Here is a 226,108-nt window from a genome sequence, read left to right as displayed (position 1 = left end):
CATCGCGAGGGCGGCGACCCAGAACACCCAGCGGTGTTGCGGTGTACGAAGGTAGGAGTACTTCTCCTCATCGTCGGGCGGCATCAGCCACCCGAAGGTTGTCGGGCTCGGGAAGGTGGTGGTGCCGGGCATTTTCATGTGCGGTCTCCTGCACCGCACGCGATGCGGTCCTTGTTGGTGTCCAGGTTGAGGGGGTCGGCTTCCCCGAGCGCCAGGCCATCGGGAAAGAGTGTGCGCACTTCGGTGCAGGTCCAAAGACGTGTCAGCTTTTGCGGGGCAACGTGACCGGCGTGTGCGGTCTGCGAGGGTGGGACCAGCGGCAGGCACTGGCCCTCCTTGCCGTATTGGGGGACACAACCCTTATTGCCGACGGCAGGCTTATCCCGGGTAGCCTCAACGGCTTCACGGGGTATGCCGTCGCCCAGGACAATGTCCTTGGCGACGGGTCGATTTTCGCGGGAGGCGGCCTCCAAGAGACTGGTCTGTCGCTGGCTGGCCGGGTCGAGTTCGGGCGCGGCGGGGGCGCCGGCCGTCCTAACTGACTCATTGACCGGCGTCATCACCTGAGCGGAAGCCGCCACGCCCCCGATGCCGAGCACGAGGACTACCCCGAGCAGCAGGGTCACGGGTTTCTTGTTCACTTGATCATCACCCACTTGGCAATTGACGGGACGTCGTTGGAATCCGTCACGAAGAGCATGTACGGACCCGGGGGAAGGATGTTTCTTGCGTCGGGAATGGCGAGATTGAGATTCCCGCCGCTTACGGTGAAGGGCACGTCGACCAGCCGGGCGTTGGGGTCGCTTTGGTGGGTCACTGACATGGGGGCGATGAGGCTGACCTTCTTGGCGGCGGCCCCGGCGGCGAACGTGGCCGGGACGCTGACCGTGCTGCCGTAGGCCATGTCGGCGGGTGCGGCACCCACTGTGGGCCGGGCGCCTTTGAAGAAGTACCCGGGCTCGTAGATCGAGATCCTCAGCTCGAAGGAGTTGTCGGCCGGGTTGCCGCCCAGCGCCACCACCCGCCCGTCCGGCAGGAGCACGGCGCTGGAGTGGTAGCCGCGGCCGATCGGGTCAGCTGCGACGGGGACCCATTTTTGTGTCGCCGGGTCGAAGATCTCCGAGCCGATGACGTCCTGGGTGCGCACCCCTGCGCCGCCTCCGGTACTGAGCACCGTGCGATCGGGCAGGATCACGGAGTTGACATACATCTTGGCCGTGGGCAGGTCGCCCGCCGGCCGGTAGCCAGGGCTAAGCTCCTTGAGGTCGATGACGTCGGTGAGCTTACTGGGGGCCGCGTTGAACTCCGTGTACCCGCCCCCGGTCACCATCACGCGCTGGTCCTGGGCAGGGGGCAGGAGCACGGATGCTCCCTGGTCGCGCAGGTCCTTGTCGCGAAGGCCGGGCACGTCCTGGATCATGCCGGAGACGATGTCGTAGAAGCTCGCCCCCGACCCCGTCAGGCCGGCATTGAAGGTGTGGACACCGGAGTAGAACAGGCGTCCGTCGGCAAGGAGGTGCATGCCGGGGTAGGTGCCCCAGCATTGCCCCGCCTGCTTGACCTCGGTCGGGGCCAGCCAGCGGTTCTCGGCTGCGCGGAACAGCTCAGTGGCATCCGACCCGGTCCCGTCCGTGTCGTACCCGCCCGTGGCGTAGACGTCGCCGCTTCCCAGCTTCGTCAGCGTTGGGTACCAGTGGCCGTCGCTGCTGTCGTTGACACGGGTGAACGCTTCGGTGGCGGGGTCGAAGATGAAGCTGTCCTTCAGCCCGGTGAAGGCCTGGGTCTCGGTTGCGAAGTCCTTTGTCCCGCCCATGATCAGCACCCTGCCGTCCGCCAGCGTGACATGTCCCGCGCAGAAGAAGTCAGCGGGCACCGGAAGGGTCTTGAAGGTGCGGGTGTTGGGGTCCCAGAGGTCGGCGGTGAACCGCTTGGTCGAGTACAGGAAGCCGTTGTTGCCGTCGCCCGCAATCATCAGGACTTTGCCGTTGTGTAGCAGGGTCGAGTGCAGGTTCCGGTTGGGCATCTCGTAGTTCTGGACCGTCCAGCGGCCCTCGGTGATGTTGACCGGATCGTTATCGGGCCGTGGCTGCGGGGCGGCCACCTTGGCGATGGCGTAGTTGTCCGTGAGCAGGGTGCCGTTGGTGCTGATGGTGAGGCCGAAGCTGAGGCGTGCGGTGCCCTCAGGGATGAGCGGAGTGCGTGCGATCGCCTTGCCCCACGTCTCCCGGGCCGCAACGAACACCAACTCGCGCCAGTACTCCCAGCCGGACGCCGTTTGACGGTACACGCTCATGCTGACCGGGGTGGTCGACTTATAGTCGATCGACAGGTCGTACGCCTCGCCCACTGCCACGTCCGGCGCGCACCCTGCGCGCTCGGCCGAGACCAGTTTGCGGTCGCCGCTGACCCGGTTGGAGATGGTGATGCTCCAGGACCGGCCCGAACCCGATGGGGTGTCGGTGGAGAAGCCTTGGGCCAGTGTGTGGTCGCCCCAGCCTGCGGGCGAAAAGCAGTCCGGCGTATCCAAGCCCGCCTCCAGGGTGCCGTTGGCCACTCCGGCGGTGCTTGCGGGGGGCGGCGGGGGCTCGATGGGTGGCGGCGTAGAGTTCGCCGGAGCGTACGCAAACTTGGCGACCGCGCCCCCTCCGGCCTCGAAGAACTCCACCACGATGTCGTGCGCGCCTGCGGTCAGCGTGCGCGTGACGGTGTAGGCGGTCGGGCTCTGGTCCTTCCAGCCGTCGATGACGACCTGGCCGTCGACCTTCAACCGCACCCCGTCGTCGCCGATCAGGTCGAACTTGTACGAGCCGGCAGTTAGGGTCGGCTTTGCCGACCAGCGCGCTGAGAAGTTGTCCGCGTTGACGCCGGGAGCCGGCGCCCCATAGGTGTCCAGCTGTACGGACGTCTCGGTCCGGGTGAGCACTGGGGTGCCCATGAGCTTCTTGTTGTTCCAGTATTGCGCCGTGTATCCCCCTGTGGGAGCTGGGGGCTCGGTGGGCGGGGGCGTCGGCGTGGTGCCGGTCTGCGTCGCGGCGAAGTCATCCATCACCACCGTGCCGTTGCCGGGCAGGGTGACGCCCCAGGCGATGGCATCGGTGCCCGCAGGCACCATCGGGGTACGGGCTGAGGCCACGGTGTAGGCCGCTGCGGCGGGCAGGAACGCCGCCTCGGTCCAGTAGGTCCAGCCGGCCGAAGTTCGGCGCATCACCGACAGGTTGACCCCGCGCGTTGCGGTGTACCAGACGGAGAGATCGTAGGTTTGGCCAGCGGTCACTGCCTGCGCACAGGCCTCGTTCTCCTCGGTCATGAACTTGCGGTCACCAGAAACGTGGTTGGCGATGGACAGCTGTGCGGCCCGACCGGTGCCGTCCCGCCCGGGGACAGGGGCCAGGGAAACCGTGTTGTCACCCCAGCCACCGACCTTGAAGCAGTCGAAGTCATTGCCTGTCCCGGCGGACAGGCTGCCGTTCTTGACGCCCGGAGTTACGGCCTGCGCGGCGTCAGGAGGGACCGCGGATACCAGGCCCGCGCAGAGGGCCATGGACAACACGGCTACAACCCATCGAGGCCATCTGGTCATGCTGGTTCCAGTTCTGTAGGGACCAGCACGGGATCGCTGGCCGAGGGGCGGAGCTGGTAGACCACGCGTGAGGTAAAGGCGAAGCGCACAAGAAACGCGACGGCGAGGGCTAATGCCTGGGCGGCCACGCTGGGTACAAGGACAAGCTCCACCAGCAGGGCCACTAGCGGCATACGCACGAGGGTTTCAATGTTGTTGAAGCCGAAGCTGGCCGCGAAACGCTGCCACAACGGCCGGCCCTGCCGCATGTCGCGGAATACCAGCCGCTCCTGCAGGAGGAAGTTGCTCAGAATGGTTAGCTCCGTGGCCACCACTGCCGCCACGAGGTAGTGCATACCAGTGCCGAGCATGACGGACATGATCCCGAGGTTGAGCACGGTGCCAAATGCCCCCACGGCCGCGAACTTGGACATGCGGCCGAACCGCGAGCCGATGCGTCGACGGAAGGTGGCGGCGCTTTCGGCTAGTACTCCTGCCGGGACATCCGCCGTGTCCGTTCCGGCATTGTTGCGTGGCCTAAGGGCGGCCATATGCTTCTACCGGTGGCAGCAGCCAGGACATTATGGAGTCAACGGGGGATGATTGGACCTCGGGCCTGCGACACATGCTGAGTACTGTACGGACGGCCTTACGGCCGAAACCCGAGTAAGCGTTACCCGGATTTTCTGCCTGAAACGGCCGAAGACTACTTGTTTGGTCAACTCTTTACTCACGGTAGGTGAGCAGGTAAGCGGGGAAGTCTTATGGCCCCGCAGCCGAGAAGCCAGTGATCTAGGCCTTGTTGCTGTCTCCTAGGTGGTGCCCTCCCGGAAGGAAGCGATCATCGCCTCAATCTTCTTGTGCTCGTCGGACGCCGAGTAGGCCTGCGCTTCGGCAAGTGTGCTGAAGTCGCTGCTGGCGATGAAGAGAACGGTGCGGTAAGTGACGCCGTTCGTGGCCATCACACCCGTTTCCACCAGGCCCAGCCCGTACATCAGCCGCGGCACCATGGCAGCAGGCGGCGGCCCGGAGCTCATGCTGAGGGACGTGACCACCTGGACGTTGTCCGCCCACTGGTTCTCCACGCGGTCCTCCGGGAACTCCGTCAGGTCCAGCGCCATGGAACGCACCACAAACGCGCCTGATTTCGACAGCGTCACCACCCCCGGCACATCGCCCAGATGAACGGCGGGACGTTCCACGCACGGGCACTCCGCACCCCACGCCACCAGGATGGTCAGGGACGCCATAACCGTTCCGTCGGGGTCCACCACCGACACCGCCCCGGAACCTGGCGGGCCTCCCATGGCGGAGTCCTGCACCGTCCAGTCGGACGGGTGGTCAAAGGTGTACTTCACGTCTTCCGAAGTCCCCGAAAAGCTGGAAAGCGCGACGGCGGTGCTGCCGCCGTCGGGCGTTGAACCGGGAGTTGGGCCGGGAGTCGGGTTTGGGGCCGGCTCCGGGGCCGGAACGGCCGTTGGGTCGGGCATGGACGTTGAACCGGCCGAGGACGGGGTGGGATCGGAAGGGTTCGCCGGCGCCGGAGTTGGCGGCGGTGCGGAAGCCTGGCTGGTGTCCTGCGTCCCCGCCGTGGGCGCAGGCGCGGGAAGCCCGCCGCACGAGGTGAGGGCCAAGACCACGGACAGTGAGGCGGGGAGGAGCAGCAAACGCGACGGATGGTGCCTGTTCAAGCGGACCTCCTCGGATCGCACAAAGCGCTTTCCCTGATAGTACGGGCGCCGGCCTGTTCCGGGAGGAGGGAAAAGGTTGCAATTGCGGGAAGTTTTGGCTCCGGCAAGGTATCCACCGTGCATTCACGGGCTGCAAGGGCGCTTCCGCCGGCGTGGGCCCTTCGGCTCTGTTGGCCCGCAGGCAGCCTGGCAACACTTGGGGCATGGGCACTGTGCATAAGCTCCAACCCAGCCGGTAGGCACCCAGCCATGGACCTTCGGTTGATTGCACGGGTGCTGTACCTGCGATCTGCGTGGCGAAGGCGGGACCAGTGGGATGCGGCACGGATAGCGAAACATCAGGAACGCGCCCTGCAGGAGCTGCGTAGCGCCGCCTATGCAGGCTCGGAGTTTTACCGGCGCCATCACGCGGGTCTGCATGATGCTCCCTTAAGCCGGCTGCCGTCCGTGACGAAGGCGGACCTGATGGAGCACTTCGACGAGGCAGTTACTACTCCGGACCTGAAGCTGGCGGACCTGGAGAACCACCTCCGAACCCTGACCGAGACCGATGGGGATCCGGGTCTGCCGTGGCAGGGCCGGTGGTGGACGGCGGCGACGTCCGGGACCACGGGCCGCCTCGGAACCTTCGCGTGGAACCGCACGGAGTGGGCCATGGTGCTGGCCTCGTATGCCCGTGCGAACGACTGGGCCGGGATCTCCGCCGGGCTGACACGGCCGCTGAAAGTGGCGCTGGTCAGCTCCCGTGTCCCCACGCACCAGTCCGCCGTGGTTGGAGCCTCATTGCGCTCCGGACTCGTTCCCGCCCTCCGGCTCGACGTCACAGCGCCCATGCACCAGACGGTCGACGCGCTGAACTCCTTCCAGCCCAGGGTCCTGGTTGGCTACGCCTCAGCTCTCAAAGCACTCGCCGCCGAGCAGCGCGCCGGGCGGCTGCGCATCTTCCCGCAGGGCGTGATGTCCGCCTCCGAAGTGCTTAGCCCGCACACCGCGTCAGAACTGGCTTCGGCCTGGGACAGCGAGCCCGTCGACGTCTACGCCGCGACGGAAACGGCCGGAATCGCCTCGCCCTGTATTTACCGGAACCGCCACGTTTACGAAGACCTGCTGATCATCGAACCGGTAGACCAGGACGGCAACCCCCTCCGGCCCGGAACAACCGGGGACAAACTCCTGGTCACCGTCCTGTTTTCCAGGACCCTCCCGCTGATCCGCTACGAAATGTCCGACACCGTGCGGCTGGGCGGACGGGGCTGCCCCTGCGGACGCTCCTTCACTGTCATGGAGGACATTGAAGGCAGGATCGAAGATGTCCTCCACCTGCCCGGCAGCGCTGGCAGCGTGAATGTCCACCCGATGGTGTTCCACGAAGTCCTCGATCAGGCCGCCCTCGCAGGATGGCAAGTTGTGCAGGAACCCTCGGGACTGCGGGTGCTTCTTGTGGGCCTGGCACCGGGAAACTCGCTGGACGGAGTCAGCGCCGCCGTGGCCGGCGCCCTCGCGAAGGCAGGCGTTGTGCGGACCGGCGTGGACGTGCAGCTGGCGGACCAGCTGGAACGTACACCTTTGGGCAAAGCCCCGTTGGTGCGCCGTTTGAAGAGTTAACTGCGACAGCCGTCAGCCGCTAAACGGGCGGCGTCCCGAGGGATGGTCATGGGAGCCGAGGCAGCCTCCGAAGCTCAGTAACCTTTGTATGACTTGTCAACAGCTGTGACTTACGGCTAGCGTGACCGGTGATCGCATGGGGGATCACTGCTAACCGACGGAGGCCGCATTGGCTCTGATTGACTATGCCTTGGCGCTCTGCGCGCTTTTGGCCACACTGCTGATTCCTTTTTGTGCGATGTACCAGGTGCTCCGCCTCAAGCGGCGCGCCATACGGGTAACCGCCACGAGGAGTGACCGAAGCTAGCCATGCCCTATGTTGATATCAACCCGCACAAGGGCCGCCCGAAATGGCAGGCCTACGCGGTCCTGACCGTCCTATTGGTGCTCACCGCCTGTGTTGTGGTGGCCGCCCTGACCCGCCACTGACCTCGTCTTCTGCCTCAGCGCCTAGACTGGTTGACTGAACAGTCCGTATAGTGCCGCAGAACCTTGAGCCGAAGTCCTGGGGGACAGACATGCCCGATCCGGCGGATCACAACGCACGTGCCATTGCAGAGGATGCAGGGCAGTCGCAACCGCCCCGACGACGCCGCGACCTCCGCCGCGCCGACGGAGCGCTTTCGGATGCCCAGACAGGAACCATGCCAGCAGTAACTCCCGAGCCTTCCACCACGCCCGACGGCGGCACCCCGGTACCGCGCCGCAGCTCTTGGGCGGAGGCCGCGGCAGCCGCCGACCAGGCCAAACCTGCGGCACACGTACCGGCACCAACCCGCCGGCCGGCCAAGCCGCCGGTCACCGCGCAGCCGCAGGCTCCGCAGCAGCCGGTACAAGAACCGCAGCCCGCGCAGCGCGCCGCGCCGGACTACGTCACCACCGCGGTGGCGGACGACGGCGACACTGCCGCGCCGCCGTCGTCGTACGTTTCTGAGGAAGCACCGGTGGAAACGCCCGCGTTCCGGCGCGTCCGGCCCACCGCCGCGGACGTGATTGCCGAGAGCCCCATGCCTGACTTCATCAGCTCCCCGGGCCTGTTCGTGAAAGAGCAGAAGCCCCGGCCCGTGGGCGGCCTCCGCGGCGCCATCTACGCAATGACCGGCGGGGCCTGGAACTTGGGGCCCAGCGCCAAGCAGCGCGACGAGGACGAACTGGGCCGCCGGATCGCCCGCCAGTTGCAGGGCAGCTACAACACGGCGGTGCTGAGCCTCAAGGGCGGCATCGGCAAGACCTCCACCACGGTGGGTGTGGGCCTGACCCTGGCCGAATTCCGCGGCGACGCGCCCTGCGCCATCGACGCCAACCCGGACTCCGGCGACCTCGTGGAGCGTGCCCTGGGCGAGGGGATCTACCAGCAGGCCAGCCCGCGCACCATCACGGACCTGCTCGCGAACATCGAGTCCGTGGACTCCCTCACCGCCCTGGCCCGGTACATGCACCACGCCGGCCGCCTGCACCTGATTGCGGGGGAGCAGGACCCGGAGGTCTCCGATTCGCTGACGGCCGCCGAGTACCTGCGGATCCGCAAGCTGATCTCCAACTACTACTCCGTGGCTCTGACCGACTGCGGCACCGGCGTGACCCACAACGCGATGAGCGGGATCCTGCAGTCGGCGGACAACCTGGTGATCGCCGCCGGGTACGCCGTTTCTGGCGCGAAACGCGCCCGCAGCACCCTGCACTGGCTGGCCAGCCACGGCTACGAGGACCTGGCCCGGAACGCGATTGTGGTCATCACGGACAAGGACGAGGTCTCCTCCCGCGTGGACAAGGACGCCATCGAGGAACACCTCGCCGGGATCTGCCGCCAGCTCATCGCGGTCCCGCACGACCGCGGCGTGGCCGACGGCGACCTGGTCACCCTGGACGTGCTGAAGCCGGAGACCCGGCGGGCGTACAAGGAGATCGCCGCGGCCATCGTGGACGGGTACCGGTAGGCCCCGTTCCTTCCCCAACTAAGTAGCACTAAGTGTCGTTTTGAGGGCTCAAAACGACACTTAGCGCTACCTACATTTGGGGGGTGAGAGGGCAGCTACCCGTCTATTCGGATACAGCTGCACGCTCAGTTCATGGAAATCAGAAAGTGGAAAGTTTGCGGCTGGCACTCTGGCCCGATTGATGGGCGCTGCGGATGCCTTGCCTGTGATGCCCTTAGGCGGCGATCAGGTCGCGCCCTGCGGGGGCATTCTCACGGCGCGGCGCCAGCACGCTGATGGTGCAAGGCGCCTGCTGCGGATCGATCCGGGCTGGCAGGTGATGGGTGTCGGAAGCGGCATGGAGCATGTCCAGTGCTTCGTCATCCACCCACGCATGACTGATGTCCAGCTTCAGGTCCAGGCCTTCCCTCAAGGAATTGGCCCGCTTAACTACTACGTACAGTGCGTTCACGCTGTGGACGGTGATATGCCCCTTTGCAATCACCAGAGCCTGGGCGTGATCCAGATCTACACGGACAACGATGTTGAGCTTGGAGTTCAAGTTGTAAAGCCTTCCCCGGCAGTGGCTGCGACGCTGCAGCCTCTTGCTATTTCTTGCTATGGCCCGCTTCTTAAGCCTTACTCAGAGTAGGGAGTAAATGTGACCCACGCAACATTGACATATTTGTGACGCTGAATCGTGACCCGACACACGGGCCTAGTTGCGCTGATCCTGAGCTTTCGCCGTTAGCGTCAGCGGACCAGCCAGATGAAAGGTGCGTCAACGATGACCATTCTTGAATACGTGTCAGGTCTCAGCATTATCCTCGGATCCTTGGTGGGCGCCATGGGTCTCGTGGCAGGGGTTATGCACTTCAGGCGGAGCCACTAGGAGCGCCGCGGAACCTAGGTTCCCTGCGTCCCGGACTCCAGCCAGTCATCAAACTTTTGGCGTCCGACGGCGGCGCCCGCCTCCGGGAGGAGGTCCCCGTTCCGCATCGCGCGCCACAGCGGCCCCGGCGCGGTGAGCTCAAGGACGCGTTTCTTTTGGCCCTGCTTTCGGGCATAGGCCCGGACGAGGTCCGCCATCTGTTTGCGTTCAGGGCCGCCAAGGTCAGCAACCCGTCCCCGCGGTCCCGCCTCTGCGGCGTCCACTAAGGCTTCTGCCACTTCGCGCGCGGCCACGGGTTGGGTGGCCATCCGGGGGACCAGCACCAGCGGGCCCAGGGAGCTGCGCTGGAGCATCTGCTCCGCGAACTCATGAAACTGGGTGGCGCGCAGGATGGTCCACGGCACCTCGGCGTTGCGGACCAGATTCTCCTGGGCCAGCTTCCCGGCGTAATAGCCTGCGGCCGCCTTGTCCGTTCCCACGATGGAGAGTGCCACGTGGTGCCGAACCCCGGCCGCCTTCTCGGCCCGCAGAAGGTTGCCGGTAACGGCCGTGAAGAAGTCCACGGACTTCTTTCCGTTCAGCGTCTGAATGTTGGCCACATCGATCACCGCGTCCACGCCTGTGAGTGCTTCGGCCAGGCCTTCGCCGCTCACCAGATCCACGCCGTCGGCCCGGGAGAGGCTGACTGCGCTGTGGCCACGGGCCCGGGCGATGCTGACCACAAGGCGTCCAACTGTTCCAGTTCCGCCTGCAACTGCAATGTTCATGCTCCGAATCCTAGGGCACCGGCATTCCAGGCCACGGGCACTCCAACGCGCAGGCACTCCAAAGCGCGCGCATGCCAGGGCGCCGCGCAAGGACGTGTCCGACACAATCCGTATACATATTGCGCAGATCACACGGAGCTGCCTAATACTGAATGTGGCTGCTGAAGCGCGGCCACTGGCCGCAGCGTCGCGGCCTCCCCGGCTGCAGCGTCGCAGCCACGCAAGGAAGGCACTTGACCGTGACCGATAAGCTCAGCATTCTCGTCCGCGTAGATCTCGACCACGCGAGGGCCCAGGTTCTCGCCAAGGGCCACGTCACCATTCACAGCATCCAGGCCATTTATGTTGTGGTGAAGCGAGCCAACGCCCTAAGGCATAATCTTGTCCTCGAATTGGACATGCGACATGCCCGGGTCGACCCAGAGGCGCTACGCCTGCTTGAGGACTGCTCCGAAGCGCATCATCTCCCGATCAGGTTCGACCCGCAGCAGACCCCGTGCACCTTGAGCATCCTCGCCCGGCGGCATGCGGTGCACACAGCGAACAACACGCCCAGCGTGGCTGCCTGAACCAGTGCGCTCTGAACTCATGTGCCGAGCGGAAGTCCCCGCCGTCGGACGTTACCTGACCGGACGTTAACCGGCGGCGGGAATCCTGCCGGCCAGCTCCGCGACCGGGGCGAACGCCCAGCGCTCTGTTTCCGGCTCGAAGCTGACCACCACGGAGGCCTCAAACCCTCGTGCCTCATCGAGGGCGAACAGCAGAGCGTCTTCGAGGTGCCCTGCATACTCCTGCCGCTCGGTGGACGAGCCGGGCAGCCCGCCGTCGTCAATAATCACGTGGGCCTTACCGTCCACGATGACTTTCAGCGCGTAACCCTGGTCGTCGTGGAGAGACCCCCGGGTGGACGCGATTTCCGTGACCTTGTCGGCCCGGACCAGGCTGTTGCTGATGGTGCGGATCCACACCTCACCCATGAGACCTCCTCGGCTGCGAGGGGCACGCGGAAACGGCCCCACAAGGCAAACGTTAGTCCTTGCGGGGCCGCTTGTGACCCCTGAACACTGGGGAATTTCCCCCGGCATAAGATAAATCTGATGACTTCGCCAGGAACCCCGCCCCCGTTCAACTTCCGAAGCATCGCCATACCAGCGTTTGGGCCCGCACTGTTGTTCTGCATCGGCGAGGGCGCAGTGCTTCCCGTGGTGGTCCTCTCCGCGCGCGACCTGGGTGCATCCGTGGCTGTTTCGGCGCTGATCGTCACGCTCATCGGGCTCGGTTCGTGGTTCTTCAACCTGCCCGCCTCCCTTATTACGCTCAAGTTCGGCGAACGCTGGTCAATCGTCGGCGCCGCCGCGGTGGGTGCCCTCGCGCTCGCAGCGGCGGCCATGTCTTCCCTGATCCCCAACGGCCTCTTGCTGCTCGCGGTGGCGATGATCGTCGTCGGGATGGCAGCCAGTGTCTTCAGCCTGGCGCGGCAAAAGTACCTCACCGAGGCCGTGCCCCTTCAGTTCCGCGCGCGGGCTCTGTCAACGCTGGGCGGGGTCAGCCGGATCGGCGTCTTCGTGGGGCCGTTCATCGGCGCCGGCGTGATGCAGTTCGCGGGGATCGCCGGGGCCTACTGGGTGGGGGTGGTGGGGATGGCAGCGGCCGCTGTTCTGGCCGTCACCATCCCGGATTTGGTGGTCCCGCCAGCGCCCGACGGCGGCCACAAGACTCCGGAGCCGACGCTGCGGAACGTGGCGGTCGCGCATGCCGGGGTGTTCCTGACGCTGGGTGCGGGCATCCTGCTGCTCAGCGCGCTGCGCGCTTCCCGTCAGGTGGTGATCCCGCTGTGGGCAGACCATCTGGGGATGGATCCGGCCCAGGCGTCGGTGATCTACGGGCTGTCCGGGGCGATCGACATGCTGGTGTTCTACCCCGCCGGCAAGGTGATGGACCGGCGCGGCAGGCTGTTTGTGGCCGTCCCCTCCACCATCATCATGGGCATCGCGATGCTGCTGATTCCCCTGACCGGTTCCTTTGTTGGTCTGCTGTTGGCGTCGCTGCTGATCGGGTTCGGCAACGGCATCAGTTCCGGGCTCATCATGACGCTCGGCGCCGACTTCTCGCCCGACCGCGGCCGTGGCCAGTTCCTGGGCCTGTGGCGGTTCATTGCCGACGCCGGATCAACCGGCGGGCCCGTATTGCTGTCCGGGGTGACTGCTTTGGCGACGCTGGGGGCCGGTGTTTCGGCCACCGGGCTGCTGGGTTTTGCCGCGGCCGGCGTGTTTGCTGTGGTGCTGCCGCGGCTCAAGCACCGGCGGAACTACTAGGGCCGGTTTTTGTCACTTCGATGGATTAGCTACTCACGGGTAGAAATCCATCGATTGGAGAGAATCCGCAGGTCAGTGCCCCTTTTGTTGGTCATCATTTTCTTGCGGAAACCTTGACATTTTCGGCCCCAACCTTGACGAAATCCGTCGCTAAATCCTGATTTTGACGGTGCATTGTTGTTTTCAGCAAGACAACCAAGCACGCAAAGTCTGAGGGGACACATCATGAAGAACAGCACACTCATCAAGGGATCCGCAGCCATCGCCCTGGGCGCAGCACTGTTGCTGGGCGGCGGCGGAACACTCGCCAACTGGAACGCTGAAGCCAGCACCACGCCGGGCACCATCGTTGCCGGCGACCTGAACATCCAGACCGCTGCCGGAACCTGGACGGACCGGGCGGGCACTGTCATCCCGGACATCGCTACCTACAAGGTGGTCCCGGGTGACAAGCTCACCTTCAAGCAGGACCTGACCGTCACGCTCCACGGAAACAAGATGGCCGCCACCGTCGCCACCACCGGCGTCACCCCGACCAACGGCTTCACCGCCGCCAACGTGACAGTTTCCCCGGTGGCTCTGTCCGTCGGAACGGCCCCGCTCGCTAACCCGCTGGTGGCCTCGGCCGGCACCCAGACGGTTACCGCGACGGTCTCCTTCGAGTTCCTGTCCGCCACCGCCGGCCGTGACGATGTGAACAAGTCCTACGCCTTCAACACCGTAGCGTTCCAGCTGACCCAGTCCGGCCTGTCGTCCTAGTCTGAAGAGGGCGGCCGGCTGACGGGCCGCTCTCACAGGACAGAATCGGACACGGACCAGGAGGAACGATGCGGATCCCGCGGACGCTGCGAGCAGGTTTGCTCATCACAGCGGCTGTGGTCCTTGGGCTGCTGACAGTCCAGGGCACCTATGCCCTGTGGAAGGCCGGCACAACGGCCGCACCTGGCACCGTTTCCTCGGCATCCTTCGACGTCAGCCTCAAAGACAGCCCATCAGGGACTCCCGTCAACATGACCCTTCCCAGTGGGGGTCAGGCCACCATCGGCCTGACCCCAGCCGGGACGCTTTCGCCGGGTAGTCCGGTATTTGCAGGCATTGTGGCCGCCAACAACAGCAACGCCGGCGGCACCTTCAGCACCCACCTCACAGCTGGACCGCCCACCGTATCCAATGTGGGGACGGGCACCCTGGCGCAGTACGTGATCGTCAGTGCGGTGTTCGCCCCGATAGGAACTTCCTGCAGCGCGGCAACGGCATACGCGTCACTGATGACCGCTGGACTCACCACGGCCACGGCGGTACCCAAGGCCGCTTCCACGCTTCTTTGCTTCCAAGTCAGCCTCCAATCCAATGCACCAGCCTCCGTGAAAGGCCAAGCCGTGAACATCGCTCTCCCCATCACCGCTCGCCAGCTCTGCGGGGTGCCCAGTGGCTGCTGATCTTTCCTTCGTAAGCCACGGAGGCTCGGGCCGTCGTCGCAACGGTTCGGTGGTTGCCTCAAATGCTGCCGTAAAGCCAGCCCAAAGCAGCGTCTGGGCCGGAATCGGGCGAATCCTGAACATGGTTGTGCTCATGACCGCCGTCCTCGCCGCGATCGTGTTGATCGGGGTTCCCCATGCCACGGGCTCCGGCTCCTATACGGTTCTCACCAACTCCATGGCGCCAAAATTCCCGCCCGGAACCTTCATGGTGATGAAGCCCGCCGCGTTCGACGATCTCAAGTACGGCGACGTGGTCACCTTCCAGCTGCACTCCAGCCGGCCCGAGGTGGAGACGCACCGGATCGTGGGCTTCAGCGCAACCCAGGCCGGGGAGAAGACCCTCGTGACCAGGGGCGACAACAACGGCACCAACGACGCTGAGTCGGTCCGCGAGATACAAGTCAAGGGCAAGTTGTTCTACGCCGTCCCGTACGTCGGTTATGCAGCCAACGCCTTGGGCAACGCCGACCGCAACATGTGGGTGACTCTCGCCGCGGCCAGCCTGATCGGGTATGGCGGGCTTCTGATGATCAAAGGTGTCCGTGGCCGCGGGCGCTCGTCGAAGGCTTCTGAAGAAGCAGCCGCGTGAAGAAGTTCGTGCAGCTGCCAGGAGCTGCGCTGGCAGTCGGAGCCTTTGTGCTGTCGGTCCTCCTGGGCGTCGGCGGGGCTTCGGCCTCGGCGCTGTGGCAACAGTCGGCCACGGCGACGATGAGCGTGACGGCAAACGGCACCTGGCCCGGACAACTGATCTGCTCGTTCGCTGATAACGCTGACAAGTACGTCAGCCTCGCCTACTCCTTATCCGGAACGCCTACTGCCTTGACGCTGTCGGCAAAGAAGGCGGATGGCACCTACGGCCCGGCGTCCAGCGTCACCCCGGTTAACGCGTCTGGAACCATCCAGCTCAGGGGCGATTCAACCGTACTCGCCCAGAGCAACGGCATGAGCGTTGTGAGCGTGCGGCTGACAGCAACATTTGCAAACCAGCCCCAGGTGATCGCCGAGACCACCGTGCGGTTGGACACCGGAACCAGCAGCGGCAAGATCTACTGCTCCTGAGCCCAACTCAACGCCCGCTGGTGAACTTTGAGATGCTCCACCACGTACTCCGCGTCCCGGCCCACGCCACCCACCAGCCCGGACGTCAGCGCGTACTGGAACGGCATGCCCACGAAGTACAGGCCCGGCAGCTCCGGCACAACGCCGCGGCTCGTGGCAGGCCAGCCGTCTACGTCCAGCGGAAGTCCCTCGATCCAGCCGAACGCCGGACGGTAGCCCGTCGCCCAGATGATGGTGCGGACGCCGGCGGGCACGTCCCCGGCGGCAGCGATCCGGGGGAGCCGCACAACCCCGGCCCGCTCCACGTCCTCCACCGATACCCGGATGAGCGGCGAGCCCTGACGGTGGAACCCGGCCGCGACCTTCCGCCCTGGCTTGGTGTCCAGCGTGAGCAGCGAGTTCACCAGGCGCCAGTACAGCGGGCCGGCGAAACGGAACACCGCGTCCGGGATGTGCTTGGTAGGCCGGCCCGCGAGGTAGACGGTTCCCGCCGGCCTGTCCTGCGCCAACTCCAGGGAGATTTCCATCCCGGAGGTCCCCGCGCCGGCCACCACAACGGCACCCTCCGGGAGTCCCGACGGGCCACGGTATTCGCTGCTGTGCAGCTGAAGAATCGAAGCATCCAGTGATTGCCCGGCTTCGGGGACAAAGGGAGTGGAGTTTGCGCCCGGCGTGGCAATGACGTTCCGTGCCCGCAGCTCCCCGGCGCTGGTCTGCAGTTCAAAGAGACCGTCCGCACGGCGGACTGAATGGACCCGGACTCCTGTACGGACAGGCAGCTGGAAGCGGGCCGCGTACCCCTCCAGATAGTCCGCAAAACCCTCCTTGCCCGGGAAACTCCCGCCGGCCGCCGGGAACTTCAGGCCGGGCAGGGCGCTGTACCGGGCCGGCGTGAAGAGCCGCAGCGAATCCCACCGCTGCCGCCAGGAATCACCCACCCGGTCCGCCCCGTCGAGGATGGTGAAATCGAGCCCCGCCTGTTTCAGGTAGTACCCGGCAGCCAGGCCCGACTGCCCCGCACCGATCACCAGAACGTCCATAATGTGCGAATCCATCGCCGGCTCCTTCGCCCGATCCGGGGCACGGCTTCTGCGACTGCCCTGCGGATTTCATTAGAATAGCATTCCAGTGAGTGTAGGGATAGTCTATGTTTTATGACTGCTTCAGCCCCCGCTTCCCGAGCCCCGAAGGCCAGTCGCCGGGCCGTCCAGGCTGCAGAAACCCGCGCACTGATCGTGTCCGGGGCCGCACGGCTGTTCGCCGAACAGGGGTACGTGCCCACCACCGTCGAGGCCATCGCGTCGGAGAGCGGCGTTGCCCTGCAGACTGTCTACAACTCCGTGGGGAACAAGGCGGCGCTGCTGTCCGCGGTGCTGGACGCCGCGGCGTCGGGCCCCCACTCGCCGTCGAACGTTCTGGAACTGATGCGGAAGCGGACCGCGGAAGCGGCCGACTTCGACGCCCTCATCGCGGCCATGGCTGACTGGTTTGTCGAGGTCCACCGGCGCACCGGACCGGTGGTCGGGGTCATCGCCCAGGCCGCCGCCGTCGACCCCGCCGTGGAGAAGTTGCAGTCCGCACGCGCGCTGCAGCGGCTGGAGCGGTACGGAGAGGCCGCCGCCGCGGTCCGGGCCCGCGGCGGGTTGCAGTCGGGAATGTCCGACGCCGATGCTGCCGCCGCCATTTGGTCGCTGGGACACCACCAGACCTATCGCGCACTCGTGGGGGATGCGGGCTGGTCAGTGAAGGCCTACCGGGACTGGCTTCAGCGCTCGCTGAGTGCGGCACTGACGTAACCGCAGCGGAGGTGCGGTCAGCGCCTTGGTGCGTCCCGCCGTCGTGCGGCGTACGCGAACAGCGAGGTGGTGGCCACCGTGGCAAGGTACCCGGCAATGACAATGAGCGCGATCCCGGCCCAGAAGTAGTTGGTGGTGCTGCCCTCCTGCAGCGGGCCCGGCGCGATCTTGGCGAGCGAATACACTGCCACAGCGGCCGACGCCAGCCCGATCGCCACCGGCAGCTTGAGCCAGATCCGCGCCGAACCGAGATGCCTGTCGAAGCCGTCCCACACGTTCCAGGTACCGCCAAGCCTGAGGATCAGCCAGCCGGCGGGAATCATGAACGCGCCCACCAGAAGGAAAGCTGCCACGACGTCGGCCGGGCGGTGCCACTGGTTGATCAGTGTGGACACCCCGGAGGCGATCGCGAACGTGCCGCCCACAAAGCCGGCCAGCGGACGCCACCTCGGCGAGGACATCAGGAACACCGCCGCCGCAGCGGACGCCGCCAGGGTGGTGTGCCCGGACGGCAGGGAATTCAGTTCCAGCGTCACCACGCCCTTGTCCGGGCGTGCCGGCAGCACGTCTTTAAGGACCTGGGTGGCAATGTTGGCGCCGATGCACGCGGTGAGGGCGATCCCGGCCGCCGACCACCGCCGCCGGATCACCGTGACAAACAGAATGACGACGGCGGCCATCACCAGGGAGATGGTGGGCAGCCAGTCCAGGAACTCGGTGGCTGCCTTGCCCGCCGGGCCGTGGATGTCCACGGCCTCAACCAGGGCGGACTCGTCGATGAACTGGCCCGTAGTGGTCTGGACAAAGTAGTAGTACGTGGCCATCAGACCCACAACGCAGGCAAGCGTGGCCAAGAAGAACATAAAGCCGGAGCCGGGGGCAGGGCGTGCGGGAGTGCTGATGCGCGCGGGCTTCGACAAGGTCATCAGTTAAGGGTGTCACAGAATTCTGTGAGGACCTCTCACCCGGGTAGCTCTCACCCAACTAGGTAGCAGTAGATGTCGTTATGGAGCCTCAGAACGACATCTGCTGCTACCTAGTTGGGCGGAGTGGGGAAGCGCAATGTGACACTTGACACGTGTTAGGCGCGTCCTCTAAGCTTCCTAACACGTGTTAGGAAGGAAATTGACATGACCGGTGCCACAACTGGCCGCCTGCGTGAAATCTCTCGCCGGACCGCCCTGGGTGCCTTGGGAGCAGGAATTTTGGGAGCAACCGTGGCGTCGTGGCCCCGGCTCTCCGGATCCGATATTCCCGGGCGGGGCGACAACAGCCTCAGCATTGCCATCATGGGTACAGCCGCCGATGCCGCTGCCCGCCAGCGCGCCATCGACGCGTTCACCCGACTTCACCCGGACATCCGGGTCAAGGTCCAGGCCATCCAGGCCGTGGACTGGAAAGACTTCTTCACCAAAATCCTCACCATGGTTGCCGCCGGCACCCCGCCGGACGTGGTCTACGTTGCCACCGAAGGCGCGCAGCTCTTCGCGGACAAACTGGCCCATCCGCTGGACGAGTACCTGCGCCGCGACGCCGCGGACATGGCCGAGTTCTTCGACGACGTCCACCCCAGCCTGGTGGAAGCGTTTATGTACAAGGGCAGCCTGTTCCAGCTCCCCATGGACTGGAACGCCGCCAACATGTACTACAACACCACCGCCTTCCAGCAGGCCGGGCTGGAGCGCCCCGCGGACGACTGGACCAACGTGGACTTCCGCAACAATCTCGCCGCGATGCGCAAGGCCCGGCCCACCGACTTCACCCCGTACTACTGGACCAACCGGCTGTTCGGCGGCGTGGTGCCCTGGCTCTACGCCAACGACACCAGCTTCCTGAAAGAGACCCGGTCCACCGGCGGCGACTGGCTCTGGGACTCCTTCTACGCCAAGGATCCCTCCCGCGGGCTGCGCTCCGGCGGCTACCAGTGGCTGGAACCCAACGCCGACGACCCGCGTGTATTCGAGACCTTCGACTACCTCCGCGGCCTGGTCAAGGACGGCCTCGGCGTCCGGCCCGAGGAAGGCGGCGGCAGTTCCCTGGTGGGACTCTTCGCCTCTAACCGGATCGGCACCACGCCGGCCGGCGGCTACTGGGTACAGGGCCTGCACGAGGCCGGCATGAAGGAGAACGACTACGACGTGGCGTTCTTCCCCAAGTGGCGGACCCAGCGGCACCAGTTCGGCACGGCCGGCTACGCCATCATGAAAACCGCCAAGGACAAGGACGCCGCCTGGGAATGGATCAAGTTCAGTGCCAGCCGCGAGGCCATGGAACTGATCTTCCCCAACCCGATCACCACCCCGGCCCGCCGGTCCATGGTCAACGAAGCCCTGTACGCCGGCAAGGGCCCGGCCCACTGGAAGGTCTTCTACGACACCCTGGACAAGTACCCCACCACCGGCCCCATCCCGGCGCCGCCCCAGCAGGCCGCCGTCGAAACGGCCCTGATGAAAAACGTCTCGCTGGCCGTCAGCGGCGATGAGCGCCAGCTCAAGCAGGCCCTCGAATCCATGCAGCGCGATCTTGAACTCGCCCTGAGGAGGCAGTCATGAGCACCACCACCCCTCGCCGGGAGCGGGCGAACCAGCGGGCCAAGCAGGCCGCGAAACCGGCAACACCCGGAACGCAAACCGGACAGACTGCGTCCGGCCGGCACAGCCAGCGCTGGCTTGCCTGGATCTTCCTGGCCCCCACCATCCTGGGCATGGGCCTGTTCACCCTGGTGCCCATCGTGGCGTCGGTGGTCCTGGCGTTCTTCCGCTGGGACATCATCTCGGCCCCCACGTTTGTGGGCTTCGACAACTTCGCCGAAGTGGTCCAGGACCCCACGGTCCGGGTGTCCTTCCTGAACACCATCGTGTTTGTGATCGTGGCGGTGGCCCTCCAGCTCGGCCTGGCCCTGGCGCTCGCCGTGATGGTGCAGGAGAAGATGCCCGCCTGGCTGCGGACCGTTTTCCGCTCGGCTTTTTTCTTCCCGCTGATCCTCTCCGCCGCCTCGGTCTCCATCTTTATGCGGTACCTCTTCAACGAGCAGTTCGGCGTGGTCAACTGGTTCCTTTCCCTTGCCGGCATCCCTGCGGTGCCGTGGCTGACCACCCCCGGCGGGTCCGCCGCCGTCGTGATCCTGGTTTACGTGTGGCAGAACTTCGGATTCTCGTTCCTACTGTTCATCGGCGGACTCGCGTCAATTCCGATGGAAACCTATGAGGCCGCCTCCCTGGACGGCGCCACCGGCTGGCGCAAGCACGCCTACGTCACCCTGCCGCTGCTCAGCCCCACCACCCTGCTGGCATCCGTGATGGCCATCATCAGCGCGCTGCAGGTGTTCGACCAGCCGTACGTCCTAACCCGCGGCGGGCCCGGGGACTCCACCCGGACCGCTGTGATGGTGATCTTCGAATCAGCCTTCCAGCGGCTGGAGTTCGGCCAGGCCTCGGCTATCGGCGTAATCCTCACCCTCATCATCATGGCCATCACGGCCGCGCAGTTCCGGCTCAGCAAACGATTCGTCTTCTACCAGTAAGGCCAGCCATGACTACCACTACAGAGCGTGTCTCCACCCGCACTCCCGCGGTGCCTGGCCGCCAACGGCGGAAGCCGAACTGGAACCTGGTCCTCCGCGTTCTCCTGCTGACCATCGCGGCCGTCCTGACCCTGGGACCGGTGATGTGGACGCTGTCCACCTCGCTGCGGTCGCCGTCGGAATCGTTCAAGCTGCCGCCGTCGTTCTTCCCTTGGAATCCTGACTTCACCTCTTACAGCCAGGTCTTCAAGCAGCTGGATATTGTCCTCCTGGTGCTGAACAGTGCCCTGGTCACCGGGCTCATCGCAGTGGGCCAGATGGTCACCGCGGCGATGGCCGGGTACGCCTTCGCCAACCTGAAGTTCCGTGGCCGCGGCGCCCTGTTCTCGATCGTGCTGGCCACCATGATGGTGCCCGTCCAGGTGACCATCGTGCCCGTGTTTATGCTGATCCGCGGCATGGGCCTTTCGGACACCCTGTTGGCACTGATCCTGCCGGCCATCCCGACGGCGTTCGGGACCTTCCTGATGCGGCAGTATTTCCTGGGTCTGCCCGCCGACCTCGCGGAGGCGGCATCGATCGACGGCGCCTCGCCCTGGCGGACCTTCCGCTCGGTCTACGCTCCGCTGGCCGTTCCGGGCATGGCGATTGTGGGTATCCTCGCCTTCAACTTCCACTGGAATGAATTCTTCCGTCCGCTCATCATGACCATCTCGGAACGGAACTTCACTTTGCCGCTGGGCTTGGTCTCCCTCCAGGGCAACCTCGGCACAGGCAGCATCTCCGTGGTGCTGGCCGGCGTGGTCCTGTCCATGATTCCCGCCCTGGTGGTCTTCATCTTCGGCCAGCGTGCGCTGCAGGACGGCCTCACCGCCGGCAGCGGCAAATAACCTCAAAACTTTCTGAAAGGCTTCCCTCCATGTCATCCCCGGACCTTGCCGCCGACCTTGCTGTCACGGACTTCGCCCGCCTGGCCGCGGCCCACCCGGACCCGGCGTTCCCGCAGTTCCACCCCCGCCCCGCCCAAGGCTGGATCAACGACCCCAACGGCATCAGCCACCTCAACGGCCGGTACCACGTCTTCTTCCAGTACAACCCCGAGTCCGCCCGCCACCACAAGATCGCGTGGGGCCACGTCAGCTCCGCCGACCTGGTGCGCTGGGAGGAACACCCGGTGGCCTTGCGGCCGCAGGACGGCGGGCCGGATGAGTACGGCTGCTGGACCGGTGTGGTGACGGACGACGGCGGTGTCCCCACCGCCGCGTACTCTGGCGTCCGCGGCGATGGCGGCCACTCCCAGGTGGTCATCTCCCGCGGTTCCGTTGACCTTGTCTCGTGGAACCAGGACGGCCACGTCGCCGCCTCCATGCCGTCCGATCCCCAGGTGACGGCGGTCCGTGATCCGTTCATTTTCCGGTTCAACGGCAAGCGCTACGCCATGCAGGGCGCCGGCCTTGCCTCCGGGCACGCAGCCCTGCTGCTGTACACGGTTGAGGACCTCACCGACTGGAAGTACCAGGGCATCTGGCTCACGTCGGAGAACCCCGTGGCTTCCGCCCACACGCCGGCCGAGATCTGGGAGTGCCCGCAGCTGGTGCGCGTGCCGGCCTCCTCCGCTTCCACTTCCGGTGCGGACGCTGCCGCCCAAGACGCGTTTTCCGAGGACGCGTGGGTGATGATGTTTTCGCTCTGGCTGTCCGGCGACCACCACGAGCACGCCAACGGCGTGGGCCACCTGATCGGCACCCTGACCGAGGATCCCACCACCGGCCTGCCCGTCTTCTCCCCGGAGACCGGTGGACAATCGGACCTGGGCCGGGACTTCTATGCGCCGCAGATCGTCCAGCTGCAGGACGGCTCCGCTGCTGCGGGCGCCGCTGATGCTGCCGGCGTCGCTGCGGGTGAACCGAAGGCGCTGCTGTGGGGCTGGGCCAACGAAGGGCCCGGCCGCGACGGCCGCCGCGGCCGCAACCAGGACGAAATCGACGCCGCTGGCTGGGCCGGCGTACTCACCCATCCGCGCCTGCTGTCCGTCGTGGATGGGTCCTTGGCCGTGGCACCCGCGCCGGAAGTCGATGCCTACCGCGGCACGCAACTGGCTTCACAGGCTGCCGGGAGCGTTGAGCTGCCGCCGTATGCCGAAGCTGTGGTGAGCGCCCGGGGCGGCGAGCCGACGGCGCTCGCCGCGGACGCTGTCGTCGAACTTTTGCTGGTGGCGGACGGTTCAGGGGAGGCCGACGGCGGTTCCGCACCCCAAGTGGTGTTCAGCGGAACGCTGGCGGCGGGGGAGGAGCTGCGGGTATTTGTGGACGCGTCGCTCGTGGAGGTGTACCGGAGCGGTTCGGTGGCCACCACGCTGCGGGCCTACCCGGCACCCGGCGAACGGTGGGTGTTACGGCTTCCCGAAGGTTCGGCCGCGGACGTGTGGCAGCTGGAGCAGCCCGCATAACTGACAACGCGGGGTCACATAATGCCCGATTAAAAGCCTCGGAGGGGCATTACGTGACCCCGCGTTGTCCTTGCTGGCAAGGGGCCGGATCAGTTTTGGCCGGCGGGGACTGGACCCGTTGACTCGCGCACTACCAGCCGGCACGGGACGAGCGTCTGGGCGGGCCGTCTGAGCTCAGCGGAGGCGCCGCCGTCGTCGTTCTCCTCGCTCCCGGGTTCCTCGGACAGCTCGGCGAGGAGCCCGGCCATGGCGGCGGCCCCCATTTCCCGCAGCGGGAGGGCCATGGTGGTGAGTGCAGGGACCATGGTGGAGGCGATGCGGAATTCGTCGTCGTAGCCCATGACCGAGACGTCCTGAGGCACTGTCAGGCCCAGCCGGTTCGCCGCGAGCACCACGCCGATGGCCAGGCGGTCGTTCGCGCAGACGATCGCCGTGGGCCTCTCCGGCGCAGCCACGCCTTCCAAAAGCTTCATGGCGCCGTGGAATCCGGTATCGATGTCCCAGCCCACCTGGAGGATCCGGTCCGGGCGCACGGCCACCCCGGCTGCCTCGAGGGCGTCCCGGTGGCCCTGGATCCGGCGCGGCGCTGCGGGGGTGAGGCTGTCGCCGGCGAGGAACGCGATGTCGCGGTGGCCAAGCTCCAGCAGGTGTGTGGCCGCCTCCCGGCCGCCACGGACCTCATCCGGAATTACGGCGGGAACACCGGCCTCGGGCCGGTCATCGAAACAGTTGGCCAGCACCGACGGCACGCGCAGCATGTTGACCGGGACGTGCAGGGGGCGCAGGCCCACGGTGACGTACATCAGCCCGTCCACCTGGCGGTCCAGCAGCGTGGCCACGGCACTTTCGTCCCGCGCCTCGTCCGATTCCGTATCCATCACCACGGTGACAAAGCCCTGGGACCTGGCCACGGCGTCCGCACCGGCGATGATGTTGCCGTCGAACGGGCTGGTGACCACCTGGTCCGAGACGATTCCGATGATCCTCGACCGGCGGTTCCGCAGGCTGACGGCGATGGCATTGGGCGTGTAGTTCAGCGTGGCCGCCGCCTCACGGATCCGGACCTGGCTCTCTTTGGCCACATTCCCGTCGCCGCGGCCGTTCAGGACCAGCGACACCGCACTGCGGGACACCCCGGCGAGTTTGGCGACGTCCAGTGCTGTGGCTTTGCGGTTCATACTGTGCTTCCTCCGGCGTGCGGTATTTCCTGCAGTCTACCTAACGCGTGTGAGGTGCGCGTCCCGGTCGGGCGGGTGCGCCTTCCCCCCAAGTAGGTAGCGCTATCTGTCGCTATGGAGGCTCAAAACGACGGATAGCGCTACTTACTTGGGCCGGGCGGGTGGGTCAGGCGAGCGACGCAGCCAGTTCCTCGATGATCTCGAACTGCTCGCGCACGCCGGCTTCCATGCCGGACCGGGCAATCATGTCCCGGACTTCCCTGGTGCCCGCATCGGTGCGGATCCGCACGATGGTGGCGCCGCCGTCGTCGGAGGGCTCGAAGGTGACGGTGTTGAGCACAGCGCCCTCCGCGCTGTCCGGCGCGGTGCCCGGCAGCTCCATGACTTCCGTGTGGACGATCCGCTCGTTGGGCACTATCTCGCGGTAGATGCCGTGGAAAGCCACCTCGAATTCGCCGTTCGACACCATGACATACCGCCACGCGCCGCCCACCCGGAAGTCCATGTCCGCCACCGTCATCTGGCCGCGCCGGCCGGGCCACCACCTCCTGATGAGCTCCGGCGTGGTCCAGGCCCGGTACACAAGGTGCGGGGGCGCGTTGACGGTGCGGGCGATGAGGATTTCGGTGTCGCTGGGGAACGTGACATCCATGGTGCCGCTGCCTGCCTGTGCCATTGCCGTGCTCCTTCTCAGTGCTCTTCCTGCTTGAGGTCTTCCAGCACGTCATCGAGGAGGTCGAAGCGCTCCTCCCAGAGGTGCCGGTAGCTGGCAACCCAGTCGTGGATGGGTTTGAGTGCCTGCGGATTCAGCCGGTAGACGCGCTGCCGGCCCTCATCACGCACGACGACGGCACCCACCTCGCGCAGCACCCGCAAGTGCCGTGATACGTGCGGCTGCGCCAGGCCCAGGAGGTCAACGAGCTCGCCGACCGGGCGCTCACCGTGGGCGAGGGCGTCCAGGATTTCCCGACGGCGGGGCTCAGCCACCGCGTTGAACGCGTCCGCCGTTGTTGCTGCCCGTGCCATGCCGTCATTGTATATCCATGTGTATATATGTTGAAAGTCCTGACGGGGTTTTGAGTATTCACAAAATTGTGAAACTGAGTAGTGTTCGGACTATGGATACCATCATCCAGACAGTTGACCTGCACAAACACTTCGGCAGCGTCCGGGCCCTCGACGGGCTCACCCTTGAAGTCCACCGCGGCGAGATCCACGGATTCCTCGGTCCCAACGGCGCCGGGAAGTCCACCACCCTTCGCGTCCTGCTGGGACTGGCCAAGGCAACATCCGGGACTGCTACCGTCCTGGGGCTCGACCCCTGGAAACAGGCCGTTCCCCTGCACCGGCGCCTGGCCTACGTCCCCGGCGACGTCCGGCTCTGGCCCAACCTCTCCGGCGGCGAGACCATCGACCTGCTCTCGCGCCTGCGCGCCACCGGGAGGGGCAGCTCAGGGAGCGCAGGGGCGCGCGACGACGCGGCGTACCGGCAGCGCAAGGCGGAGCTCTGCGAGGCTTTCGACTTCGACCCCACGAAGAAAGGCCGCGCCTACTCCAAGGGCAACCGCCAGAAGGTGGCCCTGATCGCCGCCCTGGCCACCGACGCCGAGCTCTACCTCTTCGACGAACCCACCAGCGGGCTGGACCCGCTCATGGAGGCGGTCTTCCGCCGGGAGACGCTCGCCGCCGTCGAACGCGGTGCCACAGTCCTGCTCTCCAGCCACATCCTCTCCGAGGTGGAGGTGCTCTGCCACCGCGTGAGCATCATCCGCGCCGGCAGGATCGTGGACGGCGGCACGCTGGACTCCCTGCGCCACCTGACGCGCACGGAGGTCTCCTTCGCCGCGGACGGACTGGACACGCGGGCCCTGGCGCATCTGGCCGCTGTCCATGACCTGGCCGTCGACGGCGGCAGGGTCAAGTTCGGTACTGATTCGGACCGGATCGCGGAGGTGCTTCCGCTGCTCGGAACCCTTGGCGTGCAGGGCCTGACCATCAAACCGCCGTCGCTTGAGGAGCTGTTCCTGCGGCACTACGGCGACACCACGGTTTCCCCGGGCGGGCAGCCCGCCGAAACGGCGGGCCACCGGCGCCATTTGCTCGGCGCGAGGGGCCGTGGCTGAGGTGGGGGCACTCTGGATCCTGTGGGGCGAACGCCTGCGGCGCGACCGCTGGCAACTGGCCATCTGGGTGCTCGGCATCGGCTCGATGGCGCTGTTCGCGGCCACCGCCATCCTGCAGACCTACGGGGAACAGTCCAGCCGTGCGGAGATCCTCCAGGTGGCCATCGTCACCCCTGCCATTCTGATGCTCCGCGGCCTGCCCCGCGGCGCCGAACAGGGCGCCTTCACGTTCTTCCTGATCTACGCCTTCCTCGCCCTGCTGGCAGGGCTGATGAGCACCTTCCTGGCCGTGCGCCATTCCCGGGCTGAGGAGGAGAGCGGCAGCGCGGAGCTGGTGGCCGCCACCCCGGCCGGCCGGCTGACCCCGGCGGTGGCAACGTTCCTGCACGGCTGTGCCGCAAACGTCCTCGTGGCGCTCGCCGTGTTCGCAGGGTTTGCCGCCAAAGGCCTGGACCCCGCTGGCTCGCTGCTCGCGGGGGCCGCAACGGGCGCCGTCGGCATCGCGTTTGTGGGCGTGGGCCTGCTCCTCGCCCAGCTGATGGGAACCTCCCGCGGGGCCAACGGCTTCTCGTCGGCACTGGTGGTGGGGGCGTATATCGTGCGCGGCATCGGGGACGCCACTGGCACACCGAGTGCCGACGGGACCGTGATGACGGTGGGGCCAGCCAGCTGGTTCTCACCCATCGGCTGGGGCCAGCAGAGCTTCGCCTACACGGGCGACAGATGGTGGCCCCTGCTCCTGCCCCTGGGACTCGCCGTCGTAAGCCTCGGAGCGGCGTGGCTCATCCTGGAGCGGCGGGACAGCGGCGCCAGCGTCTGGGGAGCGTTTCCCGGCCGGGCAGCGGCCCGCCGCGGGCTCAACAGCTCCGGCGCCCTGGCCCTGCGGCTCCAAACCGGTTCCATCATCGGCTGGGGCCTCGGTGGCCTGGCGATCGGACTCCTGGCCGGCTCGCTCGGCAGCGCCATCGCCGCCGCGGACATCGCGGACAGCAACGTCACCGCGGCACTTCGCGCGATGCTCCAGGCCCAGGGCCCGTCCCTGGCCCAGCTCCTGGTCTCTGCCATGTTCTCGATCGCCGGCGTGCTGGCCGCCGCCTGCGGACTGCAGGCTGTCCTCCGGCTGCGCCAGGAGGAGGCGGCAGGCACCGCAGAGCTCCTGCTCGCCGCCCCGGTGGGCCGGATCCGCTGGCTCGCCGGCTACCTGGCGCTGGGCACGGCGTCGGTGGTGCTGGTCATGTTCCTTACGGGGCTGGGCGCCTGGGTGTCCCTCACCGCCGTGCGGGATTCGTCCGTGGCCGCGTCCGATGTCTGGCAGACCGCCGCGGCACAGCTGCCGGCCGCACTGATCTACCTGGCCGTCCCCGCGCTGGTGTTCACTGTGTGGCCGCGCGGCACCATCGGGCTGGGTTGGGCGCTGCTGGCCGCCGGTGTGATCGTGGGCATCTTCGGCGGCATGGTGGGCCTGAACCAGGACGTCCGCAACCTGTCGCCGTTCACCCACACCCCCGTGCCCACCGGTACGACGACGGACTGGAGCGGCGCGTGGGGGATGCTGGCCATCTCTGTGGCCGTCGGCGCTGTGGCCGTGGTTGTGATGCGTCGGCGGGAATCGGGGACGGCATGAGGATGGTGGCCGCGGCGGCTGCGGCGGCCGGCGGGGTTTCAGCCGCCAGGGCGGCCGAGAAGGCGGCCGCAGGGTTCACCGCGGCCGGGTTCCCCAAGATGCCCGCCCGCGCACTGATGGCCCTGGCCTCGTCCGAGGAAGGGCGGCTGACCGCGGCCGAGCTCTCGGAACGGCTCGGCGTGAGCGCAGCCGCCGTATCCGGCGCTGTCCGGTATCTGCAGACCGTCGGCTACGTCCAGCGGGTTTCCAAGCCCGGGAGCCGCCGCAACCTCTACGCGCTGAATGACGACGAGTGGTACATCGCGTCCATTCGGCGAAGCCCGACCTACCAAAGCCTGGCTGTCCTGACGGATGCCACGGCGGAGGCATTGCCGGAAGGATCGGCTGCTCGCTCACGGGTGACCGAAATGGGCCGTTTCTACCGGTTCCTCGCCGAACGGATGCCGGCCATCCTGGACGACTGGGAGCTGGTCCGCGACGGCGGGCACGGCCATGGTGAGTCCGACGTTAAGGCGGATTCAGGCAGCGTCGCTGGCCCCGGCGTCGTCGGCGAAGAAGTTCAGAAGGCGCGGCCGTGACCATCATCGACAACGCGGTGTACGTGAACGGCGTGCGCACCGCGGACCCCGAAGACCTGGACGAGACGTATTTCCTGCTCAGACAGCGCGAGGGAATGGCATGGATCGGGCTCTACCGGCCCGACGCCGATGAACTCCGCTCTGTGGCGGAGGAGTTCGACCTCAGCCATCTGGCCGTTGAAGACGCGCTCGCCGGACACCAGCGCGCCAAACTGGAGCACTACGGCGAAGACCTCTTCCTGGTGCTCCGGCCCGCACGCTATCTGGACGACGTCGAAAAGGTGGACTTCGGCGAAATCCATGTTTTCGTCGGGGCAGACTACGTGGTCACCGTCCGCCACGCGGAGTCCCCGGACCTGGCCAGGGTCCGGCGCCGGATGGAAGGCATGCCCGAATTCCTCGCCCTCGGCCCGGACGCCGTTCTGTACGGCATCCTGGACCAGGTGGTGGACGAATACGAACCGGTCGCGGCCGGGCTGGAGAACGACATCGACGAGATCGAGGATGACCTTTTCGGCGCCGACCCTGACGTCTCACGCCGGATCTACGAACTCTCCCGGCAAGTCATCACGTTCCAGCGTGCCACCAGCCCGCTCGCGGGAATCCTGCAGGCCCTCATGGCGGGCACGCCGGGCCGGGACAAAGAGCCTGAACTTCAGGACCACTACCGGGACGTGCTGGACCACATCATCCGGCTCAACGAACGCGTGGCCGCCTTCCGCGCCCTGCTGCAGAATGCGCTCGCCGTGAACGCCGCCCTCGTGGCCCAGCGGCAGAACGACGAGATGAAGAACCTCACCGAATCCAGCTACCGGCAGAATGAGGAGGTCAAGCGCATTTCCTCGTGGGCGGCCATCCTGTTCGCGCCCACACTGGTGGCTTCGATTTACGGCATGAACTTCCAGGACATGCCCGAGCTTAGCTGGCTGTTCGGCTACCCCTTCGCGCTGGGCCTGATGGTTGTTATGGGCCTGGCACTCTACCTGACCTTTAAACACAACAAGTGGATCTAGCGGGGTGGCCGGTCCGTACCTAGTGTTGCCCCATCGAAAAGTAGAGTACTCACTACTCGTGTGTCATTCCGCCCTGCCGCCTAGCGTTTATTGAGGGTCCTCCGGGACCTTAAGGCTGAGCGGCTATGGGGGTCACGTCATGAGTTTCGAGCTACGCGTCCGCCGTCCGCGGAACCAGGCGGGGGCCGGCGACGGAGCCAGCGGCACAGCGCCGTACCGCGGAAAGTCATCGGCCCCGCGTACCGCAAATTCGCACCCTTCTGCTACGCCGCACGGGGCGAATGCGCGCGGGGCAGACTGGCACGGCGGGCCCGGAAACTCATCACTTTCGGGGCCCGGCGCGGCGAGCGACGGCTGGACGGTGGAGTCAGAAGGGGTCTTACTGGACTTTCGTGCCGGCACTGAAAAGGACTCCCTCGGCCTACTCGCCCGGGCTGCCGCTGCTGCCCTCTCGGAACGGGCCGGAAGTTCGCTGGACTGCGCAATTTCCGTGGTTCGTCCGGGCCAGACGCCCCTGACGGCGGGTACCAGCGAGCCGGCGGCCACTCTTGCTCGGTGGGACCTTGGCAACGGTGACGGACCGGTCTCGCAGGCAACTGGCGGGCGGTTGGCGGTGATCCTCAACGACTTTTCCAGGGATCAGCGGTGGCCCGCGTACTGGGGGCCCCTTCGGGACGCAGGTTACCGGTCGGTGGTGTCAGCGCCGCTTCAGCTCGAATCGGGATGCAAGGCAGCTCTAACCCTCATCACGGACAAAACCGGTGTTTTCGCGCCCGCTGTACTGGCCGACGTCGTGATGTTCAGCAAGCTTGCGGCACGGAGTTATGTCATGGCCTCCGCTGTCCGGGCGGCGGAGGCGGCGGCTACACATTTGCGGACCGCCATGGAGGCCCGGACGTCCATTGATGTCGCGTGCGGGGTGATCATGGGCCAGAACCGCTGCTCGTACGAGGAAGCCTTCGGGATCATCGCCAAGGCCTCCAGCAACCGGAACGTTAAGGTCCGCGCGCTCGCGGAATCCCTCCTTGAGGATCTGCCAGGCGGAGCGCCGTCCACCCACTTCAAGACATGACTCAGGACGACGTCAACGCCCTGCCCCTGTTGGATCCGGCCGCGTTGGACAGGCTGCGCGACGAACTTGATGACGACGAAGGAGTGTGGGGGGTCTTCGTTCGGAATTTCATCGCACAACTGCCGCAGCGCACCGAAAAACTGCGCCTGGCCCTGACCACCGGAGACTTGGCCGGCAGCCTGGACGCGGTCCTCAGCCTGAAAACCTCAAGCCAGATGGTGGGAGCCGAACGCCTCGCGGAACTCGCCATGGGGCTGGAGCGGTCGGTCCGAACCGAGGCCCGGGAAGCGGCACCGGACAACGTGCTGCCCCGGCTGGCAGTGGCCCACCTCAAAACGATTATGAAGTGCGGCCGGCAGACGTCGGACCTTCTGCAGAGGTACCTTGATGCCGCGCCGGGCAGGAAATAGCCGCTCCTGACCTGCGGTTTTCCTCCATCTTAGGGTTTCCGGAACGAACGATGTCGGAGGGCGCTTGTACAGTGAACGCATGCCTTCCTCGGTCCCGTCCACGCTGCCGCCCCTCGAAAAACTGCTGGCTTCCGCTCATGTGGTGAGCCTGCCGATGCGGGTCAAGTTCCGCGGCATCATGGAACGCGAAACCCTCCTGCTGCGGGGCCCCGTTGGCTGGGCGGAGTTCTGCCCGTTCCCCGAGTATGAGGACGCCGAGGCCTCCCGCTGGCTGGCTGCCGCCATCGAAGCCGGTTGGCAGGGTTTCCCCGCGCCGGTCCGGTCGGTCATTCCCGTTAACGCCACCGTCCCTGCTGTCCCCGCGGAGCAGGTGCCCGAGGTCTTGGCCCGCTTTGGCCGGGTAGATGCCGTCAAGATCAAGGTGGCGGAACGCGGGCAGACGCTCGACGACGACGCCGCCCGGGTTGGCGCCGTGCGTACTTTACTGCCGGAAGCAGCCATCCGCGTCGACGCCAACGGCGGCTGGGACGTGCCCGCCGCGGTCGAGGCACTGACCCGGCTCGCCGCCGTCGAACTTGAATACGCGGAGCAGCCGGTGCCCTCCATTGAGGGACTGGCGGAGGTGCGGCGCCGGTTGCGGGACGCCGGAACGCCCGTGCTGATCGCCGCCGACGAAAGCGTACGCAAGGAATCCGACCCGCTGCGCGTGGCGCGGGCCGGCGCTGCCGATCTGCTGGTTGTTAAGGTCGCACCCCTTGGGGGAGTGCGGCGCGCCTTGGACATTGTGGCCCAGGCCGGGCTGCCCGCCGTCGTGAGTTCCGCCCTGGACACGTCCGTGGGAATTCGCGCCGGGCTGGCGTTGGCGGCTTCTTTGCCGGAGTTGCCCTATGCATGCGGGCTGGGGACAGTGTCGCTGTTCGCCTCCGACGTCACCCTGGACCCGCTGGTAGCCGACGACGGCGCCATCCGCCTCCGCGACGTCGCCGCCGACGCCGGGCTGCTGGAGCAGTTTGCCGCGTCCGCGGAACGCAGGGACTGGTGGCTGGACCGCTTGCGCCGAGTCCACGCCACCCTCGCGGCCGCCTCCTGACCCCCCGCCGCCTAGCAACGCTCTCTCACTTAACGCAGATTTTGCAGCAACGCTCTATCACTTAATGTGGGTTCTTTCGGGACGCTCTCGCAGTTTCTGCAGGTCACCGGGGGTTAACCGGAACTTCATCCGGCTGACGACTCCGGGTCGGAACCGGCTGACAGGGTGGGCGGGACCCGATCGTCTTATTGGAGGCAAACCTTGTCTGAAACGACAAACCGCAAGTTCAACCTGCTGCCCATGCTGGGCCACACGAAGGGGAAGCGCAGTGCCGTCACCTGCGCCCTGAAGTGCGACAACGCCTGCGCCGGCGATGTCTGCAACACCAGCTCCAACAGCTACTTCCGCGACATTGCGTCCGCCACCATGTCCCGCCGCGCCGCCCTGGGCTTCGGCGCCGCCGGTGCGCTCGCCGTCGTACTTGGCAGTGCCGTTGCCTCAGCGGAACCGGCAGTTGCCGGGGGTCCCGGGCTGGCACCCGCCGCAAAGGAAGGCTTCAGCAAGTCGAAGCTGAAGTTCACGCCGATTGCATCCGTTGATGCCGCCGTTGACGCCGTCACCGTCCCCGAAGGATTCACCTGGCAGCCCGTGATCCGCTGGGGCGACCCCATCTTCCACGACGCGCCGGACTTTGACCTCAACAACCAGACTGCCAAAGCGCAGGAGAAGCAGTTCGGCTACAACAACGACTACACCGACATCGTGGAGATCCCGGGCACCAAGGGCCGCCGCGCGGTGCTGTTCGCGAACCACGAATACACCAACGAGAGCATCATGTTCCCGGCCACGATGCCCGCCGCCGACGTCCGCGCGGTCGGCCAGGCCGCCCACGGCCTCAGCGTGGTCGAGCTGGAGCGCAAGAACACCACCAAGCCGTGGAGCTACGTCAAGGGCGCGCCCCTGAACCGCCGCTACCTGAACAACACCGTCTACGAACTGACCGGGCCGGTTGCCGGCTCCGCACTGGTTCAGACCAAGGACGACACGAAGGGCCGCTTCATCAAGGGCACCCTCGGCAACTGCTCCGGCGGCACCACTCCCTGGGGCACCATCCTCTCGGGCGAGGAAAACTTCAACGGCTACTTCGTCTCCCCGGGCGTTTCCCCCGAGGACAAGCGCTACGGACTGAGCTCCAAGGCCACAGCCCGTCAGTGGGAAATCGACGAAGACCGCTTTGACACGCGCAAGCCGGGCTACGAGAACGAGGCCAACCGCTTCGGCTACATCGTGGAAATTGACCCGTTCGATCCCACCTCCACACCCAAGAAGCACTCCGCACTGGGCCGCTTCAAGCACGAAGGCGCCAACGTCATCATCGCCGACTCCGGCCATGTTGTTGCCTACTCCGGCGACGACGAGCGCTTCGATTACCTCTACAAGTTCGTCTCCAAGGCCAAGTACCGCGAAGGCGACCGCAAGCACAACATGACGCTGCTCTCCGAGGGCAACCTCTATGTGGCCAAGTTCACCGGCAGCGCCGCGGCCGCTGAGATTGACGGCAAGGGAACAGTTCCTGCCGACGGCGGGTTCGACGGCACGGGCCAGTGGCTGCCGCTGGTGGAAAACGGCCAGTCCTGCGTGCGCGATATGTCCGTGGAGCAGGTTCTGGTCTACACCCGCCTCGCCGCAGACAAGGTGGGCCCCACCAAGATGGACCGCTGCGAGGATGTGGAGCCGAGCCTCCTCACGGGCAAGGTCTACGTGGCCTGCACCAACAACTCCGACCGCGGCAAGGCGGGCAAGGAAGGCGCCACCGAGGTCAACCCGCGCAACGAGAACCGCGACGGCCACATCGTGGAAATCACCGAAACCGGGGACCAGACCTCCACCACCTTTACGTGGAACCTGCTCATGGTCTGTGGCGACCCGGCCCAGGGCGACGTCACCTACTTCTCCGGCTTCCCGGTGGATCAGGTCTCGCCCATCTCCTGCCCGGACAACCTCGCGTTCGACTCCGTGGGCAACCTCTGGATCTCCACCGACGGCGCCCCCTCCGGCATCGGCAAGGCCGACGGCCTCTTCAAGGTCACCCTCGAAGGCGCCGAGCGCGGCAAGGTGGAACAGTTCCTGGCGGTTCCCCGGGACGGCGAAACCTGCGGCCCGATCATTCACGACGAGGAGCGCACCGTGTTCGTCTCCGTGCAGCACCCGGGTGAGGACGGCTCCTTCGATAAGCAGCTCTCCTTCTTCCCGGACTACGTTACTGAAGGTGCGACGCCGGCACGCGGCCAGGTGCGCGCGCCCCGTCCGTCAGTGATCCAGGTGTTCGCCGGCTAGTCTGCGGCCTCCCGCCACGACGCTCTCTCACTTAATGTGGGTTTTTGGCCAACGCTCTATCACCTCCTGTCGCCCCGGCGCCGGGGAGTGATAGAGCGTTCGGCTTTTAAGCGCATTAAGTGAGAGAGCGTCCGGGGGTGGCAGACTGGTTCGGTGACTTCGCTGAATGACCCGGACCCCGCCACCTCTTCGCCGGACGCTGCCGGCTCTTCGCCGGACCAGGCCGCGGAGGCCCCGGCCGGGCCTTCCCTGACGTCGCTCGAGGCGGCGCGGATCGCCGTCGGCGCCCTGCTCGATGGCGGTGTGGAGTATGTGGTGGTCTCGCCGGGATCGCGCTCGGCTCCGATGGCGTATGCGCTGGCTGAGGCTTCCGCGGCGGGCCGGGTGGAGCTGCTGGTCCGGATCGACGAGCGGTCCGCCGGCTTCACGGCATTGGGCCTCGCCCTGTCCACCGGCTCTCCGGCGGCCGTCCTCACCACGTCCGGCACCGCCGTCGGGAATCTCATGCCAGCCGTCATGGAGGCCAACCACGCGGCGGTCCCGTTGGTGGTGCTGTCCGCGGATCGGCCCGAGGAGCTGCTGGGCACGGGCGCCAACCAGACCACGTTCCAGCTGGACCTGTTCGGCGAGCACGTCCGGTTCGCGGCCGATGTTCCCGCCGGCAGCAGCCCGCTCCGCGCGGTGGAAACGGCGCTCGCCGCAGCCACCGGCGCCTTCTCCGAGCTCGCCCCCGGTCCCGTCCAACTGAACCTGGCCTTCCGGGACCCGCTGGTGCCTGAGCCGGGGGAGCAGCTTCCGACGGCCGCTGGCCGGCAGAAATTCCGCATCGCCACCCAGCCGCTCACCATGAACCTGCCGCCGGCCGCTTCTTCGCTCAGCGAACGCCGCACCGTGGTGCTGGCAGGGCACGACGCCGGGCCTGTCGCCGAAGCGTTCGCCCGCGCCCACGGCCTGCCGCTGCTGGCCGAACCGTCCTCCAACGCCCGTTTCGGGCCGAACGCCGTGGGCCCGTACCGGCTGCTGCTATCGCACTTCGGACCGGACGCGGCGCAGCCCATCGAGCGCGTGGTGCTCTTCGGCCGGCCCACGCTCTCCCGGCCGGTTTCGGCCCTTCTTGCCCGGGCTGACGTCCCTTCCGCCCTTTACCAGCCGGTGCCGGTGGCCTGGTACGAGCCCGGCCGGCGTACCGAACTGAAGCTGGAAAGCCTGGCCGACCTTGCAGAGTTCGCGGGCCGCGGCCCGTCCGACTGGCTTGATACCTGGCTGCTCGCCGGGTCCGCCGCGCAGCACGCCCTCGACGGGGTTCTGACTTCAGAACACGCCGCCTTGGGCCCGGCCGTCGGCGCTTTGGTGTGGAGCAATGCCCGCGGCCAGCTGATGCTGGGTTCCTCGAACGGCATCCGCGACGTGGATCTCGCAGGCCTGCCCGCCGCCGAGCCAGCCGCCACCGTCTACGCGAACCGTGGCCTGGCCGGGATCGACGGCACCATCTCCAGCGCCACCGGAATCGCGCTCGGCGGCCGGCAGGAAACCACGCTGCTGCTGGGCGACGTCACGTTCCTGCACGACGCCGGCGGCCTGCTCCTCGGGCCGGGCGAAGCTGTTCCGGACCTGCGGATTGTGGTGCTGAACGACGCCGGCGGCGCTATTTTCGACCTGCTCGAGCACGGCGCGGTGCGCGACGCGGGAGGCTACACGGACGCCGTGGAACGCCTATTCAGCACCCCCCACACGGTGGACTTTGCGGCACTCGCCGCAGCGTACGGCGTCGGGCATTGCGCGGTAACGACGACGGCGGGCCTCGCCGAAGCGCTTGCCGCGCCTATCCAAGGGCGCAGCATCGTGGAGGTCCGAACGGACCGGATTGGCCTGCGGGAACTGCACGCCCGCATTAGGGCCGCCGTTTCCGCCGCGGTGGCCGGCGTCCTCGGCCGCTAGCTGGCGACCAGGCCCTTCGTTTTCGATGCGGATCTTCCCTCGCGCGGGCCATATAACGGGCGCGCCAGGGGACCCGTACTTCGAAATCGAACATGCGCGTCGCCATCAGCTTCTCCACATAGCGGAACCCGAACCTGCCGGTGAGGGCGAGCAGCTGGCATGTTCGGTGTATGACAGACGTTCCGCCGTTGCTCTTGTCCCGCGACCGCATTCAGCACGGCCTCACACCGAATGAACTGGCCAAACGTGTAAAAGCCGGTGCCCTTGTCCGGGTCCGGCAAGGCGTTTACACCGACGGGGCAGCCTGGAAGGGGCTTAAGCCTTGGGAGCAGTACCGGCTGCGCGTCCAGGCAGCAGCGGAAACGTTCGAGAATCCCATCGTGTTTGCCCGTCACTCTGCGGCCAGCGTGTGGGGAATTCCCACCCTTGGCGTGCACCACCAGGTCCAGGCCCTGACAATGAAGAACGACGGCGGCCGGTCGCGTTGCGGAGTTCGCCGCCACTTTGCTGATCCGGCGGGTTTGACTGTCGTGCGGCGGGAGGGCCTGCTCGTCACGGGCCGCACCCGCACCGTCCTGGACTTGGCCGCGTTCACGCCGTTCGCGGAGGCGGCTGCGCCCGTGGACCATGTGCTGAGGCCGGATCGGGCCCGTCAACTGCCTGCTCTTACCAAAGACCAACTGGAGGCAGGCATCGGGTCGAACTATTCGGCCGCGGCGGGGCGCCGGATACGGGCTGCAATCGCCTTCGCGGACCCACTGTCCGGTTCGGCGGGGGAGTCCTACAGTCGTTCGAGGATGCGCGTGGCTGGTTTTGAGGCTCCGGTCCTCCAGCACGCCATTTACGACGCGGAGGGGCTCGTGGGCTACACAGATTTCTACTGGAAGCAGGCCAAAGTGGTTGGCGAATTCGATGGCGTGGAGAAGTACGTCAAGGCCGAGTTCCTTAACGGGCGGACGCCGTCGCAGGCCGTGGTGGAGGAGAAGAAACGCGAGAACCGGATCCGTGCCACCGGGATGAACGTAGTGAGGTGGGACTGGGCCGACCTCATGGAACCCGGCAAGCTGGAACGCATGCTGTCAGCGGCGGGTGTGCCCCGCCGTCGTACGCGTTCCGCGGATTTCGACGCGCAAAATCGTCCGTGACGCACGAATTCCCTGGCGCGGCCGGTATTTCGGTCGCGCCAGGGAATTTGCGCGTCGACACGGAACATGCGCGTCGAGGGCGGCGAAACCCGGCCTACTCCTCGATCTCGATGTGGGTCGGATCAAGGACGCGGCGCAGGAATTCCTTGGTGCGGGCCTGGGTGGGTGCGGAAATGACCTGCTCGGCCACGCCTTCCTCAACCACCACTCCGCCGTCCATGAACACCACACGGTCGGCCACCTCGCGGGCGAAGCCCATCTCGTGCGTGACCACCAGCATGGTCATGCCTTCCTTGGCCAGGTTCCGCATGACCGAAAGGACATCGCCTACGGTCTCGGGGTCCAGCGCGGAGGTTGGCTCGTCGAAGAGCATCAGCTCGGGGCTCATGCTCAGCGCGCGGGCAATCGCCACGCGTTGCTGCTGGCCGCCGGACAGCTGGTCCGGGAAACGGTCGGCCAGGTGTCCCAGGCCCACACGGTCCAGGTTGTGCCGGGCCACCTTGTCGGCCTCTTCCTGGGAGCGCCTCAGGACCTTGGTCTGGGCGATGGTGCAGTTCGCCGTGGCGTTCAGGTGCGGGAACAGGTTGAACTGCTGGAACACCATGCCCACCTTGCGGCGCATCTTGTCGATGTCCACGTCGGGGTCGGTAGCTTCGAAGCCGCCCACATGAATGGCGCCTTCGTTGGGCTGCTCCAGGAGGTTCACGCAGCGCAGCAAGGTGGACTTGCCGGAGCCGGAGGGCCCGATCAGGCACACCACCTCACCCGGTGCCACGTCCAGGCTGATGCCCTTGAGGACTTCGTTGGACCCGTAGGATTTGCGCAGGTCCTTGATGGAAACACCGGCTGCGTGGATGGTGCTGGTGCTGCCGGAGGAGGAATTTACGACGTCGTTCATGGCTTCCCTGCCTATCGCTTGGTCCGCGCGGAGCGGCTTTCGAACTTCCGGGCCAGGAGGCTCAGCGGGATGGTGATGACCAGGTAGAAGGCACCCGCCACGAGGAGCGGCGTGAGGCCGGCCCCCAGGCTGGAGATGCCGTCGCGGCCGAACTTCGTGAGCTCGTACTGTGACGCGGTCAGGCCCAGGACGTAGATCAGCGAGGAGTCCTTGGTCAGCAGGATGACCTCGTTGGTCAGCGGCGGGAGCACAATCTTGAACGCCTGCGGAATCACGATGGAAACCATGGCCCGCCACTGCGGCATGCCGAGCGACCGCGCGGCTTCCAGCTGACCCTTGGGCACAGCCTGCAGGCCGGCGCGGAGGGTCTCAGCGATATATGCCGAAGCCACCATACCCAGCGAGATCATGACGATCAGGGTCACGTTCCACTGAACGCCAAACGCGAGCGGAACACCGTAGCCGAAGGCGATGAACACCAGCAGGGCCGGGACGCCGCGGAAGAACTCGATGTAGCCGGTGGCCAGCCAGCGGTACAGCGGGAAGGTGGAGAGCTTCATCAAGGCCAGCAGGAGGCCGCCGGAAAGGCCCACCACGAAGCCGAGGAACGTGTAGATGAGGGTGTTCTTGAGGCCCACCAGGAAGATGTCCGGGAACATCGGGCCGATCTTGGCGAAGTTGAAGACGCTGTTGCCGACGGTCTTCCAGTCGATGGCCAGGACCAGCGCGGCCACGGCCACTACGAAGATGCCGATCTGGATATACAGGCTTACTCTGGCCCGTTGACGTGCGGTCATTGCCATAGGGTGCTCACATTCATTTGCGTGGCTGAGGCCCCGGACGTACTGCAGTGCAGTTCATCAGGGGCCCCAGCGGCGTCGTTCTCAGGGCTGTGTAAGTCTCAGTCCGAAAGAGTCTTACTTGGCGGCCTCGCCGAACCAGGTGGTTTCGAACTTCTTCAGGCTGCCGTCGTCGGTGATGCGCTTCAGGGTTGCGTTGACCTTCTCGGCCATGGCGGTGTTGCCCTTCTTGATGGAGACGCCCAGCTTTTCGCCGGACGTGTAGTCCTCCACGCGCTTGAACTTGGGGTCATCCTTGATGGCGTAGGCCAGGATGGACTGGTTGCCCAGGGCGGCGTCGATGGTGCCGGCCTGGATGGCCTGGACCAGGAGGCCGCTGTCCTCGAACTGCTGTGCGTCGATGCCTTTATCCGCTGCGTACTTGGCGCCGGTGGTGGCCTGCTGGACGCCGACCTTCTTGCCCTTGGCGCTGTTGATGTCCGTGATACCGGATGCCGTGGTGGCTACCAACGTGAGGTCATCGTCCATGTACGGGTTGGAGAAGTCCATCACCGACTTGCGGACGTCAGTGATGGACACCGAGGAGATGGAGAGGTCGCACCCGGTGAGGGCGGTTCCGGTCTCGATGGCTTCGAACGAGCTGTCAACCACGCTGAGTTCGGCTTTGAGGTCCTTGGCAATCTCGTTGGCGATGTCCATGTCGAAGCCAACGATCTTGCCGTCTTTCTGGAATTCGAACGGCTCGTAGGGGACGTCCGAGCAGACGGTGAGCTTGCCTGCATTGATGAGCTGGACGCCGCCTTCTGAAGCTGCCGGCGTGGAGCTGCCGCCGCAGGCAGTGAGGGTCAGGGCGCCGGCGGCGAGGATTGCTGCTGCCTTGGCGGCGATTTTGGCCTGGGCCAGGGACTTGAGCTGCATGTTTATTTACCTTTTGTTGCAGGAGTATGCGGTACTAAATCGGTTCATAGTGTATCGCCGAATGAGAGATGTGCATCACACGAAACTTAGTTTCACTATTGGATAACTAATGCCGAGCCATATGCAAGAGTCTGAGGCGCGCCTGTGTCTGGAATTCCGGACGCGCGCCCAACTGGGTAGCAGTAGATGTCGTTTTGAGGGTCCAAACCGACATGTGCTGCTACCTAGTTGCTGATCCCCAGCGACTCCAGCATTGGCCGGAACTTCGCCCACGTCTCGGCCAGCTCGGCCTCGGGCTGGGAGCCATCAACGATTCCACAACCGGCATATAGCCGCACGGTATGCGGATCCTCGATGACCGCCCCGCGCAGTGCGATGCCCCATTCGCCGTTGCCGGCCGCGTCCAGCCAGCCCACCGGTCCGGCGTACGGCCCGCGGTCCAAGTGTTCGAGCTTGCGGATGAGGGCCCCGGCCACCTGGGTGGGGGTGCCGCAGACGGCCGCCGTCGGGTGCAGGGCGTTGATCAGCGCAAGGCAGGTGGGCACGTGGCCCTCCACCTCGGTGAGCTCGGCCTTCACGTCCGATGCCAGGTGCCACACGTTGGGCAGTTCCAAGATAAAGGGCTCGTCGTGGGCGTTCATGGCCTCGGAAAACGGCGCCAGCTGCGAGGTCAGTGACTGGATCGCGATCTCGTGCTCGTGCCGTTGCTTCTCCGACCCCGCAAGCACACGCTCGGCGTAGTCCATGGGGATGCCGTCCTCGCCGTGAGCGTCGCGGCGGTCCAGGGTGCCGGCCAAAACGCGCGCCTGGGCGGTGCGGCCCTCCACCTGGATCAGCATCTCGGGCGTCGCGCCCACCAGCCCGTCAACCCCGTACGTCCAGCATTCGCGGTATCGGACGGCCAGTTCGCGCAGCACCTTCGCGGCGTTCACGCCGGACGGCATCGTGGCCACGATGTCCCGCGCCAGCACCAGCTTCTCCAGCGCCCCGGTCCGGATCTCCTCCACACCGGCAGTCACCGCGGCCATCCAGTCTTCCTCGCTCAGCGACCCCGTGTGCAGGGTCGCCCGAGCGGCCAACGGCAAAGGACGTACGACGGCGTCACCCGCCCCGGCGGGGACCTCGCCCGGGGTGCCGTCCCCGGTGCTGCCGCCGCTCAGCCAGCGGTCCAGGGCGCCGAGGGCGCCCTCTGTGGTGAGTTCGCCGTCGTCGAACGTTAACTGGGTGAGCCAATACTGGCCGTCACGGACGCCCACCACGATCTCCGGCACGATCAGGCGCGATTCGTGGGCGGACTTCTTCGAGAAGGCGAAGGAGCCGAAGGCCACTGGTCCCGTGCCGGGCAGGACCACCGAGTCGGTGATGTCAGCTTCGAGGACGAGGTGGCGCCACCAGATGTCGGCCTCGAGGAAACGTTCCGGCCCGGTCGCGGTAAAACGCGTGATCTCACCAAAGCCCACCAGGCCGGCTTCGCGGCGGGTCCAGCAAAGGACGTCGTCCCGGACCAGGAACTGCGGAAGTCCGCCGGCGGACGCGTTGCCATCCAGGGGGACCGTGAGGGTGCGGAACGTGCTCGTCATGATGAGACAACAGTACTCTGCACGCTACTCGGCGGTACTTTCAGCCCACAGCCCAAGATTTGCCTGCGGTTAGGGGGCCTGCAGAACATTTGAGACAATGACGGAGTGAACCGAGCATCCTTGGATAAGCGTCCGGACGAAGTAGCCACGATGTTTGACGACGTCGCACCAAAATACGACGTCGTCAACGATGTTCTGTCGATGGGACAGACGCGCCGCTGGCGCAAGATTGTGGTGGATGCCGTGGACGTGCGTCCCGGCCAGCGGGTGCTCGACCTCGCCGCCGGAACCGGGACGTCCAGCGAGCCATATGCCGATGCAGGCATAGACATCGTAGCGTGCGATTTCTCCCTCGGCATGCTCAAGGTTGGCAAGCGCCGCCGCCCGGACATCAACTTTGTTGCCGGTGACGCCACCAACCTGCCCTTCGCGGACAACAGCTTCGACGCCAGCACCATCTCCTTTGGCCTGCGTAACGTCAACGAGCCCAAGAAGGCGCTGGCCGAGATGCTCCGCGTCACCAAGCCCGGCGGCAGGCTGGTCATCGCCGAGTTTTCCGCGCCCGTGGTGCCGCTCTGGCGCACGATGTATACCGAATACCTCATGCGTGCCCTGCCCGCCATCGCCGTCAAGGTTGCCTCAAACCCGGATGCGTATGTTTACCTGGCAGAATCCATCCGCGCCTGGCCGGACCAGGACCACCTGGCCGCCTGGCTGCAGGAATCGGGCTGGGAAAAGGTCACCTACCGCAACCTGACCGGCGGAATCGTGGCCGTCCACCGGGCCACCAAGCCGCTCGAATCAACTCCTGACGGCAGCGCTGCCGCGATTGCCGCGCACAAGGGCCCCGTGGCCAAGCTTCGCCGCAACATCACCCGCTGATACCTGTGAAAGTACTTATTGTCGGCGCCGGGCCGGCCGGATCCACCGCTGCCTACTACCTTGCCAAGGCGGGCATCAGTGTGACCGTCCTGGAAAAGACCAGCTTCCCCCGCGAGAAGGTCTGCGGGGACGGACTCACCCCGCGCGCAGTCCGCGAAATCCAGAAGCTCGGCCTGCCACATCCTGAAACTGATGGCTGGCGCCGCAACAAGGGACTGCGGCTCATTGCCGGCGGGCGGACCATCGAGCTGCCCTGGCCCGAGGTGTCCGATTTCCCGCAGTACGGCCTGATCCGCACCCGCCTGGGCTTCGACGAGGAATTGGCCAGGCACGCGCAGGCCGCCGGCGCCGAAATCCTCGAACGGCACAGCGTCACCGAAGCCCTTCGGGCTGAAGACGACCGCGTGACCGGTGTCCGCGCAGCGCTCCTGGATGAGTCCGGACGCAAGACGGGGGAGACGCGCGACTTCAGCGCCGACGTCGTACTCGCCGCGGACGGAAACTCCACCCGAACCGCCGTGTCGCTGGGCATCCAGAAGCGCGACGACCGCCCCCTCGGCGTGGCCGTGCGCACCTACTTCACCTCGCCGCGGCACGATGACGACTGGATGGAAGGCTGGCTGGAGCTCCCCGGCCGCGACGGAAAGTTGCTCCCCGGCTACGGCTGGGTGTTCGGCGTCGGAGACGGCACGTCCAACGTGGGCCTCGGCATCCTGAACTCGTCCAAGGAATTCGGCAAGCTCGATTACAAGCAGGTCCTGCGCGAATGGACCGCCGCCATGCCCGCCGAGTGGGGCTTCACCCCGGAGAACCAGGTGGGTGAGATCCGCGGTGCCGCGCTGCCCATGGGCTTCAACCGCACGCCGCACTATTCTCCAGGCCTCCTGCTCCTGGGCGACGCCGGCGGCATGGTGTCACCGTTCAACGGCGAAGGCATCTCCTATGCGATGGAGTCTGCTCGGTTTGCGGCGGAATTCATCGTTGACGCTTCTGCACGCTCTGTTTCCGCGGGGCCAACGTACGACGCCGACGCGCACCTCGCCGGGTACGCGGACTATGTGCGCGGGCAGTGGGGATCGCACTTCACGCTGGGCCGCGCGTTTGCCGCGCTGATCGGAAAGCCCTCCGTGATGAAGCTCGCGCTGCGGACGGGGATGCCGATTCCCGTGCTGATGCGCTTTGTGGTCCGGCTGCTCGCCAACCTGACTGATCCGGCGGCGAAGGGTTTTGAGGACAGGGTAATCCGTGTCCTGGAATCGCTGGTTCCGGCCACGTCCAACACCCCTTCGGCTACGAACCAGCGGTATCCGCAACAAAAAGTTAGGGTTAACCAGTGACCAACTCTGCAGACCACAGCTGGACGCATGCCGGGCACGGCCTGCATGGCTCCGAACCCAGCCTCAATACCACCGCCATCGCCACCGCACTTCAGCTGCCGGCCGGCTTCGCGGCGATCGCGGAGGATGCCGAGCTGGGCCCCGCCATCACCACCAACCTGGCCCGGGTGGAGAAGAAGCTGCGCGAAGCCATAGCCAACTCCGATCCGCTGGCTGACGCAACGTCGCGCCACCTCGTCGAGGCCGGCGGCAAGCGTGTCCGCCCGCTGCTGACCCTGCTGTGCGCCCACCTCGGCGACGCTTCACTGCCCGCCGTGGTGCAGGCGGCCGTGGTGGTGGAACTGACCCATCTGGCCACGCTGTACCACGACGACGTCATGGACTCGGCCCCGTTCCGCCGCGGCGCACCCACAGCCCACGAAGTCTGGGGCAACTCAGTGGCCGTCCTTACGGGCGACCTCATCTTCGCCCGCGCCTCCATCCTGGTGTCCGAGCTCGGCTCCCGTGCGCTGGGCATCCAGGCCCGTACCTTCGAACGCCTGTGCCTCGGCCAGTTGCACGAAACTGTAGGCCCGCGCCCCGACGAGGACCCGGTGGAGCACTACCTCTCCGTCATCGCGGACAAGACCGGCTCCCTGGTGGCGGCGTCCGGCCAGCTCGGTGCCATCTTCGCCGGTGCCGATGAGGCCTACGAAGACTTGCTGGTGGAATACGGCGAGAAGGTGGGCGTGGCCTTTCAGCTCGCCGACGACGTCATCGATGTCACCGGCGTCAAGGTAAAGTCCGGCAAGTCCCCGGGCACCGACCTCCGCGAAGGCGTCCCGACACTCCCGGTCCTGTTCCTGCGCCGCGATGCCGCCGCCGGTGACCAGTCCGCCGTCGAGCTCCTGAAGCTGATTGACGGCGACCTGACCTCCGATGATGCGCTGGCTGCTGCAGTGGCCGGGCTGCGCGAGCACCCCGTCACGGCCGAATCCTGGGTGGTTGCGCGCCGCTGGGCCGATGAAGCCATTGCCGCGCTGGCGCCGTTGCCGGAGGGCGTTGTGAAGGCCTCGCTCTCCAACTTTGCGCTGGCCGTGGTGGACCGCGCCAGCTGATTCTGTTTTTCTTTGAGCGGGGCTCTGCCGGGTTCGACTTGGCGGGGCTCCGCTTTTGTTTGGGTGGATTGGCAGCGGGCCACGGGCTTAAGTGCAATAGCCCCGGTTCTCAGCAACGTTACGAGTCACACGCTGCGTCGAACCGGGGCTATATCTCCGTTCGCATCAGACCCGCCGGAGGCGTTTAGCGGATCCGTGAACAGTCTATGACAGGTTTGTCACATAACGCAAGCCTGGTGTTAGGTGCGTGTCACAGGTTGTTGGGGCTCTCGCGGGGCACGTTGCGGCGCGAGATGCGCCGTCCGGTCCTGGAGGCCGGCGCGTCCGTGCCAAAGTGCCCCGGGATGGCCGAGTTGTCCACATGGCTCAGCATGGACCTGCCGTTCGCTGAAGTCCGCTGGCACGGTCGAACCATGACAATTGAGAAATTCCTTGGCATGCGGGCCGGCGTGGCCCGGACTTCGACGCTCCGCGGGGCGGGATTCTCGCGAAACTCGCTCAACAAAGCCGTGGCTGCCGGGCGGATTGTGCGGATTCGGCGAGGCGTCTACGGCCTGCCCAGAGAGGCCGGCGCCTTGGGCCTGGCACTGCAGTACAACGCTCTGCTCACCTGCCTGTCGGCCGCCCCTACGTACAGGCTCTGGACGCTGAACGACTCAACTTCTGTGCACCTGAGTCCGGGGCATAAGAGGGCGCCGGCCGGGACATTGGCCCATGGACGATGCCCCCACCCGCGCCACCCATGGCTGCCGGTGGCGGGCCTGGCTGATGTCCTGATTCATGCAATGCGCTGCTTGCCTGAAGTTGAGTCGCTGGTGATGCTTCAGTCCGCAACCCAGCGGGGAGACGTGACGGTGAACTTCCTGCGGCGTAAGCTCCCCGGAAACCGCAATGCCCGCGCCAGGGACGTCCTCGACAACGTGGTCCCGAGGGCGGACTCCCTGCTTGAGGTGCTGGCCAACTACCACTTTCGGCGGGCGGGGCTACATGTGCGCAGGCATGTGGAGCTTCCGGGGGTGGGCGAGGTGGATTTCGTGATTGAGGAGTGCCTCGTGGTGGAAACCGACGGCGGCACGCATCTGGAGCCCCGGCAAGTGAAGAAGGATCGAAAGCGCAACAATGCCACCATCATTGGTGGCCGGCTTGGCCTGAGATTTGGCTATGACGACGTCGTCCATCACCCTGAGCGGATGATGGCAGAGGTGTTGGCGGTGCTGGAGCTGTGCCGGCGGGGAGCTTTTGGCAACAGGTGAGTGCCGCCGTCGTGCTTTTCACCGCCGTCGCGGGGCACTATGGACGAACTAGGTGTATTGACCTGAGAGGTTGGTGACGCGGCTGGCTGGTGGCTGACCTTTGAGTGAAGTGTGGCCTCGGTGGTGATTGTAGTGATGGAGCCAATCGGTGAAAGCGGCAACACGCTCTGATTCTGATGTGTAGGGTTTGGCGTACGCCCACTCGTCCAGCATGGTGCGGTTGTAGCGCTCGACTTTGCCGTTGGTCTGAGGACGGTAGGGGCGGGTCCGTTTGTGTTTGATGTCCGGGCCCAAGGCGTCCTTGAACGCGTAGGAGCGGTAGCAGGAGCCGTTGTCCGTCAACACCCGTTTGACAGTGACGCCGCAGGACTGGAAGTAGGCGTTGGCGCGTTCCCAGAATCCGGCCGCGGTTTCCTTCTTTTCATCGGCCAGGATCTCGGTATAAGCGAGCCGGGAGTGGTCATCGACGGCGTTGTGCAGGAAAGCGTAGCCGGGTCTGCGGTTCGCCGCCGTGCCGGTCTTGTTCCGCCTGCCAGCGGCCCTGCCCAGGCTCCGGTGACCGCCTCCGTCCGGGATCCGCCCGAGCTTCTTGATGTCCACGTGGACCATGTCCCCGGGGCCCTCGTGCTCGTAGCGGCGGATCACCCGGCCTGTGGCACGGTCCAGCCAGGACAGCCTGGCCAGCCCGTACCGGGACAGGACCCGGTGCACCGTGGACGGGTGGATCCCCAGCAGGTAACCGATCCGCGCCGGGCCCCACCGGCGGTTGACTCTGATCGCGATGATCCGCCGTTCCCGCCGTGGGCAGGTCTTCCGCGGCGAGGTTCGGGGCCGGCTCGAGGCATCCTGCATGCCGGCCTCACCATGGTCGCGGTAGCGGCTGGTCCACCGCGACGCGGTCGTGACCGAGACCTGGAACCGTTCAGCTGCCCGGCGCAGCGGCCATCCGTCATCAACGATGCATCTGGCCAGCCGGAGCCTGCCCTTGGGCGTGAGGATCGCGTTAGCATGGGACATTGAAGACCTCCTTGTGAACTGGACTCTCGACAAGCCCAACTCCACTCGGAGGTCTTCTTTTTGTCACCTAACCACGCCGGTGTTCCTAACGTCCGTGGTCAATACAACTAGGCCGCAGAACAGGGATAGTGCACGGCGTGTGCGTGTCGAAGTGCCCCGTTTAGGCCGCGGCGGCCCAACGAATCAGTCCTCTTCGTCGTTGAAAGCCCACTCGAACATGTCGAAGACGAACTCGGAGAAGGTGCCTTCCTCGCTCTTCCACTGGGCGCGGGCGTTGTTCCGGCGGTACACGATGGGGTCCGGGACGCTGAGATCGCCCACGCGGAAGCCCCAGGTGAATTGTTCCTCTTCGTCTTCGAGGAACATCAGGAAGCCTTCGTCATCAACTTCCAGCTCTTCGGGGTCCCAGAAGTAGTGGTAGGCCTCCATGAGGTCCTCGCAGCCGCCAACGGCCTGGTAGAACTCGCGAAGGACCAGCGGAACCTGGAACTGGTGTTCGGCGAGGGCGGCGTCCAGTTCGTCCCCGGACAGGCCGTCCTCTTCCTGCCATTCGTCCTCGAGATACTTCGGAACAAGCGCACGGAACTTCTCGAGGAACATGTCAGTCATGGTCCCAATCCTAGCTAATCGCGGGGGCCCTTATTGCCGCCGCCACCAGCCCCGGAACCGTCCCCGCCACCAGCCCCGGAACCGTCCCCGGAACCAGCCCCGCCTTCCTCACGCCGGTGCCAGCCGTGAACCGCCAGCGGGGCCTGCCAGGAACGCCGCCACGCCAGGACCCGGAACGTGAACACCACGGCGGCAATGGCCGCAGCAGTGAGGACGTTAAAGGCGCCGGCAACCCACAGCGCGGCAGTCAGCCCCGCCCCCAGAAACGCCGGCAAGGCGTAGATGTCCTTGGGGTTGAAGAGCTCGGGAACTTCGTTGGCCGTGACATCGCGCAACAGGCCGCCGCCCACCGCGGTCATCACACCCAGCAGCGCCGCAGCCACCGGATTCATGCCGGCATCGAGGGCCTTGACAGTGCCGGTCATGCAGAACAGGGCCAGACCGCCGGCGTCGAACAGGGTCAGCAGGGACGTGAAACGCTCCACGCTCGTGTAAAGGGAGTACACCAGAATGGTGGCCAGCACCGGCGGAAACAAGTATGCCGGGTTGCTGAATGCCGCGGGCGGACCGGCGTCGAGGATGAGGTCGCGGATGATTCCGCCGCCCAGGCCCACCAGCGAAGCCAGGAGCAGTGACCCCACGATGTCGATGTTCTTCCGCGCCGCCAGGAGCGAGCCGGACACTGCGAAGAAGAACACGCCCACAAGGTCCAGCCACACGGGAGCGGTGTCAAAGGCGAATGTCATGGGCGTCCCGGCTGATTCAAAATGGGCGGACAGTGCGGCTCCAACGTTACGCTAGCGGCTATGAACAAACCCATCATGGTCGCCTGTGCCCACGGGACGTCGAGCCCGCAAGGAGCCGCGGAGGTCAACGCCCTGCGCGCCGCAATCGCTGCCCTGCGACCGGGCATGGACGTGCGGGAAGCCTACGTGGACGTCCAGCAGCCGGACCTCGTGGACGTAGTGGCCGGCCTGCCCGAAGACGCCGGGGCCGTCGTGGTCCCCTTGCTGCTGAGTGTGGGCTACCACGTCAAGGTGGATATCGCGCGGGCGGTGAAGAGCCGGCCGGGGACTGTTGCCGCGGCGCCGCTGGGCCCCGATCCGAGGCTCGCCGCCCTGCTGGACCAGCGCCTCCGCGAGGCCGGCGTCACGGACCGCGACTCAATTGTCCTCGCCGCCGCAGGGTCCTCGAACCCCAACGCCGCGGTCAGCGTGGAAGAGCTCGCGGACCAGCTCCGGGAGCTGCGGCGGAACCGGATTGAGCCCGCCTACGGTGCCTCAGCCAAGCCGTCAGTGCCCGACGCCGTCGCCATGCTTCGCGAGGAAGCAGCAGGGGGTGCCGGGGCGGGGGAGTCTGCGGGAGCCGTTGACCTCCGCGGCCGCGTGGTGATTGCCTCCTACCTCCTCGCGCCGGGCTTCTTCCACGACCAGCTGGCCAAGGCGGGCGCCGACCTCGTGACGGAACCACTGTTGCCCTCCGCCGTGCTCGCCGAGATTGCCCTCGACCGGTTCGACGCCGCCGTCGCACGCGGTCAGTAGGCGCCCGGAATCCCCGACAAAAAGGCGCTCGGTGAATCACAGGAGGCCTGCTTCTTCAAGGCCCTACGGCGATTCGTGACGAAATGTTTCCCTAGGTGACTCAGGGTTTCCCGACCCTTTGTGACGCAATTGTGAGCAACCTACAGTCGATGCATGACTGATACAGCTCTAGCCGGAGCGTCCGCGGACCCCGCAGCCGCCAAGCGCCCCGCACGCACCAACCGCCCCGCCGCAAAGCCGCACGGGCAGTGGAAAGTGGACGGCAAAACCCCGCTGAACGCCAACGAAACCTGGAAACAGGAAGACGACGGCCTCAACGTCCGCGAGCGTATCGAAACCATCTACTCCAAGGACGGCTTCGATGCCATCCCCAGCCAGGACCTGCACGGCCGGTTCCGTTGGTGGGGCCTGTACACGCAGCGCAAGCCCGGGATCGACGGCGGCAAGACCGCAACACTTGAGCCGCACGAGCTCGAAGACAAGTACTTCATGCTGCGCGTCAGGATCGACGGCGGCGCACTCACCACCGAGCAGCTGCGCGTCATCGGCCAGATTTCCGTGGACTTCGCGCGGGATTCCGCCGACCTCACCGACCGCCAGAACATCCAGCTGCACTGGATCCGGGTAGAGGACATCCCCGAGATCTGGAACCGCCTCGAAGGGGTTGGCCTGTCCACCACCGAGGCGTGCGGCGACGTGCCCCGCGTCATCCTGGGCTCGCCGGTGGCCGGTATCGCCAAGGACGAGATCATCGACCCCACACCGCTCATCGCCGAGCTGGGGGAGCGGTTCATCGGCAACCCGCTGCTGTCCAACCTGCCGCGCAAATACAAGACCGCCATCACCGGCCACCCCAGCCAGGACGTGGTGCACGAGATCAACGACTTCGGCCTGGTGGGCATGGTCCACCCCGAGCTGGGCGTCGGCTATGACCTCTGGGTGGGCGGTGCGCTCTCGACCAACCCGATGCTGGCCAAGCGCCTCGGCGCCTTCGTCCGGCCGGAGGAAGCAGCCGACGTGTGGCTCGGCGTCACCAGCATCTTCCGCGACTACGGTTACCGCCGCATGCGCACCAAGGCCCGCCTGAAGTTCCTGCTGGCCGACTGGGGCCCGGCGAAGTTCCGCCAGATCCTCGAGGACGAGTATCTCGGCTACAAGCTGGCCGACGGACCGGCCGCGCCCAAGCCCACCACTCCGGGCGACCACATCGGCGTGCACGAGCAGAAGGACGGCAAGTTCTTCATCGGCGCCACCCCGCTGGCCGGTCGGCTCTCCGGCGCCCAGCTGGTCAAGCTGGCGGACACCCTCGAGGCCGCGGGTTCCTACCGCCTGCGCACCACCCCGCACCAGAAGCTCGTGGTCCTGGACGTCGCCAAGGACCAGGTTGAACCGCTGGTGTCCGAGCTGGACGCCCTGGGCCTCTCCGCCCGCCCGTCCGTGTTCCGCCGCGGCACCATCGCCTGCACCGGCATCGAATACTGCAAGCTGGCCATCGTGGAAACGAAGGTCACCGCCGCCACCGCCGTCGCCGACCTGGAACGCCGCCTGGCAGACCTCGCCACTTCCGGCGAACTGCCGCATGCACTGTCCCTCCACATCAACGGCTGCCCCAACTCCTGCGCCCGCATCCAGACCGCGGACATCGGCCTGAAGGGCATGATGCTGCCAACGCCCGACGGCGATCCCTCCCCGGGATTCCAGGTCCACCTGGGCGGCGGGCTGGCTTCCTCCGACCGCGAGGAAGCAGGGCTGGGACGCACCGTCCGCGGCCTCAAGGTGTACGTCGAGGACCTGCCGGACTACGTGGAGCGCGTGGTGCGCACCTTCGTGGCCCAGCGCGCCGAAGGCCAGACCTTCGCCGAATGGGCCCACGCAGCAGACGAGGGGGCACTCCAGTGAGTAAGCACGCACTCGAGGTAGACCCAGTGGCAGGCGATGCCGCCCAGGGAGTGGGAAGTCCGGTCACGCTGTCGGAGCCGCGCGCTGAGCTGATCGAAGATCAGCCGCGCGGCGAAGGGGCGGGGACGGCATCGCCTGCCAAACACGCCGCGCCTGTTCCTGCACTCCGCTCGCACGATGAACTCAAGGCCCTCGCCGAAGCCGGTGCCGCCGAGCTCGGCTGGGACGCCCCGGCCCGTGACGTGATCGCCTGGGTGGAGCGCAACTTCGACCTGCCCGCGGTCGCCGTCGCGTGCTCCATGGCCGACGCAGTCCTCCCGGCACTGGTCGCAGACCAGATGCCCGGCGTCGACGTCCTGTTCCTGGAAACCGGCTACCACTTCGCGGAAACGTACGCCACGCGGGATGAGGTGGCCGCGAACCTGCGCGTCAACGTGGTGGACGTGCTGCCGGAGAACACCGTGGAACAGCAGGACCGGCTCCTGGGCAAGGACCTGTTTGCCCGCGACGCCGCCCAGTGCTGCGCCCTCCGCAAAGTGGCCCCGCTGCGCCGCACCCTGGCCGGCTACGAACTCTGGTTCACCGGCGTCCGCCGCGACGAAGCTCCCACCCGCACCAACACCCCGCTGGTGACCTGGGACGAGGCCAACGGCCTGGTCAAGGTCAACCCCGTCGCTGCCTGGACGTTCGACCAGCTGGTGCAGTACTCCGACGACAACCTCCTGCCCGTCAACCCGCTGCTTTCCCAGGGGTATCCCTCCATTGGCTGCCAGCCCTGCACCCGCAAGGTGGCGCCCGGCGATGACCCCCGCGCCGGCCGCTGGGCAGGTTCCGACAAGACAGAATGCGGGCTACACGTATGAGCACTTTCCTAACTGAGGAGACCACCCAGGTGACTGAAGCTGCCGTCTCCACGCGCCTCTCCAGCTTGGACGCTCTTGAGTCCGAAGCGATCCACATCATCCGCGAAGTGGTGGCCGAGTTCGAAAAGCCCGCGCTGCTGTTCTCCGGCGGCAAAGACTCCGTGGTGATGCTGCACCTGGCCACCAAGGCGTTCTGGCCGGGCAAGGTTCCGTTCCCCGTCCTGCACGTGGACACCGGGCACAACTTCCCCGAGGTCATCGACTTCCGAGACCGGACAGTGGAGCGGCTGGGACTGAAGCTCGTCGTCGGAAGCGTCCAGGAATTCATTGACCGCGGCGAACTGGCCGAGCGTGCCGACGGCACCCGCAACCCGCTGCAGACCGTTCCGCTGCTGGACGCCATCCAGCAGAACAAGTTCGACGCCGTCTTCGGCGGCGGCCGCCGTGACGAGGACAAGGCGCGCGCCAAGGAGCGCATCCTGAGCCTCCGCGACGAGTTCGGCCAGTGGGACCCGCGCAACCAGCGCCCCGAACTGTGGAACCTCTACAACGGCCGCCACACCGTGGGCCAGCACGTCCGCGCGTTCCCCATCAGCAACTGGACCGAGCTGGACATTTGGCGCTACATCGAACGCGAAAACATCGAACTGCCCGGCCTGTACTACGCCCACGACCGCGAGGTGTTTGCCCGCGACGGCATGTGGCGGGCAGTCGGCGAGGTCTCGCAGCCGCTGCCGCACGAGGAAGTCATCATCAAGACGGTCCGCTACCGCACTGTGGGGGACATGTCCTGCACCGGCGCCGTTGAATCGGACGCAGCCACCGTGAGCGACGTTGTGATCGAAGTTGCCGCCTCCACCATCACCGAACGTGGCGCCACCCGTGCAGATGACCGCATCTCCGAGGCAGCCATGGAAGACCGCAAGAAGGATGGGTACTTCTAATGAGCACCGAAACTTTGCCCCTGGCCGAGCTGGAAACAGCCCTGCCCACCACTCTCTTCCGCTTCGCCACCGCCGGATCGGTCGACGACGGGAAGTCCACCTTGGTGGGCCGCCTCTTGCACGATTCCAAGGCGATTCTTGCTGACACGCTCGACGCCGTTGCCCGTACCTCCTCCGACCGCGGCTTTGGCGGTGAGAAGGGCGGCATTGACCTCGCCCTCCTGACCGACGGCCTGCGCGCCGAGCGCGAGCAGGGCATCACCATCGACGTGGCCTACCGGTACTTCGCCACAGACCAGCGCAGCTTCATCCTTGCCGACTGCCCCGGGCACGTTCAGTACACCAAGAACACGGTGACCGGCGCGTCCACTGCGGATGCCGTCGTCGTACTCATTGACGCCCGCAAGGGTGTCCTTGAGCAGACCCGCCGGCACCTTTCCGTGCTGCAGCTACTGCGTGTGGCGCACGTAATTGTGGCCGTGAACAAGATCGACCTGGTGGACTTCAGCGAGGCCGTTTTCCGCGAGATCCAGGCGGACGTGCAGAAGGTTGCGCGGGAACTGGGCATCGGCTCCGCCGAGCTGGGCACCGCTGACCACATCGATGACCTGCTGGTGATTCCGGTGTCCGCCCTCGACGGCGACAACGTGGTGGACAGGTCCGAGCGCACCCCCTGGTACGACGGCCCGGCCCTGCTGGAGGTCCTCGAGACCCTGCCGGCCGCCGATGAGATCGACACCCAGCTGGAGAGCTTCCGCTTCCCGGTGCAGCTGGTCATCCGGCCGCAGGGCGCGCTGGCTCCCGACGCCGTGGCCGCCGGCCTGGACGTCGAGGCGTTCCGTGACTACCGCGCGTATGCCGGCCAGATCACCGAGGGTTCCGTGAAGGTGGGGGACAAGGTTTCCGTGCTGACTCCCGGCCAGGATCCGCGCACGACGACGGTGGTTGGCATCGATTTCGCCGGGGAGTCCCTGCAGGAAGCCTTCGCCCCGCAGTCCGTGGCAATCCGGCTGGCGGACGAGTTCGACGTAGCCCGTGGTGACACCATCGCCGCGGCCGGCACTGTCCGCGAATCCTCCGCCGACCTGTACGCAGCACTCTGCTGGCTCTCGCCGAAGCCGCTCCGGGAGGGTGCCAAGGTGCTGGTCAAGCACGGCACCCGCACCGTCCAGGCGTTGGTCCGCAGTGTCAGCGGCAAACTCGACCTCGCCACCTTCAAGCTCGAAGGCGCATCCAGCCTGGATCTCAACGACATCGGCCACGCACAGCTCCGGCTGGCCGCGCCACTGCCGCTCGAGAACTACCTGCACCACCGCCGCACCGGCGCGTTCCTGGTGATCGACCCGCAGGACGGCAACACGCTGGCCGCGGGCCTGGTCAAGGACCACCCGGGCGACCACGAGGACGAGCGCTACTCCATCTGAGTCTCTGCTTGAGCTGAGCTTGGCTTGAGCTGCCCTGCCCCGCATGACCGTTGCTGCCCCGCACCGGTTATGCGGGGCAGAGCCGTCTGTGGGCTTCGCCGGGCCCCCTTGCCTCCCGCCTGCCCTCCCACCATCATCAAGGTGGGAGGGCAGACCCGTGGAAACCATCAACAGCAAGCTCATCAACTGGGCCTCGATCCTGGATGAGAAGACCCGCGCGCAGGCCATCGCCACATCCACGCTGCCGTTCATCTACCCGCACCTTGCCCTGATGCCGGACGCGCATCTGGGCAAGGGCGCCACCGTGGGCTCGGTCATTCCCACCCTGCACGCCATCATTCCGGCAGCGGTGGGCGTGGACATCGGCTGCGGCATGATCGCGGTCCGGACCCAGTACTCGGTGCAGGACCTTCCCGCGGACCGGAAACGGCTGCGCGAGGACATCGAACGGGCCATCCCGCTGTCCGCCGGCCACAACAACCGGACGGTCAAGGCCACCGCCGAACCTCGCCTTGCCGAGCTCAGGAAGCTCGCGGCCAAAGCCGGCTTCAACCCTGCGCAGTACGTCGAAAAGTGGGAGCTGCAGCTGGGCTCCTTGGGATCCGGGAACCACTTCATTGAGGTCTCCGCCGACGAATCCGAGGCCGTCTGGCTATTCCTGCACTCCGGTTCCCGCGGCGTCGGCAACAAGATCGCACAGCATCACATCGGCGTCGCACAGCAGGTAAACCGGAAGCGTGCCACCCGGCTGCCGGACCCGGACCTCGCGCACTTGGAGGAAGGCACGTCGGAGTTTGACCGGTACATCAAGGAGTTGCGGTGGGCCCAGCGTTTCGCGTTGCTGAACCGCGAGGAAATGATGGACCGCGTCATCACGCAGTTCAGCCACTGGGTGGGCGGCCCCGTCACGGAGCGTGAACGGATCAACTGCCACCACAACTTCACCCGGCAGGAGACCCACTACGGGAAATCGGTGTGGGTCTCGCGCAAGGGAGCCATCAAAGCCGAGCACGGCGATCCCGGACTGATTCCCGGATCCATGGGGACGGCGTCGTACGTTGTGGAAGGCCTGGGCAACCCGGTGGCACTCAATTCCTCCCCGCACGGCGCTGGCCGTGAATACTCCAGGACGGCCGCGCGCAAGATGTTCACGCTCGCTGAGCTGAAGACGGCCATGCAGGGGATCGAATTCCGGACCACCGAGGCGTTCATCGACGAGATTCCGGCGGCCTACAAACCGATCGACCAGGTAATGCACGATGCTGCGGACCTGGTCAGGGTGCGTCACAAACTGCGGCAGCTCATCAACGTCAAGGGCGATTGACCTAGCGCCAGGACAGTGGCCGAATCCTGCTGCCTTGGATACTCTGCAGGGTACAGGCTGCGCGGGAATCCGAGGGGGATCGGTTGGAAGATCATGAGTCACTCGTAGCCAATTCCCTGGCGCAATACGAGGCACTGCTGCCGCGCCTTAACGAGGCCTCGGATGCGATCGGGAACGCCATCCGGTCCAGGCTCCGGGACGATGGCCTGAACCATCACACCGTGCAGGCGCGAGTGAAGGACCCCGCCTCGGTCAAGGGAAAGCTGGACCGGCAGACGGCGGACGGGCGATTCAAGTATGAACGCGGCCTCGAACAGCTCGACGACCTCATCGGAGTCCGGGTCATCATGTTCCTCGAGCCGGACATCGCGGACGTTGCCACAGCACTGAAGGGTCAGTTCAATTGCCGCGAGGACGATGACAAGACCAGCTCCCAGCGGCGGAACGGACACATCGGCTACGCCGGCAGGCACCTCACCCTCGAAGTCCCGGCAGAAAACACACCGGTGGGCTGCCAGGCTTTTGTCGGTCAGCGTTTCGAAGTGCAGATCAGGACCGTGCTGCAGCATGCCTGGGCCGCCTTCGAGCATGACATCCGCTACAAGGGCCTCGCCGAGGCCAACGCTGAGGTGGACCGCGCCTTCACCATGGCGTCAACCCTGATCGAACTTGCGGACGCCCAGTTCTCGGCTATCAACGACATCGTCAAGCGCCGCCAGGCCGAAAGCACTGCCGAGTTTGCCGCGAACCCCGCCGCCACGGAACTCACCGGGGACATCCTCCAGGACATGCTCGCGCGGCTGCTGCCCGAACATCCCAGGAGCCAGGCCCGCCTGTACGACTGGCTGGGGGACCTGCTGGCCGCCAACGGCGTGCGCACAGTGGCCGACGCGGAGTCGCTCTTCGGCGCAGCCGATTGGTCCGGCGTGGCCAAGCGGATGGACTATAAATTCCCCGCTGGCCACGTCAGGATTGCCGACGACTTCCTGCTGAAGACCTGGGGCGTGGACTACATTGCGCGCACCAAGTCCCTGGGCGATGACCCCAAACGTGAAGCGAAGCTGACGTACCGGCTGGAGCGCATGCAGGACTGAGCCCGGCCGCGTCTAGGTGCCATGACTGCGCCGCCCCGTCTTTCGCGAATGTGACGCTGCGTGAACCCCCGTGACCCCCCGTTTCTGCTTCATTGAATGGGTTTATGTCACTCCCTATGGTGAAACAATGACAAGTTCCAAGCCCGGGATGACCCGCATCGTGGCAGGCGAAAGTGCTGTACCCCAGCGCAAGCGTGCCATCGAAGCTGCCCTGGCCATCGGGCTCGTTTTGCTGATCGCGTTGGGTGCCGTGGTGGCGTCCAACATCTCCCGGGACGCGTCCGCAGAGGCCGCGACGCCGGCGCCCACACCGGCTGAAGAGCTGAAGCTGGGCTACTTCGGAAACCTGACCCACGCTCCCGCGCTGGTTGGTGTGAAGAAGGGGATCCTTGCCCGGAACCTGGGCAGCACCAAGCTCAGCACCGAAACGTTCAACGCCGGGCCTGCCGCGATCGAGGCCCTGAACGCCGGGGCCATTGACGCCGCCTACATCGGGCCGAACCCGGCCATCAACTCGTTCGTCAAGAGCCGCGGGGAGTCCGTCAGCGTCATCGCCGGCGCCGCAGCAGGTGGCGCGCAGTTGGTGGTCAAACCGGAAATTACCTCTGCCGCGGACCTCCGCGGAAAGACCCTGGCCTCGCCCCAGCTGGGCGGCACGCAGGACGTGGCGCTGCGCGCGTGGCTGTCTTCGCAGGGTTACAAAACCAATGTTGACGGCAGTGGCGACGTCGCCATCAACCCCACGGACAATGCGCAGACCCTGAAGCTGTTCCAGGATGGAAAGATCGACGGCGCGTGGTTGCCTGAGCCGTGGACCTCGCGTTTGGTGCTTCAAGCCGGAGCGAAGGTCCTGGTAGACGAAAAAGAGCTGTGGGACGGTTCGCTCTCCGGCAAGGCCGGGGAATTCCCCACCACCATCCTGATCGTGAACAAAAAGTTCGCCGCCGAACACCCGGACACGGTCAAGGCGTTGCTGCGCGGACACGCCGAATCCGTGGCCTGGCTGAACAACGCACCCGCCGCTGAGAAAGCGGATGTCATCAACTCCGCACTGCAGGAATCGGCCGGGGCGGCGCTGCCTGCCGACGTCCTGGAACGTTCCCTGCAAAACGTCATTTTCACAGTGGACCCGCTCGCCGCAACCTACCCCAAGCTGCTCAAGGACGGGGCGGACGCAGGCACCACCAAGCAGGCCGACATTACCGGCCTGTTCGACCTCCGCGCCCTGAACGAAGTTACCGGCACTGCCGGCCAGCGGATCTCCGCCGCTGGCCTCGGCCAGGACTGACCTCTTTCGGCCACCGCACCACCACCAAACGAAGGACGGGACCATGCCAGTCGTACTGGAACAGTTGGGCAAGCGCTTCGGCGACGGCGCCCCGGTGCTGGAGGATGTCAACGCCACCATCGGATCGGGTGAGTTCGTCGCCCTCCTCGGTGCGTCCGGCTGCGGCAAATCCACCCTCCTGAACATCATGGCGGGACTGGAGGCCCCGACGTCGGGCGCCTTGGAAGTACCCAGCGACGGCGCTGCCTTTATGTTCCAGGATGCAGCCCTCTTCCCGTGGCTGACGGCGCGGGAAAACATCGAACTTGCCCTCAAACTGCGCGGTGTGGGGAAAGCCGAACGCCGCGTCAAGGCCGATGAACTCCTCGAACTGGTGCACCTCGGCGAGGCCGGGGACAAGCGCCCGCACGAACTCTCCGGCGGCATGCGCCAGCGTGTGGCACTGGCCCGCGCGCTGTCGCAGGACCGGCAACTCCTGCTGATGGACGAACCGTTCGCCGCCCTCGACGCCATCACCCGCGACCTCCTCCACGACGAGCTGGAACGCATCTGGAAGGAAACCGGGCGCACCATCGTTTTTGTCACGCACAACGTCCGCGAGGCCGTACGGCTGGGCCAGCGCGTGCTGCTGCTCTCGTCGCGCCCCGGCCGGGTGGTCCAGGAATGGGCCGTCACCGAGGAACACCGAACCGACGCCGGCCTCGCCGGACAGCTGACCGGGGTCATCACCGCCCGGCTCCGTGAGGAGATCCGCCGCCATGCCAAGTAAGTCCACCCGCCTCGCCGAGACCCCGCTTTCCGCAAGCTCGATCACCGAACCCGAAACCCACAAGGTGCACGCCGCCCTCACCCGAACCTCCACCGGGCACGAGGATCTGCGCGAGCTCGAAGCCGGGCTGGACTCCCTCCAGTCCGACTCCCTGCGTAAACACCGGATCGACTGGAGCCGGGTGCTCCTGCCCGTCGCCGCCCTGGTTGTCCTGGTCCTGGCCTGGCAGTTCTATGTATCGCTCGGCTTCAAACGCCGCGACCTGGTGCCCGGACCGCTTGACGTGCTGGGTCAGATTGGCGTCCTCTGGGGCGAGGCCAAGCTGCAGGAAGCGGTATGGACGTCGTTGCAGCGCGGAATTGTCGGCTTCCTGATTTCGGTGGCGATTGCTACTCCGGTAGGGCTGCTGCTGGCACAGGTCGCCCCGCTGCGCCGTGCCTTCGGACCCCTGATTTCAGGGCTGCAGGTGCTGCCGTCCGTCGCCTGGGTTCCCGCCGCCATCATCTGGTTTGGCCTCACGGACGCCACCGTCTACTTTGTGGTGTTCATGGGCGCCATCCCGTCCATCATCAACGGGCTCATCTCCGGCGTGGACCAGATCCCGCCGCAGTACCGCCGCGTGGGAACGGTCCTGGGCGCGAACCGGCTCCAGATGGCCATCCAGATCATCCTGCCCGCGGCACTTCCGGGGTACCTCAGCGGCCTGAAGCAGGGCTGGGCGTTCTCGTGGCGCTCCCTCATGGCCGCGGAAATCATTGCGGTGGGCGGCACCATCGGCTTCGGCCTGGGCTCGCTGCTGGACCAGGGCCGGGACCTGTCCGACATGGCCATCGTGATGGCAGCCATCCTGCTCATACTGGCCGTCGGCATCCTGATCGAACTGCTGGTGTTCGGGCCGATTGAGAAGCGCCTTCTCCGCAGCCGCGGCCTCCTCGCCGGCAGTACCCGCTAAGCTGCCCCGGCTCCCAACGAAACCTTCAGAGCCCGACGGCGAGTGGCGCCGTCGGGCTTTGCTGCACCTGCGCCAGCGGCCAAACCGGGGCACTTCGACACGGACACGCCGCTGATTCGGCCGTTTTGGGGCTCGAGCCCCGTCAATGTGCCCCACGACGGCGGCGAGTGCGGCACGGAGTCTGGCAGACTTGCGCCATGACCGTCAGCTTCGTGTGCCGCACCGCGTCCGAGCTTCCGAGGGAGCGACTGTTCGATCTCGCCCGCAGCGTGGATGCACACACTGAGTCCCAAAGCGGCGCCAGCGAGCGTGCCGTTGGCGGGGTTACGTCTGGCCTGATTGGTGAAGGCGAGGAGGTGACCTGGCGGGCCCGGCACTTCGGTGTCCCGCTGAAGATGACCAGCCGCATCACGGAACTGGACTTCCCGCACACCTTCCGGGACGAGCAGGTCAAAGGCCCGTTCAAGTCGTTCCGCCACGTCCACGAATTCGAAGCCACGGAGACAGGCAGCATCATGACGGACCGCGTGGAGTTCACCGCGCCGTTCGGTCCTGTGGGCCGCCTCGTCGAAAAGCTGGTCCTGCACAGGTACCTGGAGCGGCTCATCCTGGACCGCGGCAAGTTCCTGGCGGTCCCTCAGCCTTAGTCTTCCGGGAACGGCGGGCCAATGATCTCAATGCCGCCGTTCAGACGGCCCGATTCTCTAATCCTGCCGAAGTCCACCTGCCGGCTGCCCCCGATGTCAAGACCGTCAGGGGCAGCGTCGAGCGGCTCGCTCGCGCCATCGTAGAAAGCCTGGGCTACTCCGGGCGTCTGCAGGCACAAGATTCGGGTTCCCTCCTGCAGGACTTTGAAGGCGTGCGGGACGCCGCGTGGGGCCACGGCTACTCCGCCTGCGGCGAGGCGATGCTCGGTCCCGTCCATGTTGAACAGGATCTCCCCGGTCAGGACGTACAACGTTTCCTCGGACTCCGGATGAGTGTGCAGGGGAGTGACTTTGTTGAGGGACATCTCGTCTTCGAAGAGAAGAAAGGCGCCGCCGGTTTCCTGCTCTGTGGCCTTCCAGGTGTGCACCCCGCCGCCGAAAAACCAGCGCCTGGCTCCTTCGCCTGGCTGGCGCACTAATGCTGATGCTGAGTTTCTGGTTTCCATTTTGTTTGCCTCAGTGCTCGCTGGGTGACTTATGGGACTGATGTCCCATAGCAAGACTCGGGTACCATAAGAGCCATGTCAAGACCCTATGTGGATGTCGGAAGAACAGGGCAGAAGCGGCGCACGCTGGAAGCGCTGGTAGCGGCAGCGCGGGACATCGTGGCCGCAGGTGCCACGCCCACGGTTGACGACGCCGCCCTCGCGGCGGGAGTAGCCAGGAGCACGGCCTACCGGTACTTTCCGGGCCAAAGAGAATTGCTCGCGGCCGCCCACCCTGAGACCGCACGGACGTCCATGTTGCCGGATAATCCGCCGGAAGATGTGGCTGAGCGGTTGGATGCCGTGGTGGTTGAGTTCACCAGCATGATCATCGCAACCGAGGCGCAGCAGCGGACCATGTTGCGGCTTTCCCTGGAACCGGCCGAGGGGCAGAATCTGCCGCTGCGTCAGGGCCGGGCTATTGGCTGGATCACGGAGGCGCTTGCCCCTCTTCAGGAGAGGCTCACCGAGCAGGAGGTCCATCAGCTCGTTCTCGCGATCCGCAGCACCATAGGCATCGAGTCGCTGGTGTGGCTGACGGACATCGGGGGCCTGAGCAGGGACGCCGCCGTCGCGTCGATGCGGTGGTCGGCCAACGCGCTGCTTAACCAGGCACTTTCGCAGGGGCCACCAGGGGCCACCCGCTAGCTGTTTGCCGGTTGGTTCAATGTGACGCGGCGTTACCTTAAGTGAACGGGTGTTTCCGAGCCGTTGTTGGGCAGTGTGACGCGGCCCTACCGTAGATTCATGGCAATTCAGGATATTTACCCCACCGCGCTGCGGCTGCTCGGCCGCCCGGTGTTGGTGGTGGGCGGCGGCCCGGTGGCTGCCCGCCGCGCCAAGGGATTGCTCGACGCCGGTGCTCAGGTTACCGTCGTGGCTCCCGTTGTCTCCGCCGCGCTCCAGGAAATGGCCGACGCCGGCATCCTCACCTGGGAGCCGCGCCCTTACCGCTCTGAAGACGTCGACGGCGTCTGGTTCGTTCAGACGGCAACCGGCGATTCCGCTGTGGACACCCAGGTGTCGGCCGACGCCGAGGCGCAGCGCATCTGGTGCGTCAACGCCTCAGACCATGAAGCCTCAGCCGCCTGGACTCCCGCCGTCGCCATCGTTGATGACGTACAGATCGCCGTGAACGCCGGGGGAGACCCGCGCCGCGCCATGGCCTTGCGCGACGCCGTCGCCACCGCGTTGGAGACCGGCGACCTCCCGCTGCGCCGCCAGCGGTCCCATCGCGGCTCCGTGGCGCTGGTGGGCGGCGGGCCCGGCGACACCGGCCTCATCACCGTCCGTGGCCGGCGGCTCCTGGGCCAGGCCGACGTCGTGGTTGCCGACCGCCTCGGCCCGCGCGAGCTGCTCAATGAACTGGCCCCGGACGTCCGCGTCATCGAGGTCGGCAAGACCCCCGGCCATCACCCCGTGCCGCAGGCCGAGATCAACCGCATCCTCGTGTCCGAGGCTCAGCAGGGCCACCGCGTGGTCAGGCTCAAAGGCGGCGACCCGTACGTCCTGGGCCGCGGCGGCGAGGAAGCCGAGTACTGCCGGCAGCACGGCGTCGAGGTTGAAGTGGTCTCCGGCGTCACCTCCGCAATCTCCGTTCCCGCCGCCGCCGGCATCCCGGTCACCCACCGCGGCCTGGCAAAGGGCTTCAGCGTTGTCACCGGCCACGAGGAGCTCTCCGAGGTTCCTGCCCGCCCGGACCACACTGTGGTGTTGCTCATGGGAGTGGGCCAACTGCGCGAATCGGCGTCCGCTCTGGGCAAAGCCGGCCTGCCTTTGGACACGCCAGTAGGTATTGTGGAAAACGGCTATTTGCCGAGTCAGCGCGTGACCATCGGCACGCTCGGTTCCATCGCCGACCAGGCAGAAGCCACCGGCGTCGCCAATCCTGCCGTGATTGTGATCGGCGACGTTGTCCGCGTCAGCCCGTTCGCGCCGTCGCACTTTAAGACAGCGGACTACAGCACCACCACCCCGAACCAGCCCCGCACCAAAGCAAGCACCACCCGCGTCCTCACCCCCTAGCCACCCCGGAACGAACAAAAGGAACACAGCCGTGTCATCAAGCACCTCCGTAGGATCTGCCGAGCGTCCGCTGCGCGTTGCCGTCGTGGGCTCCGGCCCGGCCGGCGTCTATGCCGCAGACATTCTCACCAAGAGCGAAGCCGTCAAGAGCGGCGAACTGACCGTGAGCATCGACCTCTTTGACCGCTACCCGGCACCCTACGGCCTGATCCGCTACGGTGTGGCCCCGGACCACCCCCGCATCAAGGGCATCGTCAACGCCCTCCACAAGGTGCTGGACCGCGGCGACATCCGCTTCTTTGGCAACGTGGACTACGGCACGGACATCACCATTGAGGACCTGCGCACCCACTATGACGCCGTCGTCTTCGCCACCGGCGCCATCAAGGACGCGGACCTGAACATCCCCGGCATCGAGCTGGACGGCTCCTACGGCGGCGCGGACTTCGTCTCCTGGTACGACGGCCACCCGGACGTTTCCCGCGACTGGCCGCTGGACGCCACGGAAATCGCCGTGATCGGCAACGGCAACGTGGCCCTGGACGTTGCCCGTGTCCTGTCCAAGCACGCCGACGACCTGCTGGTCTCCGAAATCCCGGACAACGTTTATGCGGGCCTGAAGAATTCGCCCGTCACGGACGTGCACGTCTTTGGCCGCCGCGGCCCCGCCCAGGTGAAGTTCACTCCGCTGGAGCTGCGCGAGCTGTCCCACTCCAAGGACGTGGACATCATCCTGTACGCCGAGGACTTCGAATTCGACGAAGAGTCGGACCGCCAGATCCAGAGCAACAACCAGACCAAGACCATGGTGGGCACCCTCACCAACTGGATCGCCGAGCAGCCCGAGGACCTCTCCGAGCTCAAGGCCTCCCGCCGCCTTCACCTGCACTTCCTGCACAGCCCCGTGGAGATTTACGACGACGCCGAGACGCCCGGCAAGGTTGCCGGCATGAAGTTCGAGCGCACCGAACTGGACGGCACCGGCAACGCCCGCGGCACCGGCGAGTTCGTTGACTACCCGGTCCAGGCCGTCTACCGCGCCATCGGCTACTTCGGTTCGGCGCTGCCGGAGATCGAGTTCGACCACAAGAAGGGCGTTGTCCCGAACGACGGCGGACGCGTCCTGGATGCCTCCGGAACCCCTGTGCCGGGCATCTACGCCACCGGCTGGATCAAGCGCGGACCGGTCGGCCTGATCGGCCACACGAAGGGCGATGCCCTCGAAACCGTGACGTACCTGCTGGAAGACCGCGAGAACCTGCCCGTAGCGCAGACGCCCGAGGCGGGCGCCGTCGTCGAACTCCTCGACTCCCGCGGGGTGAAGTTCACCAGCTGGGAAGGCTGGCTGGCGCTGGACGCCCACGAGCTCGCCCTGGGCGCGGCGGCCACTGAGGCCGGCGGATCCCACGGGGTTGAGGTCAAGCGCGAGCGCATCAAGGTGGTGCCGCGTGAGGACATGGTCAACATTTCCCGTGACGGCGTAACCGCCACGGTCTAAACTCACCCACCAACTGCAGCAGCGCGGGGCCATCCGGCGGTCCCGCGCTGCTGCTTTAAGTCAGATCCGGCTTAACCGGATGCGGCCGCTTCCTACCGGCTGAGGTTCCGCGTTGCGGTGAGGTCGATGTGCCGGTGGTAAATGCGGCCCTTTTTGGCTTTTCCTGCCGTCCCGCTTCCGCCGGAGGCGACGATGCCGAAGATCCAAATGACGATCAGCACGTACTGCTGCAAGCACACCCAGGCCATGCGGAACGGACCTGGCCAGCCGCCGTCGGAATTCCGCACAAATGCGCTTCCCGCGGCAAGGCACCCCAGCGTGCGGCCGCTGAAGCACACCATCCCGTAAACCAGCGAACCGCCGATCCACCCGCCGATGGCAGCGAGCAGGGGCGCCAAGTCGCTGAACGAGTTCCGGGCGGTGAAGAAATATGCGGCCGAGGCCACCGCTGCCAGCGTCAGGATGTCAACGGCGAAGGCCCCCAGGACCTTGCCCGGTCCTGCCAGCTGAACCGGCGCGCCGTTCTCCAGACGGACCGTGTACTTGTCTGTATCCGTTGCGGCCATGCCTCAGGCACCGGTCCCGGACACGACGGCGGATACCTTGGCCAGAGCTGTGGCCTTGCTGGCCCTGGCAACCCGCAGCCGGGCCTCGCCATCTTCCTCGGAGGCCTCCATGCCATACAAGGCGTCGCTGGACGTGTAGAGCGTGTACAGATCGGCCACTTCCTGCTCACTGCTGATGGCGGTGACAGTAGTGACGCCCCGGACGTCCGCGAACTCCCGGGCCGCCTTGGCCTCGAACTGGGCGCTCGTGAGGGTTTCGGCAGGACCGTCGGGGGTGTCGACGCCGGCCGCGTTGGCCAGGTCCATGATGGTCCCGGCGGCGTCCACCGTGCGGCAGATGCTGAACGCATGGATGCCTGAGCTGTCCACCAGTTCCTGGAGCGCGGTTTCGTCGTGGATGTAGGTGTACAACCAGACCTTTTCGTTTTCGGCCTTGGTGAGCTCGGCGATAATCACGCGCTGGCTGAGACGTCGCAGGGCCATGACCCCCGTGATCGGTTCGACGGCGCCCAGCCGGCTCGGCACGGTTTCGTCGTTGATGGACACAGGGAAGACCAGGCCCTTGCTGAGCAGGGTCCGCAAGGCGACGTTGCAGGCCAGCTCCAGCTGGTCCCGGTGTGTGTCCAGCCACGGCAGAGCCACTGCCTGCTTGTGGTTGATGCCGTCGAGGGCAACAATTTCCTCGTCGGTGAGGGTGGGCAGGGCATAACCCGGATCGTTGACCGAGGCGAGCACGGCCAGTGCGGCGTCGCCGTCCTGCCGGGTGAACGTAATCTCCGGTGTGGGTGTATTGGCTTCCGCGCTCATCCGAACAGTCCTCCGAGGCTTGATACAGGGTTGGAAAAGAATTTCTTGGCGCCCTCGACGGTGTCGCCAACAGCGTTCTTGGTGTCGTCCCAAGCGTTGCTGGCAACATCCTTCGCGCCGTTCCAGGCGGCATTGGCGGTGTTGCTGATGGCGCGGCCGGCCGCCTGGCCCCACTCGGTGTCAGCGATCATGTTGCCCAAAGCCCAGCCGCCGGCAATGATTCCGGCCCCCACCACAATACCGATACCCACCGGGGTCACGACCAGGCCGGCGGCCATGGCAAGGGTCCCGATGCCGCTCACCACACCCATTGCGCCGGCGAAACGGTCACCCGCGCCGCGCAGGCCGTCGTGTTCCGGGTTGACCATGTCTCGAATCCCACCGTAGATGGACAGCGGTGCCAGCGCGGGTCCGGCGAAGCGGCCCCACTTCCCGACCAAGTCACCCGCAACGCCCAATTTGGACATGGCACCTTCGGCCTTGAAGTTCAGGAAGTCGTCTGCCCAGCTGAAAGCCTTGAGGTTCTTGAGGTCAGAGGCATAGTCGAGGATCTTCTTCTTGGACAGGTAGTGTTCCCAGTCGGTGAGGACGTCAATGCCGTCCTTGATCTTCAGCCCCACCCCCAGCACGTTTTTGCCCCAGTCCAGTAGGGAACTGCCGGGCGTGGGACTGCCCGTGCCATTGCCGACGCCGCCGCCCGCCTGGGCGGTGCCGCCGCTCCCTCCGCCACTGGCTTCTTCCTGCTGGTCGGCGTTGGCGCGCAGCTGCAGGGACCCCTGTTCGAGAAGGCGGGCAGTGGCCATCAGCGACTGACGGTGGGAGCCGTTCCAGTTTTGACGGAAATGCTGCGCGTCCTGCCCGCTCCACGCGGTGGCGCCATTGATGAGGTTTGTGAGGTTCTGCCCCGAGGACTGCAGAGTCTGCGAGGCCCGCTGGAAATCCTTGGCCAGAGATCGCAGCTGAACAATGTCGGCGCCGTAGATTCCGGCCAATTTTCCCCCAGTTTGTGTGATGTCAGAAGCTCCAACAGGCACACTACTTTAATTCCGGCCCCGGCAGCGATGGGGACCTCTGCCCTCCGTGGCCAGCCTACTTCTATGGGCGTCCCTAATTCCCCGCCCCGCCTGCGGCCATCAGCTCGAGCCGCTTGAGCGTCTCGGTGTTGCGCGCACCGATGAGCACATCGCGCACCGCCCTGGGTATCAGTTTGCCGGGTCCACGGATGGCGTCCTCGGCGATGGTGACCCGGCTTTGAGTGCCCAGGTCTTCCACCGTGATCAGCACTTTTGCTTCGCCGATCGGCCACCCCCGTGCCACCAGCTCCAGCGAGCGGCCGGGTTCGACGGCGGTCACCCGGCTGCTGTCGTCAATCACCAGCGGCCAGGCACCGACGGAGTGGTGCAGCCTGGCGCCGGCTTCGGGCCAGTGGGCGTCAACGGCCCGGATCCTTGAGGCGCCCACTACCCAGCCGGAGTACAGCCACCCGTCGGCGATCACCCTCCAGACGTCCTCGGCCGGGGAGCTAAACATGCGGGAAATGGTTGACATGGCTTTCCTTCCTTTCGGTGGTGCGAAAAGGTGTTACATCCGGCCGAACCGGGCGCGGACCAGGGCAAATACGCCGTAGCAGATGAAACCGACCCCGATTGCGACGAGCAGGCACGGGCCAAACGGGTGGTCCCGGAGCGCCTTCAGGCTTCCGTCCAGCCCGGTGGATTCCTGGGGGCTGTGTTTCGCAGCCGCGATGACGAAGAGCAGCCCGGCGAGGTTCAAGGCGATGCCCTTGGCCACGTGTCCGGTGATACCCAGGGAGTCGATGAGCCGGCCGCGGCGGGTCCCGTCAAAGTGAAAGAGCTCCTCCTTGAACCCGCGACGCAGTCCCTTGGCCACGAAGTAGGCACCCACCCCCATGATGGTCAGGCCGAGTGCCACCAGCACCGGCAACCCGAACGGCGTGTTCAGGAGGGCGGTGCTGAAATCGCGTGTGGTGTCGCCGGAATCTCCGCGCAAGCCGACGGCGAACCCGGCAAAAGTGAGCCCCACACTTCCGTAGGCAACGGCCAGGAAGCCGGACGAGACGAGCTTTCCGAGCCGCTCCTTGCGGGGCAGGTGCCGCGCGCGGACCGTGGCTTCACTCAACTGCCATAGCCCCAGGCCGGTGCAGGCAACCACGCAGGCCCACAGAATGGCGGGTCCCCAGGGGTTGGCGGCCAACTGCTCGATGGCACCGGTGGCTTCCGCCTCGCCAGGCTGCCCGAAGGCCAGCGCGATGGCGATGGCACCAACAATGATGTGGAGCAGGGCCATCACGGCAAACCCGGAGCGCGCCACAACGTCGAGCGCCTTCGTGTCGGACGCTTCCTCGACGGCGTCTGCCGCCTCGCTGATGCTGCTGGAATCACCGTTTGCCATGGCTTAGCCGTTCATGGGCCCCTCTGCGTGCAGTTTGCCGGCACCCGGGCCCTCCACATGTATGGTGCACCGGACCACCAGCTTGCCCGGAGCGTGATCAAGTTCCACCAGGCTGTCACGGGCACTCAACGAGGTGAAGACCTCTGACCCGGCCACCACGGTGACGCCTCTGGCTTCTGCCGTTTCTGTTGCGTTTTTCCGGGCTTCCTCTTCCAGACCGGTCATGTAGGCGCCGTCATTTTCCCGGGCGGGATCTCCGAATGCCCAGCCGAACAAAGTTCCTGTTTCCATGGCCACGATATTACGCGTAGCCGCTGTTGAAGACGGGGTTCCGTAACATTACTAAGTGTGCTTACCATAGCGTGAGCCTGACCTTCCGGGGATCAGCAAAAGACCGCACCAGCGGCATATCAGAACCAGTCCAAACGTGAGGAAGACACATCATGGCAGGAAATCTTGTTGCCCGCTCCATCCACGACCTGACAGCCGCGGCATGGTTCGGCGGCTCACTCATGGGTGCAGTCGGGTTGAACGGGGCCGCTGCGGAAGCCAAGGACCCGTCCGAACGTACCCGGCTCTCCAGTGCGGGCTGGATGAAGTGGGCACCCCTCCAGACGGCGGCGTTCGCCTCGCACCTGCTGGCCGACCTCGCCATCGCCTGGGAGAACAAGGGGCGCATCGCCAAGCAGGACGGCGTTGCACGGGACACGGTGGTCAAGACCGCCGTGACGGTGGCCGGTGCTGCGGTGACCCTGTACGCAGGCGTCCTCGGCAAGAAGGTGGACCAGCTCGCGGACCAGGGCAGCGAGGGCGCCACCGAGCCCAGCCCGCAAGCGTCCGATGAGCTGAAGTCGGCGCAGCAGCAGCTTAAGGCGCTGCAGTGGGCCATTCCCGCGTTCGCCGCCGCGGTGATCATCCTGGGTGCCAAGCACGGTGAAATGCAGCGGCCCAAGAACGTCTTCGCCGGCCTTCGCTCCTAGCGCCGCGACGGCAAAAGCGCGGCATAAGCAGGGAACGCGCGACGGCGGTCCGGCACTTGGGTGCCGGACCGCCGTCGTGCGTTACGCCCGCAGCCACTCCGCGCACGAGTTAAGGTTCTGGCTGACACTGGCCACTGCAGCCGCAGCATCTTGGGCCTCGATCGCATCAACGAGCCCGCCGTGCCCCTCATCGGTGAGGCCGTCAAGGCGGCCCTTGCGCTGCTGCTTGAGCAGGTCCTGGTGGAAGACGTCACCGAAGCTGACATAGAGCTCGTGCAGCAGCGGGTTGCCGGAGGCCTGGGCCACGCGCGCATGGAATTCCCAGTCCGCACGGGCCCACCCCTCGAAGTCAGCGGCATGCCAGGCGACCTCCCGGGTGGCGAGCACCGCGCGCAGGGCGGCGACGTCGTCGGCCGTTGCATTTTTCGCGGCGAGGCTGGCGGCCTGGGTGTCCAGGCCAAGCCTGACTTCGAGGATGTGTTCCTCCGTGTGGTCCTGGTACATCCGCCGGGCGGCGCCGGAGATCTCGCTGATGGCACGGACGTAGGTGCCGTCGCCGCGGCGGACCTCCAACATCCCGCTGTGCGCCAGTGCCTTGATGGCCTCACGGAGCGTGCCGCGGGACACTCCCAGCCCGGCCATCAGTTCGGTCTCGGACGGGATGCGCTGCTGCAGTTGCCATTCGCCGGAATGGATCATCTTGCGGAGCTTGGCCGTGACTTCATCGGCGAGCGGCTGGCGGTGCGACGTGCTGAGGGTCATGGTGTCCTACCTTTTCCGGGCGGCGATGGGGGTGCGCGAGATCAGGTGGACCACCACAACCTGGACCACCGCGAGGCTCAGCAGCAGTGCCACGGGCAGGGTCCAGCTGCCGGTCACGCCGTACAGCAGGCCGGTGCCGAATGGGCCTGCGGTGGCCAGCAGATACCCGGTGGACTGCGCCAGGGTGGACAGTGCCGTGGTCTCGGCGGTGCTTGTCCCGCTCCGGCTGATCATTACCATCACCAGCGGGAAAATGCCCAGGCCGAACCCGAGCAGGACAGCGGAAATGACGGCCAGGCTGACGGGCAGGAACAGCAGCGACGCCAGCCCGGCTACCATGATGATGCTGACCAGATACAACGCCGGCCGGAGCATGCGGGGCCGCGAGCCGATGGCGATGATCACCATGCCGGCCGGCACGGAGACCAGCTGCAGTAGCCCGTACAGCAGGCCGCTGTCCGCCGCGTTCACGCCCATGGTGATGAGCATTGAGGGGAACCAGCTGATGAGTGAATAGGCCAGGAGCGCCTGCAGGGTGAAGATGGCGGTGAGCAGTTGGCCCTTCCGGGTGCGCAGCAGGGGCCACGGCGAAATGTGCGCGGTTGCGGCCCGGACGCTGTGCCGGTGCGCGTGCAGCACCACGGGGAGGAAGCCCAGGAACGCGGCCACCGCCAGGAACCCGATGGCGCCCACCGCGGCGGACGGCGAGCCCAGGGCGATCGCCATCGGGATGACAGCTACTGCCGTGACAGTGGCGCCGGTGGTCATGGTCACGGTGTAAAGCATGGTCATCATTGACGTGCGGTGGGCGAAGTGCTCACGAATGAACGACGGCATGGCCACGTTGCAGACCGCCAGGCCGGACATCCCGATTACCGTGCCCGCCAGCAGCATGCCGGTTGCCGGGATCCCGCGCAGCAGCAGCCCGCCGGCGAGGAATGCCAGCGACAGCAGGATGGCCTTCTCCACGCCCAGCCGGCCGGTCAGCCATGAGGTTGCCGCCCCGGCCAACGCAAAGCAGAGGGTGGGGATGGAGGGGATGACGGCGGCCAGTAGCGGCCCGTAGCCCAGGACCTGCTGAAGCTCGTGCAGCAGTGCCGATGCGCCGGAGATCCCTGCCCGCAGGTTGAGCCCGATGAGCACCAGCGCCACTACACCGAACACGACGGCGGAGCGTGGCTTGGGCGGGGCGGCGGACAATGCAGGCGGAGCGGGCGGGGCAGTCATGCACTTTAGGTTAGACGTTAGACGTTTGATGTCTAGGCTTCTGTGCTGAATGTCTCCGAGTGTTAACGTCCCGGGCATAGACTCGGGCCAACCAGGTCAAATGTGGCCCCGGCGAAAGCGGAAGGACGGCTGGTCATGGCTTCCCAGGAAGTTGAGGTCGAAAAGAAGTACGACGTCGGCACTGAAGCCGAGGTGCCCGACCTCAGGGAGGTCCCCGGGGTTGCCCGGGTAGGGGAGCCACGCGTGGACCATCTCGAAGCGGTGTACTTCGACACCGAAGACTCGGCGCTCGCCGCGCGGGGAATCACCCTCCGCCGGCGCACCGGCGGCAGCGACGCCGGGTGGCATGCGAAGCTTCCCCCGCGAGATGGTGCCGGTTCCCCGAGTTCCGGGTCGGGCTCTTCTTCAGAACCCCAGTGGCGCCGCGAGCTTCGGGCGCCGCTGGGCCAGCCCGGCGTCGTTCCCGGAACCCTGTTGGCGCACCTGCTGGTGTATCTGCGCGGCGACGATCCGCTGCCTGTCGTCCGGCTGGAGACACAGCGCACCACCTATCCGCTGTACGGGGACGACGGGGTCCACCTCGCAGACCTGGCGGATGACCGGGTCAGCGCACAAATCCTCAAGAGCAGGGCGCAGGACGAGGACGCCGGTACACAGCAGTGGCGGGAATGGGAACTCGAACTGGTGCACGGAAGCCCGGACCTGTTCCCTGCCGCCGAGGACTTCCTTACGGCTGCCGGGGCGAGACCTGCACGGCACGGGTCCAAGCTGGCAAAAGCACTGCGTGGACCTGATGGCGCCGGGACCCCGGAAGGCGGTGCGGCTACGGCGCCAACATCCAAGGCGCCACGCAAAAAGGGCCCGGCCTCGGAGCTTCTGGCCGCTTACCTGGACGCGCAGATCGGCGAAATCCTGGCCCACGATCCCGACGTTCGGCTGGAGCAGCCCGAAGCGGTGCACGACCTTCGCTCCGCCACCCGCAGGGCCCGTTCCGCGCTTGCCGCTTACCGGCGGCTCTACAGCGCGGTGGCCGTGCGCCGCCTCCGGGACGAGCTGAAGTGGCTCGGCAGTGTGCTGGGAGCGCCACGGGACGCCGACGTGATGCTGGACCGGCTGCGCGGGCACGCTGCCGAACTGCCGGCGGGTGAGGCAACGGCGGCGGTGAAGAGCCGGCTGGAAGAGGAACTGGGCAACCGCCTGGACACGTCCTACCGGAAACTCCAGAAAGCTCTGCTGTCCGAGCGGTACTTCCGGCTCCTTGACGACCTCGAGGCATTCAGTGCCAAAGCGCCGGTCCGGCCGGCGGCTGCCGCCCCGGCCCGCAAGACCGGCGGCAAAGTGGTGGGCAAAGCGGCCAAGCGGCTGCGGCGCGCAGCCAATGCGGCCAAGCGGTCCCGCCGGGGAGCGCAGCACGAGACTGCCCTGCACGACGTCCGCAAGGATGCCAAGCGGCTGCGTCATGTGGCGGAGTCCGTGGGGCCGGTTTACGGCAAACGCGCTGCGAAAATTGTCAAGGCCGCACACCGGCAGCAGTCGATCCTCGGTGACTTCCACGACAGCGTTGTGGCCAGGGATGTGCTGGCCACGCTGGCTGCGGCACCGGACCTGCCCGAGGCGGTGGCGTCGGCCTTCCTCACGCTCCACACCCGGCAGGTCCAGCTCGCAGCCGAAGCCGAGGCCAAGTACTGGAAAGCGCGCAAGAAGTCCCGCAGGCTGCTGAAACGCGGGGTCAGATAACGGCCTTCCGGGGCGGTTTACCGGGCGTTAGTGACCCCGCGTTGCCACTAGTCAGGTGGCCTGCCGCGCGCCCAGCCGGGCCACCGCCAGCGCGAGCCAGAGCTGCACCCTGTCCGCGGTGAGCGAAGGATCGTAGCCGGTCAGTTCCGTGATCTGCGCCAGCCGGTAGCGCACGGTGTTCCGGTGCAGGGTCAGGGCCTCGGCGACGGCGGCCACCGAACCATTGTGGTTCAGGTAGGTTTCCAGCGTGGTCATCAGCTCCGAGCCGTGGGCTGCGTCGAACGTGCGCAGCGGGCTGAGGGATTCGTTGGCCATGTCCGCCAGGGGAACGTCCTCGCTGGCCAGCAGCAGGGACGTCAGGCTCAGACGCTCGGGCTCGTTGACCGGCAGGCCGTGGCTGGCCGCGTCCCGGGCCTCGAAGTAGCTCCAGCGCAGTCCGTTCGGTTTCGTGTATGCGCCCCCGATCCCGATCGTCGCGTGGATCCCCGCCTCAGCGAGATGGGAGCTGAGCTGGCGCGCCAGCGCAGGTGCCGCACCGCCGTCGTCGTGCACCACCACTACCAGGTCCTGCCCGACGACGGCGGCCACCGCGTTCTCGAGGGCGTGCGGCACCGAGGTGCTCACCAGTGCCTTGTGATGGGCGGCGGACACGGCCAACAACACCACGTTCCGGCGCGTGCTGTTCACGCCAACACCGGCCAACCGGCGCTGGGCCTCGCTCGTCTCGAGGGCGCCGTGGATGACGTCTTCCAAAACCTGGCCGCACAAGGCACGCTGGGCCTGGCGCTGCTTGACCATGTTGTTCAGCTCCACACTGATCAGGTTCTGGGCGTAGCCAATGATGCCTGAATCGTCGACGGGCAGGCGGACCCACAAAGTGCAGGCATCGCGGCGTCCGGTGGGAATCGGATAGGACGCCCACGTGCGCGCGGAGGGAAGTTCGGAGGTGCTGTTGTACAGGAGGGCCGTGAACTGAGTGAGGGCGATGTCCGTGCGGAGCATGCCACCGAGGTGCTTCAGGAGCTGGGTCAGCCCGCCGCCGGTAAGGAGTGCCCGCGCCAGGATCTGGTGGCCGGCGATCAGGCGCTCCAGCTTGGAGACGTGATCCGCGGACTGTGCATCCGCCACCAGTTTTCCGATGGCGATGAAGGGCGTTTCGTACGGGACCCGGACCACAGGAAGTCCCCAGCGGTTGGCTTCGGCAATGAGCGCCGGCGGAACATCGTCGTGCGTCAGCCCGGTGCCGAATCCGATTCCCACAGCACCCGCGCGCTGGACCTGGCGGACGAACCGGCGCTGTTCCGGCGCGGAGCGCAGGCGCATCCCGGTGGTCAGCACCAGCTCCCCGCCGTTGAGGAAGCGCTGCGGGTCCTCCAGTTCCGTGACGGCCACCCAGTTGATGTCGTCGTGCGATGTGGTCTCCGCCAGCCCCGCCTTGGACAGGTGCAGGGACTGCACGCCGAGTAGCATCGCGAGGGAAATAGCCATGCCTCAAGGATAGCCACGGGCTGGGCGGACGCACTAAATATGGCGCTCAACGGTGTGCAGGTGGCTATTCCCGTCCTCCGGGCGGGGGCATAGGCTCAGAGCAGTCGCAACACCGCACTGGTGTTCCCCCTGAAAGAGGTTGTACATCGTGGTTCAGACCTTGCAGAACTTCATCAACGGTGAGTTCGTTACCCCGGCGGGCACGAGCCTGCTGGACATCGTCAACCCCACCAACGGCGAGGTGGTGGCGAAGGCGCCGGTCTCAGTGCAGGCGGACGTTGACGCCGCCATGACCGCCGCGAAAGATGCCTTCCCGAGCTGGAAGCACGCCACTCCCGGCCAGCGCCAGCTGATGCTCCTCAAGCTCGCTGACGCCATTGAAGCCAACAGCGACGAACTGGTGGAGGCCCAGCACCGCAACACGGGCCAGGTGCGCTCGCTGATCGCGTCCGAGGAAGTGGCGGCCGGGGCTGACCAGCTGCGTTTCTTTGCCGGTGCCGCCCGCATCCTGGAAGGCAAGTCCGCCGGTGAATACTTTGAGGGCCACACCTCCTACGTCCGCCGCGAACCCATCGGTGTGGTGGCGCAGGTGGCGCCGTGGAACTACCCCTTCCTGATGGCCATCTGGAAGATCGGCCCGGCCCTCGCGGCCGGCAACACGGTGGTCCTCAAGCCCTCCGACACCACCCCGGAATCCACCCTGGTGCTGGCCCGTCTGGCAGGCGACATCTTCCCGGCCGGCGTCCTCAACGTAGTTCTGGGCACCGGCGAAACCGGCGCCATGATGGTGGAACACCGGGTCCCCGGCCTGGTGTCCATCACGGGTTCCGTCCGGGCCGGCATCGCCGTCGCCTCCGGCGCTGCACGCGGACTGAAGCGCGCCCACCTGGAACTTGGCGGCAAGGCCCCGGCCATCGTCTTCAAGGACGCAGACATCAAAAAGAGCGCCGCCGCCATCGCCGAGTTCGCCTTCTTCAATGCCGGCCAGGACTGCACCGCCATCACGCGCGTGCTGGTGGAGGATTCCGTGCACGACGACGTCGTGGCCGCCATGGTGGAGCACACCAAGACCCTGCACACCGGCTCGCAGAACGATGAAGACAACTACTTCGGCCCGCTGAACAACGTGAACCACTTCAACGCCGTCACCTCCGTGGTGGAGCACCTCCCGGAGAACTGCCGGATTGTCACCGGCGGCCACCGGGCGGGGGAGAAGGGCTTCTTCTTCGAACCGACCATCGTCACCGGGGCAAAGCAGACCGACGACATCGTGCAGAAGGAAACCTTCGGCCCGGTCATCACCGTGCAGAAATTCACCACGGAGGCTGAGGCACTCGAGCTCGCCAACGACGTCGACTATGCCCTTGCCTCAAGCGTCTGGACCACAGACCACGGCACCGCCATGCGGATGAGCCGCGACCTGGACTTCGGCGCCGTCTGGATCAACACCCACATCCTCCTCACCGCCGAAATGCCCCACGGCGGCTTCAAACAGTCCGGCTACGGCAAGGACCTCTCCATGTACGGCGTCGAGGACTACACACGCATCAAGCACGTCATGTCCGCCCTCGACTCATAAGAAAGAACCCCATGACCACCACCGCAAATGACATCGTCTTCCGCCTGGAACAGAAGCGCCGCGTCCAGGCCGACTTCCCAGGCCCCAAGTCCATCGCCCTGACCGAACGCCGCCGGGCCGTGGTTGCCGCGGGCGTTGCCTCCAGCGTCCCCGTCTACGTGGCCGATGCCGACGGCGGCATCATCCACGACGTGGACGGCAACTCCTTCATCGACCTCGGCTCCGGCATCGCCGTGACCAGCGTCGGCGCGTCCGATCCCGCCGTCGTCGGGGCCGTGAAGGAGGCCGTGGAACACTTCACCCACACCTGCTTCATGGTCACCCCGTACGAAAGCTATGTGGCTCTCGCCGAGCAGCTCAACCGGCTGACCCCCGGCGACCACGAGAAGCGCACCGTGCTCTTCAACTCCGGCGCGGAGGCAGTGGAAAATGCGGTCAAGGTGGCCCGCCTCGCCACGGGACGTGACGCCGTCGTCGCCTTTGACCACGCCTACCACGGGCGCACCAACCTGACCATGGCGCTGACCGCCAAGGCCATGCCGTACAAGTCAGGCCCGGCCGGGAGCTTCGGCCCGTTCGCGCCCGAGGTCTACCGCCTGCCGATGAGCTACCCGTACCGCGAGGAAAATCCGGACCTCACCGGTGCCCAGGCCGCACAGCGCGCCATCACCATGATCGAAAAGCAGATCGGTGCGGACCTCGTGGCCGCGATCATCATCGAACCCATCCAGGGCGAGGGCGGCTTCATCGTCCCGGCCGAGGGCTTCCTGCCGGCCCTGGCTGACTGGGCCAAGGACAAGGGCATCGTCTTCATCGCCGACGAAGTCCAGTCCGGGTTCTGCCGCACCGGCGAATGGTTTGCGGTCAACCACGAAGGCGTGGTGCCGGACATCATCACCATGGCCAAGGGCATCGCCGGCGGCATGCCGCTCTCCGCCATCACCGGCCGCGCCGACCTGCTCGACGCCGTCCACGCGGGCGGATTAGGAGGCACCTACGGCGGAAACCCGGTCGCCTGCGCCGCGGCACTTGCTGCCATCGGCTCCATGGAGGAGTACGGCCTGGCCGGGCGGGCCCGCCACATCGAGGAGTTGGCCACGGGCCGGCTGCGCACTCTTCAGGAAGAACTGGCGGGCGTCGGGAAGTCCGTCATCGGCGACGTCCGGGGCCGCGGTGCGATGCTGGCCATTGAACTGGTCCAGGCCGGTTCGAAGGATCCCAACCCCGAGCTGACCAAAACCGTCGCTGCCGCCTGCCTCAAGGAGGGGGTCATCATCCTCACCTGCGGCACATACGGCAACGTCATCCGCCTGCTGCCCCCGCTGGTGATTACCGATGCCCTGCTGCACGACGGCCTCGATGTCCTGGCCGCCGCCATCAAAGCCAACTCCTAGCGGCTACTCCAGGAAGGCATCGCTGAACAGCAGCTGGAGCCCCTCGGCCATGGTGGGGTGGGTGATCACGGCATCGCGCACGTTCTGGTAGCGCAGGCCGCCCAGCATCGCCATCTGCACCACAGCGGTGACCTCGCTGGCCTCGGCGCTGAGCAGCGCGGCGCCCAGGATCAGATCGGTGTCACGGTCGACGACGGCCTTCCAGACGCCGTCGAGCTCGCCCATGGTGCGGGCCCGCGGAATGGCGGAAACGGGCATCCGGGCAATCCGCACGTTGTAACCGGCCGCCCGTGCTTCAGACTCGGTCAGGCCGACGCGGCCCAGCTCGGGCGTGATGAACACGGCGTACGGAATTAGCCGGTCCGTGGTGCTGAGGTCGCCGCCGGCCAGGTTGGCTATGAGGATGCGGTAGTCGTTCCAGGACGCGTGGGTGAACTGCGGGGAGCCGGCTACATCCCCGGCTGCCCACACACCGTCGGCAGTTGTGCGGAGGTGCTGGTCCACTGCCACGAACCCGCCGGGCGCCAGGTCGACGCCGGTCTTCTCCAGTCCCAGCCTTGCCGTGACAGGAGCGCGCCCCAGCGCCACCAGAATGTCCTTCGCGGTGACGGTGGCGCCGTCGGACAGGACCACCGTGACCGTGCCGTCGGCCGCGCGGGTGACTTTCGTGGCCTCAACGCCGAGACGCATCTCGATGCCATCGCGCCGGAAGACCTCCCCGACAGCTCCGCCCACGTCGGCGTCCTCACGGCCCAACAGGTGCGCCCCGCGGTGAACGACGGTGACACGGACGCCCATGAGATGCAGCATCGACGCATATTCCGCGCCGACGTAGCCGCCCCCGAGGACCACCATGCTGCGCGGCAGTTCCTCGAGCCGAAGGATGCTCTCGCTGGTCAGGACGCCGGCACCCGCAAGACCGCTAATGGGTGGCAAAGCAGGAACCATGCCGGTGTTGATGACTACGTTGGTTCCGCTGATGGTGCGGGTGCCCCCGCCGTCGAGGGCCACTTCCACGGTGCGTTCTGCCACGAACCTGGCCTCGCCGATCACCAGGTCCATTCCGGAGCCGAGGAACGCCTGACGCTGCCCGGCCACCATGGTGCCCACCACGTCATCCTTACGGTGGCGCAGCCGGGTGACGTCAACGGCGGGGGACTCGGCGCCGGTGATGCCGAATTCGGCGGCTCGGCGCATGGTTTTCAGGAGCCGGGCGCTGTGGACCAGGGTTTTGGTGGGGATGCAGGCCACGTTGATGCACGTGCCGCCGATCATGCCGCGTTCCACCATGGCGACGCTCTGGCCGGCCGCGGCCAGGTCCATGGCCAGGGACTTTCCTGCCTTGCCGCCGCCGACAACGAGCAGGTCCACGTTATGGGGCTTCATTGAGCTTGGCCCTCTTCCTTGCCGAAGAATTTTTGCCTGCCACCGTCAGCGTACCCGCGTGTGAGAGAGAGAAAAAAGGCACCCCCGACGCCGGCGTGGAGCTGTTTTTCCGGTGTCCTGATGGCACGCCAAGGGGGAGCTACCTAACGCCCGCAAGGGGCAAGTACCTAATACCCCCACCCTGGTCACGGGCAATTACCTAACTCCCGGCCTCTGCGAGGCGCTTTCCGTAAGTACCCCCAAGAATCTTTTAGAGTACCGGCTACTCGTGTTTGGCGTCTGGAACGGTACGTAACTTGGACTTACCAACGGGCCGGGTATGCAGCTCCTGGAAGGCCCAACTCTGAGGAGACTCGGCATGAAACCCCTCCATACTATCGAAGCCCTGGAGACGAGATTGGGGATCGCCGACGCCACCGCCTGCCTGATCCGTCGCCTCCCGGCCTCGCAAAGTGGAGCTCCGTTCCCACTCTTTCCGTGTCAACTACCGGCCACAGACGCTGCCGTCCGAAGCCGCCTGATGACAGGGACTTCCACCGACACAGGGTACTTCGACGCCGGCCTGGCTACGCTCCCGGCGCAGAACCGACGCCCCAACGCTAGTGACAACATCTTGCTCGAGACAGGGGAAATGCAATGACTCAGCTTTCAACGGGAAATGAGAGCGTCACCCTGATCGCACAGGCTACCTTCGGCCGGGATAGCGCCATGTTCGAGGGCCTGCTCGGATTCGTGGCACAGCTGAGCGTGGTGCTGTGGGCCCTGGTGTTCCTGACCGTGGTGGTGCGCTTCGTCGGCGTCGGGATGTACCGGCGCGGGGCCCGCCGTCGCGCCGCCCGCGCGACTCTGGCCGAGGCCCTGGGCACGGGCGCAGCCGTTCCGGCCGCAGCCGTGCCGGCGATCACGGCTGTTGTGGACCTGGTCCAGCCGGCCGCCGTCCAGCTGAGCGACGCCGTCGCGAATACTTTCGGCGAGGTCCTGCAGCCGGCCGAGGCGCCTGCCGCAGTCGCCGGGTCCGTGAATGTGCAGGGCCGCGGGCACCGCAACTGGCGCTCCGAGACCCATACCACCGCGCACCTGCCCGCACTCGCCTCCAACTCCCCTGAGGCGTGAGCATGGACATAGCGCTCGTGATCTTCTGGCTGTTCGCCGGTGTCAGCATCCTCTACGTCGTGCACTTCGGCCTGTATCTGGTGGGTGCCAACTTCTACGACATCTGGCAGCAGCGGCGGAAGGGGAGGGACGTCCGGCACTCCGTCGGGTACGAGGCAGAATGTGCCGCGACGGCCACCTGGACGCGCCGGGCCCTCGCTGAGGTGCCCGGGCTGGTCTCCGTCGTCGTCGCCGCCCATAACGAGGAGTCGGTGATTGTCCGGACGCTCGACTCCATCCGGCGCAGCACCTACCGCTCCTTCGAGGTCATCGTCGCGGACGACGCGTCCACGGACCTCACCGGTCGGCTGGCCCGCGACTACCAGGTGCGTCACCCCGAGATGGACCTGCGCATCGTGCGGATGCGCAAGAACGTCGGCAAGGGCGCGGCGCTCAACGCGGCGCTTCGCCGGCACGCGCGCGGCCAGTTCGTGATGACGCTCGACGCCGACTCGATCATCGGGCGGGACGCCATCACGAACGCGCTGTCCTACTTCGAAGACCCGTACGTGGCCGGTGTCGCCGCCAATGTACAGATCCTGGATGAGACGACGGTGCTCGGGATCCTGCAGCGCTTCGAGCACATGATCGGCTACCGCTCGAAGAAGCTCTACTCGCTGCTGACTTGTGAGTTCGTGGTGGGTGGAGTGGCCTCCACCTATCGGATGCGGGTGCTGCGCAAGGTCGGCTTCTACGACACGGACACCGTGACCGAGGACATCGGCCTGAGCGCGAAGATCACTAACCTGGGCAACCGGCGCTTCCGCGTGGTCTATGGGGCTGACGTGGTGGCGAAGACCGAGGGCGTGCTCACGCTCCGTGCCTTGGCGAAGCAGCGCTACCGCTGGAAGTACGGCAGCCTCCAGAACCTCATCAAGTACCACGGCATGATTCTCAACCCGAGTCGCCGGTACACCGGCACGTTGACTTACTACCGGATGCCGATGGCCGTGCTCAGCGAGTTCACGCTGCTCGTCTCGCCCCTGGCCTGGACATACGCGGTCTACTGGTCGCTGGTCACGCAGACGCCCGCCCTGATACTTGGTGCCTACGCGACCATCACCGCGTACACACTGCTGACCGTGTGGATGGATGAGAACCTGACCGCACGTGAACGTGTTCGGCTGTCCATTTACGCGCCGACGGCGTACTTCCTGTTCTACATCATGGACCTGGTGCAACTGACGGCGGCAGTTCGCTGCATCGCGCGCTCACGCGGCCTGTTCCGGCGTCCCAAGATCAACACCTGGAAGTCGCCGCAGCGAGCCGGCAGCAGCGTGCTGGTGGCAGCTCGTGCGTAAACGCCGGTGGATTCTCCGTGTGCTGCTGAATCCACTCGTGGTCATCACTGTGGTGGTCGCCCTGATCACCGGCGGGTGGCTGCTGTACACCGGCGGGAAGAACAGCATCGCGCAGGCGCGGCCCGGCGCGAACCTTCTCCCCACGCTCGTTGCGACGACGGCAGGTGCGGCGGCGGCGTCCGTCCCTTCGGCCCCCGCCGCCCCCCTGGGTGGTTGGACCGTCCGCCACAGCGGGGACGCCCTGACCTCGATGGAGCTGGTCAACGGGCAGGTGAGCGGCCAGGCGCTGGAGCTCGACATCAGCCAATACGCCACGGGCGATGTCACCCTGACGAGCCCCCGGGTCAATGTCGAGCCGGGCAAGACCTACCTGTTCAAGGCGTTCACCAGCAGCGACGCCGACTTCACGCTGCTGGCCCGCAAGTACCATGCGGACGGCAGCGCAACTTTGGAGCAACTGCGGAACCCCCTCGAGCGGCCGGGCAATACCCCGTTCACCGTGAGCGACGCGTTCGATAGCGGAACCACGACGACGGCGGTGGAGTATCTCTTCCGGCTTTCATCGAAGGCCACCGTCCGGGTCGAGGGCGCCTACCTCGAGGCGGCGGACGACGTCCGGCTGCCGCCCGCACCGACGGCAGGCCCGAACGTCATCCCCAACCCAGGACTCGCCGGTCCCCAGCCGAGCGCACCGGACCTCTGGTCCCCGTACTCCTCCGGGGCGTCCACCGTGGAATCCGGGCGCGGCAAGGACGACGGCGGGGGCTACCTCTGGACCCGCATCTCGAACTACCAGAACGGCGAGGCGAAGTGGCAGTACCAGCCGATCCCGGTGACCACCGACCGGTACTTCGAGTTCGCCGCGACCTACCAGTCCGAGCGCGAGGTGGACGTTGTGGCTGAGTTCGAGCTCTCGGCCGGTGGGCGCGCGTTCCGCAACCTGGAGACGGTGCCCCCGGCGGGAGAGTGGACAACCATCAGGGAGGCGTTCCAGGTTCCCGACGGGGCGAAGACGGCGATGGTCACCCTGGTGTCTCACCGTGATGGCACCACACGCGTCCGGGGCTACTCCCTGACCGACGTCACCAAGCCGGGCCCCCTCCGCTGGGACAAGCCCATGGTCTCGATTTCGTTCGACGACGGCTGGCAGTCTGTGTACGACCGTGCCCTGCCCCTGCTGAACAAGCACGGCTTCCGGTCCACCCAGTACGTCAACGCCAGCGCCATCGAGACGCCGAACTTCATGACGGCCGCCGAGGTGCAGCAGATGCACGACGCCGGACATGAGTTCGCCGCACACAGCTACGAACACGTCGATCTCACCTCGATCGGCACCGACAGGCTGGACGAGGAGCTGCGGAAGAGTGAGGAAGCGCTGGCGGCGGCCGGCCTCAGCACGGACAACCTGGCACCTCCGTACGGACGGTCCGACTCCCAGGTCGACTGGTACGCGAGCAAGTACTTCGACATCGTGCGCGGGACCGACGATGGCCTCAACACCCGGCAGAACCTCGACCCGCACGATCTGAAGGTCTTCTACGTCACCGACGAGACCACCCCGGACAAGCTGGCAGAAGCGCTCGCCGAGACGTCCCGGGTGAACGGCTGGCTCATCCTCGTCTACCACCAGATCTCGACCCCCCAGTCCACCGGCACCCAGGAGACCGGCACCATCGCGGCGGACCGGAGCACCATCACCAGCGACGTCCTTGACGCCCAGCTGCAACTCGTCGACCAAAGCGGCATCCAAGTCCTGCCTGTCGCGCAGGCGTTCAAGCAGTTGCAGGGCCCGTAATCACCATTCGGCTGTGTCACCCGGCGCTGTCGGCCACCCGAAGAACGGAGAATCTCATGACCAGAATCAGATCCAGCTTGGCGCGGGGGCGCGCCAGGCTCGTGGCCCTCGGAGCGGTGGCGGCCATGGCCACCGCACTGCTGTCCCCAACGGCCGCGTTCGCCGCCGTGGACAACCCGGCCCCGACTCCGCTGGTGTCCTTCACCTTCGACGATGGCCAGGCCAGCGCGCTCACGCAGGCGGCGCCCACACTGCAGAAATACGGACTGACCGGCACCAACTACGTGATCACGAACTGCGTCGGCATGACAACCGTGCCAAACACGTGCCGGGCCAACACTGATGTGCCGTATATGACGTGGGCCCAGATCACGCAGCTGCAGAACACCTACGGCTGGGAGATCGGGTCCCATACGGTGGATCATCAGTGCCTCGTGAGCGTCGGCAACGACTGCCAGGCCACCAAGCTGACAGCCGCCCAGCTGACCGCCGAGCTGGCCAACAGCAAGGCCGCGCTGGTAGCCAACGGCTTCAACCCGACCGCGTTCGCACCGCCGTACGGCGACTACGACATGTCCGCGGTCGCCCAGGTGGCCAAGTACTACAGCTCCATGCGCGGCTTCGCCGACACTGGCAACAACCCGTGGCCGCTCGGTGACTACCTGCTCCGCGACGTCCCGGTCCAGGAGGTCACCACCCCGGTGGCCAACCTGAAGGCCCAAGTGGACGCGGCAATCGCGAACAAACAATGGGTCATCTTTACCTTCCACGACATCAGGCCGAACCCGAGCCAGGTCCCGGACGACTACGAGTACGGCACTGCCGAACTTGACCAGCTGGCAGCCTACGTCAAGACCAAGGTCACGGCCGGGCAGATCAAGAACGTCAACGTCAGCAAGGGCCTCGTGAACGGCACCCCCAACAAGATGCCGAACCCCACGTTCAACAACGGCCTGGGTGACGGCTGGCGGACCGACGCCCCGGCGACCATCACGGCGGACGCGGCGAACAACGGCAGCTACCCCGACTCCGCCAAGGCGGTGAAGCTGGTCTCGGGGGCCGCGACGGGTCATCTGTTCTCCCCGACCGTCCCGGTGACGCCGACCACCAATTACATGTTCAAGGCCTTCCTCAACGTGGCTGCGATTACCACCGGGGAGGTGGGGTTCTACGTCGACGAGTACAACGCCGCCGGACAGTGGATCTCCGGGCAGTTCCGCAAGCGGGAGAACTCGCGGTGGGTGGAGTCGATGAACTTCACCTACACGCCGAGCTCCACCAATGTGGCCTCGGCGAGCCTGCAGGTCTGGGTGACCGGAACCGGCATCACGGCCTATGTGGACAACGTGCAGATGCTGGCGCTCGGCGCGGAGGCCACTCCGCCGCCGGCGTCCAACCTCGTCGCCAACGGCACCTTCGACGCCGGCATCAGCTCGGGCTGGACAACCGATTCGGCCACCACCATCTTGGCGGACGCCGCCAATCACGGTAGCCCGGCCAACCCGGTCAACTCGGTGAAGGCGACGGCCACCACGGCGAACAAGCACCTGTTCTCCCCGCAGGTCGCGGTGACAGCCGGTACCTACAAGATCGCCAGCTACCTCAACGTCGCGGCGCGAACCAGCGGTGAGGTGGGCTTCTACATCGACGAGTACAACGCCGCAGGTCAGTGGATCTCCGGGCAGTATAAGCTCGGCGTAACGGCCGCCGGCGTGACCAACGTTGACCTGACGTACTCGCCCAGCACCACTTCGGTTGCCAAGGCGAGCCTGCAGGTTATCGTCCAAGGCAACTCGGGACTGCAGGCGTACTTCGACGACGTCCGCTGGACCAAGCCCTAACGACCAGGAAGAGGAGACAGGATGGCCGGGCGCACGCACTCACGAATGGTGGTACTGGCGTCCGGCCTTCTTGTTGTCCTCGGCGGCTGCTCCTCACCCGAACCAACACCGAAGCCAGATGTGAATGTCGACCTGTTACACGAGAACTGGCAGGACACCCCGGGCGTGACGGCGGGCAGCAACGGCCTGCAGGTTACCGCCACCGCCAGGCGCATCGTCGAGCAGAACGGCGGGGGAGGCCAGCCGAACCCGCCGCTCAACCTGGCCGGCACACACCTGGTAGTCAACGGGGATTTCACCCTCAGCGCGACGTTCGCCGACGTGACCGCGGACGCGTCATGGGCGCTGTACGACCGGCCCCCGGTGATCGCGGACGAGTTCCGCGTCGAGCCGGCGGGCCTGCGGCTCACCCTCCAGGGCGCTGACCTGGAGATCGCCGTCTTTGACGGCACCCAGAAGAAAGACATGACGCAGCCTGTCCCCGTGCACGACGAGCACGTGACGGTGAGCGACCCGAAAGCGCCGCTCTCGGTGCACCGGTCCGGGGACACGCTGACGGTTGCCAGCGGCGGGCACACCCTCGCCTCGCTGCCCCTCGGAAAGGTGTTCTCCTCCGGGAAGCTGTGGCTCGGATTATCGAGCGATTCCGGGGCCTTCGACGTCACCTCCCTCACGGCGGCTGCACCGGAGAGCGCCGGCCTGCGAACGTCGGGGGTCGCGGTCTCCGACGGCCAGTCGTCGGCCGACGGCCTGCAGGCGCTGGCCGCCAGAACCCGTCCGGACTTCAAGATCGGTGCGGCCGTGGCGCTCGGTCCGCTCGCCTCGGACGCGGACTACGCGCGGGAGCTCGTGGGCAACTTCGGCTCAGTCACGCCGGAGAACGCCATGAAGCCGCAGTTCCTCTCTCCGCAGCAGGGTGTCTACACCTTTGAGGAGGCCGACGCGATCCTGGCGATCGCCGAAAGTAAGGGCATGACTGTGCACGGCCACACCATCGCCTTCACCGAGGCCATGCCGCGCTGGATGCAGGAGCTGCCCAGCGGCACGGATGCGGAGCGCAAGTCCAGCGCCACCGCGCTGCTGGACTACGTCAACACCGTGGTGACGCACTTCAAGGGGCGGCTCGCCTCGCTGGACGTCGTCAACGAGCCCTTCGACGTCGATCAGGGCACCAGCCTCCAGCAGAACACCTGGTACCGCGTCTTCGGGCCCGGCTACCCGGCGGTGGTCTCCAATGCGGTCTACGACGCCGATCCGGACGTCAAGCAGTTCATCAACGAGAACGGGGCCGATGTGCCGGGCCGCCGCCAGGACGCCCTGCTCAAGCTGGCGCTCGACACCAACACCCAGGGCGGCCACATCTACGGCGTCGGCCTCCAGGCACACATCTATGACCTCAACACCGACGCCATTCCGCCTGCACAGCTTTCCAAGACGCTCGCCACCTTCGACGCGGCCGGTCTCCGTGTGCGTATCTCGGAGAACGATGTCACGGACGACCATGGCAAGGACGCCCAGGCAGAGCAGTACGCCTCGGTGCTGGCCACCTGCCTGAGCTCGCGTGCCTGCGTCTCCTACACGACGTGGGGCGTCGACAACCGCTACAACTGGGCCATCGACGACGCCGGCAGCCTGCAGCAGGGCCACGACTTCCTGTTCGACGACGGGAAGCCAAGGCCCGCGTACGACGCCATGCGGCGTGCGCTGGGTGGCTGACCGCCGGGTCGCCGGGTCGCCACCCGAGCAGGGCCCTCCTACTGCCGGGCGAGCCGTTTAGCGGCCGAGTTCTTCCCGGCCGTCCGCAGCATGTCCACCGTCAGGACCAGCAGGGCCAGCCACACCACCCCAAAACCGATCCAGCGGTCCGGCGTCATGGCCTCCTTGAAGACCAGCAGCGCCACGACAAACTGCAGCATGGGCGCCACGTACTGAAGCAGCCCGATGGTGGTCAACGGAAGCCTGCGGGCCGAAGCGCCGAAGAACAACAGCGGCACTGCCGTGAGCACGCCTGAAGCCGCGAGGAGCCAAAAATGACCCGGGCCCTGGGTGGCGAGGGTGGCCGAGCCACTCAGGCCGAGGAACACCATGGTGGCCCCGGCCAGGGGAGCCAGCACCATGGTCTCGACGCTGAGGCTTGTCACCGCATCCACTTTGCGGCCAACGCGGTTCTTCACGAACCCGTACAGGCCGAAACTGAAGGCCAGAATCAGGGCGATCCACGGAAGTTTGCCGTAGCTCACCGTGAGCACAGCCACGGCAACAAAGCCGATTCCGACGGCGGCCCACTGCAGGGTGCGCAGCTTTTCCTTGAGGAAAATCACGCCGAGGAGGACGGAGACAAGGGGGTTGATGAAGTATCCGAGGGAGGCTTCGACAGCCTGGCCGGTGGTCACGCCGTACGTGTACGTGAGCCAGTTGACGGCGATGAGGGCACTGGCGATGGCCAGTGCGCCGAAGACGGAACGGTCGCGGAAGGCATTGCCCAGGGCGCGCCAGGACCGCGTGACCGTGATCAGTGCTACGCAGAAAAGCAGCGACCACACCACACGGTTGGCCACGATCTCCACCGCCCCGGCCGGCAGCAGCGCAAAGAAGTACAACGGGAGCAGCCCCCACAGCCCGTAGGCGCCGAAGCCGAACAGGATTCCCGCCGTCGTTTCCTTGTCCACGGACTTCGGCCCTGGGGCATTCGGACCGGGCGCTGCCGACCCGCCCGCAGGCTTTCCCGCAGCCCTGAGGTTGGTGGCTTTGGTGGCGGGGGTGGGACCGTGGGGAGTAGGCACGTCTCCCATAACATCATGCTCCGGGCGGGTATTCCGCCAAATCATCAGTAGGCTTGCCTTTATGGAATGGACGAACCGGCAGGATGCCACGCCATGAGGCTTCGGCGCAGTAACGCCAACGGTCGCGGCTACCGGCGCGTGGCCGCGGGGACGGGCTTCAGCTACCGCGACCTGGACGGCTCCACCTTGCCGCCCGGGCCCATCCGGGACCGGCTCGAAAGCATCGGGATCCCGCCGGCCTGGAAGGATGTTTGGATCGCACCGTTCGAGAACGGGCACATCCAGGCAACGGGCGAGGATGCCGTGGGGCGGCGGCAGTACATCTATCATCCGGTGTGGCGTGAGCGGAAAGACCGGGTGAAGTTCGATCGTGCCCTGCAGCTGGCGGAGTCCTTGCCCGCCGCCCGCCGGCTGGTCACCCTTGACCTGCGCAGCGACGGCGTTGGCCGGGAGCGCGTCCTCGCGGCGGCGTTCCGGATGCTGGACAGCGGTTCCCTTCGGGTGGGCTCGGAGCGGTACACCAACGAGAACGGCAGCCGCGGCCTGGCCACCCTGCTGTGCGCGCACGTCCACGTCCGCAAGGAATCCCTGGAGCTGAGATTCCCGGCCAAGAGCGGCAAGGACTGGGAATCCGTAATCCATGACGCCGACCTTGCCGCCCTGGTGCGGACGCTCAAGCGCCGCGGTGGTAACGCCCGCCTGCTGGCCTACAAGAACGGGCGCAGCTGGCATCCGGTGACCAGTGCCGAGATCAACGGCTACGTCAAGGAGCGCACGGGCTTGGACTTCACGGCCAAGGACTTCAGGACTCTGCGCGGGACCGTAGCGGCTGCCGTCAGCCTGGCGCGCAGCGGGCCACAGGAAAAGGTGGCGGCGCGGAAGCGCGCCATCAGCATGGCCATGGAGGAGGCGGCATCGGTGCTGGGGAACACGCCGTCGATCGCCCGCAAAAGCTACGTTGACCCCCGGCTGCTGGACCACTTTGCCGCGGGGGAGACCATCGATCCCCACCGGGTACAGTCAGCCGAGTCCGAGCTCCGCGCGCTGCTTTACCGGGAGGGTGACGTGGTGCCGCTGCAAAAGAGCGGTTAGGCAGGTCCCCGGGAGCGGCGGTCCGCCTTGCGCAACCCGCCTGACACGATCCGCGCCCGGGCACATTTAGAATAGGGGCACTGTGTGCAACCCGCACTGTGCACATTCTGCATTGTGCGCTTCGGCGCAATCTCCTCGTTCCAGAAGGGCTCCCGGTGTCCAACCCAGGCGAAACCACCTCCAAGCGTCCACTCCGTGTCGCCATCGTCGGCGCCGGACCGGCCGGGGTGTATGCGGCGGACATCCTGACCAAGTCCAACGGCGTCAAGGACGGCGATTTCGAGGTCAGCATCGACCTGTTCGAGGCATACCCGGCGCCTTACGGCCTGATCCGCTACGGGGTGGCCCCTGACCATCCGCGCATCAAGGGCATCGTGAACGCCCTGCACAAGGTCCTGGACCGCGGCGACATCCGGTTCCTCGGCAACGTCACCTACGGCCGCGACCTCACCCTGCATGACTTCCGCGCCTTCTACGACGCCGTGATCTTCTCCACCGGCGCCATCAAGGACGCGGACTTGCCCATCCCCGGCATCGACCTGGCCAGTTCTTTCGGCGGGGCGGACTTTGTGTCCTGGTACGACGGCCACCCCGATGTGCCTCGCGAGTGGCCGCTGGACGCCAAGGAGATCGCCGTGATCGGCAACGGTAACGTAGCCCTGGATGTCGCCCGGATGCTGGTTAAGCACGCCGATGAACTGCTCACCACGGAGATCCCGGACAACGTCTACGCTGGCCTGAAGAATTCGCCCGTCACGGACGTCCACGTCTTCGGCCGCCGCGGCCCCGCCCAGGTGAAGTTCACCCCGCTGGAGCTGCGCGAACTGAGCCACATGAAGGACGTGGACATTGTGCTGTACCCGGAGGACTTCGAGTTCGACGAAGCCTCCGATGACGCCATCCGCAGCAACAACCAGATCAAAACCATGGTGAACACCCTCACCAACTGGCTGGTGGAAGAGCATGCGGAGGCGGAGGAACCATCCTCCCGCCGCCTGCACCTGCATTTCCTGCACAGCCCGGTCGAAATATCCGGGAGCGAGGGCACCGACGGCGGGTCCGGCCGCGTGGCCGGCATCAAGTTCGAGCGGATGGAGCTCGACGGAACCGGCAACGTCAAGGGAACCGGGGAGTTTGTGGACTACCCGGTCCAGGCCGTGTACCGGGCCATCGGCTACCACGGCTCGCCGCTGGACGAACTGGAATACGACGCCAAACGCGGCGTGATCCCCAACGAGGGCGGCCGGGTCCTGGATTCCGCGGGCAACCCCGTGCCGGGGATCTACGCCACCGGCTGGATCAAACGCGGGCCGGTAGGCCTGATCGGCCATACCAAGGGTGACGCCCTGGAGACCATCGGTTTCCTGCTGGAGGACCGGCTCACGCTGCCCCCCGCCCAGAACCCGGACCCCCAAGCCATCATCGACCTCCTGGAATCACGCGGCATCGAGTACACAACGTGGGAGGGCTGGATCAAGCTGGACGCGCACGAAGCGGCCCTCGGTGCCGAGTGGTCGGAAGGCGGATCCGGCACCGAGGGGACTGCCGCCGTCGTGCGTGAACGCATCAAGGTCGTCCCGCGCGAGGAAATGATCAACATTTCCCGCGCCTGAGACTCCACGGTCTTTGAAGACACACCGCGGCCCCACGTCTACGAGCGCTATGCCGAACTCCGCGACCGGACAGAAAGCTGGGCAAGCCACTAGACTGTGCAGCACCGAGGGGAGTTCGATGAGGAACCTTATCCAGCCACCGGCAGCTGGCAGTGAACTGCTAGCGGTGGCCCAGCGGCATGCCCTGGCCGCCCACGAGCAGCTGGACGCACGCGCTTTTCCGCTGGCGCCGGAACTCCCCGGCCTGCGCGAGCTCATCCGGGAATCCTGGCAGCGATCGGCACGGTTGAAGGCCAACCCTGACAACCCCGAAGCCCCTCTTGCCCTGGACACCGACGAGCTCGAGGAATACCGGCGGCAGCACCCCCTGGCCAGCATCATGCCCGTGATCCACAAGCTCCTGGTCCAGCCCAGCCACGACAGCGGCCTGCTCGTTGCCGTCGGCGATGAGGTTGGCCGGCTGCTCTGGGTGGAAGGCGATCCGGCCCTGCAGCGCCGCGCCGAAGGCATGATGTTCGTCCCGGGAGCCGACTGGTCCGAGGCCACTGTGGGGACCAGCGCCCCCGGAACTGCCCTGGCGCTGGGCCGTGGGATCCAGATTTCCGGGGCGGAGCACTACCAGCGGTCCGTGCACGCCTGGAGCTGCACCGCCGTCCCGTTCCACGATCCGGATTCCGGCGCGCTGCTGGGCGTTGTGGACATCACGGGCAAAGCCACTGCCGTGGCGCCCCACACGCTGTCGCTCGTTGAAGCCACCGTCGCTGCCGCGCAGGCGCAGCTCCGTGTTGAGCGGCTGCAGCTGGCGGCGACCCTTGCCAGCCGGCCGGCCCGACGGCGGAACGCCGGCACCGCGTCAGGGTCACGGTCGGCCGTGCCGGGTTCGGCGCGGGCCGGGGGAGCGGGCACCGGTGGTGTGAAGGAAGGCAGCCTCTACCGCAACAGCCTGCAGCTCCTGGGCCGCGACCAGGCGTTGCTCAGCATCGAAGGAAAAACGGTGGCGCTGTCCGCCCGGCACAGTGAAATCCTCGCCCTCCTCAGCACGCACCCGGGCGGCCTGAGCGCCGACGAACTCTCTGTGCTGCTCTACCCGGGAGACGGGTCCACCATGACCCTCCGCGCCGAAATGGTCCGGCTGCGCAAGATCCTGCATCAGCTCAACCCGGCCGCCGTCCCCGAATCCCGGCCCTACAAACTCAGCATGGACCTGGTCCCGGACAGCGGCCAGGTGCTCAGCTGCCTCCAGCGCGGGGCTCACCGGATCGCCCTGGAAATCTACCGCGGCGCCCTGCTGCCGCGATCCGAGGCGCCGGGCATCATTGACCTGCGCGACAGGGTCTCCTCGCTCATGCGCGAAGCGGTGCTGACTGACGGCAGTGCCGAGACGCTGCTCAAGTACGCTGCCCTCCCGGAGGCAAGGGACGACGTCGACGTCCGGACTGCCGCCCTGAAACTGCTGCCGCCGCGCTCGCCTAAGCGGGCCGCCGTCGTCGCCGATCTTGAGCGGCTGGAAGCCGAACTGAGCGCCTAAACGGCGCGCCGCCGTCGCACTCCACTCCCGACGTGAGCTGGATCACTTAGTTGCAACCTGCCTGCAACCTTCTCTCTCCTACGCTGAATCCAACGGCGGCCCCAGTATCAAGGCCACCTCATGCACAGCAAAGGAGCTAGCAATGACTGTTTACGCACAGCCCGGTACCGAGGGTTCGAAGGTCACGCTCAAGGACCGCTACGAGAACTGGATCGGCGGCGAGTGGGTAGCCCCCGTCAAGGGCCAGTACTTCGAGAACATCACCCCCGTCACCGGCAAGGTCTTCTGCGAGGTCGCCCGCGGAACCGCCGAGGACATCGAACTGGCGCTGGACGCGGCGCACAAGGTTGCGCCGTCGTGGGGCAAGACCTCCGTTGCCGAGCGTGCAGCCATCCTGAACAAGATCGCAGACCGGATCGATGAAAACCTGGAGATGCTTGCGGTCGCCGAATCGTGGGACAACGGCAAGCCCATCCGTGAAACCCTCAACGCGGACATGCCGCTGGCCGCGGACCACTTCCGCTACTTCGCCTCCGCCGTCCGTGCCCAGGAAGGCCGGCTGTCGCAGCTCGACGACGACACCACCGCCTACCACTACCACGAGCCCCTCGGCGTCGTCGGCCAGATCATCCCGTGGAACTTCCCCATCCTGATGGCGGTCTGGAAGCTGGCCCCTGCGCTGGCAGCCGGCAACGCCGTGGTCCTCAAGCCGGCCGAGCAGACGCCGTCGTCCATCCTCGTCCTGATGGAACTCATCGGTGACCTCCTTCCCGCCGGTGTGCTGAACGTGGTGAACGGCTTCGGCGTCGAAGCAGGCAAGCCGCTGGCCTCCAGCCCCCGCATCCGTAAGATCGCCTTCACGGGTGAAACCACCACCGGCCGGCTCATCAGCCAGTACGCCAGCCAGAACCTCATCCCGGTCACCCTGGAACTCGGCGGCAAGAGCCCGAACATCTTCTTCAACGATGTTGCCGCCGATACCAGCGACGCCTTCTACGACAAGGCGCAGGAGGGCTTCGCGCTCTTCGCCTTCAACCAGGGCGAAGTCTGCACCTGCCCGTCCCGCGCCCTGGTCCAGGAGGACATCTACGACTCCTTTATGGCCGATGCCATCGCCCGGGTGGGGAAGATGATCCAGGGCAACCCGCTCGACACCGAAACACAGGTGGGCGCGCAGGCCTCCAACGACCAGCTCGAAAAGATCCTCTCCTACATCGACATCGGCAAGCAGGAGGGCGCCAAGGTGCTCATCGGCGGCGGCCGCGCGGAGCTTCCCGGCGACCTGGCCGGCGGCTACTACGTCCAGCCCACCGTCTTCGAGGGCCACAACAAGATGCGGATCTTCCAGGAAGAGATCTTCGGCCCGGTGGTTTCGGTGACAAAGTTCAGCGACTACAACGACGCCATGGGCATCGCCAACGACACCCTCTACGGCCTCGGCGCCGGCGTCTGGTCCCGCAACGGCAACGTTGCGTACCGGGCAGGCCGCGAAATCCAGGCAGGCCGTGTCTGGGTCAACAACTACCACGCCTACCCGGCAGGTGCCGCGTTCGGCGGCTACAAGTCCTCAGGCATCGGGCGTGAAAACCACTCCATGATGCTGGACCACTACCAGCAGACCAAGAACCTCCTGGTCAGCTACAACGAGAACAAGCTCGGCTTCTTCTAAGCCCGGCCCGGGGCGGGCGGCCTCAGGGCCGCCCGCAACCCACTATCACCGCTACAACGACGCAAGGATTTCGCCAATGACGACGACAATGCAAGCTGCAGTAGTAACCGAATTCGGCAAGGACCTCCAAATCAAGGACGTCACCCTTCCCTCGCCAGGTCCGGGGGAAGCCCTCGTCAAGGTGCTCACCACCGGGGTCTGCCATACGGACCTTCACGCGGCGGAAGGCGACTGGCCGGTCAAGCCGACGCCGCCGTTCATTCCCGGCCATGAGGGCGTGGGTGAAGTCGTGGCCCTGGGTGATGGCGTCACCGACCTCGCTGTTGGCGACCTGGTCGGCAACGCCTGGCTCTGGTCCGCCTGCGGCGACTGCCAGTACTGCCGCACCGGCTGGGAAACCCTTTGTGAGGAGCAGAAGAACGCCGGCTACAGCGTGGACGGCTCGTTCGGCGAGTACATGCTGGTGGATTCGCGCTTCGCGGCGCGCATCCCTGCCGGCTCGGACCCCGTGGAGGTGGCGCCGGTTCTTTGCGCTGGCGTCACGGTCTACAAGGGCCTGAAAATGACCGAGGCCAGACCTGGCCAGTGGGTCACCATCTCCGGCATTGGCGGCCTGGGGCACATCGCCGTCCAGTACGCGGTTGCCATGGGACTGCGGGTTGCTGCCGTGGACATAGCGGACGACAAGCTCGCCCTGGCCAAATCCCACGGCGCCGAACTGACGGTCAACGCCCTGCACGAAGATCCTGTTGAAGTCATCCAGCGTGAAACCGGAGGTTGCCATGGAGTCCTTGTCACCGCAGTGCACCCGTCCGCTTTCGGACAGGCGATCGGCATGGCACGCAGGGGCGGGACGATTGTGTTCAACGGCCTGCCGCCGGGCGACTTCCCGGCGCCGATCTTCGAGATTGTGCTCAAGGGCCTGACCGTCCGTGGTTCGATCGTCGGTACCAGGCAGGACCTGGAGGAAGCGCTGGATTTCTACGCACAGGGCAAGATCCATCCCACTGTTTCGGTACGGGAGCTCGGTGAAATCAACGCAGTCCTTGACGAAATGAAGCATGCGAAGATCGACGGCCGCGTGGTGCTGAGGTTCTGATGCCCAACAATCGGCTCGACGCCGCAGTGACGCTGCCCGGGGAGGATTTCTCCCGGGTGGCACTCACCGCGGAGTCCGTGGAACTCCTGCGAGCGCTTTGGCTGAAGCACGGGCCGCTGATGTTCCACCAGTCCGGTGGCTGCTGCGACGGCTCCTCACCCATGTGCTACCCCGCCGGCGAGTTCATCACCGGTGATTCTGACGTGCTGCTGGGGCTCTTCGATATCTCGGACGGGCTCAAGCCGGAGCCGCTGGAGTTCTGGATGTCCCGGGAGCAGTTCGAGTATTGGAGCCACACGCACCTGACAATCGACGTTGTGCCAGGCAGGGGGAGCGGCTTTTCGGTGGAAGCGCCCGAAGGCAAACGCTTCCTGATCCGGTCCACCCTGATGGACTGGCCCGTCTGAACTGCGCCCTTAAGGCCCGGCCTGATCTTCAGGCCGGGCCTTCCGTTTGTCACCGGCGTCTCAGTATTTGGTACAACTATGACCGTCCAGTGGGCGGACACTACCATTGATAAGTCCCTTTCCGCCACAAGCCAGGATTCACTACTTATGAACCTTCTCCGGACCAAATCCATCGAGCAGTCCATCGCCGACGCCGATGAACCCGGACGCAAGCTCAAGCGGTCACTCAGCACCTGGGACCTGATGATCATGGGTGTCGCGGTGGCAGTCGGTGCCGGCATCTTCTCGGTGGGCGCCAAGGCCGCGGCCAACTTCGCCGGGCCGGCCGTGACGGTCTCATTCGCCATTGCCGCCGTAACGTGCGCCCTGGCCATCATGTGCTATGCCGAGTTCGCCACCGCCATTCCCGTCGCCGGGTCAGCGTACGTTTTTACCTACGCCACCATGGGCGAGCTGCTCGCGTGGATCATCGGCTGGAACCTCATCCTGGAACTGTTCACCGCAGCGGCAGTTATTGCCAAGTACTGGGGCATCTACCTCAGCAAGGTCTTCGCGCTGATGGGAGCCGACGTGCCGCCGGCCCTCTCGATCGGCGGTGTGGACCTCTACTGGGGCGCTTTCCTGATTGTTGCCATCTTCACCGTCCTCCTGGTGCTGGGCACCAAGCTCTCGGCCCGCGTGGGGAACGTCTTCACGCTGATCAAGATCGCCGTGGTGCTGTTTGTGATCGTGGTGGGCTTCAGCTACGTGAAATTCGAGAACTACAGCCCGTTCGTCCCGGCTGCGGAGCCCACTGGCGGCGGCGCCGCTGACGTTCTCAAGCAGTCCTTCTTCGGATTCCTCACCGGCGCTGCGCCGGCCCAGTACGGCACGCTTGGTGTCTTCGCCGGTGCGGCCCTGGTGTTCTTCGCCTTCATTGGCTTCGACGTGGTGGCAACCTCCGCCGAGGAAGTGAAGAACCCGCAGAAGACCCTGCCGCGCGGAATCTTCGGCGGCCTCGCCGTGGTGACCCTGCTCTACATCCTGGTGTCCCTTGCCCTGACCGGCATGGTTTCCTACACCGACCTCGCGGCGGCGGAGAACCCCACTCTCACCACCGCGTTCGAAGCCGTCGGCAACACCACCGCTGCCAAGGTCATTGCGTTCGGCTCCCTGATCGGCCTCACCACCGTCATCATGGTGCTGCTGATGGGACTGTCCCGTGTGGTGCTGGCGATGAGCCGCGACGGACTGCTGCCGCGGTCCCTCTCCAAGACCAGTGATAAGCGTTCGACGCCGGTCCGCCTCCAGATCATCTGCGGCGCTGCCGTGGCACTCGTGGCCGGCCTGACCAACGTGGACCTGCTCGAAGAGATGATCAACATCGGCACCCTGTCCGCGTTTGTGATGGTCAGCCTGGGCATCCTGGTGCTGCGCAAGAAGCGTCCCGATCTCAAGCCGTCCTTCCGGGTGCCGTTCGGAAAGGTCCTGCCGGTGGTTTCCGCCGTGCTGTGCCTGTATCTGATGACAAACCTGGCGGTGGAAACCTGGATGTTCTTCGCCGGCTGGCTGGTCATTGGCATCATCATCTACTTCGCTTACGGCCAGAGGCACTCCCGCCTGAACGAAAAGTTCGCTGCGGCCAAGTCTGCGGTGGACGGCGGGAAATCCAGCGCCCAAGTCGCAACGGCGGATGAGACGCACGCGCGCCGCTAAGCCGGACGGCCGCAAGGCAAAGACGGTGACCGCGGCCTGCCGGACGCCATGGAACCGGCAGCGCGGTGACCAGCCTGTGGCGCGCGGGCCCCGCTGTCACGGGGCGGCGTGCCGCCCCACCCAGTCGACAAGGGGCCGCAACTGTTCCCACAACGTGGCGATCTCCTGTACGGCAGCCGGTGACGAGATCCACTCCGGCTGGCCCAGGTTGGTGCCGGCGGAGAGCGATTTGTGCTTGAGCAGTTCCGCCCGGGGATGCGCCCGGTCGTAACCGCGCGGCACGGTCTTTAGTTTCTCGCCCTCCACCGAAAAGCCTGCGGCAGCTATGCCGTCCACGATGTGCCGCAGTGATTCACCGGTGCCCGATGCGTCCACCGAATTCCGGAACCTCGCCAGCTGCGCCGGGGTATGGGAATGGTAGCCGCCGCCCACGAGCAGTCCGTCCGCGCTCACCTGGAGGTAGAAACCCACGCCTTCCTGGGCCGACGCGAAGGCGCCTTGGGCGGTTTTGTACGGTGACTTGTCCTGGGAGAACCTGACGTCCCGGTTGGGCCGGAAAATCTTCGCGGGACCGAACCGTGGTTCCAGTTCGGCCAGGAGGGCGATGAGCGGATCCCGGACCAGGGTGGTGTAGCTGTCCTTGTGCTCCTGCCACCACTGCCGGTTGTTGTTGTCCTCAAGCTCGGCGTAGAACGCGAATGCCCCTGCGGGGATGCCCTGAAATGTACTCATGCAGTGATCCTAGGCAGGGTACCGGGCTCCAGCCAGAGCCAGCCGCTTCTATGTGGAAAGCGTCACTTGCAGCCACAAACTTGCGGAAAAACGGGCCCCTGTCCACCATGCGGTTGCTTACGTATCATGAGGATAACAATGGGCCGATCTGGTTGACCCTTCAACGTCTGGTGGCGGAGACTGTCTTTGAACGTCTGTTCGGACTGCGAACAGGGTTGGCTTGGGGGCGTCTCACTCCCATGCAGAATCACAAAGGAGTGAACATGAATCGTCGTAGTGTCATCGCCGTGCTTGCCGCAGCATCCGTCCTGGGCCTCTCTGCCTGCGGGTCCGGTTCGCCGAGCTCCACCGGCGGTGGAACTTCCACGGCAGGTTCGACCGGAAGCACGGAACTGACAAAAGTCAGTGTCGGGGTCATTCCCATCGTCGACTGCGCACCGATCTTCCTGGGCGACAAGCAGGGGTTCTTCAAGGACGAGGGCCTGCAGCTGGACATCCAGACGGCCACCGGCGGCGCAGCAATCGTCCCCGGCGTGGTCAGCGGCAGCTTTGACTTCGCGTTCTCCAACCTCATCTCGGTCATGGTGGCCAAGGACAAAGGCCTCGACCTGAAGTTCGTCGCCAACGGCGCATCCACCACCGGTGAAAAGGGCAAGGACATCGGCGGCGTTGTGGTCCCGGCCGGTTCGAGTGTCCAGTCCGCGAAGGACCTCGCCGGCAAGACTGTCTCGGTGAACAACCTCTCCAACATCGGCGACACCACCATCAAGTCCATCATCGAAAAGGACGGCGGCGATCCCGGCAGCGTGAAGTTTGTTGAGGTGGCCTTCCCGGACGCCCCGGCTGCCCTGGCTAACAAGCAGGTGGACGCAGCGTGGATCCTGGAGCCCTTCCTTTCCAAGGCCGTGTCCGAAGGGGGCAAGATCGTCTCCTCGAACTTCGTTGAGATGAGCCCGGAACTGGACATTGCCGGGTACTTCACGAAGACCGACACCGTCAAGGGCAAGGCCGAGCTGACGGCGAAGTTCACCCGTGCCATGAACAAGTCCCTCGAGTACGCCCAGGCGCACCCGCAGGATGTCCGGGACATCGTGGGGACCTACACCAAGATCGATGAAGCCACCCGCGCCAAGATGATCCTGCCGCGCTACCGCGTGGAATTCAACAAGGATGCGTTCAAGACCCTCGGCGACGCCGCCGCCAAGTACGGCACGCTGACCAAGGCTCCGAACGCAGGCGACCTCCTCCCGTGAGTGCAGACGCTCCAACCTCCGGCGGTCCCGTCTCCGGTGCGGGACGGGACCGCCGGCAGGTCCGCAAGTTGCCGGTAAAGCAGCTGCTTGGCCTGGCAGGGATCCTGGGATTCCTGGGCACGTGGGAGCTCATTCCGCGGCTGGGCATCATCAATGAACGGTTTCTCCCGCCGGCCAGCGAGGTTATTGTCGCGCTGGTGCGGGACTTCGGCCTGACAGCCTTCTGGATCTCAGTCGTTGAAACCATGACGGCCTGGTTCCTGGGCCTGGTGATCGCAGTGGCCCTGGCCGTGCTGCTGGGCTTTGTCATCGGCTCCAGCGACTTCCTGCGCAAGGCCACGAACTCCACAGTGGAATTCCTGCGCCCCATCCCTTCCGTGGCGCTCATTCCGCTGGCGGTGCTGCTCTTCGGTGTGAAGATCGAATCGTCGCTCATGCTGATTACCTATGCCGCCTTCTGGCAGGTCCTGATCCAGGTCCTCTACGGGGTGGCCGACATCGACATGGTGGCCAACAACACCGCCAAGACCTACGGACTGGGCCGGATGGCGCGGATCCGGTACGTCGTTTTCCCTACGGCCCTGCCCTACCTGATGACAGGCGTCCGCCTCGCCGCCACAGTGGCACTGGTCCTGGCCATCACGGCCGAACTGGTGATCGGTTCTCCGGGCCTCGGCCGTGAAATTGCGCTCGCCCAGTCCGGCGGCGCCATCTCGGGCATGTATGCCCTGGTGCTTGCCACCGGCCTGATTGGAGTGCTGATCAACGCGGTGATGCGGTTCATCGAGAAGAAGACCCTGTCCTGGCACTCCTCCGTCCGTTCCGAGGTGATCGTATGAAACCACTGAAGACCCTCGGCTACGTTCTGGCGCTGCCGGTCCTGCTGGTCCTGCTCTGGTGGGCCTCAACCCTCGGCGCAGTGAACTTCTTCGTCCCCACCCCCGCAACGCTGGTCGCCAAGTTCGGCGAGGTCTGGTTCGGCCCACGCTTCTTCAGCGACGTGCTGCCCAGCCTTGGACGGCTCCTGGTAGGCGTGGTCGCGGCAATCATCATCGGCGTCGTCGGCGGCGTCCTGATCGGCTCGGTCAAATGGCTCCGGGCGCTGTTGGAGCCCACACTGGAATTCTTCCGTGCCATCCCGCCGCCTGTCCTGGTCCCGGTTCTGATCCTGCTGATGGGCATTACGGATTCCATGAAGGTGGCGGTGATCATTTCGGGCTGTGTCTGGCCGGTCCTGCTGAACACCATCGAAGGCGTCCGTGCCGTGGACGGGGTCCTCTCAGATTCGGCACACACCTACGGCATCGACGGCTGGGCCCGCGTCCGATACCTGGTGCTGCCCTCGGCCAGCCCGCAGATCATGGCCGGCGTGCGCCAGTCACTGTCCCTGGGGCTGATCCTGATGGTGATCTCCGAAATGTTCGCCTCGTCCTCGGGGCTTGGCTTTACCATCGTCCAGTTCCAGCGGTCTTTCGCCATCCCGGAAATGTGGTCCGGCATTGTGGTGCTCGGCCTGCTGGGGGTGGCCATGTCGTTCATCTTCCAGTGGGCCGAGCGGAACATCCTGCGCTGGTACCACGGCCAGAAAGAGGTAGAAAATGCAGCCTGACGCAACCCCGGCGCCAGCCGGGAAGACCCTGCCGTCCGGGAAGACCCTGCCGGAGGCGATGCTTTCGGTCCGCGGGCTGAAGAAGGTGTACCAGACCGACGGCGGTGACATCGAGGCGGTGCGCAACCTGACCTTCGACCTGCGCGCCGGCGAACTGGCCTGCCTCGTGGGTCCCTCCGGCTCCGGCAAGACGACGCTCCTGAAGTGCATCTCCGGGCTGATGGCCCCCACCGAGGGCGAGGTGCTCCTGGACGGCAAACGCGTCTCTGGCCCGCCGAAGAAGATGGCCGTGGTCTTCCAGGAATACGGCCGGTCCCTGTTCCCTTGGATGCGCGTCCGGGAAAATGTGGAGCTGCCGCTGAAGAACCAGGGGGTGGCCAAGGCCGAACGCGACCGGCTCGTGGACGAGGCACTCGAGGCCGTGGGCCTGGCCCACGTCCCGCGCTCCTACCCGTGGCAGCTGTCCGGCGGCATGCAGCAGCGCGTGGCAATTGCCCGGGCCATCGCCTACCAGCCCGAGGTGCTGCTGATGGACGAGCCGTTTGCCGCTGTGGACGCGCAGACCCGTGCGGATCTGGAGGACCTGATCCGCACGATCTGGAAGAAGTTCGGGGTGACAGTGCTCTTCGTGACCCACGACATCGACGAATCCGTCTACCTCGGCGAACGCGTCATTATCCTGTCTTCCTCGCCCACCGTGGTTCAGGAGGACATCGTGATCGATCTCCCGGTGGACCGCGATCAGTTGGAGACCCGGTCGTTGCCCCGTTTCACCGAGCTTCGCCACCACGTCTACGAACAGATCCAGCTCGCGAAGAAGGGCCACCGCCCCGCCGCGGCAGGCACAAACTAAGCAAAACACCCCGCCACGGACAATCCGTGGCGGGGTGTTCAGGTTCTCCGGAAGACCGAATCAGCCGATCTTGTTGGCAGCCTCAGCGTCGGAGTCAACGGCGCCGGCGCCCAGGTTGGCGCGCAGCTTGGCGCCCAGTTCGGCGTCAACGTTGGTCCAATACTGGATGGCGCGTTCCTTGATCTCAGGGGTCTTCACACCGCCCACGGCACCGGTGATGGTCTCGAGCAGGCGGGCCTTGGCGCCGTCGTCGAAGACCTCGCGGTACAGGGTGCCGGCCTGGCCGAAGTCGCCGTCCTCGGAACGGAGGGAGTGCGCGGAAAGTGTCAACTCGCCGTCGTTCTCCCAGCCGCCGGCGGGGGAGGCCGGCTCAACAGCGGCGGGGCCGCCCACGGAGTTCGGTGCGTACACCGGAACGGAGGGAGCGTTGAAGTGGAAACGCCCGGCGCCGTCCTGGCTGTAGTTGTTGACCTGGCTCTTGGGCTGGTTCACCGGGATCTGCGCGTGGTTGGTGCCCACGCGGTAACGGTGTGCGTCGGCGTAGGAGAAGATGCGGGCCTGCAGCATCTTGTCCGGCGAAGCAGCGATGCCCGGCACGAAGTTCGACGGCGCGAACGTGGCCTGCTCGATCTGCGAGAAGTAGTTCTCCGGGTTCTTGTTCAGCTCCATGGTGCCCACGTGGATCAGCGGGTAGTCAGCGTGCGGCCACACCTTGGTGAGGTCGAACGGGTTGAAGCGGTACGTCTTGGCGTCCTCGTACGGCATGACCTGGACGTGCAGTTCCCAGGACGGGAAGTTGCCCTCGGCGATGTTTTCCTGCAGGTCGCGGATGTAGAAGTCCGCGTCCGAGCCGGCCAGTTCCTCGGCCTGATCCCCGGTCATGGCCTTGACGCCCTGGTTGGACTTGAAGTGGTACTTGACCCAGAAGCGCTGGCCCTCGGCGTTGATCCACTGGTAGGTGTGCGAGCCGTAGCCCTGCATTTCACGCCAGGAGGCCGGCAGGCCGCGGTCGCCCATGAGCCAGGTGACCTGGTGTGCGGACTCGGGGGACAGGGTCCAGAAGTCCCACTGCATGTCGGCGTCGCGCAGGTGGGTGCCCGGGAGGCGCTTCTGGGAGTGGATGAAGTCCGGGAACTTGATGCCGTCGCGGATGAAGAAGACGGGGGTGTTGTTGCCCACGAGGTCGTAGTTGCCCTCGGTGGTGTAGAACTTGACGGCGAAGCCGCGGGGATCGCGCCAAGTGTCAGGGGAGCCGCTTTCGCCGGCAACGGAGGAGAAGCGGATCAGCATGTCCGTCTCGGTGCCCGGCTGCAGGAACGCTGCCTTGGTGTACTTGGAGACGTCCGAGGTGGTCTTGAACGTACCGAAAGCGCCGCCGCCCTTGGCGTGCACTACACGCTCCGGCACACGCTCGCGGTTGAACTGTGCAAGCTTTTCGATCAGGTAGTGGTCAGTCAGGATGATGGCACCGTCGGCACCAACTGACTGGGAGTGCGCGTCGGACGTGACGGGGGCACCTGACTGGGTGGTTGAAATGGCAGTCATTGTTCTCCTATTTCTCTATTACTTGTGACGTTTGAGGGGAAAGTTTTTGGGACTGCTGGCAGTCCTGGCAGATGCCTTGGTACATCACATCTGCGATCTGGATGGTCATGGGCTTGGTGTTCTCATCCCAGTGCGGGGTGAGGCAGGGGGCATGCCCGACGGCGCATTCGACGTCCTCCACGCGGCCGCAGCTGATGCAGATGGCGTGGTGGTGGTTGTCGCCTACGCGGGTCTCGTACAGCGCGGGGGAGTGCGGCGGCTCGAAACGGCGCAGCATATGCAGGTCGGTGAGGTCGCCCAGGACAACGTAGACCGACTGTGCGGTGAGCTCAGGAAGCTCAGCCCGCGCTGCAGCAAGGATGCTCTCCGCCGGTGAATGCGGGTGGTGTTCGACGGCGGCAAGCACGGCAAGCCGCTGCTTGGTCACGCGGCGGCCGTGGGACCGCAGGGCAGCAGCCCATGCATCATGGCCGCCAAGGAGTTCCGTCATGGCTCCATTATTGCACTTATTATGAGCTCGTCATAATAAGGCCCGGTTAACACTTGGCAACGAAAGGAATTCCTGGAGGGGGTTGACCGACTCGCCCGCCGAGCGGCCCAAGGCGTGGACTTTGAGCGGTCCGGCACCCGGATCCGGCACCACGCAGCTCAGTCCCGTGACCCCGGGGCGATCGGTCAGTTCCTGCACGGCGGCCGCCAAAGCCAGCAGGTGCCCGGGCGTCAGTGCATGATCCGACGCCGGAGACAGCGACGCCGGGGAAAGAACAGTATGGTGCCGCCCTGCTTTCGCTGGGGGCGGGGTCGCCGAAATCCCGGGCAGCGGGCGGTCCGCCAGCGGGACGGACTCCGGGGCCGGCCCGTCGAGAGTGCACTTCGCGGCAGTATCGTCGGTCAGCACTGCCGCGAACTGCTCTCTCGCGCGTGCCGTGCGCTCATCCTCCGTGCGCTCCACAGCCGAGCGGCGCAGGGCGGAGCGCAGGCCGTCGTCGAACTTTGCGAGCTCCTCCGGTGCCACGGGCACGCGGCGCTGGGTGGGAAGCAGCAGCTGTTCGCCCGGGGTGACCGTCTCGCCGTCCCAGCGCCCGAACAAGTGGAACGTGGGCGTGGAGGACTCCACCTCCGGCTCGCCGATGGCCGCACCAATGGGGTGCCACTGGTGCGCAAACAACACAGTGCAGCGGGTTGCACCGAGAACGTCCGCAAGTGCCTGGCGGGCGGCGTTATGGCACAGGAGCCAGTCGGCTGCGGAGCGGAGGTCGAAGGCAACGGCGGGGTTGGTCAGCCGGATGAGTACGTGCCCTGCGGTCAGCGCGGTGCGGGGCCGGGCCACCTCCCAGACCTCCGATGCGTAAAGAAGCCGCCTGGACAGATTCATTGGCCAACTCCTTTCCCCGCCTGAGGATACCAAGCGCGCGGGACATCCGGACCCGTAAGCCACCATTAGGGTTGCTGGGTGGGGAAATTACTGGCAGATATCACACCGCTGCGGGAGAGCCCGGCTTTCCGCCGCCTCTGGCTCGGCTCTGCGGTGGCCGCTGTGGGAAGTCAGCTCACCCTGGTGGCCGTCAGCCTTGAGGTCTACCGGCTCACCCATGACAGCTTCTATGTGGGGCTGCTCAGCGTCTTCGCGCTGGTGCCGCTGGTGGTCGGTGGGCTGCTGGGCGGCTCCATCGCCGATTCCCACAACCGCCGTACGGTAGTGCTGCTGGCCAGCTCAGTCCTGTGGCTGACCACCGGACTGATTGCCCTCCAGTCCTGGCTGCAGCTTGGAAACGTCTGGATTCTCTACCTCCTGGTGGCGCTCCAGAGCGGCGCCCAGGCCATCAACCAGCCGGCGCGCAGTGCCATCATCCCCACGCTCATCCGCAAGGAACTGCTTCCCGCAGCCAACGCACTCAACATGATCACGTTCGGGCTGGCCATGACCATAGGGCCGCTCCTGGCCGGTGTCCTGGTGGCGTGGGTGGGCTTCGGCTGGACGTACACCATCGACTTCATGTGCTTTGTGTTTGTCCTGTGGGCGGTGTTCCGGCTGCCGTCGATTCCACCCTCGGGGAACGCAGGCCGGGCCGGGGTCCGGTCCGTTGTCGAAGGTTTCCGCTTCCTGGGCACGCGGCCAAACCTGCGGATGACGTTCATCATCGACCTCGTGGCCATGATCCTGGCCCAGCCGCGGGCGCTGATGCCGGCCATCGGTGCGCTGATGATCGGCGGCGGCGAATCGACGGTGGGTATCCTTCTGGCCTCCAGTGCAGTGGGCGCCTTCCTGGCCGGGCTTTTCTCCGGGCCCCTGGGCCGGGTCCGGTGGCAGGGGAGCGCGGTGGTGTGGTCCGTCATGGGCTGGGGCGCCTCCATTGCCGGCTTCGGGGTGGTGGTGCTCCTGGCGGGCCGGACGGACGACGGCGGCGCCACCCTTTGGCTGTTGCCTGCGGCCGTGTGCTGTGCCCTGGCCGGGATCGCTGACTCCATCAGTGCTGTCTTCCGCAACACCATCCTGCAGGCAGCCGCGCCGGACCACCTGCGGGGACGGCTCCAGGGGGTCTTCATCGTGGTGGTGGCCGGCGGCCCCCGCGTAGGAGACCTGCTGGCGGGCGGCGGGACTAAGATTTTAAGTGAGGGCTGGGTCCTGCTTTTGGGTGGGGCGTTGTGCGTGCTGGTGGCCTGGCTGGTCTCTCAGCTGCAGCCGGGTTTTCGGAAGTACGATGCTCATGACCCGGTGCCCTAAACCCTGCTTTGTTGGGGTGAATGGAGGAGTGGACGTGCACAAGCATTACAACGGACTGAAGACTGCAGCGCTCTTCGGGGTGCTCTGGGCCGTGCTTCTGGGGCTGGGCGGCCTGATTGGGCTCAGCGCCCGCAGCGCGGCGCCCATCTGGATCATGGCCCTGGTGGGTGTGGCCACCACTGCCTACGGTTACTGGAACAGCGACAAGATCGCCATCCGCTCGATGGCGGCCTACCCCGTCACGGAGGCCCAGGCGCCGCGGCTGTACCAGATCGTCCGGGAACTCTCCGTCCGGGCGAACCAGCCGATGCCGCGCATATACCTCTCGCCCACGATGAACCCCAATGCCTTCGCGACGGGCCGGAATCCCAAGAACGCCGCCGTCTGCTGCACCGAAGGGATCCTGCAGCTGCTCGATGCCCGGGAACTTCGCGGGGTCCTGGGGCACGAGCTGATGCACGTGTACAACCGGGACATCCTCACGTCCTCGGTAGCTGCGGCGGTGGCCGGTGTCATCACCTCGGTGGGCCAGATGCTGCTCTTCTTCGGCGGCGACCGGCGCAACTCCAACCCGCTGGCCATGCTGGCCATGGCGCTGCTGGCGCCCTTTGCGGCCTCCCTGATCCAGCTGGCCATCTCCCGGACCAGGGAGTACGACGCCGACGAGGACGGTTCGCAGCTCACCGGCGATCCGCTGGCGCTCGCCTCAGCCCTGCGCAAGATCGAGCAGGGTGTCCGGATTGCGCCGCTGCCCCAGGACCAGAAGCTGGTGAACACATCTCACCTGATGATCGCCAACCCGTTCCGCGGCGGCGCCATGACCAAGCTGTTCGCCACGCATCCGCCCATGGGGGAGCGCATCACCCGGCTGGAACGGGTGGCGGGACGGCCGCTCAACTGACGCTTACCGGTTAAGCCAGGCGCCGCCGTCGTCCGCTAGCTGCGGAAGTTCACGAACTGCAGGTCTGCCTCGTCAAAGTCCTTCAGCAGCGCCATGACGGACTGCAGGTCGTCACGGGACTTGGACGAGACACGGAGCTCATCGCCCTGGATCTGGGACTTTACGCCCTTGGGCCCCTCATCGCGGATCAGCTTGTTGATCTTCTTGGCCAGGTCCTGCTCGATGCCTTCCTTGATGGTGGCCTCCAGCCGGAACTCCTTGCCCGAAGCGAACGGCTCGCCGGTGTCGAGAGACTTCAGCGAGATGCCGCGGCGGATCAGCTTCGACTGGAGGACATCCAGGACGGCCAGGACGCGCTCCTCCGAGTTGGCCTTCATCAGGATCTTCTCACCGCTGAAATCGACTTCGGCGCCCACACCCTTGAAGTCGTAGCGCTGAACCAGTTCCTTCTGTGCTTGGTTCAGCGCGTTGGCCACTTCCTGCTTGTCCACTTTGCTTACGACGTCGAACGTTGACTCGCCTGCCATGACTCTCCTTGTGCCGGTGGGTGCCCTCGCATTGGCTCTGGAGGGCATGGATCTCTGCATTCCAGCCTAATACGGATGGGCTCAGACGCTAATGCGAAACTGGCACGGATCGATTCACAGTTCCCTCATAGCGGACGCCCGGCGGGAACGAAGCCGGGCAGGGGAGAGTTGAAGGAGTTGGAAGAAGCACGAAAGGGAAGCAATGCAAAACAACGCCGTCCGTTACGTCACCCGATCAACCGCCGCTGCCGCCGGGGCAGTTGCCACCGCAGCCACCTCCGTTGCGGCAGCCGCCCTGGCAGGTTCCATCATTTTCAGCCCCGTCCCGGATGCCTCTGCCCGCATGGATGGCGTTAGCGAGGATCTCCGGCGGGCAGTCCAGCTGAACCAAATCACCGAGGAACAGGCACTGAAGTTCGAGGCAAAGTTGGCTGGGCGCATTCTCGGCGAGGTCTGATTTCCCGGTTTTCCCACGGAACCGCGCGGTTTTTAGGGTCAGTTTCGATGGTGAAGCGGCTCGATTCGATTCTTCGGCAGAAGTTCTGTAAAGTTGTCTTGCCCGCGGTTACTGGAAGCGGAACGGCCCGGAAACGGACGTTCTGCAGACTGCAGCCGGGGGTGATCTTCTTTTGAAGTTCGGCAGATTACCCGAGCGGCCAAAGGGGGCTGACTGTAAATCAGCTGGCAACGCCTACGGGGGTTCGAATCCCTCATCTGCCACCCAAGGAAAAGCCTCCGGAACCACCAGGTTCCGGAGGCTTTTTTGTGCCCTGAATCAGGGGAGAATGCGCCGTCGACAGGTGCTCCGGGCCGGGCGTAGTCTGGCAACATCGGCGCATGTGCCCCGATGCCCTGCGTCGATAGTCAATCGATGAAGGAGGACCAATGAGTGTTGTACGCGAATTCATGACGACGGACGCCCGGTGTATCAAGGAAGACCAGACGCTCGAAGATGCCGCGCGGATGATGTTGGACCTGGATTGCGGATCATTGCCGATCTGTGGCGATGACGGCAAATTGAAGGGCATGATCACCGACCGCGACATTGTGCTCAAGTGCGTCGCTGCCGGCCGCAGCCCGCGCGAAATGATGGCCCGTGAGCTCGGCTCGGGCAAGCCGCACTGGGTTGACGCGGACGCAAGTGTTGATGAAGCCATCGAAGTGATGGAACGGCACCAGGTCCGGCGGCTCCCGGTCATCGCCGACCACAAACTGGTTGGCATCATCAGCCAGGGCGACATTGCGCGCAACTACACCGAGGATCGCGTGGGCGCGTTGGTAGAGCACATTTCCGAACGCCACCATATGTCGGCTTAGCAAACGCCTCGCCACCGAATTCCAACACAGCCTTGTTCGCGGCTCCTTACCTTGAAGGTTCGGAACCGCGAACAAGCTTAAGAACTCAGTTCAGGGCGATCAGGAGCATCTGGTTGGTGCCGGGGATGCACGTCTGCAGGATGGCCCGGGGGAATCCGCCGAATACCCGGATGACGTCGTTCGTGGTGCCCGGATTGGGTACCTGGCCCCGCGCCGTCGCCGTGAACGTGCCGTAACCGGGAATGCTGATGGTTTCACCCACTCCGATGCCGGAGAAGCGCGCCCAGCCGCCACAGAAGTCGTGCTCCGTGATGAAGAGCGAATAACCGTCATTTGGCGTGTAATGGATCGGCCCGATGCAGGCGTCAACCATGGACTGTCCACCGGCGCCCGCCACATAGATGGTCCGGACAGCCGGGGCCGCCGGTGCTACGGGAGCCGGGGCAGGAGCCGCAGCCGGTGCGGGCGCCGCGGCAGCCTGAACCGGGGCGGCGGCCGGTGCAGGTGCCGGAGCCGAAACCGCGACGGCGGGACCGGTCAGCTTCAGCGTCTGGCCGGGAACGATGACGCTGTAAGCACCCAGTCCGTTGGCGGCCAGCATGGCGTTCATGTCCACGCCATGCTGGGCCGCGATCCCACCTACGGTGTCGCCGGGGACCACCGTGTACAGGTTCGTGTCTGTTGCCGGCGGAGGTTCAGGGGCCGGTGGGGCTGGTGTCTCGGCCGGGGCGGCAGCTGCCACTGGAACCGAAGCGGGGTCAACGGCAGCCGGTTCAGCCGCCGCGGGGGAGGGCTCGTCCAGGGGTGCGGAGACAGGCGGTTCGGCGGCTTGTTCAACCGGTGCGTCCGCCGTCGTAATGGCTCCCGCCGCGGAAGGTGCCCCAGGCGTGGTTGCGGCAGGTGCTGTCAACGCGGCAACACTGACTGAGGCGACGATCACGGCGCTCGCCATGCCCAACCACAGCTTGGTGTTCACCGGCTTGCGGCCTGCTATGAGGTCGACCCGGGGGGCGTCTGTTTCGAAGTTTCGGCGTGGAGTTTCGGAGGTGTTTACGGTCGACTGGTTCATAGGTGGCCCATCGAGGGTCGGCCCGCCAACTGGTTTTGTGGCTATGCCATCAACCGGATGCAGGACGGAGCAACGTGTGATGCGCTTCGCGGTCCCGGCCTGTGGCCGGAACCCCTCAGCGCACGATGGGAGGCGCCCGCATACGAAAAATACGGTGCTCCGCAATGAAGCGGCATCACCCACCCCAGCATTGGAGGATGGCGCCGGCAACTTTGTTCGGCCCTAGGAACTCCGAGTCTAGGAAGGCCGTGCCGGCGGGGCACGAGTAGGGGCTACCCTATTATTTCCGCGGCCTACTTGGCCCGGCCTGAGTTTCCTACTCAACGCCCTTCTGGGTGGTACTCGCACCCGGAGCGCGCTGCAGCTCGTCACGGGAGCCGCGGCAACCACCCGGGAACGCCGAATTTGCCAGCATGTTACCCATGGGTAACATTGGGGCATGCACCTGCTTCTGCGCACCCTCCTGATGCTGTTCACATCCACCCGCCGCCCGGCGCTGACCATCTGGGGCACGTCGTCCCTGCCGCTGCGCGTCCTGCCCACCGACATCGACATCGCCATGCACGTCAACAACGGCATGTACTTTTCCCTCATGGACCTGGGTCGGTTCGACCTCATGGTCCGCAGCGGAGTGTGGAAGAGGATGCGCCAGCGCCGCTGGAGCCCGGTGGCGGCGGGGGAGACCATCGCGTTCCGGAAGTCGCTGCAACTGTGGCAGCAGTACACCATTGAGACGAAGATCATCGGACTGGATGCCAAAGCCATCTATTTCGAGCAGCGCATGGTGGCCGACGGCGAGATTTACGCGCGTGCCTACATCGCCACCCGCCTGGTCAGCAAAGGCAAACCTGTCAGCCAGGAGGAGATACTGCGCGAGTTCGGCCACCCGCCGGCTGACCTGGTGCTGCCGGACTGGATCCACGAATGGCGTGAGACCAATGCGCTGCCTGGCACCCGTACGCCGGCCCCGCACCTGTGGGACGCCACGGTCTGACTGCCCCGGCCGCGGGCGGGGCGGCAAGCGCAACCTAAGTGCCGACGTCACGCCTGCTGACAGCGAAGGCGGCCACGGCCACCAGCGCCGCCGAGATGCCCCACAGCATTCCGGCCGCAGCCCAGTCGGCTCCGTTGGCCACGGGCGCGTTCCCGTAGGCCCAGTGATAGGGGCTCAAACGGAGCAGCCAGTCAAGGTCCGGGCTCTGCCTTCCGACGGCATTGAAGACGTATCCCAAAACGCCGACGGCGGACCCCGCGGCCAGCCCGTAGGTGCGCCTGCCGGACACGGCGCCGGCGCACAGGGCAGCGGTTCCGGTCAGCAGCGCCAGCCCGGCAAACAGTACGGCCGCACCAAAAAGATTCTCCGGGCGGATATCCAGCCGGGCAGACTCGTTGAGCAACCGGACCATCACAAGAATCAGCGCCGCTAGAAGCAGGACCCGGACCAGCAGGGCCAAGGCGCGTTCCAGCACAACCTGGACCCTCGTCACCCCGTGGGCGAGGGTCAGTTCCAGCTGGCCCGATTCCTCGTCGCCGCCCACCGCGGCGGCGCCCCACCCCACCGAGGCGATGGTCATCAGCAGGAAGCCGATCAGTCCGAAGAGGGTTGCCTGGGTGTAGCCGGGGCCGGTGTCACTTGGCCGCCTCCCCGTGGGTTGCATCCCCGGGACTCGAATACATCTGCAGCACCGATTCCTCCAGGTCAGGCTCCTCCAGGACCAGGTCCCTCAACTGCAAGGTGCCCAAGGCCTTGACGAGGGGCTGGATGGCTCCCTCCAAGGTGGCGGACAGGGTGACGGTACCGTTGGACTCCAGTACCTCCACATGTCCGACGCCGGGCACCGCCCCCAGCAGCGCACCGGCGTCGTGCGCTGTTATCCCGTTTGCAGAGAACCGAAGGTGCCGGACGGCACCTTCCCGCAACCCGCTGACTGATTCGACGGCGATGATCCGGCCGTCCCGCAGGATGGCGACGGTGTCGGCGGTCTGCTGGACCTCGCTGAGCACGTGGGAACTGAGGAAGATGGTCTGCCCCTGCTGCCGGGCTTCGCGGACCATGGCGTGAAACTCCTGCTGCACCAGGGGATCGAGCCCGCTGGTGGGTTCATCCAGGACCAAGAGTTCGGGATCGTGCATAAATGCCTGGACCAGGCCGAGTTTCTGCTTGTTGCCCTTTGACAGCTTGCGGGTGTGCCGGTCGAGGTCCAGCCCCAGCCGTTCCGCCAACGCGTCGATCCTGCCGGGCGCCACCGGGCCGCTGATGGCCTCGTAGTGGGCCAGGAGTGTCCGGCCGGTTACGCGGCCCTCGAGGAACAGTTCGCCCGGCAGGTAGCCGATCCTGCGCCTGAGCTCCGGACCACCCAGCCGGGGATCCTTGCCCAGGACCCGGACTTCCCCGGAAGTGGGGCGGATGATGTCCAGCAGGCATCGCATGGTGGTGGTTTTGCCGGCGCCGTTCGGGCCGATCACCCCGAACACGGAGCCCGTCTCCACGCTGAAATCCACTCCGTGCAGCACTTCGCGGCGGCCGAATTTCTTGGTGAGGGACCGGGTGGAGATAGCGTGGGCCATGATCCCTCCTGTGTGCGGCTGTCAGCGGCTGATGCCCTTACGTTAGGCCCCGCAGTGTCCGGTGTACACGGCAATGCCGCGGATATTCCCGATGACGCGGGCAGCGAACAGGGCGCCTCCCGCTGGGACATCCGCCCGCGGCTCGCGTACCGTTGGAACCATGGCTACCTTAGACATCACAGGTGAACAGTTCGCATCGACCATCGAAGGCAACGACATTGTCCTGGTGGATTTCTGGGCCGAATGGTGCGGTCCGTGCAAGCAGTTCGGGCCCACGTACAGCGCCGTGTCGGAGAAGCACTCCGATGTCCTGTTCACCAAGGTGGACACCGAGGCCGAGCAGCAGCTCGCCGCGGAGGCCGGAATCACGTCCATCCCCACGCTGATGGCCTTCCGCGAAAAGGTCCTGGTCTTCTCCCAGCCCGGTGCGTTGAACGCCCAGCAACTGGAACAGGTTGTTGACGCCGTCAAGGCCCTGGACATGGACGAGGTTCACGCCCACGTGGCGCGCTCGCAGGCGGAAGCCGCGGCGGCCGCAGGCAGCAACCCGGGCGCCACGAAGAGTGCCGGCCCGCAGGACGGCACGCAGGACGGCACGCAGATCCCTGAGGCCTAACGGCTTAAAAAGCATCGATTGCTCCGTAAGTGCCTTTTAGAACGTTCAAAACGGCAGTTACGGAGCAATCGATGGTTAGGCGGAAGCGGAGTTAGGGCCGTTCGATCTTCACGGGCTCGGCGAGCAGTGCGCTCAGCGATTCGTTGAGGTCCTGCACGGCGATGCCTTTGGAATGCCTCTCCAGGTCTTCCTCGGACGCCCACTGTTCCGTCAGGACCAGCTTCTCCTCGGTGGCCTCGGTCAGCTCGTACTGGATGCAGCCGGGCTCGTTCACCACCTCGTCGATGGCGATTTCCAGTGCGAGCTTCACACGGAAGAACTCGCCGTCGTTGGGGATGAACGTTGCCTGCAGGTCGATGGGTGCACTCATGGATTTCACAATACCGGCCCCCGGGCGGCGTGCCGGCCGGTTGACGCGCGGACACCCTCCTGTTGCGCTCCCTTACGCTTTCATTGCCCGGGGTCAGTTGGTAGCGTGCCACCATGCGCGCTTACACAGCCGGGGACACTGACGTTCCGCTCCTTGAGGAAACCATCGGACAGAACTTCGAGCGGGCGGTGGCCCGGTTTCCCTTTCACGACGCGCTGATCGAAGCCGCGGCTGTTCCCGGCGGGGACGCCCGCCGCTGGAGCTACACGAAAATGAACGACGACGTCGATCGCCTGGCGCGTGCGCTTCTCGCCTCGGGCCTCGCGAAGGGTGACCGGGTGGGTATCTGGAGCCCGAACTGCGCCGAGTGGACGCTCCTGCAATACGCCTCCGCCAAGGCCGGTGCCATCCTGGTAAATGTGAACCCGGCCTACCGCAGCCACGAACTCGAGTTTGTGGTGAAGCAAAACGGCATGCGGATGCTGGTCACGGCACCGTCGGACCGGACCAGCGACTATGTGGGCATGGCCCGCCAGGCCCTGGCCGCCTGCCCGGACCTGCAAGAACTCGTGTTCCTGCCAGCCCCCGAAGCCGCCGGGCTCGGCGCCGGCGACCCCCAAAGTGAGGCGGAGCTGACGTATGCCGAGCTGCTCAAGCGGGCTGACGCCGTCGGACATTCCGGGCTGAAGGAACGGATGGCGGAACTGGGCCCGCACGATCCCATCAACCTGCAGTACACCTCGGGGACCACAGGCTTCCCCAAGGGTGCCACGCTGACGCACCACAACATCCTGAACAACGGCTTCTCGATCGGCGAGCTGCTGGGCTACACGGAGCATGACCGCGTGGTGATTCCGGTGCCTTTCTACCACTGCTTCGGGATGGTGATCGGGAACCTTGCCGCCCTCAGCCACGGCGCCGCCACCATCATTCCGGGACGCGGCTTCACCCCGGCCGCCGCGCTGGAGGCGGTGCAGGACTTCGGCGGGACGTCCCTCTATGGCGTGCCCACCATGTTCATCGCCGAGCTGGCCCTTCCGGATTTCACCTCGTACGATCTCTCCACGCTGAGGACAGGGGTGATGGCAGGGTCGCTGTGCCCCATCGAGGTGATGAACCGGGTCATTTCCGAGATGCACATGGTGGACGTGGCCATTTGCTACGGCATGACCGAGACCTCGCCGGTTTCCACCATGACCCGTGACGGGGACACCATGCAGCAGCGGACGGAAACCGTGGGCCGCACCATGCCCCTGCTCGAAAGCCAGATCATCGATCCTGGCACCGGGGAGGTCCTGGAGCGCGGGCAGATCGGCGAGCTGTGCACCCGCGGGTACGCCGTGATGCAGGGCTACTGGGACCAGCCGGACAAAACCGCCGAAGCCATCGACGCCGACGGCTGGATGCACACCGGGGACCTCGCCCGGATGGATGACGACGGCTACGTGGTGATCGAGGGCCGGATCAAGGACATGGTGATCCGCGGCGGTGAAAACGTCTACCCGCGGGAGATCGAGGAGTTCCTGTACACCCACCCCGCCATCCAGGACGTGCAGGTGATCGGCGTCCCGGATGCCAGGTACGGCGAGGAACTGATGGCGTGCATCATTCTGAAACCGGGGGCGGAACGGCTGGACGAGGCCGCCGTCGCGGAATTCTGCCGCGGCAAGCTGGCGCACTTCAAAATCCCGCGCTACGTGGATGTCCGCGAAAGCTTTCCGATGACTGTTTCCGGGAAGATCCGCAAAGTGGAGATGCGCGAGGAAGCCGTGGCCCGCCTCGGCCTTTAGTCCCGGCTCCTCCTGCAACCACGTTGCTGTAAGGAGGGTTAGTGCCGGCGGTGGTCCTGGATGGTCATCCGCGGGCCAAACGTGGGCTTGCGGAAGCCGCTGAGCCCGATCATCCGCACCACGCGCTGCCGGTGCCCTTTCCACGGCTCCAGCAGGGCCAGCATCCCGGCATCATCGGTCCGCCGGCCGGTCAGCGCGGCGCCCACATAGGCGGCAAGGTGGTAGTCGCCCACGGCGATGGAGTCCGGGCAGCCGTGGGTCCGCTGCACCACCTCGGCCGCGGTCCAAATCCCGATGCCGGGAATGACCTGCAACTTTGCTGCTGCCTCCAGGGCGGGGAGGGCAGCCAGCCGTTCAAGCGCGACGGCGGAGCGCAGCGCCCGCATGACCGTTGCGGACCGTTGGGGGCCCACTCCGGCCTGGTGCCACTCCCAGGAGGGGATGCGCAGCCACTGCTCCGGGGTGGGCTGGACGCGGAGCCCCTCGGGTGCGGCCGTTCCCGCGGCGGGTGCCGGCGATCCGAAACGGTACATCAGGTAACGGTAGCCGCGCCGGGCCTCGATGACGGTGACCTTCTGCTCCAGGACGGTGGGCACGAGGCAGTCAACCACGCGACCGGTGGATGGCAGGCGCACAGCCAGGTTCCGGCGTCGGGCATCCCGGACCATCCGGGGGAGGGTTGCGTGAAACGCAGGCTCGTCAAACGCAGACCAGTCGTCCCCTGCACCCAGGAGGCGGGGCACGCCGGCGAGTCCGGCAGCGGATCCGGGACCCCACGCCTGGGCATCAACGGCGCCACCCGCCGCAGCGGTGAGGCGCAGCGTGACCGGACCGTCCGGCGTCGTAAAGGCAGTCCACAGCCCGTCCGGGCGGAGCGAAAACGAGGGATCCCCGGTACCGCGCAGGAGTGTGCCCAGGGTCTGCTGCAGGCTGTAAGGGCCGTCCGGATGCCACCGGAGCGACGCATCCGCGGCGGCGGCCAGCCGGGCGGGAGCGTCAGCAATGGTCATGTCTTCATCGTCCCACGGCGGGCTGACAACGCGCGGTTCGGAGCCCCCTTACGGACCACGGATGCCAAGACTAGACTCCAACTGTGGCGCGGGGCGTCCGCGCCTTCCCCCGCATTCAAAGGAGCATGCAGTGGCTGGAGTTGTGCATTTCGAGATCCCCACCGGTGACAAGGAACGGGCCAACACCTTCTACCAGAGCGCGTTCGGCTGGACCCTGACCCCCATGCAGGGGATGGATTACACCAGCGCCATCACCACTCCATCGGACGAACAGACGGGCATGCCGAGCGCGCCGGGCGCCATCAACGGTGCCCTGTTCCCGCGCACGGACAGCCTCAAAACCCCCATCATCACCATCGATGTTGATGACGTTGACGCCGCCCTGGCGCAGGTCGAATCCGCCGGCGGGTCAGTGGCGCAGGCCAAGGACGCCGTTCCCGGCATGGGCTGGTACGCCTATTTCAAGGACACCGAGGGCAACATCATGGGCCTCTGGCAGACGGATTCCTCTGCGGGCAGTTGACCCCTGCCATCTGACCCCCGGAATAGGCAGGCCGCAGCAGGCGGTAACTTTGTACCTATGAAGTACGCGCAGTCCGTCCTGGACCTCATCGGAAACACGCCGCTTATCAAGCTCAACCACGTGACGGAAGGCATCAAAGCCACTGTCCTGGTCAAGCTGGAATACATCAATCCCGGCGGCTCCATCAAGGACCGCATCGCGGTGAAAATGATCGAAGAGGCCGAACGGACCGGCAAGCTCCTGCCCGGCGGCACCATCGTCGAGCCGACGTCGGGCAACACCGGCGTCGGGCTGGCACTCGTGGCCCAGCAAAAAGGCTACAAGTGCATCTTTGTGGTGCCGGACAAGGTGGGTGAGGACAAGCGCGCCGTGCTTCAGGCCTACGGTGCGGAGGTTGTTGTCACGCCCACCTCCGTGGCCCCGGACAGCCCGCAGAGCTACTACAGCGTCTCGGACCGGCTCGTCACCGAAATCCCCGGCGCTTACAAGCCGGACCAGTTCTCCAACCCGGCCGCCCCGGGCAGCCACTATGAGACCACCGGGCCGGAAATCTGGCGGGACACGGACGGCAGGGTCACGCACTGCGTGATCGGCGCCGGCACCGGCGGCACCATCACCGGCACCGGCCGGTATCTCAAGGAGGTCTCCGGAGACCGTTCCGAGGCCGACGGCGGCCGGGTCAAGGTCATCGGTGCGGACCCCGAGGGTTCGGTGTACTCGGGCGGCACCGGGCGCCCGTACTTCGTCGAAGGCGTGGGCGAAGACATGTGGCCGGACAACTACGACAAGTCCGTGCCGGATGACGTCATTGCCGTCACCGACGCCGACTCGTTCGAGATGACCCGCAGGCTGGCCCGCGAGGAGGGCCTGTTGGTGGGCGGCTCCTCCGGCATGGCCGTGGTGGCAGCACTTAAGGCGGCCCGCGACCTCCCCGAAAGCGCCGTGGTGGTGGTCATCCTCCCCGACTCCGGCCGAGGCTACCTGGCCAAGATCTTCAACGACCAGTGGATGCGCTCCTACGGCTTCCTCTCCGGCGGCGAAGAAGCGTCGGTGGGCGAGGTCATTAAGACCAAGAACGGTGAACTGCCGGACCTCGTGCACATCCATCCGAACGAGACCGTCCGCGATGTCATCAACATCATGAACGAGTTCGGCGTCAGCCATATCCCCGTCCTCTCGCAGGAACCGCCCGTGGTGATGGGCGAGGTCCTCGGCGCGGTGGACGAGCGCACCCTGACCAGCAAGCTGTTCCGCGGCGAGGCGAAGCTGACGGACAAGATCTCCGAACACATGGGGGAGCGGTTGCCGGTCATCGGCTCGCTGGAGACCATCTCCGCGGCCCGCGAACTGCTCTCCGACGTGGACACCGTGATGGTGACGTTCGTGGGTGCGCCCGTTGGAATCCTCACCCGCCACGACCTCCTCGCCTACCTCAGCAGCTAACCGGCCAGCTGGTTGAGCCTGCCGTAACCCCGCCACGAAAGGATTACCAATGTCTGCTTCTGAATCCCAGGGCTTCAACACCCGTGCCGTCCACGCCGGCCAGGCCTTCGAGCCCCGGACCGGCGCCGTGGTCCCGCCGGTGCACTTCAGCTCCACCTACGCCCAGGACGGCATCGGCGGTCTCCGCGACGGCTACGAATACGGCCGCGGCACCAACCCCACCCGTGACGCCCTGCAGGAGCAGCTCGCGGCGCTCGAAGGCGGCACCCACGCGTACTCCTTCAGTTCCGGTCTTGCAGCGGAGGACTCGCTGATCCGGGCGCTGACCCGGCCCGGTGACCACATTGTCCTCGGCAACGATGCCTACGGTGGCACGTACCGGCTCATCAGCCGGGTCCTGGGCGATTGGGGGATCGGCAACACCCCCGTGGACATGGCCGACCTGGACGCGGTGCGCAAAGCTGTGGCTGCAAACAAGACCCGGTTCGTGTGGGTGGAAACGCCGTCCAACCCGCTGATGAAGATCACCGACATCGAGGCGCTCGCCACCATCGCGCACGACGCCGGTGCCCTCCTGGTGGTCGACAACACCTTCGCGTCGCCCTACCTGCAGAACCCGCTCGCTTTGGGTGCCGACGTGGTGGTGCACTCCACCACCAAGTACATCGGCGGGCACTCCGACGTGGTTGGCGGCGCGATTGTGGTCAACGACGAGGAGCTCGCGGAGAAGATCGGCTTTGTCCAGTTCGCCGTGGGAGCGGTGTCCGGGCCCATGGACGCGTTCCTCACCACCCGCGGGCTGAAGACACTCGGCGTGCGCATGGACCGGCACAGCGAGAACGGCCAGGCCGTGGCGGAGTGGCTGCTGCAGCGTCCCGAGGTGGAGGCAGTGCTCTACCCGGGCCTGCCTTCACATCCCGGCCATGAACTGGCCAAGAAGCAGATGAAGAAGTTCGGCGGCATGGTGTCCGTCCAGTTCAAGGGCGGCGAAGCGGCGGCCCGCACCGTCGCGGAAAACACTTCGGTGTTCACCCTGGCTGAGTCCCTTGGCGGCATCGAATCGCTGATGAACTACCCGTCCGAGATGACCCACGCCTCGGTCAAGGGCACGGAGCTGGCCGTTCCCGTCAACCTGATCCGGCTCTCCTGCGGCATCGAAGACGTGGAAGACCTGATCGCGGATTTGGAGCACGCCTTCACGTTCCTGAAGTAACCCGCGAGAGAGCACTTCGCGCTAGTCGGGCAGCGAAACACCACCGCGAAGTGCTCGCTCGCGGGACAGCGGACCATGGCTTTCTTCAAGAAAGTCAGCTAGGGTGCCTTTATGGCACTTCGATCCGATTTCTCCGCCCGAAACTGCAGCATGGCACGCGGCCTCGACATCCTGGGCGACCCATGGACCATGCTGGTCCTCCGCGAGGTTTTCTTTGACAACGGGCGCTTCGACGCCATGAAGTCCCGGCTCGCCGTCGCGGATTCGGTGCTCACCAAGCGTCTGGCACGGCTGGTGGAGTCCGGCCTGCTGGTCAAAAAGGCCTACGACGACGGCGGACGTACCCGCCAGGAGTACGTCCTGACACCGCGGGGAGAGGATGCCCTTCCCGTGCTCAACGCTGTGGTCATGTGGTCGGAGAAGCACCTGCCCGCACCCTCCGAGCAGGCCCATATGTTTGTGATCCATTCCGGCTGCGGTCAGCGGACCAGCTCCGCGGACACCTGCACCGGGTGCGGGGAACGGCTCACAGCCGCGAACACCAGCTGGCACAGCCTTACCCGGACGGACGCGCCGGTCCAGCTCGCCACGGCCGCCGCCGCATGAGCACCACCGAAACCACCCGCCGCCGGCGGATCCACCCTGCCTGGGTTGTTGCCGCGGTCGCTTTCCTGGCTCTTGTGGGGGCCGCCGGCTTCCGGGCCGCCCCGGGTGTGCTTATGGTGCCGCTGCAGCAGGAGTTCGGCTGGTCCACCACCGTTCTGTCCGCCGCCGTCAGCATCAACCTGGTTCTGTTCGGCCTGACGGCGCCTTTCGCAGCGGCCCTGATGGAACGGTTTGGGATCCGCGCCGTCACGGCCGTTGCCCTGGTGATGATCGGTGCCGGCAGCGCGCTCACGGTCCTGGTCAGCCAGTCCTGGCAGATCCTCCTGACCTGGGGGCTCCTCATCGGCCTGGGCACGGGTTCCATGGCGCTCGTGTTTGCGGCCACCATCGCCAACACCTGGTTCGCCAAGAGCCGGGGCCTGGTGATCGGCATCCTGACTGCCGGCAGCGCCGCCGGCCAGCTTGTGTTCCTCCCGTTCATCGCCATGCTGGCCCAGGATCCAGGCTGGCGGCAGGCTTCGCTGCTGATCGCCGCCGGCGCGCTGGCCGTCGTTCCGCTGGTGCTGAAGTTCCTCAAAAACTCACCGGCCGACGTCGGCGCCCTGCCTTACGGCGAAACCGAGCCTGAGGAGGGCGCGGCTTCGCCCGATGCCGCGGCCGCCCCTGTTGTGGAAAGCGGACGCAGCAGCAACGCCGCCGTGCGTGCGCTCCAAGTCCTCAAACGGGCCAGCCGGGTGCGCACTTTCTGGGCGCTGGTGGCAGGCTTCGCGATCTGCGGTGCCACCACGAACGGCCTGATCGGCACCCACTTCATCCCCTCCGCCCACGACCACGGCATGCCTCAAACCACCGCGGCCGGGCTGCTCGCCGTCGTCGGGATTTTCGACATCCTGGGGACCATCGCCTCCGGCTGGCTGACCGACCGCTACAACCCCAAAGTCCTGCTGGCCGTTTACTACCAGTTCCGCGGGATCGGCCTGCTGGTGCTGCCGCTGCTCCTGAGCGCCACCGTCCAGCCGAGCATGATCGTGTTTGTGGTGATCTACGGCCTGGACTGGGTGGCCACCGTGCCGCCCACCGCAGCGATCTGCCGCAAGACATTCGGTGCGGACGGCAGCGTGGTGTTCGGCTGGGTCTTCGCCGCGCACCAGCTCGGCGCGGCCGCGGCGGCCCTCGGCGCCGGTGCCATCCGTGACTCCACCGGCGAGTACACCTACGCCTGGTTCGGCGCCGCGGCCATGTGCACCATCGCCGCCGTTATCAGCGCCACGATCCGCAAGGACAAGACGTCAAAGGAACGTGTCCCGGTGGCCGCCGCCTGATCCCTCCCCAACTGGGTAGCGCTAAGTGTCGTTTTGAGCCCTCAAAACGACACTTAGCGCTACTTACTTGGGGGCCGACGGCGGTGTGCTGGCTGCCGTCGTCGTCCTCCCCGTGAAGTACCCCCGCGTTGACGGCAGGAACCGGCAGGCGACGGCGAGCACCACGCCAAGGGCGAGGAGCACTACGCCGCTGATGAAGGCTCCGCCGATGCCGAAGATCTGGGTGTCGCCGTACGCCGGATCCCACATCTGGACGGCCGAGATGAAGAACGCCGCGGTCAGGATCAGGGCGCCGATGAGGGGAAGGATGCCCCGGAACCAGAGGTTGCGGGCCGATTCGCGGAGGGTGCCCCGGAAATACCAGCTGCAGGCGAAGCCGGTCAGGGCGTAGTAGAAGGCGATGAAGAGGCTGATGGCGCTGATCGAATCGGCCAGCAGGTTTTCGCTGAGGATGCTCATGGCCACGTAGTAGGCGACGGCGGCGGCGCCCATGACCTGGGTGGAGAAGCCAGGCGTCTGGTTGCGGGGGTGGACTTCGCCGAACTTCGGCGGCAGCGCGCCGTGCACGCCCATGGACAACGTGCCGCGGGCCGTGGGCAGGATGGTGGTCTGCGTGGAGGACAGGACCGAGGCCAGGACGGCGACGATGATCAGCCAGCCCCACGGGCCGAGGACAACGTCCTTCATGGCCAGGAATACATCGCTGTGGTTCGCCTCGTTGCCCAGGCCAATGCCCTCGGTGCCCACGGTGGCATACATCATCACCAGCAGGGCCACCGAGACGTAGATGGCCACGAGGACAAAGGCTGAAATGATGGCGCCGCGACCTGGCGTGGTGGACGGGTTTTCGGTCTCTTCGTTCACCGCGAGGCAGGTGTCCCAACCCCAGTAAATGAACAGCGCCAGCAGCGATCCGTGCACCACGGCACCTGGATCCTCGAAGGCGCCGGCCGGGTTGAACCACTCGAAGTCAAAAGCCTGGCCCTCCGGCGCACCGCCGGCAACCCTGATGATGATGGCCAGCGCGAAGATACCCAGCGACACATACTGCACGTAGGTCAGGACCCGCTGGACATGCTCGCCGAGCCGGATGCCCCGGTAGTTCACCAGGGTCATAAAGACAATAAACAGCACCCCGGTGGCCGTGACCAGCAGCTTGTTCTGGGCCAGCGAACCGTCGCCGATCAGCAGCCACAGGTATTGCCCGGCCACCTGCGCCAGGTTGGCCAGCACCACGATGCCCGCCAGGGCGACGCCCCAGCCGCCCAGCCAGCCGGCCCAGGGACCGAACGCCCGGCGCGACCACGTGAAGGTGGTGCCGCAGTCCGGCATGGCACTGTTCAGCTCGCGGAACGCGTAGGCGATGAAGAGGACGGGGATGAAGCCGAGGATCAGGATCAGGGGAGTGTAATTGCCGTTGACTGCCACGATCAGGCCCAGCGTGGCGGCGAGTGAATACACGGGCGCCGTGGAGGCCAGGCCCAGCATGACCGAGTCGCCGAGGTCCAGGATTCCTGCCCGGAGCCCCTTCGCCGGGACGGCACCACCGGCACCGCCGCCTGAATCGCCGCCGGAGCCGCCGCCCGCCGTCGTGGTCTCCGCGCTCATAGCGTCACCGGGTTCATGCTGCCACCGGGCTCGGAAGTGTCAGGGGGCTCATAGCGCGATACCTGCCTTATTGGAGTGTGCCTGCGCCGAAAGCGGCGCCGGAGCGTCAATGGTGTTGGGCACAAAACGGCAGAAGTAATCGGTGATGGGGCCGTCCGATTCCCGGATTCCGCAGCCCACGGACTCGCCGTCGACTACCCAGAGGCCGAGGACGGGGTGGTTGCCGTCGAAGTCGGGCAGGGACTGGAACTGCTGGTAGCACCAGCCCTCCCGGCCGTACCCGCCCGGCTGCTCCAGGCTGATTCCCTCGGCGTGGATCTTGATGTTGTCGCCTTCGCGCCCGTGCAGCGGCTTGGCCACCCACTCCTTCAGGGGCCCGGGCTCGTTGAGGTAGGCGGGCAGGAGATTGGGATGGTCAGGGTACAGATGCCAGAGCGCGGCGAGCAGGGCCTTGTTGGAGAGCAGCATCTTCCAGGCGGGCTCCACCCAGCGCGGATTGTGGGCACGCTGCAGGAGCCTGTGCCCGAACGGTTCCTTCATCATCAGTTCCCACGGATACAGCTTGAACATGGTGTTGATCATGAAGTTGTCCAGGTCCACGAACCTGTTCAGGTTCGGGTCCCAGCCGATGTCGGACATGTTGATTCCGATGGTGGTCCAGCCCGCTTGGCTGGCAACATCACGCATATAGGCGGCCGTCATCCAGTCCTCGCCGGATTCTTCGGCCTCGGAGTGGGCGATGTGGAGCGTGCTCATCCCGGTGCGGTACTGCATCTTCTTCCACTGCCGGATCAGGGCCTCGTGGATGCCGTTCCACTGGTCCTTCTCCGGAAACACATCCTGCAGCCAGAACCACTGCGCGACTGCAGCCTCGATCAGGCCCGTGGGGGTGTCCGCGTTGTACTCCAGCATTTTGGCCGGCCCGCCCTGGCCGTCATAGATGAAGTCGAAGCGTCCGTAGACATCCATGTCGCCGGCCTGCAGCGACTCGGCGGCAAGCTCCAGTGCCTGCCGTCCGATGCCGATGTTTCCCATGGCGCCGGTGGCCATGAACTTGGCAGCCTCCAGGCACATCTTGTGCATGTCTTCGGCCTGGAACTCGAGCGACTCCACCTCGTCCTCGGTGAATTCGTAATAGGCGGACTCGTTCCAGTATTCGATCTTCCGGCCGTCGGGCATGGTGGTGGTGGAGAAGACCAGGCCCTGCTCTTCGATCTTCTGCTTCCAGTCAGGCCTGGGCTCCGATAACAACCGCTTCACGCCTAGCCCCCCGTGCTTCCGCCTTTGGAGCTGCTGCCAAAGCCGCCCCTGCTGACTGTGCCGCCCTTGGTGCTGTAGCCGGTGGAGGCCTTGGCGCCGCTGGGAACGGTTCTGCTGAAGTTCGGCGCCGTTGACCGGTTCTGACCCACGGCGGGCACGCTTGCGCCTCGGGAGTAGAAGTACCAGGCATAGAGTGCGCCGCTGCGCCCGGCCGAGCTGTTGCACTGGGTGTCCTCCACGCGCTCGCCGGTTTCGTCGTTGAAACAGACCTGCGCGTACTCGGGCTCATCTTCGTTGCTGGCCACGATGGCGGTGATGGTGCCGGCCAGGAGGGCGGTGACGCCGAGGCCCACCACCACCGTGCGGCGCTGCGAGCGTTTTTTGCGGGCGGCCATTTCATGCGTCTGGCGCTCGCGGTCCTTGGCGAAGGGGTCCACCGACGGGGTGGGCTGATTCAGAAGCTCCGGCCGCAGTTCCGGCTTGGGGACCTGCCACGGCGGGGGCTTTGGCGCGTCCTTGGCTTTGTCCCCGGCCGGACCGTCGGTTGGGTCCTTGTCCGCGTCCATGACATCCCCCCTCGGTAGTCGATGTTGAAACTCGAGCTGAAAGTGGGCGCAACGGTGCGCCGGAAGCTCAATCCTGAAATCAGCCTAGCCGGTGCCCCCGCCGGCAGCGAGCAGAAACGGGGGGGAGAAGTCCCCACCCGCCCCCCGACAGAACGCATGGGCGGGAACTTACACTGGAGCCATGGAAACTGCCTCAGTGCTTGCCGTTTGCCGTGTCCACCAGCTCCTCGCCGATGAGGGGATAGTTGGTGTTACTGCCATCGACAAGCGTCCGGTGGAGGGGCCGGTCCGCATCCACCGGCTGGGCGTCCACGGGGACATCCAGGCGGACAGGATCAACCACGGCGGGGAGGACCAGGCCATTTACGCCTACTCCCAGGCAGACGCGGATTACTGGGCCGGAGAGCTCCAGCGTGACCTTCCGGCCGGCATCTTCGGCGAAAACCTTCGCGTCACCGGCATCCAAACCACCGGCGCCGTCATCGGCGAACGCTGGAAGATCGGGCTCGACGTCGAACTGGAAGTCACGTCCCCGCGCACGCCCTGCGCTGCGTTCCAGCGGCGTATGGGTGAGCCCCGGTTCGTCAAGCGGTTCACCGAGGCAGGACGCGTGGGCGCTTACCTCCGGGTGATCCGCCCCGGAACAATCCGGGCCGGCGACCACATCCACCGCATCTTTGTGCCGAAGCACGGGATCACCGTGGGTAAGTGGTTCAGCGAACCTGACCTGGAGTCCATGGAGGCACTTCGGGATGCCGACGCCGACGGAGAGATCCGCCTGCAGCAGCCCGAATACGGTGTGAAGTTCGAGCGGCTGCAGCGGCAACTGGCCGGATAGTGCCTGCCAGGACCCTCATAAGCGGCACCCGCGGGGGCCATGTGCGCAAGCTCACCGCCGCCGTCGTGCGTTCAATTAGCCGCTAAGCGGATGCGTACCTTACACTTGAAATATCCCCCACTCCGGAAATCCCTTATTCCTGCCCAATTTTTGAGGCAGGACTGGCAAGTGTTGGGGCCCGCACAAGCGATGCGGGCATTTTCATAGGGAGAGCCGGCTAAAGAAAACGCTGTACAGACTGCTGGGATAGCAGCCAAGAGATGCAGCGGGAAGTCCTGCCACGGGATTGCGAAAGCGCCGGACTTCCAGTGACCGGCCGGTCAATGTATGCCCGGCACCCACGGCACACGTACTGCGGCTCCGCTCACCTCGGGTTGTGCCGCCTGGCCCCCTATGGATGAGGAAATTTCCCTATGCCCGAAAATCAGAACGACGCCACCGAAGCGGTAAACGCAGAAACTGTTGCCGTCGAATTCACCGAGGCCGCTGTGCCCGCAGCTGAGCCCGCCGCTGAAACCGAAGCGCCCGCAGCAGAAGCTCCGGCTGCCGTCGAATTCACCGAGGCCGAAGCACCCGCCGTCGAAACCGCTGCAGAAGCTCCGGTTGCCGAAGAAGCGCCCGTAGCCGAAGCGCCCGCCGCCAAGGCCGAAGCCCCCGCTGCCAAGGCTGAGGAAGCCCCCGCAGCCCCGGCTGAGGACGAAGAAGAGGGCATCAAGTTCGCCGATCTCGGCATTGACGCCCGTGTTCTCGCCGCCCTGCAGGACGTCGGCTACGAAAAGCCTTCCCCCATCCAGGCAGCCACCATCCCGCTGCTGCTCGAAGGCCGCGACGTGGTGGGCCTCGCCCAGACCGGCACCGGCAAGACTGCAGCATTCGCAGTACCGGCACTGTCCCGCCTGGCCGAGCTCCACGACCTCAACGGCCCGTCCCGCAAGACCCAGGCCCTGGTCCTGGCACCCACCCGCGAACTGGCTCTCCAGGTTGCCGAGGCCTTCACCTCGTACGCCAAGCACATCGATGACTTCACCGTCCTCCCCGTCTATGGCGGCTCCGCTTACGGCCCCCAGCTCTCCGGCCTGCGCCGCGGTGCGCAGGTTGTTGTGGGTACTCCCGGCCGTGTGATCGACCACATCTCCAAGGGTTCCCTGGACCTGTCCGAACTCCAGTACCTGGTGCTGGACGAGGCTGACGAGATGCTGCGTATGGGCTTCGCTGAAGACGTGGAGCAGATCTTCCAGCAGACCCCGTCGGACCGCCAGGTTGCCCTGTTCTCAGCCACCATGCCGAGCCAGATCCGCCGCATGTCCAAGCAGTACCTGAACAACCCGGCCGAGATCTCGGTCAAGTCCAAGACCACCACCGGCGCCAACACCCGCCAGCGGTACCTGCAGGTCATGGGCCCGCACAAGCTCGACGCGCTGACCCGCATCCTCGAGGTTGAAGAGTTCGACGGCGTGATCGCCTTCGTGCGCACCAAGATGGCTACCGAGGACCTGGCTGACAAGCTGAAGTCCCGCGGTTTCCAGGCTGCCGCCATCAACGGCGACATCCCGCAGCAGCAGCGCGAACGCACTGTTGACGCGCTGAAGGAAGGCCGCATCGACATCCTGGTGGCCACCGACGTCGCCGCCCGCGGCCTTGACGTTGAGCGCATCAGCCACGTGGTCAACTACGACATCCCGCACGACACCGAGTCCTACGTCCACCGCATCGGCCGCACCGGCCGTGCAGGCCGTTCCGGCGACGCCATCCTGTTCATGACGCCGCGGGAGAAGTACCTGCTGCGTTCCATCGAGAAGGCCACCCGCCAGCCGGTGGAGCAGATGCACCTGCCCACGGCCGAGACCGTGAACACGCTGCGCCTGGGCAAGTTCGCCGAGAAGATCACCGAGACCCTCGAGTCCGAGGACGTTTCGGCCTTCCGCGACCTCATTGCGTCCTACGAGCAGGAGCACAACGTTCCGGCCGCGGAAATCGCTGCCGCGCTGGCAGTCATGGCCCAGGGCGGACAGCCGCTGCTGGTCAAGGAACTGCCCGCAGCTCCTGAGTTCCAGAAGCGCGAGCGCTCCAAGGACGGCTTCGGCTCACGTGGCCCGACCCGTACGCTCACCGAGGGCAACGCCACCTACCGAATCGCCGTCGGACGCCGCCAGCGCGTTATGCCGGGTTCCATCGTGGGCGCCATTGCCAACGAGGGCGGCATCTCCTCGGCCCAGATCGGCGGCATCGACATCCGCTCGGACCACTCCCTCGTGGAGCTCCCGGCGGACCTGAGCGCCGATCAGCTGCGCGCCCTGTCCCGCACCCGGATCGGCGGCGAGCTGATCCACCTCGAGCTGGACAACGGCCGCAAGCCTTCCAGCGGTGGCGGCGAGCGTGGCGGCTACCAGGGCAATCGTGGCGGCGACCGCGGCGGTTACTCCGGCGGCGGCGACCGTGGCGGCAACTTCAAGGGCAGCGGCGGGTTCAAGAAGGACTTCCGCAAGACTGACGGCGAGCGTTCCTCCGCTGACCGCGGTGGCCGTTCATACAGCGACCGCTCCGAGCGCAGCGTTGGTGCCGACAGCGGTTCCAGCCGCGGCCAGGCCAGCGATTCCCGCTTCGGCGGCCACGGCGACGGCTCACGCAAGCCCCGCACCGAAGGCGGACAGGGCGGTTTCAACCGCAAGGGCAAGTGGTAACCGTCAGCTAGTCTGACAAGTTTCTCCCCGAGGGGCCGGCTTTCGAGCCGGCCTTTCGGCGTTTAACGCCCGACGGCGGGCTGCCGCGGCGGGTGCGGTCCTTGGCAGCAGGCGCCTCCCACCATACGATCGAGGGGCTACCAATGGCGTAGCCGCGGACCGACTTGCCCCGAACCGGGTCCCGTCGGCCGTTAAGCCTAGTGAAAGGCAGCACTGTGGGATTCCTGGACGATCTGAAGAAGAACCTCGGACTTGGAGACAAGGATGAGGCGAAGGACGCGCCCCAGTCCGGGGCGGGCGTCGACGCTGGAACCGGCACGCCTCAGGCAGCTCCCGAAGACGCGGCCACGCCCGCGGTGAGCCAGGGCGGGGCGGCAGCCCAGGCAGCAGCTGATCAGGCCGCCGCCGATCAGGCTGCGGCGGACCAGACGGCTGCCAACCAGGCTGCGGCGGACCAGGCAGCGGCGGACCAGGCGGCTGCCAACCAGGCTGCGGCGGAGGCTGCCACCGCCCAGCAGGCGGCGGACGCCCAGGCGGCCGCCGCGGTCCCGGCCGCAGCGCCCGCCCCGGCCGGCGTTTCCGAGGTAGTGGTTGAGGCAGGAGACACGCTGAGCGGGATTGCGCAGCAGTTCGGCGTGGGGCTGGATGCCCTGATCGCGGCCAACGCGGATACAGTCCCGAACCCGGATCTGATCTACCCCGGACAGGTCCTACGGCTGCCCTGACCGGGCCGCTCCGGAGAGGTCATAAATAGGGCGCCGATGCAACTGTTTCGGCGCCCTTTGACCTGCCTGAGAGCCGATTTGTTGGTGGCCAAATCTTCCGGTAGAGTATTTACTCGTTGCCCCCCTAGCTCAGTGGTAGAGCGCGTTCTTGGTAAGAACGAGGTCACCGGATCGATTCCGGTGGGGGGCTCTGAATGAGGGCCTGTGTCAAGGCGGTTTTGACCGGCTTGATGCAGGTTTTTCTCATTCGTGGCGGTGTAGCTCAGTTGGTTAGAGCGCACGACTCATAATCGTGAGGTCGGGAGATCGAGCCTCCCCACCGCTACAGGCTAAGCCCCCGGAATCCCCGAGATTCCGGGGGCTTTTCTGTGTTCAGCCAGATCGGCGAGGATTCGGCTAACCCGGGTCCTGCTGTGCGTGGCAGTGACAAGCATCTCTTTTCGCCGTAGCTTGGCAGCATCCGGCGAAGGGGGTTTCTTTGGACGTCTTCGCAACAATCATGGCTCCGTTCAAGTGGCTGGTCTCCGCCCTCATGGTCTGGTTCCACGATGCCTTGAGCACCGTCGGCATGCCGGCCGCCAACGGCTGGACGTGGACATTCGCCATCATCGGGCTGGTGCTGGTCATCCGAGCGGCTTTGATTCCGGTCTTCCTGAGGCAGGTCAACGCCCAGCGCCGGATGCGGCGGCTGCAGCCGGACTTGAAGAAACTGCAGGACAAGTACAAAGGCAAAACAGATCAGCTGTCCCGGCAGGCCATGGCGCAGGAGCAGATGGCGCTTTACAAGGAACACGGAACCAATCCGTTCTCCGCCTGCCTGCCCGTGCTGATCCAGGTGCCGTTCTTCCTCGCCGTTTTCCAAGTGCTTTCCGGCATCACCTCTGCGGCCGGGCAAGGCCAAGGCATCGGCGCGATGAGCCGCCTGCAGGTGGTGCAGTTCGACCAATCAAGTATTTTTGGCGCGCCGCTGTCAGCGTCCGTGCTGCACGGAGTCGGGGGAGACCAGACGGCGGTCATAGTGCTCACTATTGTGATGATCCTCATCATGACGGCCTCGCAGTTCCTGACGCAGAGACGGATCATGGCCAGAAGCATGCCGGAAGAATCAGCGGACAATCCCTTGCTGCGACAGCAGAGAATGTTTCTGTACCTCCTGCCGCTGATCTTCGGTGTTGGCGGCATCCTCTTCCCGATCGGCGTCCTGATCTACTGGACCACCACCAACCTCTGGACCTTGGCGCAACAGTTCCTCGTCAAATGAGGGGCGGGATGCCGCCGCTCGAGGCAGCCGCGGCCTATCCAACACCGCACGACGGCGGCACAATGGGCGGATGGGCAAGCTCATCTACTCAGGCATCGCGTCCCTCGACGGGTACGTGGCGGACCGGGACGGCAACTTCAGCTGGAGCGAACCGGACCAGGAAGTCCACACCTTCGTCAATGACCTCGAACGCGATGCCGGCACGTACCTGCTCGGACGCCGCATGTATGAGGTCATGTCGGTTTGGGAAACCCTCGGCAGCACACCTGGTGCGCCGGACTACATCCAGGATTACGGCCGCATCTGGCAGGGGGCAGACAAGGTTGTCTACTCTTCGTCGCTCGCAACCGTCACCACAGCGCGGACCAGGATCGAGCGGACGTTCGACGCCGAAGCAGTCCGGAAACTGAAGGACAGCACGGACGGGAACATCAGCATCGGCGGCGCCACCCTTGCCGCAGCCGCCCTGCAGGCCGGGCTCGTGGACGAGTGCCAGCTGTTCGTCAACCCGGTGGCTGTCGGAGGCGGCCTGCGCTTCCTGCCCGACGGCCTGAACCTGCGGCTCGAACTCCTGGACGAGCACCGGTTCGGCAACGGCGTGGTCTATCTCAGTTACCGCACCCTTTCTTGACTGCCTCGGACGGCATTGGGGGGCAGAATAGGGGCATGACCAGCATCGCTATCATCGGCGGCCACGGCAAAGTGGCCCTCCACCTGTCCAAGCTCCTCGCCACAGAGGGCCACAGCGTCACCTCGATCATCCGCAACCCGGACCATGCCGCAGACGTCGCGGCGACAGGGGCAACGCCGTCGGTCCTGGACGTTGAAAACTCGACGACGGCGGCCATCGCCGATGCGATCCGCGGCCACGACGCCGTGGTCTGGTCAGCCGGCGCCGGCGGCGGCAACCCGGAACGCACCTACGCGGTGGATCGCGACGCCGCCATCCGGTCGATGGACGCGGCGGCGGAGGCCGGCGTCGGGCGTTATGTCATGGTGTCCTACCTGGGCGCCGGACCGGATCACGGCGTCCCGGCTGATAACTCCTTCTTCGCCTACGCAGACGCCAAAGCAGCGGCGGATGAGTACCTGCGCGGCACCCAACTTGCCTGGACCATCCTGGGTCCCGGCAGCCTGACGGACCAGCCGGCCAGCGGCCTGATCGAGGTCAACCCGCCCCGGGACGGCAACGGAGCTACCTCCCGCAGCAACACGGCCAGCGTGGCTGCGGCAGTATTGGACCTGCCAGAAACAGCAGGACGGACCATCGAATTCCGTGACGGCAGCCTGCCCATCGCGGCGGCACTGGGACCACGGCCCTAGCGGCGGGTCATCCAGCCCAAACGGGACGGCTGAGGTGCTGGGCACCGTTAAACTGAAACCGGCGGCAGGCGCCTCCCACCGGGCGGCGGGACAGGCCGCCCCGCCGGGGAAGCAGGCACATGGATCAGTTGGCACTCATCATCGGACTTTTACTGGCCACTGTGGTGGCTGTCGGGCTGGGGGACCGGCTCCGCCTGCCGTATCCGGTGCTGATGCTTATCCTGGCGGCGGCCCTCACCTTCATCCCGGGATTCCCGGACCTGGACATCGCGCCTGAGCTGATCCTGCCCATCTTCCTGCCGCCGCTGCTCTTTGCCACCGCCCAGCGGAGCTCGTGGGCCGTTTTCCGGGTCCGCTGGCGGACGCTGCTTTTGCTGGCGGTCGCGCTGGTGGTCATCACCACGGCTGTTGTGGCAGGCGCTGCGTGGCTGATGATCCCGGGCATCGGGATTCCTGCCGCCATCGCCCTGGGCGCCATGGTGGCTCCGCCGGATCCCGTTGCCGTTGAATCCGTGGCCGGCCGGGTCCACATGCCGCGAAGGCTCATCACCGTGCTGCAAAGCGAGGGCCTCTTCAACGATGCCGCCGCCATCGTCATCTTCCAGGCGGCGGTGGCTGCGGCGGTGGGCGGCACTGAGATAGGGCCCGACGTCGTCCTGAAGTTTGTCATCGGCGCTGCCGTTGCCGTGGTGGTGGGCATTGTCATGGGCTGGCTGACCTCGCTGATCACCAGGCTGGTGGTCTCGCTGGTGGCCCGCAGTGCGGTGACACTTGTGGTGCCGTTCGCCGCCTACATCCTGGCCGAGGAGGTTCACGCCTCCGGCGTGATCGCGGTGGTTGTCACCGCATTGGAGATGAAGCGCCATTCCAGGCCGGAGGACGCGGCGGAACGAATCACCAGGACCGCTTTCTGGGATGTGGTGGAACTGCTGGTCACGGGCCTGGCGTTTGGGTTGGTGGGACTCGAAATTCGGCACGTCATCCAGGACGAAGGCAACGATATCTGGGGCATGCTTGGCGTTGCGGGGCTGGTGTGCGTCCTGGTGTTTGCGGTGCGGTTTCTCTGGCTGGGGGTGCTGGCGTTGGGCGCACGAAAGCGCGAGAACCTCCTGCAGCCCACCTCCGCCCAGGAGGTCCTGATCCTGACCTGGTGCGGCATGCGCGGGCTGGCCACCCTGGCCCTGGCACTGGCGTTACCCCTGACGCTGGCCGATGGAACACCGTTCCCGGCCCGGGACTACATGCTGGTGATCGCTTGCGCGGTGCTCCTGGCAACGCTGGTCCTCCCTGGCCTGACACTCCCGTGGCTGATGCGCGTCCTCAAAGCCTCCAACGACGGATCGGAGGAGCGTGATGCTGCCCGCCTCCTGGCCCAGCGGGCGCAGGCCGCCGCTGTGGCCGCGCTGAGGCAGCATGACCTGATGAAGGACCTGCCACCCGAGAAGGTGGCACTGGTGAAGGAAAAGATGGGCCGGCTGCACGCTGAGCTCCTGGACGGCAGCCTCCGGAACGAATCCGTTGCCGACCTCCGGGTCCGGGGCCGCGGGCTCGCCATCGCCGTCCAAACCATCGCCCTGGATGCTGCCCGGCAGGAAGTGGTGATGGCCCGTAATGAACCCGACATGGACCCCGAGGTGGCAGACCGGGTGTTGCGCCAGCTGGACCTCAGGACCATGATCATGCCCGAATAGCGCGCCAGCGGCCCTGGCATTACAGTGCGCCGTCGGATCAGGCGCTCACGGCGAGCGCCAGGTCCAGGCTGTTCCTCTCCACGTAGTCGAGGGCGCACCGGACGGCACCCACTGTCACGATCGAATCGCCCAACGGTGACACTGCCACCCGCGGGGGAGTGGCCGTGTACAGGGGCAGGCGTTCAGCGATGGGCTCCAGAAGCACGCCGGCGGAGTTGGCCACGGCGCCGCCGATGACCACTAGTTCGGGGTTGAGCATGGTGGCCACGGCTCCGATGACCCGCGCCATCCTGTCCGCCAGGCGCGCCAGGATCTTGAGCGCCACAGCATCACCGTCGGCCGCGGCGGCAAAGACCTGTTCGGCCTCGGCCCCTCCGGGGGAAAACTCGCGGAGCGATGTCTTGGCCTTGCCGGCCAGGGCGTCCGCGGCCCAGGTCCTCGCCATCGCAGCGATGCCGTAGGTGTCTCCAACGCCCTCCACCAGGTCGAGGAAGGCGAGTTCGCCGGCCCCGCCGCCCCGGCCGTGCAGCAGCCGCCCGCCGTCGATCACTCCAGAACCCAGGCGTTCGCTGGCGAGGATCACCACAACGTCGTCCACGCCGGCGGCGGCGCCGCGCCAGCGCTCTCCCAGAGCCGCAAGGTTGGCGTCGTTTTCCAGCAGCACTGCCCAGCCATGCCGGTCATGCAGGGCGCTCTTCAGCCCGACGTCGAACAGCCCCCAGAAGTGCTGGGTCACCAGCACCTCGCCGTTGCGGTCCACCGGGGCCGCAATGCCGGCGCAGACGCCAAGGACATCGCCGGGGGACGCGCCCACGCTGTCCAGCGCCATCAGGGCGGCTTGGTCAATGCCGGAGACGCGTTCCTCCGCCGGGATTTCTGCGCTGGCGAACGGTTGGCTGGCCCGTCCCAGTACTTTTCCGCGCAGATCTGCCACCACCACCGTGGCCTTCAGGACCCCCACGTCCATGCCCAGCACATAGCCGGCGCGTTCGTTGAGCTCGAACCGGCGCGCGGGCCTGCCCTTCTGGTAGCCGCCGTGCGCCCTTTGGTTTGCCAGCTCCCGGATCCACCCCCGGTCCATAAGGTCTTCGCAGACCGAAATGGCCGTTGCCCGGGTGAGGCCTGTTGCGTCCATGACTTCGGTGACCGTCACTGCCTGTGAGGCGCGCAGGTAGTCCAGAACCGCGTTCGCGCTCACCCGCCGCAGCAGCTGGGGTGTGGCCGAGCTAATTTCCGCCATGGTGTTGACCTTCCTGTGTTCTGCACCACATAATACTTGAGGAACTAAATTTAGATCCAAAATCAAAGGTCCGGCCGGCCATCCACAGTCCCTCATCCCCATTTGCAAAGGAGCAACTGTGAAACGCACCCCCACGCAATTTCCGCCGTTGCCACAGCAGCACCCCACCCGTTCCGGTTCCCCCAGGGCACTGCCGTCCACGTCAGCCCGCGCGCTGTGAACGCAGCTCTGACGGCGCGGCCGACGACCGTCCACCGGACCCTCAGCCGGCGTTCCCTGCTGCGGATGGCCGGCCTGGCCGGGGTTGCAGCCATGGTTCCCCTCACCGGCTGCGCCTCCGATGCCGGCCGGCAGGGCGGGGTTACCACCCTGCGGTTCATGCAGAACAAGCCCGAAGTGGTGAACTACTTCAACCAGGTCATCAAGGATTTCGAAGCACTCAACCCTGACATCCGGGTCATCCAGGACTTCAACGAGGGGAACTTTGTTCCCGGCCTGGTCCGGGACAACCCGCCGGATGTTGTGACCCGCGGTTTTGCCCAGGCCACCGGAGATTTTGTCCGCAAGGGCGTCTTCGCGGACCTCTCGGACCTCCCCGAAACGTCCACCGTGGATCCGAAGATCCAGGAACTCGTGAACTCCTGGGGCCAGTACAACGGTGATGAAATCAATGCCCTGCCGTTCTCCCTCGCCGCAGCCGGAGTGATCTACAACCGTGACATCTTTGAGGCGAACAGCGTGGCCGTTCCCAGCACCTGGGATGAGTTCGTGGCAGCCTGCGAAACCTTCAAGGCGGCCGGAATCACGCCGATCTACGGAACGTTCAAAGACCCCTGGACCCTCAACCAGGGAATGTTCGACTACGTCTCCGGGGGGACCCTGGACGTGGCGGAATTTTTCCGCAGGATTCATGCCAAGGGCGCGGACATCAGCTCGGCGGCCCCCGAGTCCTTCACCACCAACTTCGGTCCCGTGCTGCCCCGCATGCTCCAGCTTGCTTCCTATTCCCAGAACGGCGCCTCCAGCAGGAACTATGCCGACGGGAACGCAGCCTTCGCCAAGGGACAGGCCGCCATGTACTTCCAGGGTCCGTGGGCGTTGTCGCAGTTGGTTTCCGCCAACAAGGACATTCGGGTGGGAACGTTCCCCCTGCCCGCCACTAACAACCCGGCGGAAACCAAGGTCCGGGTGAACGTGGACATGGGGCTGTCCATCACCAGGAATACTCCCAACAAGGCCGCGGCCCGGCGCTTTGTCGCCTACCTCCTGGAACCCTCAGTGGTGAACACCTACAACGAAAAAAACGCGGCCTTCTCGCCGCTCAAGGACGCCCCGCCGGTCACCAACCCGCAAATCAGCGGACTGTACGAATTCGTCAGGACAGCCCGCTACTACCAGGGCGCCGGCACGTACTTCCCGCCGTCGGTGCCGCTGCACAACTACATCCAGTCCTTCGTGTACAGCAGGAATGGCGACCAGTTCCTCACCGCCCTCGACGACGAATGGCGCCGCGTCGCCGAACGGACGGCCGTCTAATGCCCACCCTGAATCCAGGAGTCCCCATGACAGCGACATCCACGGCGGAGACGCCCCGTCCAGCTCCGGAACGTCCGGCCGAGACCAGCGTGAGGCGGTCCACGCGACGGATCGATCCCACGTATTACTGGATGCTGGTGCCGGTCCTGGCACTCTTCGCCTTCTTCATCACCCTGCCGGCACTGGTGGGCGTCTTCTTCAGCCTCACCAATTACGCCGGCTACGGAGACTGGAAGTTCATCGGCTTCGCCAACTACGTGAACATCTTCAGGGACCCGGCAATTCTGCAGTCCTACATTTTCACGTTTGTTTTCGCGTTGACCACCACCGTGGTGGTCAACGTCGTGGCCCTCGCGATCGCACTGGGACTGAACGCCAAAATCAAGTGGCGCACCGGCGTCCGCACCGTCTTCTTCATCCCGATGGTGCTCTCCGCCCTGGTGGTGTCGTTTGTCTTCAACTACCTGTTCTCCAACACCTTGCCGATGCTTGCTGAACGGCTCGGCCTGACGCCTCTCGCCACCAGCATCCTGGCCAACGAAAACCTCGCCTGGCTGGCCATCGTCCTGGTCACGGTGTGGCAGGCGGCGCCCGGCGCCACCATCATCTACCTCGCGGGCCTGCAAAGCGTGCCGTCCGAGGTCTATGAAGCAGCGGACCTTGACGGCGCGGGAAGTTTCCGGCAGCTGCTAAGCCTGACGCTGCCCCTGATCCTCGGTTACCTGGTCATCAACGTGATCCTCGGGTTCAAAGGCTTCCTGGGAACGTACGAGATCATCGTTGGCCTCACCGGCGGCGGACCGGGCATGGCAACACAGTCCGTTGCGATGCGGATCTTCTCCGGCTTCACCGGCGGGGACTATTCCTACCAGATGGCCAACGCCGTCATCTACTTCCTGATCACCCTGCTGATCTCCGTCATCCAGCTGCGCCTCATCCAGCGCCGGGGGGTTGCTCTCTAATGACCGCATCACTGCTTCCACAGCGCCCAACCCGCATCCTCAAAAACCGCCCCTCCGGACGTGAGGGTTTCAAGATCAATTGGTGGCTCACGGCCCTGATGCTCGTGGCCTCCCTGACAGTGCTGCTGCCCCTGTACTTCACCGTGGCCATGGCACTGAAATCCCCGGACCAGATCGGCACCGGAACAGGGCTGGCGTGGCCTAACCCGATGAACTGGGAGAACTTCGCCGCGGCCTACGTGGCCACCAACTTCCCGCGGGCCTTTATGTCCACGGCCTTCGTCACCGTGTTCAGCGTGCTCGGCGCACTGGCCTCGAGCTCGCTGGTGGCCTACGCCATCGCCCGGAACTGGACCCACCGGTTCTTCCGCGGATCGTTCGTGTACCTGCTTTCGGCCATGTTCATCCCCTTCCCCGTGATCATCCTGCCGCTGATCAAGCAGACGGCAATGCTGGGGCTGGATAACCCCGCCGGCGTGGTCTTCCTTCACGTGCTCGGCGGCATCTCGTTCAACACGTTGCTCTACATTGCCTTCGTCCGCTCCATCCCGGTGGAGCTCGAGGAATCTGCCAGGATGGACGGCGCCACCACCTGGCAGGTGTTCCGCAAGATCATCTTCCCGCTGCTGGCGCCGATGAATGCCACCGTGGGGATCTTCGCTTTCCTCGGCTCGTGGAACGACTTCCTGCTGCCGCAGATGATGATCGCGGACCCGGCCCTGCAGACCCTCCCTGTGGTGCAGATGCTGTTCCAGGGGGAGTTCAACACCAACTACAGCCTCGCGTTCGCGTCCTACCTGATGGCCATGGCACCCACCTTGGTGGTTTACATCCTGGCCCAGCGTTGGGTACTGTCCGGAGTCATGCGCGGGGCCGTCAAATAGCTTTTTCATCCACCAGCAAGAAACCCACCAAGAGAAAAGGATCACTCCTTGTCCACCACTGCCACACTGGCAACCTTGTCCGCTTCAGACCTCGCAGCCGATCCCAACTGGTGGCGCCAGGCTGCCGTCTACCAGATCTACCCGCGCAGCTTCGCCGATATCAACGGTGACGGCCTCGGTGACATCAAGGGCATCACGGCCAAAGTTCCGTACCTCAAAGCGCTGGGCATCGACGCCGTCTGGCTGAGCCCGTTCTACCCCTCAGCGCTCGCCGACGGCGGCTACGACGTGGACGACTACCGCGATGTGGACCCCAAGCTCGGCACCCTGGCCGACTTCGACGAAATGGCCAAGGCGCTGCACGACGCCGGCATCAAGCTCATCGCGGACATTGTCCCCAACCACTCTTCGAACCGGCACGAGTGGTTCAAGGAGGCGCTCGCCGCACCGAAGGGTTCCGCCGCGCGGGAGCGCTACATCTTCCGCGACGGGCTAGGCGCGAACGGTGACCTGCCGCCGTCGGACTGGGATTCCGTCTTTGGCGGCCCCGCCTGGGAGCGGATCACCGAGCCTGACGGCACCCCCGGCCAGTGGTACCTGCACATCTTCGCGAAGGAGCAGCCGGACCTCAACTGGGCCAACCGGGAAATCCGCGACGATTTCCTCAAGACCCTGCGCTTCTGGTCTGACCGCGGCGTGGACGGCTTCCGGGTGGACGTGGCCCACGCCCTGACCAAGGACCTGACCGAGCCGTTGCTCTCCAAGCTTGACCTGACCGAGGCGAACAGCGGCACAGACGGGTTCGACGACGGCTCGCACCCCTTTTGGGACCGCGACGAAGTGCATGACATCTACGTTGAATGGCGTGAGGTGTTCAACGAGTACAACCCGCCGCGCACCGCCGTCGCTGAAGCCTGGGTGCACGCCACCCGCCGCGCCCGCTATGCCAGCCCGGCGGGCCTGGGCCAGGCGTTCAACTTCGACCTCCTCCAGGCCGACTTTGACGCCGAGGAATTCCGCGAAATCATCACCCGGAACCTGGCTGAGGCCAAGGAGACCGGGGCGTCCTCCACCTGGGTCTTCTCCAACCACGACGTCGTCCGGCACGCCACGCGCTACGGGCTGCCCAAGGCGGCGCAAAAACCTGCCGACAAGAAGCTCGCCAAGGGCCAGGACGGGAAAGCCTGGCTGCTGGCCGGCGGCCCATCAGACCAGTTGGATGTGGAACTGGGAGAACAGCGCGCCCGCGCTGCCACCCTGCTGATGCTGGCCGTACCGGGTTCCGCCTACCTCTACCAGGGCGAGGAGCTCGGCCTGCAGGAAGTGGCGGACATCCCGGACGCCGAGCGGCAGGACCCGACGTTCTTCCGGAGCCAAGGCCTTGAGGTGGGCCGCGACGGCTGCCGGGTTCCGCTGCCCTGGATGGTCGAAGGCACCTCCTTCGGCTTCGGCGACGACGGCGCGCACCTCCCGCAGCCGGACTGGTTCAGCAAGTACGCCGTAGAGGCGCAGGACGGCACCGAAAACTCCACCCTGGAGCTGTACCGCAAGGCACTGAAACTGCGCCGGGAACTGCAGGCCGCGGAGGAACTGGAATGGTCAGAGACGGGCAACCCGGAAGTACTGCACTTCAGCCGCCCCGGCGGCTGGCAGTCAGTGACCAACTTCGGGGACACCGCCGTCGAACTCCCCGCCGGGACCGTGCTGATCAGCAGCTCTCCGCTGCAGGACGGCAAGCTGCCCGCGAACAGCACCGCCTGGCTGCGCTGATGCCGGTTTACGTGGCTGCAGCCGTGGCAGGCGGGGATTCCGCCTGATGCAGGAGCTCATCTATGGCTGCATGGGCCTGGGCGGCCGCTGGTCCGACGAGCCGCATGGCACTGACCATGTGGACGAGGCCGCTGCCGCCGTCGAGGCTGCCCTAGCTGCAGGGATCACGCTGTTCGACCACGCCGACATCTACCGCAGCGGCAAGTCCGAGGCCGTCTTCGGTGAAGTGCTTGCTGCTACGCCCGGCCTGCGCGGCCGGATCCGGCTGCAGACCAAGTGCGGGATCCGGCTGAACGAACGCGGGCTGGCCACGCATTATGACCTGAACCGGGAAGCCATCCTGGAGCGGGTGGCCGGCAGCCTGAAACGGTTGCAGACGGACTTCGTGGACGTGCTCCTGCTGCACCGCCCCGACCCCCTGACGGACCTCGCGGAGGTGGCGGCCGCCGTCGGGCAGTTGCTCGCCGAAGGCAAAGTCCGGCAGGTGGGCGTGTCCAACATGTCCGGCGCGCAGATCCGGGCGCTGCAGGACCGGCTGGAGGTGCCCGTTGTGGCCAACCAGCTGGAGATGAGCCTGCTGAAGCGTGCCTGGTTGGAGAGCCAGGTCCTGGTGAACCATGCGGACTCGCTGGACTACAGCTTTCCGCACGGCACGCTGGAATACTGCACCGGAAATGGCGTCACCCTGCAGGCGTACGGAGCGCTGGCCCGCGGGCTGTACACCGGTGCAGCAGCGGAAGACCCGACGACGGCCGAGACTTCCACAGCGGTGCTCGTCCGGGAGCTCGCAGGCACATACGGCACCACGGGGGAGTCGGTCCTCCTGGGCTGGCTGATGAAGCATCCCGCCGGCATCGCGCCCGTGATCGGCACCGTGAATCCCTCGCGGATTGCCGCATGCGCGGACGGCGTCCGGGTGGCTGAGGCCATGAGCCGGGCCGACTGGTACGGGCTCTGGATCGCAGCGCGGGGAACCAACCTCCCGTAACCCCAACTAGGTAGCAGTAAGTGTCGTTTTGAGCCGTCATAACGACACTTACTGCTACCTACATTCGCGTCTCGCAGAGCACCTGAGGCCGGTACTGTTCGTATTGGTCATCACGTATGGCATTCCTGCTTAGCGCTCGCAGGGCCCGGCCAGATACGGTAGAAGCATGACGTCAATCACCGCCACGGAGACCGTACGGCCCGAGCGCAACATCCCAGCTGAAATCGCCCGTTCCTGGCTCCTGGTCAACGCGATGAAAACCGAATTGTTCGACCAGTCGGCTGCTTCCCGCGCGGACTCGATCATCCTGGACATTGAAGACGCGGTGGACCCGTCGCAGAAGGACCAGGCGCGTGGACATGTCATTGACTGGCTGACGGGCGGCGGGAAGGCCTGGGTCCGCATCAACGATGCCACCAGCCCGTTCTGGGCCGACGACCTCGCCGGACTGCGCGGCACCCCGGGCCTGCTCGGCGTGATGCTGGCCAAGACCGAGTCCGCTGACCAGGTGACCGAGAGCTTCCACCGGATGGACGGCAAGACGCCCGTTATCCCGCTGGTGGAATCCGCCGTGGGCATCGAGGAAGCCAACAACATTGCCAGGGCCCAGGGAGCGTTCCGCCTTGCCTTCGGTTCCGGCGACTTCCGCCGCGACACCGGCATGGCCGCCACCGCCGAGGCCATGGCCTACCCCCGCGCCAAGCTGGTGGTTGCGAGCCGCGTGGGCAACCTGCCCGGCCCCATCGACGGCCCCACCGTCGGCACCAACCACCCCATCCTGCGCGAGCAGACCGGCATCACCGTGATGATGGGCATGACCGGTAAGCTCTGCCTGGCCATCGACCAGACGCCGGTCATCAACGAGGTCATCAGCCCCACGCCGTCGGACGTCGCCTGGGCCACCGATTTCATGAACGACTTCGAAGCCAACGGCCGCGTCATCCGCGACGGCTCAGACCTGCCGCGCCTGGGCCGCGCCGAGAAGATCATGAAGCTCGCAATTGCCTTTGGGGTGCAGCCGGCGCTCTGACGCCTCCGCCACCACATCCCAAAACAGCAGGAGACCCCGTGACCGATACGCGCTATCTGGTTCACGGGGTCTTTTGGGACGGCGCCCCGGCAACGGCCGCAGAGCACGACGGCGGCACACCGGTTTGGCGCCTGCAGTCACCATCCGGTGACTTCCGTGAGGTGAGCCTTCAGCCGGGTGCCGGCTCGGTTTCAGCGTCGCCGCACCCGGCAGGTTCTGCCTGGGACACCACAAGGTCCACACGGCCACCAGCCGGACCCACGTCCTGTGCGCCGCCAACGCATCGGCAACCAAGGGTAAGCAGTGCGAACGCTGTTTTGTGCTGGACGATTCGAGGCTCATCCATGACTTCCACCGCGGCGGCTACGTGCCCGACGGGCTGCGGACCTGCCTGATGCAGGAGCACTGGCTCTACGTGGCCACGTTCGCCACCGGGGCCAGCAAGGTGGGTACCGCGACGCCCGGCACGCGGCCCGGGTGCGCGCGCTGCTTGACCAGACCGCCGTCGTAGGTTTTGAGGCAGTGGACGAGCGCTGGGTGCGGCCAGCGCAGGCGGCCGCACTCTGCAGTCCGGCGCGGCGCCACGCGTACCCGCACGCGCTCGACGAAGGCCAACACGGCTTAAACATCGCGGCGCTCAGCGGGGTCAACGCCCTGGCGCGGCTGGACGGGACGGACTCGGAGTTTGTGGTGAACCTCGGCAGCCTGGCGGCGCGGACCATCAACCTGGGGGAGTTTTCCCCGGCGGCGCCGGCTGTGCAGGAGTCCCTGTTCTGAAAGGACGGCTAGAACTGGACGGCTAGAATTGGACGGTGCTGAACGAATTCTGGAACACCGCGCCCACCGCCTACAAGGTCACCGTCTTCTGCGCCATGGGGCTGATCGGCGTGGGAATCATCCTGAACCTGATCGGCAACTCGTCCGGAAACCAGGGCCTGGCCACAGCGTCGCTGCCGGTCATCGGGCTGGGCCTGGTCCTGCACATCGTCGGCATTGTGGTCCGGGGCCAGGCCATCCGCAAGAACCTTAAGCGGTAGCGAGAGAGCTCACGCGGTAGCTGCGGCTTCGTTCCGGCGCACATGGCTGCGGGCGTGCTCCACGGCGGCCGGCAGGTCCTCGAACAGGTGCTTGTGGTGGCGCAGCGAACGGATCACCCCTACGTTGGTCACCAGGGCAAGATGATCCGGCCGGACTCCCTTCAGAAGCACCGTGATGCCCCGCAGCTCCAGGGCGGAGATGACCTCCACGAGTGCGTGCGCGCCCGTGGCGTCAAGCATCCGTAACTGCGAGAGCCGGATGATGGCCACCTGGACGTCCCTGACCTGGCTGATCTCCTGGAGGATGCGTTCCGCAGCGCCGAAGAACATTGCGCCGTCCAGCCGGAAGACGGCAATATGTTCATCCCCTTCAGCCGACGGCCCGGCAATTTTCTCACGCTGCACACTGCTCAGCGACGCGAATTTCCGCAGCGTGAATAGTGCCGCCGCAGCCAGCCCGATCTGGATCGCCACAATCAGGTCAAACGCCACGGTGATGATTGCCGTGAGGACGAAGACCGCGGCATCTGAGCGCGTTGAGCGCAGGATCGCGGCCACCGTGCGCCGTGACACCATCCGCGCCGCGGTGACCATCAGCACGCCGCCGAGGGCCGCGAGCGGAATGGTGCCCACCAGCCCGGCCGCCAGATAGACAATGCCCAGCAGTACCACGGCATGCACTGCGGCGGACAAGCGGGTTTTCGCGCCGGAGCGCACATTCACGGCGGTCCTGGCGATGGCTCCCGTGGCCGGCATTCCGCCGAACAAACCGGCGGCGATGGACGCGAGGCCTTGGCCCGTCAGTTCCCGGTCCGGGCTGTAGGGCCCGCTCGGGGTCCCGTCCCGGCCGACCATCCCGCCTGCAACGCGGGCCGACAGCAAGGATTCGATGGCAGCGAGAGCGGCGATGGCGACGGCGGGCATCGCCAGGGCGCCAATGGACGCCGGATCCATGGCTGGCAGGGAGGGGGAGGGCAGGGAATGCGGCAGCGCGCCGATCCGGGGCACGTCCAGCCGCAGAAGTTCGGCAGCCGCCGTCGCAAGTAACACCGCGAGCAGGCTCGCCGGCACTGCCCGGAAATACTTCTGGACCAGGACCATCACGACGGCGACCCCCGCCACGAGCGCGAGAGTCAGCAGGACTGTGGGTGCCGCGGCCCCGGACGCCGCCTCGATGGCCGCGAGCAGCGTGTTGTGGCCGGGGGTCCCGGCCGTGCCGGTGGCCAGGGGCACCTGCTGGAGGAAGATGATGGCGGCGATTCCCAGGGTGAAGCCCTCCACCACCGGCCAGGGAATGAAGGCCACCGCCTTCCCCAGGCCGCTGATGCCGAGAACGCAAACCATCAGTCCGGCCATCAAAGACACCAGGGCCACGCTGCCTGTCCCGTGCACTGCCACCACCGGCGCAAGGACCACCACCATGGCCCCGGTGGGTCCCGAAACCTGGACGTGGGAGCCGCCCATAACGGCGGCAACGAGTCCGGCCACGATCGCCGTGATGAGTCCCGCCTCGGCGCCCACCCCGGAGCTGACCCCGAACGCCAGTGCCAGCGGCAACGCCACGATGCCCACCGTGATCCCGGCGAATACGTCTGTCCGCCATGACTGCCGGAGGCCGGCATAATCCGCGCGGGATGGCAGGAAGCGTGTAAGCCCGGTTGAACTCCGGCGCAGGTCGGTCACGATGCTGACCCTGCGGACAGGTGCCCGGCCGGCAGTTGCTGCGCCAGCCGGAGCTGTTCGTTGGAGTCGGCAAGGCTGTCCAGCAAGAACGTGCGTGCGATGGCCAGCAGTTGCGAGATACCCGGGTGCGCCAGCCGGTAGGTCACCGCATTGGCGCTCCGCACCGACGTCACCACCTTATGCCTGCGCAGCGTGGCCAGATGCTGGGAGAGATGCGACGCCTCCAGCCCGGTTTCGGCAAGGAGATAGCTGACGGCTGCGGTGTTTTCCGGGGCCGCAGCGAGGAGCTCCAGTATCCGGATCCTGGCGGGGTGTGCCAGCGCTTTGAACAGATTGGCCTTGATCTCGTACAGCGGAGCCTGGGCGGCAGACAACATAGGAAGCGCTCCTCCGTGAACCTTCAACAGGTCACTTGATGGAATGATGAATCCATCATATCAACACGACGCAAGACCCCTCGAGTGCTGCCCGGACGATAGGCTTGAGGCCATGACTATCAATCCGGACCTGCAGGGCCGCAGCTACCCTGCCGCAGAGGTGTACGACGTCGGCCGCGAGAAAATCCGCGAGTTCGCCCGCGCCGTCAAGGCAACCCACCCCGCCCACTTCGACGTCGAGGCCGCCAAGGCCCTGGGCCACACCGACCTGGTGGCGCCGCCCACGTTCGCCATCATCATCGCCCAGCGCGCCGACGCGCAGCTGATCGAGGACCCGGATGCCGGCATCGACTTCACCCGTGTGGTTCACGCAGACCAGCGCTTTATCCACCACCGCCCCATCTTCGCCGGTGACAGGCTCGTTGCCGAGCTGCACGTCGACGGCGTCCGCGCCATGGGAGGCGGTGCCATGATCACCACCCGCCAGGAGATTTTTGCCCTGACGGACGGCGGCACCGATTCACGTGAGGCCGTCGCCACCGCCACATCATCCATCCTCGTCCGCGGAGAGGGACAGTAACCATGAGCCCCAGCTTCCACGAACTTAACGCCGGCCAGGACATCGGCAGCCGCACCATCGAGGTCACCCGCACCGACCTCGTCAAGTACGCCGGTGCCTCCGGCGACTTCAACCCCATCCACTGGAACGAAGCCTTCGCCACTGGAGTGGAACTGCCCGGCGTCATCGCCCACGGCATGTTCACCATGGGTGCCGCTGTGCAGCTGGTGACCGACTGGGCAGGCGACCCCGCCGCCGTCGTCGATTTCCAGACCCGCTTCACCAAGCCGGTCCTGGTCGCCGACACCACCGGAACCCCGGAGCCCGGGGCCACCATCGAGGTCAGCGGCGCCATCGGAAAGCTCGACGCCGAGGCGGGCACCGCCCGTGTTGACCTCACGGTTGTTTCGGCCGGGCAGAAAGTGCTGATGAAGGCCCAGGCCGTCGTCAGGCTGTCCTAGGGTGCAGCTGTGAGCCAGACTATGCTTTCTGCACTGACCACGGCCGCCGTCGGGGGTCCCGCCGGCAAGTACGTTGAAGCCCGGAACGAGGCGGAGATCATCGACGCCGTCCGCGCAGCCGACGCCGCGGGGGAGCAGGTCCTGATCATCGGGGGCGGCTCCAACCTCCTGATTTCCGACGACGGGTTCCCCGGCACCGTGGTCAGGATCGCCTCGGAGGGGTTCACCGTCAGCGCGGAGGACTCGTGCGGCGGCGTGGCCGTGGTGGTGCAGGCGGGCCACAACTGGGATGCCCTCGTGGAACACGCTGTGCTGCATGCGTGGTCCGGAATCGAAGCCCTTTCCGGCATCCCCGGAGCTACCGGTGCCACGCCCGTCCAGAACGTCGGCGCCTACGGCTCGGACGTTTCGCAGACCATCGCCGCGGTCCGCACGTGGGACCGGCACCGGAACGCGGTCCAGACCTTCACCAACTCGGAGCTGAAGTTCGGCTACCGCGATTCCATCCTGAAGCAGACCACCGTGGACGGGTCGCCCCGCTACGTTGTGCTGACGGTCGAGTTCCAGCTGCCGCTTGGCCGGATGAGTGCGCCCATCCGCTACGCCGAGCTGGCCCGTTCCCTCGGTGTTGAACCCGGCAAACGTGCCTACTCCAACGATGTCCGGCGTGAGGTGCTTCGCCTCCGCGCTTCCAAAGGCATGGTGCTGGACCCAGCGGACCGGGACACGTATTCAACCGGCTCCTTTTTCACCAACCCAATTGTTCCCCTTGCGGTGGCGGCCACATTGCCCGAGTCGGCGCCGCAGTATCCGGCCGGCGTCGACGGGATGGTCAAGCTCTCCGCTGCCTGGCTGATTGACCAGGCCGGGTTCGGCAAGGGCTATGGGCTGGAACCGGACAGCGCCTCAGGCGGGCGGGCGTCGCTGTCCACCAAGCACACGCTGGCCATCACCAACCGCGGCTCAGCCAGCGCCAAGGACGTGCTGGCCATCGCGCGCGAGGTGCGGGACGGCGTCGTCGAACGCTTTGGCATTGAACTGCACCCCGAACCGTTGCTGATAGGGCTGACGCTTTAGGGTCAACCGGGCTGCGTGGCCAGGGCTGCGGGCGCGTCTGTGGCGTCGGTCAACCGGACGGCCGCCGCTGTCCCCAGGAGTGCTGCGGCCCAGCCGCTGAGCGCCAATAGCGGGCCCATGAACAGCCAGACCATGGCCACTGGAACCGCCGAATGCGTCGCGGCGGCGAGGATGCAGGCCATCAGACCCGCCGCCGCGGTGGCGAGGGAGAGGGCCCAGAGCAGCCGGCCGCTGAGTGGCGAGGCCTTCCAATCGCGGAGGAGGCGGACATCGCCGCCTGCCCGCAGGCCGGGAAACAGGACGGCGTAGCCGCCACCCAACGACAGGAATAGCGAGGGCAGCAGGAGCGCCATGCTTGCCTGGGCCTGGGCCTGGGCTCCGGCGTCCGGGAAATCGCCCGCCCCGAGTCCCAGGGTAGGGGCGAGTCCGATGGTCATGCCCGCCAGTACCGCGACGGTCCCTCCCACCATCCAGCCTTTTGTTTCACGCGCGAACAACTGCCACAAACTCCCCAAAGTCATGGTTCTACCCTAACCGGACGGCATCTAGGATGAGGGCATGGCAGCGAACCGGGTAAGCCGCAAGGTCATGGGCAGGCTCCGGCTGGCCTCGCAGGGTCTGTTCGGGCCTGCCCGGCCGGGTTCGGTGGCCGAGGCTGTCCGCTGGATGACAGCCACCCAGGCACAGGACCTGCAGGCGTCACTAATGGCCATCGGACTCCGGGTTCCCGGGGCAGGGCTAACGGATGTCCGGGCCGCCCTGGAGCATGGCAGCGTGGTCCGCTCCTGGCCGATGCGTGGCACGCTGCACCTCGTGGCCCCTGAGGATCTGCGGTGGATGCTGGACCTCACAGCGGAACGGCTTCACCGCGTGGTCGCCGGCCGGCACCGGGAACTGGACATCACCTGGGCGGACATCGAAAAGTGCCGCGACGTAGCCTTGGAGCGCGTGGCCCGCGGCGGATCCGTCAGCCGCAACGAACTTTTCGCCATGTTTGATGCCGCCGGGCAGCCCACCACCGGCCAGCGGGGGATCCACATCCTGGGGTCGCTGTGCCGGCATGCGTGTCTGGTCCAAGGGCCTCTGGCCGGGAATCAGCAGTTGCTGGTGGCGTTCGACGAATGGATACCGGTTTCGCGGACCCTCGGTCGCCAGGAAGCCATCGCCGAGTTCATGCTGCGCTATTTCCGCAGCCACGGGCCTGCCACTGTCCGGGATTTTGCCTGGTGGACACAGCTTCCCCTACCCGAAGTGCGGGCTGCGCTGGAGCACGTCAGCGGGCAGTTGGTGGAACTCGAGTTCGGCGGGGCCACCTACTGGATGTCGCCGGAAACAGAGGCGCTGCTCGACGGCGGGGTGCCGGGCCAGCGGTCCTTGCTCCTGCTGCCCGGCTTCGACGAGTTCCTGCTGGGCTACCAGGACAGGAGCCTTGTCCTGGCGCCGGAGCATGCCAACAAGATTGTCCCCGGCGGCAACGGTGTGTTCAAAAAGACCATCGTGGCCGCGGGAGAAGTGGTTGGCACCTGGGCTCGGGCGGGCACCAGCAGGAGCGCCGCCGTCGTGCCCGAACTCTTCGATGACACCCAGCTCCCCGGTGCCGGCGCCCAGGCGGCATTCAAGAAGGCCGCCGGACAGTACCTCAGCTTCCTGGACCGCTGAGCCGGCCCAGCTACGCCGTGAACGGTCCGGCCGTGCAGGAACGGCCATGCCCCGCACGAACGGCCCGGCCCCGCTTGAGCGGTGCTGGCCAGCAACGCTTCTGCGGGCCAGGGCCGCTGAAGCCGCCCAGATGCGGAATCGCGAGTATGCCGCCGCGGGGTTGTCCACATAGCTTTGCCAGAACCTGCCCTTGCCGTGGCTTTTCCGAGAGCCTTGGAACGTGAATAGCGATAAGTTGTTCGTGCTCCTAGACGCACGGTGGCCGGCGTTCCCCGTGGCCTCCACCCAACAACTGGGCGCGGCCGGACTGGAAGAACGCGTGCTGACGGCGGCCGTCCGCAGTGGAATCCTGCTGAGGCTTCGCCGCGTGCCTATGTCCTGAGCACCGACTGGAAAGCCGCCGAGCCCTGGACACGGGACGACCTGGTGATCCAGGCCCATTTCCTGTCCACCGGCGGCGTGGCCAGGTACAGCCATGTCAGCGCGGCCAGATTACACAGCTGTCACGTTTGGGACGCAGGGCCATTGGTCCATGTCACCACGGACTACGCCAACTCAAGCAGGAGCTCAGGCGGGGACGTGCGCACCCATCGCATGGAGCTGCAGCCCGCGGACCTTTCGACGCTGTGGGGCCCGGACGGCAGGGAGATTCTGACCACCAGCATTGAACGCACAGTCCTGGATTGTGCCCGGATCCTTCCGCTGGAACAGGCCGCGGTGATCGGCGACCACGCACTGCGTAAGGGAGCCGACGTCCAACGTATGCGCCGTCTGTTGGAAGAGAGCCCGATCAAGCGCGGTAGCCGCCGGGCACTGGACCTTCTGGCTGTCCTCGATGGTCGGTCAGAATCGGTGGGGGAGACCCGGATGCGGCTGTTGCTCCGGTCTTTCGGGCTGACCATGTTCATTCCACAATTTGAGATCCCGACCGCGAGGGGCCGCTTCAGAGCGGACTTCGCGGATCCAGAGTCGCGAGTGGTGATCGAGTTTGATGGTAGGGGGAAGTACAGCGACTTCAAACCGACTGACGAGGTGCTGCTCGCCGAACGAAGCCGCGAGAATGCGCTGATCGAAGAAGGCTGGCTGGTACTCCGCGTTGACTGGCAGCATCTGGCGCAGCCCGCAGAACTACGCCGGCGCCTAGGGGCCACAATTGACCGGTCCCGGATTCTGCGCAGCCAAGTCCTTGCTGGTTAACCGCGAAAGCGGCCCCGACCCGCTTGAGCGGTGCTGGGCAGCACAGCTAATGCGGGTCAGGGCCGCTCTCCGGAGGCGGCTGGGGGCTACAGGTTCCCGGTGGCGATGTTCAGCATGCGGCGCAGCGGCTCGGCCGCACCCCAGAGGAGCTGGTCGCCCACGGTGAACGCGCTGATGTACTCCGGGCCCATCTCCATCTTCCGGATACGGCCCACCGGGATCTCCAACGTGCCGGACGCGGCCACGGGAGTCAGGCCGGCCATGGAGTCTTCCTTGGTGTTGGGGATGACCTTGGCCCACTCGTTGTCCTCGGCCAAGAGCTTTTCGATCTCGGCCACGGACAGGTCCTCGCGGAGCTTGAGCGTCAGCGCCTGCGAATGGGAGCGCATGGCGCCGATGCGGATGCACAGGCCGTCCATGATGATCCGGTTTTCCTCCGAGGTGCCCAGGATCTTGTTGGTCTCAACCCCGGCCTTCCACTCTTCCCGGGACTGTCCGTTGCCCAAGTCCGCGTCGATCCAGGGGATCAGGGAGCCGGCCAGCGGCACGCCGAACTGGGTGGCGTCGATGTCAGTGCGCTGGTGGGCCAGGACCTTGCGGTCGATTTCGAGGATGGCCGACGCCGGGTCGTCCAGTTCCGAGCTGACCTCGGCGTTGAGCGTGCCGAACTGGCTGAGCAGCTCGCGCATGTGCCGGGCGCCGCCGCCGGAGGCCGCTTGGTAGGTCATGGAGGTGCCCCACTCGACGAGGCCGTTCTTGAACAGCCCGCCCAGGCCCATCAGCATGCAGGACACGGTGCAGTTGCCGCCGATGAAGTCCTTGGTGCCGTTGACCAGGCCCTTGTCGATGACGTCGCGGTTGATCGGGTCCAGCACGATGATCGAGTCGTCGTTCATGCGCAGGGTGGACGCGGCGTCGATCCAGAGGCCGTCCCAGCCGCGGCCGCGCAGCTCGGTGTGGACGCGCTTGGTGTAGTCGCCGCCCTGGGCGGTGACAATAATGGGCAGCTTCGCCAGAGTTTCGACGTCGAACGCGTCCTCGAGCTTGCCGGCACCGTCGGCGAACGACGGGGCGGCACCGCCTGCGTTGGACGTGGAGAAGAACACCGGGTTGAGGTTGGCGAAGTCGCCTTCGTCCTGCATACGCTGCATCAGGACGGAGCCGACCATGCCGCGCCATCCGACCAGGCCGACGGAGGGGGTAGCTGCTGTAGTCATTCGTACAGTTTAGACTTCGTAACCGGCACTGCGCAGTCGGTTACGTCACGGCCAAAGCGCACGACTGGCATGCGGCCCAGCGTCAGCCGAACCAGTGTGCAGCTAGCCGCTCCTACGGCGCTTGTCCGCGGCCGGGCCTGGGGACCCCGCGCTGTTGGCGGAGTTTGGTGGCCCGGTACTCGGCCCTGGCGAGTCCGAAGCTATACGCGGCGAAGAGTCCCGCGAGGACCATGAGAAACAAGGCACCCCAGTAGGGGCCCTCGCCGTGCGTCACAGGTATCAGGAGAATTACCCACGAAAACAGGAACATCAGCAGACTAAAGGCACAGAGGATTCCCATGCCCCACCAAGTGCTGACCTGTGCATGGCCCCGTCCCGGTGAGAACCCGATCTCATCGTCCGCGTAGCTGTGAAGCTCACCCGTTGTGGTCACCCGGAGCACCCGTTTGTCGTCCCGAACGAGGGCTTCCTTGTGCGCTGCGACGACGGCATCATTGCGCCGCTCGCGCTCCCGGTCATAGACCACGGTCGGCTCCGGCCGGGAAGGCGCGCGTGCTGTCGGGAAAATTCTCCAGGGTGACGGGGATTCCGGCGGGGTTCTCCTCGAACCAACGGCGTGCCTGGTCGTCGCTCAGGGCGAAGCGGGGCTTGGGCAATCCCTTCAGCTTGCGCTGCCTGGAAGCCCGCAGTTCGGGGCGAAGATTCATGATGCCCAGTAGCCAGCCTCCGGTGAACAGGGCGGTTGCCAGCAGCCCAAAAATGATCACAATCAGATTGAGGCTGGTCACCGCAATAATCAAAAACAGGGGCGCACCAAAGGCGGGTATGGTCATGAGGATCATTACGATCCAGAGGCCAGTGGTGGTGTGCGCGGAGTAGTAAACCAGGCCGCCCGAGGCCGTCGTCCTTCCGGACGCCGTATTCCTCATCCGTGTAGGCGACGATCTCCCCGTTCTCAGCCAGCCGGTGAATCACCCGCTCTTCCGTTGCCTGGTACGGCACGTAGCCGGGTTCCTGGGGCATGCCTTTGTTGCGCCTGGCCGTGGGGGCTCCTGTTCGCTTCAACGGCTGCTCTCATCCCGCGCCGTCGATCGGCGCGTGGAGTAGTCCGAGCAGCTGTCCCTGACGCTGCCTGGTCCAGCTTAGTGTTAGCCCGGGACACGCACGATGGGGCGTCCTCCCCATGCTCGGAGGGACCGGGCTATTTCCGGTTGGACTCCTCCAGCACGGCAGCCTTCCGCGCCCGCAGCGCAAAGAAGGCGCCAAACGCAAAGACCTGCGTCACTATCACCAGCACCAGGGCGCCGGCGATCTTGTTGCCGCCCAGGATCATGGTCAGGCCAACAATCGCGGACAGCAGCGCCAGCAACGGCAGGAGCATGTAGCCCAGCACGAACAGTGTTTCCGGTTTTTTCAACATCTCAGCCCTGCGTCCTAACCCATTTGGTAAACCTGTAGCGCGTCCCGTTCGCTGCCGTCAGCCACCCGTCCGGGGGGACAGCGGCGGCGGCCTCCCACGTCTCGTCGAGCTCGGGAGCATACGTGTCGCCGTCGGCCTCCACATCGATGGTGGTGACCACCGCAACGTTGGCGAGTTCGGTGGACTGGCGGAACACTTCGCCGCCGCCCAGGATCCAGACCGTCTCGCCGCCGTCGACGAACTGCGACTCCAGGAGCGCATCATCCAAGGAAGGAACCACGACGGCGCCCTCCGCCTCCGGTGATTCGCCCCAGTTTTTCTGCCGGGTGATCACAATGTTCGTGCGGCCAGGCAGCGGACGGTACTTGTCCGGGAAGGACAGCCACGTCTTGCGGCCCATGATCACCGGGTGCCCGGTAGTGAGTCGGGTGAAGTGCTTCATGTCTTCAGGCAGGTCCCACGGCATGTCGCCGTCCTTGCCGATCACGCCGCCGGAGGTTTGCGCCCACACCAAGCCGACGCCGGTGACGGTACCGGCCAGCTCCTCGGTGAAGGATTTCGGGTCTGCAGTGTTCTCGGTGCTCATACGGCGATCGGTGCCTTAATCGTGGGGTGGTGTTGGTAACCCACCACGTCGAAGTCGTCCAGCGTGTAGTCGAAGATCGACGCCGGCTTCCGGGTGATCTTCAGCTGCGGGTACTCATACGGCTCCCGGTCCAGCTGCTTGAGGACCTGGTCCATGTGGTTCTCGTAAATGTGGACGTCCCCACCGGTCCAGACGAATTCGCCTGGCTCGAGCCCAACCTGCTGCGCGATCATGCAGGTCAACAGGGCGTAGGAGGCAATGTTGAAGGGTACGCCCAGGAACATGTCGGCCGAGCGCTGGTACAGCTGGCAGGACAGTTTGCCGTCCGCCACGTAGAACTGGAAGAACGCGTGGCACGGGGGCAGGGCCATGTCCTTGAGCTCGGAGACGTTCCAGGCGGAGACGATGTGCCGGCGCGAATCCGGGTTGGACTTCAGGTTCTCCACCAGCTCGGCGATCTGGTCAATGTGGCCGCCGTCGGGGGTGGGCCAGCTGCGCCACTGGACGCCGTAAACGGGACCGAGTTCGCCTTCGGCGTCGGCCCATTCGTTCCAGATGGTCACACCCTGGTCCTGCATCCATTTCACGTTGGATTCGCCCCGCAGGAACCACAGGAGTTCAACCGCCACGGACTTGAAATGCACCCGCTTGGTGGTGATCAGCGGGAAGCTCTTCGCCAGGTCGAAGCGGATCTGGCGGCCGAAAACACTGGTGGTTCCGGTGCCCGTACGGTCGGATTTGTGCGTGCCATGGGCCAGGACATCGCGCAGAAGGTCTTCATAAGGCGTCGGGATGCTCACGGCTAAAGTCTACCGGGGCCCGGGCCTACTGCCGTGGAGGATCGTTCGTCGCCGCAACAGTGGACGCGGCGCGGACGCAGAGGACGGTGGTGTACACCATGATCGCCAGCATCGGGACCCAGATAACGGCGGGCCCGGTCAGGCCCAGCCAGCCCTGGAGGCTCAGCCAGCTGATCAGCAACGCCAGCGCCGGTGTTATTGCGGCCAGGACATGGCGGCCGGCTTTCGTCTTCGCTTTCGCGAGGGCCGGGTCCTGCCCGCCAGTCTGCACCGATGGGGACCGCGCGAACCGGTGCAGCAGCCACAGGACCGCTATGGTCCCGGTACCAATCAGCAGCGGCGAAAAGACGGCCAGCACCGACTTCGCGGCGAACTCATCGGCTTCTCCGGCGCCGTTCCAGTGCACGGGAACAGGATCCGGCATCCCGGAATAAAGGGCTATGCCGATTCCAGCCGTGGCCAATAACAGGAGGAGGGACGGGATGAACCACTCGCGTCGCCCTTGGTTGTGCGCACTTTCCTGCAACAGGTCAGCCCTTTCTCAACTTGCCGCGGACCAGGTCCAGCAGCAGTTCGTCGCTAATTCTTGCGTCGCGCCCGGCATTGATCAAAAGGTCGACGGCGGCGGTCACCGCTTCCGGAACGGAACCGCCTGCGCTGGCCGGCCTGCCCGGCGTCGGCTGCGCAACGACGGTGCCGTTCCGCCGTCGTGATTCAATCAGGCCAGCCGCCTCCAGTTCCTTGTACGCCCGCGCCACCGTTCCGGCGGCGATGCCCAGGTCCGCGGCCAGGCTGCGGACGGTGGGCAGCCGGCTTCCGGTTTGGAGTGTTCCGGTGGCTATCAGTGCGCTGATCTGTGAGCGGATCTGCTCGTAGGGCGGAATCGCTGAGCGCAGGTCCACGGAGATGCCGGCGTTCACTGCGCCCCTGCACGCACGGCCGTCGCCGCGGCGGCCGGAGTCCGGGCAAATCCCTTGACCGGAATGACGGCGATCACCACGCCGGCGGCGGCAAGCATCGCACCGGCCACCACTGCCGGCTGCCATGGGACGTCCCAGGTGGCGGGCTGCATGCCCAGGAGGGGCGGCCACGCCATGCTTTCCGTCATCAGCAGCACGCCGACCTGCGCTGTGCAGTAGGCGGCCAAAGTCCGCACCACCCGATGGACCGTGATCGCCCGCAGCGCGGCGTCCAAACCAGGGATATCAGTGGAGATGCTGCCACGGGTCCTGGCCGCAGCAACCGGCAGGACAGCGATGAGTCCGACGGCCACCGTTGCCGCCGCCGCGATCATCCAGGCGGAAGGACCAACGGCCGCGCTGCCCGGGCCAGAGACGCCGGCCTCGCCCAGCTTCCCCTCACCCGCGGCGGTGAGGACCGTGACCGCGGTGAGGAGCATAACGGCGACGATGGCCGTGGCGAGCAGGGCGGGGCTCACCACCTGCCGCGGCCAGGTCTTCGGCATTCCGGGGGACACATAGTTGCGTTGGAGCAGCAGCTCGCCGGCCGCGGGCACCAGGAGGACTGCCACTGCGATCAGGGCAACAAGCACCACCGGGTGCCCCGGAAATGCCGAACCGGGCATCAGAAAGCCCGGCACAAAGAGTCCCAGCGCCGCGACCGCCACCGGGGCGAGCCCCATGGCTGCGCCCAGGGAAACAGTCAGGCGCGTGGCGGGGTTCGCGCCCGCCGGTGATTCCGTGGTCGGCCCTGTGCGGCCGGCGGACCGGGCACTGGCAAGCTTCGGTGGCGCCCACGCCCACATCGCCAACAGAACCACCAGCCCCGCGATTCCGGCCGTATTGGTCCAGCCGGACGCGCTGCTGGCGGGGTCGGGCCGGGCCGCGAAGTTTCCAGCCACCGCGCCGAGCCCGGCCGCCATCGTGGCCACCGTCCTCAGCAGCCTGTTCATGGCAATCGTCCGCAGGACATCATTGCCGGCCGCGTCCAAGGCCTCCAGCTGCCGTCGGCGGCTGATGAGCTTCAGGACCAGGACGGTTCCGAGTGCAAGGACCAGCCACGCTGCGCCCAGACAGGCGGCAAGAACCCATCCCTGGATCCGGCCGTCCCCGCCGACAGTGCGGAAGCCGTCCGGGCCTTCCTGGATACTGCCATAAGGGACAGCGTCATAGGAGGGGAGGCCAGCCACATAACCAATCTGCAGCGCCGCACCCGCGAAGATTGCGGCCACTGTCCAGGCGAGACCACGGGGGAGGAAGTCACGGACGCGACGGACTTCCATGACGGCCGAACGGCGTGGCCCTTGGGGCCCGGGATAGCTCAGCTGCCCCACGGCATGGACCGCGAGGCAGCCGAGAACAGGCCACGCGAGCGCGCCCAGGATGCTCGTTGGAGTCATGAGGGCGGGCAGGCTGTTGCCGACCGGAAGAATACCGGCCTGTCCCGCAGCCTGCAGGGAGCTCGCCAGCCATCCGATTACGCCGATCCACAAGGCATGCTGGGACACGGTCAGGGCAGTGGTCCCGCCGCCCGGCGCCCTGATCACCCAGCGCAGCACCAGATACAGGCCGGCCGCCAGCAGGAAGGGCCACAGCAGCACCATGGGCGGCACATTGTTGACCGCAGTTCCGAAGCCATCGACGACCGGCATATCATCCCCTAGGATTTCCGCATCAATGTACTAAGTATTTGATACAAACTTCTGGGGGTCAACAGGCTGTGCGCCGGGCCGGGTCAGTCGTCGAAAGGCTTGAACTGTTCCACTGCCACGATGCGGTTCTTGTTGCCCAAGGCGATGTGGCACACCACGAGTTCCCCGGGGGAAAGGTACGGGTCCGAGTCCGGCAGGAGCGCCCGCAAGCGGCCTGGCATGTTCTTGCCCAGCTGGGCAAGGACTGTAGGGAGCGCCGGCCGGTGCGTGCAGACGGCCACGGGCTGCTGCTTGTCCAGGAGGGACTCAATGACGGCACCCGTTTTCTTGGGGGTGCGGGCGTGCCGGTGTTCCGTCAGCGCATCGATAAGTTTGACCTTGGCCCCCGACGCCTTCAAATAGGGCGCCACCGTGGACACGCAGCGCCGCCAGGGACTCGTGACCACACGCGGTGGCTGCCAGGCCTGCAGCAGTCTGCCGACGGCCTGCGCCTGCCGGATGCCGGTGGCCGCCAGGGGCCGCTCACCCTCCGCCTTGGTCCAGGACGAGCGGGGTTTGGCCTTTGCGTGACGAACCACAATGAGCGGCCACGTGTCCAGCTGGTCGTTTTTGTGGGCGGCCCGCAAATGGTCCAGAGGGACGACGTCGGACGGGTTGGTCAGCAGGCTGGCGGCGGTTTGGGGGGCGCACCAGACCACCCGGTCCACTTCCTTGCCGTCCGGAACGAGCTTGGCCCCGTTGACTTTGACCGCCCAGTAATGGACCACCTTGAGACCGGAGGCCACGTGGTAATGGATGGGCGGCAAGGGAATGCCCAGGGGCGCTGAGAGTCCGATCTCCTCGCGCACCTCACGTGCGGCGCACTCGGGGATCGTCTCGCCGGCGTCGATTTTGCCTTTGGGCCACGACCAGTCGTCGTACTGGGGCCGGTGGATCAGGAGGACCTCAAGGCCGTTCGAGTTGACCCGCCAGGGAATGGCCCCGGCAGCAACCACCGCGACCGCTTCGCCGGGATGGTCTGTCTGGTCTGCTACGAGGATGTCGCTCGACAACGCCGGCCCTATCGCCGGCTCAGGCTGCGCTGGCGGTCACGTGATGCCAACAGCCACGACTGGATGTCATCAAGGGGCGTGCCGTCGTCGGAAATGTGGTGACGGTTCCACAGGCCCTCGTTGTCCAGGTGCCAGCTTGCCGTCTCCGGGTCCATGTACCGGCGCAGCAGGTCAAGGACATACGTGATGTCGTCCGGGTTGGTCAGCTGGACCAGGGCCTCGACCCTGCGGTCCAGGTTGCGGTGCATCATATCGGCCGAGCCGATGTAGACCACGGGGTCAGCGCCGTTGGCGAAGGCGAATACCCGGGAGTGCTCGAGGAAGCGGCCCAGCACGGAACGAACCGTAATGTTCTCGCTGAGGCCGGGGACCCCCGGACGCAGCGAGCAGATGCCGCGCACAATGACGTCCACCTTCACACCTGCCTGGGAGGCGCGGTAGAGGGAATCAATGATGGCCTCATCCACCATCGAGTTGACCTTGATCTGCACCCTTGCGGCCAGCCCGGCACGGGCGTTGCGGATTTCGGTCTCGATCCGGTCAATCAGCCCGGAGCGGACAGAGCGGGGAGCCACAAGCAGGCGCTTGAACGTGGATTTGGGCGCGTAGCCGGAAAGCTGGTTGAACAGCTTGGACAGATCCTCGCCCACCTGCTCGTTGGCGGTCAGCAGGCCAAGATCCTCGTAGTAGCGGGCGGTGCGGGGGTGATAGTTGCCGGTACCGATGTGGCAGTAGCGGCGTAGCCCGTCCACTTCCTGCCGGACCACGAGCGACAACTTGCAGTGCGTTTTCAATCCCACAATGCCGTACACCACGTGGACGCCGGCCTGCTCCAGCTTGCGGGCCCACGAAATGTTGGCCTGCTCATCGAAGCGGGCCTTGATCTCCACCAGCGCCAGCACCTGCTTGCCTGACTCGGCCGCGTCGATGAGGGCGTCAACAATGGGGGAGTCTCCCGAAGTCCGGTACAGGGTCTGCTTGATCGCCTGGACCTTGGGGTCTGCTGCGGCCTGTTCCAGGAAGGCCTGCACGGAGGTGGAGAAGGAGTCATAGGGGTGGTGTAGCAGGATGTCGCGGCGGCGCATGGCCGAAAAGACGTTGGCGGCCTTGGATGTCTCGGACTCGTTGAGGAACCGGGACGTGTGGGGCATGTGCTTCGGATAATGGAGGTCTGCACGGTCGATGCCGGCAATGACGGACAGCCCGCGGAGGTCAAGCGGCGCAGGAAGCGAATAGACCTCGGACTCTTCCACTCCGAGTTCGCGGATCAGCAGAGCGCGGATGTTCGGGTTGATGTCGTTGCTGACCTCGAGGCGGACGGGCGGCCCGAAACGGCGGCGCAGCAGTTCCTTTTCGAGCGCCTGCAGCAGATTTTCGGCGTCGTCCTCTTCGACTTCCAGATCCTCATTGCGGGTAACGCGGAAGATATGGTGCTCGAGGACTTCCATGCCGGCGAAAAGCTTGTCCAGGTGGACGGCGATGACCTCTTCGAGCGCGATGAAGCGCGCCACGCGCCCTGCAATGGCACCGGCGCGGGGACCGTCGATGGAAATCAGGCGGGGAAGCTGGTCCGGAACCTTGAGGCGGGCGAAGAGTTCCTTGTCGCTGACGGGGTTGCGCACCACCACGGCGAGGTTCAGCGACAGTCCCGAGATGTAGGGGAAGGGATGCGCCGGGTCGACGGCAAGCGGTGTCAGGATGGGGAACACCTTTTCGGCGAACATCGCGCTGAGGTGCTGCTTGGCGGCGTCGTCCAGTTCGTCCCAGTGCATCAGGTGGATGTGCTCGTAGGCCAGTGCTGGCCGGATTTGTTCGGCGTAAACCTGGGCATGGCGCTGCTGGAGGCGGTGGGCCTCGTCGCCGATCTTTTCGAGGACCTCCACCGGGCTGAGGCCGGCGGGGGAGGGCACCGCGAGGCCGGTGGCGATACGCCGCTTGAGGCCGGCCACCCGGACCATGAAGAATTCGTCCAGGTTGGACGCGAAGATGGAGAGGAAGGCGACCCGCTCCAACAGGTGGAGGTTCGGGTCCTCGGCCAACTCCAGGACCCGGGAGTTGAAGGCAAGCCAGCTCAGCTCGCGGTCCAGGAAACGGTCGGGCCGGATGTCGCCTTCCGGGACGAGGTTGGGCGCAAACTCAGGAATGTCGATCCGGTCCTGCGTGGCGCGCGAGGCCGGTACTTCCGATGAGCCGAAGCGGGCCCGCGCGGGTGCTGAAGCGCCCTTGGACGTGGCTGTTCCCGCGGATTCCGGTTTCATGGTGTCTCCTCTTACCTGGCGCTTGATGCTGGCCCACGGCCGGCGCGGTTCTCTACCAACCTTACAATCAAACGGGGTCCGCGGACCCTGTAGTTAGTGGCCGGCGGGGGCCTTTCGTCCGGCGAGTGGGATAACTCACCCGAGGGGAACCTAAGCGCTGGTCACAGGCCCGTACTGGACGTCCATGTCCCAGCGCGTGAAACCCAGGCCGCGGTAAAGGGCGACGGCGGGTGCGTTGTCCGCGTCCGTGTACAGCATGACGGCGTGCAGCCCCAAGCCCTGCAGGTACCTGATCCCGGCAACCGTGAGCGCTTTGCCCAGACCCATGCCCTGCGCGGCCGGGGTGACTCCCACCGCGTACACTTCACCGATCGCCGGGTGTGCGCCGTGCCGTGGGTGGACCTTGGTCCAGTGGAAACCCAGCAGTTGGCCCTCAGCGCCCACGGCCAGCAGGAAGCCGGCGGGATCAAACCAGTCCTCGGCCATCCGGGCATCCAGGTCCGCACGGGTCAGCGAACCCTGTTCCGGGTGATGGGCGAAGGCAGCGCGGTTCGCTGCGAGCCAGCCGTCCTCATCCCGGCCCGGAACGAAGGCGCGGAGCGTAACGCCGGTCGGAAGGCCGGCGTCGGGCAGTTCAGCGGTGGCAGTGGTCAGCCTCATCTTCCAGAGTTCCCGCACCGGGCCATAGCCATAACGGGCGGCAAGGTCCGCTGCCGCCTCGTGGTTGCCGTGCGACCACGCCTTCAGGCCGTCCAGGCCCCGCTCGGATTTCAACACACCTACCAGGCGGTCGGCCACGCCCTGGTTGCGGTAGCTGGGGTGGACTGCAATCTCCAGCACGCCGTTGCCGTCGGCTTCCTCTACCACCACCGCGAACCCGGCCAAATCCTGGCCGGAGGAAGGGTCAGAGTCCTCGTCCGGGGCGTAAAGGGCAAGAGACAGGAGCGAGTGCTCGGCGGAATCCCCGGCGCGCAGTGTCACCACTGTCTGCTCGGAAAGCGAAGGGTTGCCGTCGGACTCCTCGGCGGCGGCCAGGAGCCCCAGGCAATCCTTCAGCAATTGCTCGTCCAAACCGCCGTGGACAACGAGGACGGGCCATTTTTCCGGGTGTGCAGGACTCATGAAGCTAGGCTATACGTCCGGACCGCAACGTGCCCCGATTTGATGGCGCCCCGGCGGTTACGTATAGTCGATACCTCACCCGGCAGGAGACTGGCGGGAGCGAGGGGGATCCACCAGTGGGGTGGCCTCGATACGTTCGACCCGTATGTCCTCCACGAACAGGCACAAAACAGCAGCCCCGGACCACGTCAAGTGGTCCGGGGCTGTTGCGTTTATTCTGGAAGCCGGCTCTCAGGCTTCCGTCAGCTCGTCCTCCTGCTGCCGCACCAGGGTAAGGCGGTAGCCGACGTTGCGGACGGTGCTGATCAGGTTTTCGTGGTCCGCGCCGAGTTTGGCCCGGAGGCGGCGGACATGGACATCAACGGTCCGGGTGCCGCCGTAGTAGTCATACCCCCACACCTCGGTAAGCAGCTGCTGGCGGGTGAACACGCGGCCGGGGTGCTGGGCCAGGTACTTGAGGAGTTCGAACTCCTTGAAAGTCAGGTTCAGCGGGGCGCCGTTGACGCGGGCCGTGTAGCTGGCTTCGTCGATGACCACCCCGGCTGCCCGAATCTCCGTGGGAGCGTCGTCCTTTTCGGGTACAGCCCTCGCCACCGAGAGCCTGATCCGCGCTTCCACTTCGGCCGGACCGGCGGAGTCGAGCACAATATCGTCCACAGCCCAGGCCGAAGAAACGGCAGCCATGCCGCCTTCGGTCAGGATCAGGACAAGCGGGGCGCTCAGGCCGGTGGCCTTCAGTAACTGGGTCAGTGAACGGGCGCCCACCAGGTCCTTGCGGGCATCCAGAAGCACGATGTCGCAGGGATCAGTCTCCAGCAGGGCGGTGGGCTCGGCGGCGAGGATGTGCACGCGATGATTCAGTAATTCGAGGGCAGGCAGAATGTCCACCGATGACCCGGTGCTGTTCGTCAAGAGCAGGATGTGCGACATTGTTCCTCCAAGGGGCGTCCGCGCATCTTCGGGCGACTGAACCGGTTTCTCACCGGCTGGAACCAGCTCTCTGCCCTGATCTGGGCCGGCCAAAGATCTGTCCGGCCGGCAACCGTTGCAGGAAGCGTAGCTGAACTTTGAGTATACCGAACGGCGTTCCCGCGAACAGGGATTCCGCCTCCACGGACCTTCGTTTTGCGACATATCCGAGTCATATAAGGCAGGATTGAGCCGTGGGGCAGAATGCCCTCCCGCGGAGGGCAAGGCCGCCGGGTTATAGCCAGAATGGGAATGCATCGAATTGAGTGCAGTGTCGAAGCGGCGGACCGGAAGGGCTGGGATCAGCGTGAGCGGGGAAGAGCAGGCCCCGGCGCGGTCGCTGGGCTCCTGGGTCATTGGCCTGATAGGCGTGGCGGGGCTCGTAGCCATCATTGTTGGCGTGTACGTCTCGCCGGAGTCACTCGTCGGCGTCGCCAGTGCCATTGCTGTGGCGGTGGGCATCGGCTGGCCCCATTTCCTCCGCATTCCGGCGAAGAAGACGCTCGCCACTGTCATTGCCTTGCCTGGCGTGGGTTCTGCAATCGCCGCCGGCCTGGTGCCGGCACCGGGTTTCCTGGACTGGACACCCGCCTTCATGGCGCTGGGGATGATGGCCGTTTTTGTGGTGCAGCTCATTCGCGGCACCGGCCAGGCCCAGCGGCTGGAATCCACGCTGGGTTGCTGCGCCGGGGTGCTCCTCTCCTGTCTGGGCGCCGGATGGATAGCCGGTGCCCGGTTTAACGGGGTCCGGGAAATGATGCTGGTGGCAGCCGTCAGTGCTGCCGTGGCTCTGTGCGCCGGGCTGATCCGCTGGCCGGACAGGGTGGTTGCTCCGCTGGGCATCGTCCTGGCGGGTCTCGCGGGACCGCTCGCAGGGCTGGTCTTCTCCGACCTTGCTGTGTTGCCCGCGGCGATCTTCGGCGTGGTGGTGGGCGCGGTCCTGGTCAGCTTTCGCCGGCTTGTCACACTCCGCGGGGCTCCGCTGAATCTCGCCGCGGCCCTTAGCATGGGTCTGGCACCTGTGTCCGCTGTGGGTTCCCTTGCTTACTTCATAGACAAACTACTCATCTACTAACGGTTAGGATGGCATCATGTCCGTACTTGCATTTGAAATCTTCTTCCTTGTCCTGCTCGGCGTCGCCAGCCTTTCCATGGCCTGGTTTGCCGGCTTTGTGGTTTACCGCCTGTTCAAAGGCCAGAAGTAACCCGTCCCGCAGCTAGCGATTTCCTGAGGTAATTGTTGTGCCGATAGAGATTCCTACAGACCTGACACCGGAACTTGTACCGCTTTCCTGGCTCATTGGTGAGTGGGAGGGCAGCGGCCGGCTCGGCACCGGGGATGAGGATTCGGAACATTTCGTCCAGCACGTTTCCTTCACACACAATGGCCTGCCGTACCTGCAGTACCGTGCGGAGAGCTGGTTGACGGACGACGACGGAACGCGCCTTCGGCCGCTTACGGTTGAGACCGGTTTCTGGGCGCTTGAGCGCAAACAGCTGGATGCCGACGGCGGTCCGGGCCTGATTCCGGCCGACATTGTGCCGGCGCTCAAGAGCGCAGACGAGGTCGAAGCCCTGCGCAACAAGGACGGCGGCTTCGACATCTCCGTGTCCATCTCGCACCCCGGCGGCATCTCCGAGCTTTATTACGGGCAGATCAAGGGCCCCCAGATCCAGCTCACCACCGATATGGTGATGCGCGGAAGCCATTCGAAGGATTACAGCGCAGCCACGCGCATCTTCGGCCTGGTGGACGGGAACCTGCTCTGGCGCTGGGACGTCGCCACAGGCGGGAGCGCAGCCGGGGCGGCGGACGCGGCAGCAAAGCCCGGCAGCGGCCTTGAAGCGCACGCCTCCGCGTTCCTGAAGAAAGTCTCCTGACCCTGCTCCTGTTTCGCTGACCATCAGTAGACTTGGCTTCCACAGCCCAGTCCGCACGGGTCAGCCCGTGCCAGTGAACCAGGGGAGCATCATGGCGGCACCGCAGAACACCACCGGCTACAGCGACCTGAAGGCACTGTATTTCAACGGGACGCTGAAGAGGTCCCCGGAGACCAGCAACACGGAGGGCCTCATTGAGGTCAGCCGCCTGATCATGGAAAAGCAGGGCGTCAGCACGCGGGTGATCAGGACAGTGGATCATGACATCGCCAGCGGCGTGTATCCGGACATGACCGAGCACGGCTGGACAACCGATGAGTGGCCGGCACTGTATCCGGCTGTTGAAGAAGCGGACATCGTGGTGGTGGCCGGTCCCATCTGGCTTGGCGACAACTCGTCACAGACCAAGAAGCTTATTGAGCGGCTCTATGCCCACTCCGGTCAACTCAACAGCAAAGGCCAGTGGGCGTTCTACCCCAAGGTGGGCGGCTGCCTTATCACCGGCAACGAAGACGGCATCAAGCACTGCTCCATGAACGTCCTCTACAGCTTGCAGCACATCGGCTTCAGCATCCCGCCCCAGGCGGACGCCGGCTGGATCGGACCCGTGGGTCCCGGACCGAGCTACCTGGACGAGGGCTCCGGCGGCCCCGAGTCCGACTTCACGAACCGCAACACCACCTTCATGACTTGGAACCTGCTGCACCTTGCCCGGACGCTCAAGGACGCCGGCGGGATTCCCGCGTACGGCAACCTTCCCGAAGAATGGAAAGCCGGCACGCGCTTCGATTTCGAAAACCCTGAATACCGCTAACCCGGTTGGAATACCCACTGACCCAAGGACGTTGCCGCCAGTATGACTACCCCTAGCCCACTCCTGTCGCGCCCTGGCGCCGTCGAGGCAGCCGGCGCTGACGCCGGCGTCGCAGCCCACTACGGTGAGCCGCTGCGCGAGCAGCGCGCGCTCGCAGCCGGAACCGCCGTCGTCGACCTTTCCCACCGCGGCGTGGTGACCGTCAGCGGTCCGGACCGGCTGACGTGGCTGAACACTTTGTCCTCCCAGCAGGTCACCGGCCTGCAGCCGCGGGAATCCAGCGAGCTGCTCCTGCTGAGCGTCCAGGGCCGGATCGAGTTTGACGCCCGGGTAGTGGACGACGGCGGGACCACCTGGCTGATCGTCGAGGCCGCCGAGGCTGCCCCGCTGGCTGAGTGGCTGAACAAGATGAAGTTCATGCTCCGGGTGGAAATCAACGACGTCTCCGGTGACTGGGCAGTGCTCGGGTCCACCAAGGACATAGCGGACTGGTCCGGGCTGCTCGCCTGGCGTGATCCGTGGCCGCACGTGGGGGCCGGGGGTTACTCGTATTCCGTGGTTCCCGAGGACCGACACCCCGGCCTTGAACGGCCGTGGATCGAGTACATGGTGCCCGCCGCCGAACTGGAACAGACGGTGGGGGACCGCCCGCTGGCCGGGATGATGGCCGCCGAAGCCCTCCGCATCGCCGCCTGGCGCCCCCGCCTGGGCGCGGAAACCGACGACAAAACAATTCCGCACGAGCTGGACCTCCTCCGCACCGCCGTGCACCTGGCGAAGGGCTGCTACAAGGGCCAGGAGACCATCGCGCGGGTGCACAACCTCGGCCACCCGCCACGGCGGCTGGTCTTCCTGCAGCTCGACGGGTCCCAGCACACCATGCCTGCTCCGGGCAGCCAGGTCCTGCTCGGCGAGCGGAAAGTAGGCACAGTGACGTCGGTGGCGCAGCACTACGAAATGGGTCCGGTGGCCCTGGCTGTCATCAAGCGTTCCGTGGCGCCGGATGAAATACTGACAGTGCTGGACGGCGAGGAACCTTATACCGCCGCCCAGGAAGTGATTGTTGCCCCCGACGCTGGCCAGGTAGTCGGGCGCCAGACAGGATTCCTCAGGGGGACCCGCTGATGACCGAAGACTCCGCACCGGGAACAACGACGCCCAGCTCAACTACGCCCAGCGCCCAAGCGCCCGGCTCCCAAGCGCCTGACGAGGAAACCCTCGCATTGGCAGAGAAACTTTTCCAGGCCGCCCGGGATGGAGATACCGGGCTGCTGCGGGCGTACCTGGACGCCGGCGCCCCGGCTTCGATGACCAACGCCGCCGGGGACTCGCTCCTCATGCTGGCCGCCTACCATGGCCACGCCGAAACGGTGCAGTTGTTCCTCGAGAACGGGGCTGAGGCGGACAAAGCAAACGACCGCGGCCAGACGCCGCTGGCCGGCGCTGCCTTCAAGGGGTACACAGACGTTGCCAAAATCCTGTTGGAGGCCGGAGCTGATCCGGACGCCGGCACACCCTCAGCGCGCGCGGCAGCGCAGATGTTCGCCCGCACCGAAATCCTCGACCTTCTGGAAAGCTGACCTTTGGAAAATGTAGCAAGGCCGTGGCCCGCCCTCTGGTCCCTCGTGATCGGGTTCTTCATGATCCTGATCGACACCACCATCGTCTCCGTGGCCAATCCCCGGATCATGGAAGGCCTGAATGCGGACATCAATTCCGTCATCTGGGTGACCAGCGCGTACCTGCTGGCGTACGCCGTGCCGTTGCTCATCACGGGCAGGCTGGGCGACCGTTTCGGGCCGAAGAACCTTTACCTTTCAGGACTGGTGGTCTTCACCCTTGCTTCGCTGTGGTGCGGCCTGTCGGGTGACATCAGCACCCTCATCATGGCCCGGGTTCTGCAGGGCCTCGGTGCGGCCGTGATGACGCCGCAAACCATGGCAGTCATTACCCGGATCTTTCCGCCGGACCGGCGCGGCGCAGCCATGGGCATCTGGGGCGCCACGGCGGGTGTGGCCACTTTGGTGGGGCCCATCCTGGGCGGCGTCCTGGTGGACGGCCTGGGCTGGGAGTGGATCTTCTTCATCAACATACCGGTGGGTGTCGTCGGGTTCATCCTGGCGTGGCGGTTCGTGCCGTCCCTCAGCACCCACCCGCACAAATTCGACATCCCGGGCGTGCTGCTCAGCGCCGTCGGACTCTTTCTGCTGGTTTTCGGAATCCAGGAAGGGGAGACCTACAACTGGGGGACCATCACCGGCCCCATCACTGTCTGGGGCCTGATCATCAGCGGCATTGCCGTGTTGGTGGTCTTCGTGCTTTGGCAGCGGTTCAACAAAGGCGAACCCCTCCTGCCGCTGGGCCTTTTCCGTGACCGCAACTTCTCCCTGGCCAACATCGGCATCACCACGGTGGGGTTCGCCATCACGTCCTTCACCCTCCCGTTGATCTTCTACTATCAGGTGGTCCGGGGCCTGACTCCCACCCAGTCCGCACTGATGATGGTTCCCATGGCTGTGATTTCCGGCGGTCTCGCACCCGTTGTGGGCAAGATCATCGACCGCGTCAATCCGAAGTACATCACCGCTACGGGCCTGGTCCTGATGTCTGTGGCCCTCTTCTGGAACTCGTCACTCATGCATCCGGACACCCCCATCCTGATGTTCCTGCTGCCAAGCGCGGTACTAGGCTTCGCCAACGCCGGCATCTGGGCTCCTCTGAGCACAACAGCAACCCGCAACCTCCCGCCACGGCAGGCGGGCGCCGGCTCCGGGGTCTACAACACCACCCGGCAGATCGGTGCGGTCCTCGGCAGCGCCGCGATTGCCGTGCTGATTCAGGCGCGGCTCGCAGCCGAGCTTCCGCCTGCGCCCGGTGGCGCTGGCGGCGCAAGCCCCATGTCGTTCGGTGGAACCTTGCCTGAGGCTTTGCATGAAGGATTCTCGACGGCGATGGGCCAGTCAATCGTGCTTCCCGCGGCAGTGATCCTGCTGGGCGCGGCCGTGGCACTGTTCTTCGCCAAGCCCCAGGCCGTGAACGGCTGGAGCGGGCAGCCTGTGGCCCCCAAGGCAGAGGCGACGGCGGACGGCGGCCCCCGGGCGGACTAGCCCGGCCCGCGGTCCGGCCGCGGTCTGCGGAGTCAGCCGGAGCTTCAGCCCAGCTGCACGCTGGTCTGGATACCGCCCGCGGTGAGGCCCAACTGCCGCGCCAAGGCAACCGCGCCGGTGTTGCTGACTTCCGCCCGCCACTGGATTGTCAGGCCCGCAGCGAGTGCTTCGTGGGCCGCGATCGACGCTGCCAGGGAACCCAGTCCCAGGCGCCGCCACTCGGGGTCCACCAGGACTCCGAGCTGGCCCAACAGACCCTCCCATGCTGCGTATGCTCCGCACGCCACCGGCACCTGCCGGCCGTCCACCTCATGCACGATGGTGTACCGGTTTTCAAGCTGGGACAGGGCCACCTCGTTGACGTCGTCCGGCGGGCAAAGCCCCTCCAGCTCAATCGCCTCGGGGTTGCCGTGGGACACGGTCAGCTCCTCGGACGGCTGGCGGAGCGGCAGGTCATCGGCGAAGAACAGGGCGGCAGCGCCCAGGCCGTGTCCGCCGTGTGACCGCGTCAGGGTCAGGAGGGTCACATGATGGGCCATCTCGTCATCCGGGATGCCGGCCGCGGCGTCGATCAGCCACTGCGGACCCACCAGGGCGGAGCTGCCGAAAAGCCTGACGAACTCCACTGTCTTGGCCGTTTCGTCGGCCCTGACCACCCGCTCGCCGGAAGTCAGGGACGAACCGAAAGCGTCGTCGTCGAGCCCCAGGTGCCGGGCCCACGCGAGCTGGATGATGGCGGCGGAACCGGGGTCGAGAGTCATATCCCCAGCCTAGGGGGAGCGCGCGGCTCAGCCGAACAGAACGGCCGCTTCGTCGTAGCGGTTCTGCGGAACCGTCTTGAGCTGGCCCAGGGCCTTCTCGAAGCCGACGTGCTCGATGTCGGTGCCCTTGAGCGCCACCATGGTGCCCCAGTAACCCTCCACCACCGAGTCGATGGCGGCCATGCCCAGGCGGGTGGCCAGGACGCGGTCGAAGGCTGAGGGTACACCGCCGCGCTGGATGTGGCCCAGGATGGTGGCGCGGGTTTCGATGCCGGTCCGCGCCTCGATCTCGGGCGCCAACTGGTCCGCGATGCCGCCCAGGCGGGGACGTCCGAAGGTGTCCAGGCCGCGCTCGGAGTGCGGGGTTTCCATGTGGTCCGGAACGAAGCCCTCGGCCACCACCACCAGCGGCGCGCGGCCGCGGTCATGGGCTTCCTGGACCCACTCGGTGATCTGTTCGATACTGACCTTCTGCTCCGGGATCAGGATGGCGTGGGCGCCGGCTGCCATGCCTGCGTGCAGGGCGATCCAGCCCACGTGGCGGCCCATGACCTCGGCGATCATGCACCGGTGGTGGGACTCGCCGGTGGTGCGGAGGCGGTCGATGGCCTCGGTGGCAATCTGGACTGCCGTGTCAAAGCCGAAAGTGTAGTCCGTGGCGTCGAGATCGTTGTCCACGGTCTTGGGAACGCCCACGATCTTGAGGCCGGCGTCCGTGAGGCGCTTCGCTGCTGCCAAGGTCCCTTCGCCGCCGATCGCGATGATGGCGTCAATGCCGAGGCGGTCCAAGTGGGCCTTGATGACCTCCGGCCCGCCGCCGTTCTCGAAGGGGTTGGTGCGGGAGGTGCCCAGGATGGTGCCGCCTTGCTTGGCGATACCCCGGACCAAAGTGCGGGGGATGTCGATGATGTCGCCTTCAACCACACCGCGCCAGCCGTCCAGGAAGCCTACGAATTCGTGGCCGTGGATGGCGATGCCTTTGAGGACCGCTCCGCGGATCACGGCGTTCAGTCCCGGGCAGTCCCCACCGCTGGTGAGAATTCCAATTTTCATTTCTCTGCTCAAATCCTGATGTGAAGGGGGTTAGGGGCAGAGCGCCACGCTGAGCTCACCTAGATTGTAGTCGGCCGTGTGCGTTGCGACACAAACCGGTGACAACGGGCACCTTTCACCGCTACTGCAAAAGGCCCCCGGTCCGGAGGGTACTCCGGACCGGGGGCCTGTGTCGCTGGGTCCTGCCTGCCTGGTGCCCGGATCAGCTGATGGAGCGGCGGTCCAGGAAGGTCTGCAGGGGGATGGAGTTGCGCTGGTCCGGTAGGACCAGCCACGCCGCGAGGTAGATCACAACGGCGGGGCCTGGGAGGAGGCAGAAGACCAGGAAAGCGATCCGCACAAAGGCCACATCCACATTGAGCTTGGCTGCGATGCCGCCGCACACGCCTCCCAGCCAGCGTTCGGGACCGCGTTTCAGGCCGAAGCCCCTGACGATGCTGAAGAACTTTTCCATGGTTCAAGACTTCCCTGTTGTGGGTTCGTTGTCACGTTTCCGGGCCGAGAGCAGGCCGCCGATGACGAGTGCCGCACCTGCCCCGATCATGAGCCCGATCAGCACATAAGTGCCGTTCAGCGTCACGACGCCCAGCTGGGCGACGATGATGAGTGCGGCCAGTGCCAGGACGATGAGGCTCCAGACTATGGTGCCGACGCGGGCGGATGGCTGCTGCGGTGCGTCGGCTCCGGACGGCGTTGCCGGCGTCGTGCTTTCCGACTCGTGTGAATCCGGTGCCGGATCAAAGCTGCTCATGTCAGTTTCCTTCCTGAATGGTGACGTTGCTGAAGGTGCCGTCAATGTTCACGATCAGGCTGGCTCCGCGTTTGTCGGTGTTGTACTTGCTTTCGCGGGTGGTGATGCCGCTGCGGTTGTCGGCGCCTTCGTGAATGTTGCCCATGGTCATATCGGCCCTGACCGTCACGGGGACGTCCGCCGGGATCACGACCGTGACGTTGCTGGCTGTGACGTCAAGGGGAACCACGACGTCGGACGTCAGCGGGGCGGTGACGTTCAGGTCGGTGAGGTCAAGAGTGCCGCGACCTGCGGTGACGTTGTAGCCGTCCCGGGCCTGTTCAATATTTACCGGCGTCCAGTTGACATCAGTGAAGCGGACCCTGTCGCTGTTGCCCACCACGTTGTAGATACCGCCCGTGATCAGGGCTACTACGGCGAAGAGGCTGAGGATGCCCGCCGTCTTTCCGCGGAGGCCTGCAATGAGGATGCCCAGGCCAACCACGGCTGCGCCGCTGGCCCATACGACGGCGTTGGCGGACTGGCCGAGATCGATCACGTTGAAGGCGTCGAGGGCCTTCAGTCCGCCGCCCACCAGGAGCGCTACGCCGGCGGTGACGGCCACGGCGGGGGCGCCGGGTCCGGAGGGGCGGGCATGTGGTGCCTGGGCGGGGCCCTTTGCCTGGTAGCCGCCGCCGTAGTTACCGCCGCCCGAGCTGCCGCCGTCGTAATTGCTCCCGCCGTAGCCCCCGCTGCCGTAACTCCCGCCACCGTAGCTGCCGGCGCCATAGTTGTCGCCGCCCGGGAACGCACCGCCGGAGCGCGGGGTGGAGCCTGCGGACGGCGTCGGGGTGTAAGGAGGATTTGCGGCGGAGCCGGTATCCGTCCCGGCATAGGGCGACGTGTACGGGGCCGTTGGGTACTGCGTGGCATATGGGGCGGCGAAGGTGGCGTTGCCGCCGGACCCGGCGGGCCGGGGTGTGGCGTTCATGGGAGCTCCGTTCCGGGCCCTGTTCCGTTGGGTGAGGTAGTAGATGAGGTAGATGGCGCCGCCCACCCAGAAGACGGTCCAGAGGAATCCGCCGAAACCGTTGTGGCTCCAGCCCCAGAATCCGCCGCCGAGGCCGGTGAGTCCGAGGACTGTGGTGATCAGCGCGCCGGTCATGCCGCTTGACCACCGGCCGGCGCCGGCTTCCTGGACGTGGATGCGTCCGTCGGGCTCGGGCAGCAGGGCCCAGGCCAAGCCGTAGAGCAGGACGCCAATTCCGGCGAACAGGGTCAGGACGATGAAGATGCCCCGGACGATCAGGGGATCGATGCCCATCCGGTGCGCAATGCCGCTGGAGACGCCGCCGATCCACCGGTCGCGTCCACGGTAAATGCCGTGGCTCCGGATCCAGGGAAAGAAGTCAGTTGGCTGGCCGGGCGCCTGCGGGCCGGCGTGCTGGCCTGCGGCCGGGGGCGGCGGCAGGAGAGGCTCAGTGGGCTGGTCCTGGCCGGCCGGTGGAACCGGTTCGGAGGGCTGGCCGTCGTCTGGGGTAGGGGTCTGCGAGTTCATACTTCGATCCTGCCGTCAGCGGCGGCCGGGCTCTACTGGGGAACACCCTGACTCGTCCCTGAGTCACCCCCGGTTCCAGCCGCAACCGGGCCCGGGAAACCCTGATCCGTGCTTGGATTGACTCATGACCACCGCACTTACCCGCCCCCCGCTGGTCCGCAGCACCGACCGCGTCATCGCGGGCGTGTGCGCCGGCCTGGCGGCCCATCTGGGCTGGCCGGTGCGAAGCGTCAGGATCGGCATGGCGCTCGCAACACTCGCCGGTGGTGCGGGGCTGGCTTTCTACGCGTGGCTGTGGATTATGGTCCCCACCGCAGACGAAAGCGCCCGGCGCAACGCCCGGCGTCCGGCGTCGCCCATTGCCCCGGCCGTGAGCCTCACGGCCGCGCCCGCAACGGCATCGCACTATGCCGGCCATGCGCCGTCGGCTCCGCTGTGGGGAATGTCCGACGCCGGTGCTTCCGCGGCGGGGGTGCGCGCCAGTGCGGGCGCTGCCGGCGCTGTTCCGCCCGCTGCCGCCCCGACCCTGGCTGTCCCGACCCTGGCTTTCCCGCCCGGCGCCAGCGACGGCGCTGCCCCCAATGCGCCGTGGTTCAGCAGCCGCGGTGTGCGGTACGGCAAGGAGATCCTGCTGGGAGCCGGGCTGCTGTTGGTGGCGGGGATCATGATCGCCCAGCTCTTGGGCGTGGACGTGCCGCTGGGGACCCTCATTCCCGCTGCCGCCGTGCTCGGCGGTGCAGCCATCGCCTGGATGCAGCTCGACGAAAACCGCCGCGCCGGGGTGGTGGACAAAACCAAGGCAGACCAGGCCGGTGGCTGGGGGCGTCTCGCTGCCGGGCTGGCGCTGGTAGTAGCAGGAGTGCTGGTGATGGTGTCCGGTTCCGGCTCCTGGGAACAGACCTGGCTGGCGCTGCTGGCATCGGTTGCGGTCCTGGGCGGCGTGGTGCTGGTGCTGCTGCCGTGGGCGTTGAAATTCTGGCGGGATTTGGAAGCGGAACGCTCCGGCAGGATCCGCGAAACCGAGCGGGCCGAGATCGCGGCCCACTTGCACGATTCCGTGCTGCAGACGCTGGCCCTGATCCAGCGGCGGGCCGGGAGTGAACACGATGTGGTGCGCCTGGCCAGGGCGCAGGAGCGTGAACTGCGGGGCTGGCTGTTCCAGGACCCGGGCAAGGAAGCCGGCCAACTTTCGGACCGGATCAAGGCCACCGCCGCCGAGGTGGAGGACGTCCTGGGCAACGCCGTGGAGGTGGTCAGTGTGGGGGACACGGTCATGACCGAAGCCCATGAGGCCTTGGTCCAGGCCAGCCGGGAGGCGATGCTGAACGCCTCCCGGCACGGCGGCGGAACCGTCTCCGTGTACTTGGAGGTCTCGGATGGCCGTGCCGAGGTCTTCGTCAAGGACCGGGGCCCCGGCTTCGACTTGAACGAAGTTCCCGAGGACCGGCTGGGCGTACGGGAATCCATCATCGGACGTATGAAGCGCCACGGGGGGACAGCCGCCATCACCAGTACCCCTGACGGCACCGAGGTGCGCTTGGGCATGCCGGCGCGCCTTCCGGATAACGCAGAAGGAAGATTATGAACAACGCACAGGGCGCCGCACCCGGCCGCCCGGCACAGTCCGTCCGGGTAGTAATCGTGGACGACCACGCTATTTTCCGGTCCGGCCTCAAAGCCGACCTCGACGCCAGCATCCAAGTGGTGGGTGAGGCGGCCACCGTGGAGCAGGCCATTGCGGTGATCGCCCAGGAACGGCCTGAAGTGGTGCTGTTGGACGTGCACCTGCCGGGCGGCCTGGGCGGCGGCGGACGCGAAGTCATCGCAGGCTCCGCAACGCTCCTGGGGACCACCAAGTTCCTGGCCCTCAGTGTCTCGGACGCGGCCGAGGACGTGGTGGCGGTCATCCGGGCCGGTGCCCGGGGGTATGTCACCAAAACCATATCCGGCGCCGAAATCACGGACGCCGTGTTCCGGGTGGCGGGCGGCGACGCCGTGTTCTCGCCCCGGCTGGCTGGCTTTGTGCTGGACGCATTCGGCACCGCGCCGGCCGACATCGCCGACGACGAACTCGACAAGCTTTCCGCCCGCGAACTGGAAGTGATGCGCCTGATCGCCCGTGGCTACAGCTACAAGGAAGTCGCCAAGGAACTGTTCATCAGCATCAAGACCGTGGAAACGCACGTGTCCGCGGTGCTGCGCAAGCTTCAGCTTTCGAGCCGCCACGAGCTGACCAAGTGGGCCGCGGAGCGCCGCCTCCTCTAACCCCCACCCACCCCCAACGCTCTCTCACCTAATGTGGCTTAAACGCGAACGCTCTATCACTCTCCTGAAGAGAGTGATAGAGCGTTGGCCGAAAACCTGCGTTAAGTGAGAGAGCGTCCTACTTGGCCTTGCCGAGGAAGTCCTGGAGCCGGGCGACGCCGGTGGCCAGGTCCTCGTCGCCGAGGGCGTAGGAGAGCCGCAGGAAGCCGGAGGGGCCGAAGGCCTCGCCCGGCACCACGGCAACTTCGACCTCGTCGAGGATCAAGGCAGCCAGCTCGGCGGAGGTCGACGGCGTCGCGGTGCCTGCCGCCGTCGGGAATTCCTTCCCGAGCAGCCCGCGGACGTCCGCGTACACGTAGAAGGCGCCCTTCGGCGTCGGGCATTCCACCCCGTCGATGGCGTTCAGGCCGGCGACGATCGCCTTGCGGCGGCGGTCAAAGGCAACCTTCATCTCGTCGACGGCGGTCAGCGGGCCGGAAACGGCGGCGAGGGCGGCGATCTGCATGATGTTGGAGACGTTGGAGGTTGCGTGGGACTGCAGATTGGTGGCGGCCTTGATGACGTCGGCCGGCCCGATCATCCAGCCGACACGCCAGCCGGTCATCGCATAGGTCTTCGCCACCCCGTTGAGGATGACCACTTTGTCGCCGAGCTCCGGAGCCGCGGTGGCGATGGAGGTGAAGGGAACGCCGTCGTAAGTCAGGTGCTCGTAGATCTCGTCGGTGACCACCCACAGCCCCTTGGACGCGGCCCATTTGCCGATTTCGGCCACCTGCTCGGGGGAGTACACGGCGCCGGTGGGGTTGGACGGGGACACGAAGAGGAGGATCTTGGACTTCTCCGTGAGGGCCGCTTCGAGCTGATCCACCGTGACCAGGTAGTCCTGCTCAGGGCCGGCGAAAACCTCAACGGGAACTCCGCCGGCGAGCCGGATAGCCTCCGGGTACGTGGTCCAGAACGGGGTGGGCACAATCACTTCGTCGCCCGGATCCACCAGCGTGGCGAAAGTGTTGTAGACGGCCTGCTTCCCGCCGTTCGTCACCAGTACCTGGGACGGGTCCACGGTGTAGCCGGAATCGCGCAGGGTCTTTTCCGCGATGGCCTTCTTCAGCTCCGGCAGGCCACTCGCGGGTGAGTAGCGGTGGTACTTGGGCTGGCTGGCTGCCTCAATGGACGCCTTCACGATGTAGTCCGGGGTGGGGAAATCCGGTTCGCCCGCACCGAAGCCAATGACCGGCCGGCCGGCTGCCTTCAGCGCCTTGGCCTTGGCATCAACGGCCAGGGTCGCGGATTCGGCAATGGCGGATATGCGCTGGGAAACGCGGGCGGAAGACATGGCGGGTCCGTTCTTCGCTTGCAGCCCGAAGGCTGAATGGTGGAATTCGACGAGATCTACTCTATGCTGTTCACCGGATCGTTCGGATTGCCGGCGTGGATGTGACTGCAGGCCAGGGGCACCCACAAGGGCGGCACGAGAGGTCCGGAACGAGGCTGGTTCGACGTAGACGAAGTTGTTGCGTAGACTTGTTCTCCGGTGTTGAAACACGGATGATGACGTGCGCCCCAGTGAAAGCTGGCAGTCGCGGCAGGACTTCGTTTTCCTCCCAAAGGGTAGTGGCGCAATTGGTAGCGCAGCGGTCTCCAAAACCGCAGGTTGCAGGTTCGAGTCCTGTCTGCCCTGCGCAAGCTGTTCCGGCGTAATGCCGGAGCACGCGCAGTAACCATGGTTCTGATCAGGACCGGGTAATCCAACATTGCAAAGATGAGCGAGGACCAGGTGACCGAAACAGCTGCCAGCAGCTCCAAGGGCCGCCCAGCTAAGAAGGACGCCAAGGCAAACTTCTTCGCTCGTATTGCACTCTTCATTCGCCAGGTCATCGGCGAACTGAAGAAGGTTGTTGCACCAACCCGCAAGGAACTGATCAATTACACGCTCGTGGTGCTGGTGTTCGTGGCCATCATGATGGTCATCGTCAGCATTTTGGATCTCGGTTTTGGAACCGCGGTCAGCTGGGTCTTCGGCGGGATCGCTCCCGGGGACCGCTAAGGCGCACCGTCCGCAGGCCGCGTGGCACTGACCGGGTAACCGGTAAGAATCCACACGGTGTGCGGAATCGAGCCATTTAAATAGGCATGTTAGGCAATGAGGAAGCAGGAGACCAAGTGTCTGAGCAGGAGCTCGAGGTAACCGAGACTGAGCTGGAAGAGTCCACGGACAACACGGCGGCCCCCACGGTCGAAGCCGGTGAAGAGTCCGAGGTTGAGTCCGCTGCGCCCGAATCCGCCGACGCCGACAACGAGTCTGATGTTGCCGACGAGTCTGTTACGGACGATTCCGCCGCAGAGGACGCTGATTCAGAAGGCGATTCCGACGGCGACGACGCTGAGGCAGACGCCCTGGCAGCTGCAGCCGCCAAGGCCGAGGTGGACCCCGCCGACGAATTCAAAGCCAAGCTTCGCCGCCAGGAGGGTGACTGGTACGTCATCCACTCCTACGCCGGTTACGAAAACCGCGTCAAGGCCAACCTTGAGACCCGCATCCAGACCCTGGACATGGAAGATTACATCTTCGAAATCCAGGTGCCCATGGAAGAGGTCGTGGAGATCAAGAACGCTCAGCGCAAGGTCATCAACCGCGTCCGCATTCCCGGCTACGTGCTGGTCCGCATGGACCTGACGGATGCCTCCTGGGGCGCCGTCCGCCACACTCCCGGTGTTACCGGCTTCGTGGGCAACGCCCACAACCCGGTGCCGCTGCGCCTCGACGAGGTCTTCTCCATGCTCGCGCCGGTCTTCGAAGAAGAGCAGGCCGAAAAGGGCAAGCCGGTCAACAAGCAGTCGCAGACCCCGGTTGACGTCGACTTCGAGGTTGGCGAGTCGGTCATCGTCAAGGAAGGTCCGTTCGAGACCCTCCCCGCCACGATCTCCGAAATCAAGGTTGAATCCCAGACTCTTGTGGTCCTCGTGTCGATCTTCGAACGTGAAACTCCTGTCACCCTGGCGTTCAACCAGGTCAGCAAGATCTAGCAACCCGCACAGAATTCGTTCCGGACTGCCCGCTTAGCAGCCCCGGAACGGCCGGCCGCCTCGCCATGGCGGCCAACAACCTGAGGCACGCTCCTGTGTCCCAGGAAGATATTGAGAGAAGGACCTTACATTGGCTCCCAAGAAGAAGGTCACCGGCCTCATCAAGCTGCAGATCCAGGCAGGCGCCGCTAACCCGGCCCCGCCGATCGGTCCTGCACTTGGCCAGCACGGTGTCAACATCATGGAATTCTGCAAGGCGTACAACGCTGCAACAGAAGCCCAGCGCGGAAACGTTATCCCCGTGGAAATCACGGTCTACGAAGACCGTTCCTTCACGTTCATCACCAAGACCCCGCCGGCTGCAGAGCTCATCAAGAAGGCTGCAGGCGTTGCCAAGGGTTCACCCACCCCGCACACCGTCAAGGTTGCAAAGCTGACCCAGGCCCAGGTCAATGAGATCGCCACCACCAAGATGGAAGACCTCAACGCCACGAGCCTCGAAGGCGCAGCGAAGATCATCGCCGGTACCGCCCGCTCCATGGGTATCACCGTCGAGGGTTAATTCCCTCGCTGCCAAATGTTGGGTTCGGGCAACCGATCACGACGACGGGCAGCACCGCCGGGGAACCGGCACCACCGAAATTGAAATGTTGGGAACCGGGCACGGATCACGAGCCCGTTCACCGACTGTGGCAGGGCCCAGCGCGGTCCGCAGACCACAACTGCACAAGGAGAAATAGCAGCATGGCAAAGCGCAGCAAAGCATATGAGGCAGCAGCCGCCAAGATCGACGCGGAGAAGTCCTACGCGCCGTTCGAGGCAGTAACGCTCGCCAAGGACACCAACCCGTCCAAGTTCGACGCCACCGTTGAGGTTGCCTTCCGTCTGGGCGTTGACCCTCGCAAGGCTGACCAGATGGTCCGCGGCACGGTCAACCTGCCCCACGGCACCGGCAAGGTCTCCCGCGTCCTGGTTTTCGCAACGGGCGACAAGGCTGAGGCAGCAATCGCTGCCGGCGCTGACTTCGTTGGTTCCGATGACCTGATCGAAAAGATCCAGGGCGGTTGGACCGACTTCGACGCAGCCGTTGCCACCCCTGACCTCATGGGCAAGGTTGGCCGCCTCGGTAAGGTCCTGGGTCCGCGTAACCTGATGCCGAACCCGAAGACCGGCACCGTGACCGCTGACGTCGCCAAGGCCGTCAACGACATCAAGGGCGGCAAGATCGACTTCCGCGTCGACAAGCACTCGAACCTGCACTTCATCATCGGCAAGGTTTCCTTCGACGCCATCAAGCTGGCCGAGAACTACGCAGCAGCACTGGAAGAGGTCCTTCGCCTGAAGCCGTCCGCTTCCAAGGGCCGCTACATCCAGAAGGCCACCGTGGCCACCACGTTCGGTCCCGGCATCTCCGTTGACCCCAACGTCACGAAGGTCCTGACCGAGGTCTAATCCTCACAGCGACTCTCGCCGGACCTGTCCGGCACACCAAAGACCGCCCGGCATTGTGCCGGGCGGTCTTTGTGCTTTTAATCCTCTTGACTGGCGGGTGGCCGGCCGCCCGGCTCATCGGAGGCAAACCCGATCCGCCTCAAGAGGCTTTTGACTCTGGCCGCCATCGACGCGCGGCCCGTATGCTCAAGAATCCTGGCCTTCGGGGAGGTCCGCCATGGGGAACGGAGCGTTCTCAAAACACGGTTTCATGCGAAGAAGCGGCACGCTTTCCGTCCCCCGGCCCGGGGCCGGTGGGGACCGGGATGGCGGTCTGGTCCGTCGCCCGGACGCTGGCTACGGCGTGGCCCTGGGCCCTGGGCCCTGTGCGCCGGTGTGGTGGGGTACCTGGGTTTGGTCCCGGGCACACTAATCCTGCAAGCTCTGTGGGGTTCGCCGCCTCCGGCGGTGGTGTACGGGCTCATCGTGCTGGCCTTCGGCGGAATGGTCCTCGCACTACTGGCCGCCCGGCCAGCGAACGGCTCCGTGCCTGGTGCGACGCGTCCCCGGCAGCCGGGCATACGGCGGCAGCGACCAAGTGCCGCTCGACTGAACAGCCCTGATGGCTACGCTGGGGTGATGACAGCGCTGGTTATCACTCCGGTAAAGATCCCGCCAACTCCCGACGCCGGCGCTTACGTCCCTGATGGAAGTCCGGACAGTGCCACGGAGTTCCTGGAGTGCCACGCTCTGCTGGAAGCGTACGAACTGGAGAAGTGGGGCAACCTGGACCGCTGCCCCACTTTCCTTGAGGACCTGGAGCACTGGCGGGGAAGCGAGTACGTGGAGCGGCGCCTGTTTATAGCGCGGCAAGGCGGGCAAACAGTGGGCATGTGTTCGGTGACGCTGCCACTGCGCGAAAACACGACGACGGCCGGCATTAACGTCTGGGTGTCGGCTGGCTACCGGCGGCAGGGCCGGGGGCGCAGGCTGTTGGGGCACGCGGAATCCGTGGCAACGGCGCGTGGCAGGACCTCGCTGGACGCGTACTGCGAATTGCCCGCCGACAAGGTGGAGCGCGCCGGGCCGCTTGTTCCCGCCAAGTCGGGGGCGGGGGGACTTCCCGCAGATGATCCCAGCGTGGCCTTTGCCGCCGCCTGCGGTTATGAACTGGAACAGGTGGAGCGGGCCAGCCGCCTGGCGCTTCCGGTCCCGGCCGACCGGCTTCAGGAACTGGAGAACGCCGCGCGCCGGCGGGCCGGCGGCTACACCGTGGTGGCATGGGGTGACACGTGCCCGGCGTGGCTCGTGGCCGAATACGCGATCCTCAGGAACCGGATGACCATCGATGTGCCCACCGCCGGTATGGATTGGGAGGCGGAGGATTGGGACCCGGCCAGGGTCCGGCATGAAGAGCGGGCAAACGGCCGCGGCGGCGTCCAGGCGCAGGTCGCAGCAGCCCTGCACGAAAGCACGGGCCGGCTCGTGGCTTACACGGTCCTGACCTGGCGGGCTGGCGTTCCTGCAAGCATCATCCAGCAGGACACCCTGGTGACAGCGGAACATCGCGGAAAGAAACTCGGGCTGCTGACTAAGGCCGCCAACCTGCGGGCTGCCCAGGAACGGTGGCCCGCGGCGCGTTCGGTGCTCACATGGAACGCTGTGGAAAACCAGCATATGCTGGCGATCAATACATTGCTTGGATTCAAGCCTGCTGGTTATGAGGGTGAATGGCAGAAACGGCTGGGATGATTCCCTTTATGGCTAAAGACGTGCGGATCGAACAGCTGTGGATCCCGGACACCCTTGACGGGCCGGACGCGGCGGATTTCCTGGCGGCAGTAGAGGTGGGCCGTAAAGTCAGGATGCAGACGTGGGGGAGCGATGACCTCGCGTACACGCCGCTGGAAAAACTGCTCGAGCTGGCCGACCCTTACGAGCGCCAGGTCATTCTCGTGGCTAAGGTTGACGGCGAGATCGTGGGCGCAGTGGACATCGCCCTGCCGCTGACGGACAACCTCGACCTGGCGGAATTCACACTGGACATCCTGCCTGAAATCCAGCGGCAGGGGGTGGGCCGCAAGCTCCTCCAGGCAGCCGAACACCTTGCCCGCAGCGAGGGCCGCACGCTGATCCTGGTGGACACCAACCATCCCGGGGCGTCGCTGCACGAGTTCGAGAAGGCGCAACTGGTACCGGGTTCGGGGCAGGGGTTTGTGCCGCTGGAAAGCCGGGAAGTCGAGTTTGCCCGCAAAACCGGGTACACGCTCCAGCACATCGAGCAGTTCAGTTCGTGCCTGCTTCCGCTGGATACCAAACTCGTGGCCGTTCTGCAGGCCGAGGCCGAAGCGGCCAACAACGGCCGCTACCGGCTCCACCACTGGACGGACAGGTGCCCGGACGAGTGGCTGGAAGCGGTGGCCGTGCTCGAGAACCAGGCGGGCGCCGACGTCGACCCTTCCCTGGAGACTCCCGTCGAGCAGGGCATGGTGTTCGACGGCGGGATCCTCCGGGAAGCGGAAGAGGTCACCATCGCGCAAGGGCGGCGCACGGTGGTAACCGCCGTCGAGCATCTTGCCAGCGGATCCCTCGTGGGCCTTACAACGATCAGCGTCCTGGCCCATCGGCCCGACGTCGTCTTCCAGGACGACACGCTGGTCCTGCAGGAGCACCGCGGAAACAAGCTGGGCCTGCTGATCAAGGTGGCCAACATGGAGCGGCTCACCGAGCAGTTCCCCGACGCCCGCGTCATCTACACCTGGAACGCGCCGGAGAACAGGTACCTGCTGACGGTCAACCAGCAACTCGGCTTCACCACCGCCGGCGTGACAGGCATCTGGCAGAAGGAGCTGCCGTACTTGGGGACCAGCACGAGCTGATCTGCCCGATTTGGAAGAGGGGCGGCGCGTCCCGTAAGCTTGAACTACCAAAGACCGTCGGTTGTTGGAAATCCACTCTCCCGAGCATCGCTCACTTCTGCAGTTGTGTGCGGGGGATTCAAGTAGGTTTTCGAACGAAGGCCCCTCAACGCAGGGCGACCGGCGCAGGTGAACGAAGCAAAGTTCCGTGGATCATCCGCGTTGAGCCAAGCCCCGTGCATCTGCGCGGGGCGTTTTTTTGTTTTAGCGATCCTGAGGGGACCGTCGCATACCGGCACTATCCCCGGAAGGAGGGTTATGGCAACGCCCACAAAGGTTTCAGCAGTAGCTGAGATCGCTAACGATTTCAAAGAATCGAACGCCGCTGTCCTGACCGAATACCGCGGGCTCACCGTTGCACAGCTCAAGGAGCTGCGTGTTTCTCTCGGCCAGGACACCAAGTTCTCGGTCGTCAAGAACACCCTGACCGCTATTGCAGCCAAGGAAGCCGGCGTTGAAGCATTCAACGACCAGCTCTCCGGCCCCACTGCAATCGCGTTCATCAAGGGTGACGCAGTTGCAGCTGCCAAGAGCCTGACGGATTTTGCCAAAGCCAACAAGCAGCTGGTCATCAAGACCGGTTACTTCGAGGGCAAGGCACTGAACGCCAGCGAAGTTTCTGCACTGGCAGCGCTCGAGTCCCGCGAGCTGCAGCTCGCCAAGGTTGCAGGCATCCTCAAGGCTCCTGCTGCCGCCGCTGCACGCATCATTGACGCACTGCGCCTCAAGCTTGAAGAAGAGAACGGTGCACCGGCAGCTGCCGAGGCTCCCGCCGCTGAAGAAGCTCCTGCCGCTGACGAAGCTCCCGCAGCTGAAGAAGCCCCCGAAGCAGCTGCTGAGGCACCCGCCGAAGCACCCGCTGCCGAAGAGAACTAGTTTCTTTTCACCAATCAGACTCCGGTGTGATGGCAATGGCCCAGGCCGCCAAGCACCACCTATAGGAAGGACGCCACACCATGGCGAAGCTCAGCAACGAAGAGCTCATTGAAGCTTTCAAGGAACTGACCATCATCGAGCTCTCCGAGTTCGTCAAGCTCTTCGAAGAGACCTTCGAAGTAACTGCAGCTGCTGTTGCTGTTGCCGGCCCCGCCGGTGGCGGCGCTGCTGAAGAAGCTGAAGAGAAGACCGAATTCGACGTCGTTCTCGAATCAGCTGGCGAAAAGAAGATTGCAGTGATCAAGGAAGTTCGCGCCATCACTTCCCTCGGTCTCAAGGAAGCTAAGGACGTTGTTGACAGCGCTCCGAAGGCTGTTCTCGAAGGCGTCACCAAGGAAGCTGCCGAGAAGGCAAAGGAGCAGCTCGAGGCTGCCGGCGCTACCGTTACCCTCAAGTAACTCACGCTGCTTCACGGAAAACCCCGTCCACTTCGGTGGGCGGGGTTTTCCTGCATTTAAGCCCAACTGGGTAGCAGTAGATGTCGTTTTGAGGGCTCAAAACGACATCTACTGCTACTTACATGGGGTTGGGATCCGAAATATCGGCGACGACGGCGCCGAGGGCCGCGGTGAGCTCGTCTGCTTCAACAAAGGCGCTGTAGCCGTGCTCGCCGGCGCCCATGGAGACCCGCCGGCCGGTGATCGTGGCGTCCGCGTACACCGGCCATGCCGTGGTGCTGCCGAGCGGCGTGATCGTGCCGCGCTCGTACCCCGTGGCATCCAGGGCCACGTCGGCCGGCGGCAGAGACAGCTTGTTCACACCCACCAGAGCACGCAATTTGGGCCAGGAGATCTGCCGGTCACCGGGAATCAGCGCAAACAGGAAGGTCCCGTCCTTATGCTTGACCACCAGCGACTTCACGATGTCAGCAGCCGGGGTGATACCCAGGATCCCGGCAGCCTCCTCCAAGCTCCGGGCCGCCAACCGCTCCACAATCTGCACGTCCAGGCCGAGCGCGGCGGCGTCAGCCAGGAAGCGCTGACGTCCGACGGCGGCGCTTCCGTTCTCGACTTGCCCCACAGTCAGTCGCGGTATAGCAGGAGGGCTTCGCCCTGGCCGCCGCCGCCGCATAGGGAGACCGCGGCCTTGCCGCTGCCCCGCCGCTTGAGTTCATGCGCTGCGTGGAGGGCAAGCCTGGCGCCGGAGGCCCCGATGGGGTGGCCCAGGGCGATGGCGCCACCGTGGATGTTGCACTGTTCCAGGGGGTAGTCCAGATCCTTCAGGGACTGCACCGCCACCGAACCAAATGCTTCGTTGATTTCGATGAAGTCCAGGTCCTTGGTGCTCCACCCGGCCCGGTCCAGGGCGTTCATGATCGCGTTCGACGGCTGGGAATGCAGGGAGTTGTCGGGGCCCGCGACCTGGCCCGGTTTGCCCACCACAGCCAGGTATTCCAGCCCGTTTGCCTCGGCGAACTGGCGTGAGGCAAGTACCAGTGCCGCGGCGCCGTCGGACAGGGGAGAGGAGTTTCCTGCTGTGATGGTCCCGTCGGTGACGAACGCGGCCCGAAGGCCGGCGAGCGTCTCGATGGACGTGTTGGGCCGGACGCCTTCGTCGGTGGCGACAACCAGGGGATCACCCTTGCGCTGCTTGACGCTGATGGGCGCGATCTCGTCGTCGAAGATTCCGTCTTTCGCGGCTAGCGCGGCACGCTGGTGCGATTGGGCTGCCACGTTGTCCTGCGAAGTCCTGTCGATGCCGAGGGCGAGGTTTTTGGTCTCAGTGGAAAGGCCCATGGACTGGCCGTCGAAGGCGTCCGTGAGGCCGTCGTGCGCGGCAACATCCAACGCCTGGATGGCGCCGTAGGCCCAGCCCTGGCGGGAACCGGGAAGCAGGTGGGGTGCGCGGGTCATCGACTCCTGGCCGCCGGCAACCACCACCGTGGCGTCACCGCTGCGGATCATGCGGGCGGCATCAATCACGGCGGTCAGGCCGGACAGGCACACCTTGTTGATGGTCACACTGGGGACGTTCCAGCCAATGCCGGCACCAATGGCACTCTGCCGTGCCGGGTTCTGCCCGGCACCGGCCTGCAGCACCTGGCCCATAATGACCGCATCCACCTTGCCTGCATCCACGCCGCTCGCGGTGAGCGCGGCCTTGATGGCGTGCGCACCCAGTTCGACGGCGGTAAAGCTCGCCAGTTGCCCGTTGAGGCGGCCTTGCGGGGTCCGCGCTGCTGCCAGGATGACAACGTCAGTGTTGTTCAGGGTGTTGCCCATTGTGATCTCTTCCGCTCTGTAACGTGTAGGCCAAGGCTATCGTGAGCCGTTTCACACATTTATTCAAACGCAGAAGCGGCCTCGGGGATTCCACCGATGGGGGCGCGCAAAGGGGGATAGGGGAGAACTACCCATCTCCGTAATGTGCGCCGTCCCGCCCCGTTGCGTAGGGTGGACGGCGAACGCAGAGCCTCACGGCAACGCAAAAACAGGGAGCGGAATCTTGAAGAAAATCCTCGCCGCGGCGGCATTCGTCTGCCTCACCGGACTCACGGCCTGCAGCGTCACCACTCCTGCTCCAGGGGACGCCACTTCGACGACCACTCCGGTAACGTCCAGCGCCGCACCTTCCCAGGCATCGCCATCGCGCTCCACCGGCGCATCCGCTCCCCAAGCCGCCACGGTCAAGGAAGGCTGCGAGCTGTTCAATTCGCTCTTCGCCGAGTACAGGGCCAGCGAGCCAACGTCCAACGCCTACGAAGAGATTTACTCGAAGGCCTGGAAAGCCAAGGACGCGTACACGGGAAACCTGAGGGGACTGTTTTCGTCGCTGAGTGCCCTGACCATCAGCCACTCGGCCGTCGTCGAGAAGGGCGGCCAACCGGACCAGGTCACCAAGGATGCTGTGCGTGACGCAGTCTTTGCGAACGCCGGAGTCTGCACGGCCGAGGGCGTCACGCTCACGCTCTGACGACGGATCTGCACCGAAAAAATCGGTGCTTGCAAAACGTGCGGTTGTGGGGTAGACACGTAATGGATTTTGCCGTATCGTAGATATTTGCGTCTTCCCTGTTTACCTTCAGCCTTCATATAGCGGTGGGCTTTGCCTGGCAGCTGACCATCAACGTGCCGTCAACAACGTCATTGTATGGTCAGCCCCGGCCCCGGGTCATATAGCGGAACCGGATGGTAGCACTGCGGAGTCATTTCGCAGGGTGCACAGCGGGGGAGATCTGAAAACGCCTGAAGGTCTGTGGAAGGATCCCTCTTGGTCGCCTCGAGCACCTCTAATAACCAAACCGCTAACACCGCCGACAGCACTGATGGTGCCACTCGCCGGCTCTCATTCGCAAAGATTCACGAACCGCTTGACGTTCCGAATCTCCTTGCCCTGCAGACGGACAGCTTCGACTGGCTGGTCGGAAACGAACGCTGGCAGGCACGCGTAGCGAAAGCCGTCGAAGAAAACGACCTCAGCGTCGCCACATCGTCCGGACTGTCGGACATCTTCGAAGAGATCTCCCCGATCGAGGACTTCCAGGGCACCATGTCCCTGAGCTTCTCCGATCCGGAGTTCGCTGATCCCAAGTACACCATGGCCGAGTGCAAGGACCGGGACGCAACTTACTCGGCTCCGCTGTACGTCAAGGCCGAGTTCATGAACAACAACACGGGCGAAATCAAGCAGCAGACCGTGTTCATGGGCGACTTCCCGCTGATGACCGAGAAGGGCACCTTCGTCGTCAACGGCACCGAGCGTGTGGTCGTCTCCCAGCTGGTCCGTTCACCGGGCGCTTACTTTGAGCGCACCGCTGACAAGACCAGTGACAAGGACATCTTCACTGCCAAGATCATCCCGTCCCGCGGCGCATGGTTTGAACTCGAAATCGACAAGCGCGACCAGGTCGGCGTACGCCTCGACCGCAAGCGCAAGCAGTCGGTCACCGTTCTGCTGAAGGCCCTCGGCTGGACCGAAGGCCAGATCCTCGAAGAGTTCGGCCAGTACGACTCCATGCGTGCAACGCTGGAGAAGGACGCCACCGAGACCCGCGAAGACGCGTTGCTGGACATCTACCGGAAGCTGCGACCGGGCGAGCCGCCCACAGTCGAGGCTGCCCAGTCCCTGCTGGACAACCTGTACTTCAACTCCAAGCGCTACGATCTGGCCAAGGTTGGCCGTTACAAGATCAACCGCAAGCTTGGCATCGACCGCTCCCTTGGTGACAAGGAAGCTTCGGTCCTGCACGTTGAAGACATCGTGGCCATGATCAAGTTCCTGGTTGCCCTGCACGCCGGCGAGAAGACCCTCACGGGCAAGCGCGACGGCCAGGACCACGAGCTGCGCGTCGAGATCGATGACATCGACCACTTCGGCAACCGCCGCATCCGCGCCGTCGGCGAGCTCATCGAGAACCAGGTCCGCACCGGCCTGTCCCGTATGGAGCGCGTTGTCCGCGAGCGTATGACCACCCAGGACGTCGAAGCGATTACGCCGCAGACCCTGATCAACATCCGCCCGGTTGTCGCAGCCATCAAGGAGTTCTTCGGAACGTCCCAGCTGTCGCAGTTCATGGACCAGAACAACCCGCTGTCGGGTCTGACCCACAAGCGCCGTCTGTCCGCGCTTGGCCCGGGTGGTCTGTCCCGTGACCGCGCAGGCATGGAAGTTCGAGACGTCCACCCGTCCCACTACGGACGTATGTGCCCCATCGAAACCCCTGAAGGCCCGAACATTGGTCTGATCGGTTCGCTGGCATCCTACGGCCGCATCAACCCGTTCGGTTTCATCGAGACTCCTTACCGTCTCGTTTCCGAAGGCGTTGTGGCCGATGAGGTCCAGTACCTGACGGCCGACGACGAGGCAGAGGTCCTGATCGCACAGGCCAACGCTCCGCTGGATGAGAACAAGCGGTTCGCCGAAGAGACCGTGCTGGTCCGCGCCCGTGGTGGTGGAGGCGAGCCTGTGCTGGTTCCCGCCGCCGACGTCGAGTTCATGGACGTTTCCCCGCGCCAGATGGTGTCCGTGGCTACGGCCCTGATCCCGTTCCTCGAGCATGACGATGCTAACCGCGCACTCATGGGTGCCAACATGCAGCGCCAGGCTGTGCCGCTGGTCCGTTCCGAGGCCCCGTTCGTGGGTACCGGCATGGAGCGCGCCGCCGCCGTCGACGCCGGTGATGTCACCATCGCGAAGAAGGCAGGTGTGGTTACCGAGGTCTCCGCTGAGCTGGTCATCATGCTCAACGATGACGGCACGGAAACCAACTACCGCATCAACAAGTTCGCGCGTTCCAACCAGGGCAACTGCTACAACAACCGCGTCCTGGTAAACGAAGGCCAGCGCCTTGAGGTCGGCGGCATCATCGCCGACGGCCCGGCAACGGACCAGGGCGAGCTCGCCCTCGGTAAGAACCTGCTCGTGGCATTCATGTCATGGGAAGGCCACAACTTCGAGGACGCCATCATCCTCTCGCAGCGCATCGTTGCCGAGGACGTTCTTTCCTCCATCCACATCGAGGAGCACGAGATCGATGCCCGCGACACCAAGCTTGGTGCCGAGGAAATCACCCGTGACATCCCCAACGTGTCCGAGGAAGTCCTTGCAGGCCTGGACGAACGCGGCATCATCCACATCGGTGCCGAAGTTGAAGCCGGCGACATCCTGGTCGGAAAGGTCACCCCGAAGGGTGAAACCGAACTGACCCCGGAAGAGCGCCTGCTCCGCGCCATCTTCGGCGAGAAGTCCCGCGAAGTGCGCGACACCTCCCTGAAGGTTCCGCACGGCGAGTCCGGCACCGTTATCGGCGTCCGCGTCTTCGACCGCGACAATGACGACGAACTGCCCCCGGGCGTGAACCAGTTGGTCCGCGTCTACGTGGCTGCCAAGCGTAAGATCACCGACGGCGACAAGCTCGCCGGCCGTCACGGCAACAAGGGTGTTATCTCCAAGATCCTCCCGATCGAGGACATGCCTTTCCTTGCCGACGGTACCCCCGTTGATATTGTCCTGAACCCGCTGGGTGTTCCGGGCCGTATGAACGTCGGCCAGGTGCTGGAAACGCACCTCGGCTGGGTTGCCAAGACCGGTTGGAAGATCGAAGGTGAGCCCGAGTGGATGAAGCAGCTGCCGAACCTGCCGCGCGAGAGTGGCTCCACCACTGTTGCAACGCCGGTGTTCGACGGCGCCCGTGAAGAGGAAATTACGGGTCTGCTGGACTCCACCAATGTCACCCGCGACGGCGACCGCCTGATCAACTCCTCAGGCAAGACCCGCCTGTTCGACGGCCGCTCCGGCGAGCCGTTCCCGGATCCGATCTCGGTCGGCTACATGTACATCCTGAAGCTCCACCACCTGGTGGACGACAAGATCCACGCGCGCTCCACCGGCCCGTACTCCATGATCACGCAGCAGCCGCTGGGTGGTAAGGCGCAGTTCGGTGGCCAGCGCTTCGGTGAGATGGAAGTTTGGGCGCTGGAAGCTTATGGCGCCGCGTACACGCTCCAGGAACTCCTCACCATCAAGTCGGATGATATCCACGGTCGCGTCAAGGTCTACGAAGCAATCGTCAAGGGCGAGAACATCCCCGAACCGGGTGTTCCCGAATCCTTCAAGGTCTTGATCAAGGAAATGCAGTCGCTGTGCCTGAACGTGGAAGTACTTTCCACGGACGGAACCACAATTGAAATGCGTGACTCTGATGACGCAGTCTTCACGGCTGCGGAAGAACTGGGCATCGATCTGTCTCGTGCAGAGCCCAGTTCCGTAGAAGAGGTTTAGCAGGTTGATGTACCGGGGAAAGCAGGCGGCCCCGCCGCGCTGACTTTTCCCGGTGCATCACCTCCCTCCTCCCGCAACCCAAGACTTCAGAATTTAGAGAACAAGAGAGAACAGGGACCATATGTCCAGCGAATCCTCCTTCGGCCTCATGCAGATCGGCCTCGCCACCGCGGATGACATCCGTGGCTGGTCTTACGGCGAGGTTAAGAAGCCGGAAACCATCAACTACCGCACGCTCAAGCCCGAGAAGGACGGACTCTTCTGCGAGAAGATCTTCGGCCCTTCCCGCGACTGGGAATGCTACTGCGGTAAGTACAAGCGCGTGCGCTTCAAGGGCATCATCTGCGAGCGGTGTGGCGTTGAAGTCACCCGCGCAAAGGTCCGCCGTGAGCGCATGGGCCACATCGAGCTGGCCGCCCCGGTCACGCACATCTGGTACTTCAAGGGTGTTCCGTCCCGCCTGGGCTACCTCCTTGACCTGGCACCGAAGGACCTCGAAAAGGTCATCTACTTCGCCGCCTACATGATCACCAGCGTTGACGCTGATGCCCGTCACGAGGAACTGCCCAACCTTCAGGTTGAGCACGACATCGAGAAGAAGCAGCTGATCGACAACCGCGACTCCGATATCGCCACGATCGCCCGCGACCTCGAAAACGAGATTGCGCGCCTCGAGGGTGAAGGTGCCAAGGCTGCCGACAAGAAGAAGGCCCGCGACTCCGCCGACCGCCAGATGGCGAACGTGCGTAAGCGTGCCGACGCCGAAATCGAGCGCCTCGAGCAGGTCTGGGACCGCTTCAAGAACCTGAAGGTCGCTGACCTCGAAGGTGACGAAGGCCTTTACCGCGAACTGCGCGACCGCTACGGCATGTACTTCGAAGGCTCCATGGGTGCCGAGGCCATCAAGAAGCGTCTTGAGAACTTCGACATGCAGGCCGAGTCGGACCTGCTGCGCGACATCATTGCCAACGGCAAGGGCCAGCGCAAGACCCGCGCCCTGAAGCGACTGAAGGTGGTCAATGCGTTCCTGACCACCAACAACAGCCCGCTCGGCATGGTGCTCGACGCCGTCCCGGTGATCCCGCCGGAACTGCGCCCGATGGTTCAGCTGGACGGTGGCCGCTTCGCGACCTCCGACCTCAATGACCTCTACCGTCGCGTGATCAACCGCAACAACCGCCTCAAGCGCCTGCTTGACCTCGGCGCGCCGGAGATCATCGTCAACAACGAGAAGCGCATGCTTCAGGAAGCTGTTGACAGCCTCTTCGACAACGGCCGTCGTGGCCGTCCTGTCACCGGACCGGGCAACCGTCCGCTGAAGTCCCTGAGCGACATGCTCAAGGGCAAGCAGGGCCGTTTCCGCCAGAACCTCCTCGGCAAGCGCGTCGACTACTCCGGCCGTTCGGTCATCGTCGTCGGTCCGCAGCTGAAGCTGCACCAGTGTGGCCTGCCCAAGCAGATGGCTCTGGAGCTCTTCAAACCGTTCGTGATGAAGCGCCTGGTTGACCTCAACCACGCCCAGAACATCAAGTCGGCCAAGCGCATGGTTGAGCGTTACCGTCCGCAGGTCTGGGACGTGCTGGAAGAGATCATCACCGAACACCCGGTGCTGCTCAACCGTGCACCTACCCTGCACCGCCTCGGCATCCAGGCGTTCGAACCTCAGCTTGTTGAAGGTAAGGCAATCCAGCTCCACCCGCTGGTTTGTGGCGCCTTCAACGCTGACTTCGACGGCGACCAGATGGCAGTCCACCTGCCGCTGAGCCCGGAGGCCCAGGCTGAGGCACGCATCCTGATGCTGTCCTCGAACAACATCCTGAAGCCGTCGGACGGACGTCCGGTCACCCTGCCTTCGCAGGATATGATCATCGGCCTCTACCACCTGACCACCAAGCGTGTCGGTTCAGCTGGCGAAGGCCGCGTCTTCTCCTCGGTTGCCGAAGCCATCATGGCTTACGACCTCCGCGAGCTGCACCTGAACTCGCAGGTCAGGATCCGCCTTGAGGGCTTTGTTCCTTACGCGGGCTGGGAAGCTCCGGAAGGCTGGGAGCCCGGCCAGCCGGTTCTCGTCCAGACCTCCCTGGGCCAGGTCATCTTCAACCAGACCCTGCCCGAGGACTACCCCTGGGTTGAGAACGTTGCGGACAAGGGCGAACTGTCCACGATCGTCAACGACCTCGCCGAGCGCTACCCGAAGGTCATGACGGCGGCAACGCTGGACAACCTGAAGGATGCCGGTTTCTACTGGGCCACCCGCTCGGGCGTTACCGTCGCCATCTCGGACATCGAGGTACCCAAGGACAAGCCGAAGATCCTTGCCGGCTACGAAACCATGGCTGCCAAGATTCAGGGCCAGTACGACAAGGGCCTGATCGACGACGACGAGCGTCGCCAGGAACTGATCGAGATCTGGAACAAGGCAACGAACGAGATCGCCCAGGCGATGCGTGACAACCTTTCCCCGATGAACACGATCAACCGCATGGTGTCCTCCGGTGCACGTGGTAACTGGATGCAGGTCCGTCAGATCGCGGGTATCCGTGGCCTGGTGGCCAACCCTAAGGGTGAGATCATCCCGCGCCCCATCAAGTCCTCCTACCGCGAGGGCCTGTCGGTGCTGGAATACTTCATCGCCACGCACGGTGCCCGTAAGGGCCTGGCTGACACCGCACTGCGTACCGCCAACTCGGGTTACCTGACCCGTCGTCTGGTGGACGTTTCGCAGGACGTCATCGTCCGTGAAGAGGACTGCGGCACCGAACGCGGCCTCGTCACGCCGATTGCCGTGCCGGACGCCAACGGCGAGTTGGTCCTGGACGAGAACGTCGAGAACAGCGCCTACGCCCGTACGCTCGCTGTTGATGTTGTGGACTCCAAGGGCAACGTCCTTGCGGCCGGCGGCACCGACTGCGGCGACGTCGTTATCGCTGAGCTGTTCGCAGCCGGTATTACCGAGGTCAAGGTCCGCTCCGTACTCACCTGTGAGTCCAGCGTCGGCACCTGCGCCCTGTGCTACGGCCGTTCACTGGCCACCGGCAAGACCGTGGACATCGGTGAGGCCGTTGGCATCATCGCTGCACAGTCCATCGGTGAGCCCGGTACCCAGCTGACCATGCGTACGTTCCACACCGGTGGCGCTGTTTCCGCCAGCGGTGGCGACGACATCACCCAGGGTCTGCCCCGTATCCAGGAGCTCTTCGAAGCCCGTACTCCGAAGGGTGTCGCACCGATTGCTGAAGCAGCCGGCCGCATCGCCATCGAAGAGTCCGAGCGCCAGATGCGCCTGGTCATCACCCCGGATGACGGATCTGAAGAGATCGCGTACCCGGTACTGCGCCGTTCACGCCTCCTCATTGAGGATGGCGAGCACGTCACGGTAGGCCAGAAGCTCATCAACGGCCCGGTTGATCCCAAGCAGGTTCTGCGCATCATGGGTCCCCGTGCCGCGCAGAAGTTCCTGGTGGACGAGGTCCAGGGCGTGTACCGCAGCCAGGGCATCGGTATCCACGACAAGCACGTCGAGGTTATCGTCCGCCAGATGCTGCGCCGCGTCACCGTCATCGAGTCCGGCGAATCGGACCTGCTGCCCGGCGAGCTCGCCGAGCGCAGCCGCTTCGAGGAGGCCAACCGCCGCGTTGTGTCCGAGGGCAAGACTCCGGCTTCCGGACGTCCCGAGCTCATGGGCATCACCAAGGCGTCCCTGGCCACCGAGTCCTGGCTGTCCGCAGCTTCCTTCCAGGAGACCACCCGCGTCCTGACGCAGGCGGCCATGGAAGGCAAGAGCGATCCGCTGCTCGGCCTCAAGGAGAACGTCATCATCGGTAAGCTGATCCCGGCCGGCACGGGCCTCCCGCGCTACACCCAGGTCACCGTGGAGCCCACTGAGGAAGCGAAGGCCAACCTGTTCACCGGCCCCAGCGCGTTCAGTGACTTCTCGTACGACTCCCTGGGCGGCGACGGAGCTCCTGAGTTCCACGCCATCCCGCTGGATGACTACGATCTCGGAAACGACTTCCGCTAGCACCTAAGGCAACGCGGGGTCGCTTACGGCCCGATCCGCACCTCGGATTGGGCTCAAAGTGACCCCGCGTTGCTGTTTAAGTGCCGGAAGACGCGAAGTGGAGGACGACGGCGGAACCCGGCTTTCGCCGTCGTCAGCTATACACCCGATTAAGGCTCAGGATCAAGCCGTGCTAGAATTTTGGTAATTGTTCTGTGTGGCAGTGGATGAAGGCCGCCGCAGCATCATTTTGGTTTTGTTCTCATGATGCTGGGTGTGAGCTTGTTTCCGGGTTGCGGGCTAGGTGCGCAACGAATGCCACTCTTTTGCACGCCTAGGCGAGATTCGAGATACCAAGGCTGCAGGGACAACGCCAAAACCGATGCAGAGACGGCTGACGCCTGAATGTGCCGGTAGAGATCAAACCAACGGAGAACACGAGAGTGCCTACGATTAACCAGCTGGTCCGCAAGGGCCGCACGCCTAAGGTCAAAAAGACCAAGGCTCCTGCCCTGAACGGCAGCCCGATGCGCCGCGGTGTTTGCACCCGCGTTTACACCACCACCCCCAAGAAGCCGAACTCGGCTCTTCGTAAGGTTGCACGTGTGCGCCTCAACGGTGGCGTTGAAGTTACCGCTTACATCCCCGGTGTAGGCCACAACCTGCAGGAGCACTCCATTGTGCTCGTTCGCGGTGGTCGTGTTAAGGACCTTCCGGGTGTCCGCTACAAGATCGTCCGTGGCGCCCTCGATACCCAGGGTGTGAAGAACCGTAAGCAGGCACGCAGCCGTTACGGCGCAAAGATGGAGAAGAAGTAATATGCCTCGCAAGGGTCCGGCCCCTAAGCGGCCGCTAGTCATTGATCCCGTTTACGGTTCCCCGCTGGTCACCCAGCTGATCAACAAGGTACTCGTCGACGGCAAGAAGTCCACCGCAGAGCGCATCGTTTACGGTGCCCTCGCCGGTGCGCAGGAAAAGTCCGGCGGAGACCCGGTTGCTGCCCTGAAGAAGGCCATGGAGAACATCAAGCCGAGCCTTGAGGTGAAGTCCCGCCGTGTTGGTGGCGCCACCTACCAGGTCCCGGTTGAAGTCAAGCCCGGCCGCGCAACCGCGCTGGCGCTGCGCTGGCTGGTTGGCTACTCCAAGGCCCGCCGTGAGAAGACCATGACCGAACGCCTCCGGAATGAAATCCTGGATGCGTCCAACGGTCTCGGTGCCGCTGTGAAGCGTCGCGAAGACACCCACAAGATGGCCGAATCCAACAAGGCCTTCGCACACTACCGCTGGTAATACTTCCCGGACGCCGCCGGCTCTACAGAGCCGGCGGCGAACGTGTAGTCCATCCGAAAGGGAGACACCGTGGCACAGGACGTGCTTACCGACCTTAGTAAGGTCCGCAACATCGGCATCATGGCTCACATCGATGCCGGCAAGACCACCACCACCGAGCGCATCCTGTTTTACACGGGTGTGAACCACAAGATCGGCGAAACGCACGACGGCGCTTCGACGACTGACTGGATGGAACAGGAGAAGGAACGCGGCATCACCATCACGTCTGCCGCCGTAACCTGCTTCTGGGAAAACAACCAGATCAACATCATCGACACCCCCGGCCACGTTGACTTCACCGTTGAGGTTGAGCGCTCACTGCGCGTCCTCGATGGCGCTGTCGCCGTCTTCGATGGCAAGGAAGGCGTGGAGCCGCAGTCCGAGACTGTTTGGCGCCAGGCTGACAAGTACAACGTCCCGCGCATCTGCTTCGTCAACAAGATGGACAAGCTCGGCGCTGACTTCTACTTCACCGTCGACACCATCGTTAACCGCCTCGGTGCCAAGCCGCTGGTTATGCAGCTGCCGATCGGTGCCGAGAACGACTTCATCGGCGTCGTCGACATCCTGGAAATGCGCGCGCTGGTCTGGCCGGGCGACTCCAAGGGTGACGTCACCATGGGTGCCAAGTACGAGGTCCGCGAGATCCCGGCTGACCTCCAGGAAAAGGCTGAAGAGTACCGCGCAGCGCTCGTTGAGACCGTTGCAGAGTCCTCCGAAGAGCTCATGGAGAAGTACCTCGAAGGCGAAGAGATTTCCGTCGAGGAACTCAAGGCTGGCATCCGCAAGATGACCATCAACTCCGAGCTTTACCCGGTCTTCTGTGGTTCCGCGTTCAAGAACCGTGGCGTTCAGCCGATGCTCGATGCTGTCATCGACTACCTGCCGAACCCGCTCGACGTCCCCCCGATGATCGGTCACGATCCCCGCGACGAAGAGAAGGAAATCGTCCGCGCGCCTTCCTCTGAGGAGCCGTTCTCGGCTCTGGCGTTCAAGATTGCCGCGCACCCGTTCTTCGGCCAGCTCACCTTCATCCGCGTGTACTCCGGTCACGTGGAAGCAGGCGCACAGGTGGTCAACTCCACCAAGGGCAAGAAAGAGCGCATCGGCAAGCTGTTCCAGATGCACGCCAACAAGGAAATGCCCGTTGATGGCGCTACCGCCGGCCACATCTACGCAGCGATCGGTCTGAAGGACACCACCACGGGCGACACCCTGTGCGACTCTGCCAACCAGATCGTTCTCGAGTCCATGAGCTTCCCGGAGCCCGTGATCTCTGTTGCCATCGAGCCGAACACCAAGGGTGACCAGGAGAAGCTCTCCACGGCCATCCAGAAGCTCTCCGCTGAGGACCCGACCTTCCAGGTCTCCCTCAACGAAGACACCGGTCAGACCATCATCGCCGGCATGGGCGAGCTCCACCTGGACATCCTGGTGGACCGCATGCGCCGCGAATTCAAGGTCGAGGCCAACGTTGGCAAGCCGCAGGTCGCGTACCGCGAAACCATCAAGAATGTTGTTGCGCGTCACGACTACACGCACAAGAAGCAGACCGGTGGTTCGGGCCAGTTCGCGAAAATCCAGATTGCCATTGGGCCGCTGGACACTTCCGAGGGCGAGCTGTACGAGTTCGAGAACAAGGTGACCGGTGGCCGTATTCCTCGCGAATACATCCCCTCGGTTGACGCTGGAATCCAGGATGCACTGAACGACGGCGTCCTGGCCGGCTACCCGGTTGTTGGCATCAAGGCGACGCTGATTGACGGCGCTTACCACGATGTTGACTCCTCGGAAATGGCGTTCAAGATCGCCGGCCGTATGGCTTTCAAGGAAGCCGCACGCAAGGCGAACCCTGTCCTGCTTGAACCGCTGATGGATGTCGAGGTCCGCACCCCTGAGGAATACATGGGTGAAGTTATTGGTGACCTCAACTCCCGCCGTGGCCAGATGCAGTCCATGGAAGATGCACAGGGTGTCAAGGTCATCCGTGCGCACGTCCCGCTGTCCGGCATGTTCGGCTACATCGGTGACCTGCGTTCAAAGACCCAGGGCCGCGCTGTGTACTCCATGACGTTCCACAGCTACGCCGAGGTCCCGAAGGCATTTGCCGACGAGATCATCCAGAAGAACCGCGGCGAGTAGTCTTTACGGCTTCGCAGCAAAAAACTCGGGTGCGTTTCCGGTTGACGGAAACTCACCTGGTGCAGATGGCCGGAGCCCGGTCGAGATGCAGTCCGGTCAAGCCGGGCCGCGGCCATCTGCACGAACAGGCTCTAGGCACTAGTATTAGTTCCTGAATCTGCAATTTCACCAATCCAAAGCCCCCCAAGTAGACTTGCTTGAGTTTCTGCCGCGACAAGCGCGGTTGAAGGGTAAGTCATTTGAAAACGTTCTAGGAGGAACCTGTGGCAAAGGCAAAGTTCGAGCGGACTAAGCCGCACGTCAACATCGGCACCATTGGTCACGTTGACCACGGTAAGACGACGCTGACTGCCGCCATTTCCAAGGTGCTGTACGACAAGTACCCGACTCTCAACGAGAAGCGTGACTTCGCGTCCATTGACTCTGCTCCCGAAGAGCGTCAGCGCGGCATTACCATCAACATCTCCCACGTTGAGTACCAGACCGAGAAGCGCCACTACGCACACGTAGACGCTCCGGGTCACGCTGACTACATCAAGAACATGATCACCGGTGCTGCACAGATGGACGGTGCAATCCTCGTGGTTGCCGCCACTGACGGCCCGATGGCTCAGACCCGCGAGCACGTTCTGCTCGCCCGCCAGGTTGGCGTTCCCTACCTGCTGGTCGCGCTGAACAAGTCCGACATGGTTGACGATGAGGAACTGCTGGACCTCGTCGAAATGGAAGTACGTGAGCTCCTGAGCTCGCAGGGCTTCGATGGCGACGAAGCACCGGTTGTCCGCGTTTCGGGCCTGAAGGCTCTGGAAGGCGATCCCGAGTGGGTCAAGTCCGTTGAGGAACTCATGGAGGCCGTGGACAATTCTGTTCCGGACCCCATCCGCGACCGCGACAAGCCCTTCCTGATGCCGATCGAAGACGTCTTCACGATCACCGGCCGTGGCACCGTTGTTACGGGCCGCGCCGAGCGTGGAACCCTCGCCATCAACTCCGAGGTCGAGATCGTTGGCATCCGCCCGATCCAGAAGACCACGGTGACCGGTATCGAGATGTTCCACAAGCAGCTCGACGAAGCATGGGCCGGCGAGAACTGTGGCCTCCTGCTCCGCGGTCTGAAGCGTGATGACGTAGAGCGTGGCCAGGTTGTCGTCAAGCCGGGTTCCATCACCCCGCACACCGACTTCGAGGCCAACGTCTACATCCTTTCCAAGGACGAAGGCGGACGTCACAACCCGTTCTACTCGAACTACCGCCCGCAGTTCTACTTCCGTACCACGGACGTAACCGGCGTTATCACCCTGCCGGAAGGCACGGAAATGGTTATGCCTGGCGACAACACTGAGATGACCGTTGCGCTCATCCAGCCCATCGCCATGGAAGAGGGCCTCGGCTTCGCTATCCGCGAAGGCGGCCGCACCGTTGGTTCAGGACGCGTTACCAAGATCATCAAGTAATTACTTGCTGACCTGGTGTTGGCAGGCCGCTTGACGGTCCGCTAATACTTATCAACAGCCCCGCTGCGTATCTACGCGGCGGGGCTGTTGTTTGCTATCGTTAATCCAATCACTGGATTAATTGTGCGGACTGGTCTGTGCTGGAGGTATCACGTTGAGGGACGAATCATATGAGGCGGGGTACCGCGCGGGTCATCTCCAGGGGTGGCTTGATGCCGTGGCCAAACTCCAGGCGGCCGGGCAACTGACAGGCCGCGGCGAGCCGTCGCAGCCGCTTTCCGGCGCCCCGTCCGCGGGACGTACGACGGCGGCACCCGGCGGCGTGCCTGCGCTGGCTACGGTTCCGGTCACCGATGTTCCGGTTTCGTTAACACCTGCGTCGCCCTTGGCTGAAGTCTCGGCGTTGCCTCCTCGAGCGCCCCAGCCCTTTCCTGCACGCGTAACCATCCAGGCTCCGCCGGCGTCGCCGTCGCAATCCCCGGCCGCTTCCGTTCAGAACTACCCGGAGACGCCGGCCGAGCGCCAGGCGCGACGCGAAAAGCGTGACCGCCAAAACATCAATATCACCCTGTACGTAGCCAGCCTTCTTCTTGTGGCTGCCGCTGCCTTGTTCATCGGCACAAGCCTCCCGCCCATGATGCGGTTCGCCGGGGTTGTCACCGTTACGGCTTTGTTCTATGGCGCGGGTTTTGTACTCCATGCCCGGGTGCCGCGGCTCCGGCCGGCTGCGGTGGCATTCACTGGCACCGGACTTGCCCTTGTCCCGGTGACCGGCCTGGCGCTGTACAACTTCGCCCTGCCAAACAGTCCCACAGCCTGGCTGTTGACGTCGTTAGTGGGCACCATAGCCTACGTCGCGGCGGCTGTCCGGCTTGAGAGCCGGGTGCTTGTCTACCTTTCGCTGACGTTCCTCGCCTCCACGGCGTTCTCCGGCGTCTCCGTCCTCGGCGGCGCCTTGGTCTGGTATTTTGCGTCTCTGATAGGTGTGGCCGTATTGCTGACCGTCCTTGCCCTGGCGCGGCCCGGCTGGCTGCCGCCCGTGTACGTCAGGCCCCTCATGGTCCTGCACCCCTATGTGGTTCCGGCGGTGGCTGCCGCTGCCACCTGCGTCCCCCTGTACCTGGACAAAGCCGAATACGCGCTGATCCTTGCGCTGTGCGGGGCCTACTTCGCATTGATGTCCGTTGTCCCCGGGCCGTGGCGGCTCCGTAACTTCTACGCGGCGCGGGCTGCCCTGACTGTTGCTGCCGCCGTCGCGGTCTGGAATCTGACCGGCCGGGGGAGCGACGCCCTGCTGACGGCCAGCGTCCTGCTCGCTGTCCAGGTGCTTGGCCTGGCGTTGTTGTCTGCCCGGTTGGCGGCAGTATTTACCGGCACGGAGCTTCCCGGCCAGAGTGCGGGAGCTCCTCAGCGGGCTTCCCAAGGTCCTCCCGCCGGCGCTTCCCGCAGTGTTGCCGGTGCCCGCTGGCCGGCCGATGCCGTGGTCACCTTTGCGCTGCAGCTCGCGGCCACGGTGGCCTTTGGCGTTGTCCGGGAAGTCGCCGGCTTCGTCCAAGGATTTGTGAGCGAGGGTTTGGCCGACAGGGAGCTGGCAGTGCCGCTGTGGATTCCGGTGGCATGCTCACTCGTGGCAGGCATGGTGCTGGCTGCCACCTTGCGTGGCCGCACCGAGTGGGCGCCCGTAGCTGCCCTTGCCATGGCGGGGCTGGCAAGTGGGCCCCTGGGCGCGTGGCCCCTGGCCGTGATGCTCTTGCTGGGCTCCGGTTATTGGGCTGCCCGTGGAGCCTTCTCGGCAGGAACAGCCCGTGGACGCCTCGTTTTGGGAGCCCGCGTAAGCCTGACGCTGGCTGTGCCCGTGACCGTGGCGGCCGTGATCGTGCAGGGGCCTGGTCGGGATGAGGCCTCGGCGTTCGCACTTTTGCTGGCACTGGTGTGCCAGCAACTCCTCACCGCCACCCTGCAGCGTTCCGGGGTGGCCGCTATTGCCCCGCAGGCCACGTTTGGAGCATTCGGGTCCGCGGCAGCCCTGGTCCTGATCGGGTTGCCGTTCCTCGAGGCCGCACCGGGCCACACACTGACGGCCGTGGCCCTGATGGTGCAACTGCTGGCGGCATTCGGTGTTGGGGCCATGATGCTTCCGCGTCCTGCTGCGGAGAAGGACTGGTCCGCGACTGCCTGGGAAGCAGTGCCGCTTGCGTTGTCCGTGATTGCTGTTGCCGTCGCCTTCCAATCGGTCTCGCAGACTGCCGGGAACGTGGCGTTGCTCTTCGTGGTGGCCTATTTGGTGATCACCGCCATGCGCCTGCCGCTGCGCCAGCACCGCTGGACCTACTGGTGGTTCGGCCGGGCGGCAGCAACGGTCCTCACCCTGACGGCCTTTAACCAGCTCCAACGGGACGCCGGCCCCGTGGTGCTCGCGGATGAGGTGGTGCGCCCCGCCATGGTCCTCGTCACGGTACTGGCACTCCAGCTGTGCCTGCCGCTGCTGGCGGCAGCACGCCGTCGTGCTCCCCGCTGGATTGCCGCAGACGCTGCCGCAGTGATCCTCCTTCAGCTGGTGGCCACCGCCCTTCTGGCGCAGGCCGATTCCGCAGGATGGCAGCACACCTCCGCTACGGTACTTGCGGGCTTGGGCGGCGCTGCGTCAGGTTACGTCCTCCGCCGGGAGGCAGGTGCCGTCTGGTTGGCACCGTTCGCGTTCGGCTCACTGCTGGCGTTCAGTGACGGCAGCCTCCTGATCGTTGAACTCGCTCTGGGTATCTTCGCCGTCTACGCCACCCTGATGGTGGTGGCCGAGCCGCAACGTGCGGGGAAGGGCTGGTACTTCGTCGCGGCCCGGGTTCTGACCGCAGGCCTGGCGTTGGTACTGAGCTACGACATCACTGCTTCAGCCACCGTGGTCTCGGTGACCTTTGCCTTGGTGCTCGCCGCCCAGCATGGAGTCCGTTGGGCGATGCGCGCACGGCTGGCCGAGGTCCCCTACCAGCAGGCTGCAGTCTGGATCACGCTGGCAGGGCAGGCCATGCTGCCTCTCGTGTATGTGGCGGGGCAAAGAGCCGCCAGGCTGCCGGCTCAGGATAACGACGGCGGCCGCTGGGTGGTGCTGTTCGAACTGCTCCTGCTTCTTGTCTCCGCCGTCGTGGCCCGCAAACTGTTCGCAGCCCGTGGTTCCCTTTACTTTGCGGTGTATGCGGCACTATTCGGCGTTCTCGCCCTGGGCCCGCTGGTCACTTTCGGCGGGACGTTCCTCGTCTCCGCGGTGTTGAGCCACACCGGGACCGCTGCGGTGCTGCTGTCCGTAGCGTTGCTCGCCGTTGCGGCCGGAGTCCTTCGCCGCAGGCGCAACGTGGAGACTGGAGATATTGAGCATTGGCTCTGGCTGGTGACTGCAGGCTCCTTCGCTGGTGCCGGCCTGGTCATCTCCCCGTTGGCGGCAGGCTGGGCGACTGGTGCTGCCGTTCTGGTTCTTGCCGTGGTGCTGTTTGCGGCTTCGCACGTCGAAGACCAGGCGCTGCTGTACCCGCCGGCAGCATTGGCAACACTCTGGGGTGCCATTGCGCTGGCGGGCGAGGCCCTCCCGGACACAGCGGGAGCCTGGGGCGGTTTCTTGCCGTGGTTGGTAGGCGCGGGCACGGCCTCGCTCGCCCTCTATGCTGGCCGGCTGATTCGCGGCGAAGCGTTGGAGGCTGGCCGTTTGAAAGCCGGCCGCTTGAGAGCCGGCCGCGTGGACGAGGGACACATGGACGCGGGAGGAGTCGATGCGGGCCGCTTGGACGAGGGCCGGGTGGCCGCCGGCGAGCTGGATGGCGACCCGGTGCGTCGCTGGTCGCTTGCGGGAGGCGCCTTCCTGGGTCTGGTCCTGGTGGCCATGGCCGGGATCAGGCACGATGCCACCTCCTGGACGGCCGCAGCGGTCCTGGCCGCCGCCGTCGGAATCGCTTACCGGGAGGCCCCAGCAAAGGCGCGGCGTATTGCCCTGGAGGTGGGTGCCCTGGTTCTCACCGCAGCGGTTCAGCGCGCCGCCATCTTTGCCCTGGATGGGCCGGACCGGCCTATCGGCCGGCAGCTTGCTGGCCTTCCCGATCCGTTCTGGGTGGCTCAATGGTACGTAGTCCTGGGCGCAGTCCTCGGCGGGTGGCGCTACGTCTCCGGCCATCAGCGTGCCGGACGGTTCCTGGTGGGTGCCGCCGCCGGGCTGCTGTCGCTGGGTGGTCTGGGTGTTGTCTTCGGCGGATCCGGGGCGCAACAGTTGTGGGTGCTGGTCCTGCTGGCGCTACTGCTGGTGGCTGGCCTCGTTGCCGGCGAACGGCTGTTTGTCTGGTGGGGCGCGGCGGGTGTGGCAGCCTGCATTCTGTGGGCGATGAGGCATTACACCTTCCTGCTCCTGGCGGTGATTGCCGTGGGGCTAATCGCCTTTGCCGTCTGGCGCTTGAACCGCGGCCCGGCCGGCGCGGGACCCGACGCTGCGCCCGGCGCGGGACCCGACGCTGCGCCCGACGCGGGGCCCGGGACTGGGCCCGCAGCTGGAGCCGTAGCTGGGCCGGTAGCGGGACCGGACCCCTCGACCGGCGTCTGGCCCAGCGGTGACAGGGTGCGGCCATCCGGCCCATTTCCGGGTGTTGGTGACAGGGAGCAGTCGACGGAAACAGGGGACAGCGGGTCTGCGGCAGGGAGGGGTTCCGCCGCGACAGGGCGGCCGTCCCGACGGCACTGATAATGTTGCTAACAGCGAGAGGAGTACATCATGGAATGGCTGATTTTTCTGATCATCGCGGCTGCCGTGGTCGCCGGAGGGTTCTGGGCTAAAAAGAATTTCCGCAACGAGATCGACCGCGCCAAGCGCATTAACCGCGCCAACAAGAACCAGTAGCCGGGCCTCAGCCAGCCAACGGTTTCCGGGCCTGGCTGAGCGCCCTGTACCAATAGAACGACTCCTTCGGGGTGCGCTCCAAGGTGTCAAAATCCACGTGCACCAGGCCGAAACGCTGTGAGTATCCGGCAGCCCATTCAAAATTGTCCATCAGAGTCCACACGTAGTAGCCACGAAGGTCGACATCTTCGGCGATGCCGCCAGGGGCTGTTGCCTCCAGCGCATGGTGCAGATGGCCCGCGAGGTAGTTGATCCGCTGATGGTCATCAATGGGGCCCGTCACGTGCTCCGGCTCCGGGAAGCTGGCGCCGCTTTCTGTGATGTAGAGCGGCGGCAAGGCGTCCCGGTAGCGGTCCTTCAGCTCGCGCAGCAAAATTCCCAGATGGTCAGGGGCCACCGGCCAGCCGAAGCCCGTGGTCCCGTACTCGTCGAACGGCACCTGATGGGCCGGGATCCGGATCATCGCTTCCGCCGGCACCGTGAGGTCCTCGCCGGTGCCCTGGCCGGCGGCCACCTTGACGGGCTGGTAATAGTTCACGCCGTAGAAGTCCACGGGCTGATGGATGATGCGGAGATCGGCGTCGGAAATCTTGGGCAGGGAACGCAACCACGGCTTGGCGAGCCGCAGCGAGAAGGGGTACCGGCCCAAAAGGATTGGATCGGCGTAGATCCGGTTCAGCATCAGGTCGAACACTTTGGCAGCAGCCCTGTCCCTGATTCTTCCGGAGGCCGGCCGGACGGGGGAGTGCAGGTTGGTTACACCGATGCCGCCCCGGACGCCCTCTGCACGCAGCGCCTGAGTGGCCAAGCCGTGGGCAAGCAGTTGGTGGTGCACCGCGGGAAAAGCGTCAAAGAGGAGGTAGCGGCCGGGCGCATGCGTGCCCAGGGCGTAGCCATTGAGCACCACCGAGGCCGGCTCATTGAGCGTGACCCACTGGTCCACCCGGTCACCAAAACGCTTGCCGGCCGCAGCCGAGTATTCAGCAAACCGTTCCGCCGTGACCCTGTTCATCCAGCCCCCGCCGTGCTCCAGGGGCAGCGGCGTATCCCAGTGGTACAAAGTGGCCATGGGGGAGATGCCCGCTTCAAGGAGCTGGTCGATCAGACGGTCGTAGAAGTCAAGGCCCTGCGTGTTGAAAGCGCCGCGACCGTCGGGCTGGATCCTCGGCCAGGAAATGGAAAAGCGGTAGGAGTCGACGCCGAGTTCCTGCATAAGCGTTACATCTTCAGCCGAGCGGTTGTAGTGGTCGCAGGCTACCGCGGGTGAATGGCCGTCCAGGATGGCGCCAGGCTTCTCCACGAAGGCATCCCAGCCGGAGGGGCCCCGGCCGCCGGCGGCCAGGCCGCCCTCGATCTGGAAAGCGGCGGCTGCCACTCCCAGGGTAAAGGTGCGTGGCAGGCGACCTGCCAAATCCTGGATGGAAACGTCATTTTCGACGGTCATTCCCCCATCATCCATTCCGAAGTTGACGAAGGCAATGACTTCGAACCGGGTGGGAGGGGGTAGGCGGCAAGCCGGGCAGCATGGGGTCAGCCGGCAGATTCGCTTCTCCGGATAATATCCGGCATACTAGATGAGTTGTTCAAGCGCTTCTTCGTGTCCCGATCCGGATAATGCCGGGTGTCAGGGTCCAAGTGGAAGACCAAACATAACCCACTCCCCATGGAACTGCGGATTTGTATGCGTGCTAAGCGCGACACGCCCGACCGCGGGGGTCGGTTACGTCGGCAGGTTGAGGAACCCGGATTTATCCGGATTCAGCTTGTGCGGCGGGTGGTAGTTCAGACTTCAAATGCTTCGGCAGCCACATGCAACACGAATAGTGAACAGAGCAGCCCTAACTCAGAGCAGCACTAACGAAAGAGAGTCAGGCGACATGGCGGGACAAAAAATCCGCATCCGGCTGAAGTCATACGACCACGAGGTCATTGACGTTTCAGCCCGGAAGATCGTTGAGACGGTCACGCGCGCAGGCGCAACGGTAGTTGGCCCTGTGCCGCTGCCTACGGAGAAGAACATCTACTGCGTAATCCGCTCTCCGCACAAGTACAAAGACAGCCGCGAGCACTTTGAAATGCGCACGCACAAGCGTCTTATCGACATCATCGATCCCACGCCGAAGGCTGTTGATTCGCTTATGCGTCTCGACCTGCCGGCCGACGTGAACATCGAAATCAAGCTGTAGGGAGGTGCTGAGAGACTATGACCGCAACCCGTAACGTAAAGGGCCTGCTGGGCACGAAGCTCGGCATGACCCAGGTCTGGGACGAGAACAACAAGCTCATCCCCGTCACTGTGGTCCAGGCAGATTCGAACGTCATCACCCAGCTGCGCAACGCAGACACTGATGGCTACGTCGCTGTACAGATCGGCTACGGCCAGATCGATCCCCGCAAGGTCACCAAGCCTCTGGCTGGTCACTTTGAAAAGGCAGGCGTCACGCCTCGCCGCCACGTCGTCGAACTGCGCACTGCAGATGCTGACACTTACGAGCTGGGCCAGGAGCTTTCTGTTGAGCTCTTCGAAGCCGGCCAGAAGATCGACGTTATTGGCACCACCAAGGGTAAGGGCTTCGCCGGTGTTATGAAGCGTCACGGCTTCCACGGCGTTGGAGCTTCCCACGGTGCCCACAAGAACCACCGTAAGCCCGGTTCAATCGGTGGCGCATCCACCCCGAGCCGCGTCTTCAAGGGCATGAAAATGGCCGGCCGCATGGGCGCCGTTCGTCACACCACGCTGAACCTCACGGTTCACGCAGTTGACGTCGAGAAGTCGCTGCTCCTGATCAAGGGTGCCGTCCCCGGCGCCCGCGGCCAGGTCGTACTCGTACGCACCGCCGTGAAGGGAGCCTAGTTCAATGACTAGCACTGTCAAGGTTGACCTGCCTGCAGAGATCTTCGACGTTCAGACCAACGTGCCGTTGCTGCACCAGGTCGTCGTTGCCCAGCTCGCTGCTGCTCGCCAGGGTACCCACAAGACCAAGACCCGCGCCGAGGTTTCCGGTGCAGGTCGCAAGCCGTTCAAGCAGAAGGGCACCGGCCGCGCCCGTCAGGGTTCAATCCGTGCTCCTCACATGACCGGTGGTGGCGTCGTCCACGGTCCCACACCGCGTGACTACAGCCAGCGCACCCCCAAGAAGATGATTGCTGCTGCACTGCGCGGCGCACTGTCTGACCGGGCACGCAACGGTCGCATCCACGTTGTTGCTGAACTGGTGGAGGGCACCAAGCCGTCCGTCAAGACCGCACTTGCAACGCTGCGCGGAGTTTCCGAGCGCAAGAACCTGCTGGTTGTCATCGAGCGCGCCAACGATGTTGCAGCACTTTCCGTGCGCAACCTCGCCGGTGTTCACGTTCTGTACGCAGACCAGCTGAACACCTACGACGTACTCGTCTCTGACGACGTTGTCTTCACCAAGGCTGCCTACGAAGCATTCGTTGCTGACAAGGCAGTGGCAAAGAACGAGGAGGATGCCAAGTGAGTGCAGCCACCATCAAAGACCCGCGCGACGTCGTGCTTGCACCCGTCGTATCGGAAAAAAGCTACGGCCTGATCGATGAGGGCAAGTACACCTTCCTGGTGGACCCCCGCTCGAACAAGACCGAGATCAAGCTGGCCGTGGAGAAGATTTTCTCCGTCAAGGTCGAATCGATCAACACCATCAACCGTGCCGGTAAGCGCAAGCGCACCAAATTCGGATGGGGTACCCGCAAGAACACCAAGCGTGCAATTGTGAGCCTCAAAGAAGGCACCATCGACATCTTCGGCGGTCCGCTCTCGTAGCGGAGACCACTTTAACGAGGAAATAAATTATGGGAATCCGTAAATACAAGCCGACTACACCGGGCCGTCGTGGCTCGAGCGTAGCGGACTTCACCGAAATCACGCGGTCGACTCCGGAAAAGTCGTTGGTACGTCCGTTGCCCAAAAAGGGCGGCCGTAACAACACCGGTAAGATCACGACCCGTCACAAGGGTGGTGGCCACAAGCGCCAGTACCGTCTGATCGACTTCCGTCGCCACGACAAGGACGGCGTCAACGCCCGCGTTGCCGAAATCGAGTACGATCCGAACCGTACGGCTCGCATCGCCCTCCTGCACTACGTTGATGGCACCAAGCGTTACATCATCGCCCCGAACAAGCTCTCCCAGGGTGACGTCGTAGAGGCAGGTGCCGGTGCTGACATCAAGCCCGGTAACAACCTGCCCCTGCTCAACATCCCGGTGGGTACCGTAATCCACGCAGTTGAACTGCGCCCGGGTGGCGGCGCCAAGATGGGCCGCTCCGCCGGCGCATCGATCCAGCTTGTTGCCAAGGAAGGCCGCTTCGCCCAGCTGCGTCTGCCTTCCGGCGAAATCCGCAACGTTGATGTGCGCTGCCGCGCAACCATCGGCGAGGTCGGCAACGCCGAGCAGTCGAACATCAACTGGGGTAAGGCCGGCCGTATGCGGTGGAAGGGCGTTCGCCCGACCGTCCGTGGTGTCGCCATGAACCCGGTTGACCACCCGCACGGTGGTGGCGAGGGTAAGACGTCCGGTGGACGTCACCCCGTCAACCCGAACGGTAAGCGTGAGGGCCGCACCCGCCGCCCGAACAAAGAGAGCGACAAGCTTATTGTGCGTCGTCGTCGTACTGGCAAGAACAAGCGATAGGAGCCTGGACACATGCCACGCAGCCTGAAAAAAGGTCCTTTCGTTGACCAGCACCTCTTTGTGAAGGTGGACAGGGAAAACGAAAAGGGCACCAAGAACGTCATTAAGACCTGGTCCCGCCGTTCGATGATCATCCCCGACATGCTCGGGCACACGATCGCCGTGCACGACGGACGCAAGCACATCCCCGTGTTTGTCACTGAGTCGATGGTCGGGCACAAGCTCGGCGAATTCGCTCCTACGCGGACATTCCGCGGCCATGTCAAGGACGACCGTAAGGGCAAGCGCCGCTAGGCGCCTGCACTTACGTCAAAGACGAGAGAAGGAAAGCAATGGAAGCCAAGGCAATTGCGCGTCACATCCGCGTAACGCCTATGAAGGCCCGGCGCGTCGTCAACCTTGTTCGTGGTAAGCAAGCGAATGAGGCTCTGGCAATTCTGAAGTTTGCCCCGCAGGCAGCTTCAGAGCCGGTATTCAAGGTAGTTCAGTCGGCAATCTCCAACGCCCGGGTCCTCGCGGACCGCGACGGTGTTGCGTTTGACGAAGGTGACCTCATCATCAGCGAAGCGTTTGTTGATGAAGGCCCGACCATGAAGCGGTTCCAGCCGCGAGCCCAGGGTCGTGCATTTCAGATCAAGAAGCGCACGAGCCACATCACCGTGGTAGTCGCTACCCCGGAGAAAGAGGAGGCTCGCTAAGTGGGACAGAAAGTTAACCCGCACGGGTTCCGACTCGGCATCACCACCGATCACGTATCGCACTGGTTTGCTGACAGCACCAAGGCCGGACAGCGGTACAAGGACTTCGTTCGCGAAGACATCCGTATCCGCCAGCTCATGTCCACGGGCATGGAGCGCGCCGGCATCGCCAAGGTTGAGATCGAGCGCACCCGTGACCGTGTCCGCGTGGATATCCACACGGCACGTCCCGGCATCGTTATCGGCCGCCGCGGCGCTGAAGCAGACCGCATCCGCGGCGAGCTTGAGAAGCTCACGGGCAAGCAGGTTCAGCTGAACATCCTCGAGGTCAAGAACCCCGAGATGGAAGCTCAGCTTGTTGCCCAGGGCGTTGCTGAGCAGCTGACTTCCCGCGTGGCATTCCGCCGTGCGATGAAGAAGGCCATGCAGTCCGCGCAGCGTGCAGGTGCCAAGGGCATCCGTATCGCCTGCTCCGGTCGACTGGGTGGCGCTGAAATGTCCCGCTCGGAGTTCTACCGCGAAGGCCGTGTGCCCCTGCACACCCTCCGCGCGAACATCGACTACGGCTTCTACGAGGCCAAGACCACCTTCGGCCGCATCGGCGTGAAGGTCTGGATCTACAAGGGTGACGTCACCGCCAAGGAACTGGCTCAGCAGGCAGCTGCTGCTCCGTCCCGCGGCCGCGGCCCCAGCGATCGCCCGGGCCGCCCGGGTGGCGCTGACCGTGGTGACCGTCGTCGTCGTACCGACCGTCCGGCAGCAGAGGCAGCTCCGGCTGCCGAGGCTCCGGCAGTTGAGGCTGCACCCGCTGCAGTAGAAGGAGGACAGGCTTAAATGCTTATCCCACGTCGAGTCAAGCACCGTAAGCAGCACCACCCGGGTCGTTCCGGCGCTGCTACGGGCGGCACCAAGGTCTCCTTCGGTGAGTACGGCATCCAGGCCCTGAGCCCGGCATACGTAACCAACCGTCAGATCGAGTCTGCCCGTATCGCGATGACCCGCCACATCAAGCGTGGCGGCAAGGTCTGGATCAACATTTACCCGGACCGTCCGATCACGAAGAAGCCTGCCGAAACCCGCATGGGTTCCGGTAAGGGTTCACCGGAGTGGTGGGTCGCTAACGTCAAGCCGGGACGGGTTCTCTTTGAGATCTCCGGCGTCGAAGAATCGGTAGCTCGCGAGGCCCTGCGCCTGGCAATCCACAAGCTCCCGTTGAAGGCACGCATTTTGCGTCGCGAAGGTGGTGAATAGAAATGGCAGTAGGATCCAAGGAACTGGCATCCGCACAGCTGGACACGTTCGACAACGAGCGCCTCGTTGAAGAACTCCGTAAGGCTAAGGAAGAGCTGTTCAACCTGCGTTTCCAGTCCGCCACCGGTCAGCTGGAGAACCACGGTCGTCTGCGCGCGGTAAAGAAGGACATCGCACGCATCTACACCGTTCTCCGTGAGCGCGAGCTGGGCATTCGTGCCGAGGTTGCCGCACCCGTTGTGGAAGCCAAGGAAGAGAAGAAGTCCAAGAAGGCAGCAACCAAGAAGGCCGACAAGGCTGAAACGGTTGAGACCGAGGAGGATGCCAAGTGAGTGAAAAGGACGAGAACGTGACGGAAACTGTTTCCGCAGCAGCTACGGCTGCCGAGCGCGGTGACCGTAAGACGAAGCGTGGCTACGTAGTCTCGGACAAGATGGAAAAGACCATCGTTGTCCAGGTTGAGGACCGCGTAAAGCACGCCTTGTACGGCAAGGTCATCCGCCGCAACACGAAGATCAAGGCTCACGACGAAGAGAACAGCGCCGGCATCGGCGACCTCGTTCTCCTCGCCGAGACCCGCCCGCTGTCCGCTACTAAGCGGTGGCGCCTGGTCGAGATCCTCGAAAAGGCCAAGTAACACCCCGCAGCCTGCTTGCAGGTCCTGCACCGGAAACTCCCGTTCCCTTTTGGGAACGGGGGTTTCCTGCGTTTTGCCGGTGTCACCCGCGGCATCCTTTTGCTGAGCGTACGACGACGGTGGGCCGGGTTCCCGGGGAGCGGCACCAACGGTGGGCCGAAAGCGTGCCGTGCGTGACGCCGTCGTCCGCCCCGCACCCACCCAGGACGCTCTCTCACTTAACGCAGGTTTTGCGTGGATCCTCTCTCACTCTCTTGAAGAGAGTGAGAGAGCGTTTCTGGAAAAGGCACATTAAGTGAGAGAGCGTCCGACGACGGCGGGGCGGGCTTGCGGGGGAGCGGCACCGAGGGTGGGCCACCGCACGCCGTGCGTGCCGCCGTCGTCCGTTGTGTTGGTGCGCCCGACGCCGGGGTGTGATATGGGAGATGGCCCAAACTGTGCTAAGATTTTGAGTTTGTATGGCGCCGTTCGTGCGCCGACATCAACCTCGTAAACAATCGTGCCACGGCATAGTGCCCCCTAGCGCTTCGGACCTGTCTGAGACCGCCTGGGATGCAAATGTTTTTGGCACGGGAGTTTAGGCCTGGTCTGGCAAAATCCAGGCAGGTCAAGAGACACCCCGATCAACCGTTCCGCAAGGCTCATTCCGTAGGAAGATTTTCGGTCTGAGAACCGGCGCGACGCAAGGAGTAAATAGTGATTCAGCAGGAGTCGCGACTCAAGGTCGCCGACAACACGGGTGCTAAGGAAATCCTTACCATTCGCGTTCTCGGTGGATCTGGCCGTCGCTACGCAGGCATTGGCGACGTCATCGTCGCTACCGTCAAGGACGCAATTCCGGGCGGCAACGTAAAGAAGGGCGATGTTGTTAAGGCAGTCATCGTCCGTACCAAGAAGGAACGCCGCCGTGCGGATGGTTCCTACATCAAGTTTGACGAGAACGCAGCTGTGATCCTGAAGGCTGACGGTGACCCCCGCGGTACCCGTATCTTCGGACCGGTTGGTCGTGAACTCCGTGACAAGAAGTTCATGAAGATCGTTTCTCTGGCTCCGGAGGTGCTCTAGTCCATGGCTAAGATCAAAAAGGGTGACCTCGTTCAGGTCATCACTGGCGCCAAGGCTGAGCGCGGCGGCGACAAGGGTAAGCAGGGCAAGGTTCTGCGCGTATTCCCCGAGACCAACCGCGTGTTGGTTGAAGGCATTAACCGCGTAACCAAGCACACCAAGGTCGGTCAGTCGCAGCGCGGCACCAAGACCGGTGGCATTGAGGTCGTAGAAGCTTCGATCCACATCTCCAACGTGGCTCTGGTTGACCCGTCCACCAAGAAGCCCACCCGCGTCGGTTTCCGCACCGAGACCGTTGAGCGCGATGGCGTGAAGCGCGAAGTGCGTGTACGCGTGGCCAAGAGCTCCGGGAAGGACATCTAATGACTGAGACTCTCGAGACTCCGGCAGCGAAGATCGTTCCTCGTCTGAAGACCAAGTACGCCGATTCCATCAAGAGCACGCTCGTTGAGGAATTCAAGTACACCAACGTCAACCAGGTTCCCCGCCTGGTGAAGGTCGTTGTGAACATGGGTGTTGGAGATGCCGCTAAGGATTCCAAGCTGATCGACGGCGCTGTCCGCGATCTGACCCTGATCACCGGCCAGAAGCCGCAGGTAACCAAGGCCCGCAAGTCGATCGCACAGTTCAAGCTGCGCGAAGGCATGCCCATCGGCGCACACGCAACTCTGCGTGGAGACCGCATGTGGGAATTCCTGGATCGTCTGGTCACGCTGGCTCTGCCCCGTATCCGCGACTTCCGCGGCCTCAGTGGCAAGCAGTTCGACGGCAACGGCAACTACACCTTCGGTCTGACCGAGCAGGTTATGTTCCACGAAATCGACCAGGATTCCATCGACCGCACCCGCGGCATGGACATCACGGTTGTCACCACTGCCAAGACCGATGACGAAGGCCGCGCGCTGCTTAAGGCGCTTGGTTTCCCGTTCAAGGCCGAAGACTAATCTAACTACGTAACAGGTCCTTCGGCGCAGCCCTGCAGTTCTGCAGAGGCCGGACCGAGGAAACCGTTATGAGGAAGGGCAAGAGCCCACCATGACAATGACAGATCCTGTCGCAGACATGCTTACGCGTCTGCGCAATGCAAACTCGGCATACCACGATTCCGTGACCATGCCGTACAGCAAGCTCAAGGCACGCGTTGCCGACATCCTGAAGGCCGAAGGTTACATCGCCTCCTGGAAAGAAGAAGACGCTGAGGTTGGCAAGAAGCTGACCCTCGAGCTCAAGTTCGGTCCGAACCGCGAGCGTTCAATCGCTGGTGTTCGTCGTATTTCCAAGCCGGGCCTGCGTGTTTACGCAAAGTCCACCAACCTCCCGCACGTGCTCGGTGGCCTGGGTGTCGCAATCCTGTCCACCTCTTCCGGCCTCTTGACTGATAAGCAAGCCGGCAAGAAGGGCGTGGGCGGCGAAGTCCTCGCCTACGTCTGGTAACGGGAAAGGAAGAGAATAATGTCACGTATTGGACGTCTCCCCATCACCGTTCCCGCCGGCGTTGAGGTCAAGGTTGACGGCTCTGTCGTCAGCGTCAAGGGTGCCAAAGGCGAGCTGAACCACACTGTGGCCAGCCCGATCGAGGTTTCCCTGGAAGCAGAGACCCTGACTGTCGCCCGCCCGAACGACGAGCGCGCCTCCCGTTCCCTCCACGGCCTGACCCGCACCCTGATCTCCAACATGATCGAGGGCGTTACCAAGGGCTACGAGAAGAAGCTTGAAATCGTTGGTACTGGTTACCGCGTTCAGGCCAAGGGATCTGACCTTGAGTTCGCTCTCGGCTACAGCCACCCGGTAAATGTCACCGCACCGGACGGCATCACCTTTGCAGTTGAGACCCCGACCAAGCTCTCTGTTTCAGGTATCAACAAGCAGCAGGTCGGCGAGGTTGCTGCCAACATTCGCAAGCTGCGGAAGCCGGACCCCTATAAGGGCAAGGGCATTCGCTACGCAGGCGAAGTCATCCGCCGCAAGGTCGGAAAGGCTGGTAAGTAACCATGGCCATCTCAATTAACAAGAAGCGTACGAACAAGAGCAAGTCGGCTGCGCGCAGCCGTCGCCAGCTTCGTATCCGCAAGCGCATCTCCGGTACGGCTGTACGTCCTCGTCTGGTCGTCAACCGTTCCGCACGCCACGTATTCGTCCAGGTTGTCGATGACACCAAAGGCCTGACCGTAGCGAGCGCCTCCACCTTGGAAGCCGACCTTCGTGCATTCGAAGGCGACAAGACCGCCAAGGCCAAGCGCGTTGGCGAGCTCGTTGCCGAGCGTGCGAAGGCTGCCGGTATCGAAGCAGTTGTCTTCGACCGCGGTGGTAACAAGTACCACGGCCGGATCGCTGCTGTCGCTGACGGCGCACGTGAAGGTGGGCTGTCACTGTGACGGAAGCAAACAACGAAAAGGACACTGTGTCTGCAGATCAGAAGGCGACTGACGCCGTAGCTGCTCCGGCCACTGAGACCACTGCTCCCGCAGCCGCTGCTGACGACCGCCGTGGCGGCGCTCGTCGTGGCGAGCGTGGAGACCGTGGCCAGGGCCGCGGCGACCGTGGTGGCCGTGGTGGCCGCGACGGCGGCCGTGAAGCCGAGAAGAGCCAGTTCATCGAACGCGTTGTCACCATCAACCGCGTTTCCAAGGTGGTCAAGGGTGGTCGTCGCTTCAGCTTCACCGCTCTGGTCGTCGTTGGTGACGGTAACGGCATGGTCGGCGTCGGCTACGGCAAGGCTAAGGAAGTTCCTGCCGCTATCGCGAAGGGCGTTGAAGAGGCCAAGAAGTCCTTCTTCCGCGTTCCCCGCATCGGCAGCACCATCCCGCACCGCGTTCAGGGTGAGGCCGCTGCAGGCGTCGTAATGCTGCGTCCGGCTTCCGCCGGTACCGGTGTTATCGCCGGTGGCCCGGTCCGTGCAGTACTGGAGTGCGTGGGCATCCACGACATCCTCTCCAAGTCGCTCGGTTCCGCAAACGCCATCAACATCGTTCACGCGACCGTTGATGCCCTGAAGCGCCTCGAAGAGCCGGCAGCAGTGGCAGCACGCCGCGGCCTGCCCCTCGACGAGGTTGCTCCGCCGGCAATGGTGAAGGCAATCCTGAACCAGAAGGCGGGTGTCTAAGTCATGGCTAAGAACCTGATTCCCTCCGACTCCCAGTTGGAGATCACTCAGATCAAGTCCGTCATTGGCGGCAAGCAGAACCAGCGCGACACCCTTCGGTCCCTCGGCCTGAAGCGGATCGGACACACCGTTGTCCGCACCGCCGACGCCGTGACCGTTGGAATGCTCAACACGGTTCCGCACCTGGTAAAGGTAGAGGAGGCGAAGTAAATGGCAGAGAAAAACACTGCTGAGAAGGCACAGAGCGCGGCTGCTGAGAAGCAGAACGCTCTGAAGGTCCACCACCTGCGTCCCGCCCCGGGTGCCAAGACCGCCAAGACCCGCGTTGGTCGTGGTGAAGGTTCCAAGGGTAAGACCGCTGGTCGCGGTACCAAGGGTACGAAGGCCCGTTACCAGATCAAGGCTGGCTTTGCCGGCGGCCAGTTGCCGCTGCACATGCGCCTGCCGAAGCTGCGCGGCTTCAAGAACCCGTTCCGCGTTGAGTTCCAGGTTGTAAACCTGGACAAGCTCAACGAGCTGTTCCCCGAAGGTGGCGCTGTCACCGTGGAGAACCTGGTCGAGAAGGGTGCCGTTCGCAAGAACCAGCCCGTCAAGGTGCTGGGCACCGGCGACATCACCGTCAAGGTTGACGTCACCGCCCACGCATTCTCGGCCAGCGCCGCGGAAAAGATTGCTGCAGCAGGCGGAAGCACCACCGCTCTCTAGAGACGGTGGGCTGAAGCCCGTTGTAAACTCCCGGCGTGCAGGACCCCAGGGCCCTGCACGCCGGGAGTTTTTTCGCATCCGCCCGCCGAGTAATTCCTGCCGCCCGTCGCGCGGTTGGCCCTGCGGATTATTCGCATGGCCAATCCACCCGTTAGACTCGGTTGTTGGGATTATTGACCCCCATCACACCACGCTTATTAACAACACAGGAGGACGCTTGCTTAGCGCATTTGGCCGGGCCTTTCGCACGCCTGATCTGCGACGCAAGTTGTTGTTCACGCTGGCAATCATCACAATCTTCCGCTTGGGTGCCTTCATTCCCTCGCCTGGTGTGAACTACCAGAATGTCCAGCAATGCTTGCAGAACGGTCAGACGGCAGGCGGGCTCTACCAGCTCGTCAACCTGTTCAGCGGCGGTGCCTTGCTTCAGGTGTCCATCTTCGCCCTGGGCATCATGCCGTACATTACGGCCAGCATCATCGTGCAGCTGCTTCGGGTGGTTATTCCCCGGTTCCAGGAACTGTACGAGGAGGGCGCCTCCGGGCAGTCCAAACTCACGCAGTACACGCGCTACCTCACCATCGCGCTGGGCCTGCTGAACGCAACGACACTGGTGTCGCTGGCACGTTCAGGCCAGCTGCTCCCGGGCTGTACACTGCCGATCATCCCCGACAGCAGCATCATCACCACCATCCTGCTGATCATCACCCTCACCGCAGGTACCGGGCTCATCATGTGGATGGGCGAGCTTGTCACGGAAAAGGGTGTGGGCAACGGTATGTCGCTGCTCATCTTCACCTCCATCGCGGCACAGTTCCCCACCTCGCTCGGCGCCATCTGGACCTCGCAGGGGCCGGGTACCTTCTTCCTGGTCCTGGCCATCGGGCTGGTGACAGTTGCCCTGGTGGTATTCGTGGAGCAGTCCCAGCGCCGTGTTCCGGTGCAGTACGCCAAGCGCATGATCGGACGCCGCACGGTGGGCGGTACCAGCACCTACATCCCCATCAAGGTGAACATGGCAGGCGTGATCCCCGTGATCTTCGCTTCCTCCATGCTTTACCTGCCGGGGCTGATCTCACAGTTCAACCAGCCCAAGAACGGCGAGCCCCTGCAGCCGTGGGTTGAGTGGATCAACAACAACCTCACCCGAGGAGACCACCCGATCTATATGGCGCTGTACTTCGCCATGATCGTGTTCTTCACCTACTTCTACGTCGCGATCACCTTCAACCCTGAAGAGGTCTCCGACAATATGAAGAAGTACGGCGGTTTCATCCCGGGTATCCGCGCCGGTAAACCGACCGCGGACTACCTGCAGTACGTACTCTCACGGATTACGCTGCCCGGCGCCATTTACCTGGGCTTCGTGGCGCTGATTCCGCTGATTGCTTTGGTACTGATCAACGCGAACCAGAACTTCCCGTTCGGTGGCACCTCGATCCTGATCATGGTGGGCGTTGGCCTTGAAACCGTCAAGCAAATAGATGCGCAACTACAGCAACGTCACTACGAAGGGCTATTGCGATGACCAAAATGTTGATTATTGGGCCTCCCGGCTCCGGTAAAGGAACTCAAGCGGAACGTATCTCCGAACGCCTCGGTGTTGTGGCGATCTCTACCGGCGATATCTTCCGCGCCAATGTGAAGGGCGAAACGCCCCTTGGCATCGAGGCCAAGAAGTACATGGACGCCGGCGACTTCGTTCCGGACAGCGTCACCAACAAGATGGTCCGCGACCGCCTCAGCGAGTCCGACGTCGAAAACGGCTTCCTCCTGGACGGCTACCCGCGCACCACTGCGCAGGTGGACTACCTCGACGGCATCCTCGCCACCAGCGAAGAAAAGCTCGACGTCGTCCTGCAGCTCACTGCCGACGATGAGGAACTCGTGGCCCGCCTCCTGGGCCGTGCCAAGGAAACCGGCCGGAGCGACGACAACGAAGCCGTTATCCGCCACCGTCTGGATCTTTACCACGAGCAGACCGAAGCAGTTGTGGCGAAGTATGCCGAACGCGGCATCCTGACCCGGGTAGACGGCATCGGCGGCATTGACGAGGTCACCGACCGCGTCATGGAGGCCATCAAGACGGCTCAGGCCGCCTGAGCCAGGCAACACAGTTATTCGAGGCTCCTCCCGGAATCCGGGAGGAGCCTCAGCCATTGAGAGGACACACCATGGCCTTCGGCCAGCCCCGTATCGAATACAAAACCGACGCCCAGATGCGCACCATGCACGAGGCCGGCCTGGTCCTGAGCCGTGCACTGGATGCCGCCGTCGCCGCCGCCGTTCCCGGCGTCACCACCAAGCACCTGGATGACGTCTTCGCCGCAGTGCTGAACGAGGCCGGTGCCAAGTCCAACTTCCTCGGGTACCACGGCTTCCCGGCCACCGTCTGCACGTCCGTGAACGAGGAAGTGGTCCACGGCATCCCCGGCAGCAAGGTCCTCAACGACGGCGACATCATCTCGATCGACGGCGGTGCGATTGTTGACGGCTGGCACTCGGACTCCGCCCGGACAGTCATCGTCGGCACAGCCGATCCCGAGGACCAGCGGCTCTCCGACGTCACCCAGGCCGCCATGTGGCACGGCATCGCGGCGCTGGCCAAGCGAGGCCATGTCGGCGACGTCGGCGCGGCCATCGATGACTACGTGTCCTCAGTACCGGGCAAACCGCTGGGCATCCTGGAGGACTACGTGGGCCACGGCATCGGCTCCGAGATGCACATGGCACCGGATGTCCTGAACTACCGGACCAGCCACCGCGGGCCCAAGGTCAAGGCCGGCCTGTGCCTGGCCATTGAGCCCATGCTGGTCCGCGGCAGCATCGACACCGCAGTCCTGGCGGATGACTGGACGGTGGTGACCACCGACGGCCAGCGCTCCTGCCAGTGGGAACACTCCGTGGCCGTCCATGACCGCGGAATCTGGGTGCTGTCCGCGCCCGACGGCGGCGCGGAGCACCTGGTGCCCCTCGGCGTCACCCCCGTGCCGATCCCGTAGGTTTCGACCCACCTGACGACGCGCGTTTTCCCCTGCGACACAGAAAATCCCTGGCGACACCCGAATATGGGTGTCGCCAGGGATTTTCCGTGGCCGGGGTGACTTTGCGCGTCGAAACCGAGCCGGGCCGGCTGTCAGGCTTTGAGTTTCGGCTTGACGTCCTTGGTGTAGATGCCTTCCAAAGTCTTCTTCAGCTCCGTCATGGTGGCCTTCACATCGCCCTGCTGGGTGAGGATCTTTGCCGCGGCCTTGGCCATTTCCTGGTCGGCCCCGGGCAGGAACACGCGGGCCCGGTCCTGGACCTTGGTCGCGGCCAACTGGTCCATCGCGGTCTTGATCTGCGGCGTCTGCGCCAGGACCGTGGCCATGTCCGCCGACGTGCGGGTGGGCATGTACCCGGTGGCAGCGGAGAACGCCGCCGTGTTCTCGGGTTCGGTCATGAACTTCAGGAACGTCCCTGCAGCGAGCTGTTCCTCCTTAGTGATGCCACTGGGGATGCCAAGTCCGGCACCGCCGGTGGGGCACACCCCGCTGCTAACCTTCGGCCCGCCCGGGAGGAAGCCGACGCCGACCTTGAACGTGGCAGACTTCAGGACGCCCAGAAGCGAGCCGGTGGAAGAAATCGTGGAAGAGGTCAGGCCGGCAGAGAAATCGTCAGCGGCTTCCTTGGACGAGACCCCGGCCCAGCTGTGCTTGTAGATCGAGTCCTGGGCCCATTGCAGGGCTTCCACGGCTTCGGGTGAATCACACGTGATGTCCCAATCCTTTGACCATGCACCACCCCAGCCCCACAGGTTATTCTGCAGCGTCCAGCCTGCGTAGCCAGCCAGGGCGGGATAAATGTAGGCGTACTGCGCGCCGGAGGCGGCCTTGAGCTTGGGGGCCCATTCGCCGAACTCCTGCCAGGTGGCGGGTGCCCGGTCCGGCAGGCCAGCTGCGGCAAAATGGTCCTTGTTGTAGTAAAACAGCGGGGTGGACCGTCCATACGGGAGCGCCCACTGCCGGCCATCGTACTTGTAGTCATCCACGAGGGACTGGCGGAAATCGTCCACCTTTATGTCCAGTTCCTTGATGAGTCCGTTCACAGGGATGATGCTCCCGTTAGTGAAGTAGCGGAACCACCAGACGTCTGACAGCACTACAACTCCGGGCAGCCCCGATTTGGCGGCTTGGGACGTTTGGAACTTCTGGGCGATTTCCTCGTAGTTTGCCCCGGCGGTCACCAGGTTGACCTTGATGTCAGGGTACTTGGCGTGGAACTTTTCGATAATCGCCTTCTCAACATCCTGGGACTTGCCCGGGTGGTTCGTCCAGAAGTCGATTTTGGCTGCCGGCTTGACGCCGCTGAAATCGATTTCCGCGGCTTCCGTTGAGGTGGTGGTGCCTCCGGTATTAGGCCCTCCGCAGGCGGAAAGTGCTGCGGCGCCGGCCGTTACGCCGGCCAGCCCCAGGAAATGCCTCCGGTCCAGATTCGTAGCCATGGTGATTCCTTTCGGTTGTTGCCTAGGAAGGTCCTGCTGTGTGGGTTAGAGAACGACGGCGAGCCAGGGTCAGCCTGTGACGCTGCCTTGGGTAAGGCCCGCGACGATATAGCGCTGGAGGGCTGCGAACACCACCAGAATGGGCACGATCACCAGCACTGCGCCGGCCATGAGGATGCCCCAGCCGGAGGCGTTGCTTTCGGAGTTCTGCAGCAGCGTCAGTCCAACCGGCAACGTCATGGTCTCCGGGCGGTCAGTGATGATCAGCGGCCAGATGTATTCGTTCCATTCGCTGACCACAGTCACCAGCGCCACGGTGGCAATGGACGGAACAGACACTGGGACCACGATCTGCCACAGGCGGCGCCAATGACCGGCGCCGTCAATCTCGGCAGACTCCAGGATGGAGGCCGGCAGCGTGAGGAAATGCTGCCGCAGCAGGAACGTCCCGAACGCCGTGCCAAGCCCCGGCAGGATGATGCCCCACAGGGTGTTCTTGCCGCCCAGCCCGGCAATCAGGATGTAGTTCGGCAGAATGGAGACCTGGGGAGGGACCATCAGGGCCACGAGGATAAGGATGAAGATGGCGTTCCTAAAGGGGAAGCGCACGAACACCAGAGCGTACGCGGTGAGGATGGCCAGCAGCACCTTGATGGTTGCGCCCACCACGGTGACGATGGTGCTGTTGATGAAGAACTGTGCGAACGGCACAGTGGTCATCGCTATGTTGTAGTTCTGCGGGTCCAGGCTCGCCGGCAGGATCTTGAGGTCCATGGTGATGATTTCCCCGGGGAGCTTGAAAGAGCTCAGAATCATCCACAGCAGCGGGAGGAAGACCACCAGCGTTGCCACCAGGAGGGGAAGGTAGCCGCCGGCGATGGTCTGGACCAGGTTCCGGGCCGAGAAGGGCCGGTCCCGGGGCATGAAGGGCTCGGGTGCCACCGGGGGAGCTTCAGGGTCGGGGTTGACCGGTGAGAGTGAGCTCATGAGTAGTGCACCTTCCGTTCCACGAACCGAAGTTGCAGGACGGTGATAACCAGCAGGATCGCGAAGAGGATCACCGAGATGGCCGCGGAATACCCGGCCCTGTTGAATGCGCCGAACGCCTGCAGGTACGCCTCGTAGATCAGGGTGCTGGTGCCGGCTCCGAGCGGGGTCATGATCCTGATCAAATCGAACGCCTGGAGTGAGCTGAGCATGGTGGTGATGAGAAGGAAGAACGTGGTGGGGGACAGCAGCGGGATGGACATGCTGAGGAAGCGGCGAAATCCGTTGGCCCCGTCCAGAGAGGCTGCCTCCATGACATCCTGCGGCAGCGATTGCAGTCCGGCCAGGTACACCACGGCGCAGTAGCCCAGGTTCTTCCAGACATAGACCAGAATGACCATCACCAACGACAGTTGGGGATCGTTGATCCACTGGGGGCTCTGCTGGCCGATACCGCGCAGCAGCCAGGCCAGGACGCCGTAGCCAGGGTCGAAGATGAAAAGCCAGACAAGACCCACGCCCACCCCGGAAAGCACATAGGGAGCGAAAACAGCGGACCGGGCAAAGGTGGTGCCGGGAACCTTGGAGTTCAGGGCCAACGCGATGAGAAGGCCCAGCAGCATGGACCCGCCGACTGTCACCAGGGTGAACACCGCAGTGGTGCCGAGTACCTTGGGGGCGTCGTCGCTGGTGAAGAAGGTGACGTAGTTCTCGAGCCCAACGACGGTTGCCGAGGCGGAGCCAAGGGTCCAGTCGAGGGTTGAGTAGTAGATGTTGCTGATGAGCGGCCGGTAGGTGAACACGGCGATCAGGATCAGATTGGGGAGGGCCAGGCCGAGGAAGACGATGAAATCACGCCGGGACCGGCCGGACCAGCGGCGGCTCCGAAGCTTTTCCGGCGGACCAGTCTGGCCGGGTGGACTGGTGGGAGGCGTGGAAGCAAGTTGCCGAGTCATTCGTGTCTCTAACGGATCGGGGCCTGCAATGGCTGGCCGACGGGCAAGGGGATCTAGCCATACTTCACCACACGGCTGGTGGGCAGAGCCCCGCATAAGCCCTCGTCAGAGGATAGTTAGTGAAGGCTTCATCGCCCATTTACGCCGTGTTGCTTGCAGTATTGCATAGTGTTTGCCTGACGGGCGGGAAGGGCTGTAGGCGATGGCGCAGAATGGAGCGTATGGGAGCCATTACCGACGTACCGGGAATCCGCGTGGGGCACGTGCAAAAGAACGACGGCGGCTGGCTGACGGGCGTGACGGTGGTGCTGCCGCCGCCGGGAACGGTGGGTTCCGTCGACGTCCGCGGCGGAGGGCCGGCGACGTCTGAGACAGATGCTTTGGACCCCACCACGATGTCCCAGCAGGTGGACGCGGTAGTGCTAACCGGCGGAAGCGCCTACGGCCTGGTCACCGCACGCGGGGCCCAGCGCTGGTGCGAGGAAGACGGCCGGGGATTCGCCGTGCCGGGCGGGCTCGTTCCGATCGTACCGGCCGCCGCCATCTTCGATCTGGGCCGCGGCGGGGACTTTTCGGCCCGGCCCGATGAGGAGATGGGCTACGCGGCAACTGCCACCGCTGCCTCGCAGCCGGAACGGCACGACGTCGGGCGCGGCAACGTAGGCGCCGGCACCGGGGCAGTCCTCGGCCGGGGGAAATACAAAGGGGGAGTGGGGACCGCTTCGGTCACGCTCGAGAACGGCGTTATAGTAGGCGCCCTAGCCGTCGTGAACGCCGTTGGCTTGCCGGTGATGCCTCCGGAAAATCCCGAACCCGCCGCGCGCTCGGTCGTGCCGCCCTACGAGCCCCCTAACCTCGCAAGCTCGGCCAGGGAACCCGGCTCGCGTGGGCCCACCTTAGACGCGCGCTTCCGGGTTCCCGATTCCCCTTCGGCAGATGCCGGGCTTCCGCCGCTCAACACAACCCTCGTCGTCGTCGCTACCAATGCTGTCCTGAGTAAGGCTGACTGCAAACGGACAGCCTCTGCTGCCCATGCCGGGCTGGCCAGGGCGCTGAATCCGTCCCACACGTTGGCGGATGGGGACACTGTCTTTTGTTTGGCTACTGGTGAGGTGCAGTTGGACCGGAGTACTGAAACTGCGCGGCAGGTAAGCCTTATCACGCTGCAAATTGCGGCAGCCGACGTCGTACGTTTGGCCATCCTCGATGGCGTGCAGAGCGCGGAGGCGGTGAGCACTCCCGCCGGTGCATATGGTGCGTACAGGTGGGAGTAGGTTACTATGCTCGATTTAACATTTGCCGGGAAAAAGGGTAATGTTGCTTGTTGGTTGTCTGCCCTGCTGTGCCCTGTTTGGGGCCTGAGGTGATAACCGATCCAACAAAAACGTTCGTGGTCATGTCCGGTGCAATCCGGCGGGGCTGCGGCAACAACAGTTAGCGGAGGGTATGGCCAAGAAGGACGGGGTCATTGAGATCGAAGGCGTTGTGACTGAGGCGCTGCCTAACGCGATGTTTCGCGTTGAGCTGACCAACAAGCACATCGTACTCGCGCATATCTCAGGCAAGATGCGCCAGCACTACATCCGGATTCTCCCTGAGGACCGCGTAGTGGTGGAACTGAGCCCGTATGACCTCACTCGGGGTCGTATCGTCTACCGCTACAAGTAAATTCTGGGCGGCCTCAGCTGAGCTGAGGGCTGCTCCAGTTGACCAACTGCCACACGCAAAGGAATGCCATGAAGGTCAAGCCGAGCGTCAAGCAGATCTGCGAAAAGTGCAAAGTGATCCGCCGTAATGGGCGGGTCATGGTGATCTGCGAGAACCCGCGCCACAAGCAGCGCCAGGGCTAATTTCCTTCTTCTGAAGGAAATCCTGGGTTGCTAACCCACGCAAGTAAATAAAAGGCAGCACAAGCTGAACTGGGACGTATGAGCCCGGACAGCTAACCCCCGGTCGGAGGCTGGGGCCGCACAGAACGTGCGGGTGTACTGCCTACGACCTCCGGTTTATTCAAGGAGCACTGCCTCTATGGCTCGTCTCGCTGGCGTAGACATTCCCCGCGAAAAGCGGTTGGAAATTGCGCTTACTTACATCTACGGCGTGGGCAAGACCCGTGCACACGAAACCCTGGCTGCCACTGGCATCAGCGCTGACGTCCGCGTTAAGGACCTCACCGATGCCCAGCTGGTTGAACTGCGTGATTACATCGAAGGCAACTACAAGGTTGAGGGTGACCTTCGCCGCGAAGTAGCAGCTGATATCCGCCGCAAGGTTGAAATCGGCAGCTACGAAGGTATTCGCCACCGTAAGGGCCTGCCCGTCCGCGGGCAGCGTACGAAGACCAACGCTCGTACCCGCAAGGGCCCGAAGCGCACCGTCGCAGGCAAGAAGAAGGCCCGTTAAATCCTTCGGGATTTACAAGGCTTTCCCCGATAACTTTCTGTAGGAGAAAAAAATGCCCCCAAAGACTCGTGGCGCGGTTCGCAAGCCGCGTAAGAAGGACAAAAAGAATATCGCGCTGGGCCAGGCGCACATCAAGAGCACTTTTAACAACACCATCGTTTCCATCACGGATCCGAACGGCGCTGTTATCTCTTGGGCTTCCTCAGGTGAGGTTGGCTTCAAGGGCTCGCGTAAGTCCACCCCGTTCGCAGCCCAGATGGCTGCCGAAGCTGCTGCCAAGCGTGCTCAGGAGCACGGCATGCGCAAGGTTGACGTTTTCGTCAAGGGACCGGGTTCCGGACGCGAGACCGCAATCCGCTCGCTGCAGGCCGCTGGCCTCGAGGTTGGCTCCATCCAGGACGTCACCCCCGCAGCGCACAACGGCTGCCGCCCGCCGAAGCGCCGCCGCGTCTAAGCCTTTCCAGCAGTTTGAGCTTGCCCGGACCGTTGCGGTCCGGGCAAGCCCAGCCGCGTTAAGTCTTCAGACCGCATTTCCACCACCTGTGTTGCGTCATATAGCGGATGCTCGCCGAAAGGAAACCTAAGTGCTCATTGCACAGCGCCCCACCCTCTCCGAAGAGGTAGTCTCCGAAAACCGCTCGCGTTTCATCATTGAACCGCTGGAACCGGGCTTCGGCTACACCCTCGGAAACTCCCTCCGCCGTACCCTGCTCTCCTCCATCCCCGGTGCCGCTGTAACCAGCATCCGGATCGATGGCGTGCTGCACGAGTTCACCACGGTTCCGGGTGTCAAGGAAGATGTCACTGAGATCATCCTGAACATCAAGAGCCTGTCGGTCTCCTCCGAGCACGACGAGCCGGTTGTTGCTTACCTGCGCAAGCAGGGCCCCGGAGTCGTCACCGCCGCGGACATCGCTCCGCCGGCCGGCGTCGAATTCCACAACCCGGATCTGCACATTGCCACGCTGAACTCGAAGGGAAAGTTCGAACTCGAACTGACCATCGAGCGCGGCCGCGGCTACGTTTCGGCAGCTCAGAACAAGTCCGGCGATGCCGAGATCGGCCGTATCCCGGTCGACTCGATCTACTCGCCGGTGCTGAAGGTTACTTTCCGCGTGGAAGCAACCCGTGTTGAGCAGCGCACCGACTTCGACAAGCTCATTGTCGACGTCGAGACCAAGCAGGCCATCGCCCCGCGCGATGCTGTTGCTTCCGCAGGTACCACCCTGGTGGAACTCTTCGGTCTGGCCCGCGAGCTGAACACCGCAGCTGAAGGTATCGAGATTGGCCCGTCGCCGACGGATGCTGCCCTGGCAGCAGACATGGCACTGCCGATCGAGGATCTGGACCTCACCGTCCGTTCCTACAACTGCCTCAAGCGTGAGGGCATCCACACCGTGGGTGAACTCGTTGCCCGCTCCGAGGCTGACCTGATGGACATCCGTAACTTCGGTGCGAAGTCCATTGACGAGGTCAAGGCAAAGCTGGTTGAACTGGGCCTGTCCCTCAAGGACTCGCCTCCCGGTTTTGACCTCGCAGCACGCGCAGCAGCAATTGAAGAGGACGACGCCGCATTCGGCGACGACGAACTCTAAAACAGATCTTGGCCGGCGGGCACCATGGTGTGCCCACCACCGGCTTCCATATGAGGAGAAACAATTATGCCTACCCCCACTAAGGGTCCGCGCCTCGGAGGCGGCCCGGCTCACGAGCGTCTCATGCTCGCGAACCTGGCAGCAGCACTGTTCGAGCACAAGCGGATCACCACCACGGTGACCAAGGCCAAGCGCCTGAAGCCGTACGCCGAGCGTCTGGTGACTTTCGCCAAGCGCGGCGACCTGGCTTCCCGCCGCCGTGTACTCGGCCTGATCAGCAACAAGGGCGTCGTCCACGAGCTGTTCACCGACATTGCACAGGCAGTGGAGAACCGCGACGGCGGCTACACCCGCATCACCAAGATCGGCAACCGCAAGGGCGACAACGCTCCCATGGCTGTCATCGAACTGGTTCTCGAGCCGGTTTCCGCCAAGCAGGCTGTTGTAGCTGAGGCTACCTCCGCCGCCAAGCGCGACGCCGACAAGAAGGAAGCTGATGCTGCCGCCCCTGCTGTTGCAGAGGAAGCCGAAGAAGCTCCCGAGGCTGAGGTTGTTGAGACCGAAGCTGCCGAGACTGAAGCTGCTGAGGCTCCGGCCGAGGAAGCTGCAACCGAAGAGGCTCCGGCCGCTAAGGAAGCTGAAGCTCCCGCTGCAGAGAAGAAGGACGCGAAGTAATTCGCTGATTTTCTTCGCATAGACTTAGTTCTATGAACGACCAAAAACCCGCGGCCCCCGTTTCAGGGGGCGGCGGGTTTTTGCGTGTGCGGCTTGATTTGTCGTACGACGGCGGCCCCTTCAGCGGGTGGGCACTGCAGCCGGGCCTGCGCACTATCCAGGGAGTCCTCGAAGAAGCGCTGGCGCTGCTGCTCCGGCGCCCCATCCGGGTCACCGTAGCGGGGCGCACCGATGCTGGCGTGCACGCCCGCGGCCAGGTGGTCCACCTTGACCTCACCGAAGCCGAGTGGCTGCGACTGCCGCGCGGGCAGGAATTGGATCCCGGCGTCGCGCTTCTGCGCCGTATCCGGGGTGCGCTGAGCCGTGGCCTGGGCGACCTGTCCGGTGCGATTGAAGTCCACCAGGTGTCACTGGCGCCGGTGGGGTTCGATGCCCGGTTC

The 226,108-nt window shown here is 65.1% G+C and carries 226 protein-coding genes and 4 tRNA genes (2 of these 230 only partly in view); 155 read left to right on the top strand and 75 right to left on the bottom strand.

Annotated features, from left to right (window positions below):
* The 5 genes from AC1MCD_RS15265 to AC1MCD_RS15245 form a co-directional block, all read right to left on the bottom strand.
* On the bottom strand, positions 1-138 hold the 5' end (the start) of the coding sequence (locus AC1MCD_RS15265; RefSeq protein ID WP_498673098.1) for a glycosyltransferase family 2 protein. It extends 1,464 nt beyond the left edge of the window; the window shows 138 of its 1,602 coding nt (coding positions 1-138); the start codon lies at positions 136-138; the stop codon falls past the left edge of the window.
* Complete coding sequence (locus tag AC1MCD_RS15260; RefSeq protein ID WP_498673097.1) at positions 135-641, bottom strand: hypothetical protein; 507 nt, start codon at positions 639-641, stop codon at positions 135-137. The genes AC1MCD_RS15265 and AC1MCD_RS15260 overlap by 4 nt, the downstream gene beginning before the upstream one ends.
* Complete coding sequence (locus AC1MCD_RS15255; protein WP_498673096.1) at positions 638-3,580, bottom strand: galactose oxidase-like domain-containing protein; 2,943 nt, start codon at positions 3,578-3,580, stop codon at positions 638-640. The genes AC1MCD_RS15260 and AC1MCD_RS15255 overlap by 4 nt, the downstream gene beginning before the upstream one ends.
* On the bottom strand, positions 3,577-4,110 hold the full coding sequence (locus tag AC1MCD_RS15250) for a GtrA family protein (RefSeq protein WP_498673095.1): 534 nt from the start codon (positions 4,108-4,110) through the stop codon (positions 3,577-3,579). Before AC1MCD_RS15250 ends, AC1MCD_RS15255 begins: the two co-directional genes overlap by 4 nt.
* A gap of 261 nt (positions 4,111-4,371) precedes the next feature.
* Positions 4,372-5,250 (bottom strand): hypothetical protein, encoded by an 879-nt coding sequence (locus AC1MCD_RS15245; RefSeq protein ID WP_498673094.1) that lies wholly within the window; start codon positions 5,248-5,250, stop codon positions 4,372-4,374.
* Positions 5,251-5,499: 249 nt separating this feature from the next.
* On the opposite strand from AC1MCD_RS15245, the gene AC1MCD_RS15240 reads away from it, so the two are divergent.
* Together AC1MCD_RS15240 and AC1MCD_RS15235 are read left to right on the top strand one after the other, a co-directional pair.
* A complete protein-coding gene (locus tag AC1MCD_RS15240; RefSeq protein WP_498673093.1) occupies positions 5,500-6,855 on the top strand; it encodes a phenylacetate--CoA ligase family protein in 1,356 nt (451 codons plus the stop codon).
* 518 nt (positions 6,856-7,373) lie between these two features.
* Positions 7,374-8,792, top strand: coding sequence for a MinD/ParA family ATP-binding protein (locus AC1MCD_RS15235; RefSeq protein ID WP_498678372.1), 1,419 nt, complete (start codon positions 7,374-7,376; stop codon positions 8,790-8,792).
* A gap of 214 nt (positions 8,793-9,006) precedes the next feature.
* Here AC1MCD_RS15235 and AC1MCD_RS15230 read toward each other — a convergent pair whose 3' ends face one another.
* Positions 9,007-9,333, bottom strand: a complete 327-nt coding sequence (locus AC1MCD_RS15230) for a hypothetical protein (RefSeq protein WP_498673092.1) — start codon at positions 9,331-9,333, stop codon at positions 9,007-9,009.
* Between the two features lie 344 nt (positions 9,334-9,677).
* A complete protein-coding gene (locus AC1MCD_RS15225; protein ID WP_498673091.1) occupies positions 9,678-10,430 on the bottom strand; it encodes an SDR family oxidoreductase in 753 nt (250 codons plus the stop codon).
* A 239-nt stretch (positions 10,431-10,669) separates the two neighbouring features.
* Between AC1MCD_RS15225 and AC1MCD_RS15220 the strand changes: the two genes are divergently transcribed.
* The gene (locus tag AC1MCD_RS15220) at positions 10,670-10,999 is read left to right on the top strand and encodes a hypothetical protein (RefSeq protein ID WP_498678370.1); all 330 of its coding nucleotides are present in this window, start codon (positions 10,670-10,672) and stop codon (positions 10,997-10,999) included.
* A gap of 66 nt (positions 11,000-11,065) precedes the next feature.
* Here AC1MCD_RS15220 and AC1MCD_RS15215 read toward each other — a convergent pair whose 3' ends face one another.
* Positions 11,066-11,407, bottom strand: coding sequence for a hypothetical protein (locus tag AC1MCD_RS15215; RefSeq protein ID WP_498673090.1), 342 nt, complete (start codon positions 11,405-11,407; stop codon positions 11,066-11,068).
* A gap of 120 nt (positions 11,408-11,527) precedes the next feature.
* Between AC1MCD_RS15215 and AC1MCD_RS15210 the strand changes: the two genes are divergently transcribed.
* From AC1MCD_RS15210 to AC1MCD_RS15190, 5 genes are all read left to right on the top strand, one after another.
* A complete protein-coding gene (locus AC1MCD_RS15210) occupies positions 11,528-12,745 on the top strand; it encodes an MFS transporter (RefSeq protein ID WP_498673089.1) in 1,218 nt (405 codons plus the stop codon).
* Between the two features lie 225 nt (positions 12,746-12,970).
* Entirely contained in the window at positions 12,971-13,504 is a 534-nt protein-coding gene (locus AC1MCD_RS15205; RefSeq protein WP_498673088.1) for an alternate-type signal peptide domain-containing protein, read from the top strand.
* A gap of 68 nt (positions 13,505-13,572) precedes the next feature.
* Positions 13,573-14,184 carry a hypothetical protein gene (locus AC1MCD_RS15200; protein WP_498673087.1) on the top strand — a complete coding sequence of 204 codons (612 nt, stop codon included), beginning with the start codon at positions 13,573-13,575 and terminating at the stop codon, positions 14,182-14,184.
* Between the two features lie 133 nt (positions 14,185-14,317).
* Positions 14,318-14,815: a signal peptidase I gene (locus AC1MCD_RS15195; RefSeq protein WP_498673086.1), complete on the top strand. Its 498-nt coding sequence runs from the start codon at positions 14,318-14,320 to the stop codon at positions 14,813-14,815.
* Positions 14,812-15,285: a hypothetical protein gene (locus AC1MCD_RS15190; protein WP_498673085.1), complete on the top strand. Its 474-nt coding sequence runs from the start codon at positions 14,812-14,814 to the stop codon at positions 15,283-15,285. The genes AC1MCD_RS15195 and AC1MCD_RS15190 overlap by 4 nt, the downstream gene beginning before the upstream one ends.
* On the opposite strand, the gene AC1MCD_RS15185 is transcribed toward AC1MCD_RS15190, so the two are convergent.
* On the bottom strand, positions 15,273-16,340 hold the full coding sequence (locus AC1MCD_RS15185; protein ID WP_498673084.1) for a flavin-containing monooxygenase: 1,068 nt from the start codon (positions 16,338-16,340) through the stop codon (positions 15,273-15,275). The two genes, AC1MCD_RS15190 and AC1MCD_RS15185, sit on opposite strands and share 13 nt — an antisense overlap.
* Before the next feature lie 99 nt (positions 16,341-16,439).
* On the opposite strand from AC1MCD_RS15185, the gene AC1MCD_RS15180 reads away from it, so the two are divergent.
* Complete coding sequence (locus AC1MCD_RS15180) at positions 16,440-17,081, top strand: TetR/AcrR family transcriptional regulator (RefSeq protein ID WP_498673083.1); 642 nt, start codon at positions 16,440-16,442, stop codon at positions 17,079-17,081.
* A gap of 17 nt (positions 17,082-17,098) precedes the next feature.
* Here AC1MCD_RS15180 and AC1MCD_RS15175 read toward each other — a convergent pair whose 3' ends face one another.
* Entirely contained in the window at positions 17,099-18,007 is a 909-nt protein-coding gene (locus AC1MCD_RS15175; protein ID WP_498673082.1) for a phosphatase PAP2 family protein, read from the bottom strand.
* Positions 18,008-18,211: 204 nt separating this feature from the next.
* On the opposite strand from AC1MCD_RS15175, the gene AC1MCD_RS15170 reads away from it, so the two are divergent.
* From AC1MCD_RS15170 to AC1MCD_RS15155, 4 genes are read left to right on the top strand one after another with little or no spacing between them, the layout of a single operon-like run.
* A complete protein-coding gene (locus AC1MCD_RS15170; protein WP_498673081.1) occupies positions 18,212-19,633 on the top strand; it encodes an extracellular solute-binding protein in 1,422 nt (473 codons plus the stop codon).
* The gene (locus AC1MCD_RS15165; protein WP_498673080.1) at positions 19,630-20,604 is read left to right on the top strand and encodes a carbohydrate ABC transporter permease; all 975 of its coding nucleotides are present in this window, start codon (positions 19,630-19,632) and stop codon (positions 20,602-20,604) included. The genes AC1MCD_RS15170 and AC1MCD_RS15165 overlap by 4 nt, the downstream gene beginning before the upstream one ends.
* Positions 20,605-20,612: 8 nt before the next feature.
* A complete protein-coding gene (locus AC1MCD_RS15160) occupies positions 20,613-21,494 on the top strand; it encodes a carbohydrate ABC transporter permease (protein WP_498673079.1) in 882 nt (293 codons plus the stop codon).
* A gap of 29 nt (positions 21,495-21,523) precedes the next feature.
* The gene (locus AC1MCD_RS15155) at positions 21,524-23,053 is read left to right on the top strand and encodes a glycoside hydrolase family 32 protein (protein ID WP_498673078.1); all 1,530 of its coding nucleotides are present in this window, start codon (positions 21,524-21,526) and stop codon (positions 23,051-23,053) included.
* Positions 23,054-23,142: 89 nt separating this feature from the next.
* Here the strand turns inward: AC1MCD_RS15155 and AC1MCD_RS15150 are convergent, their stop codons facing one another.
* The 3 genes from AC1MCD_RS15150 to AC1MCD_RS15140 form a co-directional block, all read right to left on the bottom strand.
* Positions 23,143-24,231, bottom strand: a complete 1,089-nt coding sequence (locus AC1MCD_RS15150) for a LacI family DNA-binding transcriptional regulator (protein WP_498673077.1) — start codon at positions 24,229-24,231, stop codon at positions 23,143-23,145.
* 166 nt (positions 24,232-24,397) lie between these two features.
* Complete coding sequence (locus tag AC1MCD_RS15145) at positions 24,398-24,907, bottom strand: SRPBCC family protein (protein WP_498673076.1); 510 nt, start codon at positions 24,905-24,907, stop codon at positions 24,398-24,400.
* 14 nt (positions 24,908-24,921) lie between these two features.
* Entirely contained in the window at positions 24,922-25,257 is a 336-nt protein-coding gene (locus AC1MCD_RS15140; RefSeq protein ID WP_498673075.1) for an ArsR/SmtB family transcription factor, read from the bottom strand.
* Positions 25,258-25,349: 92 nt separating this feature from the next.
* Here AC1MCD_RS15140 and AC1MCD_RS15135 point away from each other — a divergent pair, with 92 nt between their 5' ends.
* The 10 genes from AC1MCD_RS15135 (at position 25,350) to AC1MCD_RS15090 (ending at position 37,501) form a co-directional block, all read left to right on the top strand.
* A complete protein-coding gene (locus tag AC1MCD_RS15135; RefSeq protein WP_498673074.1) occupies positions 25,350-26,354 on the top strand; it encodes an ABC transporter ATP-binding protein in 1,005 nt (334 codons plus the stop codon).
* A complete protein-coding gene (locus tag AC1MCD_RS15130; protein WP_498673073.1) occupies positions 26,347-27,978 on the top strand; it encodes an ABC transporter permease in 1,632 nt (543 codons plus the stop codon). The genes AC1MCD_RS15135 and AC1MCD_RS15130 overlap by 8 nt, the downstream gene beginning before the upstream one ends.
* Entirely contained in the window at positions 27,975-28,556 is a 582-nt protein-coding gene (locus AC1MCD_RS15125; RefSeq protein ID WP_498673072.1) for a GbsR/MarR family transcriptional regulator, read from the top strand. Before AC1MCD_RS15130 ends, AC1MCD_RS15125 begins: the two co-directional genes overlap by 4 nt.
* Positions 28,553-29,569 carry a magnesium and cobalt transport protein CorA gene (locus AC1MCD_RS15120; protein WP_498673071.1) on the top strand — a complete coding sequence of 339 codons (1,017 nt, stop codon included), beginning with the start codon at positions 28,553-28,555 and terminating at the stop codon, positions 29,567-29,569. The genes AC1MCD_RS15125 and AC1MCD_RS15120 overlap by 4 nt, the downstream gene beginning before the upstream one ends.
* Before the next feature lie 139 nt (positions 29,570-29,708).
* Positions 29,709-30,641, top strand: coding sequence for a GAF and ANTAR domain-containing protein (locus tag AC1MCD_RS15115; RefSeq protein ID WP_498673070.1), 933 nt, complete (start codon positions 29,709-29,711; stop codon positions 30,639-30,641).
* The gene (locus tag AC1MCD_RS15110; protein ID WP_498673069.1) at positions 30,638-31,051 is read left to right on the top strand and encodes an Hpt domain-containing protein; all 414 of its coding nucleotides are present in this window, start codon (positions 30,638-30,640) and stop codon (positions 31,049-31,051) included. The genes AC1MCD_RS15115 and AC1MCD_RS15110 overlap by 4 nt, the downstream gene beginning before the upstream one ends.
* Positions 31,052-31,130: 79 nt before the next feature.
* Complete coding sequence (locus AC1MCD_RS15105; RefSeq protein WP_498673068.1) at positions 31,131-32,141, top strand: o-succinylbenzoate synthase; 1,011 nt, start codon at positions 31,131-31,133, stop codon at positions 32,139-32,141.
* Positions 32,142-32,342: 201 nt separating this feature from the next.
* The gene (locus tag AC1MCD_RS15100) at positions 32,343-34,418 is read left to right on the top strand and encodes a PhoX family protein (RefSeq protein WP_498673067.1); all 2,076 of its coding nucleotides are present in this window, start codon (positions 32,343-32,345) and stop codon (positions 34,416-34,418) included.
* 153 nt (positions 34,419-34,571) lie between these two features.
* Complete coding sequence (gene menD, locus AC1MCD_RS15095; RefSeq protein WP_498673066.1) at positions 34,572-36,356, top strand: 2-succinyl-5-enolpyruvyl-6-hydroxy-3-cyclohexene-1-carboxylic-acid synthase; 1,785 nt, start codon at positions 34,572-34,574, stop codon at positions 36,354-36,356.
* Between the two features lie 170 nt (positions 36,357-36,526).
* Positions 36,527-37,501: a hypothetical protein gene (locus tag AC1MCD_RS15090; RefSeq protein WP_498673065.1), complete on the top strand. Its 975-nt coding sequence runs from the start codon at positions 36,527-36,529 to the stop codon at positions 37,499-37,501.
* A 94-nt stretch (positions 37,502-37,595) separates the two neighbouring features.
* Here the strand turns inward: AC1MCD_RS15090 and AC1MCD_RS15085 are convergent, their stop codons facing one another.
* The 4 genes from AC1MCD_RS15085 to AC1MCD_RS15070 all read right to left on the bottom strand — a co-directional run bounded on the left by AC1MCD_RS15085 (position 37,596) and on the right by AC1MCD_RS15070 (position 41,697).
* Positions 37,596-38,399 carry an amino acid ABC transporter ATP-binding protein gene (locus AC1MCD_RS15085; protein WP_498673064.1) on the bottom strand — a complete coding sequence of 268 codons (804 nt, stop codon included), beginning with the start codon at positions 38,397-38,399 and terminating at the stop codon, positions 37,596-37,598.
* A gap of 11 nt (positions 38,400-38,410) precedes the next feature.
* On the bottom strand, positions 38,411-39,202 hold the full coding sequence (locus tag AC1MCD_RS15080) for an amino acid ABC transporter permease (protein WP_498673063.1): 792 nt from the start codon (positions 39,200-39,202) through the stop codon (positions 38,411-38,413).
* A gap of 114 nt (positions 39,203-39,316) precedes the next feature.
* Positions 39,317-40,117 (bottom strand): ABC transporter substrate-binding protein, encoded by an 801-nt coding sequence (locus AC1MCD_RS15075; protein ID WP_498673062.1) that lies wholly within the window; start codon positions 40,115-40,117, stop codon positions 39,317-39,319.
* Between the two features lie 224 nt (positions 40,118-40,341).
* Complete coding sequence (locus AC1MCD_RS15070) at positions 40,342-41,697, bottom strand: isochorismate synthase (RefSeq protein WP_498673061.1); 1,356 nt, start codon at positions 41,695-41,697, stop codon at positions 40,342-40,344.
* A gap of 105 nt (positions 41,698-41,802) precedes the next feature.
* Here AC1MCD_RS15070 and AC1MCD_RS15065 point away from each other — a divergent pair, with 105 nt between their 5' ends.
* The 3 genes from AC1MCD_RS15065 to AC1MCD_RS15055 are packed head-to-tail and all read left to right on the top strand — an operon-like array spanning position 41,803 to position 45,013.
* Positions 41,803-42,579 carry a demethylmenaquinone methyltransferase gene (locus tag AC1MCD_RS15065; RefSeq protein WP_498673060.1) on the top strand — a complete coding sequence of 259 codons (777 nt, stop codon included), beginning with the start codon at positions 41,803-41,805 and terminating at the stop codon, positions 42,577-42,579.
* 5 nt (positions 42,580-42,584) lie between these two features.
* The gene (locus AC1MCD_RS15060; RefSeq protein WP_498673059.1) at positions 42,585-43,916 is read left to right on the top strand and encodes a geranylgeranyl reductase family protein; all 1,332 of its coding nucleotides are present in this window, start codon (positions 42,585-42,587) and stop codon (positions 43,914-43,916) included.
* Positions 43,913-45,013 carry a polyprenyl synthetase family protein gene (locus tag AC1MCD_RS15055; protein WP_498673058.1) on the top strand — a complete coding sequence of 367 codons (1,101 nt, stop codon included), beginning with the start codon at positions 43,913-43,915 and terminating at the stop codon, positions 45,011-45,013. The genes AC1MCD_RS15060 and AC1MCD_RS15055 overlap by 4 nt, the downstream gene beginning before the upstream one ends.
* A 250-nt stretch (positions 45,014-45,263) precedes the next feature.
* On the opposite strand, the gene AC1MCD_RS15050 is transcribed toward AC1MCD_RS15055, so the two are convergent.
* Positions 45,264-45,386: a hypothetical protein gene (locus tag AC1MCD_RS15050; protein ID WP_498673057.1), complete on the bottom strand. Its 123-nt coding sequence runs from the start codon at positions 45,384-45,386 to the stop codon at positions 45,264-45,266.
* Between the two features lie 40 nt (positions 45,387-45,426).
* Here AC1MCD_RS15050 and AC1MCD_RS15045 point away from each other — a divergent pair, with 40 nt between their 5' ends.
* Positions 45,427-46,266: a type IV toxin-antitoxin system AbiEi family antitoxin domain-containing protein gene (locus AC1MCD_RS15045; RefSeq protein WP_498673056.1), complete on the top strand. Its 840-nt coding sequence runs from the start codon at positions 45,427-45,429 to the stop codon at positions 46,264-46,266.
* A 48-nt stretch (positions 46,267-46,314) separates the two neighbouring features.
* Here AC1MCD_RS15045 and AC1MCD_RS15040 read toward each other — a convergent pair whose 3' ends face one another.
* From AC1MCD_RS15040 to AC1MCD_RS15030, 3 genes are all read right to left on the bottom strand, one after another.
* Positions 46,315-47,283, bottom strand: coding sequence for an IS481 family transposase (locus AC1MCD_RS15040; protein WP_498673055.1), 969 nt, complete (start codon positions 47,281-47,283; stop codon positions 46,315-46,317).
* A 183-nt stretch (positions 47,284-47,466) separates the two neighbouring features.
* Positions 47,467-47,892, bottom strand: a complete 426-nt coding sequence (locus AC1MCD_RS15035) for a hypothetical protein (protein ID WP_498673054.1) — start codon at positions 47,890-47,892, stop codon at positions 47,467-47,469.
* A gap of 14 nt (positions 47,893-47,906) precedes the next feature.
* Positions 47,907-48,638: a trimeric intracellular cation channel family protein gene (locus AC1MCD_RS15030; protein WP_498673053.1), complete on the bottom strand. Its 732-nt coding sequence runs from the start codon at positions 48,636-48,638 to the stop codon at positions 47,907-47,909.
* Between the two features lie 60 nt (positions 48,639-48,698).
* Between AC1MCD_RS15030 and AC1MCD_RS15025 the strand changes: the two genes are divergently transcribed.
* The 11 genes from AC1MCD_RS15025 (at position 48,699) to AC1MCD_RS14975 (ending at position 60,637) form a co-directional block, all read left to right on the top strand.
* Positions 48,699-49,433 carry a sirohydrochlorin chelatase gene (locus AC1MCD_RS15025; RefSeq protein ID WP_498673052.1) on the top strand — a complete coding sequence of 245 codons (735 nt, stop codon included), beginning with the start codon at positions 48,699-48,701 and terminating at the stop codon, positions 49,431-49,433.
* A 153-nt stretch (positions 49,434-49,586) separates the two neighbouring features.
* Positions 49,587-51,332, top strand: a complete 1,746-nt coding sequence (locus tag AC1MCD_RS15020; RefSeq protein ID WP_498673051.1) for a nitrite/sulfite reductase — start codon at positions 49,587-49,589, stop codon at positions 51,330-51,332.
* Between the two features lie 89 nt (positions 51,333-51,421).
* Positions 51,422-52,195: a phosphoadenylyl-sulfate reductase gene (locus AC1MCD_RS15015; protein WP_498678368.1), complete on the top strand. Its 774-nt coding sequence runs from the start codon at positions 51,422-51,424 to the stop codon at positions 52,193-52,195.
* On the top strand, positions 52,192-53,139 hold the full coding sequence (gene cysD / locus AC1MCD_RS15010; protein WP_498673050.1) for a sulfate adenylyltransferase subunit CysD: 948 nt from the start codon (positions 52,192-52,194) through the stop codon (positions 53,137-53,139). The genes AC1MCD_RS15015 and cysD overlap by 4 nt, the downstream gene beginning before the upstream one ends.
* Entirely contained in the window at positions 53,139-54,563 is a 1,425-nt protein-coding gene (locus tag AC1MCD_RS15005; RefSeq protein ID WP_498673049.1) for a sulfate adenylyltransferase subunit 1, read from the top strand. The genes cysD and AC1MCD_RS15005 overlap by 1 nt, the downstream gene beginning before the upstream one ends.
* A gap of 157 nt (positions 54,564-54,720) precedes the next feature.
* Entirely contained in the window at positions 54,721-55,887 is a 1,167-nt protein-coding gene (locus AC1MCD_RS15000; protein ID WP_498673048.1) for an RtcB family protein, read from the top strand.
* 83 nt (positions 55,888-55,970) lie between these two features.
* Positions 55,971-56,981, top strand: coding sequence for a GTP pyrophosphokinase (locus tag AC1MCD_RS14995; RefSeq protein WP_498673047.1), 1,011 nt, complete (start codon positions 55,971-55,973; stop codon positions 56,979-56,981).
* Positions 56,982-57,129: 148 nt separating this feature from the next.
* On the top strand, positions 57,130-58,269 hold the full coding sequence (locus AC1MCD_RS14990; RefSeq protein WP_498678366.1) for an ABC transporter substrate-binding protein: 1,140 nt from the start codon (positions 57,130-57,132) through the stop codon (positions 58,267-58,269).
* Between the two features lie 43 nt (positions 58,270-58,312).
* The gene (locus AC1MCD_RS14985; RefSeq protein WP_498673046.1) at positions 58,313-59,038 is read left to right on the top strand and encodes an ABC transporter ATP-binding protein; all 726 of its coding nucleotides are present in this window, start codon (positions 58,313-58,315) and stop codon (positions 59,036-59,038) included.
* Positions 59,028-59,990: an ABC transporter permease gene (locus AC1MCD_RS14980; RefSeq protein WP_498673045.1), complete on the top strand. Its 963-nt coding sequence runs from the start codon at positions 59,028-59,030 to the stop codon at positions 59,988-59,990. The genes AC1MCD_RS14985 and AC1MCD_RS14980 overlap by 11 nt, the downstream gene beginning before the upstream one ends.
* Before the next feature lie 197 nt (positions 59,991-60,187).
* Positions 60,188-60,637, top strand: coding sequence for an SRPBCC family protein (locus tag AC1MCD_RS14975; protein ID WP_498673044.1), 450 nt, complete (start codon positions 60,188-60,190; stop codon positions 60,635-60,637).
* Here the strand turns inward: AC1MCD_RS14975 and AC1MCD_RS14970 are convergent.
* Positions 60,634-61,143, bottom strand: coding sequence for a cupin domain-containing protein (locus AC1MCD_RS14970; RefSeq protein ID WP_498673043.1), 510 nt, complete (start codon positions 61,141-61,143; stop codon positions 60,634-60,636). The two genes, AC1MCD_RS14975 and AC1MCD_RS14970, sit on opposite strands and share 4 nt — an antisense overlap.
* A gap of 75 nt (positions 61,144-61,218) precedes the next feature.
* On the opposite strand from AC1MCD_RS14970, the gene AC1MCD_RS14965 reads away from it, so the two are divergent.
* The 3 genes from AC1MCD_RS14965 (at position 61,219) to AC1MCD_RS14955 (ending at position 64,705) form a co-directional block, all read left to right on the top strand.
* Positions 61,219-61,830: a TetR/AcrR family transcriptional regulator gene (locus AC1MCD_RS14965; protein ID WP_498673042.1), complete on the top strand. Its 612-nt coding sequence runs from the start codon at positions 61,219-61,221 to the stop codon at positions 61,828-61,830.
* Positions 61,831-61,929: 99 nt separating this feature from the next.
* Positions 61,930-63,207: a uroporphyrinogen-III C-methyltransferase gene (cobA, locus tag AC1MCD_RS14960; RefSeq protein WP_498673041.1), complete on the top strand. Its 1,278-nt coding sequence runs from the start codon at positions 61,930-61,932 to the stop codon at positions 63,205-63,207.
* A 31-nt stretch (positions 63,208-63,238) separates the two neighbouring features.
* Positions 63,239-64,705, top strand: coding sequence for an FAD-dependent oxidoreductase (locus tag AC1MCD_RS14955; RefSeq protein ID WP_498673040.1), 1,467 nt, complete (start codon positions 63,239-63,241; stop codon positions 64,703-64,705).
* Positions 64,706-64,797: 92 nt separating this feature from the next.
* On the opposite strand, the gene AC1MCD_RS14950 is transcribed toward AC1MCD_RS14955, so the two are convergent.
* From AC1MCD_RS14950 to AC1MCD_RS14925, 6 genes are all read right to left on the bottom strand, one after another.
* Positions 64,798-65,271: a hypothetical protein gene (locus AC1MCD_RS14950; RefSeq protein ID WP_498673039.1), complete on the bottom strand. Its 474-nt coding sequence runs from the start codon at positions 65,269-65,271 to the stop codon at positions 64,798-64,800.
* A 3-nt stretch (positions 65,272-65,274) separates the two neighbouring features.
* On the bottom strand, positions 65,275-66,078 hold the full coding sequence (locus AC1MCD_RS14945) for a hypothetical protein (RefSeq protein ID WP_498673038.1): 804 nt from the start codon (positions 66,076-66,078) through the stop codon (positions 65,275-65,277).
* Positions 66,075-67,070, bottom strand: a complete 996-nt coding sequence (locus AC1MCD_RS14940) for a WXG100 family type VII secretion target (RefSeq protein ID WP_498673037.1) — start codon at positions 67,068-67,070, stop codon at positions 66,075-66,077. The genes AC1MCD_RS14945 and AC1MCD_RS14940 overlap by 4 nt, the downstream gene beginning before the upstream one ends.
* 115 nt (positions 67,071-67,185) lie before the next feature.
* Entirely contained in the window at positions 67,186-67,626 is a 441-nt protein-coding gene (locus AC1MCD_RS14935; RefSeq protein ID WP_498673036.1) for an SRPBCC family protein, read from the bottom strand.
* 33 nt (positions 67,627-67,659) lie between these two features.
* Positions 67,660-68,490, bottom strand: a complete 831-nt coding sequence (locus AC1MCD_RS14930) for a DUF1206 domain-containing protein (RefSeq protein ID WP_498673035.1) — start codon at positions 68,488-68,490, stop codon at positions 67,660-67,662.
* Between the two features lie 3 nt (positions 68,491-68,493).
* Entirely contained in the window at positions 68,494-68,781 is a 288-nt protein-coding gene (locus AC1MCD_RS14925; RefSeq protein WP_498673034.1) for a hypothetical protein, read from the bottom strand.
* A 152-nt stretch (positions 68,782-68,933) separates the two neighbouring features.
* On the opposite strand from AC1MCD_RS14925, the gene AC1MCD_RS14920 reads away from it, so the two are divergent.
* Positions 68,934-69,470, top strand: coding sequence for a hypothetical protein (locus AC1MCD_RS14920; RefSeq protein WP_498673033.1), 537 nt, complete (start codon positions 68,934-68,936; stop codon positions 69,468-69,470).
* Positions 69,471-69,551: 81 nt separating this feature from the next.
* Here the strand turns inward: AC1MCD_RS14920 and AC1MCD_RS14915 are convergent, their stop codons facing one another.
* Positions 69,552-70,232 carry a FadR/GntR family transcriptional regulator gene (locus tag AC1MCD_RS14915; protein ID WP_498673032.1) on the bottom strand — a complete coding sequence of 227 codons (681 nt, stop codon included), beginning with the start codon at positions 70,230-70,232 and terminating at the stop codon, positions 69,552-69,554.
* A 6-nt stretch (positions 70,233-70,238) separates the two neighbouring features.
* A complete protein-coding gene (locus tag AC1MCD_RS14910) occupies positions 70,239-71,459 on the bottom strand; it encodes an MFS transporter (protein WP_498673031.1) in 1,221 nt (406 codons plus the stop codon).
* Positions 71,460-71,594: 135 nt separating this feature from the next.
* On the opposite strand from AC1MCD_RS14910, the gene AC1MCD_RS14905 reads away from it, so the two are divergent.
* On the top strand, positions 71,595-73,196 hold the full coding sequence (locus AC1MCD_RS14905; protein ID WP_498673030.1) for a CYTH and CHAD domain-containing protein: 1,602 nt from the start codon (positions 71,595-71,597) through the stop codon (positions 73,194-73,196).
* A gap of 51 nt (positions 73,197-73,247) precedes the next feature.
* Here the strand turns inward: AC1MCD_RS14905 and AC1MCD_RS14900 are convergent, their stop codons facing one another.
* On the bottom strand, positions 73,248-74,684 hold the full coding sequence (locus AC1MCD_RS14900) for a PucR family transcriptional regulator (RefSeq protein ID WP_498673029.1): 1,437 nt from the start codon (positions 74,682-74,684) through the stop codon (positions 73,248-73,250).
* A gap of 148 nt (positions 74,685-74,832) precedes the next feature.
* Between AC1MCD_RS14900 and AC1MCD_RS14895 the strand changes: the two genes are divergently transcribed.
* Both AC1MCD_RS14895 and gabT read left to right on the top strand, forming a co-directional pair.
* Positions 74,833-76,263: a gamma-aminobutyraldehyde dehydrogenase gene (locus AC1MCD_RS14895; RefSeq protein WP_498673028.1), complete on the top strand. Its 1,431-nt coding sequence runs from the start codon at positions 74,833-74,835 to the stop codon at positions 76,261-76,263.
* A gap of 11 nt (positions 76,264-76,274) precedes the next feature.
* Positions 76,275-77,657 carry a 4-aminobutyrate--2-oxoglutarate transaminase gene (gabT, locus tag AC1MCD_RS14890; RefSeq protein WP_498673027.1) on the top strand — a complete coding sequence of 461 codons (1,383 nt, stop codon included), beginning with the start codon at positions 76,275-76,277 and terminating at the stop codon, positions 77,655-77,657.
* 3 nt (positions 77,658-77,660) lie between these two features.
* Here gabT and AC1MCD_RS14885 read toward each other — a convergent pair whose 3' ends face one another.
* Positions 77,661-79,043, bottom strand: a complete 1,383-nt coding sequence (locus AC1MCD_RS14885; protein WP_498673026.1) for a dihydrolipoyl dehydrogenase family protein — start codon at positions 79,041-79,043, stop codon at positions 77,661-77,663.
* Between the two features lie 636 nt (positions 79,044-79,679).
* Between AC1MCD_RS14885 and AC1MCD_RS14880 the strand changes: the two genes are divergently transcribed.
* Genes AC1MCD_RS14880 through AC1MCD_RS14860 form a run of 5 tightly spaced genes read left to right on the top strand, consistent with a single transcriptional unit; the run spans position 79,680 to position 86,848 of the window.
* Positions 79,680-80,156, top strand: coding sequence for a hypothetical protein (locus tag AC1MCD_RS14880; protein WP_498673025.1), 477 nt, complete (start codon positions 79,680-79,682; stop codon positions 80,154-80,156).
* Positions 80,157-80,158: 2 nt separating this feature from the next.
* Positions 80,159-81,496 (top strand): glycosyltransferase family 2 protein, encoded by a 1,338-nt coding sequence (locus AC1MCD_RS14875; protein ID WP_498673024.1) that lies wholly within the window; start codon positions 80,159-80,161, stop codon positions 81,494-81,496.
* Positions 81,497-81,515: 19 nt separating this feature from the next.
* Positions 81,516-83,291, top strand: a complete 1,776-nt coding sequence (locus AC1MCD_RS14870) for a polysaccharide deacetylase family protein (protein WP_498673023.1) — start codon at positions 81,516-81,518, stop codon at positions 83,289-83,291.
* A 56-nt stretch (positions 83,292-83,347) separates the two neighbouring features.
* Positions 83,348-85,132, top strand: a complete 1,785-nt coding sequence (locus AC1MCD_RS14865) for a polysaccharide deacetylase family protein (RefSeq protein WP_498673022.1) — start codon at positions 83,348-83,350, stop codon at positions 85,130-85,132.
* Positions 85,133-85,153: 21 nt separating this feature from the next.
* Entirely contained in the window at positions 85,154-86,848 is a 1,695-nt protein-coding gene (locus AC1MCD_RS14860) for an endo-1,4-beta-xylanase (RefSeq protein WP_498673021.1), read from the top strand.
* Between the two features lie 38 nt (positions 86,849-86,886).
* On the opposite strand, the gene rarD is transcribed toward AC1MCD_RS14860, so the two are convergent.
* On the bottom strand, positions 86,887-87,924 hold the full coding sequence (rarD, locus tag AC1MCD_RS14855) for an EamA family transporter RarD (RefSeq protein ID WP_498673020.1): 1,038 nt from the start codon (positions 87,922-87,924) through the stop codon (positions 86,887-86,889).
* An 84-nt stretch (positions 87,925-88,008) separates the two neighbouring features.
* Between rarD and AC1MCD_RS14850 the strand changes: the two genes are divergently transcribed.
* From AC1MCD_RS14850 to AC1MCD_RS14820, 7 genes are all read left to right on the top strand, one after another.
* A complete protein-coding gene (locus tag AC1MCD_RS14850; RefSeq protein WP_498673019.1) occupies positions 88,009-89,007 on the top strand; it encodes a DNA topoisomerase IB in 999 nt (332 codons plus the stop codon).
* Positions 89,008-89,162: 155 nt separating this feature from the next.
* Entirely contained in the window at positions 89,163-90,620 is a 1,458-nt protein-coding gene (locus AC1MCD_RS14845; protein ID WP_498673018.1) for an FAD-dependent oxidoreductase, read from the top strand.
* Positions 90,621-90,738: 118 nt separating this feature from the next.
* Complete coding sequence (locus AC1MCD_RS14840; RefSeq protein WP_498673017.1) at positions 90,739-92,148, top strand: helix-turn-helix domain-containing protein; 1,410 nt, start codon at positions 90,739-90,741, stop codon at positions 92,146-92,148.
* A 142-nt stretch (positions 92,149-92,290) separates the two neighbouring features.
* On the top strand, positions 92,291-93,817 hold the full coding sequence (gene exaC / locus AC1MCD_RS14835; protein ID WP_498673016.1) for an acetaldehyde dehydrogenase ExaC: 1,527 nt from the start codon (positions 92,291-92,293) through the stop codon (positions 93,815-93,817).
* Between the two features lie 76 nt (positions 93,818-93,893).
* Positions 93,894-94,916, top strand: a complete 1,023-nt coding sequence (gene adhP / locus AC1MCD_RS14830; RefSeq protein ID WP_498673015.1) for an alcohol dehydrogenase AdhP — start codon at positions 93,894-93,896, stop codon at positions 94,914-94,916.
* Positions 94,916-95,323 (top strand): DUF779 domain-containing protein, encoded by a 408-nt coding sequence (locus tag AC1MCD_RS14825; RefSeq protein WP_498673014.1) that lies wholly within the window; start codon positions 94,916-94,918, stop codon positions 95,321-95,323. The genes adhP and AC1MCD_RS14825 overlap by 1 nt, the downstream gene beginning before the upstream one ends.
* A gap of 147 nt (positions 95,324-95,470) precedes the next feature.
* Positions 95,471-97,018 carry an amino acid permease gene (locus AC1MCD_RS14820; RefSeq protein ID WP_498673013.1) on the top strand — a complete coding sequence of 516 codons (1,548 nt, stop codon included), beginning with the start codon at positions 95,471-95,473 and terminating at the stop codon, positions 97,016-97,018.
* A 96-nt stretch (positions 97,019-97,114) separates the two neighbouring features.
* Here AC1MCD_RS14820 and AC1MCD_RS14815 read toward each other — a convergent pair whose 3' ends face one another.
* Entirely contained in the window at positions 97,115-97,750 is a 636-nt protein-coding gene (locus tag AC1MCD_RS14815; RefSeq protein ID WP_498673012.1) for a DUF2461 domain-containing protein, read from the bottom strand.
* 263 nt (positions 97,751-98,013) lie between these two features.
* Here AC1MCD_RS14815 and AC1MCD_RS14810 point away from each other — a divergent pair, with 263 nt between their 5' ends.
* The 4 genes from AC1MCD_RS14810 to AC1MCD_RS14795 all read left to right on the top strand — a co-directional run bounded on the left by AC1MCD_RS14810 (position 98,014) and on the right by AC1MCD_RS14795 (position 101,465).
* A complete protein-coding gene (locus tag AC1MCD_RS14810; RefSeq protein WP_498673011.1) occupies positions 98,014-99,003 on the top strand; it encodes an ABC transporter substrate-binding protein in 990 nt (329 codons plus the stop codon).
* Between the two features lie 68 nt (positions 99,004-99,071).
* Positions 99,072-99,842 (top strand): ABC transporter permease, encoded by a 771-nt coding sequence (locus AC1MCD_RS14805; protein ID WP_498678364.1) that lies wholly within the window; start codon positions 99,072-99,074, stop codon positions 99,840-99,842.
* Positions 99,839-100,612 carry an ABC transporter permease gene (locus AC1MCD_RS14800; protein WP_190987407.1) on the top strand — a complete coding sequence of 258 codons (774 nt, stop codon included), beginning with the start codon at positions 99,839-99,841 and terminating at the stop codon, positions 100,610-100,612. The genes AC1MCD_RS14805 and AC1MCD_RS14800 overlap by 4 nt, the downstream gene beginning before the upstream one ends.
* Entirely contained in the window at positions 100,602-101,465 is an 864-nt protein-coding gene (locus tag AC1MCD_RS14795; RefSeq protein WP_498673010.1) for an ABC transporter ATP-binding protein, read from the top strand. The genes AC1MCD_RS14800 and AC1MCD_RS14795 overlap by 11 nt, the downstream gene beginning before the upstream one ends.
* A 60-nt stretch (positions 101,466-101,525) precedes the next feature.
* On the opposite strand, the gene AC1MCD_RS14790 is transcribed toward AC1MCD_RS14795, so the two are convergent.
* Genes AC1MCD_RS14790 through AC1MCD_RS14780 form a run of 3 tightly spaced genes read right to left on the bottom strand, consistent with a single transcriptional unit; the run spans position 101,526 to position 104,385 of the window.
* A complete protein-coding gene (locus tag AC1MCD_RS14790) occupies positions 101,526-103,010 on the bottom strand; it encodes a catalase (RefSeq protein ID WP_498673009.1) in 1,485 nt (494 codons plus the stop codon).
* A 7-nt stretch (positions 103,011-103,017) separates the two neighbouring features.
* Positions 103,018-103,500 carry a Fur family transcriptional regulator gene (locus tag AC1MCD_RS14785; RefSeq protein WP_498673008.1) on the bottom strand — a complete coding sequence of 161 codons (483 nt, stop codon included), beginning with the start codon at positions 103,498-103,500 and terminating at the stop codon, positions 103,018-103,020.
* A gap of 30 nt (positions 103,501-103,530) precedes the next feature.
* Complete coding sequence (locus AC1MCD_RS14780; protein WP_498673007.1) at positions 103,531-104,385, bottom strand: hypothetical protein; 855 nt, start codon at positions 104,383-104,385, stop codon at positions 103,531-103,533.
* A gap of 78 nt (positions 104,386-104,463) precedes the next feature.
* Here AC1MCD_RS14780 and AC1MCD_RS14775 point away from each other — a divergent pair, with 78 nt between their 5' ends.
* Positions 104,464-105,735, top strand: coding sequence for an MFS transporter (locus tag AC1MCD_RS14775; protein WP_498673006.1), 1,272 nt, complete (start codon positions 104,464-104,466; stop codon positions 105,733-105,735).
* A 34-nt stretch (positions 105,736-105,769) separates the two neighbouring features.
* Positions 105,770-106,636 (top strand): zinc metalloprotease HtpX, encoded by an 867-nt coding sequence (htpX, locus tag AC1MCD_RS14770; RefSeq protein WP_498673005.1) that lies wholly within the window; start codon positions 105,770-105,772, stop codon positions 106,634-106,636.
* A gap of 35 nt (positions 106,637-106,671) precedes the next feature.
* On the opposite strand, the gene AC1MCD_RS14765 is transcribed toward htpX, so the two are convergent.
* Entirely contained in the window at positions 106,672-107,163 is a 492-nt protein-coding gene (locus tag AC1MCD_RS14765) for a YajQ family cyclic di-GMP-binding protein (protein ID WP_498673004.1), read from the bottom strand.
* Between the two features lie 202 nt (positions 107,164-107,365).
* On the opposite strand from AC1MCD_RS14765, the gene AC1MCD_RS14760 reads away from it, so the two are divergent.
* From AC1MCD_RS14760 to AC1MCD_RS14750, 3 genes are all read left to right on the top strand, one after another.
* Entirely contained in the window at positions 107,366-107,620 is a 255-nt protein-coding gene (locus tag AC1MCD_RS14760; protein WP_498673003.1) for a hypothetical protein, read from the top strand.
* 181 nt (positions 107,621-107,801) lie between these two features.
* Positions 107,802-107,883: transfer RNA gene (locus AC1MCD_RS14755), tRNA-Tyr, on the top strand.
* A gap of 165 nt (positions 107,884-108,048) precedes the next feature.
* The gene (locus AC1MCD_RS14750) at positions 108,049-108,480 is read left to right on the top strand and encodes a CBS domain-containing protein (RefSeq protein ID WP_498673002.1); all 432 of its coding nucleotides are present in this window, start codon (positions 108,049-108,051) and stop codon (positions 108,478-108,480) included.
* A gap of 85 nt (positions 108,481-108,565) precedes the next feature.
* Here AC1MCD_RS14750 and AC1MCD_RS14745 read toward each other — a convergent pair whose 3' ends face one another.
* Positions 108,566-109,549, bottom strand: coding sequence for a LysM peptidoglycan-binding domain-containing protein (locus tag AC1MCD_RS14745; RefSeq protein ID WP_498673001.1), 984 nt, complete (start codon positions 109,547-109,549; stop codon positions 108,566-108,568).
* A gap of 439 nt (positions 109,550-109,988) precedes the next feature.
* On the opposite strand from AC1MCD_RS14745, the gene AC1MCD_RS14740 reads away from it, so the two are divergent.
* On the top strand, positions 109,989-110,543 hold the full coding sequence (locus tag AC1MCD_RS14740; protein WP_498673000.1) for an acyl-CoA thioesterase: 555 nt from the start codon (positions 109,989-109,991) through the stop codon (positions 110,541-110,543).
* Between the two features lie 34 nt (positions 110,544-110,577).
* Here the strand turns inward: AC1MCD_RS14740 and AC1MCD_RS14735 are convergent, their stop codons facing one another.
* Both AC1MCD_RS14735 and AC1MCD_RS14730 read right to left on the bottom strand, forming a co-directional pair.
* Positions 110,578-111,207: an ABC transporter permease gene (locus AC1MCD_RS14735; protein WP_498672999.1), complete on the bottom strand. Its 630-nt coding sequence runs from the start codon at positions 111,205-111,207 to the stop codon at positions 110,578-110,580.
* Positions 111,179-112,117 carry an ABC transporter ATP-binding protein gene (locus tag AC1MCD_RS14730; RefSeq protein ID WP_498672998.1) on the bottom strand — a complete coding sequence of 313 codons (939 nt, stop codon included), beginning with the start codon at positions 112,115-112,117 and terminating at the stop codon, positions 111,179-111,181. Before AC1MCD_RS14730 ends, AC1MCD_RS14735 begins: the two co-directional genes overlap by 29 nt.
* A gap of 160 nt (positions 112,118-112,277) precedes the next feature.
* On the opposite strand from AC1MCD_RS14730, the gene AC1MCD_RS14725 reads away from it, so the two are divergent.
* A complete protein-coding gene (locus AC1MCD_RS14725; protein ID WP_498672997.1) occupies positions 112,278-112,733 on the top strand; it encodes a thioredoxin family protein in 456 nt (151 codons plus the stop codon).
* 91 nt (positions 112,734-112,824) lie between these two features.
* Here AC1MCD_RS14725 and AC1MCD_RS14720 read toward each other — a convergent pair whose 3' ends face one another.
* Positions 112,825-113,103, bottom strand: a complete 279-nt coding sequence (locus AC1MCD_RS14720) for a putative quinol monooxygenase (RefSeq protein WP_498672996.1) — start codon at positions 113,101-113,103, stop codon at positions 112,825-112,827.
* Between the two features lie 113 nt (positions 113,104-113,216).
* On the opposite strand from AC1MCD_RS14720, the gene AC1MCD_RS14715 reads away from it, so the two are divergent.
* Positions 113,217-114,893 carry an AMP-binding protein gene (locus AC1MCD_RS14715; RefSeq protein WP_498672995.1) on the top strand — a complete coding sequence of 559 codons (1,677 nt, stop codon included), beginning with the start codon at positions 113,217-113,219 and terminating at the stop codon, positions 114,891-114,893.
* 38 nt (positions 114,894-114,931) lie between these two features.
* On the opposite strand, the gene AC1MCD_RS14710 is transcribed toward AC1MCD_RS14715, so the two are convergent.
* Positions 114,932-115,903: a DNA-3-methyladenine glycosylase family protein gene (locus AC1MCD_RS14710; RefSeq protein ID WP_498672994.1), complete on the bottom strand. Its 972-nt coding sequence runs from the start codon at positions 115,901-115,903 to the stop codon at positions 114,932-114,934.
* Positions 115,904-116,033: 130 nt separating this feature from the next.
* Between AC1MCD_RS14710 and AC1MCD_RS14705 the strand changes: the two genes are divergently transcribed.
* From AC1MCD_RS14705 to AC1MCD_RS14685, 5 genes are all read left to right on the top strand, one after another.
* On the top strand, positions 116,034-116,426 hold the full coding sequence (locus AC1MCD_RS14705; RefSeq protein WP_498672993.1) for a VOC family protein: 393 nt from the start codon (positions 116,034-116,036) through the stop codon (positions 116,424-116,426).
* Between the two features lie 57 nt (positions 116,427-116,483).
* Entirely contained in the window at positions 116,484-117,869 is a 1,386-nt protein-coding gene (locus AC1MCD_RS14700) for a cystathionine beta-synthase (RefSeq protein ID WP_498672992.1), read from the top strand.
* Positions 117,870-117,918: 49 nt separating this feature from the next.
* Positions 117,919-119,082, top strand: a complete 1,164-nt coding sequence (locus tag AC1MCD_RS14695) for a cystathionine gamma-synthase (protein WP_498672991.1) — start codon at positions 117,919-117,921, stop codon at positions 119,080-119,082.
* Between the two features lie 111 nt (positions 119,083-119,193).
* Positions 119,194-119,688, top strand: a complete 495-nt coding sequence (locus AC1MCD_RS14690) for a winged helix-turn-helix transcriptional regulator (protein WP_498672990.1) — start codon at positions 119,194-119,196, stop codon at positions 119,686-119,688.
* Positions 119,685-121,010, top strand: coding sequence for an MFS transporter (locus tag AC1MCD_RS14685; RefSeq protein WP_498672989.1), 1,326 nt, complete (start codon positions 119,685-119,687; stop codon positions 121,008-121,010). Before AC1MCD_RS14690 ends, AC1MCD_RS14685 begins: the two co-directional genes overlap by 4 nt.
* Before the next feature lie 63 nt (positions 121,011-121,073).
* On the opposite strand, the gene AC1MCD_RS14680 is transcribed toward AC1MCD_RS14685, so the two are convergent.
* The 3 genes from AC1MCD_RS14680 to AC1MCD_RS14670 are packed head-to-tail and all read right to left on the bottom strand — an operon-like array spanning position 121,074 to position 124,444.
* Positions 121,074-122,618, bottom strand: a complete 1,545-nt coding sequence (locus AC1MCD_RS14680; protein WP_498672988.1) for an APC family permease — start codon at positions 122,616-122,618, stop codon at positions 121,074-121,076.
* A gap of 48 nt (positions 122,619-122,666) precedes the next feature.
* Complete coding sequence (locus AC1MCD_RS14675; protein ID WP_498672987.1) at positions 122,667-123,878, bottom strand: glutathionylspermidine synthase family protein; 1,212 nt, start codon at positions 123,876-123,878, stop codon at positions 122,667-122,669.
* A 2-nt stretch (positions 123,879-123,880) separates the two neighbouring features.
* On the bottom strand, positions 123,881-124,444 hold the full coding sequence (locus AC1MCD_RS14670; RefSeq protein WP_498672986.1) for a Tat pathway signal protein: 564 nt from the start codon (positions 124,442-124,444) through the stop codon (positions 123,881-123,883).
* A gap of 181 nt (positions 124,445-124,625) precedes the next feature.
* Between AC1MCD_RS14670 and AC1MCD_RS14665 the strand changes: the two genes are divergently transcribed.
* From AC1MCD_RS14665 to AC1MCD_RS14625, 9 genes are all read left to right on the top strand, one after another.
* On the top strand, positions 124,626-125,282 hold the full coding sequence (locus tag AC1MCD_RS14665; protein WP_498672985.1) for an MOSC domain-containing protein: 657 nt from the start codon (positions 124,626-124,628) through the stop codon (positions 125,280-125,282).
* Between the two features lie 413 nt (positions 125,283-125,695).
* On the top strand, positions 125,696-127,963 hold the full coding sequence (locus AC1MCD_RS14660; protein ID WP_498672984.1) for a DEAD/DEAH box helicase: 2,268 nt from the start codon (positions 125,696-125,698) through the stop codon (positions 127,961-127,963).
* A gap of 215 nt (positions 127,964-128,178) precedes the next feature.
* The gene (locus AC1MCD_RS14655) at positions 128,179-128,688 is read left to right on the top strand and encodes a LysM peptidoglycan-binding domain-containing protein (protein WP_498672983.1); all 510 of its coding nucleotides are present in this window, start codon (positions 128,179-128,181) and stop codon (positions 128,686-128,688) included.
* Positions 128,689-128,806: 118 nt separating this feature from the next.
* Positions 128,807-128,878 (top strand) — tRNA-Thr (locus AC1MCD_RS14650).
* A gap of 61 nt (positions 128,879-128,939) precedes the next feature.
* Positions 128,940-129,013 (top strand) — tRNA-Met (locus AC1MCD_RS14645).
* Positions 129,014-129,166: 153 nt separating this feature from the next.
* Entirely contained in the window at positions 129,167-129,949 is a 783-nt protein-coding gene (yidC, locus tag AC1MCD_RS14640; protein ID WP_498672982.1) for a membrane protein insertase YidC, read from the top strand.
* Between the two features lie 70 nt (positions 129,950-130,019).
* On the top strand, positions 130,020-130,580 hold the full coding sequence (locus AC1MCD_RS14635) for a dihydrofolate reductase family protein (protein WP_498672981.1): 561 nt from the start codon (positions 130,020-130,022) through the stop codon (positions 130,578-130,580).
* A 35-nt stretch (positions 130,581-130,615) separates the two neighbouring features.
* Positions 130,616-131,272, top strand: coding sequence for an SDR family oxidoreductase (locus tag AC1MCD_RS14630; protein WP_498672980.1), 657 nt, complete (start codon positions 130,616-130,618; stop codon positions 131,270-131,272).
* A 119-nt stretch (positions 131,273-131,391) separates the two neighbouring features.
* Positions 131,392-132,963, top strand: coding sequence for a Na+/H+ antiporter (locus tag AC1MCD_RS14625; RefSeq protein ID WP_498672979.1), 1,572 nt, complete (start codon positions 131,392-131,394; stop codon positions 132,961-132,963).
* Positions 132,964-133,000: 37 nt separating this feature from the next.
* Here AC1MCD_RS14625 and AC1MCD_RS14620 read toward each other — a convergent pair whose 3' ends face one another.
* On the bottom strand, positions 133,001-134,203 hold the full coding sequence (locus AC1MCD_RS14620) for an ROK family protein (RefSeq protein ID WP_498672978.1): 1,203 nt from the start codon (positions 134,201-134,203) through the stop codon (positions 133,001-133,003).
* A 216-nt stretch (positions 134,204-134,419) separates the two neighbouring features.
* Between AC1MCD_RS14620 and AC1MCD_RS14615 the strand changes: the two genes are divergently transcribed.
* From AC1MCD_RS14615 to AC1MCD_RS14575, 9 genes are all read left to right on the top strand, one after another.
* Positions 134,420-135,739, top strand: coding sequence for an ABC transporter substrate-binding protein (locus AC1MCD_RS14615; RefSeq protein ID WP_498672977.1), 1,320 nt, complete (start codon positions 134,420-134,422; stop codon positions 135,737-135,739).
* A gap of 26 nt (positions 135,740-135,765) precedes the next feature.
* Positions 135,766-136,701, top strand: coding sequence for a carbohydrate ABC transporter permease (locus AC1MCD_RS14610; RefSeq protein ID WP_498672976.1), 936 nt, complete (start codon positions 135,766-135,768; stop codon positions 136,699-136,701).
* Positions 136,701-137,585, top strand: coding sequence for a carbohydrate ABC transporter permease (locus tag AC1MCD_RS14605; RefSeq protein ID WP_498672974.1), 885 nt, complete (start codon positions 136,701-136,703; stop codon positions 137,583-137,585). The genes AC1MCD_RS14610 and AC1MCD_RS14605 overlap by 1 nt, the downstream gene beginning before the upstream one ends.
* Before the next feature lie 48 nt (positions 137,586-137,633).
* A complete protein-coding gene (locus AC1MCD_RS14600; protein ID WP_498672972.1) occupies positions 137,634-139,355 on the top strand; it encodes a glycoside hydrolase family 13 protein in 1,722 nt (573 codons plus the stop codon).
* Between the two features lie 46 nt (positions 139,356-139,401).
* A complete protein-coding gene (locus AC1MCD_RS14595; protein ID WP_498672969.1) occupies positions 139,402-140,343 on the top strand; it encodes an aldo/keto reductase in 942 nt (313 codons plus the stop codon).
* A 166-nt stretch (positions 140,344-140,509) separates the two neighbouring features.
* Positions 140,510-141,373, top strand: a complete 864-nt coding sequence (locus AC1MCD_RS14590) for an HpcH/HpaI aldolase/citrate lyase family protein (RefSeq protein WP_498672967.1) — start codon at positions 140,510-140,512, stop codon at positions 141,371-141,373.
* A 319-nt stretch (positions 141,374-141,692) separates the two neighbouring features.
* A complete protein-coding gene (locus tag AC1MCD_RS14585) occupies positions 141,693-141,884 on the top strand; it encodes a hypothetical protein (protein ID WP_498672965.1) in 192 nt (63 codons plus the stop codon).
* Entirely contained in the window at positions 141,851-142,150 is a 300-nt protein-coding gene (locus AC1MCD_RS14580; RefSeq protein WP_498672963.1) for a hypothetical protein, read from the top strand. The genes AC1MCD_RS14585 and AC1MCD_RS14580 overlap by 34 nt, the downstream gene beginning before the upstream one ends.
* A 35-nt stretch (positions 142,151-142,185) precedes the next feature.
* The gene (locus AC1MCD_RS14575; protein ID WP_498672962.1) at positions 142,186-142,410 is read left to right on the top strand and encodes a DUF3188 domain-containing protein; all 225 of its coding nucleotides are present in this window, start codon (positions 142,186-142,188) and stop codon (positions 142,408-142,410) included.
* 9 nt (positions 142,411-142,419) lie between these two features.
* Here AC1MCD_RS14575 and AC1MCD_RS14570 read toward each other — a convergent pair whose 3' ends face one another.
* Positions 142,420-144,093 carry a SulP family inorganic anion transporter gene (locus tag AC1MCD_RS14570; RefSeq protein WP_498672961.1) on the bottom strand — a complete coding sequence of 558 codons (1,674 nt, stop codon included), beginning with the start codon at positions 144,091-144,093 and terminating at the stop codon, positions 142,420-142,422.
* Positions 144,090-144,470, bottom strand: coding sequence for an ArsR/SmtB family transcription factor (locus AC1MCD_RS14565; RefSeq protein WP_498672960.1), 381 nt, complete (start codon positions 144,468-144,470; stop codon positions 144,090-144,092). Before AC1MCD_RS14565 ends, AC1MCD_RS14570 begins: the two co-directional genes overlap by 4 nt.
* A 112-nt stretch (positions 144,471-144,582) precedes the next feature.
* On the opposite strand from AC1MCD_RS14565, the gene AC1MCD_RS14560 reads away from it, so the two are divergent.
* The 3 genes from AC1MCD_RS14560 to AC1MCD_RS14550 are packed head-to-tail and all read left to right on the top strand — an operon-like array spanning position 144,583 to position 146,567.
* Positions 144,583-145,050: an FAS1-like dehydratase domain-containing protein gene (locus AC1MCD_RS14560; RefSeq protein WP_498672958.1), complete on the top strand. Its 468-nt coding sequence runs from the start codon at positions 144,583-144,585 to the stop codon at positions 145,048-145,050.
* A 2-nt stretch (positions 145,051-145,052) separates the two neighbouring features.
* The gene (locus AC1MCD_RS14555; protein WP_498672956.1) at positions 145,053-145,490 is read left to right on the top strand and encodes a MaoC family dehydratase; all 438 of its coding nucleotides are present in this window, start codon (positions 145,053-145,055) and stop codon (positions 145,488-145,490) included.
* Positions 145,491-145,499: 9 nt separating this feature from the next.
* Positions 145,500-146,567 (top strand): UDP-N-acetylmuramate dehydrogenase, encoded by a 1,068-nt coding sequence (locus AC1MCD_RS14550; protein WP_498672954.1) that lies wholly within the window; start codon positions 145,500-145,502, stop codon positions 146,565-146,567.
* A 2-nt stretch (positions 146,568-146,569) separates the two neighbouring features.
* Here the strand turns inward: AC1MCD_RS14550 and AC1MCD_RS14545 are convergent, their stop codons facing one another.
* Positions 146,570-147,088, bottom strand: a complete 519-nt coding sequence (locus AC1MCD_RS14545; RefSeq protein ID WP_498672953.1) for a hypothetical protein — start codon at positions 147,086-147,088, stop codon at positions 146,570-146,572.
* Between the two features lie 37 nt (positions 147,089-147,125).
* On the opposite strand from AC1MCD_RS14545, the gene AC1MCD_RS14540 reads away from it, so the two are divergent.
* The 3 genes from AC1MCD_RS14540 (at position 147,126) to AC1MCD_RS14530 (ending at position 149,423) form a co-directional block, all read left to right on the top strand.
* Positions 147,126-148,226 (top strand): winged helix DNA-binding domain-containing protein, encoded by a 1,101-nt coding sequence (locus AC1MCD_RS14540; RefSeq protein ID WP_498672951.1) that lies wholly within the window; start codon positions 147,126-147,128, stop codon positions 148,224-148,226.
* 220 nt (positions 148,227-148,446) lie between these two features.
* Positions 148,447-148,608, top strand: a complete 162-nt coding sequence (locus tag AC1MCD_RS14535) for a type IV toxin-antitoxin system AbiEi family antitoxin domain-containing protein (RefSeq protein WP_498672949.1) — start codon at positions 148,447-148,449, stop codon at positions 148,606-148,608.
* A gap of 197 nt (positions 148,609-148,805) precedes the next feature.
* The gene (locus tag AC1MCD_RS14530; protein WP_498672947.1) at positions 148,806-149,423 is read left to right on the top strand and encodes a putative endonuclease domain-containing protein; all 618 of its coding nucleotides are present in this window, start codon (positions 148,806-148,808) and stop codon (positions 149,421-149,423) included.
* An 86-nt stretch (positions 149,424-149,509) separates the two neighbouring features.
* Here AC1MCD_RS14530 and asd read toward each other — a convergent pair whose 3' ends face one another.
* The 13 genes from asd to AC1MCD_RS14465 all read right to left on the bottom strand — a co-directional run bounded on the left by asd (position 149,510) and on the right by AC1MCD_RS14465 (position 161,419).
* On the bottom strand, positions 149,510-150,640 hold the full coding sequence (gene asd, locus AC1MCD_RS14525) for an aspartate-semialdehyde dehydrogenase (RefSeq protein ID WP_498672945.1): 1,131 nt from the start codon (positions 150,638-150,640) through the stop codon (positions 149,510-149,512).
* A gap of 112 nt (positions 150,641-150,752) precedes the next feature.
* Complete coding sequence (locus AC1MCD_RS14520) at positions 150,753-151,166, bottom strand: hypothetical protein (RefSeq protein ID WP_498672943.1); 414 nt, start codon at positions 151,164-151,166, stop codon at positions 150,753-150,755.
* Positions 151,156-151,482 (bottom strand): hypothetical protein, encoded by a 327-nt coding sequence (locus AC1MCD_RS14515; protein WP_498672941.1) that lies wholly within the window; start codon positions 151,480-151,482, stop codon positions 151,156-151,158. Before AC1MCD_RS14515 ends, AC1MCD_RS14520 begins: the two co-directional genes overlap by 11 nt.
* Before the next feature lie 359 nt (positions 151,483-151,841).
* Positions 151,842-152,060, bottom strand: coding sequence for an NF038396 family protein (locus tag AC1MCD_RS14510; RefSeq protein ID WP_498672939.1), 219 nt, complete (start codon positions 152,058-152,060; stop codon positions 151,842-151,844).
* A gap of 1 nt (position 152,061) precedes the next feature.
* Positions 152,062-152,646, bottom strand: coding sequence for a dihydrofolate reductase (locus AC1MCD_RS14505; protein ID WP_498672938.1), 585 nt, complete (start codon positions 152,644-152,646; stop codon positions 152,062-152,064).
* Complete coding sequence (locus AC1MCD_RS14500) at positions 152,643-153,446, bottom strand: thymidylate synthase (protein ID WP_190987355.1); 804 nt, start codon at positions 153,444-153,446, stop codon at positions 152,643-152,645. The genes AC1MCD_RS14505 and AC1MCD_RS14500 overlap by 4 nt, the downstream gene beginning before the upstream one ends.
* A 25-nt stretch (positions 153,447-153,471) precedes the next feature.
* On the bottom strand, positions 153,472-153,870 hold the full coding sequence (locus AC1MCD_RS14495) for a DUF1648 domain-containing protein (RefSeq protein ID WP_498672935.1): 399 nt from the start codon (positions 153,868-153,870) through the stop codon (positions 153,472-153,474).
* Between the two features lie 106 nt (positions 153,871-153,976).
* On the bottom strand, positions 153,977-154,366 hold the full coding sequence (locus AC1MCD_RS14490) for a GntR family transcriptional regulator (protein WP_498672933.1): 390 nt from the start codon (positions 154,364-154,366) through the stop codon (positions 153,977-153,979).
* On the bottom strand, positions 154,363-156,057 hold the full coding sequence (locus AC1MCD_RS14485) for a flagellar basal body rod protein FlgC (protein ID WP_498672931.1): 1,695 nt from the start codon (positions 156,055-156,057) through the stop codon (positions 154,363-154,365). Before AC1MCD_RS14485 ends, AC1MCD_RS14490 begins: the two co-directional genes overlap by 4 nt.
* An 83-nt stretch (positions 156,058-156,140) precedes the next feature.
* Positions 156,141-157,109 (bottom strand): NUDIX hydrolase, encoded by a 969-nt coding sequence (locus tag AC1MCD_RS14480; RefSeq protein WP_498672929.1) that lies wholly within the window; start codon positions 157,107-157,109, stop codon positions 156,141-156,143.
* Positions 157,110-157,117: 8 nt separating this feature from the next.
* A complete protein-coding gene (locus AC1MCD_RS14475) occupies positions 157,118-159,367 on the bottom strand; it encodes an RNA degradosome polyphosphate kinase (RefSeq protein ID WP_498672927.1) in 2,250 nt (749 codons plus the stop codon).
* A 150-nt stretch (positions 159,368-159,517) separates the two neighbouring features.
* Positions 159,518-160,489 carry a mycothiol synthase gene (gene mshD, locus AC1MCD_RS14470; protein WP_498672925.1) on the bottom strand — a complete coding sequence of 324 codons (972 nt, stop codon included), beginning with the start codon at positions 160,487-160,489 and terminating at the stop codon, positions 159,518-159,520.
* Positions 160,490-160,720: 231 nt separating this feature from the next.
* Positions 160,721-161,419: a winged helix-turn-helix transcriptional regulator gene (locus AC1MCD_RS14465; protein ID WP_498672923.1), complete on the bottom strand. Its 699-nt coding sequence runs from the start codon at positions 161,417-161,419 to the stop codon at positions 160,721-160,723.
* Positions 161,420-161,798: 379 nt separating this feature from the next.
* On the opposite strand from AC1MCD_RS14465, the gene AC1MCD_RS14460 reads away from it, so the two are divergent.
* The 6 genes from AC1MCD_RS14460 (at position 161,799) to AC1MCD_RS14435 (ending at position 167,260) form a co-directional block, all read left to right on the top strand.
* Positions 161,799-162,533: a permease gene (locus AC1MCD_RS14460; RefSeq protein ID WP_498678360.1), complete on the top strand. Its 735-nt coding sequence runs from the start codon at positions 161,799-161,801 to the stop codon at positions 162,531-162,533.
* 167 nt (positions 162,534-162,700) lie between these two features.
* The gene (locus tag AC1MCD_RS14455; protein ID WP_498672921.1) at positions 162,701-163,339 is read left to right on the top strand and encodes a nitrobindin family protein; all 639 of its coding nucleotides are present in this window, start codon (positions 162,701-162,703) and stop codon (positions 163,337-163,339) included.
* 91 nt (positions 163,340-163,430) lie between these two features.
* On the top strand, positions 163,431-164,153 hold the full coding sequence (locus tag AC1MCD_RS14450) for a flavodoxin family protein (RefSeq protein WP_498672920.1): 723 nt from the start codon (positions 163,431-163,433) through the stop codon (positions 164,151-164,153).
* A gap of 42 nt (positions 164,154-164,195) precedes the next feature.
* A complete protein-coding gene (gene ygfZ, locus AC1MCD_RS14445) occupies positions 164,196-165,278 on the top strand; it encodes a CAF17-like 4Fe-4S cluster assembly/insertion protein YgfZ (RefSeq protein WP_498672919.1) in 1,083 nt (360 codons plus the stop codon).
* Entirely contained in the window at positions 165,278-165,733 is a 456-nt protein-coding gene (locus AC1MCD_RS14440; RefSeq protein ID WP_498672916.1) for an ankyrin repeat domain-containing protein, read from the top strand. Before ygfZ ends, AC1MCD_RS14440 begins: the two co-directional genes overlap by 1 nt.
* 3 nt (positions 165,734-165,736) lie before the next feature.
* The gene (locus AC1MCD_RS14435; RefSeq protein WP_498672914.1) at positions 165,737-167,260 is read left to right on the top strand and encodes a DHA2 family efflux MFS transporter permease subunit; all 1,524 of its coding nucleotides are present in this window, start codon (positions 165,737-165,739) and stop codon (positions 167,258-167,260) included.
* Between the two features lie 44 nt (positions 167,261-167,304).
* Here AC1MCD_RS14435 and AC1MCD_RS14430 read toward each other — a convergent pair whose 3' ends face one another.
* The 5 genes from AC1MCD_RS14430 to AC1MCD_RS14410 form a co-directional block, all read right to left on the bottom strand.
* Positions 167,305-168,021, bottom strand: coding sequence for a GNAT family N-acetyltransferase (locus tag AC1MCD_RS14430; RefSeq protein WP_498672913.1), 717 nt, complete (start codon positions 168,019-168,021; stop codon positions 167,305-167,307).
* A gap of 27 nt (positions 168,022-168,048) precedes the next feature.
* Positions 168,049-169,074, bottom strand: coding sequence for an ATP-dependent 6-phosphofructokinase (locus tag AC1MCD_RS14425; RefSeq protein WP_498672911.1), 1,026 nt, complete (start codon positions 169,072-169,074; stop codon positions 168,049-168,051).
* Positions 169,075-169,276: 202 nt separating this feature from the next.
* A complete protein-coding gene (locus AC1MCD_RS14420; protein WP_498672909.1) occupies positions 169,277-169,528 on the bottom strand; it encodes a PspC domain-containing protein in 252 nt (83 codons plus the stop codon).
* Between the two features lie 3 nt (positions 169,529-169,531).
* On the bottom strand, positions 169,532-169,825 hold the full coding sequence (locus tag AC1MCD_RS14415; RefSeq protein WP_498672907.1) for a hypothetical protein: 294 nt from the start codon (positions 169,823-169,825) through the stop codon (positions 169,532-169,534).
* A 1-nt stretch (position 169,826) separates the two neighbouring features.
* On the bottom strand, positions 169,827-171,362 hold the full coding sequence (locus tag AC1MCD_RS14410) for a PspC domain-containing protein (protein ID WP_498672905.1): 1,536 nt from the start codon (positions 171,360-171,362) through the stop codon (positions 169,827-169,829).
* A gap of 124 nt (positions 171,363-171,486) precedes the next feature.
* Here AC1MCD_RS14410 and AC1MCD_RS14405 point away from each other — a divergent pair, with 124 nt between their 5' ends.
* Together AC1MCD_RS14405 and AC1MCD_RS14400 are read left to right on the top strand one after the other, a co-directional pair.
* Positions 171,487-172,947 (top strand): ATP-binding protein, encoded by a 1,461-nt coding sequence (locus AC1MCD_RS14405; protein ID WP_498672904.1) that lies wholly within the window; start codon positions 171,487-171,489, stop codon positions 172,945-172,947.
* Positions 172,944-173,627, top strand: coding sequence for a LuxR C-terminal-related transcriptional regulator (locus AC1MCD_RS14400; RefSeq protein ID WP_498672902.1), 684 nt, complete (start codon positions 172,944-172,946; stop codon positions 173,625-173,627). Before AC1MCD_RS14405 ends, AC1MCD_RS14400 begins: the two co-directional genes overlap by 4 nt.
* Positions 173,628-173,745: 118 nt before the next feature.
* On the opposite strand, the gene AC1MCD_RS14395 is transcribed toward AC1MCD_RS14400, so the two are convergent.
* A complete protein-coding gene (locus tag AC1MCD_RS14395) occupies positions 173,746-174,963 on the bottom strand; it encodes a pyridoxal phosphate-dependent aminotransferase (protein ID WP_498672900.1) in 1,218 nt (405 codons plus the stop codon).
* A gap of 272 nt (positions 174,964-175,235) precedes the next feature.
* Here AC1MCD_RS14395 and AC1MCD_RS14390 point away from each other — a divergent pair.
* The 9 genes from AC1MCD_RS14390 (at position 175,236) to rplL (ending at position 182,337) form a co-directional block, all read left to right on the top strand.
* A tRNA-Trp gene (locus tag AC1MCD_RS14390) sits at positions 175,236-175,308 on the top strand.
* 81 nt (positions 175,309-175,389) lie between these two features.
* On the top strand, positions 175,390-175,674 hold the full coding sequence (gene secE, locus AC1MCD_RS14385; protein WP_498672898.1) for a preprotein translocase subunit SecE: 285 nt from the start codon (positions 175,390-175,392) through the stop codon (positions 175,672-175,674).
* A gap of 116 nt (positions 175,675-175,790) precedes the next feature.
* Complete coding sequence (nusG, locus tag AC1MCD_RS14380; RefSeq protein ID WP_498672896.1) at positions 175,791-176,654, top strand: transcription termination/antitermination protein NusG; 864 nt, start codon at positions 175,791-175,793, stop codon at positions 176,652-176,654.
* Between the two features lie 130 nt (positions 176,655-176,784).
* Positions 176,785-177,216, top strand: a complete 432-nt coding sequence (gene rplK / locus AC1MCD_RS14375; protein ID WP_024365990.1) for a 50S ribosomal protein L11 — start codon at positions 176,785-176,787, stop codon at positions 177,214-177,216.
* Between the two features lie 182 nt (positions 177,217-177,398).
* Positions 177,399-178,106 carry a 50S ribosomal protein L1 gene (gene rplA / locus AC1MCD_RS14370; protein ID WP_498672894.1) on the top strand — a complete coding sequence of 236 codons (708 nt, stop codon included), beginning with the start codon at positions 177,399-177,401 and terminating at the stop codon, positions 178,104-178,106.
* Between the two features lie 618 nt (positions 178,107-178,724).
* Positions 178,725-179,837, top strand: a complete 1,113-nt coding sequence (locus AC1MCD_RS14365) for a GNAT family N-acetyltransferase (protein WP_498672891.1) — start codon at positions 178,725-178,727, stop codon at positions 179,835-179,837.
* An 8-nt stretch (positions 179,838-179,845) separates the two neighbouring features.
* Positions 179,846-180,964, top strand: a complete 1,119-nt coding sequence (locus AC1MCD_RS14360; protein WP_498672890.1) for a GNAT family N-acetyltransferase — start codon at positions 179,846-179,848, stop codon at positions 180,962-180,964.
* A 297-nt stretch (positions 180,965-181,261) separates the two neighbouring features.
* The gene (gene rplJ / locus AC1MCD_RS14355; RefSeq protein ID WP_498672889.1) at positions 181,262-181,879 is read left to right on the top strand and encodes a 50S ribosomal protein L10; all 618 of its coding nucleotides are present in this window, start codon (positions 181,262-181,264) and stop codon (positions 181,877-181,879) included.
* Between the two features lie 80 nt (positions 181,880-181,959).
* Entirely contained in the window at positions 181,960-182,337 is a 378-nt protein-coding gene (gene rplL / locus AC1MCD_RS14350; RefSeq protein ID WP_491352207.1) for a 50S ribosomal protein L7/L12, read from the top strand.
* Between the two features lie 118 nt (positions 182,338-182,455).
* On the opposite strand, the gene AC1MCD_RS14345 is transcribed toward rplL, so the two are convergent.
* Complete coding sequence (locus AC1MCD_RS14345; protein ID WP_498672888.1) at positions 182,456-182,959, bottom strand: aminoacyl-tRNA deacylase; 504 nt, start codon at positions 182,957-182,959, stop codon at positions 182,456-182,458.
* 2 nt (positions 182,960-182,961) lie between these two features.
* Positions 182,962-184,161, bottom strand: coding sequence for an acetyl-CoA C-acetyltransferase (locus tag AC1MCD_RS14340; RefSeq protein ID WP_498672887.1), 1,200 nt, complete (start codon positions 184,159-184,161; stop codon positions 182,962-182,964).
* A gap of 223 nt (positions 184,162-184,384) precedes the next feature.
* Between AC1MCD_RS14340 and AC1MCD_RS14335 the strand changes: the two genes are divergently transcribed.
* The 9 genes from AC1MCD_RS14335 to AC1MCD_RS14295 all read left to right on the top strand — a co-directional run bounded on the left by AC1MCD_RS14335 (position 184,385) and on the right by AC1MCD_RS14295 (position 202,457).
* Positions 184,385-184,852: a hypothetical protein gene (locus AC1MCD_RS14335; protein WP_498672886.1), complete on the top strand. Its 468-nt coding sequence runs from the start codon at positions 184,385-184,387 to the stop codon at positions 184,850-184,852.
* A 297-nt stretch (positions 184,853-185,149) separates the two neighbouring features.
* Positions 185,150-188,659 carry a DNA-directed RNA polymerase subunit beta gene (gene rpoB / locus AC1MCD_RS14330; RefSeq protein ID WP_498672885.1) on the top strand — a complete coding sequence of 1,170 codons (3,510 nt, stop codon included), beginning with the start codon at positions 185,150-185,152 and terminating at the stop codon, positions 188,657-188,659.
* A gap of 121 nt (positions 188,660-188,780) precedes the next feature.
* The gene (locus AC1MCD_RS14325) at positions 188,781-192,680 is read left to right on the top strand and encodes a DNA-directed RNA polymerase subunit beta' (RefSeq protein WP_498672884.1); all 3,900 of its coding nucleotides are present in this window, start codon (positions 188,781-188,783) and stop codon (positions 192,678-192,680) included.
* A 422-nt stretch (positions 192,681-193,102) separates the two neighbouring features.
* Positions 193,103-193,477, top strand: a complete 375-nt coding sequence (rpsL, locus tag AC1MCD_RS14320; RefSeq protein ID WP_011692814.1) for a 30S ribosomal protein S12 — start codon at positions 193,103-193,105, stop codon at positions 193,475-193,477.
* 1 nt (position 193,478) lies between these two features.
* Positions 193,479-193,949, top strand: a complete 471-nt coding sequence (rpsG, locus tag AC1MCD_RS14315; RefSeq protein WP_214960735.1) for a 30S ribosomal protein S7 — start codon at positions 193,479-193,481, stop codon at positions 193,947-193,949.
* 69 nt (positions 193,950-194,018) lie between these two features.
* Entirely contained in the window at positions 194,019-196,133 is a 2,115-nt protein-coding gene (fusA, locus tag AC1MCD_RS14310) for an elongation factor G (protein ID WP_498672883.1), read from the top strand.
* A 263-nt stretch (positions 196,134-196,396) separates the two neighbouring features.
* Positions 196,397-197,587, top strand: a complete 1,191-nt coding sequence (gene tuf / locus AC1MCD_RS14305; RefSeq protein WP_190987326.1) for an elongation factor Tu — start codon at positions 196,397-196,399, stop codon at positions 197,585-197,587.
* A gap of 154 nt (positions 197,588-197,741) precedes the next feature.
* The gene (locus AC1MCD_RS14300) at positions 197,742-202,301 is read left to right on the top strand and encodes a hypothetical protein (RefSeq protein ID WP_498672882.1); all 4,560 of its coding nucleotides are present in this window, start codon (positions 197,742-197,744) and stop codon (positions 202,299-202,301) included.
* Between the two features lie 30 nt (positions 202,302-202,331).
* Complete coding sequence (locus tag AC1MCD_RS14295) at positions 202,332-202,457, top strand: hypothetical protein (protein WP_498672881.1); 126 nt, start codon at positions 202,332-202,334, stop codon at positions 202,455-202,457.
* A 7-nt stretch (positions 202,458-202,464) separates the two neighbouring features.
* Here AC1MCD_RS14295 and AC1MCD_RS14290 read toward each other — a convergent pair whose 3' ends face one another.
* On the bottom strand, positions 202,465-203,901 hold the full coding sequence (locus AC1MCD_RS14290; RefSeq protein ID WP_498672880.1) for a GH1 family beta-glucosidase: 1,437 nt from the start codon (positions 203,899-203,901) through the stop codon (positions 202,465-202,467).
* A gap of 433 nt (positions 203,902-204,334) precedes the next feature.
* Between AC1MCD_RS14290 and rpsJ the strand changes: the two genes are divergently transcribed.
* The 23 genes from rpsJ to map all read left to right on the top strand — a co-directional run bounded on the left by rpsJ (position 204,335) and on the right by map (position 217,571).
* On the top strand, positions 204,335-204,643 hold the full coding sequence (rpsJ, locus tag AC1MCD_RS14285; protein WP_038464699.1) for a 30S ribosomal protein S10: 309 nt from the start codon (positions 204,335-204,337) through the stop codon (positions 204,641-204,643).
* 17 nt (positions 204,644-204,660) lie between these two features.
* Positions 204,661-205,311, top strand: coding sequence for a 50S ribosomal protein L3 (gene rplC / locus AC1MCD_RS14280; protein WP_108599010.1), 651 nt, complete (start codon positions 204,661-204,663; stop codon positions 205,309-205,311).
* Positions 205,312-205,315: 4 nt separating this feature from the next.
* Positions 205,316-205,939 carry a 50S ribosomal protein L4 gene (gene rplD / locus AC1MCD_RS14275; RefSeq protein ID WP_190987323.1) on the top strand — a complete coding sequence of 208 codons (624 nt, stop codon included), beginning with the start codon at positions 205,316-205,318 and terminating at the stop codon, positions 205,937-205,939.
* Positions 205,936-206,241 (top strand): 50S ribosomal protein L23, encoded by a 306-nt coding sequence (gene rplW, locus AC1MCD_RS14270; RefSeq protein WP_018773664.1) that lies wholly within the window; start codon positions 205,936-205,938, stop codon positions 206,239-206,241. Before rplD ends, rplW begins: the two co-directional genes overlap by 4 nt.
* A gap of 29 nt (positions 206,242-206,270) precedes the next feature.
* Positions 206,271-207,110, top strand: coding sequence for a 50S ribosomal protein L2 (gene rplB / locus AC1MCD_RS14265; protein WP_164205891.1), 840 nt, complete (start codon positions 206,271-206,273; stop codon positions 207,108-207,110).
* A 12-nt stretch (positions 207,111-207,122) separates the two neighbouring features.
* Positions 207,123-207,404 carry a 30S ribosomal protein S19 gene (rpsS, locus tag AC1MCD_RS14260; RefSeq protein WP_011692805.1) on the top strand — a complete coding sequence of 94 codons (282 nt, stop codon included), beginning with the start codon at positions 207,123-207,125 and terminating at the stop codon, positions 207,402-207,404.
* A 38-nt stretch (positions 207,405-207,442) separates the two neighbouring features.
* The gene (rplV, locus tag AC1MCD_RS14255) at positions 207,443-207,808 is read left to right on the top strand and encodes a 50S ribosomal protein L22 (protein WP_003803798.1); all 366 of its coding nucleotides are present in this window, start codon (positions 207,443-207,445) and stop codon (positions 207,806-207,808) included.
* A complete protein-coding gene (rpsC, locus tag AC1MCD_RS14250; RefSeq protein ID WP_190987322.1) occupies positions 207,809-208,642 on the top strand; it encodes a 30S ribosomal protein S3 in 834 nt (277 codons plus the stop codon).
* Positions 208,643-209,059 carry a 50S ribosomal protein L16 gene (gene rplP, locus AC1MCD_RS14245; RefSeq protein WP_190987321.1) on the top strand — a complete coding sequence of 139 codons (417 nt, stop codon included), beginning with the start codon at positions 208,643-208,645 and terminating at the stop codon, positions 209,057-209,059. It abuts the gene before it with no gap.
* A gap of 2 nt (positions 209,060-209,061) precedes the next feature.
* Positions 209,062-209,391, top strand: a complete 330-nt coding sequence (gene rpmC, locus AC1MCD_RS14240; RefSeq protein WP_275212244.1) for a 50S ribosomal protein L29 — start codon at positions 209,062-209,064, stop codon at positions 209,389-209,391.
* Complete coding sequence (gene rpsQ, locus AC1MCD_RS14235; protein WP_275212245.1) at positions 209,388-209,696, top strand: 30S ribosomal protein S17; 309 nt, start codon at positions 209,388-209,390, stop codon at positions 209,694-209,696. The genes rpmC and rpsQ overlap by 4 nt, the downstream gene beginning before the upstream one ends.
* A 696-nt stretch (positions 209,697-210,392) precedes the next feature.
* The gene (gene rplN, locus AC1MCD_RS14230; protein WP_024366126.1) at positions 210,393-210,761 is read left to right on the top strand and encodes a 50S ribosomal protein L14; all 369 of its coding nucleotides are present in this window, start codon (positions 210,393-210,395) and stop codon (positions 210,759-210,761) included.
* Between the two features lie 3 nt (positions 210,762-210,764).
* Positions 210,765-211,124, top strand: a complete 360-nt coding sequence (rplX, locus tag AC1MCD_RS14225; RefSeq protein ID WP_024366125.1) for a 50S ribosomal protein L24 — start codon at positions 210,765-210,767, stop codon at positions 211,122-211,124.
* Positions 211,124-211,705, top strand: coding sequence for a 50S ribosomal protein L5 (gene rplE, locus AC1MCD_RS14220; protein ID WP_190987319.1), 582 nt, complete (start codon positions 211,124-211,126; stop codon positions 211,703-211,705). The genes rplX and rplE overlap by 1 nt, the downstream gene beginning before the upstream one ends.
* A gap of 91 nt (positions 211,706-211,796) precedes the next feature.
* On the top strand, positions 211,797-212,195 hold the full coding sequence (gene rpsH / locus AC1MCD_RS14215) for a 30S ribosomal protein S8 (protein ID WP_018773673.1): 399 nt from the start codon (positions 211,797-211,799) through the stop codon (positions 212,193-212,195).
* An 18-nt stretch (positions 212,196-212,213) separates the two neighbouring features.
* Entirely contained in the window at positions 212,214-212,750 is a 537-nt protein-coding gene (gene rplF / locus AC1MCD_RS14210) for a 50S ribosomal protein L6 (RefSeq protein WP_056344361.1), read from the top strand.
* Between the two features lie 2 nt (positions 212,751-212,752).
* Positions 212,753-213,136: a 50S ribosomal protein L18 gene (gene rplR, locus AC1MCD_RS14205; protein WP_190987318.1), complete on the top strand. Its 384-nt coding sequence runs from the start codon at positions 212,753-212,755 to the stop codon at positions 213,134-213,136.
* Positions 213,133-213,864, top strand: coding sequence for a 30S ribosomal protein S5 (gene rpsE, locus AC1MCD_RS14200; RefSeq protein WP_498672878.1), 732 nt, complete (start codon positions 213,133-213,135; stop codon positions 213,862-213,864). The genes rplR and rpsE overlap by 4 nt, the downstream gene beginning before the upstream one ends.
* 3 nt (positions 213,865-213,867) lie before the next feature.
* Positions 213,868-214,074, top strand: coding sequence for a 50S ribosomal protein L30 (gene rpmD / locus AC1MCD_RS14195; RefSeq protein WP_190987316.1), 207 nt, complete (start codon positions 213,868-213,870; stop codon positions 214,072-214,074).
* Entirely contained in the window at positions 214,075-214,569 is a 495-nt protein-coding gene (rplO, locus tag AC1MCD_RS14190) for a 50S ribosomal protein L15 (protein ID WP_066293256.1), read from the top strand.
* Positions 214,570-214,786: 217 nt separating this feature from the next.
* Positions 214,787-216,097: a preprotein translocase subunit SecY gene (secY, locus tag AC1MCD_RS14185; RefSeq protein WP_498672877.1), complete on the top strand. Its 1,311-nt coding sequence runs from the start codon at positions 214,787-214,789 to the stop codon at positions 216,095-216,097.
* Between the two features lie 5 nt (positions 216,098-216,102).
* Positions 216,103-216,672 (top strand): adenylate kinase, encoded by a 570-nt coding sequence (locus tag AC1MCD_RS14180; protein ID WP_498678358.1) that lies wholly within the window; start codon positions 216,103-216,105, stop codon positions 216,670-216,672.
* Between the two features lie 71 nt (positions 216,673-216,743).
* A complete protein-coding gene (gene map / locus AC1MCD_RS14175; RefSeq protein ID WP_498672876.1) occupies positions 216,744-217,571 on the top strand; it encodes a type I methionyl aminopeptidase in 828 nt (275 codons plus the stop codon).
* A gap of 134 nt (positions 217,572-217,705) precedes the next feature.
* On the opposite strand, the gene AC1MCD_RS14170 is transcribed toward map, so the two are convergent.
* From AC1MCD_RS14170 to AC1MCD_RS14160, 3 genes are all read right to left on the bottom strand, one after another.
* Positions 217,706-219,052 carry an ABC transporter substrate-binding protein gene (locus tag AC1MCD_RS14170; protein WP_498672875.1) on the bottom strand — a complete coding sequence of 449 codons (1,347 nt, stop codon included), beginning with the start codon at positions 219,050-219,052 and terminating at the stop codon, positions 217,706-217,708.
* A gap of 69 nt (positions 219,053-219,121) precedes the next feature.
* Positions 219,122-220,039 (bottom strand): carbohydrate ABC transporter permease, encoded by a 918-nt coding sequence (locus tag AC1MCD_RS14165; RefSeq protein WP_498672874.1) that lies wholly within the window; start codon positions 220,037-220,039, stop codon positions 219,122-219,124.
* A complete protein-coding gene (locus AC1MCD_RS14160) occupies positions 220,036-220,995 on the bottom strand; it encodes a carbohydrate ABC transporter permease (RefSeq protein WP_498672873.1) in 960 nt (319 codons plus the stop codon). Before AC1MCD_RS14160 ends, AC1MCD_RS14165 begins: the two co-directional genes overlap by 4 nt.
* 221 nt (positions 220,996-221,216) lie before the next feature.
* Between AC1MCD_RS14160 and AC1MCD_RS14155 the strand changes: the two genes are divergently transcribed.
* The 8 genes from AC1MCD_RS14155 to AC1MCD_RS14120 all read left to right on the top strand — a co-directional run.
* On the top strand, positions 221,217-222,269 hold the full coding sequence (locus tag AC1MCD_RS14155; protein WP_498672871.1) for a P1 family peptidase: 1,053 nt from the start codon (positions 221,217-221,219) through the stop codon (positions 222,267-222,269).
* Between the two features lie 172 nt (positions 222,270-222,441).
* On the top strand, positions 222,442-222,663 hold the full coding sequence (gene infA, locus AC1MCD_RS14150; RefSeq protein ID WP_009358723.1) for a translation initiation factor IF-1: 222 nt from the start codon (positions 222,442-222,444) through the stop codon (positions 222,661-222,663).
* A gap of 68 nt (positions 222,664-222,731) precedes the next feature.
* The gene (gene rpmJ, locus AC1MCD_RS14145; protein WP_009358722.1) at positions 222,732-222,845 is read left to right on the top strand and encodes a 50S ribosomal protein L36; all 114 of its coding nucleotides are present in this window, start codon (positions 222,732-222,734) and stop codon (positions 222,843-222,845) included.
* 178 nt (positions 222,846-223,023) lie between these two features.
* A complete protein-coding gene (gene rpsM / locus AC1MCD_RS14140; protein ID WP_028275004.1) occupies positions 223,024-223,398 on the top strand; it encodes a 30S ribosomal protein S13 in 375 nt (124 codons plus the stop codon).
* 52 nt (positions 223,399-223,450) lie between these two features.
* Positions 223,451-223,852, top strand: coding sequence for a 30S ribosomal protein S11 (gene rpsK / locus AC1MCD_RS14135; RefSeq protein WP_018769149.1), 402 nt, complete (start codon positions 223,451-223,453; stop codon positions 223,850-223,852).
* Positions 223,853-223,982: 130 nt separating this feature from the next.
* A complete protein-coding gene (locus tag AC1MCD_RS14130; protein ID WP_013601812.1) occupies positions 223,983-224,993 on the top strand; it encodes a DNA-directed RNA polymerase subunit alpha in 1,011 nt (336 codons plus the stop codon).
* A gap of 66 nt (positions 224,994-225,059) precedes the next feature.
* A complete protein-coding gene (gene rplQ / locus AC1MCD_RS14125; RefSeq protein ID WP_498672870.1) occupies positions 225,060-225,668 on the top strand; it encodes a 50S ribosomal protein L17 in 609 nt (202 codons plus the stop codon).
* A 32-nt stretch (positions 225,669-225,700) separates the two neighbouring features.
* Positions 225,701-226,108 carry the beginning of a tRNA pseudouridine synthase A gene (locus tag AC1MCD_RS14120; RefSeq protein ID WP_498672869.1) on the top strand. Its footprint extends 486 nt past the window's final position, so 408 of the gene's 894 nt are visible here — the first part of the coding sequence; it begins with the start codon at positions 225,701-225,703; the stop codon falls past the right edge of the window.

It is taken from the genome of Arthrobacter sp. BF1 (genome assembly GCF_056680215.1).
This window is presented reverse-complemented; position numbering and strand designations above follow the sequence as displayed.

Coding starts and splice junctions, on each gene's coding strand:
- AC1MCD_RS15255 (WP_498673096.1), bottom strand. CDS start 3,580: ATGACCAGATGGCCTCGATGGGTTGTAGCCGTGTTGTCCATGGCCCTC.
- AC1MCD_RS15250 (WP_498673095.1), bottom strand. CDS start 4,110: ATGGCCGCCCTTAGGCCACGCAACAATGCCGGAACGGACACGGCGGAT.
- AC1MCD_RS15240 (WP_498673093.1), top strand. CDS start 5,500: ATGGACCTTCGGTTGATTGCACGGGTGCTGTACCTGCGATCTGCGTGG.
- AC1MCD_RS15235 (WP_498678372.1), top strand. CDS start 7,374: ATGCCCGATCCGGCGGATCACAACGCACGTGCCATTGCAGAGGATGCA.
- AC1MCD_RS15225 (WP_498673091.1), bottom strand. CDS start 10,430: ATGAACATTGCAGTTGCAGGCGGAACTGGAACAGTTGGACGCCTTGTG.
- AC1MCD_RS15215 (WP_498673090.1), bottom strand. CDS start 11,407: ATGGGTGAGGTGTGGATCCGCACCATCAGCAACAGCCTGGTCCGGGCC.
- AC1MCD_RS15210 (WP_498673089.1), top strand. CDS start 11,528: ATGACTTCGCCAGGAACCCCGCCCCCGTTCAACTTCCGAAGCATCGCC.
- AC1MCD_RS15205 (WP_498673088.1), top strand. CDS start 12,971: ATGAAGAACAGCACACTCATCAAGGGATCCGCAGCCATCGCCCTGGGC.
- AC1MCD_RS15200 (WP_498673087.1), top strand. CDS start 13,573: ATGCGGATCCCGCGGACGCTGCGAGCAGGTTTGCTCATCACAGCGGCT.
- AC1MCD_RS15195 (WP_498673086.1), top strand. CDS start 14,318: ATGACCGCCGTCCTCGCCGCGATCGTGTTGATCGGGGTTCCCCATGCC.
- AC1MCD_RS15185 (WP_498673084.1), bottom strand. CDS start 16,340: ATGGATTCGCACATTATGGACGTTCTGGTGATCGGTGCGGGGCAGTCG.
- AC1MCD_RS15180 (WP_498673083.1), top strand. CDS start 16,440: ATGACTGCTTCAGCCCCCGCTTCCCGAGCCCCGAAGGCCAGTCGCCGG.
- AC1MCD_RS15175 (WP_498673082.1), bottom strand. CDS start 18,007: ATGACCTTGTCGAAGCCCGCGCGCATCAGCACTCCCGCACGCCCTGCC.
- AC1MCD_RS15170 (WP_498673081.1), top strand. CDS start 18,212: ATGACCGGTGCCACAACTGGCCGCCTGCGTGAAATCTCTCGCCGGACC.
- AC1MCD_RS15165 (WP_498673080.1), top strand. CDS start 19,630: ATGAGCACCACCACCCCTCGCCGGGAGCGGGCGAACCAGCGGGCCAAG.
- AC1MCD_RS15160 (WP_498673079.1), top strand. CDS start 20,613: ATGACTACCACTACAGAGCGTGTCTCCACCCGCACTCCCGCGGTGCCT.
- AC1MCD_RS15155 (WP_498673078.1), top strand. CDS start 21,524: ATGTCATCCCCGGACCTTGCCGCCGACCTTGCTGTCACGGACTTCGCC.
- AC1MCD_RS15150 (WP_498673077.1), bottom strand. CDS start 24,231: ATGAACCGCAAAGCCACAGCACTGGACGTCGCCAAACTCGCCGGGGTG.
- AC1MCD_RS15145 (WP_498673076.1), bottom strand. CDS start 24,907: ATGGCACAGGCAGGCAGCGGCACCATGGATGTCACGTTCCCCAGCGAC.
- AC1MCD_RS15140 (WP_498673075.1), bottom strand. CDS start 25,257: ATGGCACGGGCAGCAACAACGGCGGACGCGTTCAACGCGGTGGCTGAG.
- AC1MCD_RS15135 (WP_498673074.1), top strand. CDS start 25,350: ATGGATACCATCATCCAGACAGTTGACCTGCACAAACACTTCGGCAGC.
- AC1MCD_RS15125 (WP_498673072.1), top strand. CDS start 27,975: ATGAGGATGGTGGCCGCGGCGGCTGCGGCGGCCGGCGGGGTTTCAGCC.
- AC1MCD_RS15115 (WP_498673070.1), top strand. CDS start 29,709: ATGAGTTTCGAGCTACGCGTCCGCCGTCCGCGGAACCAGGCGGGGGCC.
- AC1MCD_RS15110 (WP_498673069.1), top strand. CDS start 30,638: ATGACTCAGGACGACGTCAACGCCCTGCCCCTGTTGGATCCGGCCGCG.
- AC1MCD_RS15105 (WP_498673068.1), top strand. CDS start 31,131: ATGCCTTCCTCGGTCCCGTCCACGCTGCCGCCCCTCGAAAAACTGCTG.
- AC1MCD_RS15090 (WP_498673065.1), top strand. CDS start 36,527: ATGACAGACGTTCCGCCGTTGCTCTTGTCCCGCGACCGCATTCAGCAC.
- AC1MCD_RS15085 (WP_498673064.1), bottom strand. CDS start 38,399: ATGAACGACGTCGTAAATTCCTCCTCCGGCAGCACCAGCACCATCCAC.
- AC1MCD_RS15080 (WP_498673063.1), bottom strand. CDS start 39,202: ATGGCAATGACCGCACGTCAACGGGCCAGAGTAAGCCTGTATATCCAG.
- AC1MCD_RS15075 (WP_498673062.1), bottom strand. CDS start 40,117: ATGCAGCTCAAGTCCCTGGCCCAGGCCAAAATCGCCGCCAAGGCAGCA.
- AC1MCD_RS15070 (WP_498673061.1), bottom strand. CDS start 41,697: ATGACGAGCACGTTCCGCACCCTCACGGTCCCCCTGGATGGCAACGCG.
- AC1MCD_RS15050 (WP_498673057.1), bottom strand. CDS start 45,386: ATGCTGAGCCATGTGGACAACTCGGCCATCCCGGGGCACTTTGGCACG.
- AC1MCD_RS15045 (WP_498673056.1), top strand. CDS start 45,427: ATGACAATTGAGAAATTCCTTGGCATGCGGGCCGGCGTGGCCCGGACT.
- AC1MCD_RS15040 (WP_498673055.1), bottom strand. CDS start 47,283: ATGTCCCATGCTAACGCGATCCTCACGCCCAAGGGCAGGCTCCGGCTG.
- AC1MCD_RS15035 (WP_498673054.1), bottom strand. CDS start 47,892: ATGACTGACATGTTCCTCGAGAAGTTCCGTGCGCTTGTTCCGAAGTAT.
- AC1MCD_RS15030 (WP_498673053.1), bottom strand. CDS start 48,638: ATGACATTCGCCTTTGACACCGCTCCCGTGTGGCTGGACCTTGTGGGC.
- AC1MCD_RS15025 (WP_498673052.1), top strand. CDS start 48,699: ATGAACAAACCCATCATGGTCGCCTGTGCCCACGGGACGTCGAGCCCG.
- AC1MCD_RS15020 (WP_498673051.1), top strand. CDS start 49,587: ATGACTGATACAGCTCTAGCCGGAGCGTCCGCGGACCCCGCAGCCGCC.
- cysD (WP_498673050.1), top strand. CDS start 52,192: ATGAGCACTTTCCTAACTGAGGAGACCACCCAGGTGACTGAAGCTGCC.
- AC1MCD_RS15005 (WP_498673049.1), top strand. CDS start 53,139: ATGAGCACCGAAACTTTGCCCCTGGCCGAGCTGGAAACAGCCCTGCCC.
- AC1MCD_RS14990 (WP_498678366.1), top strand. CDS start 57,130: ATGACCCGCATCGTGGCAGGCGAAAGTGCTGTACCCCAGCGCAAGCGT.
- AC1MCD_RS14985 (WP_498673046.1), top strand. CDS start 58,313: ATGCCAGTCGTACTGGAACAGTTGGGCAAGCGCTTCGGCGACGGCGCC.
- AC1MCD_RS14980 (WP_498673045.1), top strand. CDS start 59,028: ATGCCAAGTAAGTCCACCCGCCTCGCCGAGACCCCGCTTTCCGCAAGC.
- AC1MCD_RS14975 (WP_498673044.1), top strand. CDS start 60,188: ATGACCGTCAGCTTCGTGTGCCGCACCGCGTCCGAGCTTCCGAGGGAG.
- AC1MCD_RS14970 (WP_498673043.1), bottom strand. CDS start 61,143: ATGGAAACCAGAAACTCAGCATCAGCATTAGTGCGCCAGCCAGGCGAA.
- AC1MCD_RS14965 (WP_498673042.1), top strand. CDS start 61,219: ATGTCAAGACCCTATGTGGATGTCGGAAGAACAGGGCAGAAGCGGCGC.
- cobA (WP_498673041.1), top strand. CDS start 61,930: ATGGCAATTCAGGATATTTACCCCACCGCGCTGCGGCTGCTCGGCCGC.
- AC1MCD_RS14950 (WP_498673039.1), bottom strand. CDS start 65,271: ATGGCCGCAACGGATACAGACAAGTACACGGTCCGTCTGGAGAACGGC.
- AC1MCD_RS14945 (WP_498673038.1), bottom strand. CDS start 66,078: ATGAGCGCGGAAGCCAATACACCCACACCGGAGATTACGTTCACCCGG.
- AC1MCD_RS14935 (WP_498673036.1), bottom strand. CDS start 67,626: ATGTCAACCATTTCCCGCATGTTTAGCTCCCCGGCCGAGGACGTCTGG.
- AC1MCD_RS14930 (WP_498673035.1), bottom strand. CDS start 68,490: ATGGCAAACGGTGATTCCAGCAGCATCAGCGAGGCGGCAGACGCCGTC.
- AC1MCD_RS14925 (WP_498673034.1), bottom strand. CDS start 68,781: ATGGAAACAGGAACTTTGTTCGGCTGGGCATTCGGAGATCCCGCCCGG.
- AC1MCD_RS14920 (WP_498673033.1), top strand. CDS start 68,934: ATGGCAGGAAATCTTGTTGCCCGCTCCATCCACGACCTGACAGCCGCG.
- AC1MCD_RS14915 (WP_498673032.1), bottom strand. CDS start 70,232: ATGACCCTCAGCACGTCGCACCGCCAGCCGCTCGCCGATGAAGTCACG.
- AC1MCD_RS14910 (WP_498673031.1), bottom strand. CDS start 71,459: ATGACTGCCCCGCCCGCTCCGCCTGCATTGTCCGCCGCCCCGCCCAAG.
- AC1MCD_RS14905 (WP_498673030.1), top strand. CDS start 71,595: ATGGCTTCCCAGGAAGTTGAGGTCGAAAAGAAGTACGACGTCGGCACT.
- AC1MCD_RS14900 (WP_498673029.1), bottom strand. CDS start 74,684: ATGGCTATTTCCCTCGCGATGCTACTCGGCGTGCAGTCCCTGCACCTG.
- gabT (WP_498673027.1), top strand. CDS start 76,275: ATGACCACCACCGCAAATGACATCGTCTTCCGCCTGGAACAGAAGCGC.
- AC1MCD_RS14885 (WP_498673026.1), bottom strand. CDS start 79,043: ATGAAGCCCCATAACGTGGACCTGCTCGTTGTCGGCGGCGGCAAGGCA.
- AC1MCD_RS14880 (WP_498673025.1), top strand. CDS start 79,680: ATGACTCAGCTTTCAACGGGAAATGAGAGCGTCACCCTGATCGCACAG.
- AC1MCD_RS14875 (WP_498673024.1), top strand. CDS start 80,159: ATGGACATAGCGCTCGTGATCTTCTGGCTGTTCGCCGGTGTCAGCATC.
- AC1MCD_RS14865 (WP_498673022.1), top strand. CDS start 83,348: ATGACCAGAATCAGATCCAGCTTGGCGCGGGGGCGCGCCAGGCTCGTG.
- AC1MCD_RS14860 (WP_498673021.1), top strand. CDS start 85,154: ATGGCCGGGCGCACGCACTCACGAATGGTGGTACTGGCGTCCGGCCTT.
- rarD (WP_498673020.1), bottom strand. CDS start 87,924: ATGGGAGACGTGCCTACTCCCCACGGTCCCACCCCCGCCACCAAAGCC.
- AC1MCD_RS14850 (WP_498673019.1), top strand. CDS start 88,009: ATGAGGCTTCGGCGCAGTAACGCCAACGGTCGCGGCTACCGGCGCGTG.
- AC1MCD_RS14840 (WP_498673017.1), top strand. CDS start 90,739: ATGAGGAACCTTATCCAGCCACCGGCAGCTGGCAGTGAACTGCTAGCG.
- exaC (WP_498673016.1), top strand. CDS start 92,291: ATGACTGTTTACGCACAGCCCGGTACCGAGGGTTCGAAGGTCACGCTC.
- adhP (WP_498673015.1), top strand. CDS start 93,894: ATGACGACGACAATGCAAGCTGCAGTAGTAACCGAATTCGGCAAGGAC.
- AC1MCD_RS14825 (WP_498673014.1), top strand. CDS start 94,916: ATGCCCAACAATCGGCTCGACGCCGCAGTGACGCTGCCCGGGGAGGAT.
- AC1MCD_RS14820 (WP_498673013.1), top strand. CDS start 95,471: ATGAACCTTCTCCGGACCAAATCCATCGAGCAGTCCATCGCCGACGCC.
- AC1MCD_RS14815 (WP_498673012.1), bottom strand. CDS start 97,750: ATGAGTACATTTCAGGGCATCCCCGCAGGGGCATTCGCGTTCTACGCC.
- AC1MCD_RS14810 (WP_498673011.1), top strand. CDS start 98,014: ATGAATCGTCGTAGTGTCATCGCCGTGCTTGCCGCAGCATCCGTCCTG.
- AC1MCD_RS14800 (WP_190987407.1), top strand. CDS start 99,839: ATGAAACCACTGAAGACCCTCGGCTACGTTCTGGCGCTGCCGGTCCTG.
- AC1MCD_RS14795 (WP_498673010.1), top strand. CDS start 100,602: ATGCAGCCTGACGCAACCCCGGCGCCAGCCGGGAAGACCCTGCCGTCC.
- AC1MCD_RS14790 (WP_498673009.1), bottom strand. CDS start 103,010: ATGACTGCCATTTCAACCACCCAGTCAGGTGCCCCCGTCACGTCCGAC.
- AC1MCD_RS14785 (WP_498673008.1), bottom strand. CDS start 103,500: ATGACGGAACTCCTTGGCGGCCATGATGCATGGGCTGCTGCCCTGCGG.
- AC1MCD_RS14780 (WP_498673007.1), bottom strand. CDS start 104,385: ATGAATCTGTCCAGGCGGCTTCTTTACGCATCGGAGGTCTGGGAGGTG.
- AC1MCD_RS14765 (WP_498673004.1), bottom strand. CDS start 107,163: ATGGCAGGCGAGTCAACGTTCGACGTCGTAAGCAAAGTGGACAAGCAG.
- AC1MCD_RS14760 (WP_498673003.1), top strand. CDS start 107,366: ATGCAAAACAACGCCGTCCGTTACGTCACCCGATCAACCGCCGCTGCC.
- AC1MCD_RS14750 (WP_498673002.1), top strand. CDS start 108,049: ATGAGTGTTGTACGCGAATTCATGACGACGGACGCCCGGTGTATCAAG.
- AC1MCD_RS14745 (WP_498673001.1), bottom strand. CDS start 109,549: ATGAACCAGTCGACCGTAAACACCTCCGAAACTCCACGCCGAAACTTC.
- AC1MCD_RS14740 (WP_498673000.1), top strand. CDS start 109,989: ATGCACCTGCTTCTGCGCACCCTCCTGATGCTGTTCACATCCACCCGC.
- AC1MCD_RS14735 (WP_498672999.1), bottom strand. CDS start 111,207: ATGCAACCCACGGGGAGGCGGCCAAGTGACACCGGCCCCGGCTACACC.
- AC1MCD_RS14730 (WP_498672998.1), bottom strand. CDS start 112,117: ATGGCCCACGCTATCTCCACCCGGTCCCTCACCAAGAAATTCGGCCGC.
- AC1MCD_RS14725 (WP_498672997.1), top strand. CDS start 112,278: ATGGCTACCTTAGACATCACAGGTGAACAGTTCGCATCGACCATCGAA.
- AC1MCD_RS14720 (WP_498672996.1), bottom strand. CDS start 113,103: ATGAGTGCACCCATCGACCTGCAGGCAACGTTCATCCCCAACGACGGC.
- AC1MCD_RS14715 (WP_498672995.1), top strand. CDS start 113,217: ATGCGCGCTTACACAGCCGGGGACACTGACGTTCCGCTCCTTGAGGAA.
- AC1MCD_RS14710 (WP_498672994.1), bottom strand. CDS start 115,903: ATGACCATTGCTGACGCTCCCGCCCGGCTGGCCGCCGCCGCGGATGCG.
- AC1MCD_RS14700 (WP_498672992.1), top strand. CDS start 116,484: ATGAAGTACGCGCAGTCCGTCCTGGACCTCATCGGAAACACGCCGCTT.
- AC1MCD_RS14695 (WP_498672991.1), top strand. CDS start 117,919: ATGTCTGCTTCTGAATCCCAGGGCTTCAACACCCGTGCCGTCCACGCC.
- AC1MCD_RS14690 (WP_498672990.1), top strand. CDS start 119,194: ATGGCACTTCGATCCGATTTCTCCGCCCGAAACTGCAGCATGGCACGC.
- AC1MCD_RS14685 (WP_498672989.1), top strand. CDS start 119,685: ATGAGCACCACCGAAACCACCCGCCGCCGGCGGATCCACCCTGCCTGG.
- AC1MCD_RS14680 (WP_498672988.1), bottom strand. CDS start 122,618: ATGAGCGCGGAGACCACGACGGCGGGCGGCGGCTCCGGCGGCGATTCA.
- AC1MCD_RS14670 (WP_498672986.1), bottom strand. CDS start 124,444: ATGGACGCGGACAAGGACCCAACCGACGGTCCGGCCGGGGACAAAGCC.
- AC1MCD_RS14665 (WP_498672985.1), top strand. CDS start 124,626: ATGGAAACTGCCTCAGTGCTTGCCGTTTGCCGTGTCCACCAGCTCCTC.
- AC1MCD_RS14660 (WP_498672984.1), top strand. CDS start 125,696: ATGCCCGAAAATCAGAACGACGCCACCGAAGCGGTAAACGCAGAAACT.
- AC1MCD_RS14635 (WP_498672981.1), top strand. CDS start 130,020: ATGGGCAAGCTCATCTACTCAGGCATCGCGTCCCTCGACGGGTACGTG.
- AC1MCD_RS14630 (WP_498672980.1), top strand. CDS start 130,616: ATGACCAGCATCGCTATCATCGGCGGCCACGGCAAAGTGGCCCTCCAC.
- AC1MCD_RS14625 (WP_498672979.1), top strand. CDS start 131,392: ATGGATCAGTTGGCACTCATCATCGGACTTTTACTGGCCACTGTGGTG.
- AC1MCD_RS14620 (WP_498672978.1), bottom strand. CDS start 134,203: ATGGCGGAAATTAGCTCGGCCACACCCCAGCTGCTGCGGCGGGTGAGC.
- AC1MCD_RS14610 (WP_498672976.1), top strand. CDS start 135,766: ATGACAGCGACATCCACGGCGGAGACGCCCCGTCCAGCTCCGGAACGT.
- AC1MCD_RS14605 (WP_498672974.1), top strand. CDS start 136,701: ATGACCGCATCACTGCTTCCACAGCGCCCAACCCGCATCCTCAAAAAC.
- AC1MCD_RS14595 (WP_498672969.1), top strand. CDS start 139,402: ATGCAGGAGCTCATCTATGGCTGCATGGGCCTGGGCGGCCGCTGGTCC.
- AC1MCD_RS14590 (WP_498672967.1), top strand. CDS start 140,510: ATGACGTCAATCACCGCCACGGAGACCGTACGGCCCGAGCGCAACATC.
- AC1MCD_RS14565 (WP_498672960.1), bottom strand. CDS start 144,470: ATGTTGTCTGCCGCCCAGGCTCCGCTGTACGAGATCAAGGCCAATCTG.
- AC1MCD_RS14560 (WP_498672958.1), top strand. CDS start 144,583: ATGACTATCAATCCGGACCTGCAGGGCCGCAGCTACCCTGCCGCAGAG.
- AC1MCD_RS14555 (WP_498672956.1), top strand. CDS start 145,053: ATGAGCCCCAGCTTCCACGAACTTAACGCCGGCCAGGACATCGGCAGC.
- AC1MCD_RS14545 (WP_498672953.1), bottom strand. CDS start 147,088: ATGACTTTGGGGAGTTTGTGGCAGTTGTTCGCGCGTGAAACAAAAGGC.
- AC1MCD_RS14540 (WP_498672951.1), top strand. CDS start 147,126: ATGGCAGCGAACCGGGTAAGCCGCAAGGTCATGGGCAGGCTCCGGCTG.
- asd (WP_498672945.1), bottom strand. CDS start 150,640: ATGACTACAGCAGCTACCCCCTCCGTCGGCCTGGTCGGATGGCGCGGC.
- AC1MCD_RS14515 (WP_498672941.1), bottom strand. CDS start 151,482: ATGATCCTCATGACCATACCCGCCTTTGGTGCGCCCCTGTTTTTGATT.
- AC1MCD_RS14510 (WP_498672939.1), bottom strand. CDS start 152,060: ATGTTGAAAAAACCGGAAACACTGTTCGTGCTGGGCTACATGCTCCTG.
- AC1MCD_RS14505 (WP_498672938.1), bottom strand. CDS start 152,646: ATGAGCACCGAGAACACTGCAGACCCGAAATCCTTCACCGAGGAGCTG.
- AC1MCD_RS14495 (WP_498672935.1), bottom strand. CDS start 153,870: ATGCCGGATCCTGTTCCCGTGCACTGGAACGGCGCCGGAGAAGCCGAT.
- AC1MCD_RS14485 (WP_498672931.1), bottom strand. CDS start 156,057: ATGCCGGTCGTCGATGGCTTCGGAACTGCGGTCAACAATGTGCCGCCC.
- AC1MCD_RS14475 (WP_498672927.1), bottom strand. CDS start 159,367: ATGAAACCGGAATCCGCGGGAACAGCCACGTCCAAGGGCGCTTCAGCA.
- mshD (WP_498672925.1), bottom strand. CDS start 160,489: ATGAGTCCTGCACACCCGGAAAAATGGCCCGTCCTCGTTGTCCACGGC.
- AC1MCD_RS14465 (WP_498672923.1), bottom strand. CDS start 161,419: ATGTCGCACATCCTGCTCTTGACGAACAGCACCGGGTCATCGGTGGAC.
- AC1MCD_RS14450 (WP_498672920.1), top strand. CDS start 163,431: ATGGCGGCACCGCAGAACACCACCGGCTACAGCGACCTGAAGGCACTG.
- ygfZ (WP_498672919.1), top strand. CDS start 164,196: ATGACTACCCCTAGCCCACTCCTGTCGCGCCCTGGCGCCGTCGAGGCA.
- AC1MCD_RS14440 (WP_498672916.1), top strand. CDS start 165,278: ATGACCGAAGACTCCGCACCGGGAACAACGACGCCCAGCTCAACTACG.
- AC1MCD_RS14430 (WP_498672913.1), bottom strand. CDS start 168,021: ATGACTCTCGACCCCGGTTCCGCCGCCATCATCCAGCTCGCGTGGGCC.
- AC1MCD_RS14425 (WP_498672911.1), bottom strand. CDS start 169,074: ATGAAAATTGGAATTCTCACCAGCGGTGGGGACTGCCCGGGACTGAAC.
- AC1MCD_RS14420 (WP_498672909.1), bottom strand. CDS start 169,528: ATGGAAAAGTTCTTCAGCATCGTCAGGGGCTTCGGCCTGAAACGCGGT.
- AC1MCD_RS14415 (WP_498672907.1), bottom strand. CDS start 169,825: ATGAGCAGCTTTGATCCGGCACCGGATTCACACGAGTCGGAAAGCACG.
- AC1MCD_RS14410 (WP_498672905.1), bottom strand. CDS start 171,362: ATGAACTCGCAGACCCCTACCCCAGACGACGGCCAGCCCTCCGAACCG.
- AC1MCD_RS14405 (WP_498672904.1), top strand. CDS start 171,487: ATGACCACCGCACTTACCCGCCCCCCGCTGGTCCGCAGCACCGACCGC.
- AC1MCD_RS14400 (WP_498672902.1), top strand. CDS start 172,944: ATGAACAACGCACAGGGCGCCGCACCCGGCCGCCCGGCACAGTCCGTC.
- AC1MCD_RS14395 (WP_498672900.1), bottom strand. CDS start 174,963: ATGTCTTCCGCCCGCGTTTCCCAGCGCATATCCGCCATTGCCGAATCC.
- secE (WP_498672898.1), top strand. CDS start 175,390: ATGAGCGAGGACCAGGTGACCGAAACAGCTGCCAGCAGCTCCAAGGGC.
- rplA (WP_498672894.1), top strand. CDS start 177,399: ATGGCAAAGCGCAGCAAAGCATATGAGGCAGCAGCCGCCAAGATCGAC.
- AC1MCD_RS14365 (WP_498672891.1), top strand. CDS start 178,725: ATGACAGCGCTGGTTATCACTCCGGTAAAGATCCCGCCAACTCCCGAC.
- AC1MCD_RS14360 (WP_498672890.1), top strand. CDS start 179,846: ATGGCTAAAGACGTGCGGATCGAACAGCTGTGGATCCCGGACACCCTT.
- rplJ (WP_498672889.1), top strand. CDS start 181,262: ATGGCAACGCCCACAAAGGTTTCAGCAGTAGCTGAGATCGCTAACGAT.
- rplL (WP_491352207.1), top strand. CDS start 181,960: ATGGCGAAGCTCAGCAACGAAGAGCTCATTGAAGCTTTCAAGGAACTG.
- AC1MCD_RS14340 (WP_498672887.1), bottom strand. CDS start 184,161: ATGGGCAACACCCTGAACAACACTGACGTTGTCATCCTGGCAGCAGCG.
- AC1MCD_RS14325 (WP_498672884.1), top strand. CDS start 188,781: ATGTCCAGCGAATCCTCCTTCGGCCTCATGCAGATCGGCCTCGCCACC.
- rpsG (WP_214960735.1), top strand. CDS start 193,479: ATGCCTCGCAAGGGTCCGGCCCCTAAGCGGCCGCTAGTCATTGATCCC.
- AC1MCD_RS14295 (WP_498672881.1), top strand. CDS start 202,332: ATGGAATGGCTGATTTTTCTGATCATCGCGGCTGCCGTGGTCGCCGGA.
- AC1MCD_RS14290 (WP_498672880.1), bottom strand. CDS start 203,901: ATGACCGTCGAAAATGACGTTTCCATCCAGGATTTGGCAGGTCGCCTG.
- rpsJ (WP_038464699.1), top strand. CDS start 204,335: ATGGCGGGACAAAAAATCCGCATCCGGCTGAAGTCATACGACCACGAG.
- rplC (WP_108599010.1), top strand. CDS start 204,661: ATGACCGCAACCCGTAACGTAAAGGGCCTGCTGGGCACGAAGCTCGGC.
- rplD (WP_190987323.1), top strand. CDS start 205,316: ATGACTAGCACTGTCAAGGTTGACCTGCCTGCAGAGATCTTCGACGTT.
- rplB (WP_164205891.1), top strand. CDS start 206,271: ATGGGAATCCGTAAATACAAGCCGACTACACCGGGCCGTCGTGGCTCG.
- rpsS (WP_011692805.1), top strand. CDS start 207,123: ATGCCACGCAGCCTGAAAAAAGGTCCTTTCGTTGACCAGCACCTCTTT.
- rplV (WP_003803798.1), top strand. CDS start 207,443: ATGGAAGCCAAGGCAATTGCGCGTCACATCCGCGTAACGCCTATGAAG.
- rplP (WP_190987321.1), top strand. CDS start 208,643: ATGCTTATCCCACGTCGAGTCAAGCACCGTAAGCAGCACCACCCGGGT.
- rpmC (WP_275212244.1), top strand. CDS start 209,062: ATGGCAGTAGGATCCAAGGAACTGGCATCCGCACAGCTGGACACGTTC.
- rplX (WP_024366125.1), top strand. CDS start 210,765: ATGGCTAAGATCAAAAAGGGTGACCTCGTTCAGGTCATCACTGGCGCC.
- rplE (WP_190987319.1), top strand. CDS start 211,124: ATGACTGAGACTCTCGAGACTCCGGCAGCGAAGATCGTTCCTCGTCTG.
- rpsH (WP_018773673.1), top strand. CDS start 211,797: ATGACAATGACAGATCCTGTCGCAGACATGCTTACGCGTCTGCGCAAT.
- rplF (WP_056344361.1), top strand. CDS start 212,214: ATGTCACGTATTGGACGTCTCCCCATCACCGTTCCCGCCGGCGTTGAG.
- rplR (WP_190987318.1), top strand. CDS start 212,753: ATGGCCATCTCAATTAACAAGAAGCGTACGAACAAGAGCAAGTCGGCT.
- rpmD (WP_190987316.1), top strand. CDS start 213,868: ATGGCTAAGAACCTGATTCCCTCCGACTCCCAGTTGGAGATCACTCAG.
- rplO (WP_066293256.1), top strand. CDS start 214,075: ATGGCAGAGAAAAACACTGCTGAGAAGGCACAGAGCGCGGCTGCTGAG.
- AC1MCD_RS14180 (WP_498678358.1), top strand. CDS start 216,103: ATGTTGATTATTGGGCCTCCCGGCTCCGGTAAAGGAACTCAAGCGGAA.
- map (WP_498672876.1), top strand. CDS start 216,744: ATGGCCTTCGGCCAGCCCCGTATCGAATACAAAACCGACGCCCAGATG.
- AC1MCD_RS14170 (WP_498672875.1), bottom strand. CDS start 219,052: ATGGCTACGAATCTGGACCGGAGGCATTTCCTGGGGCTGGCCGGCGTA.
- AC1MCD_RS14165 (WP_498672874.1), bottom strand. CDS start 220,039: ATGAGCTCACTCTCACCGGTCAACCCCGACCCTGAAGCTCCCCCGGTG.
- AC1MCD_RS14160 (WP_498672873.1), bottom strand. CDS start 220,995: ATGACTCGGCAACTTGCTTCCACGCCTCCCACCAGTCCACCCGGCCAG.
- AC1MCD_RS14155 (WP_498672871.1), top strand. CDS start 221,217: ATGGGAGCCATTACCGACGTACCGGGAATCCGCGTGGGGCACGTGCAA.
- infA (WP_009358723.1), top strand. CDS start 222,442: ATGGCCAAGAAGGACGGGGTCATTGAGATCGAAGGCGTTGTGACTGAG.
- rpmJ (WP_009358722.1), top strand. CDS start 222,732: ATGAAGGTCAAGCCGAGCGTCAAGCAGATCTGCGAAAAGTGCAAAGTG.
- rpsM (WP_028275004.1), top strand. CDS start 223,024: ATGGCTCGTCTCGCTGGCGTAGACATTCCCCGCGAAAAGCGGTTGGAA.
- rpsK (WP_018769149.1), top strand. CDS start 223,451: ATGCCCCCAAAGACTCGTGGCGCGGTTCGCAAGCCGCGTAAGAAGGAC.
- rplQ (WP_498672870.1), top strand. CDS start 225,060: ATGCCTACCCCCACTAAGGGTCCGCGCCTCGGAGGCGGCCCGGCTCAC.